Origin of the sequence: Pseudomonas sp. HS6-2 (assembly GCF_049325675.2) — a bacterium.
Lineage (GTDB): Bacteria > Pseudomonadota > Gammaproteobacteria > Pseudomonadales > Pseudomonadaceae > Aquipseudomonas > Aquipseudomonas putida_N.
The window spans coordinates 4,455,453-4,676,401 of record NZ_CM143906.1 but is presented as its reverse complement, the minus strand read 5'-3'; the positions used below and the strand labels follow the sequence as shown (position 1 = coordinate 4,676,401).

Annotated in this window: 213 protein-coding genes, 6 tRNA genes and 6 pseudogenes (2 of these 225 cut by a window edge); 103 read left to right on the top strand and 122 right to left on the bottom strand. The window is 62.9% G+C overall.

Features of this window, described 5'->3' with window-relative positions:
- Both ACOKS3_RS21895 and ACOKS3_RS21890 read right to left on the bottom strand, forming a co-directional pair.
- Positions 1–806, bottom strand: the 5' portion of a protein-coding gene (locus tag ACOKS3_RS21895) for a DUF4214 domain-containing protein (RefSeq protein WP_422763002.1). The gene continues 589 nt to the left of window position 1, outside the view; 806 of the gene's 1,395 nt are visible here — the first part of the coding sequence; its start codon is at positions 804–806; the stop codon falls past the left edge of the window.
- Between the two features lie 17 nt (positions 807–823).
- Entirely contained in the window at positions 824–1,705 is an 882-nt protein-coding gene (locus tag ACOKS3_RS21890; RefSeq protein WP_422763053.1) for a hypothetical protein, read from the bottom strand.
- A 587-nt stretch (positions 1,706–2,292) separates the two neighbouring features.
- On the opposite strand from ACOKS3_RS21890, the gene ACOKS3_RS21885 reads away from it, so the two are divergent.
- From ACOKS3_RS21885 to ACOKS3_RS21835, 11 genes are all read left to right on the top strand, one after another.
- Positions 2,293–4,083, top strand: coding sequence for a type I secretion system permease/ATPase (locus ACOKS3_RS21885; protein WP_422763003.1), 1,791 nt, complete (start codon positions 2,293–2,295; stop codon positions 4,081–4,083).
- A gap of 12 nt (positions 4,084–4,095) precedes the next feature.
- A complete protein-coding gene (locus tag ACOKS3_RS21880; protein WP_103449628.1) occupies positions 4,096–5,421 on the top strand; it encodes an HlyD family type I secretion periplasmic adaptor subunit in 1,326 nt (441 codons plus the stop codon).
- Positions 5,418–6,818, top strand: coding sequence for a TolC family outer membrane protein (locus ACOKS3_RS21875; RefSeq protein WP_422763004.1), 1,401 nt, complete (start codon positions 5,418–5,420; stop codon positions 6,816–6,818). The genes ACOKS3_RS21880 and ACOKS3_RS21875 overlap by 4 nt, the downstream gene beginning before the upstream one ends.
- A 344-nt stretch (positions 6,819–7,162) precedes the next feature.
- Complete coding sequence (gene gmd, locus ACOKS3_RS21870) at positions 7,163–8,194, top strand: GDP-mannose 4,6-dehydratase (protein ID WP_103449630.1); 1,032 nt, start codon at positions 7,163–7,165, stop codon at positions 8,192–8,194.
- Positions 8,194–9,090, top strand: a complete 897-nt coding sequence (locus ACOKS3_RS21865) for a GDP-mannose 4,6-dehydratase (RefSeq protein ID WP_422763005.1) — start codon at positions 8,194–8,196, stop codon at positions 9,088–9,090. The genes gmd and ACOKS3_RS21865 overlap by 1 nt, the downstream gene beginning before the upstream one ends.
- Positions 9,087–10,232: a glycosyltransferase family 4 protein gene (locus ACOKS3_RS21860; RefSeq protein ID WP_103449632.1), complete on the top strand. Its 1,146-nt coding sequence runs from the start codon at positions 9,087–9,089 to the stop codon at positions 10,230–10,232. The genes ACOKS3_RS21865 and ACOKS3_RS21860 overlap by 4 nt, the downstream gene beginning before the upstream one ends.
- Entirely contained in the window at positions 10,229–11,338 is a 1,110-nt protein-coding gene (locus ACOKS3_RS21855) for a glycosyltransferase family 4 protein (RefSeq protein WP_422763006.1), read from the top strand. Before ACOKS3_RS21860 ends, ACOKS3_RS21855 begins: the two co-directional genes overlap by 4 nt.
- 44 nt (positions 11,339–11,382) lie before the next feature.
- On the top strand, positions 11,383–12,315 hold the full coding sequence (locus ACOKS3_RS21850) for a UDP-glucose 4-epimerase family protein (protein ID WP_422763007.1): 933 nt from the start codon (positions 11,383–11,385) through the stop codon (positions 12,313–12,315).
- On the top strand, positions 12,312–13,316 hold the full coding sequence (locus tag ACOKS3_RS21845; protein WP_422763008.1) for an MraY family glycosyltransferase: 1,005 nt from the start codon (positions 12,312–12,314) through the stop codon (positions 13,314–13,316). The genes ACOKS3_RS21850 and ACOKS3_RS21845 overlap by 4 nt, the downstream gene beginning before the upstream one ends.
- A 42-nt stretch (positions 13,317–13,358) precedes the next feature.
- Positions 13,359–15,368, top strand: a complete 2,010-nt coding sequence (locus tag ACOKS3_RS21840; protein WP_422763009.1) for a polysaccharide biosynthesis protein — start codon at positions 13,359–13,361, stop codon at positions 15,366–15,368.
- Positions 15,369–15,485: 117 nt separating this feature from the next.
- Positions 15,486–15,815 carry a ComEA family DNA-binding protein gene (locus tag ACOKS3_RS21835; RefSeq protein WP_103449637.1) on the top strand — a complete coding sequence of 110 codons (330 nt, stop codon included), beginning with the start codon at positions 15,486–15,488 and terminating at the stop codon, positions 15,813–15,815.
- A gap of 61 nt (positions 15,816–15,876) precedes the next feature.
- On the opposite strand, the gene ACOKS3_RS21830 is transcribed toward ACOKS3_RS21835, so the two are convergent.
- Positions 15,877–16,044 (bottom strand): DUF2897 family protein, encoded by a 168-nt coding sequence (locus tag ACOKS3_RS21830; RefSeq protein WP_103449638.1) that lies wholly within the window; start codon positions 16,042–16,044, stop codon positions 15,877–15,879.
- Positions 16,045–16,228: 184 nt separating this feature from the next.
- On the opposite strand from ACOKS3_RS21830, the gene pyrF reads away from it, so the two are divergent.
- Positions 16,229–16,930 carry an orotidine-5'-phosphate decarboxylase gene (pyrF, locus tag ACOKS3_RS21825; RefSeq protein ID WP_054886624.1) on the top strand — a complete coding sequence of 234 codons (702 nt, stop codon included), beginning with the start codon at positions 16,229–16,231 and terminating at the stop codon, positions 16,928–16,930.
- A gap of 423 nt (positions 16,931–17,353) precedes the next feature.
- Here pyrF and kdsA (ACOKS3_RS21820) read toward each other — a convergent pair whose 3' ends face one another.
- Both kdsA (ACOKS3_RS21820) and ACOKS3_RS21815 read right to left on the bottom strand, forming a co-directional pair.
- Complete coding sequence (kdsA, locus tag ACOKS3_RS21820) at positions 17,354–18,196, bottom strand: 3-deoxy-8-phosphooctulonate synthase (protein ID WP_060483789.1); 843 nt, start codon at positions 18,194–18,196, stop codon at positions 17,354–17,356.
- 57 nt (positions 18,197–18,253) lie between these two features.
- Positions 18,254–19,255: an NADP-dependent oxidoreductase gene (locus ACOKS3_RS21815; protein ID WP_103449639.1), complete on the bottom strand. Its 1,002-nt coding sequence runs from the start codon at positions 19,253–19,255 to the stop codon at positions 18,254–18,256.
- 173 nt (positions 19,256–19,428) lie between these two features.
- Between ACOKS3_RS21815 and ACOKS3_RS21810 the strand changes: the two genes are divergently transcribed.
- Together ACOKS3_RS21810 and ACOKS3_RS21805 are read left to right on the top strand one after the other, a co-directional pair.
- Positions 19,429–20,190 carry an SDR family oxidoreductase gene (locus tag ACOKS3_RS21810; protein ID WP_422763010.1) on the top strand — a complete coding sequence of 254 codons (762 nt, stop codon included), beginning with the start codon at positions 19,429–19,431 and terminating at the stop codon, positions 20,188–20,190.
- A 156-nt stretch (positions 20,191–20,346) separates the two neighbouring features.
- Positions 20,347–21,129, top strand: a complete 783-nt coding sequence (locus ACOKS3_RS21805; RefSeq protein ID WP_422763054.1) for a lipopolysaccharide biosynthesis protein — start codon at positions 20,347–20,349, stop codon at positions 21,127–21,129.
- 29 nt (positions 21,130–21,158) lie between these two features.
- Here ACOKS3_RS21805 and ACOKS3_RS21800 read toward each other — a convergent pair whose 3' ends face one another.
- The gene (locus ACOKS3_RS21800) at positions 21,159–22,319 is read right to left on the bottom strand and encodes an MFS transporter (RefSeq protein ID WP_422763011.1); all 1,161 of its coding nucleotides are present in this window, start codon (positions 22,317–22,319) and stop codon (positions 21,159–21,161) included.
- Between the two features lie 150 nt (positions 22,320–22,469).
- Here ACOKS3_RS21800 and ACOKS3_RS21795 point away from each other — a divergent pair, with 150 nt between their 5' ends.
- The 3 genes and pseudogenes from ACOKS3_RS21795 to ACOKS3_RS21785 all read left to right on the top strand — a co-directional run bounded on the left by ACOKS3_RS21795 (position 22,470) and on the right by ACOKS3_RS21785 (position 25,922).
- Positions 22,470–23,867, top strand: coding sequence for an aminotransferase-like domain-containing protein (locus ACOKS3_RS21795; protein ID WP_422763012.1), 1,398 nt, complete (start codon positions 22,470–22,472; stop codon positions 23,865–23,867).
- A gap of 117 nt (positions 23,868–23,984) precedes the next feature.
- A pseudogene (locus ACOKS3_RS21790) lies at positions 23,985–25,061 on the top strand (HAMP domain-containing protein); the annotation flags it as partial.
- Positions 25,041–25,922, top strand: a complete 882-nt coding sequence (locus ACOKS3_RS21785; protein WP_371858380.1) for a methyl-accepting chemotaxis protein — start codon at positions 25,041–25,043, stop codon at positions 25,920–25,922. The pseudogene ACOKS3_RS21790 and the gene ACOKS3_RS21785, both read left to right, overlap by 21 nt.
- A 108-nt stretch (positions 25,923–26,030) precedes the next feature.
- On the opposite strand, the gene ACOKS3_RS21780 is transcribed toward ACOKS3_RS21785, so the two are convergent.
- Positions 26,031–27,221, bottom strand: a complete 1,191-nt coding sequence (locus ACOKS3_RS21780) for a benzoate/H(+) symporter BenE family transporter (RefSeq protein WP_103449644.1) — start codon at positions 27,219–27,221, stop codon at positions 26,031–26,033.
- Positions 27,222–27,367: 146 nt separating this feature from the next.
- Between ACOKS3_RS21780 and ACOKS3_RS21775 the strand changes: the two genes are divergently transcribed.
- Positions 27,368–27,970 (top strand): glutathione S-transferase family protein, encoded by a 603-nt coding sequence (locus tag ACOKS3_RS21775; protein WP_103449645.1) that lies wholly within the window; start codon positions 27,368–27,370, stop codon positions 27,968–27,970.
- Positions 27,971–28,004: 34 nt separating this feature from the next.
- On the opposite strand, the gene ACOKS3_RS21770 is transcribed toward ACOKS3_RS21775, so the two are convergent.
- The 5 genes from ACOKS3_RS21770 to ACOKS3_RS21750 form a co-directional block, all read right to left on the bottom strand.
- Entirely contained in the window at positions 28,005–28,370 is a 366-nt protein-coding gene (locus ACOKS3_RS21770) for a glutaredoxin (protein WP_103449646.1), read from the bottom strand.
- A 58-nt stretch (positions 28,371–28,428) separates the two neighbouring features.
- Complete coding sequence (folE, locus tag ACOKS3_RS21765; protein ID WP_103449647.1) at positions 28,429–28,974, bottom strand: GTP cyclohydrolase I FolE; 546 nt, start codon at positions 28,972–28,974, stop codon at positions 28,429–28,431.
- Positions 28,975–29,044: 70 nt separating this feature from the next.
- A complete protein-coding gene (locus ACOKS3_RS21760) occupies positions 29,045–29,605 on the bottom strand; it encodes a Smr/MutS family protein (protein WP_422763013.1) in 561 nt (186 codons plus the stop codon).
- A 76-nt stretch (positions 29,606–29,681) separates the two neighbouring features.
- Positions 29,682–30,002 carry a hypothetical protein gene (locus ACOKS3_RS21755; RefSeq protein ID WP_103449649.1) on the bottom strand — a complete coding sequence of 107 codons (321 nt, stop codon included), beginning with the start codon at positions 30,000–30,002 and terminating at the stop codon, positions 29,682–29,684.
- 88 nt (positions 30,003–30,090) lie between these two features.
- Positions 30,091–30,681: a cysteine hydrolase family protein gene (locus tag ACOKS3_RS21750; RefSeq protein ID WP_103449650.1), complete on the bottom strand. Its 591-nt coding sequence runs from the start codon at positions 30,679–30,681 to the stop codon at positions 30,091–30,093.
- 180 nt (positions 30,682–30,861) lie between these two features.
- Between ACOKS3_RS21750 and prmB the strand changes: the two genes are divergently transcribed.
- A complete protein-coding gene (gene prmB, locus ACOKS3_RS21745; RefSeq protein ID WP_103449651.1) occupies positions 30,862–31,770 on the top strand; it encodes a 50S ribosomal protein L3 N(5)-glutamine methyltransferase in 909 nt (302 codons plus the stop codon).
- A gap of 100 nt (positions 31,771–31,870) precedes the next feature.
- Here prmB and ACOKS3_RS21740 read toward each other — a convergent pair whose 3' ends face one another.
- Complete coding sequence (locus tag ACOKS3_RS21740; RefSeq protein ID WP_422763014.1) at positions 31,871–32,659, bottom strand: hypothetical protein; 789 nt, start codon at positions 32,657–32,659, stop codon at positions 31,871–31,873.
- 103 nt (positions 32,660–32,762) lie between these two features.
- On the bottom strand, positions 32,763–33,725 hold the full coding sequence (locus ACOKS3_RS21735; protein ID WP_422763015.1) for an alpha/beta hydrolase: 963 nt from the start codon (positions 33,723–33,725) through the stop codon (positions 32,763–32,765).
- Between the two features lie 142 nt (positions 33,726–33,867).
- Between ACOKS3_RS21735 and aroC the strand changes: the two genes are divergently transcribed.
- The 3 genes from aroC to ACOKS3_RS21720 all read left to right on the top strand — a co-directional run bounded on the left by aroC (position 33,868) and on the right by ACOKS3_RS21720 (position 36,784).
- Positions 33,868–34,959, top strand: a complete 1,092-nt coding sequence (gene aroC / locus ACOKS3_RS21730; RefSeq protein WP_103449654.1) for a chorismate synthase — start codon at positions 33,868–33,870, stop codon at positions 34,957–34,959.
- 134 nt (positions 34,960–35,093) lie between these two features.
- Positions 35,094–36,251: an MFS transporter gene (locus ACOKS3_RS21725; protein ID WP_103449655.1), complete on the top strand. Its 1,158-nt coding sequence runs from the start codon at positions 35,094–35,096 to the stop codon at positions 36,249–36,251.
- Positions 36,248–36,784, top strand: a complete 537-nt coding sequence (locus ACOKS3_RS21720) for an oxidase (protein ID WP_422763016.1) — start codon at positions 36,248–36,250, stop codon at positions 36,782–36,784. The genes ACOKS3_RS21725 and ACOKS3_RS21720 overlap by 4 nt, the downstream gene beginning before the upstream one ends.
- A 124-nt stretch (positions 36,785–36,908) precedes the next feature.
- On the opposite strand, the gene ACOKS3_RS21715 is transcribed toward ACOKS3_RS21720, so the two are convergent.
- Positions 36,909–37,181 (bottom strand): DUF3509 domain-containing protein, encoded by a 273-nt coding sequence (locus tag ACOKS3_RS21715; RefSeq protein WP_027596016.1) that lies wholly within the window; start codon positions 37,179–37,181, stop codon positions 36,909–36,911.
- A gap of 267 nt (positions 37,182–37,448) precedes the next feature.
- Between ACOKS3_RS21715 and ACOKS3_RS21710 the strand changes: the two genes are divergently transcribed.
- Together ACOKS3_RS21710 and ACOKS3_RS21705 are read left to right on the top strand one after the other, a co-directional pair.
- Positions 37,449–37,973 (top strand): ankyrin repeat domain-containing protein, encoded by a 525-nt coding sequence (locus tag ACOKS3_RS21710; protein ID WP_103449894.1) that lies wholly within the window; start codon positions 37,449–37,451, stop codon positions 37,971–37,973.
- A gap of 58 nt (positions 37,974–38,031) precedes the next feature.
- Positions 38,032–38,562 carry a hypothetical protein gene (locus ACOKS3_RS21705; RefSeq protein ID WP_103449657.1) on the top strand — a complete coding sequence of 177 codons (531 nt, stop codon included), beginning with the start codon at positions 38,032–38,034 and terminating at the stop codon, positions 38,560–38,562.
- A 62-nt stretch (positions 38,563–38,624) separates the two neighbouring features.
- Here the strand turns inward: ACOKS3_RS21705 and ACOKS3_RS21700 are convergent, their stop codons facing one another.
- Positions 38,625–39,563 carry a ZIP family metal transporter gene (locus ACOKS3_RS21700; RefSeq protein WP_422763017.1) on the bottom strand — a complete coding sequence of 313 codons (939 nt, stop codon included), beginning with the start codon at positions 39,561–39,563 and terminating at the stop codon, positions 38,625–38,627.
- Positions 39,564–39,687: 124 nt separating this feature from the next.
- Between ACOKS3_RS21700 and ACOKS3_RS21695 the strand changes: the two genes are divergently transcribed.
- The 4 genes from ACOKS3_RS21695 (at position 39,688) to ACOKS3_RS21680 (ending at position 42,952) form a co-directional block, all read left to right on the top strand.
- Entirely contained in the window at positions 39,688–39,879 is a 192-nt protein-coding gene (locus ACOKS3_RS21695; protein ID WP_027919512.1) for a PLDc N-terminal domain-containing protein, read from the top strand.
- Positions 39,880–40,023: 144 nt separating this feature from the next.
- The gene (locus ACOKS3_RS21690; RefSeq protein WP_103449659.1) at positions 40,024–42,081 is read left to right on the top strand and encodes an LTA synthase family protein; all 2,058 of its coding nucleotides are present in this window, start codon (positions 40,024–40,026) and stop codon (positions 42,079–42,081) included.
- A gap of 127 nt (positions 42,082–42,208) precedes the next feature.
- The gene (locus ACOKS3_RS21685; protein ID WP_103449660.1) at positions 42,209–42,445 is read left to right on the top strand and encodes a hypothetical protein; all 237 of its coding nucleotides are present in this window, start codon (positions 42,209–42,211) and stop codon (positions 42,443–42,445) included.
- 174 nt (positions 42,446–42,619) lie between these two features.
- Positions 42,620–42,952, top strand: a complete 333-nt coding sequence (locus ACOKS3_RS21680; protein WP_060508850.1) for a ribonuclease E inhibitor RraB — start codon at positions 42,620–42,622, stop codon at positions 42,950–42,952.
- Positions 42,953–43,003: 51 nt separating this feature from the next.
- Here ACOKS3_RS21680 and ACOKS3_RS21675 read toward each other — a convergent pair whose 3' ends face one another.
- Positions 43,004–43,804 carry a c-type cytochrome gene (locus tag ACOKS3_RS21675; RefSeq protein WP_103449661.1) on the bottom strand — a complete coding sequence of 267 codons (801 nt, stop codon included), beginning with the start codon at positions 43,802–43,804 and terminating at the stop codon, positions 43,004–43,006.
- 479 nt (positions 43,805–44,283) lie between these two features.
- Between ACOKS3_RS21675 and ACOKS3_RS21670 the strand changes: the two genes are divergently transcribed.
- A complete protein-coding gene (locus ACOKS3_RS21670) occupies positions 44,284–45,018 on the top strand; it encodes an amidotransferase (RefSeq protein ID WP_103449662.1) in 735 nt (244 codons plus the stop codon).
- 58 nt (positions 45,019–45,076) lie between these two features.
- Here ACOKS3_RS21670 and ACOKS3_RS21665 read toward each other — a convergent pair whose 3' ends face one another.
- The 3 genes from ACOKS3_RS21665 to ACOKS3_RS21655 all read right to left on the bottom strand — a co-directional run bounded on the left by ACOKS3_RS21665 (position 45,077) and on the right by ACOKS3_RS21655 (position 47,633).
- The gene (locus ACOKS3_RS21665; protein ID WP_103449663.1) at positions 45,077–46,048 is read right to left on the bottom strand and encodes a magnesium and cobalt transport protein CorA; all 972 of its coding nucleotides are present in this window, start codon (positions 46,046–46,048) and stop codon (positions 45,077–45,079) included.
- Between the two features lie 95 nt (positions 46,049–46,143).
- Positions 46,144–46,863: a lysophospholipid acyltransferase family protein gene (locus ACOKS3_RS21660; protein ID WP_103449664.1), complete on the bottom strand. Its 720-nt coding sequence runs from the start codon at positions 46,861–46,863 to the stop codon at positions 46,144–46,146.
- 80 nt (positions 46,864–46,943) lie between these two features.
- Positions 46,944–47,633, bottom strand: a complete 690-nt coding sequence (locus ACOKS3_RS21655; RefSeq protein ID WP_103449665.1) for a crotonase/enoyl-CoA hydratase family protein — start codon at positions 47,631–47,633, stop codon at positions 46,944–46,946.
- Positions 47,634–47,832: 199 nt separating this feature from the next.
- Between ACOKS3_RS21655 and ACOKS3_RS21650 the strand changes: the two genes are divergently transcribed.
- Positions 47,833–47,922: transfer RNA gene (locus ACOKS3_RS21650), tRNA-Ser, on the top strand.
- A 172-nt stretch (positions 47,923–48,094) separates the two neighbouring features.
- Here the strand turns inward: ACOKS3_RS21650 and ACOKS3_RS21645 are convergent.
- The 4 genes from ACOKS3_RS21645 to ACOKS3_RS21630 all read right to left on the bottom strand — a co-directional run bounded on the left by ACOKS3_RS21645 (position 48,095) and on the right by ACOKS3_RS21630 (position 52,918).
- A complete protein-coding gene (locus ACOKS3_RS21645) occupies positions 48,095–50,233 on the bottom strand; it encodes a TonB-dependent siderophore receptor (RefSeq protein ID WP_422763018.1) in 2,139 nt (712 codons plus the stop codon).
- A 117-nt stretch (positions 50,234–50,350) separates the two neighbouring features.
- On the bottom strand, positions 50,351–50,731 hold the full coding sequence (locus tag ACOKS3_RS21640) for a hypothetical protein (protein ID WP_103449667.1): 381 nt from the start codon (positions 50,729–50,731) through the stop codon (positions 50,351–50,353).
- A 119-nt stretch (positions 50,732–50,850) separates the two neighbouring features.
- A complete protein-coding gene (locus ACOKS3_RS21635) occupies positions 50,851–52,032 on the bottom strand; it encodes an MFS transporter (protein WP_422763019.1) in 1,182 nt (393 codons plus the stop codon).
- 136 nt (positions 52,033–52,168) lie between these two features.
- Positions 52,169–52,918, bottom strand: coding sequence for a 3-oxoacyl-ACP reductase family protein (locus tag ACOKS3_RS21630; protein ID WP_103449669.1), 750 nt, complete (start codon positions 52,916–52,918; stop codon positions 52,169–52,171).
- A 117-nt stretch (positions 52,919–53,035) separates the two neighbouring features.
- Between ACOKS3_RS21630 and ACOKS3_RS21625 the strand changes: the two genes are divergently transcribed.
- A complete protein-coding gene (locus ACOKS3_RS21625; protein ID WP_103449670.1) occupies positions 53,036–53,980 on the top strand; it encodes a LysR family transcriptional regulator in 945 nt (314 codons plus the stop codon).
- Here the strand turns inward: ACOKS3_RS21625 and ACOKS3_RS21620 are convergent.
- Both ACOKS3_RS21620 and ACOKS3_RS21615 read right to left on the bottom strand, forming a co-directional pair.
- On the bottom strand, positions 53,968–54,438 hold the full coding sequence (locus ACOKS3_RS21620; protein WP_103449671.1) for a GreA/GreB family elongation factor: 471 nt from the start codon (positions 54,436–54,438) through the stop codon (positions 53,968–53,970). The genes ACOKS3_RS21625 and ACOKS3_RS21620 overlap by 13 nt on opposite strands.
- A gap of 2 nt (positions 54,439–54,440) precedes the next feature.
- Positions 54,441–54,839, bottom strand: coding sequence for a hypothetical protein (locus ACOKS3_RS21615; protein ID WP_103449672.1), 399 nt, complete (start codon positions 54,837–54,839; stop codon positions 54,441–54,443).
- A 131-nt stretch (positions 54,840–54,970) separates the two neighbouring features.
- Between ACOKS3_RS21615 and earP the strand changes: the two genes are divergently transcribed.
- Together earP and efp are read left to right on the top strand one after the other, a co-directional pair.
- A complete protein-coding gene (gene earP, locus ACOKS3_RS21610) occupies positions 54,971–56,104 on the top strand; it encodes an elongation factor P maturation arginine rhamnosyltransferase EarP (RefSeq protein ID WP_103449673.1) in 1,134 nt (377 codons plus the stop codon).
- A 48-nt stretch (positions 56,105–56,152) separates the two neighbouring features.
- On the top strand, positions 56,153–56,722 hold the full coding sequence (gene efp, locus ACOKS3_RS21605; protein WP_013971530.1) for an elongation factor P: 570 nt from the start codon (positions 56,153–56,155) through the stop codon (positions 56,720–56,722).
- 56 nt (positions 56,723–56,778) lie between these two features.
- On the opposite strand, the gene ACOKS3_RS21600 is transcribed toward efp, so the two are convergent.
- The 3 genes from ACOKS3_RS21600 to ACOKS3_RS21590 form a co-directional block, all read right to left on the bottom strand.
- Positions 56,779–57,207: an organic hydroperoxide resistance protein gene (locus ACOKS3_RS21600; protein WP_027596038.1), complete on the bottom strand. Its 429-nt coding sequence runs from the start codon at positions 57,205–57,207 to the stop codon at positions 56,779–56,781.
- A 141-nt stretch (positions 57,208–57,348) separates the two neighbouring features.
- Entirely contained in the window at positions 57,349–57,804 is a 456-nt protein-coding gene (locus ACOKS3_RS21595; RefSeq protein ID WP_027919493.1) for a MarR family winged helix-turn-helix transcriptional regulator, read from the bottom strand.
- A gap of 55 nt (positions 57,805–57,859) precedes the next feature.
- Entirely contained in the window at positions 57,860–58,816 is a 957-nt protein-coding gene (locus tag ACOKS3_RS21590) for a LysR family transcriptional regulator (protein WP_422763020.1), read from the bottom strand.
- A 113-nt stretch (positions 58,817–58,929) separates the two neighbouring features.
- Between ACOKS3_RS21590 and ACOKS3_RS21585 the strand changes: the two genes are divergently transcribed.
- Entirely contained in the window at positions 58,930–59,679 is a 750-nt protein-coding gene (locus tag ACOKS3_RS21585; RefSeq protein ID WP_103449895.1) for a sulfite exporter TauE/SafE family protein, read from the top strand.
- A 3-nt stretch (positions 59,680–59,682) separates the two neighbouring features.
- On the opposite strand, the gene ACOKS3_RS21580 is transcribed toward ACOKS3_RS21585, so the two are convergent.
- A complete protein-coding gene (locus ACOKS3_RS21580) occupies positions 59,683–60,534 on the bottom strand; it encodes a LysR substrate-binding domain-containing protein (protein WP_103449896.1) in 852 nt (283 codons plus the stop codon).
- Positions 60,535–60,630: 96 nt separating this feature from the next.
- Here ACOKS3_RS21580 and ACOKS3_RS21575 point away from each other — a divergent pair, with 96 nt between their 5' ends.
- Positions 60,631–60,849 carry a DUF1127 domain-containing protein gene (locus ACOKS3_RS21575; protein ID WP_027919490.1) on the top strand — a complete coding sequence of 73 codons (219 nt, stop codon included), beginning with the start codon at positions 60,631–60,633 and terminating at the stop codon, positions 60,847–60,849.
- A gap of 119 nt (positions 60,850–60,968) precedes the next feature.
- Positions 60,969–62,189 carry a winged helix-turn-helix domain-containing protein gene (locus tag ACOKS3_RS21570; RefSeq protein ID WP_103449676.1) on the top strand — a complete coding sequence of 407 codons (1,221 nt, stop codon included), beginning with the start codon at positions 60,969–60,971 and terminating at the stop codon, positions 62,187–62,189.
- Here the strand turns inward: ACOKS3_RS21570 and ACOKS3_RS21565 are convergent.
- Positions 62,170–63,516, bottom strand: coding sequence for a class II 3-deoxy-7-phosphoheptulonate synthase (locus tag ACOKS3_RS21565; protein WP_103449677.1), 1,347 nt, complete (start codon positions 63,514–63,516; stop codon positions 62,170–62,172). The genes ACOKS3_RS21570 and ACOKS3_RS21565 overlap by 20 nt on opposite strands.
- Positions 63,517–63,633: 117 nt before the next feature.
- On the opposite strand from ACOKS3_RS21565, the gene ACOKS3_RS21560 reads away from it, so the two are divergent.
- Both ACOKS3_RS21560 and ACOKS3_RS21555 read left to right on the top strand, forming a co-directional pair.
- Complete coding sequence (locus ACOKS3_RS21560) at positions 63,634–64,389, top strand: spermidine synthase (protein WP_103449678.1); 756 nt, start codon at positions 63,634–63,636, stop codon at positions 64,387–64,389.
- Positions 64,390–64,695: 306 nt separating this feature from the next.
- A pseudogene (locus tag ACOKS3_RS21555) lies at positions 64,696–66,421 on the top strand (DEAD/DEAH box helicase).
- A 57-nt stretch (positions 66,422–66,478) separates the two neighbouring features.
- On the opposite strand, the gene ACOKS3_RS21550 reads toward ACOKS3_RS21555, so the two are convergent.
- Positions 66,479–67,231, bottom strand: coding sequence for a DODA-type extradiol aromatic ring-opening family dioxygenase (locus ACOKS3_RS21550; protein ID WP_422763021.1), 753 nt, complete (start codon positions 67,229–67,231; stop codon positions 66,479–66,481).
- Between the two features lie 101 nt (positions 67,232–67,332).
- On the opposite strand from ACOKS3_RS21550, the gene ACOKS3_RS21545 reads away from it, so the two are divergent.
- Complete coding sequence (locus tag ACOKS3_RS21545; protein ID WP_103449681.1) at positions 67,333–67,980, top strand: thiopurine S-methyltransferase; 648 nt, start codon at positions 67,333–67,335, stop codon at positions 67,978–67,980.
- Positions 67,981–68,028: 48 nt separating this feature from the next.
- Here ACOKS3_RS21545 and htpX read toward each other — a convergent pair whose 3' ends face one another.
- Both htpX and ACOKS3_RS21535 read right to left on the bottom strand, forming a co-directional pair.
- The gene (htpX, locus tag ACOKS3_RS21540; RefSeq protein WP_003259721.1) at positions 68,029–68,916 is read right to left on the bottom strand and encodes a protease HtpX; all 888 of its coding nucleotides are present in this window, start codon (positions 68,914–68,916) and stop codon (positions 68,029–68,031) included.
- Between the two features lie 276 nt (positions 68,917–69,192).
- Positions 69,193–70,404: a pyridoxal phosphate-dependent aminotransferase gene (locus ACOKS3_RS21535; RefSeq protein WP_085675507.1), complete on the bottom strand. Its 1,212-nt coding sequence runs from the start codon at positions 70,402–70,404 to the stop codon at positions 69,193–69,195.
- Positions 70,405–70,582: 178 nt separating this feature from the next.
- Between ACOKS3_RS21535 and msrB the strand changes: the two genes are divergently transcribed.
- Together msrB and ACOKS3_RS21525 are read left to right on the top strand one after the other, a co-directional pair.
- Positions 70,583–70,984: a peptide-methionine (R)-S-oxide reductase MsrB gene (msrB, locus tag ACOKS3_RS21530; RefSeq protein WP_103449682.1), complete on the top strand. Its 402-nt coding sequence runs from the start codon at positions 70,583–70,585 to the stop codon at positions 70,982–70,984.
- Between the two features lie 2 nt (positions 70,985–70,986).
- On the top strand, positions 70,987–71,475 hold the full coding sequence (locus tag ACOKS3_RS21525) for a glutathione peroxidase (RefSeq protein ID WP_103449683.1): 489 nt from the start codon (positions 70,987–70,989) through the stop codon (positions 71,473–71,475).
- Here the strand turns inward: ACOKS3_RS21525 and ACOKS3_RS21520 are convergent.
- The gene (locus tag ACOKS3_RS21520; protein WP_103449684.1) at positions 71,465–73,819 is read right to left on the bottom strand and encodes a hybrid sensor histidine kinase/response regulator; all 2,355 of its coding nucleotides are present in this window, start codon (positions 73,817–73,819) and stop codon (positions 71,465–71,467) included. The two genes, ACOKS3_RS21525 and ACOKS3_RS21520, sit on opposite strands and share 11 nt — an antisense overlap.
- Before the next feature lie 77 nt (positions 73,820–73,896).
- Here ACOKS3_RS21520 and ACOKS3_RS21515 point away from each other — a divergent pair, with 77 nt between their 5' ends.
- A complete protein-coding gene (locus ACOKS3_RS21515; protein ID WP_422763022.1) occupies positions 73,897–74,784 on the top strand; it encodes an ATP-binding protein in 888 nt (295 codons plus the stop codon).
- A 2-nt stretch (positions 74,785–74,786) separates the two neighbouring features.
- Entirely contained in the window at positions 74,787–75,269 is a 483-nt protein-coding gene (locus tag ACOKS3_RS21510) for a GAF domain-containing protein (RefSeq protein WP_103449686.1), read from the top strand.
- 49 nt (positions 75,270–75,318) lie between these two features.
- On the opposite strand, the gene ACOKS3_RS21505 is transcribed toward ACOKS3_RS21510, so the two are convergent.
- On the bottom strand, positions 75,319–76,086 hold the full coding sequence (locus ACOKS3_RS21505; protein WP_422763023.1) for a hypothetical protein: 768 nt from the start codon (positions 76,084–76,086) through the stop codon (positions 75,319–75,321).
- 342 nt (positions 76,087–76,428) lie between these two features.
- On the opposite strand from ACOKS3_RS21505, the gene ACOKS3_RS21500 reads away from it, so the two are divergent.
- The 5 genes from ACOKS3_RS21500 (at position 76,429) to ACOKS3_RS21480 (ending at position 79,001) form a co-directional block, all read left to right on the top strand.
- Positions 76,429–76,504: transfer RNA gene (locus ACOKS3_RS21500), tRNA-Glu, on the top strand.
- A gap of 4 nt (positions 76,505–76,508) precedes the next feature.
- A tRNA-Gly gene (locus tag ACOKS3_RS21495) sits at positions 76,509–76,584 on the top strand.
- 92 nt (positions 76,585–76,676) lie between these two features.
- Positions 76,677–76,752, top strand: a tRNA-Glu gene (locus tag ACOKS3_RS21490).
- A 3-nt stretch (positions 76,753–76,755) separates the two neighbouring features.
- Positions 76,756–76,831: transfer RNA gene (locus tag ACOKS3_RS21485), tRNA-Gly, on the top strand.
- Between the two features lie 226 nt (positions 76,832–77,057).
- Entirely contained in the window at positions 77,058–79,001 is a 1,944-nt protein-coding gene (locus ACOKS3_RS21480; RefSeq protein WP_012614046.1) for a tyrosine-type recombinase/integrase, read from the top strand.
- Between the two features lie 66 nt (positions 79,002–79,067).
- Here ACOKS3_RS21480 and ACOKS3_RS21475 read toward each other — a convergent pair whose 3' ends face one another.
- Complete coding sequence (locus ACOKS3_RS21475; RefSeq protein ID WP_012614047.1) at positions 79,068–79,709, bottom strand: substrate-binding domain-containing protein; 642 nt, start codon at positions 79,707–79,709, stop codon at positions 79,068–79,070.
- 89 nt (positions 79,710–79,798) lie between these two features.
- Between ACOKS3_RS21475 and ACOKS3_RS21470 the strand changes: the two genes are divergently transcribed.
- Positions 79,799–80,107, top strand: coding sequence for a helix-turn-helix domain-containing protein (locus ACOKS3_RS21470; protein WP_021205759.1), 309 nt, complete (start codon positions 79,799–79,801; stop codon positions 80,105–80,107).
- Positions 80,108–80,133: 26 nt separating this feature from the next.
- On the opposite strand, the gene ACOKS3_RS21465 is transcribed toward ACOKS3_RS21470, so the two are convergent.
- Together ACOKS3_RS21465 and ACOKS3_RS21460 are read right to left on the bottom strand one after the other, a co-directional pair.
- Positions 80,134–81,027 (bottom strand): LysR family transcriptional regulator, encoded by an 894-nt coding sequence (locus tag ACOKS3_RS21465; RefSeq protein WP_012614048.1) that lies wholly within the window; start codon positions 81,025–81,027, stop codon positions 80,134–80,136.
- Positions 81,028–81,347: 320 nt separating this feature from the next.
- Positions 81,348–81,917: pseudogene (locus ACOKS3_RS21460) on the bottom strand (4-hydroxyphenylpyruvate dioxygenase family protein); the annotation flags it as partial.
- A gap of 25 nt (positions 81,918–81,942) precedes the next feature.
- On the opposite strand from ACOKS3_RS21460, the gene ACOKS3_RS21455 reads away from it, so the two are divergent.
- The gene (locus ACOKS3_RS21455; protein WP_017511446.1) at positions 81,943–82,161 is read left to right on the top strand and encodes an Lrp/AsnC ligand binding domain-containing protein; all 219 of its coding nucleotides are present in this window, start codon (positions 81,943–81,945) and stop codon (positions 82,159–82,161) included.
- Between the two features lie 100 nt (positions 82,162–82,261).
- Positions 82,262–82,456, top strand: a complete 195-nt coding sequence (locus tag ACOKS3_RS21450; protein ID WP_012614049.1) for a heavy-metal-associated domain-containing protein — start codon at positions 82,262–82,264, stop codon at positions 82,454–82,456.
- Positions 82,457–82,530: 74 nt separating this feature from the next.
- Here the strand turns inward: ACOKS3_RS21450 and ACOKS3_RS21445 are convergent, their stop codons facing one another.
- The 5 genes from ACOKS3_RS21445 to ACOKS3_RS21425 form a co-directional block, all read right to left on the bottom strand.
- Positions 82,531–82,899: a MauE/DoxX family redox-associated membrane protein gene (locus tag ACOKS3_RS21445; RefSeq protein WP_223656233.1), complete on the bottom strand. Its 369-nt coding sequence runs from the start codon at positions 82,897–82,899 to the stop codon at positions 82,531–82,533.
- Positions 82,900–82,994: 95 nt separating this feature from the next.
- A complete protein-coding gene (locus ACOKS3_RS21440) occupies positions 82,995–83,267 on the bottom strand; it encodes a glutaredoxin domain-containing protein (protein WP_012614050.1) in 273 nt (90 codons plus the stop codon).
- A 223-nt stretch (positions 83,268–83,490) separates the two neighbouring features.
- Positions 83,491–83,829 (bottom strand): ISC system 2Fe-2S type ferredoxin, encoded by a 339-nt coding sequence (fdx, locus tag ACOKS3_RS21435; protein ID WP_012614051.1) that lies wholly within the window; start codon positions 83,827–83,829, stop codon positions 83,491–83,493.
- Positions 83,830–83,844: 15 nt separating this feature from the next.
- A complete protein-coding gene (cueR, locus tag ACOKS3_RS21430; protein ID WP_012614052.1) occupies positions 83,845–84,324 on the bottom strand; it encodes a Cu(I)-responsive transcriptional regulator in 480 nt (159 codons plus the stop codon).
- Between the two features lie 15 nt (positions 84,325–84,339).
- Entirely contained in the window at positions 84,340–86,835 is a 2,496-nt protein-coding gene (locus ACOKS3_RS21425) for a heavy metal translocating P-type ATPase (RefSeq protein ID WP_017511447.1), read from the bottom strand.
- Between the two features lie 235 nt (positions 86,836–87,070).
- Between ACOKS3_RS21425 and ACOKS3_RS21420 the strand changes: the two genes are divergently transcribed.
- The gene (locus tag ACOKS3_RS21420; protein ID WP_015912826.1) at positions 87,071–87,427 is read left to right on the top strand and encodes an ArsR/SmtB family transcription factor; all 357 of its coding nucleotides are present in this window, start codon (positions 87,071–87,073) and stop codon (positions 87,425–87,427) included.
- Between the two features lie 109 nt (positions 87,428–87,536).
- On the opposite strand, the gene lpdA is transcribed toward ACOKS3_RS21420, so the two are convergent.
- The 6 genes from lpdA to ACOKS3_RS21390 all read right to left on the bottom strand — a co-directional run bounded on the left by lpdA (position 87,537) and on the right by ACOKS3_RS21390 (position 95,591).
- Positions 87,537–88,964 carry a dihydrolipoyl dehydrogenase gene (lpdA, locus tag ACOKS3_RS21415; protein WP_015912827.1) on the bottom strand — a complete coding sequence of 476 codons (1,428 nt, stop codon included), beginning with the start codon at positions 88,962–88,964 and terminating at the stop codon, positions 87,537–87,539.
- A 105-nt stretch (positions 88,965–89,069) separates the two neighbouring features.
- The gene (locus tag ACOKS3_RS21410; RefSeq protein WP_015912828.1) at positions 89,070–89,468 is read right to left on the bottom strand and encodes a hypothetical protein; all 399 of its coding nucleotides are present in this window, start codon (positions 89,466–89,468) and stop codon (positions 89,070–89,072) included.
- Between the two features lie 53 nt (positions 89,469–89,521).
- Positions 89,522–92,668: an efflux RND transporter permease subunit gene (locus ACOKS3_RS21405; protein WP_012614056.1), complete on the bottom strand. Its 3,147-nt coding sequence runs from the start codon at positions 92,666–92,668 to the stop codon at positions 89,522–89,524.
- A gap of 13 nt (positions 92,669–92,681) precedes the next feature.
- Positions 92,682–93,797, bottom strand: a complete 1,116-nt coding sequence (locus ACOKS3_RS21400; RefSeq protein ID WP_003821159.1) for an efflux RND transporter periplasmic adaptor subunit — start codon at positions 93,795–93,797, stop codon at positions 92,682–92,684.
- Positions 93,794–94,345, bottom strand: a complete 552-nt coding sequence (locus tag ACOKS3_RS21395) for a hypothetical protein (protein WP_015912829.1) — start codon at positions 94,343–94,345, stop codon at positions 93,794–93,796. The genes ACOKS3_RS21400 and ACOKS3_RS21395 overlap by 4 nt, the downstream gene beginning before the upstream one ends.
- A gap of 34 nt (positions 94,346–94,379) precedes the next feature.
- A complete protein-coding gene (locus ACOKS3_RS21390; RefSeq protein WP_223656232.1) occupies positions 94,380–95,591 on the bottom strand; it encodes a TolC family protein in 1,212 nt (403 codons plus the stop codon).
- Positions 95,592–95,990: 399 nt separating this feature from the next.
- Between ACOKS3_RS21390 and ACOKS3_RS21385 the strand changes: the two genes are divergently transcribed.
- From ACOKS3_RS21385 to ACOKS3_RS21330, 12 genes are all read left to right on the top strand, one after another.
- Positions 95,991–96,248: a metal-sensing transcriptional repressor gene (locus ACOKS3_RS21385; protein ID WP_003821156.1), complete on the top strand. Its 258-nt coding sequence runs from the start codon at positions 95,991–95,993 to the stop codon at positions 96,246–96,248.
- Positions 96,249–96,257: 9 nt separating this feature from the next.
- The gene (locus tag ACOKS3_RS21380) at positions 96,258–97,568 is read left to right on the top strand and encodes an MFS transporter (RefSeq protein ID WP_003821155.1); all 1,311 of its coding nucleotides are present in this window, start codon (positions 96,258–96,260) and stop codon (positions 97,566–97,568) included.
- Between the two features lie 133 nt (positions 97,569–97,701).
- Positions 97,702–98,724, top strand: coding sequence for a cation diffusion facilitator family transporter (locus ACOKS3_RS21375; protein ID WP_003821153.1), 1,023 nt, complete (start codon positions 97,702–97,704; stop codon positions 98,722–98,724).
- 43 nt (positions 98,725–98,767) lie between these two features.
- Positions 98,768–99,145: an ArsR/SmtB family transcription factor gene (locus tag ACOKS3_RS21370; protein ID WP_003821152.1), complete on the top strand. Its 378-nt coding sequence runs from the start codon at positions 98,768–98,770 to the stop codon at positions 99,143–99,145.
- Positions 99,146–99,374: 229 nt separating this feature from the next.
- Entirely contained in the window at positions 99,375–99,944 is a 570-nt protein-coding gene (locus tag ACOKS3_RS21365) for a DUF4148 domain-containing protein (RefSeq protein ID WP_034018378.1), read from the top strand.
- Positions 99,945–100,110: 166 nt separating this feature from the next.
- Positions 100,111–102,825, top strand: a complete 2,715-nt coding sequence (locus ACOKS3_RS21360; protein ID WP_012614060.1) for a heavy metal translocating P-type ATPase — start codon at positions 100,111–100,113, stop codon at positions 102,823–102,825.
- A gap of 111 nt (positions 102,826–102,936) precedes the next feature.
- On the top strand, positions 102,937–104,244 hold the full coding sequence (locus ACOKS3_RS21355) for an efflux RND transporter periplasmic adaptor subunit (RefSeq protein WP_003821145.1): 1,308 nt from the start codon (positions 102,937–102,939) through the stop codon (positions 104,242–104,244).
- The gene (locus ACOKS3_RS21350; protein ID WP_012614062.1) at positions 104,241–107,417 is read left to right on the top strand and encodes an efflux RND transporter permease subunit; all 3,177 of its coding nucleotides are present in this window, start codon (positions 104,241–104,243) and stop codon (positions 107,415–107,417) included. Before ACOKS3_RS21355 ends, ACOKS3_RS21350 begins: the two co-directional genes overlap by 4 nt.
- A 20-nt stretch (positions 107,418–107,437) precedes the next feature.
- Positions 107,438–108,943, top strand: a complete 1,506-nt coding sequence (locus ACOKS3_RS21345) for an efflux transporter outer membrane subunit (protein ID WP_003821143.1) — start codon at positions 107,438–107,440, stop codon at positions 108,941–108,943.
- A gap of 49 nt (positions 108,944–108,992) precedes the next feature.
- Positions 108,993–109,379: a MerR family transcriptional regulator gene (locus ACOKS3_RS21340; protein ID WP_015912830.1), complete on the top strand. Its 387-nt coding sequence runs from the start codon at positions 108,993–108,995 to the stop codon at positions 109,377–109,379.
- Positions 109,380–109,458: 79 nt separating this feature from the next.
- Positions 109,459–110,589, top strand: a complete 1,131-nt coding sequence (locus ACOKS3_RS21335; protein ID WP_049285238.1) for an MFS transporter — start codon at positions 109,459–109,461, stop codon at positions 110,587–110,589.
- A gap of 14 nt (positions 110,590–110,603) precedes the next feature.
- Positions 110,604–114,044, top strand: coding sequence for a molybdopterin-dependent oxidoreductase (locus ACOKS3_RS21330; RefSeq protein WP_073661981.1), 3,441 nt, complete (start codon positions 110,604–110,606; stop codon positions 114,042–114,044).
- A gap of 230 nt (positions 114,045–114,274) precedes the next feature.
- Here ACOKS3_RS21330 and ACOKS3_RS21325 read toward each other — a convergent pair.
- Positions 114,275–115,304 (bottom strand): IS630 family transposase gene (locus ACOKS3_RS21325; RefSeq protein WP_161789755.1). Its coding sequence is split into 2 segments (ribosomal slippage): positions 114,275–114,851 and positions 114,850–115,304, totalling 1,032 coding nucleotides; the frame shifts between segments, so codons are not numbered across the junction.
- 119 nt (positions 115,305–115,423) lie between these two features.
- On the opposite strand from ACOKS3_RS21325, the gene ACOKS3_RS21320 reads away from it, so the two are divergent.
- The 3 genes and pseudogenes from ACOKS3_RS21320 to ACOKS3_RS21310 all read left to right on the top strand — a co-directional run bounded on the left by ACOKS3_RS21320 (position 115,424) and on the right by ACOKS3_RS21310 (position 119,186).
- Positions 115,424–116,656, top strand: coding sequence for an efflux RND transporter periplasmic adaptor subunit (locus ACOKS3_RS21320; RefSeq protein ID WP_073661980.1), 1,233 nt, complete (start codon positions 115,424–115,426; stop codon positions 116,654–116,656).
- Positions 116,653–118,386 (top strand): annotated as a pseudogene (locus ACOKS3_RS21315) (efflux RND transporter permease subunit); the annotation flags it as partial. The gene ACOKS3_RS21320 and the pseudogene ACOKS3_RS21315, both read left to right, overlap by 4 nt.
- Positions 118,387–118,490: 104 nt before the next feature.
- The gene (locus tag ACOKS3_RS21310; RefSeq protein WP_003821135.1) at positions 118,491–119,186 is read left to right on the top strand and encodes a FadR/GntR family transcriptional regulator; all 696 of its coding nucleotides are present in this window, start codon (positions 118,491–118,493) and stop codon (positions 119,184–119,186) included.
- A 155-nt stretch (positions 119,187–119,341) separates the two neighbouring features.
- Here ACOKS3_RS21310 and ACOKS3_RS21305 read toward each other — a convergent pair whose 3' ends face one another.
- On the bottom strand, positions 119,342–119,752 hold the full coding sequence (locus ACOKS3_RS21305) for a hypothetical protein (RefSeq protein ID WP_012614065.1): 411 nt from the start codon (positions 119,750–119,752) through the stop codon (positions 119,342–119,344).
- 180 nt (positions 119,753–119,932) lie between these two features.
- On the opposite strand from ACOKS3_RS21305, the gene copM reads away from it, so the two are divergent.
- From copM to kdsA (ACOKS3_RS21290), 3 genes are all read left to right on the top strand, one after another.
- Positions 119,933–120,634, top strand: a complete 702-nt coding sequence (gene copM / locus ACOKS3_RS21300; RefSeq protein ID WP_003821133.1) for a CopM family metallochaperone — start codon at positions 119,933–119,935, stop codon at positions 120,632–120,634.
- Positions 120,635–120,644: 10 nt separating this feature from the next.
- Positions 120,645–120,902, top strand: coding sequence for a glutaredoxin family protein (locus ACOKS3_RS21295; protein WP_003821132.1), 258 nt, complete (start codon positions 120,645–120,647; stop codon positions 120,900–120,902).
- 174 nt (positions 120,903–121,076) lie between these two features.
- Positions 121,077–121,949: a 3-deoxy-8-phosphooctulonate synthase gene (gene kdsA, locus ACOKS3_RS21290; RefSeq protein WP_003821131.1), complete on the top strand. Its 873-nt coding sequence runs from the start codon at positions 121,077–121,079 to the stop codon at positions 121,947–121,949.
- Positions 121,950–121,999: 50 nt separating this feature from the next.
- Here the strand turns inward: kdsA (ACOKS3_RS21290) and mobH are convergent, their stop codons facing one another.
- Positions 122,000–123,871 carry a MobH family relaxase gene (mobH, locus tag ACOKS3_RS21285; protein ID WP_003821130.1) on the bottom strand — a complete coding sequence of 624 codons (1,872 nt, stop codon included), beginning with the start codon at positions 123,869–123,871 and terminating at the stop codon, positions 122,000–122,002.
- A 316-nt stretch (positions 123,872–124,187) separates the two neighbouring features.
- On the opposite strand from mobH, the gene ACOKS3_RS21280 reads away from it, so the two are divergent.
- The 3 genes from ACOKS3_RS21280 (at position 124,188) to ACOKS3_RS21270 (ending at position 125,909) form a co-directional block, all read left to right on the top strand.
- Positions 124,188–124,814, top strand: a complete 627-nt coding sequence (locus tag ACOKS3_RS21280; RefSeq protein ID WP_003821129.1) for an integrase — start codon at positions 124,188–124,190, stop codon at positions 124,812–124,814.
- A gap of 12 nt (positions 124,815–124,826) precedes the next feature.
- Positions 124,827–125,459, top strand: coding sequence for an RES family NAD+ phosphorylase (locus ACOKS3_RS21275; protein ID WP_012614066.1), 633 nt, complete (start codon positions 124,827–124,829; stop codon positions 125,457–125,459).
- An 84-nt stretch (positions 125,460–125,543) separates the two neighbouring features.
- Positions 125,544–125,909 carry a DUF3742 family protein gene (locus ACOKS3_RS21270; protein WP_003821127.1) on the top strand — a complete coding sequence of 122 codons (366 nt, stop codon included), beginning with the start codon at positions 125,544–125,546 and terminating at the stop codon, positions 125,907–125,909.
- Between the two features lie 11 nt (positions 125,910–125,920).
- Here the strand turns inward: ACOKS3_RS21270 and ACOKS3_RS21265 are convergent, their stop codons facing one another.
- The 16 genes from ACOKS3_RS21265 to ACOKS3_RS21190 form a co-directional block, all read right to left on the bottom strand.
- On the bottom strand, positions 125,921–127,441 hold the full coding sequence (locus tag ACOKS3_RS21265; RefSeq protein ID WP_003821126.1) for a conjugal transfer protein TraG N-terminal domain-containing protein: 1,521 nt from the start codon (positions 127,439–127,441) through the stop codon (positions 125,921–125,923).
- A 15-nt stretch (positions 127,442–127,456) separates the two neighbouring features.
- Positions 127,457–127,828 carry a hypothetical protein gene (locus ACOKS3_RS21260; protein WP_003821125.1) on the bottom strand — a complete coding sequence of 124 codons (372 nt, stop codon included), beginning with the start codon at positions 127,826–127,828 and terminating at the stop codon, positions 127,457–127,459.
- A complete protein-coding gene (locus ACOKS3_RS21255) occupies positions 127,825–129,222 on the bottom strand; it encodes an integrating conjugative element protein (RefSeq protein ID WP_122048404.1) in 1,398 nt (465 codons plus the stop codon). Before ACOKS3_RS21255 ends, ACOKS3_RS21260 begins: the two co-directional genes overlap by 4 nt.
- A gap of 9 nt (positions 129,223–129,231) precedes the next feature.
- The gene (locus tag ACOKS3_RS21250) at positions 129,232–130,158 is read right to left on the bottom strand and encodes a TIGR03756 family integrating conjugative element protein (RefSeq protein WP_205301664.1); all 927 of its coding nucleotides are present in this window, start codon (positions 130,156–130,158) and stop codon (positions 129,232–129,234) included.
- A 17-nt stretch (positions 130,159–130,175) separates the two neighbouring features.
- Positions 130,176–130,622 carry a TIGR03757 family integrating conjugative element protein gene (locus ACOKS3_RS21245; RefSeq protein WP_003821119.1) on the bottom strand — a complete coding sequence of 149 codons (447 nt, stop codon included), beginning with the start codon at positions 130,620–130,622 and terminating at the stop codon, positions 130,176–130,178.
- Positions 130,623–130,784: 162 nt separating this feature from the next.
- Positions 130,785–131,279, bottom strand: coding sequence for a JAB domain-containing protein (locus ACOKS3_RS21240; RefSeq protein WP_003821118.1), 495 nt, complete (start codon positions 131,277–131,279; stop codon positions 130,785–130,787).
- Between the two features lie 182 nt (positions 131,280–131,461).
- A complete protein-coding gene (locus tag ACOKS3_RS21235; RefSeq protein WP_012614069.1) occupies positions 131,462–132,247 on the bottom strand; it encodes a DsbA family protein in 786 nt (261 codons plus the stop codon).
- A 13-nt stretch (positions 132,248–132,260) separates the two neighbouring features.
- Positions 132,261–135,146 carry a conjugative transfer ATPase gene (locus ACOKS3_RS21230; protein ID WP_012614070.1) on the bottom strand — a complete coding sequence of 962 codons (2,886 nt, stop codon included), beginning with the start codon at positions 135,144–135,146 and terminating at the stop codon, positions 132,261–132,263.
- Positions 135,146–135,586 carry a TIGR03751 family conjugal transfer lipoprotein gene (locus ACOKS3_RS21225; RefSeq protein WP_003149753.1) on the bottom strand — a complete coding sequence of 147 codons (441 nt, stop codon included), beginning with the start codon at positions 135,584–135,586 and terminating at the stop codon, positions 135,146–135,148. The genes ACOKS3_RS21230 and ACOKS3_RS21225 overlap by 1 nt, the downstream gene beginning before the upstream one ends.
- The gene (locus ACOKS3_RS21220; RefSeq protein WP_004350605.1) at positions 135,567–136,985 is read right to left on the bottom strand and encodes a TIGR03752 family integrating conjugative element protein; all 1,419 of its coding nucleotides are present in this window, start codon (positions 136,983–136,985) and stop codon (positions 135,567–135,569) included. Before ACOKS3_RS21220 ends, ACOKS3_RS21225 begins: the two co-directional genes overlap by 20 nt.
- Positions 136,975–137,886 carry a TIGR03749 family integrating conjugative element protein gene (locus ACOKS3_RS21215; protein ID WP_004350604.1) on the bottom strand — a complete coding sequence of 304 codons (912 nt, stop codon included), beginning with the start codon at positions 137,884–137,886 and terminating at the stop codon, positions 136,975–136,977. The genes ACOKS3_RS21220 and ACOKS3_RS21215 overlap by 11 nt, the downstream gene beginning before the upstream one ends.
- Positions 137,883–138,575, bottom strand: a complete 693-nt coding sequence (locus ACOKS3_RS21210) for a PFL_4703 family integrating conjugative element protein (protein ID WP_012614071.1) — start codon at positions 138,573–138,575, stop codon at positions 137,883–137,885. Before ACOKS3_RS21210 ends, ACOKS3_RS21215 begins: the two co-directional genes overlap by 4 nt.
- Positions 138,572–138,982, bottom strand: coding sequence for a TIGR03750 family conjugal transfer protein (locus ACOKS3_RS21205; RefSeq protein ID WP_003821108.1), 411 nt, complete (start codon positions 138,980–138,982; stop codon positions 138,572–138,574). The genes ACOKS3_RS21210 and ACOKS3_RS21205 overlap by 4 nt, the downstream gene beginning before the upstream one ends.
- A gap of 12 nt (positions 138,983–138,994) precedes the next feature.
- A complete protein-coding gene (locus ACOKS3_RS21200) occupies positions 138,995–139,354 on the bottom strand; it encodes a TIGR03745 family integrating conjugative element membrane protein (protein ID WP_003153634.1) in 360 nt (119 codons plus the stop codon).
- 16 nt (positions 139,355–139,370) lie between these two features.
- Positions 139,371–139,604, bottom strand: coding sequence for a TIGR03758 family integrating conjugative element protein (locus tag ACOKS3_RS21195; protein WP_003050225.1), 234 nt, complete (start codon positions 139,602–139,604; stop codon positions 139,371–139,373).
- Positions 139,601–139,984, bottom strand: coding sequence for an integrative conjugative element protein, RAQPRD family (locus tag ACOKS3_RS21190; protein WP_003090167.1), 384 nt, complete (start codon positions 139,982–139,984; stop codon positions 139,601–139,603). The genes ACOKS3_RS21195 and ACOKS3_RS21190 overlap by 4 nt, the downstream gene beginning before the upstream one ends.
- Before the next feature lie 203 nt (positions 139,985–140,187).
- Here ACOKS3_RS21190 and ACOKS3_RS21185 point away from each other — a divergent pair, with 203 nt between their 5' ends.
- From ACOKS3_RS21185 to ACOKS3_RS21150, 8 genes are read left to right on the top strand one after another with little or no spacing between them, the layout of a single operon-like run.
- The gene (locus ACOKS3_RS21185; protein ID WP_003050245.1) at positions 140,188–140,658 is read left to right on the top strand and encodes a helix-turn-helix domain-containing protein; all 471 of its coding nucleotides are present in this window, start codon (positions 140,188–140,190) and stop codon (positions 140,656–140,658) included.
- Positions 140,655–141,230 carry a PIN domain-containing protein gene (locus ACOKS3_RS21180; protein ID WP_003153636.1) on the top strand — a complete coding sequence of 192 codons (576 nt, stop codon included), beginning with the start codon at positions 140,655–140,657 and terminating at the stop codon, positions 141,228–141,230. The genes ACOKS3_RS21185 and ACOKS3_RS21180 overlap by 4 nt, the downstream gene beginning before the upstream one ends.
- A 17-nt stretch (positions 141,231–141,247) precedes the next feature.
- Positions 141,248–142,162: a CBASS system CD-NTase-associated protein Cap6 gene (gene cap6, locus ACOKS3_RS21175; RefSeq protein WP_003050256.1), complete on the top strand. Its 915-nt coding sequence runs from the start codon at positions 141,248–141,250 to the stop codon at positions 142,160–142,162.
- On the top strand, positions 142,159–142,629 hold the full coding sequence (gene cap8 / locus ACOKS3_RS21170) for a type III CBASS phage resistance system CD-NTase-associated protein Cap8 (protein WP_003153638.1): 471 nt from the start codon (positions 142,159–142,161) through the stop codon (positions 142,627–142,629). Before cap6 ends, cap8 begins: the two co-directional genes overlap by 4 nt.
- On the top strand, positions 142,626–143,126 hold the full coding sequence (cap7, locus tag ACOKS3_RS21165; RefSeq protein ID WP_003090159.1) for a type III CBASS phage resistance system CD-NTase-associated protein Cap7: 501 nt from the start codon (positions 142,626–142,628) through the stop codon (positions 143,124–143,126). The genes cap8 and cap7 overlap by 4 nt, the downstream gene beginning before the upstream one ends.
- Positions 143,126–144,028: a CBASS oligonucleotide cyclase gene (locus ACOKS3_RS21160; RefSeq protein WP_003153640.1), complete on the top strand. Its 903-nt coding sequence runs from the start codon at positions 143,126–143,128 to the stop codon at positions 144,026–144,028. The genes cap7 and ACOKS3_RS21160 overlap by 1 nt, the downstream gene beginning before the upstream one ends.
- Before the next feature lie 38 nt (positions 144,029–144,066).
- Positions 144,067–144,792: a CBASS effector endonuclease NucC gene (gene nucC / locus ACOKS3_RS21155; RefSeq protein WP_003050273.1), complete on the top strand. Its 726-nt coding sequence runs from the start codon at positions 144,067–144,069 to the stop codon at positions 144,790–144,792.
- A 9-nt stretch (positions 144,793–144,801) separates the two neighbouring features.
- Entirely contained in the window at positions 144,802–147,426 is a 2,625-nt protein-coding gene (locus ACOKS3_RS21150; RefSeq protein WP_003153642.1) for an AAA family ATPase, read from the top strand.
- Positions 147,427–147,466: 40 nt separating this feature from the next.
- Here the strand turns inward: ACOKS3_RS21150 and ACOKS3_RS21145 are convergent, their stop codons facing one another.
- From ACOKS3_RS21145 to merT, 25 genes and pseudogenes are all read right to left on the bottom strand, one after another.
- Positions 147,467–148,216, bottom strand: a complete 750-nt coding sequence (locus tag ACOKS3_RS21145) for a TIGR03747 family integrating conjugative element membrane protein (RefSeq protein WP_003153644.1) — start codon at positions 148,214–148,216, stop codon at positions 147,467–147,469.
- Positions 148,213–150,402 carry a type IV conjugative transfer system coupling protein TraD gene (gene traD / locus ACOKS3_RS21140; RefSeq protein WP_004350569.1) on the bottom strand — a complete coding sequence of 730 codons (2,190 nt, stop codon included), beginning with the start codon at positions 150,400–150,402 and terminating at the stop codon, positions 148,213–148,215. The genes ACOKS3_RS21145 and traD overlap by 4 nt, the downstream gene beginning before the upstream one ends.
- 4 nt (positions 150,403–150,406) lie before the next feature.
- The gene (locus ACOKS3_RS21135; protein WP_003109779.1) at positions 150,407–150,955 is read right to left on the bottom strand and encodes an integrating conjugative element protein; all 549 of its coding nucleotides are present in this window, start codon (positions 150,953–150,955) and stop codon (positions 150,407–150,409) included.
- Positions 150,952–151,542, bottom strand: coding sequence for a transglycosylase SLT domain-containing protein (locus tag ACOKS3_RS21130; RefSeq protein WP_003109780.1), 591 nt, complete (start codon positions 151,540–151,542; stop codon positions 150,952–150,954). The genes ACOKS3_RS21135 and ACOKS3_RS21130 overlap by 4 nt, the downstream gene beginning before the upstream one ends.
- Positions 151,524–152,261 carry a TIGR03759 family integrating conjugative element protein gene (locus tag ACOKS3_RS21125; RefSeq protein WP_003098886.1) on the bottom strand — a complete coding sequence of 246 codons (738 nt, stop codon included), beginning with the start codon at positions 152,259–152,261 and terminating at the stop codon, positions 151,524–151,526. The genes ACOKS3_RS21130 and ACOKS3_RS21125 overlap by 19 nt, the downstream gene beginning before the upstream one ends.
- Before the next feature lie 12 nt (positions 152,262–152,273).
- Positions 152,274–152,918, bottom strand: a complete 645-nt coding sequence (locus ACOKS3_RS21120) for a hypothetical protein (protein ID WP_003098888.1) — start codon at positions 152,916–152,918, stop codon at positions 152,274–152,276.
- Positions 152,915–153,514 carry a PFGI-1 class ICE element type IV pilus protein PilL2 gene (gene pilL2 / locus ACOKS3_RS21115; protein ID WP_003098890.1) on the bottom strand — a complete coding sequence of 200 codons (600 nt, stop codon included), beginning with the start codon at positions 153,512–153,514 and terminating at the stop codon, positions 152,915–152,917. The genes ACOKS3_RS21120 and pilL2 overlap by 4 nt, the downstream gene beginning before the upstream one ends.
- A 138-nt stretch (positions 153,515–153,652) precedes the next feature.
- Positions 153,653–155,932: a helicase-related protein gene (locus ACOKS3_RS21110; RefSeq protein ID WP_004350563.1), complete on the bottom strand. Its 2,280-nt coding sequence runs from the start codon at positions 155,930–155,932 to the stop codon at positions 153,653–153,655.
- 136 nt (positions 155,933–156,068) lie between these two features.
- A complete protein-coding gene (locus ACOKS3_RS21105; RefSeq protein ID WP_003116817.1) occupies positions 156,069–156,374 on the bottom strand; it encodes a hypothetical protein in 306 nt (101 codons plus the stop codon).
- A gap of 89 nt (positions 156,375–156,463) precedes the next feature.
- Positions 156,464–156,784: a hypothetical protein gene (locus ACOKS3_RS21100; RefSeq protein ID WP_003116818.1), complete on the bottom strand. Its 321-nt coding sequence runs from the start codon at positions 156,782–156,784 to the stop codon at positions 156,464–156,466.
- A 50-nt stretch (positions 156,785–156,834) separates the two neighbouring features.
- Positions 156,835–157,944 carry a DUF6094 domain-containing protein gene (locus ACOKS3_RS21095; protein WP_003116819.1) on the bottom strand — a complete coding sequence of 370 codons (1,110 nt, stop codon included), beginning with the start codon at positions 157,942–157,944 and terminating at the stop codon, positions 156,835–156,837.
- Positions 157,945–158,008: 64 nt separating this feature from the next.
- Positions 158,009–158,656, bottom strand: coding sequence for a hypothetical protein (locus ACOKS3_RS21090; RefSeq protein ID WP_003116820.1), 648 nt, complete (start codon positions 158,654–158,656; stop codon positions 158,009–158,011).
- Positions 158,657–158,732: 76 nt separating this feature from the next.
- Positions 158,733–158,993, bottom strand: a complete 261-nt coding sequence (locus ACOKS3_RS21085) for a hypothetical protein (RefSeq protein ID WP_003090124.1) — start codon at positions 158,991–158,993, stop codon at positions 158,733–158,735.
- A 16-nt stretch (positions 158,994–159,009) separates the two neighbouring features.
- Positions 159,010–159,417, bottom strand: a complete 408-nt coding sequence (locus ACOKS3_RS21080) for a hypothetical protein (protein WP_003116821.1) — start codon at positions 159,415–159,417, stop codon at positions 159,010–159,012.
- Between the two features lie 104 nt (positions 159,418–159,521).
- Entirely contained in the window at positions 159,522–159,863 is a 342-nt protein-coding gene (locus ACOKS3_RS21075; protein WP_003116822.1) for a hypothetical protein, read from the bottom strand.
- A 94-nt stretch (positions 159,864–159,957) separates the two neighbouring features.
- Positions 159,958–160,647, bottom strand: a complete 690-nt coding sequence (locus ACOKS3_RS21070) for a DUF3275 family protein (RefSeq protein ID WP_003116823.1) — start codon at positions 160,645–160,647, stop codon at positions 159,958–159,960.
- A gap of 94 nt (positions 160,648–160,741) precedes the next feature.
- A complete protein-coding gene (locus ACOKS3_RS21065; RefSeq protein WP_003116824.1) occupies positions 160,742–161,569 on the bottom strand; it encodes a DUF932 domain-containing protein in 828 nt (275 codons plus the stop codon).
- Positions 161,570–161,714: 145 nt separating this feature from the next.
- Positions 161,715–162,620: a DUF3577 domain-containing protein gene (locus ACOKS3_RS21060; RefSeq protein ID WP_003116825.1), complete on the bottom strand. Its 906-nt coding sequence runs from the start codon at positions 162,618–162,620 to the stop codon at positions 161,715–161,717.
- Between the two features lie 310 nt (positions 162,621–162,930).
- Positions 162,931–163,381, bottom strand: a pseudogene (locus tag ACOKS3_RS21055) (XF1762 family protein).
- Between the two features lie 141 nt (positions 163,382–163,522).
- Positions 163,523–163,807 (bottom strand): DUF3085 domain-containing protein, encoded by a 285-nt coding sequence (locus ACOKS3_RS21050; RefSeq protein ID WP_031629745.1) that lies wholly within the window; start codon positions 163,805–163,807, stop codon positions 163,523–163,525.
- A 45-nt stretch (positions 163,808–163,852) separates the two neighbouring features.
- Positions 163,853–164,371 (bottom strand): annotated as a pseudogene (locus ACOKS3_RS21045) (Tn3 family transposase); the annotation flags it as partial.
- Positions 164,335–164,850, bottom strand: a complete 516-nt coding sequence (locus tag ACOKS3_RS21040) for a Tn3 family transposase (protein WP_003098931.1) — start codon at positions 164,848–164,850, stop codon at positions 164,335–164,337. The gene ACOKS3_RS21040 and the pseudogene ACOKS3_RS21045, both read right to left, overlap by 37 nt.
- 18 nt (positions 164,851–164,868) lie before the next feature.
- Entirely contained in the window at positions 164,869–166,557 is a 1,689-nt protein-coding gene (merA, locus tag ACOKS3_RS21035) for a mercury(II) reductase (RefSeq protein ID WP_003098932.1), read from the bottom strand.
- A 10-nt stretch (positions 166,558–166,567) separates the two neighbouring features.
- A complete protein-coding gene (gene merP, locus ACOKS3_RS21030; RefSeq protein ID WP_003116826.1) occupies positions 166,568–166,855 on the bottom strand; it encodes a mercury resistance system periplasmic binding protein MerP in 288 nt (95 codons plus the stop codon).
- 12 nt (positions 166,856–166,867) lie between these two features.
- Complete coding sequence (merT, locus tag ACOKS3_RS21025) at positions 166,868–167,218, bottom strand: mercuric ion transporter MerT (RefSeq protein WP_003116827.1); 351 nt, start codon at positions 167,216–167,218, stop codon at positions 166,868–166,870.
- A gap of 71 nt (positions 167,219–167,289) precedes the next feature.
- Here merT and merR point away from each other — a divergent pair, with 71 nt between their 5' ends.
- On the top strand, positions 167,290–167,697 hold the full coding sequence (gene merR, locus ACOKS3_RS21020; protein WP_003098939.1) for an Hg(II)-responsive transcriptional regulator: 408 nt from the start codon (positions 167,290–167,292) through the stop codon (positions 167,695–167,697).
- A 261-nt stretch (positions 167,698–167,958) separates the two neighbouring features.
- Here merR and ACOKS3_RS21015 read toward each other — a convergent pair whose 3' ends face one another.
- The 9 genes from ACOKS3_RS21015 to ACOKS3_RS20975 form a co-directional block, all read right to left on the bottom strand.
- Complete coding sequence (locus tag ACOKS3_RS21015; RefSeq protein ID WP_003098941.1) at positions 167,959–168,783, bottom strand: hypothetical protein; 825 nt, start codon at positions 168,781–168,783, stop codon at positions 167,959–167,961.
- Between the two features lie 288 nt (positions 168,784–169,071).
- Positions 169,072–169,350, bottom strand: a complete 279-nt coding sequence (locus tag ACOKS3_RS21010; protein ID WP_003116828.1) for a hypothetical protein — start codon at positions 169,348–169,350, stop codon at positions 169,072–169,074.
- Positions 169,351–169,447: 97 nt separating this feature from the next.
- Positions 169,448–170,185, bottom strand: a complete 738-nt coding sequence (locus ACOKS3_RS21005) for a DUF5983 family protein (protein WP_003116829.1) — start codon at positions 170,183–170,185, stop codon at positions 169,448–169,450.
- Between the two features lie 83 nt (positions 170,186–170,268).
- On the bottom strand, positions 170,269–170,955 hold the full coding sequence (locus tag ACOKS3_RS21000) for a hypothetical protein (RefSeq protein WP_003116830.1): 687 nt from the start codon (positions 170,953–170,955) through the stop codon (positions 170,269–170,271).
- A gap of 182 nt (positions 170,956–171,137) precedes the next feature.
- On the bottom strand, positions 171,138–171,530 hold the full coding sequence (locus ACOKS3_RS20995) for a hypothetical protein (protein ID WP_003116832.1): 393 nt from the start codon (positions 171,528–171,530) through the stop codon (positions 171,138–171,140).
- A gap of 21 nt (positions 171,531–171,551) precedes the next feature.
- On the bottom strand, positions 171,552–171,764 hold the full coding sequence (locus ACOKS3_RS20990; RefSeq protein ID WP_003116833.1) for a hypothetical protein: 213 nt from the start codon (positions 171,762–171,764) through the stop codon (positions 171,552–171,554).
- A 337-nt stretch (positions 171,765–172,101) separates the two neighbouring features.
- Entirely contained in the window at positions 172,102–172,407 is a 306-nt protein-coding gene (locus tag ACOKS3_RS20985) for a hypothetical protein (protein ID WP_223656317.1), read from the bottom strand.
- A 342-nt stretch (positions 172,408–172,749) separates the two neighbouring features.
- The gene (lspA, locus tag ACOKS3_RS20980; RefSeq protein ID WP_003098955.1) at positions 172,750–173,250 is read right to left on the bottom strand and encodes a signal peptidase II; all 501 of its coding nucleotides are present in this window, start codon (positions 173,248–173,250) and stop codon (positions 172,750–172,752) included.
- Between the two features lie 3 nt (positions 173,251–173,253).
- Positions 173,254–175,899 (bottom strand): heavy metal translocating P-type ATPase, encoded by a 2,646-nt coding sequence (locus ACOKS3_RS20975; protein WP_425311436.1) that lies wholly within the window; start codon positions 175,897–175,899, stop codon positions 173,254–173,256.
- 358 nt (positions 175,900–176,257) lie between these two features.
- On the opposite strand from ACOKS3_RS20975, the gene cadR reads away from it, so the two are divergent.
- On the top strand, positions 176,258–176,656 hold the full coding sequence (cadR, locus tag ACOKS3_RS20970) for a Cd(II)/Pb(II)-responsive transcriptional regulator (RefSeq protein ID WP_003098965.1): 399 nt from the start codon (positions 176,258–176,260) through the stop codon (positions 176,654–176,656).
- Positions 176,657–176,723: 67 nt separating this feature from the next.
- Here cadR and ACOKS3_RS20965 read toward each other — a convergent pair whose 3' ends face one another.
- Together ACOKS3_RS20965 and ACOKS3_RS20960 are read right to left on the bottom strand one after the other, a co-directional pair.
- Complete coding sequence (locus ACOKS3_RS20965) at positions 176,724–177,086, bottom strand: DUF3703 domain-containing protein (protein ID WP_196495817.1); 363 nt, start codon at positions 177,084–177,086, stop codon at positions 176,724–176,726.
- A gap of 24 nt (positions 177,087–177,110) precedes the next feature.
- Positions 177,111–177,320 carry a sterol desaturase family protein gene (locus tag ACOKS3_RS20960; protein WP_014747696.1) on the bottom strand — a complete coding sequence of 70 codons (210 nt, stop codon included), beginning with the start codon at positions 177,318–177,320 and terminating at the stop codon, positions 177,111–177,113.
- A gap of 411 nt (positions 177,321–177,731) precedes the next feature.
- Here ACOKS3_RS20960 and ACOKS3_RS20955 point away from each other — a divergent pair, with 411 nt between their 5' ends.
- On the top strand, positions 177,732–178,367 hold the full coding sequence (locus ACOKS3_RS20955) for a cation efflux transmembrane domain-containing protein (protein ID WP_003098972.1): 636 nt from the start codon (positions 177,732–177,734) through the stop codon (positions 178,365–178,367).
- A 723-nt stretch (positions 178,368–179,090) separates the two neighbouring features.
- On the opposite strand, the gene ACOKS3_RS20950 is transcribed toward ACOKS3_RS20955, so the two are convergent.
- From ACOKS3_RS20950 to ACOKS3_RS20900, 11 genes are all read right to left on the bottom strand, one after another.
- A complete protein-coding gene (locus ACOKS3_RS20950; protein ID WP_003116834.1) occupies positions 179,091–181,121 on the bottom strand; it encodes a DNA topoisomerase III in 2,031 nt (676 codons plus the stop codon).
- A gap of 283 nt (positions 181,122–181,404) precedes the next feature.
- Complete coding sequence (locus ACOKS3_RS20945; RefSeq protein WP_003098976.1) at positions 181,405–181,845, bottom strand: single-stranded DNA-binding protein; 441 nt, start codon at positions 181,843–181,845, stop codon at positions 181,405–181,407.
- A gap of 73 nt (positions 181,846–181,918) precedes the next feature.
- Positions 181,919–182,446: a DUF3158 family protein gene (locus ACOKS3_RS20940; RefSeq protein WP_049323458.1), complete on the bottom strand. Its 528-nt coding sequence runs from the start codon at positions 182,444–182,446 to the stop codon at positions 181,919–181,921.
- Positions 182,443–183,222: a PFL_4669 family integrating conjugative element protein gene (locus ACOKS3_RS20935; RefSeq protein ID WP_011871436.1), complete on the bottom strand. Its 780-nt coding sequence runs from the start codon at positions 183,220–183,222 to the stop codon at positions 182,443–182,445. Before ACOKS3_RS20935 ends, ACOKS3_RS20940 begins: the two co-directional genes overlap by 4 nt.
- Before the next feature lie 331 nt (positions 183,223–183,553).
- Complete coding sequence (locus ACOKS3_RS20930) at positions 183,554–184,804, bottom strand: STY4528 family pathogenicity island replication protein (RefSeq protein ID WP_011871435.1); 1,251 nt, start codon at positions 184,802–184,804, stop codon at positions 183,554–183,556.
- A gap of 3 nt (positions 184,805–184,807) precedes the next feature.
- The gene (locus tag ACOKS3_RS20925) at positions 184,808–185,368 is read right to left on the bottom strand and encodes a DUF2857 domain-containing protein (RefSeq protein ID WP_009876573.1); all 561 of its coding nucleotides are present in this window, start codon (positions 185,366–185,368) and stop codon (positions 184,808–184,810) included.
- A 15-nt stretch (positions 185,369–185,383) separates the two neighbouring features.
- A complete protein-coding gene (locus tag ACOKS3_RS20920; protein ID WP_009876572.1) occupies positions 185,384–187,048 on the bottom strand; it encodes a ParB family protein in 1,665 nt (554 codons plus the stop codon).
- Positions 187,041–187,301, bottom strand: coding sequence for a hypothetical protein (locus tag ACOKS3_RS20915; protein ID WP_009876571.1), 261 nt, complete (start codon positions 187,299–187,301; stop codon positions 187,041–187,043). Before ACOKS3_RS20915 ends, ACOKS3_RS20920 begins: the two co-directional genes overlap by 8 nt.
- Entirely contained in the window at positions 187,285–188,160 is an 876-nt protein-coding gene (locus ACOKS3_RS20910) for a ParA family protein (protein ID WP_011871433.1), read from the bottom strand. Before ACOKS3_RS20910 ends, ACOKS3_RS20915 begins: the two co-directional genes overlap by 17 nt.
- A 42-nt stretch (positions 188,161–188,202) precedes the next feature.
- On the bottom strand, positions 188,203–188,415 hold the full coding sequence (locus ACOKS3_RS20905) for an AlpA family transcriptional regulator (RefSeq protein ID WP_009876569.1): 213 nt from the start codon (positions 188,413–188,415) through the stop codon (positions 188,203–188,205).
- Between the two features lie 118 nt (positions 188,416–188,533).
- Positions 188,534–189,280 carry a hypothetical protein gene (locus ACOKS3_RS20900; RefSeq protein ID WP_011871432.1) on the bottom strand — a complete coding sequence of 249 codons (747 nt, stop codon included), beginning with the start codon at positions 189,278–189,280 and terminating at the stop codon, positions 188,534–188,536.
- Between the two features lie 725 nt (positions 189,281–190,005).
- On the opposite strand from ACOKS3_RS20900, the gene ACOKS3_RS20895 reads away from it, so the two are divergent.
- From ACOKS3_RS20895 to ACOKS3_RS20865, 7 genes are all read left to right on the top strand, one after another.
- On the top strand, positions 190,006–190,329 hold the full coding sequence (locus ACOKS3_RS20895; protein ID WP_009876567.1) for an ArsR/SmtB family transcription factor: 324 nt from the start codon (positions 190,006–190,008) through the stop codon (positions 190,327–190,329).
- A 4-nt stretch (positions 190,330–190,333) separates the two neighbouring features.
- Entirely contained in the window at positions 190,334–190,828 is a 495-nt protein-coding gene (locus tag ACOKS3_RS20890; RefSeq protein WP_009876566.1) for an arsenate reductase ArsC, read from the top strand.
- Positions 190,829–190,886: 58 nt separating this feature from the next.
- Positions 190,887–191,909: an ACR3 family arsenite efflux transporter gene (gene arsB, locus ACOKS3_RS20885; RefSeq protein WP_009876565.1), complete on the top strand. Its 1,023-nt coding sequence runs from the start codon at positions 190,887–190,889 to the stop codon at positions 191,907–191,909.
- Positions 191,910–191,911: 2 nt separating this feature from the next.
- Entirely contained in the window at positions 191,912–193,144 is a 1,233-nt protein-coding gene (locus ACOKS3_RS20880; RefSeq protein ID WP_009876564.1) for an MFS transporter, read from the top strand.
- A complete protein-coding gene (gene arsC, locus ACOKS3_RS20875) occupies positions 193,141–193,563 on the top strand; it encodes an arsenate reductase (glutaredoxin) (protein ID WP_009876563.1) in 423 nt (140 codons plus the stop codon). Before ACOKS3_RS20880 ends, arsC begins: the two co-directional genes overlap by 4 nt.
- Positions 193,541–194,278: an arsenical resistance protein ArsH gene (gene arsH / locus ACOKS3_RS20870; RefSeq protein WP_009876562.1), complete on the top strand. Its 738-nt coding sequence runs from the start codon at positions 193,541–193,543 to the stop codon at positions 194,276–194,278. The genes arsC and arsH overlap by 23 nt, the downstream gene beginning before the upstream one ends.
- A 343-nt stretch (positions 194,279–194,621) precedes the next feature.
- A tRNA-Gly gene (locus ACOKS3_RS20865) sits at positions 194,622–194,697 on the top strand.
- A gap of 38 nt (positions 194,698–194,735) precedes the next feature.
- Here the strand turns inward: ACOKS3_RS20865 and ACOKS3_RS20860 are convergent.
- The 3 genes from ACOKS3_RS20860 to ACOKS3_RS20850 all read right to left on the bottom strand — a co-directional run bounded on the left by ACOKS3_RS20860 (position 194,736) and on the right by ACOKS3_RS20850 (position 200,703).
- On the bottom strand, positions 194,736–196,211 hold the full coding sequence (locus tag ACOKS3_RS20860) for an Ig-like domain-containing protein (protein ID WP_422763024.1): 1,476 nt from the start codon (positions 196,209–196,211) through the stop codon (positions 194,736–194,738).
- 79 nt (positions 196,212–196,290) lie between these two features.
- Positions 196,291–198,483: an autotransporter outer membrane beta-barrel domain-containing protein gene (locus ACOKS3_RS20855; protein WP_422763025.1), complete on the bottom strand. Its 2,193-nt coding sequence runs from the start codon at positions 198,481–198,483 to the stop codon at positions 196,291–196,293.
- Positions 198,484–198,666: 183 nt separating this feature from the next.
- On the bottom strand, positions 198,667–200,703 hold the full coding sequence (locus ACOKS3_RS20850) for a hypothetical protein (protein WP_258035902.1): 2,037 nt from the start codon (positions 200,701–200,703) through the stop codon (positions 198,667–198,669).
- Between the two features lie 322 nt (positions 200,704–201,025).
- On the opposite strand from ACOKS3_RS20850, the gene ACOKS3_RS20845 reads away from it, so the two are divergent.
- The 3 genes from ACOKS3_RS20845 to ACOKS3_RS20835 are packed head-to-tail and all read left to right on the top strand — an operon-like array spanning position 201,026 to position 209,308.
- Positions 201,026–205,858, top strand: a complete 4,833-nt coding sequence (locus ACOKS3_RS20845; RefSeq protein ID WP_422763026.1) for a CBM20 domain-containing protein — start codon at positions 201,026–201,028, stop codon at positions 205,856–205,858.
- 30 nt (positions 205,859–205,888) lie between these two features.
- Positions 205,889–208,759, top strand: a complete 2,871-nt coding sequence (locus ACOKS3_RS20840; RefSeq protein WP_422763027.1) for a hypothetical protein — start codon at positions 205,889–205,891, stop codon at positions 208,757–208,759.
- 60 nt (positions 208,760–208,819) lie between these two features.
- Positions 208,820–209,308, top strand: a complete 489-nt coding sequence (locus ACOKS3_RS20835; protein WP_422763028.1) for a hypothetical protein — start codon at positions 208,820–208,822, stop codon at positions 209,306–209,308.
- A 137-nt stretch (positions 209,309–209,445) separates the two neighbouring features.
- Here ACOKS3_RS20835 and ACOKS3_RS20830 read toward each other — a convergent pair whose 3' ends face one another.
- Together ACOKS3_RS20830 and ACOKS3_RS20825 are read right to left on the bottom strand one after the other, a co-directional pair.
- Positions 209,446–209,856, bottom strand: coding sequence for a PA2817 family protein (locus tag ACOKS3_RS20830; RefSeq protein WP_103449692.1), 411 nt, complete (start codon positions 209,854–209,856; stop codon positions 209,446–209,448).
- Positions 209,857–209,947: 91 nt separating this feature from the next.
- A complete protein-coding gene (locus tag ACOKS3_RS20825) occupies positions 209,948–212,395 on the bottom strand; it encodes an acyl-CoA dehydrogenase (protein ID WP_103449693.1) in 2,448 nt (815 codons plus the stop codon).
- Positions 212,396–212,631: 236 nt separating this feature from the next.
- Between ACOKS3_RS20825 and ACOKS3_RS20820 the strand changes: the two genes are divergently transcribed.
- From ACOKS3_RS20820 to ACOKS3_RS20810, 3 genes are all read left to right on the top strand, one after another.
- Positions 212,632–213,255: a glutathione S-transferase gene (locus ACOKS3_RS20820; RefSeq protein ID WP_103449694.1), complete on the top strand. Its 624-nt coding sequence runs from the start codon at positions 212,632–212,634 to the stop codon at positions 213,253–213,255.
- Positions 213,256–213,388: 133 nt separating this feature from the next.
- Positions 213,389–214,321: an ABC transporter ATP-binding protein gene (locus ACOKS3_RS20815; RefSeq protein WP_103449695.1), complete on the top strand. Its 933-nt coding sequence runs from the start codon at positions 213,389–213,391 to the stop codon at positions 214,319–214,321.
- Positions 214,318–215,097 (top strand): ABC transporter permease, encoded by a 780-nt coding sequence (locus ACOKS3_RS20810; protein ID WP_103449696.1) that lies wholly within the window; start codon positions 214,318–214,320, stop codon positions 215,095–215,097. Before ACOKS3_RS20815 ends, ACOKS3_RS20810 begins: the two co-directional genes overlap by 4 nt.
- Here ACOKS3_RS20810 and ACOKS3_RS20805 read toward each other — a convergent pair.
- Positions 214,981–215,607 carry a DUF2062 domain-containing protein gene (locus ACOKS3_RS20805; RefSeq protein WP_422763029.1) on the bottom strand — a complete coding sequence of 209 codons (627 nt, stop codon included), beginning with the start codon at positions 215,605–215,607 and terminating at the stop codon, positions 214,981–214,983. The two genes, ACOKS3_RS20810 and ACOKS3_RS20805, sit on opposite strands and share 117 nt — an antisense overlap.
- A 142-nt stretch (positions 215,608–215,749) precedes the next feature.
- Here ACOKS3_RS20805 and ACOKS3_RS20800 point away from each other — a divergent pair, with 142 nt between their 5' ends.
- From ACOKS3_RS20800 to kdsB, 6 genes are all read left to right on the top strand, one after another.
- Positions 215,750–217,969 carry a DNA internalization-related competence protein ComEC/Rec2 gene (locus tag ACOKS3_RS20800; protein WP_422763030.1) on the top strand — a complete coding sequence of 740 codons (2,220 nt, stop codon included), beginning with the start codon at positions 215,750–215,752 and terminating at the stop codon, positions 217,967–217,969.
- Between the two features lie 72 nt (positions 217,970–218,041).
- Positions 218,042–218,677 (top strand): MotA/TolQ/ExbB proton channel family protein, encoded by a 636-nt coding sequence (locus ACOKS3_RS20795; RefSeq protein ID WP_028690976.1) that lies wholly within the window; start codon positions 218,042–218,044, stop codon positions 218,675–218,677.
- A complete protein-coding gene (locus tag ACOKS3_RS20790) occupies positions 218,674–219,108 on the top strand; it encodes an ExbD/TolR family protein (RefSeq protein ID WP_085675533.1) in 435 nt (144 codons plus the stop codon). The genes ACOKS3_RS20795 and ACOKS3_RS20790 overlap by 4 nt, the downstream gene beginning before the upstream one ends.
- A complete protein-coding gene (gene lpxK / locus ACOKS3_RS20785; RefSeq protein ID WP_422763031.1) occupies positions 219,108–220,109 on the top strand; it encodes a tetraacyldisaccharide 4'-kinase in 1,002 nt (333 codons plus the stop codon). The genes ACOKS3_RS20790 and lpxK overlap by 1 nt, the downstream gene beginning before the upstream one ends.
- A 43-nt stretch (positions 220,110–220,152) precedes the next feature.
- The gene (locus ACOKS3_RS20780; RefSeq protein ID WP_103449699.1) at positions 220,153–220,338 is read left to right on the top strand and encodes a Trm112 family protein; all 186 of its coding nucleotides are present in this window, start codon (positions 220,153–220,155) and stop codon (positions 220,336–220,338) included.
- A protein-coding gene (gene kdsB / locus ACOKS3_RS20775; RefSeq protein ID WP_103449700.1) for a 3-deoxy-manno-octulosonate cytidylyltransferase crosses the window boundary here: on the top strand, positions 220,335–220,949 show its 5' portion. It continues 150 nt past the right edge of the window; the window shows 615 of its 765 coding nt (coding positions 1–615); it begins with the start codon at positions 220,335–220,337; its stop codon lies beyond the right edge, outside the window. Before ACOKS3_RS20780 ends, kdsB begins: the two co-directional genes overlap by 4 nt.

Here is a 220,949-nt window from a genome sequence, read left to right as displayed (position 1 = left end):
TAGTTTTGCGCACCATTGGCATCAACGTCACGGCCCAGGAGGCCTTCGTACATGCGCAGCACGGTGGCTTCGGCTTCGCTGTGAGCCAGAGCTACGGTGTCACCGTTGGCGAAGGTCAGGAACTCTGCGTTGGAGATCAGCGCAGTCTGGTTACCGGTCAGGTTGACGCTGTAGTTGTTGCCGACAGCGAAGTTGTAGTCGCTACGTGCGCCATCCAGCTGAACAACGTCGAAGCCTTCGCCGGTGTCGACCACGTCAGCGTGGTTGCTGCCGCTCAGGATCACGGTGTCGGTGCCCGAACCGGTCTTCACGTAGTTGTTACCAGCGCCAGCGACCACGGTGTTGTTGCCGTTGCCGGTGATGATGGTGTCGTTGCCGTTGCCTGCGTCGATGAAGACGTTCTGGTCGCCAGCAACAGTGATCAGGTCGTCGCCGTTACCGGTGGTGACGATCTGGTCGACTTGGCCAGTAGCGGCCAGGGTGGCAACTTGGGCAGCCGGAGTCGGAACATTGACAACCAGGTTGGCGTCGCTTTCCAGGATGAAGGTGTTGGCGCCGGCAGCCTGGGCTGCGGTCAGGTCAACCACTACCTGGTCGTGCTGGGCACCAACGACTACGCCGGTTACCACGTTGGCGTTGCCGCCTTCTGGCAGAACCAGGTTCACGCCGTCGAAGGTAGCAACGTTGACGGTTGCGCCTTCAGCGTCCAGGCCCAGCAGCGAGCTGATGGCGTCGACGGTGGTGGCCGACAGGGAGGACGCTGCCAGGTGGTCTTGCAGTTCCGCTACGGGATTATCGTATTGCATTGTGTATTCCTGTTACTTCAAGCCAGTTGGCTTGTTGCACTGATTTTCTGCGGTTGCGCAGAGTGTTCCCACGGAGACTTAGAGCGGGCAGCGTTCATCTTCGTAACGGGAGTAACGGCGATATGCAGCGCCACCAACGGCTCGGTGCCGGTGGGGCCATGCATCATCTGATTGGAGACCAGGCGCTGCGGCTCGGCGTTGCCGAACACGATGTGGCCTGTGAGTTCGTAGCGTTTGCGCTGTGGGCCGACCAGGCTGAATCCGGTGCAGATCAGCGGCAGGCCTTCGCCACGTACGCCGACGAAGGTGCCGGTGGATACGTTGCGGCTAGGGCCGGAGCCGGCGACCATGCAGGTGTAGAGCAGGTCGACACCGGCCGGTTTATCCGGCCAGTTGATGGCAAAGCTCTCGATGAATTCGTCGCTGTTTGGCATGCCGACCCAGCCTTCGCTGGACACCACCTCGCCTGAGCGCTGCAGGTGCGCGGTCAGTTCGAGAGGCGTTGGTGCTGCGCTGCTGGCAATGGCCGGGGCTGGCTCGGTGCTGGACACCACGGCAAAGGTGCGCATGATGGCAGGGGAGTTGTCGATGCGGTCGATGCGCAGGTCGATCGGTTCGATCACGTCGTCGAACATGTGGTATTCGGTGATCAGGACGGTGGTGACCCCACCCTTGACCCGCGCCACGATAGTGTCGCCGAGCTTGGTCAGCATGTTCTTGCTGACGCCTTCGGCCGGGAAGAAGTCGATGGAGCCTTTGCCCAGGGGCGCTTGCTGCAAGGCAATGCACACGGGCTTGTCGGCCGGGGGCTGCGAGGCGTACCGGAAGATGTACATGCCGGGTTCGAGCAACGTCACCCGCGAACTGATCTTCAGGCCGTCAAGCGGTTGCGAAGGCATAGACATGGCTTTGTTAAGCTCCTTTTACGTACAACACTGGCAGCTAACTTGCTCAAACCTGTGCGTAACCAATACGGCCAGTGATGGCTCCCTGCAAGCCGCGAAGATGCAGCGGTGAGAAAAGCTTGTCAACCGCGATGATTAAAAAAAATTTCATTAAAAAAACGAACTAAATCGGCTCAGCCGCGTCGCTGCTGGGTTGCAAGGGCATAACGGTACTGCCTGCTAGGTCATATATATGACATGAAAAAAATAGCAAAATCATGATATTGGAACGATCGTTTTGATAGGCGTCAATTTTCGGGCTCGTCGGGGTAATAAAAAAACAGGCTACCCGGTCGTAGGCGCCATCCGTAGGGTTCTGCCCGGTGTTTGGTGGCAATGTGCCGTGTAACTTTCAGGCTGTTGAACAGCTACGTTGGCTGTGGATTGCGACGGTCTTACGCGGCCGCCAACGATTTCATGAAAGTGTCAACTAGCCGGCATTTCGTCAGTTCTCTGATCGCCGGAACCCGACCAATGCACTCCGTAGTCGCAAGTGGGTGTTACACTGCCGGCCGTTTTCGCTTTCCTCGCGTATGGATACCATGAGTTCACTATCCGAAAATAACCTGCAGTCCGCCCTTAAAGCCTGTAAAAGCAGCTTCCTTTCGGTCGGTTTCTTCAGCTTCTTCGTTAATGCCCTGATGCTGGTGCCCACCTTCTTCATGATTCAGGTGTCGGGCCGTGTCGTCCCTTCCAGCAGCACATCCACCTTGCTGATGCTCACACTTATCCTGACGGTACTGGTGGTGACCATGGGGGCGTTGGAATGGGTGCGTTCGCGCATCATGGTGCGCATCAGCAACCGGCTTGATGTGATGCTCAGCCGTGATGTCTACCGGGCCAGCTTCAAGCGTGCGCTCAATAGCGGTGGTGCCGATGCCACGGCGCAATCGCTCAACGACCTGACCTCGTTGCGACAGTTTTTCACTGGTCCAGGGCTTTTTGCCTTCTTCGACGCACCTTGGTTCCCCATCTATACCGCCGTGATGTTCCTGTTCCACCCATGGTTCGGCTGGATGACAGTGGCGTGCGGCGTTGTGCTCGCGGTGCTGGCTGTGGTCAATCATCGGGTGACGGGCAAGGCGTTGGCGACCGCGAACAAAGAGAACGTTGCCTCCAACATGATCACCACCAAGACACTGCGCAATGCCGAAGTGATCGAGTCGATGGGCATGCTGGAAACGTTGATGAATCGTTGGGCCAAGCGCCAGCGCAACATCATGTTGCTGCAGTCCGAGGCGAGCGATAAGGGCGGGATCGTCAGCTCTGCCTCAAAAACGTTCCGCATCTTGTCGCAGTCATTCATGCTGGCCATTGGTGCTTACCTGGTAGTCACTCACGAAATCAACCCTGGGCTGCTGATGGCCGGTTCGCTGCTGTTGGGGCGAGCGCTCTCACCGATAGACCAGATAATCTCCAGCTGGAAGGGCTTCGTTTCCGCGAAGGTCCAGTACGATCGCCTGAACAAAGTCATGGACGACCTGAAAAAAGAGCCCGAGCGCATGCCATTGCCCGCGCCGGAAGGTCACATTCAGGTGGAAAACCTGATCCTCGCGCCCCCCGGCGCAAAAGCTCCAGTCCTGCGCAGCATCAGTTTTGTCGCCCCTGCCGGTTCCATCGTTGGTATCGTTGGGCCAAGCGCCGCCGGCAAGTCCACCCTGGTGCGCGGCCTTATGGGCATCTGGCCGCCTCAGCACGGCGTAGTCCGCCTCGACGGCGCCGATATCGCCAGTTGGGACAAGCAAGCCCTCGGCCCACATGTTGGCTACCTGCCACAGGACATCGAACTGTTCGAAGGCAGCATCAGCGAAAACATCGCCCGCTTCGACAAGGTCGACCCGGAAAAAGTCGTGGAGGCCGCGCAAATGGCCGGCGTGCACGAAATGATCCTGATGCTCCCCGACGGCTACGACACGGTCATCGGCAGTGACGGCATCAACCTCTCCGGCGGTCAGCGCCAGCGCATCGGCCTGGCCCGCGCGCTCTACGGCAACCCGCGGCTGATCGTGCTCGACGAGCCCAACTCCAACCTCGACGACATCGGCGAGCGTGCGCTGGGCGTGGCCCTGCAGAAACTCAAGCAGACCGGCGCCACGGTGTTCATCGTGTCGCACCGGCCGAACATTCTCACGCGCCTCGACCGTATCCTGGTCATGGCCGGCGGCACCCTCTCGTTGTACGGCGAGCGCGACCGCGTCATCGCCGAGCTTGCGGCGCAACAGGCCAAGGCCCAGCAGCGCGTTGCCCAGCCCGTCGCACCCGCTGCACCTCACCCGGTTCCCCCAGCGGCCACCCCCGCTGCGCCAGCGGTCACCAGCAGCACTGGCGCGTAAAAGGATTTTCAGATGAGCAGTAAAGCGATCACCACGTTCGACCACAATTTCGACGACATGCCCACCTCCGACCGCGGCATTCGCCGCATCGGCCTGACCATCGTCTTTGTCACCTTCGGCATTTTCGGCACCTGGGCGGCCTTCGCGCCGCTCAGCAACGCTGTGCATGGCTCCGGTACGGTCACTGTGCAGAACTACCGCAAGACCGTTCAGCACCTGGAAGGCGGCATCGTCAAAGAGCTGCATGCCCGCGACGGCGACCTGGTGAAAAAGGGCGACCCGTTGATTGTGCTGGACGAAAGCCAGCTGAGTTCCGAATACGAGTCCACCCGCAACCAGCTGATCGTCGCTCGCTATAAAGAAGCGCGCCTGCGCGCCGAGCGCGATGGCCTGCCGGCGATTCCCGGCGTGACCATGGAGGGCACCGACTCGGACCGCGCCAACGAGGCGTTGGTCGGTGAACAGCAAGTGTTCAAGGCCCGACGTGACTCCTTGCAGGGCGAGATTTCGGTCAACCGCGAACGCATCGAGCAGATGAAGCAACAGATCGCCGGCCTCAACGACATGATCCGCACCAAGACTGGCCTGGAGAAATCCTACAGTGGTGAGATCAAGCAACTGAAGGAACTGCTCGCCGAAGGTTTCGTCGACAACCAGCGCCTGCTCGAACAGGAGCGCAAGCTGGACATGCTCAAGACCGAAGTCGCCGACCATGAGTCGAGCATCACCAAGACCAAACTGCAGATTGGCGAGACCGAGCTGCAGATCGTTCAGTTGAAAAAGAAGTTCGACGCCGACGTGGCCAACGAACTGGCCGATACCCAGGCCAAGGTGTTCGACCTGCAGGAAAAGGAAGCAGCCCTGCGTGACCGCCTGTCGCGAGTGGTCATCCGTGCGCCCGAAAGCGGCATGGTGCTGGACATGAAAGTGCACACCATCGGTGGTGTGGTGAGTGCCGCTACCCCCTTGCTGGACATCGTGCCGGCCTCCTCGGAGTTGGTGATCGAAGCCAAGGTGGCGACCAAGGATATCGACCGCCTGGAGCTGGGCAAGACGGCAGACATCCGTTTCAGCGCCTTTAACCAAGCTACCACTCCGGTCATCGAAGGCACCTTGACCCGCATCTCGGCCGACAGCCTGACCGAAGAGCGCACCGGCGATCAATATTACCTCGTGCGCGTCAACGTCACCGAAGACGGCATGAAAAAGCTCGGCAACCGCAAGCTGCAACCCGGCATGCCGGCTGAAGTCCTCATCAACGCAGGCGACCGCACCATGCTGCAGTACCTGCTGAAGCCGGCGCGCAACATGTTTGCCGAATCGCTGATCGAGGAATGATTGTGCTGCGTTTGCTACCCGGTGTACTGATGTGCGTGGCCGCCTGGCAGGCGGTGGCTGTTGAAAACCAAAGCCCGAAGGGCGTTTCGGCGTCGACCTACGCGCTGGACCTGGCGGGCTTGTATCGCGAAGCCCGGCTTGAAGACCCGCGTGTGCTGATCGGCTATGCCCGTGCGCGTTCCGCTGCCGAGAAGCAGCGAGAGGCTTTTGGCCAGTTGCTGCCTCAGGTGTCGGCCAACGCCAACTCCAGCCGCGTGTTGCGCAAGAACGAGCTTACGCGCGACATATACAACAACGAGAGCTACTCGCTCAGCCTTACCCAATACCTGTACAACAAGCCGGCCTGGGAGCGTTACCAGAAGTCCAAGAGCGTCAAGGCGCAGCAGAGCCAGCAAGCCGAAGACACCCTGGCCGAGGCCACCGTCGATCTTGCCAAGCGCTATTTCGTTGCCCTGGCGGCGGACGATGAGCTGGCGCTGGTGCAGGCCGAGCGCCGCGCCACGCAGAAAAACCTCGACCGCGTCAGCATGATGTTCGACCGGCAGATGGCCAAGATCACCGACAAGCTCGACATGCAGGCTCGGGTGGATGCCCTGGCGGCACAAGAGGTGGATGCGCGCAACCAAGTGCAGGTAAGCCGTGAGGCCCTGGCCGAAATCGTCGGCCGGCCAGTGACCGAGCCGCTGAGTCGGGTGCGCAACGATGTGGCCTTGCAGGCACCGACCCGGCCGTTGCAAAGCTGGATCACCCAGGCAGTGGAGACCAACCCGATGCTCAAGGCGTCCCAGAGCGGCGCCGAGGCGGCGAACGCGGCGGTGCGCGAGGGCAAGGGCGAGCATTACCCGCAACTGGGCCTGAGCCTGAGCGCCCAGCAGAGCGACCAGGGTTATGACAACACCCAGGCGCCGCGCAGCGATAGCTATGTGGCCTCGCTGGGGGTGAAGATCCCGATCTACAGCGGTGGTTCCACTTCGGCCCGGGTGCGCAGTTTGTATGACGACCAGCTGGCGGCCGAGGAGCAGGCCGAGGGCATTCGTCGGCAGGTGGTGAAGGAAACCACCACGGCTTATCTGACCGCCCAGTCCAGCGTCGAGAAGATCCGCGCCAACCGCAATGCCTTGTCGTCGGCCCAGAAGTCGAGCGTGGCGGCGCAGAAGGCCTTCACTTTCGGCGTAGTCAACGCGGTGGATGTGCTGACGGCGGTGCAGAACGAGTTCAAGGCTCGTCGTGATCTGCTGAAGTCACAGTACGACTTCATCACCAATCTGTTCCTGCTTAACCGCTGGGCGGGGGAGTTGAATCAGGACAGTGTCGATCACGTCAATGTATGGCTGAGCCCAGTGCCGGAGACCAGTCTTCCAGGTGGTGATGTGGCATTGCTGGACGTAGGGCGCTGATTGGGTTTGCCGTGGGGGTGCGGCGTTTGTGAGATCGAGCGCCGCCCCAATCCCATCCAGCATTTCCGAAATTTCCTACGATCATTTCGCTGGAAACGCCCGCTTCTGGAATTTATCGTACGCCCCTTGTCGATTGGCGTCCGGTTGCTGCTGAAAAACCTCGCTTATACCCTGCACAGGTGGCATTTTTACCTGCTGGCGCGCGGCCGCTTTTTCCGAGTCGAGTACGCTGCCCAACAGATGTATACTCCGTCATCGAACCTTAACGCGCGAGGCAGGAATCGCCCGCGCCGGTCTGACATTCACACATGCCCGCACGGCACTATCGGAGTTGGTTAAGTCGCATGAAAGCAATCGTCACTGGGATCACTGGTCAAGACGGCGCCTACCTGGCGGAACTGCTGCTGGAGAAGGGCTACACCGTCTACGGCACCTACCGGCGCACCAGCTCGGTCAATTTCTGGCGCATCGAGGAGTTGGGCATCCACACCAACCCTAACCTGCACCTGGTCGAGTACGACCTCACCGACCTGTCGGCCAGCATCCGTCTGCTGCAGACCACCGAAGCCACCGAGGTCTACAACCTCGCGGCGCAGAGCTTCGTGGGTGTTTCCTTCGAACAGCCGGTAACCACCGCTGAAATCACCGGCCTGGGCGCGGTGAACCTGCTCGAAGCCATCCGCATCGTCAACCCGAAGGTACGCTTCTACCAGGCGTCCACCTCGGAAATGTTCGGCAAGGTCCAGGCTATCCCGCAGGTCGAGGATACCCCGTTCTACCCGCGCAGCCCGTACGGTGTGGCCAAGCTGTACGCGCACTGGATGACCATCAACTACCGCGAGTCGTACGGCATCTTCGCTACCAGCGGCATCCTGTTCAACCACGAGTCGCCGCTGCGTGGCCGTGAGTTCGTGACCCGCAAGATCACCGACTCGGTGGCCAAGATCAAACTGGGCCTGCTCGACAAGCTCGAGCTGGGCAACCTCGACGCCAAGCGCGACTGGGGCTTCGCCAAGGAATACGTCGAAGGCATGTGGCGCATGCTGCAGGCTGACGTGCCAGACACCTTCGTGCTCGCCACCAACCGCACCGAAACCGTGCGTGACTTCGTCTCGATGGCCTTCAAGGCTGCCGGCATCGAAATCAAGTGGAGCGGCAAGGACGAAGCCGAGCAGGGCACCTGCGCCGCCACTGGCAAGGTGCTGGTCGTGATCAACCCGAAATTCTACCGCCCTGCGGAAGTCGAGCTGCTGATCGGCAACCCGGTCAAGGCCAAGGAAGTACTGGGTTGGGAACCGAAAACCAGCCTCGAAGAGCTGTGCCGCATGATGGTCGAAGCTGACCTGCGTCGTAACGAAAAAGGGTTCTCGTTCTGATGCAAATGGCCAGCAAACGCGCGCTTATCACAGGGATTCAGGGCTTCACCGGTCGCTATATGGCAGCCGAACTGCGAGCCCGTGGTTATGAAGTCATAGGGACGGGCAGCCAGCCGTTGCAGGCACCTGATTATCATCAGGTCGACCTGACTGACGGCCTTGGCCTGCGCGCATTGCTGGCCGAACTGCAGCCGGATGTCGTTGTGCATCTGGCTGCCATCGCCTTTGTCGGTCACGGTGCAGCCGACGCGTTCTACCAGGTCAACCTGGTGGGTACACGCAACCTGCTCGAAGCCATCGCGGCCTGCGGCAAAACACCGGATTGTGTGTTGATTGCCAGCAGCGCCAACGTTTATGGCAATGTTTCCGAAGGGATGCTCGATGAGCAGACCTTGCCGGCGCCAGCCAACGATTACGCGGTCAGCAAGCTGGCCATGGAATACATGGCCCGCCTGTGGTTCGATCGCTTGCCGATCGTCATCACGCGCCCCTTCAACTACACCGGTGTCGGGCAGGCGGAAAACTTCCTGCTGCCCAAGATCGTCTCGCACTTCAAGCGCAAGGCGGCCACCATTGAACTCGGTAACCTCGACGTCTGGCGCGATTTCAGCGACGTGCGGGCAGTGGTGCAGGCCTACCGTGGCCTGATCGAAGCGCGCCCGGTGGGGCAGACGGTGAACGTCAGCTCCGGGCAAACCCACTCGCTGCGCGAAGTGATCGCCAAATGCTCGGCCATCACCGGCCATCAGATCGAGGTGCAGGTCAACCCGGCGTTCGTTCGGGCCAACGAGGTCAAGACCCTCTGCGGCGACAACAGCCGCCTGCGCGCCCTGGTTCCGGGCTGGCAAACCCCGTCGCTGGATGAAACCCTGGGTTGGATGCTTGCGGGTAAATGAAGCTCATCCTTTCCGTCGAGCCGGTCCGCTTCCCGCTGACCGGCATCGGGCGCTACACCTACGAGTTGGCCACCCGGCTGCAAAGCAGTAGCGAAATCACCGACCTGCAGTTCTTTGCCGGGCGGCGGTTCTTGCCGGCCTTGCCGAGCGCGGCCGAGCAATCCGACGCGGTGCATGGCCTGAAGCGCCTTGTGCAGAAGAACGCACTGGCCGTCGAGGCCTACCGGCGGCTGATGCCGTACCTGCGCAAGCGCGCGCTGAAGGGGCATGAGGATCATCTCTACCACAGCCCCAATTACTACTTGCCGCCGTTTGCCGGGCGCAGTGTGGCAACGTTCCACGACCTGTCGCCGTTTACCTGGGCGCATTGTCATGCACCGCAAATCGCGCGCTACCTGCAGAAAGAGTTGAAGCTCACGCTCGAACGTGCCGACGCGCTGATCACCGATTCGCACTACACGCGTCAGGAGCTGGCCGATTATTTCGCCTGGCCCATCGAGCGCATCCACGCAGTGCCACTGGCCAGTTCGCCCGAGTTCTACCCTCGCAGCGGCGATGCCCTGCGCGAAACGCTGGCCCGCCATGGCCTGGAGGCGGGCGGCTACAGCCTGTTTGTCGGTACCATCGAGCCGCGCAAGAACCTCGAAACCCTGCTGGACGCCTACGGTAAGCTGCCGCTGGCGCTGCGCCAGCGCTGGCCGTTGGTCCTCACCGGCTACCATGGTTGGCGCAGCGAGGCCATCCACCAGCGTATCGCCCAAGCGCAGCAACAGGGCTGGGCTCGCTATCTGGGTTTCGCGGCCAGTGAAGACCTGCCACTGCTGTATGCCGGAGCGCGGCTTTTCACCTTCCCCTCGCACTACGAAGGCTTCGGCTTGCCAGTGCTCGAAGCGATGAGCTCGGGCGTGCCGGTGGTGTGCTCCAACAGCTCGTCGTTGCCAGAAGTGGCAGGGCAGGCCGCGCTCATGTGCGCGCCGGATGACGTGGAGGGCCTTAGCGCCCTGTTACGCCAGGGGCTGGAGGACGAAAGCTGGCGCCTGTCGGCGGTGGAGCAGGGCTTGCGCCATGCAGCCGGCTTCTCCTGGGAGTGTTGTGCTCAGGCCACCATCGAGGTTTACCGGAAGGTCAGTGAGGGACGATGATCAAGGTACTGCACTTTTTCAAAACCTATTACCCCGATTCCATGGGGGGTATCGAACAGGTCATCTTCCAGATCGCCGAAGGCACCCGCGCCCAAGGCATCGATTCCGAAGTGCTCTACCTCAGCGACCGCGGTGCAGCTCGCAATGAGCGGGTCGCCAACCACCTGACTCACCGTTCCAAGCTCGATCTGCACCTGGCTTCGACGGGGTTTTCCTTGTCGGCGCTGAAAGACTTTGCCGAACTGGCGCGTCAAGCTGACGTCGTGCATTACCACTTCCCCTGGCCGTACATGGACTTGGTGCATTTCCTGGCGCGACTGAACAAGCCGACGGTGGTCAGTTACCACTCGGACATTGTCAAGCAGAAGTGGTTACTGAAACTCTATCAGCCGCTGATGCATCGGTTTTTCTCCAGCGTTGACCGGGTGGTGGCGTCTTCGCCCAACTACGCGGCGCACAGCCCGGTGCTGACGCGTTTCCACGACAAGGTCTCGATCATCCCCTACGGGCTGGACCGGGCCACGTACCCGCAGGCTTCGGTCAGCAAGCTGGCCTATTGGCGCGAGCGGCTGGGGGAGCGCTTCTTCCTGTTCGTCGGCGCGCTACGCTACTACAAGGGCCTGGACTACTTGCTACAGGCCGCCAAGATCAACGGCTTGCCGGTGGTGATCATGGGCGGTGGCTTCCTTGAGGGTGAGCTGAAGCAGCAAGCCGCTGATCTGGGGCTGGGCAATGTGCACTTCCTCGGTGGCCTGGCTGATGAAGACAAGGCGGCATTGCTTGAGCTCTGTTATGGCTTCGTGTTCCCCTCGCACCTGCGTTCCGAGTCGTTCGGCATTTCGTTACTGGAAGCAGCGATGTTCGGCAAGCCGCTGATCTCCTGCGAGATGGGCTCGGGCACCACGTACATCAACCTGGCCGAGCAGACCGGGCTGGTGGTACCGCCGCGTGACGCTCCGGCGCTGGCCCACGCCATGCAACGCCTCTGGGATGACCCCACCATGGCCCAGGCCATGGGGGCCAAGGCCCTGGAACGTTACGAAGCAGTTTTCACCGCGCCGGCCATGGCGGCGGCCTATGCCGACCTGTACCGTAGCTTGCTGTAGTCCCCAAGCATGCCTGCTTCAGCCTTTAGATAAGAATAACTTGCATGGATAGTCGAACGATTCTTGTCACCGGCGCCAGCGGTTTCGTTGGCAGTGCCCTGTGCCGCCAACTGAACATGCTGGGCGTCTTCAGTGTCCGCGCCCCGTCACGTCGTGACGCCGAGCTGGCCGCTGAGACCGACTGGGTATCTGCGCTAGCCGGTGTCGACGCGGTGATACACGCCGCGGCCCGCGTGCACGTGATGCAGGAGAACGCCAATGACAGCCAGGCCGAATTCCGCCGGGTCAATGTCGATGGCACCCTCAACCTCGCCCAGCAAGCCGCCGCTGCCGGGGTGCGCCGTTTCATTTTCATCAGTTCGATCAAGGTCAATGGCGAACTCAGCCAGCCTGGGCAGCCTTTGCGCGCCGACGACACGCCTGCGCCGCAGGATGCCTATGGGGTATCCAAGCATGAAGCCGAACAGGGCTTGCTACAGCTGGCGGCGGCCACCGGTATGGAAGTGGTGGTGATTCGCCCGGTGCTGGTCTACGGACCGGGCGTCAAGGCTAACTTCCTCAGCATGCTGCGCTGGGTGCAGCGGGGTGTGCCGCTGCCGCTCGGTGCCTTGCCAAACCGCCGCAGCCTGGTGTTCGTGGATAACCTCGTCGATCTGGTGATGGCTTGCCTCGATCACCCGCAGGCGGCCAATCAGGTGTTCCTCGCCAGCGATGGCCAGGACGTGACCCTGAGCCAGTTGTTGCGGGCCATCGGCCAGGCGCTGGGCCGCCCGGCGCGGTTGCTGCCAGTACCGCCTTCGCTGCTGCACGCGGCGGCGCGGGTGTTGGGGCGCGGTGATCTGGCGCAGCGCCTGCTAGGCTCGTTGCAGGTCGACATCACCAAGAATCACCAGTTGCTTGGCTGGACCCCTCCCTTCAAATTGGAGCAAGGGCTCAACCTGACCGCTCGCGCTTTTCTGGACGCTCAAAATCGATGATCTGGCTGATTCTACTGGCTGGCGTGGCCGCGCTGGCAATGACGGCGGGGCTGCGCCGCTATGCCCTGGCGCGCAGCCTGCTGGACATCCCCAATGCGCGCAGCTCGCACGCCCTTCCGACCCCGCGTGGTGGTGGCCTGGCGTTCGTCTTCTCGTTCCTGCTGGGCGCGCTTGCCCTGGGCTGGGCTGGCATGGTGGCGCCAGCGCTGCTGGTCGCCCTTCTCGGCGCTGGTAGCTTGGTGGCGGTGATCGGTTTCATGGACGACCACGGCCATATCGCTGCACGATGGCGCCTGCTTGGCCACTTCGTGGCCGCAGGTTGGGGGCTTTACTGGATGGGAGGCATGCCGCCGCTGATGGTGTTCGGATGGGCATTGGACAGCGCCTGGTTAAGTGCGCTGTTCGGGATGCTGTACCTGGTGTGGCTGCTCAACCTGTACAACTTCATGGACGGCATCGACGGCATCGCCAGCATCGAAGCCATCTGTGCCTGTATCGGAGGCTGCCTGCTGTACCTGGTCAGTGGCTATCCGCAGGCGCTGTGGCTGCCAATGTTACTGGCTGCGACGGTGGCCGGCTTCCTGTTCTGGAACTTCCCGCCAGCGCGTATTTTCATGGGGGACGCCGGCAGTGGCTTCCTGGGTATCGTGCTGGCTCTGCTGGCGTTGCAGGCTGCCTGGATAAACCCGCTACTCTTCTGGGGGTGGTTAATACTTTTGGGTGTATTCGTGGTCGACGCGACCTTTACCCTGGTGCGACGGCTGCTGCGCGGCGAGCGCGTCTACGAGGCGCATCGTAGCCATGCCTATCAGTATGCTTCACGTCAGCAGGGTAGCCACCGGCCGGTAAGCCTGGCGGTGGCGGCCATCAACCTGGGCTGGTTGTTGCCAGTGGCGCTGGCGGTCGTGGCGCTAGGGCTGGACGGCGCAACGGGAACCATCGTGGCCTATTTCCCTCTTATACTGCTAGCGATCAAATACCATGCCGGGAAGCGGGAATAACATGGTCGAGCAAGCCGGGCATGGCACGTTGAGGAGAGCTGGATGAGCGATGCAAACAAAGACAGGCTGCGCCAGTTCCTGGTGAACCTGTCACGGCGGCAGAAGCGCCTGATACAAGTCTGCACCGACATGCTGCTTATCTGGCTGGCGTTGTGGCTGTCGTTCATCGTGCGCTTGGGCATCGATGACATGTACAACCCGATCCTGGAACACACCTGGCTGTTCCTCGCCGCACCGGTAGTGGCTGTGCCGTTGTTCATCCGTTTCGGCATGTACCGCGCGGTAATGCGCTACTTCGGCAACGACGCGCTGGTCACCATCATCAAGGCTGTCACTCTGTCGTCGTTGATCCTGGCCGTGGTGGTCTACTGGTACAGCAACCACAAGGTCGTGGTACCGCGTTCGATCATCTTCAACTACTGGTGGCTGAGCCTGGTCATCATCGGCGGCCTGCGCCTGATCATGCGCCAGTTCTTCCTCGGTGACTGGTTCACGGGTAACCACCAGATTCCCTTTGCCAACCGCGACGATGGCCTGATCAAGGTCGCCATCTACGGTGCAGGTACAGCCGGCAACCAGTTGCTGGCGGCATTGCGCATGGGCCGAGTGATGCGCCCTGTGGCGTTCATCGACGACGACAGTGATCTTGCCAACCGGGTCATCTCCGGCCTGCAAGTCTACAAGCCCAAGCACTTGCAGCAGATGATCAAGGAAAGCGGCGCCCAGGAGATCCTCCTGGCCTTGCCCCGTGCCTCCCGGGCCCGGCGCAAGGAAATCCTCGCCTTCCTCGAGCCGTACCCGCTGCACGTGCGCAGCGTGCCGGCTTTTGCCGACCTGGCCAGCGGCCGGGTCAAGGTCGATGACATTCAGGACGTCGACATTGCCGACCTGCTGGGGCGCGACCCGGTGCCGGCGCAGGACGAACTGCTTGAGCGTTGTATCAAGAATCAGACGGTGCTGGTTACCGGGGCCGGAGGTTCGATCGGTTCGGAGCTGTGCCGGCAGATCATCGGGCTCAAGCCCAAGACCCTGCTGCTGTTCGATCACAGCGAGTTCAACCTGTACAGCATTCTCAGTGAGCTGGAGCAGCGCATTTCCCGTGAGTCGCTGTCGGTACGCCTGCTGCCGATCCTTGGTTCGGCACGCAACCAGCAGCACCTGGTCGACATCATGAGTACCTGGCGGGTCGACACGGTCTACCACGCGGCTGCCTACAAGCATGTGCCAATGGTCGAGCACAACATGGCCGAGGGCGTCCTCAATAATGTCTATGGCACCTTGTGCACCGCTCAGGCCGCGTTGCAGTCAGGCGTCGCCAACTTCGTGCTGGTTTCTACCGACAAGGCTGTGCGCCCGACCAACGTCATGGGCAGCACCAAGCGCCTCGCCGAGCTGATTCTTCAGGCCCTAAGCCGCGAAGCTGCGCCAGTGATGTATGGCGACAGCAGCAAGATTTCACGGGTGAACAAGACCCGCTTCACGATGGTGCGGTTCGGTAACGTACTGGGCTCCTCAGGCTCGGTGATTCCGCTGTTCCATCAGCAGATCAAGGCTGGTGGGCCGCTCACGGTCACGCACCCCAAGATCACCCGTTACTTCATGACCATCCCCGAAGCTGCACAGTTGGTGGTGCAAGCAGGGGCCATGGGGCAGGGCGGGGATGTGTTCGTGCTGGACATGGGCGAGCCGGTGAAAATTGTCGAGCTGGCCGAGAAGATGATTCACCTATCCGGTCTGAGCGTGCGCAGCCCTGGCAACCCCCATGGCGATATCGCCATCGAGTTTTCCGGCTTGCGGCCGGGAGAGAAGCTTTACGAGGAGTTGCTGATCGGAGACGACGTTTCGCCGACCGTGCACCCGATGATCATGACCGCCAACGAAGACTTCCTGCCCTGGGATGTGCTTCGCGAGCGCCTGGCTGCCCTGCTCAAGGCGGTGGCGGAAGATGATTTCAGCCGGATCCGGCATCTGTTGCGCGAGCTGGTCAACGGTTATTCGCCAGAAGGTGAGATCGTTGACTGGTTGTATCAACAGCAGCACAAGGACAGGTAACGCTGATTCCTACAGCAAGCACGGATTCAGCCGCTTCGCAGGCCCCCTTCGGATCGATACTTTGAGCAGGCAGCCAAGGAAACGCTGCCTCGTTAATCCATCCGAAGGAGTGTCTGTATGCGTAATACCGTTCTTTCCTACCTGTTGCTGCCCCTGTTCGCTGGCCTCGCGTTTTCGGTCAGCGCCGCGCCGGCAGATACACCGGTCGCTCAGCCGGTACCGATGGTGAGCCAGAAAACCACCGGCTCAGCCCTGCTGAACCTCAACCAGGCCGATGCCGCAACCTTGCAAAAAGAACTCAATGGCATCGGCAAGGCCAAAGCCGAAGCCATCGTGGCCTATCGCGAGGCCAATGGGGCGTTTGCTTCAGTGGATGAACTGCTGGAGATCAAAGGCATCGGCAATGCGCTGCTGGAGCGTAATCGCGACAAGTTGAGTGTGGAGTAACACGCGTTTGCAGGGCGGCGCTTGCGCCATGCAATGCCGCCCTCATTGCCAGCGTTCCTGCTTACCGGTCCTGGGCATCCTTGGCATCGGCCTCTGCATTGCGTTCATGCACCTTGCGCAGTTGTTCCTCGGTCAGGGGCAGCTTTTTCGCCGTATCGCGCAACATCATCAGCCCGCCGATGATCGAGCCGAGGGCTATGATGAGTATCAGCCAGGCATACCAGGGCATCGTGTGTTCTCCTGTCAGCGTCATGGGGCAGTGCTTGTACAAATATTGAGCAGTTGCCGGTTCCGTTGGTTCAATTATAGGCATCACGCCTTGCCGGGCCAATTCCGTTGACCCGCGGCCCCCAAAGCCTGTGCCACTTCGTTTACAATGCGCGCCGTTTACGACTTGCCAAGAGAACCCGACCATGTCCGCCTGCCAGACGCCCCTGATCGTCGCCCTGGATTTCCCTACCCGTGACGCCGCCCTGAAGCTGGCTGACCAGCTCGACCCCGCCCTGTGCCGGGTAAAAGTTGGCAAGGAGCTGTTCACCAGCAGCGCTTCGGGCATTGTCGAAACCCTGTGCGCGAAGGGCTTCGAGGTGTTCCTCGACCTCAAGTTCCACGACATCCCCAACACCACCGCCATGGCGGTGAAGGCTGCTGCCGAGATGGGGGTATGGATGGTCAACGTGCATTGCTCCGGTGGCCTGCGCATGATGGCTGCCTGCCGCGAAGAGCTGGCCAAGCGCAGTGGCCCGCAGCCGCTGCTGATCGGCGTGACGGTGCTGACCAGCATGGAGCGTGAAGACCTCGCCGGTATCGGCCTGGACGTAGACCCTCAAGAGCAGGTGCTGCGCCTGGCGGCGCTGGCCGAAAAGGCGGGCATGGACGGCCTGGTGTGCTCGGCACTGGAAGCCCCGGCGCTGAAGGCTGCGCACCCGGCGCTGCAACTGGTCACCCCGGGCATTCGCCCTGCGGGCAGTGCCCAGGATGACCAGCGCCGTATCCTCACCCCGCGCCAGGCGCTGGATGCAGGCTCCGACTACCTGGTGATCGGCCGCCCGATCAGCCAGGCGGCAGATCCGGCCCAGGCACTGGCAGCCGTGGTGGCAGAGATCCGCGGCTGATATCAGCCAATAAAAAGGGCCGACATGCACAGTGCATGTCGGCCCTTTTTTTGAGCGCACGCCACAGCATTTTTAGCGTCAGTAAGATCGAGCGCCGCCCGCGCGGCGCATCGCGAGCTGCGCTCGCTCCTACGTTTGTTTCTGGCCAGTAACGCTTGTGGCAGGCGCGCGCGACCGCCTTGCTGGTACGACGCGATATCCCGCCATGCGCCAAGGCGTCCGCGCGCAAATCACGCAGGAATAATTGGCCCGAAACAACGTAGGAGCGAGCGCAGCTCGCGATGCGCCGCGCGGGCGGCGCTCGATCTGCGCATCAACTCAGAACACGAGACAAACCCTTGGCAGTCTTCACCCAATCTCCCGGCAAGCAGACCGTAGGCACTATCCCGACATTGCGTGAAGAACCTTTTTATTACCCTCGAATCAGGCAATAACCAGCGGTTGGAAACCTTTGACCAGGTCGTCGAGCGCCTTGATCTGCGCCAGGAACGGCTCCAGCTTGTCCAGCGGCAGGGCGCTTGGGCCGTCGCACTTGGCCTGGTCCGGGTTAGGGTGAGCTTCCAGGAACAGCCCAGCCAGGCCAACTGCCATGCCGGCACGGGCCAGGTCGACCACCTGCTCGCGACGGCCACCGGAGGCAGCGCCGGACGGGTCGCGGTTCTGCAGGGCGTGGGTCACGTCGAAGATGATCGGCAGGTTGTCGCAGGTGCGCTTCATCACGCCGAAACCGAGCATGTCCACGACCAGGTTGTCGTAGCCCATGCAGGTGCCACGGTCGCACAGGATCAGCTGGTCGTTACCGGCTTCCTTGAACTTGTGCACGATGTTCTGCATCTGCGAGGGGCTAAGGAACTGCGGCTTCTTGATGTTGACCGGTTTACCGGTCTTGGCCAGTGCCACTACCAGGTCGGTCTGGCGGGCCAGGAAGGCGGGCAGCTGCAGCACGTCGACCACTTCGGCGACCGGCGCGCACTGGTAGATCTCGTGCACGTCGGTAATGATCGGTACGCCGAACTCGGCTTTGACTTTCTCGAAGATGCGTAGGCCTTCTTCCATGCCCGGGCCACGGTAGGAGTGGATCGAGGAGCGGTTGGCCTTGTCGAAGCTGGCCTTGAACACGTAAGGGATGCCCAGTTTCTCGGTAACCCGGACGTACTCGGCGCAGGCGGTCAGGGCCAGGTCCTCGGACTCGAGCACGTTGATGCCGCCGAAGAGGACGAACGGGGCGGTGTTGGAGCACTCGATGGTTGGGGTGATCTTGATCATGGTCTACTCTGCAAATCCCAGTCACTGGTTTCAGTGGCGATAGCCAATCTTACAGACTCACACCTTCAACACCAACTTGCCGAAGTTCTCGCCGCTGAACAGCTTGAGCAGCGTCTCGGGGAACGTCTCCAGCCCTTCGACCACGTCCTCCTTGCTTTTGACCTTGCCGGTGGCCAGCCAGCCGGCCATCTCCTGTGCGGCCTTGCCATAGTCCTTGGCGTGGTCCATCACCACGAAACCTTCCATGCGGGCGCGGTTCACCAATAGTGCCAGGTAGTTGGCCGGGCCTTTGACGGCTTCCTTGTTGTTGTACTGGCTGATGGCGCCGCAGATGACGATGCGCGCCTTGAAGTTGATGCGGGTGAGCACGGCGTCGAGGATGTCGCCGCCGACGTTGTCGAAGTACACGTCAACGCCCTTGGGGCATTCGCGCTTCAGGCCGGCCAGCACGTCTTCGGTCTTGTAGTCGATCACGCCGTCGAAGCCCAGTTCGTCCTTGAGGTACTGGCACTTCTGCGCGCCACCGGCGATGCCGACCACATGGCAGCCCTTGAGCTTGGCGATCTGGCCGACGATGCTGCCCACCGCGCCGGCTGCGCCGGAAATGACCACGGTGTCGCCGGCCTTGGGCTGGCCGACCTCCAGCAGGGCGAAGTAGGCGGTCATGCCGGTCATGCCCAGGGCCGAGAGGTAGCGGGGCAGCGGGGCGAGGCTGGGGTCGATCTTGTGCAGGCCCTGTGGCTCGCCGGTGAAGTAGTCCTGTACGCCGAGGGCGCCGCTGACATGATCGCCGGGCTTGTAGTCCGGGTGGTTGGAAGCGACCACTTCGCCGACGCCCAGAGCACGCATTACCTGGCCAAGGGCGACGGGCGGGATATACGACTTGCCTTCGTTCATCCAGCCGCGCATGGCCGGGTCCAGCGACAGGTACAGGTTGCGCACCTGGATCTGGCCGGCGGCAGGGGCTTCGGCAGGTACCGTCTCGAAGGTGAAGTCGTCTCGGCGCACGGCGCCGACCGGGCGTTTGGCAAGCAGGAAGCGGCGGTTGGTCTGGGTCATGGCAGGTCCTTGTGGGCGATGAGGTACAGCAGTCAATTTAACCCGCTGATGCAGGTTGGTCCGCAAAATCACTGGTAAGCATGGTAGCTCAACCGCTGCCTTGATGATGCTGCCCAGCCGGGCGGCGGGCTGACTAGACTCAGGGCCAATTCATCACCCCCCAGGAGCAGACGATGAGCATGACTTTTTCCGGCCAGGTAGCCTTGGTCACCGGCGGTGCGGCGGGTATCGGCAGGGCGACGGCACTGGCCTTTGCCCGCGAGGGCCTGAAGGTGGTAGTGGCCGATCTCGACGCGGCCGGTGGCGAGGCCACGGTCGCCTCGATTCGCGAGGCGGGTGGTGAAGCACTGTTCGTGGCCTGTGACGTGACCCAGGATGCCCAGGTGCGCCAACTGCATGAGCGGGCCATCGAGGCCTACGGGCGGCTGGATTACGCTTACAACAATGCCGGCATCGAAATCGAACAGGGGCGCCTGGCCGAGGGTAGCGAGGCGGAGTTCGACGCCATCATGGGCGTCAACGTCAAGGGCGTGTGGCTGTGCATGAAATACCAGCTGCCGTTGTTGCTGGCCCAGGGCGGCGGGGCGATCGTCAACACCGCCTCGGTGGCGGGCTTGGGTGCGGCGCCGAAGATGAGCATCTACGCCGCCTCCAAGCATGCTGTGATCGGCCTGACCAAGTCGGCGGCCATCGAGTATGCCAAGAAGGGCATCCGGGTGAATGCCGTGTGCCCGGCGGTGATTGACACCGACATGTTTCGCCGCGCTTACGAGGCAGACCCGCGCAAGGCCGAATTTGCCGCCGCGATGCACCCGGTCGGGCGTATCGGCAAGGTCGAGGAAATTGCCAGTGCGGTGCTGTACCTGTGCAGTGACGGGGCGGCGTTTACCACCGGGCACAGTTTGACGGTAGATGGTGGGGCAACTGCGATTTGAGCCGAGGTTGAAATGTATCGCGCAACATCTTGACGCAGAACGTTAAGTTGTGTAAATGCGGATTTTTTGTCGGCTGTCTATACTTTTGCTTCTCGGAATCTGGGGGCAACAGTGGAAGCAGAAAGTGGCAACAAGCCAGCCCGGCATCCTTCGATCATGGACTTCGCGGCCTGTCGTGGGATTGCCGAGGGGCCCGTGTTCATCGTCGCGTCGGGGGCCTCGGCAAAGGGCTTCCCCATGCAGCGCTTCGCCAATGTGCCGATGATCACGCTCAACGGCGCGATCTCGATGTTCTCGGAACAGGGCCCGCGTCCGTACTTCTACCTGTGTACCGATACCGGGTTTGCCCACCAGCAGCCTGAGCTTTACGCCAAGGCGGTGCGCCTCAGCCGGCGCCTGGCGATCTGGCCAAGTGAAGTCGGAGCACTGCCGGTATCGACCAAGGCGCAGGTTTTCCCGCTGGCCAAGGCGGCGCGCTCGCGCCTGTTCGACTCACTGTTCAATCCTGATCCGGCCGTGGTGCGCAGCCGTGCCTTCTGGGGCAACCGCTCGCGCTCTGTAGGCTTCAGCAAAGACCTCTCGCAAGGCTTTTTCGATGCCCGCACGGTGGCGTATGCCGCGCTGCAAATTGCCTGTCATCTGGGCTTCAACCAGGTTTTCCTGGTGGGTGTGGACCTCGACCAGTCGGTGGGGCGCTTTTATGAAACTCCAGGTCAGGCGGTTTCGCGCTGCCACCTGGACGAGGCCTATCAACGGCGCATCCTGCCCTCGTTCAAGCTGATGGCCGATCGAGTGGTCGGCGAAGACTTTGCCGTCTACAACCTTTCTGCCACGTCGAAAATGCCGGATTCGGTCATCCCGAAAATCACTGTCGAGCAGGCCCAGGCGATCATCCTTGGCAGCGCTGCACAGGCGTTACTGTGCAACCACCTTGCGTGACCGTTTACTCCCAGCAGATCATGATCGGCTCAATGGCTGCTGGCTTGTTGCGCGCTTTGCCCTACGCCCTGCAGCGCTCCGGCAACGGCCACACACCCCAACAGCAAGACCCCGCCAAACCCTAGCAAGGCCACGCCCGAACCCAGGCGGTCACTCAGTACCCCGGTCAAGATCACCGGCACGCTGAAGCCCAGGTAGGCCAGCAGGAAGAACCCCGCGCTGGCACGCGTCTTTTCGGCCCCGGCCAGTTCATTCACCGCCGCCAGTCCGCCGAGGTAGATGAAACCATAGCAGGCGCTGCTGGCTGCCACCGCGCCGGCCAGCACCGCCCACAGGCGGCCGCTTTCGGCGCCCCAGGCCAGCAAGGCATAGCTGCACGGCAGGATCGCCAGGCCCAGCAGGGTGGCCGTGCGGCTGGACATACGCCGGGCCAGCGGCTGGAACAGCAGGCCGCAGCTGATAACGCAGAACGTCGAAAACCCCGACCATGCGCTCAAGTTGTGCTGGCGCAGGATCCCAGGCAGCAGGGCGATCACCAGCCCGACGCAGGCCCAGGCCAGCAGAATGGCCAAGCCATATACCACGCTACCACCCGGGTAGCAGGGCAGTCGCAGCATGGCACTGCGCTGTGCCGGCCGCGGGTCGGGCAAGCGCCATACCAGCAGCACAGCTACCGCGCCAAGCAGCAATTGCAGGTGGAAGCTGCCGGGTGTCAGGCTCGGGCCACGCAGCAGGAACAGGCTGGTCAGCGCCGCGCCCAGGCCAAAACCCAGCGAAGTGCTGGCGGTGACCCAATTGGCGGCACGCGCACTGCTGCCGGTGCCCATCAGTTCAGCCATGTAGGCCGTTGCCGTGGTTGATGCCAGGCCTGTGCCCAGGCCCAGGAAGAAGCGCGCTACGCCGAGGGTTTGCAGGCTGGGGGCGAACAGCATGAGCAAGGTGGCGACCATGGACAGCATGAGCGCCGCGAGGATCAGCGGCCGCCGCCCGACCCGGTCGGCCAGCCCGCCCAGGGCCAGCAACACCGGCAGCACGCCCACCACGTAACCGGAGAAGGCCACCGCGGTGGCTGCGGCGCCCTGGCCGGAGAGGTCGGCGTAGGTGATATAGAGCGGGGCCTGCAGGTTGACCGCCAGGGTGATCAGGCACAGGGCGAAGGCCAGCAGGGCGGGGGAGTAGCGCGAGGGCATAGGTACGGTCCTGGTTCTTGGGTTGTCAGTACCGGCCTTTTCGCGGGGCCGGTACAGGGGACATTGCCCTCAGCCCAAACACCCAACAAGGCACACCCGGCCCGCATTTATGCTTAACTGTTCGCCCAAAATTAGCAAACACCCAGCGCCATGCACTTCACCCTCGACCGCCAAAGCCCCACCCCGCTGGTGCAGCAACTCACCGACCACCTGCTGGCCTGGATCGAACAGCAGCGCGTGCGTCCCGGTGCCCGTCTGCCATCGATCCGCAGCCTGGCCCGCGACCAGTCGGTCAGTGCCTCCTGCGTGATCGAGGCCTACGACCGTCTGGTCGCCAGCGGCTGGCTCGAGGCACGTCATGGCACCGGCTTCTTCGTCGCCGAACGCAAAGCCACCGCCGCAGCCGAGCATCAGCCTGTGTGGGGCGAGGCGGGCGATAGCAACTGGCGCCAGTTCCGCGAAGGCCACGACGAACTGCTCAAGCTCGGCTGCGGCTGGCTGCCGAACAGTTGGCGCGCGGACGTCGAACTGGCCCAGGCGATCCGCCAGGTCAGCCGCGGCAACCCGCAGGACCTGTTCGACTACAGCCCGCCGCTAGGCCTGGCCAGCCTGCGCCAGCACTTGCACAAGCGCCTGGCACGGCTGGACATCGCTGCCGGCCCCGAACGCATCCTCACCACCCAAGGTGCCAGCCATGGCCTCGACCTGCTGGTGCGTACCTTGTTGCGCCCCGGCGACACCGTGCTGGTGGAAAACCCTGGCTACTACAACCTGTACAACCTGCTGCGCCAGCATCAGGTGCGCATGCTGCCGGTGCCGCGCACGGCGACCGGCCCTGACCTTGCAATGCTCGAACGCTTGCTGGCCGAGCACCGCCCGCGTTGCCTTTTCACCAACAGCCTGTATCAGAACCCCACGGGCACCAGCCTTGCGCCCAAGGTTGCCTATCGCCTCCTGGAGCTGGCCCGCGAGTACGACCTGCGCATCATCGAGGACGATATCTACGCTGACTTCCAGGAAGGCCCGGCCACCCGCCTGGCCACCCTCGACAGCGAGCAACGGGTGATCTACCTGGCCAGTTTCTCCAAGACCCTGAGCAGTTCGCTGCGCGTCGGCTACCTGGTGGCCGATGCACCCTTGGTGGCGCGCCTGGCCGAGCTGAAGATGGTCAGCGGTATCGGTACTTCGCGCTTCGCCGAACAGGTGGTCGGGCAGATGCTGGCCAATGGCAGCTACCGCAAGAGCGTCCAGCGACTGCGGGTGCGGCTGGGGCAGCACATGGCCAAATTGCTCGGGCAACTGGAACAGTACGGCTGGCAGGTGTTCTGTGAGCCGTATGGCGGGATGTTCGTCTGGACGCGGGTGCCTGGACGTGATTTCGTCAACCTTGAGCGCCTGGCACTGGAGCATGCGGTGTTGCTTACTCCGGGCAGCGCCTTCGACTACCAGGGCGCCGCCAGCGACTGGCTGCGCATCAATGTCGCCTATGGGCAGGACGCCCGTGCCCAGGGCTTCCTTCAGCACGCAGGGCGACCTTCAGCTAGCTGATCGCGACACGCTCATAGCCATTTGACACCATTTGGGCGCCAACCTCTTGTTAGCAGAGTGATAACGTTGCCACGCTTGGCCCTCGGCAAAACCTGGCACGGTGAAGGGGAATCGGCGATGGCGACGAGCAGGCACGGTGTTCTGGCCAATCTGGGCATGGCCCGCAAACTGGGCCTGGGTTTTGCCCTGGTGTTGTTGCTGACGGTCGCGGTGGCGGCCATCGGTATCGCGGCGCTGCACAGCGTCGGCCAGCGCTTCGACGGCCTGCGCCAGCTGGGCCAGATCAATACCGACCTGCTGCGGCTGCGTCAGCACGAGCAGGCCTTTGCCCTGCGCTCCGATATCAAAGAGGCCGAGGCCTTGCGCAGCGGCTTGCAGAACCTTGCCGAGCGCGCCCGCAGCCTGCCAGCGTTGGCGGCGGCCGAGGCGGACCTGGCGGCTTACGGCCAGGCCTTCGAAGCCTTCGTCGAAGCGGTGCAGGCCAAGGAGCTGGCGTTGGACATGGCCAGTTGGTCGGTGTCCAGCGTGGCCAACAACCTTGATGTGCTGCAGGCCGGCCTGGCCGACGATGCCACCTATACCCTCAAGCAGTCCCAGGGCCAGCAAGGCGGCGAGTTCCTTGAGCAGGCTGGGCAGGTGGCGCAAGTGTCGCGGCTGATGCTGCAGGCCATGGACGAAGCGCGGGTGCGCCTGGACAAGAGTCGCAAGGGCGAGGAGGGGGAGCAAGGTCGCATCGCCCAGACGGTCGAGGCGGCGCAGCTGGTCGAGCAACTCAAGGCCGCCGTCGGTGACGCGGGCTACCAGAGTGTGCTCGGCGAGGTGGCCGGGCACATTGTCAGCTTTACCGACAAGCTCAATGAATACACCGACCTGCTGGGCAAGGAGCAAGGCATCAAGGCGCAGTTGCAGGCGCGTGCCGAGCAGGTCACGGGCCGGGTTGACCAGGCCTATGCCGTCGATCAGCAGGCGATGCAGGCCGAGCTGGCGCGCAACAGCCTGGCCATCGCCCTCGCCACCGGGCTGGCGTTGCTGGTGGGTCTTCTCGCTGCCTGGCTGATTACCCGCGCGGTGGTCGGCCCGCTCAAGCGCGTGATCGGCCGTGCCCAGCGCATTGCCGCAGGCGAGTTGAGCCTGGAGAGCGAGGCGGCGCGCAGTGATGAAGTCGGCCAGTTGATGCAGGCCATGCAACAGATGGCCGCCGGGTTGTCAGGCGTGGTCAGCGGCCTGCAGCAGGGTATCGAGCAGCTGGCCGGCAGCGCCCAGGCGTTGTCGGCAGTGACCGAGCAGACCAACCGCGAAGTCGGCAGCCAGAAGGAGGAAACCGAGCAGGTGGCCACCGCCATGCAGCAGATGACCGCCACTGTGCATGACGTGGCGCGCAATGCCGAAGAAGCCGCACAGGCGGCGCAGGCCGCCGATGACAAGGTTGACGCCGGCCAGCGCGTGGTGCGCGAGAGCATGCAGCGCATCGAGCAGCTGGCGACGGCTGCGGACACGGCCAGTGCCGGCATCGACAGCCTGAGTGCCGAGATCCACACCATTGGCGATGTGCTGGAGGTGATCAAGAGCGTCGCCGAGCAGACCAACCTGCTGGCGCTCAACGCAGCCATCGAGGCGGCCCGGGCGGGTGAGCAGGGGCGTGGTTTTGCGGTGGTGGCCGACGAAGTACGGGCGCTGGCCCGGCGTACCCGGCAGTCGACCGAGGAAATCGAGCGCCTGGTGGCTAGCCTGCGCGGCAATGCCCAGCAATCGGTGGCGCAGATCCGTGGCAGTACCGAGCTGGTGCGCCTGGCCGTGGCCGATGCGCTGCAGACTGAAAGCGCGCTGGGCAGCATTGCGGTGGCGGTGTCGTTGATTCAGCAGATGAACCAGCAGATTGCGGCGGCGGCGGAGCAGCAGAGTTCGGTGGCCGAAGAGATCAGTCGTAGCGTCACACAGATCCGCGGTAGTGCCGACCAGGCGGCGCTGGCAATGCAGGACAATGCCCGGTCCAGTATCGAACTGGCGCAGCTGGGCAATGACCTGAAGGGCATGGTCGGCCACTTCAGGCTGTGATCGCCTGTGCTGGCCTCTTCGCGGGACAAGCCCGCGCCTACAGGGCTACCACGATACCTGTAGGCGCGGGCTTGCCCCGCGAAAGGGCCGGTACCGGCATTATCAATTTCAGGCCTTGCGTGGGTTGAGGATCATCAAGGTCAACACTCCCGCCACGATCCCCCAGAACGCCGAGCCGATCGAGAACAGGGTCAACCCCGAAGCCGTAACCATGAAGGTGATCAGCGCCGCCTCGCGCTCCCTGGCTTCGCTCATGGCCACGGTCAGCCCGTTCATGATCGAACCGAACAGCGCCAACGCCGCAATCGACAGCACCAGCTCCTTCGGCAGCGCCGCGAACAAGGCCGCCAGGGTGGCGCCGAACGTGCCGGCAATGCCATAGAAAATCCCGCACCACACCGCCGCGGTATAACGCTTGCTCGGGTCTTCATGGGCGTGCGGGCCGGTGCAGATCGCCGCACTGATCGCCGCCAAGTTGACCCCGTGTGAGCCGAACGGTGCCAGCAGCAGTGAAGCCAGGCCCGTCGTTGAAATCAGCGGCGAGGCGGGCACCTGGTAGCCGTCGGCGCGCAGCACCGCCACGCCAGGCATGTTCTGCGAGGTCATGGCTACCACGAACAGCGGAATGCCGATGCTGATGGTCGCAGCCAGCGAGAAGCTCGGCGTGGTCCACACCGGGGTGGCCACCTCCAGCTTGAAGCCACTGAAGTCGAGCAGGCCGAGGGCGCCGGACAACGCCGTGCCCACCAGCAAGGCGGCCAGCACGCAGTAGCGCGGCGACAGGCGCTTGACCAGCAGGTAGCTGAAGAACATGCCCAGGACCAGCAGGGTGCGGTGCTGGGCAGCAACGAAGATCTCGCTGCCGATCTTGAACAGGATGCCGGCCAGCAAGGCCGAGGCCAGCGAGGCCGGGATGCGCTTGACCAGGCGCTCGAAACTGCCGGTCAGGCCGCAGACCAGCACCAGCAGCGCACAGGTGATGTAGGCACCGATGGCCTCGCCGTAGCTGACCCCGCCCAGGCTGGTAATCAGCAGCGCCGCGCCGGGGGTCGACCAGGCCACGGTGATGGGGGTGCGGTAGCGCAGCGACAGGCCGATGCTGCACGCCGCCATGCCGATCGAAAGCGCCCAGATCCACGAAGAAATTTGCGCGTTGGTCAGGCCGGCTGCCTGGCCGGCCTGGAACATCAGCACCAGCGAGCTGGTGTAGCCGGTGAGCATGGCGATGAAGCCGGCGACCACCGCCGATGGGGAGGTGTCTGCCAGGGGCCGCAGGCGTGCGGAGGTGGCATCGGTCATTGGGTTGGGTCCTTGTCCATGTGTAAGCAGTTTTTTCAGACTAACGCGGGGCGGATTGATCCTTGCCATACAGCAGGCATTGCTTTTAGCCGTACAGTCGCCAACTATTGGGCAAGTTTTCGCAACTGCATGGGAGGGGACGGGCGATGTTCAAGGTGTATGGTGACTACCAGTCAGGCAACTGCTACAAGGTCAAGCTGATGCTCAGCCTGCTCGACCGCCCATATGAATGGCAGTCGGTGGATATCCTCAAGGGCGAGACCGAAACGCCAGAGTTCCTGGCCATGAACCCCAATGGCAAGGTGCCGGTGCTCAAGCTCGAGGACGGTACCTGCCTGTGGGAATCGAACGCCATCCTCAACTACCTGGCCGACGGCAGCGAGTTCCTGCCCAGCGAACCGCGCCTGCGGACCCAGGTGTTGCAGTGGCAGTTCTTCGAGCAGTACAGCCATGAGCCGTATATTGCCGTGGCACGGTTCATCCAGTTCTACCTCGGGCTGCCGGAAGAGCGCGTGGAGGAATACCGCAAACTGCACAAGGGCGGTTACAAGGCGTTGAAGGTGATGGAGCGGCAGTTGCAGATGACGCCGTATCTGGTCGGCGACCAGTACTCGATTGCCGATGTGGCACTGTATGCCTACACCCATGTGGCGCATCAGGGCGGGTTCGACCTGGCCGATTATCCGGCAGTTCGCGCCTGGCTGGAGCGGGTGGCCAGTCATCCGCGGCATGTGCCGATGGTCGAGTAAGCTGGCGCGGTCCCACTAGGACCGCGCGGGCGCTTCAGGCGAAGCGCTTGTCCAGATAGGCAATGATGGCCTTGGATTCATACATCCAGGTCACCTTGCCCGCTTCTTCGATGCGTAGGCACGGCACTTTCACCCGGCCACCCCCTTCGAGCAGCGCCTGGCGATGCACGTCGTCGTTCTTGGCATCACGCAACGCCACTGGTACGTTCAGGCGGTGCAGGGTGCGGCGGGTCTTCACGCAGAACGGGCAGGCATGGAACTGGTACAGCGCGAGGCCCTTGGCCTCTTGCTCGATACGCGCCTGGGCCGCTGCATCACGCTTCTGCTTGGCCGGGCGGCTGATCCAGTCGCCGAACACGATGAGCTGGCCGAGGCCGACCCGCAGGGCTTTGACGATCATGGGTTACTCCTGAAAAGCAAAAGCCGACCCCTGGGGGCCGGCTCGGGTCATGCGCCGATCACTTGATCAGGCTGAGGAACTCGCTGCGAGTCGAGGCGTTTTCACGGAACTCACCTAGCATCACCGAGGTGAGCATGGTCGAATTCTGCTTTTCCACGCCACGCATCATCATGCACATGTGCTTGGCTTCGATGACCACTGCCACGCCAGCGGCGCCAGTCACCTGCTGCACGGCCTCGGCGATCTGGCGGCTGAGGTTTTCCTGGATCTGCAGGCGGCGGGCGAACATGTCGACGATGCGCGCAACCTTCGACAGGCCCAGGACCTTGCCCTTGGGCAGGTAAGCCACGTGAGCCTTGCCGATGAAAGGCAGCATGTGGTGTTCGCACATCGAATACAGCTCGATGTCCCGGACCAGCACCATCTCACTGTTGTCGGAGGTGAAGAGCGCGCCGTTGGTGACTTCTTCCAGCGTCTGCTCGTAACCGCGGCAAAGGTACTTCATGGCCTTTGCAGCCCGCTTGGGCGTGTCGAGCAGGCCCTCACGGGAGACGTCCTCGCCAAGTTGGCTGAGGATCTCGGTGTAGTTCTGTTCCAGGGACATGTATCTACCTGTGGGTAAAAATCGCAAAAAGGAAGGGTACGGCGCCGCGCGCGGCGCTGCAAGCACGGCGTTACTCGTCGCGGCCTTCCATCATGGTTCGCTTGAGCATCACATACACCGCGCCAGTGCCGCCATGGCGGGCCTGGCACGAGGTGAAACCGAGCACTTGCGGGTGCTGGCGCAGCCAGGTGTTGACATGGCTCTTGATCATCGGGCGCTTGCCGTCCAGGCGTGCGGCCTTGCCGTGGGTCACCCGTACACAGCGGACTTCCAGCTGGGTGGCTTCGGCGATGAAGGCCCACAGGGTTTCACGGGCTTTCTCCACGCTCATGCCGTGCAGGTCGAGGCTGCCCTCGAAGGCGATCTGGCCGAGCTTGAGCTTGCGGATCTGGCCTTCCTGTACGCCGTCGCGGCGCCACATCAGCTCGTCTTCGGCACCGACGTCGATGACGAACTGGTCGGACAGGCCGTCGATCACCAGGGCCTGGTCGCTGCGGATGGTCGCCGCCTGGCGCAGGCCGGCCAGCTGCTTGCGGTCGGTTTTCGGCTTGCCCACGTCAGCGCGGTCGTGCTTGATCGGCCTGACGCCGCGCACTTCAGCGCTGAACAGGGAAAAATCGTCGTCTTGCATGGTGCCTCCACATGGGCGGCGTAGTTTACGCGATCAACCCAGTGTCGTCAGTACCAGCCTCTTCGCCGGTAAACCACTAATCATGCTTTTTCATCAGGTGCGGCGACAGGTTCAGCTCGCGCCCGCGGCGCAGGCGAATGCGGCTGCGTCGCCAGAAGCGCACGCCAAGGTACAGCAGCAACAGCCCGCCCACGGCCAGGATGATGGCGAGCGGGCGGTTGGCATTGAGTTCGGCCAGGGCGGTGTAGTTGCCAAGCAGCCCGGCGATGCCGGCCATGGCCAGCAGCACGCCGAGCGTGGCGATCAGGGCCGACAGCCCGGCGGCAATACGAGCACCCCAGTTACGCGGTTCACGCGGGCGCAGACGCTTGGCGTCGAAACTGCCTTTGAGCTTCATTCCAGTTTCCTCTGTGGACATCCGGAATTCGACCTGGGCCCGGCCCTCGGGTTCCGCCCGGCTGCCGGGCGGTCATCACAACGTCAGCTCAGATCAGGCTGGCGGTAGGGGCGACACAGGCGAAGTTGTCGGCCATCACGGCCATTTCACACGCGTGGATCTGCGCGGCTGGGATCACCTGATCCTTGAGCGCCAGGTCGCGGGTTGCCGAGGCGTCTTCCACCAGGGTGCAACGATAACCATAGTCCTTGGCGCGGCGTACAGTGGTGCTGACGCTGGAGTGGCTCATGAAACCGCACACGATCAGGTCCAGGTGCCCCAGCGCCTGCAGGGTGTCGTGCAGCTTGGTGTTCTTGAAGGCGTTGGGCATGCGCTTTTCGATGATGATTTCACCTTCGCGCGGCTCCAGGCCGGGGATGAACTGGCCGGCCGGGCCCTGCGGGTCGAAGCGGCCGCCTACGGTACCGAGGTGGCGAACGTGGATGATCGGACGGCCGGCCTTGCGGGCGGCGTCGAGCAACCGGGCGATGTTGGCCACGGCCTCGTCCATGCCCGACAGTTGCAGAGGACCGCTCAGGTATTCCTTCTGCGCATCGATGATGATCAGGCTGGCTTGGCTCAGCTTGGCCGGCGGGTAGTCGCGGCCAGTGAGGCGGAACATCGTGGTTGGAACGGACATCAAGGGCTCCTTGGGTAGGGCTTTTGTATACCTATTCTCCCTTGCCTTGGCGTCAATGGGAATGGTTGACATCGCAAGCGGCGTGGTTACTGGCTTGTGGCCTGCCATTGGGGCATCCCGGGGAACAAATGTGCGGGTGGGGCTGTTAGACTTTTGTACGGTCTGAATTAGGAGTACCCCGTGATCACATCTCGTCTGCGCACGTTGCGCGACCATATCCGCTGGGCGGTCAGCCGCTTCCATGAGCACGAGCTGTTCTTCGGCCACGGCGCCGACAATGCCTGGGACGAAGCTCGCCTGCTGGTGCTGGGCGCCGTGCACCTGCCATGGGAAATCGCCGACAGCTACCTGGACTGCCAGCTCGAGGATGACGAGCGGGTACGCCTGCAGCACCTGCTCAAGCGCCGCATCGAAGAGCGGGTGCCGACTGCCTACCTGCTGGGCGAAGCCTGGTTCTGCGGCATGTCGTTCATCGTCGACGAGCGTGTGCTGGTGCCCCGTTCGCCGATCGGCGAACTGATCGAAAAGCGCTTTGAACCGTGGTTGGCGCAGGAGCCGGCACGCATCCTCGACCTGTGCACCGGCTCTGGCTGCATCGGTATCGTGGCCGCCGAGGTGTTCCCCGAGGCCGAAGTGGTGCTGGCCGACCTGTCGTTCGACGCGCTGGAAGTGGCCAACCAGAACATCGAGCGCCATGGCCTCGACGAGCGTGTGTTCACCGTGCAGGGTGATGGTTTCGCCGGCCTTCCGGGGCAGCGTTTCGACCTGATCCTGTCCAACCCGCCGTATGTCGACGCCGAGGACTTCGGCGACATGCCGGCCGAATATCACCACGAACCGGAAATGGGCCTGGCTTGCGGCAACGACGGCCTGGACCTGGTACGGCGGATGCTGGCCGAGGCGGGCGACCATCTGACCGACAAGGGTTTGCTGATCGTCGAGGTCGGCAACAGCCAGGTGCATGTCGAGGCGCTGTACCCGGAGGTGGACTTCGCCTGGCTGGAGTTCGAGCGTGGCGGGCATGGTGTGTTCATGCTCACCGCCGAGCAGTGTCGTCAGCACCAGGAGCTGTTCAAGGCTCGCGTCTGACGCTGGATTGCTGGGGCTGCTTTGCAGCCCTTTCGCGGGACAAGCCCGCTCCTGCAGGCGATCGCGAGCGGGCTTGTCCCGCGAAGCAGGCGCCGCGGTCTCAGCGTGTAGCGATCCAGATCAACAAACCCGCCTGGAACACGGCAAACGCCACCAGGCAGGTGATGGTAAAGCGCAAGCCGCTATCCTCGCGCCGATACTTGGCCACCCGCTCATCGCGTTCGCGCAGTTGCCCCTCTTTCTCCAGCAACTGCTGCTCTGCCTGCTGCAGCATGCCTGCCGCATCGAGCATGCTTATCTGCTGCACCTTTTCGGTATTCCAGCCGCCCTTGAGCTGGCTCACCGTGGTGTCGAGCGTGCGGCCCTTGAGGTGCTGCGGGTCGGCGTATTCCACTTCCATGCCGCTGGCGGTGATGAAGCGGTCGCGGCGCAGGCGGGTGTCTTCGTTCAGCGCATCCTTGTTCGGCAGCGCCATGCCTTCGACCCGGTAATTCGACCAGCGACGCTGCAGCCACTGCACGGCCTGGCCAAGCATGAAGCGGCCGAGGCCACGGTTGAGCGGCTCCAGTTGCAGGCCGCTGTCGCTGCCGAGGGTCACCAGGCGCTCGGTGTGATCCACCCGCACATCCAGCTGGTTCTGCTCCTTGCGCACTTTCTGCCCGGGCAGGCGGATTTCCATGCGCAGCAGGCTGTGGGCCTTGTCATGGCGCTCGGCATAGGCGAACTCGACGAAGCGCAATGGCCGTGCACCGCTGTTGCGGTCGGTCGGCAAGGGCGCCAGGCGCAGCAGCTGGAAGTGTTCGACGGCAAGGTCGGCCCAAGGCAGGGCGGCAGGTTCCGGGGCTTGGGGCTCTTCGGCCGGTTCGACGGCGGCGGGGGCATCGGTCATCAAGGCATTTCCTCAGATACGGGCAGGCGCTGACGGGTGCCGCTTTGCAGCCCCAATCAGCACCGATACCGCGTTATCGGCAGGTTTTGCCGATGTTTGAGGGTCAGGCCGAAGGCAACTGGTGAATGAAACTGACCACTCGCTCGCCGAGTTCCCGTGCCAGTGGCAGTTCCGGGTTGAGGTAGCTGTCACGCTGCAGGTGCATGTCCTTGGGGCTGATGCGCAGCATGTGGTTCATGCCGTCGATCAGTACCAGCTGCGCATCCGGCTTGGCTGCCTTGAGGCGTTCGGCATCGGTTACGTCGACCTGCACGTCATTGCGGCCCTGCACGATCAGCGCAGGCATCGGCAAGCGGGCGAAGGCCTGTGCCGGGTCCTGCTGGAGCAGGGTGATCAGGTAGGGCTGCACGCTGGGGCGGAACACCTGGCGCAGCGGTGCCGGCACGTCCAGGCTGGTCTGCCCGGCCTGCAGGCGGTCGAGCAGGGCGCTGCCACCTGCCAGTTGCGCCGGTGACATGCGCTGGGCCAGCTGCTCGCGCAGTACGTCCGCCAATGGCCGGCCCATGCCGGCCAGGGTGATCACCGCGCTGGCGCCGGCACGCTCGGCAGCCAGGCTGGCGATCAGCGCCCCTTCACTGTGGCCAACCAGGATCAGCGGGCCGAAACGTGGGTCGGCCTTGAGCTTGCGGCTCCAGGCCACCACGTCGTCGACGTAGCGCTGCACACTGAGGTCGCGCTCATCGGGCGTGGCCGGCTGGCTGGCCGCCACCCCACGCTTGTCGTAGCGCACGCTTGCGATGTGCTCGTTGGCCAGCACCAAGGCCAGGCGCTTGAGGTTGTCGACGCGCCCCGAGGCCGGGTTGTTGCCGTCGCGGTCGGTGGGGCCGGAGCCGGCGATGATCAGTACCACAGGCGGGGGCGTGGCCTGTTGCGGCAGCAGCAGGCTGCCGTGCAGCACACCCTGGCCTGTGTCCAGGTCGATGGGGCGTTGCAGCACGGTGGGGGCAGCGGCCTGGGCCAGGCCAGTGCACAGCAGGAGGAAGAAGGCGACCAGGCGCGACATCATGCGGTACTACAGTAGGGAGATGACGCTTTGACCCAATGTTTGCGGGAAGGTTCGCAGGCAAGGCCGAGGCTGCGCACAGATTGCCATTCCATCTGTATACTGCCCGCTTTCGTTCATCTCAGGCAGATTTCGCGGAGCGTCCATGTCCGGCAATACCTACGGCAAGCTGTTCACTGTCACCACCGCTGGCGAAAGCCATGGCCCGGCGTTGGTCGCCATTGTCGATGGTTGCCCACCTGGCCTGGAAATCTCCCTCGCCGACCTGCAGCACGACCTTGACCGGCGCAAGCCTGGCACCAGCCGGCACACCACCCAGCGCCAGGAAGCCGACGAAGTGGAGATCCTCTCCGGCGTATTCGAAGGCCGTACCACCGGCTGCTCGATTGGCCTGCTGATCCGCAACACCGACCAGAAGTCCAAGGACTACTCGGCGATCAAGGACCTGTTCCGCCCGGCCCACGCCGACTACACCTACCACCACAAGTACGGCATCCGCGACTACCGTGGCGGCGGCCGCAGCTCGGCCCGGGAAACTGCCATGCGTGTGGCTGCCGGCGCCATCGCCAAGAAGTACCTGGCCACCCAGGGCATCCAGGTGCGTGGCTACATGAGCCAGCTGGGCCCGATCGAGATCCCGTTCAAGAGCTGGGACTCGGTCGAGGAAAACGCTTTCTTCAGCCCCGACCCGGGCAAGGTTCCGGAGCTCGAGGCCTACATGGACCAGCTGCGTCGTGACCAGGATTCGGTCGGAGCGAAGATCACCGTGGTGGCCGAAGGAGTGATGCCAGGCCTGGGCGAGCCGATCTTCGACCGCCTCGACGCCGAGCTGGCCCATGCGCTGATGAGCATCAACGCGGTCAAGGGCGTGGAAATCGGCGCCGGTTTCGCCAGCGTTGCCCAGCGTGGTACCGAGCACCGTGACGAGCTGACCCCGGAAGGCTTCCTCAGCAACAATGCCGGCGGCATCCTCGGTGGCATCAGCTCGGGCCAGCCGATCGTCGCCCACCTGGCGCTGAAGCCGACCTCCAGCATCACCACCCCGGGCCGCTCGATCGACGTCGATGGCAACCCGGTCGAGGTGATCACCAAGGGCCGCCATGACCCGTGCGTCGGCATCCGCGCCACGCCGATCGCCGAAGCGATGATGGCCATCGTGCTGATGGACCACCTGCTGCGCCACCGCGCGCAAAATGCCGATGTGAAGGTCAACACCCCGGTGCTGGGCCAGCTCTGATTTAGCCAGGCGCGGCCTTTTCGCGGGACAAGCCCGCTCCTACATAGACCGCACAATGTCGAATTTGCGGTGATCCTGTAGGAGCGGGCTTGCCCCGCGAAGAGGCCGGTACAGGCTCACACAAGGCCCACTCCATGCCCCCGATCCCCTACTGGCGCCTGTCCAGCTTCTACCTGTGCTACTTCGCCCTGCTGGGCTCTACCGCGCCGTTCCTGGCCTTGTACTTCGACCACCTGGGGTTCTCCCCGGCTCGCATCGGTGAGCTGGTGGCCATCCCCATGCTGATGCGCTGCATCGCCCCCAACCTGTGGGGCTGGCTCGGTGATCGCAGTGGCCAGCGCCTGCTGATCGTACGCCTTGGCGCCCTGTCGACCCTGGCCACCTTCTCGCTGATCTTCTTCGGCAAGAGCTACGCCTGGCTGGCGCTGGTCATGGCGCTGCATGCGTTCTTCTGGCACGCAGTGCTGCCGCAGTTCGAAGTCATCACCCTGGCCCACCTGCATGGGCAGACCTCGCGCTACAGCCAGGTGCGCCTGTGGGGTTCGATCGGCTTCATCCTCACCGTGGTCGGCCTGGGCCGGCTGTTCGAATGGCTGAGCCTGGACATTTACCCGGTGGCCCTGGTGACCATCATGGCCGGCATCGTCGCCGCCAGCCTGTGGGTGCCCAACGCCCAGCCAGTGGAGCAGGGCGAGCGCCCGGCGGCGGGCGGCTTCCTGCGCCAGCTGACAGCGCCAGGGGTGATCGCTTTCTATATCTGCGTGGCGCTGATGCAGCTCAGCCACGGCCCGTACTACACCTTCCTCACCCTGCACCTCGAACACCTGGGCTACAGCCGTGGTGCCATCGGCTTGCTGTGGGCGCTGGGGGTAGTGGCCGAGGTGCTGATGTTCATGGTCATGAGCCGCCTGTTTGCCCGCTTCAGCGTGCAGCGGGTGCTGCTGGTCAGCTTCCTGCTGGCGGCGCTGCGCTGGCTGCTGCTGGGCAACCTGGCGGATGAGCCGGCCGTGCTGATCTTCGCCCAGCTGCTGCACGCGGCCACCTTCGGTTGCTTCCACGCCGCCTCCATCGCCTTCGTCCAGGCCAGTTTCGGTGCCCGCCAGCAAGGCCAGGGCCAGGCGCTGTATGCGGCGCTGTCGGGTACCGGCGGTGCGTTGGGCGCCTTGTATTCGGGCTACAGCTGGAAAATGCTGGGGCCGACCTTCACCTTTGGTATGGCCAGCGCCGCAGCGTTGGCGGCAGCCGTTATCATTGCCACTCGTTCGAAATCGACCAGGACCAGCAGCCGATGAGCATCCTCTGTGTTTTCCACCCGTCCAGCCCGGACTTGCCGAACAAGGTGCTGACCCACCACGACGACATCGCCGCGACTCTGGCCGAGCAGGGCGTGTGCTTCAGCCATAGCCCGCTGGAGCTGCGCGTGCGCCCGGGCAGCAGCCAGGCTGATGTGCTCGACGCCTGCCGCGGGTACCTCGACCAACTGATGACGGCCCAGGGCTGCGCGGCGTTCACGCTGCTCAACCGTGATGGCGTCGACCCGACGCAGGTTGATGTGCGTGACGAGCATGTGCACGACAGCGACGAGGTGTTCGCCGTGGTGACGGGCCGCGCACAAATTGGTCTTCGCCTGGGCGAATACGTGTATGCGGTGTTGTGCGAGAAGGGTGACCAGCTGATGCTGCCGGCAGGGACGCGGCGCTGGGTGGAGCTGGGGGACAATCCGTTCTGCCTGGCGTTGCGCCTGTTTGCCAGTGAGCAGGGTGTGCAGCTAAGGTTTACTGGGGATGCGGCTGCTCGGGCGTTTCTTGGGTTCGATGAGCTTTAGTGTCTGACCGGGCCCTGTCGCGAGCTGCGCTCGCTCCTACAAAGGTACCCCGCCATCCCTATGGGCAATGCGATACCCCTGCAGAAGCGAGCAAATCTCGCGATAGGGCCGGTACAGACAAACCTCAGCGGTAAGTCGGCAGCGCAAACCGCTGCTGACTCTGCAGCATGGAAATCACCGGCAGTTCGCTGGCCTGCTCGGCCAGGTCACGGCGAATGGCACTGATCGCCCAGGACAACTGCTCGGCACTGTGCAGCTGGCCGTAGGTCAGCACGCGACGGGTGACCTTGCCATCGGCGGCGCGCAGGGTCAGCAGCACGCCACCATCAGGGCGGGGCTGGGTGGCGACCTGGTAGGCCGAGAACACCGAGACGAATTTTTCCTGGATAAGGTCCATATCAACTCCTGACTGTTGGGTGGGCAGACGTGAGTTGATCTTTGCAGTGACCGTGCCAGAACGTGGAGACGGGGAAAGTCCAGTAAATACAGGGCTTTATGGGGTGGTTTCACAAGTGGCATCGTGCAGTCTGCAAGGTCGTGCATTTTGCACAGTGCATTTTGCACGGCTCAGGCTTTACCTATCGGCCCCATAGAATCTGAACCTTTGACCGCAATGGCATGCCTGACAAAAACTTGGGCAATCATTTATGCCAGGAGGTTCCCGATGTCCGCTCAACCCACCGCTACTGCCATGACCGAAGACGAAACCGCCGCTTTTGCCGAGCAGGTCTTCGAGCGAGCCCGCCAGGGCGACGCCGAGATGCTCGGCCGCCTGCTTGCCAGCGGCTTGCCGGCCAACTTGCGCAATCACAAGGGCGATACCTTGCTGATGCTGGCCAGTTACCACGGCCAGCATGAAGCGGTGCGGGTGCTGTTGGCCCACGGCGCCGACCCGCTGATCGCCAACGACAACGGCCAGTTGCCAATCGCCGGTGCGGCCTTCAAGGGCGATCTGGCGATGATCCGCCTGCTGCTGGAAAGCGGCGTCCCGGTGGATGCTGCCGCGCAGGACGGACGTACCGCGCTGATGCTGGCGGCGATGTTCAATCGCAGCGAGATTCTCGACTACCTGCTGGCCGAGGGTGCCGACCCGGCGCGCCAGGACGCCCGTGGCGCCACTGCGCTGATGGCGGCGCAGACCATGGGCGCGGTGGACGCCGCTGCACGCCTGCAAGCGCTGGCCGGCTAACTGCCCGGGGGCATTTGCGGCTATCCTTGGCGCCTTTTCACCCGTCGCAGGCCCCCTCATGAAAAACCAGTTGCTCGAATTCATCAGCCTCATCGGCGCCGGCTGCATGCGTGATGAGGAAATCGAGCGCATCGCCGACGAGGCCGCCCAGGCCTACGCCGACCCCGCTGCTTTCCTCGCCGCCAACCCGGACATCAACTACGACGACAGCTTCCCGATCCCGTTGGGCGAATGGGTCGTGCTCGGCAGCCTGCCCGACACTGTGGTGTTCCAGGCCGACAGTTATCAGGAGCTGTTCCAGCACATCAGCGATTCGTTTGACCAGAGCGTGCCGTTCACCCTCAAGGCCAAGCAGCTGGCGCGCACCGAGCCGCTGACCGCACTCAACCGCATCCAGGTGCAGATGGGCGCGTTGAACAAGGAGGCGGGCGGTTATGTGCTGCTCAACTTCAGCCAGCTACTGGATGACGAACTGCAGATGGTGATGGTTGGCCAGCAGGACCTGGCGCGGGTGCTGGAGCTGGGGGCAGAAGTGGGGATCAAGGTGGAGCCGGCGCTGGAGGCCTTGAAGGTCGCTGTTCACGTCTGAATACACCGTCTGCCTCTTCACGGGTTTACCCGCGAAGAGGTCGGCACAGGCATCCAGCAGCCTCAGCTCAATGCGGTATCCAGAAACATCATCACCGCAAACCCGCCCATCAACCCCAGGGTCGCCGACGTCTGATGCCCGTTACGGTGGGTCTCGGGAATCACCTCGTGGGACACCACGAAGATCATCGCCCCCGCCGCCAGCCCCATGCTGATCGGGTAGGCCAGGGCGAACCCGGTGGAAATGCCCAGGCCGATCACCGCGCCAAGGGGTTCCATCAGCCCCGAACCAATCGCCACCAGCGCAGCTTTCAGGTTCGACAGCCCGGTCGCGCGCAAGGCCAGGGCCACGGCCAGCCCCTCAGGAATGTCCTGGATGGCGATGGCGCTGGTCAGCGGCAGGCCGATGTTCATGTCGCCATTGGCGAAGCTCACCCCGATCGCCATGCCTTCGGGCAGGTTGTGCAGGGTGATCGCCAGCACGAACAGCCACACCCGGCTCAGCCGCTCGGCCTCCGGGCCGCAGGGGCCAGTGCTTTCATGCTCGTGCGGGGTGAAGCGGTCGAGGCCGAGCATCAGCAGCACACCCAGGCCCATGCCCAGCACCACGGTGAACGCCGCCGCCGGGCCGTTGCCAGTGATCGCCCGGGCGGCATCCAGGCCAGGCAGGATCAGCGAGAACGAACTGGCAGCGAGCATCATGCCGGCGGCAAAGCCGAGCATCACATCCTGGCTGCGCGCGCTGACATCGCGCAGCACCACCGCCAGAACCGCGCCCAGGGCGGTGGCGGCAAAACCGGAAAGCCCGCCGAGGGCGGCCAGGTGCAGGTTATCGGCGTGGTCGCCGCTGATGGCGTTCCAGAAGCTGGCCGCCAGCAGCGCGATCACCGCCAGCAGGCTCACGCCCAGGCCCGCGCTGAGCCATGGGGTGCTGATTACTTGCTGGCGCCAGGCATTCAGCAAGGAGGGTGGAGTGGCGCTTTGGCTGTGGGCGGGGGGCATACGAACCTCGAATCCATGAATGCTTGCAGTTTATGCAGTGACCTGCGCGGCTGGCCAAGGATTCCCTTTTATGGCCCCGATAGAGGACTATGCTCAGCAACAGCCTTTCAAGGAGAACGTGGCAATGGGCTCTACATTCAATGGCCTGGTCGGCCTGATCATCCTCGCCCTGGACATCTGGGCAATCCTCAATGTGATCAAGAGCGGCAGCGAAGTGGGGATCAAGGTGCTGTGGATTCTGCTGATTGCCCTGTTGCCAGTGATCGGCCTGGTGATCTGGGCGATTGCCGGGCCGCGGGGTAATGTCCGTATATGAAAGCCGCGTCCCAGACAAAATCAGCAATAGTAACGTGACAAAATTTTCACATTGGATTAAACAGAATCCGCTCCCGCATAATGCTTGCGTTGGGCCAGCCCCAACGCCATCTCCGCAAACCGCAATCCTAGGACCTTCCCATTCATGGCTAACACGGATGCCTTGAGGCAACAGGGCGCGCGAGCGTTCACGCCGACCTTGAAATCGCACTTGGCCTATACGCTGCTCAGCGGCCTGGTGATCATGTTGATGCTCAGCCTGGTGCGCCTGGCGCTGCTGGTCTACAACAGCGACATGATCGGCGACACCCCTTACTCGACCGTCGCCGAAGGCTTCTTCAACGGGTTGCGCTTCGACCTGCGGGTGGTGGTGTACCTGAGCATTCCGCTGCTGCTGGCAATGTTGAGCCCCTGGCTCATGGCCCGGCGCGGGCTGTTCCGCTTCTGGCTGACCGTCGCCTCGAGCGTGGTGATGTTCCTCGGCCTGATGGAGATGGACTTCTACCGTGAGTTCCACCAGCGTCTCAACGGCCTGGTCTTCCAGTACATCAAGGAAGACCCGAAGACCGTGCTGAGCATGCTCTGGTACGGCTTCCCGGTGGTTCGCTATCTGCTGGCCTGGGCCTTTGGCACCTGGCTGCTGAGCCTTCTGTTCAAGGGCATCGACCGCCTGACCCGGGGTACCGGCGAACAGCGCGTGGCGCCATGGTACGCCCGCGTGGCAGTGTTCATGGTGATTCTGCTGGTGGCGGTGGTCGCCGCCCGTGGCACCCTGCGCCAAGGCCCGCCGATGCGTTGGGGTGATGCTTTCACCACCGACTCCAACTTCGTCAACCAGTTGGGCCTGAACGGCACCCTGACCCTGATCGACGCTGCCAAGAGCCGCTTCGGCGAAGACCGCGCCAATATCTGGAAGCCGGTGCTGAAGCAGGAGCTGGCCACCGAGACCGTGCGCAAGCAGCTGCTGACTGCCAACGACACCCTGGTCGACGCCGACGAGGCCGCCGTACGCCGCGATTTCGTGCCGCCGGCTGACCGCACCCTGCCGATCAAGAACGTCGTGGTGATCCTCATGGAAAGCTTCGCCGGTCACTCGGTAGGCGCCCTGGGCAGCCCGAACAACATCACCCCGTACTTCGACAAGCTGGCCAAAGAAGGCCTGCTGTTCGACCGCTTCTTCTCCAACGGCACCCATACCCACCAGGGCATGTTCGCCACCATGGCTTGCTTCCCCAACCTGCCAGGCTTCGAATACCTGATGCAGACCCCTGAGGGTGGCCACAAGCTGTCGGGCCTGCCGGCGCTGCTCAGTGCCCGTGACTACGATGACGTCTACGTCTACAACGGCGACTTCGCCTGGGACAACCAGTCCGGGTTCTTCGGCAATCAGGGCATGACCACGTTCATTGGCCGTAACGACTTCGTCAACCCGGTGTTCTCCGACCCGACCTGGGGCGTGTCCGACCAGGACATGTTCGACCGCGGCAACGAGGAACTGGCCAAGCACGACCAGAAGAAGCCGATCTACGCGCTGCTGCAGACCCTGTCCAACCACACGCCTTACGCGCTGCCGAGCAACCTGCCGGTCGAGAAGGTCACCGGGCAAGGTCGCCTGGACGAGCACCTGACTGCCATGCGCTACTCCGACTGGGCGCTGGGCCAGTTCTTCGAGAAGGCGCGTAAAGAGCCGTACTTCAAGGACACCCTGTTCGTGATCGTCGGCGACCACGGCTTCGGCAACCAGCAGCAGGTCACCGAGCTGGACCTGGGCCGCTTCAACGTGCCGCTGCTGCTGATCGCGCCGGGCATCCAGGAGAAGTTCGGTGCGGTCAACCACACGGTGGGTACCCAGGTCGACATCGTGCCGACCATCATGGGCCGCCTGGGTGGCGAGACCCGTCACCAGTGCTGGGGCCGCGACCTGCTCAACCTGCCTGAGGGCGACCCGGGCATCGGCATGATCAAGCCGTCGGGCAGCGAGCAGATCGTCGGCTTGGTCAAGGGCGACCACCTGCTCATCGAGTCCAAGGACATGAGCCCGCGCATGTACCGCTACCAGCTGGGTAGCGAGTTCAAGGCCGAACTGATCGAAAGCCCTGAGCAGCCGCAGATGCTGCAGCAGCTCGAGGCCTTCATCCAGACCGCGACCAAGAGCTTGCTGGACAACACCGCCGGTGTTGTTCACGCTACGCCAAAGAAATAAGCATCATGTAGCAAACAGAAAGGGCCGCATTGCGGCCCTTTTCTGTTGCAGGAACGAATCCCCAGGCCCAAGGTCTGCATTAACAGGTGTCACACACCGGGTGTTCTTTGATTGAGAGGGCAATTCAATGAAAGAGTGGGAAGTCATCTTTGCCGACCAGAAAGGCGAGCCAACTACCTTGCTGCTGCACGGTGAACAGTGCCCCAGCGAGGAGGAAGCGGCCCGCGCCATCCGTTCGCATCTGTTTCCGGTCATGGATGAGCTGGACCTCAACGACTTCCAGGACCGCGCCCCATCCCCTACGGCACGCTGGCTCAAGGAGCAGAACGGCGTGATCATCACCAGCATCCACGAAGCGCTCTGAATCAACGGTTGGCGTGGTGCCTGCGCAGGCACTACGCTGGTGGGAGGTGCCGGCCTTTTCTGCGGCCCTGCATCCATTCAACTCGCGTCTTGCATCAGCTCGATCTGTCGGCAGTGCCGGCAGGTGCGTAGTGCACGGAAAGTCTATCCATTGCTTTATTCGGGAGGACGATTCATGAGCAGCCTGAACGACGATATCAGCAGCAATGTCCTGCGCCAGATGAAAGCTGGCGGTTTCGACTTCACCCGCATCCACCCCATCGAGTTCTACGCGGTCTTTCCAGATGAAGCCGGCGCACGACGGGCAGCCGGGCAGTTTCGTGGCGAATCGTTGAATGCTCAGGTGCGTGAACTGGACGATGGCGCGTGGCATCTGGAACTGAGCAAGGTCATGTACGCCACTTACGGCGGGATTGGTGATTTTGAGGAAGCCTTCGAGCAGGTCGTTTCACCCTATGGCGGCGAAGTCGAAGGGTGGGGCGTCAAGCAGGAAAGGCTGATTGCCTGAAATGGTTATGTTGCCTTCTTCGCGGGCACGCCCGCGAAGAAGCCCCCGATTTCAGGGCCGGCGTCCGGCCATATGCCCTAGATAAGCCAGCAGTTCATCCAGCTCCTGCTCACTCAACACGCTCTCGGCAAACCCCGGCATCCGGGCCTGCGGCCATTGCCGCAAGCTTTGTGGGTCACGAATGTACATGCGCAGGTACTCAGGCCTGAAGTACTCGGTCGGGTTGTGCGGCACATTCAGGTCCGGCCCGAACTGCGCATCCCCTGCACCATTGAGCCGATGGCAGGCCAGGCAGTTCTGCTGGAACAGGGCAAAGCCTTGGCGTACCGGGTCAGTGGCCGGCAGCTTTGGGTCGGGCAGCAGCGCCGGAAAACGATGTTCGACCGGCGCCAAGCGGCGGATCGTGGTGACCTGGAAGGGCCATTGCTCTGGGCGAATGCCACTCGCCTGCGGCTTGGTCCACACCAGGTAGAACGGCCCGGCACTCGGCTTGCCATCGCCCAGCGCTGGCCATGGCCTGGCCGGGTCTTCGACCGCCAGCCAGGCGCGTGCCGGGCCCTCCTGCAGTAATGGCCCGGCCGGCATTTCTGCGGCAAAGCCGTCCAGCGCCACGGCCTGCAGATGGTCATCGGCCTTGACCCCTTGCAGCAGCGCTGCCACGGGCACGGCGCGATAATGCATGGGCCGCTTGTAGGAAACGTCTTGATCGATGTCGATGTCGCGGGCCAGAGGGTGCGTCAACAGGTCTTCGCTGGACCACTGCCGGGCACTGTCACCCAGCTCCAGGTGCAACTGCGCCGCCGACAGCGGCAGGCTCAACAACAGGGCTAGCAGGGCAGGGCAGTAGCGCATGGGCAGTCTCCGAGCAGAAAGCCGGAAGATTAACCCAAGCGCAGCATTGGCGCTGTCAGCCGAACAACCGCGTGAGGTTGGGAAGAATCAGCAGCAAAGTCGTGGCGAAGAGAATGAGCCCGGCTTGGCGAAGTTTCGATTGTCTGAACATGGCGGACCGCCTTTTTGTTGTTATTCCTGAATACCCGGTGGCTTCCTTGTCGGGTCTGCTTGCCTCATGTATGTGGATATAAACCACCCGAAGGGCGAACGTTAACCATTATTGAGAACCCTTTGTTCTAAGCAGCTTGATCGAGAATTTCGATTGGCTATGAGGCCAGTGGCCATAGCGCTGGGTAGCTCTGCCTAGACAGCCGCGTAGCCACCTGCAGTTCCCCGACAAAATGTGACCGTTCGTCAGTGCAGCCTACTTGCTTGTACGTGGCTTTCGCGTCAGTCTCTACAACAGATTTCCACCCATGTCGTTCAGGACTATCCCTATGTCGTTACGCATCTGCATCCTTGAAACCGATGTCCTGCGACCGGAGTTGACCGCGCAGTACCAGGGCTACGGAAGGATGTTCGAGCAGCTCTTCTCGCGTCAGCCGATCGCAGCCGAGTTTCGTGTGTACAACGTGATGAACGGCGACTACCCGCCCGACGGCGAACGCTTCGATGCCTACCTGGTAACAGGCAGCAAGGCCGATTCGTTCGGTAGCGATCCCTGGATCCAGACGCTCAAGGCCTACCTGCTCAAGCTCTACGAGCGTGGCGAGAAGCTGCTGGGCGTGTGCTTCGGTCATCAACTTCTGGCACTGACCCTGGGCGGCAAGGCCGAGCGCGCCGAGAAGGGCTGGGGCGTGGGCGTTCACCGCTACTCGCTGGCGGCGCATGCGCCGTGGATGGACCCGGAAGTTTCCGAGCTGACCTTGCTGATCAGCCATCAGGACCAGGTTACCGAGCTGCCGGAAGGCGCCACGGTGATTGCCTCCAGTGACTTCTGCCCGAATGCGGCGTACCACATCCGTGACCAGGTGCTGTGCTTCCAGGGCCACCCGGAGTTCGTCCATGACTACTCCCGGGCACTGCTCGATGCGCGTCAGGAGTACCTGGGGGACGAGGTGTACCACAAGGCCATTGCCAGTTTGGCCACCGAGCACCAGGGCGACCTGGTGGGCGAATGGATGATGCGTTTCATCCAGCAGCCGGCCAAGGCCAGCGACAGCGCCGCCTGATCAATTGCCGGGGGCGCTTTGCGCCCTTTCTCGGGCAACTCGGATCGCGAAGAGGCCCTCAAAGCCAGCCAGATTTCTTGAAGCTGGCGAACAGCCCTGAACACCCCAGCACGATCACACCCAGCACCCCGAAGTAGCCATAGTGCCACCCCAGCTCCGGCATGTTCTGGAAGTTCATCCCGTAGATCCCGGCAATCGCCGTGGGGAAGGCGAGGATCGCCGCCCAGGCGGCAAACTTGCGTTGCACGATGCTCTGCCGTGACGATTCCAGCAGCATGCCGATCTCGATGGTCTGGCTGGCGATGTCGCGAATGCCGGCCAGGTCCTCCATCTGCCGCGTCACGTGGATCTGCACGTCACGGAAGTACGGGCGCATGTTCTTGTCGATGAACGGGAAGCTCAAGCGCTGCAGTTCCTCGCTGACTTCCACCATTGGCGCCACGTAGCGGCGCAGGCGCAGGATGTCGCGGCGCAGGCTGTGCAGGCGCTGGATATCCTCCTCCTGCAGTGTGGTGCTCAGCACGCTCTGTTCCAGCTCCTCGATCTCGCCATGAATGGCCTCGCTGACCGGCTGGTAGTTCTCGGTGACGAAGTCGAGCAGGGCATACAGCACGAAGTCTTCGCCATGTTCGAGCAGCAGCGGGCGCGCCTCGCAGCGCTGGCGCACCAGGGCGTAGGATTTCGAGTGGCCGTTGCGGCAGGTGATGATGTAGCCGTTGCCGGCGAAGATGTGGGTTTCGATGAACTCCAGCTTGCCTTCGTGGCGTACCGGCGAGTAGGTGACGATGAACAGCGCGTCGCCGAAGGTTTCCAGCTTGGGCCGGCTGTGCTTCTCCAGGGCATCCTCGATGGCCAGTTCGTGCAGATTGAACTGGCACTGCAGGTTGGCTAGCTCCTCGGCGTTGGGCTCTTCCAGGCCGATCCACACGAAGTGTCCCGGCTTGCGCGCCCACTCGCTGCCTTCGTCGATATTGATGTTGGTGACCTTTCTGCCGGCGGCATACACCGCCGATGCCACGACTCGACCCATGGTTATCCACTTGTTCGGTTGCACACGGGTTACAGCTTGGGCTGTAGTTGGCCGTAGAGCAACTGTAGGAGCGAGCTTGCTCGCGATGAAGCAAACTAGGTCTTTTTCAGTTCACCTTCCATAAGGTCGATACATTGCTGCATCTGGGTACGGCACTGTTCGATCAATGCCGGCACATCCTGCTGGCTGAGGCCGCTGGTGGCGATCGGTGGCAGTGAACGGATGATCACGGTTCGCCGCCGCCAGCTATTCAGGCTCAGGCGCCGGGCATAGCGGCTGACGCACACCGGCACGATCGGCACACCGGCTTCCACGGCCATGTGAAACGCACCTTTCTTGAACGCCAGCAGCTGTTCTTCGGGGTTGCGCGTGCCCTCCGGGAAGATCCATATCGAAGTATCGTCGCGCAGGATGCGCGTGGTGGTCTGCATGGCCTTGCGCGCCTGGTAGGCGTTCTTGCGGTCGATCAGCACGTTACCGCCCAGCCAGAACAGCTGGCCGAACAGCGGAATCCAGCCGAGGCTCTTCTTGCCGATGGCGACAGTACGTTGCGGCACGACATGGCCGAGGATGAACAGGTCGTAGTTGGACTGGTGATTGGCCACGATCACGCAGCCGGGCGGCTGGTCCCACAGTGGGCCGACTTCGGCCTTGATCCTGATGCGCATCAGCCAGGTGGCCGGCACGCTGTAGAGGCGGGCGAAGAGACGGCTGTTGTCGCGGTTGAAGGGGCGCAGCAGGCCGATCAGCAGGCCGAGGGCGCCCGCCAGCAAAAAGTGCAGCCCCAGCAGGAGCATGCGAAGCGAATAAAGCATGGTACGACTCACACCAGACAGTCGCGGCGCAGTGTACGGCTGTGCACTGGCCGGGGCAAACCTGGTGTGAGCCGGTGCGATCAGCCCATGTGGCCCTGATCGAGCAGAATCGCCTCGTCCAGAGTATCCAGCAGCCCCTTGCGCACTTTCAGCTTGGTGTTCTTGTGCGCCAGCATGTTCAGCTTCTTCAGCTCGCGGGCAACGCCTTGGGCGACTTCAAGCAACTGCTCGGCCGGCACCACCTTGTCGAGGAAGCCGGCATCCAGTGCATCCTTGGGCTCGAACATCTCGGCATTGATCACCGAGCGGTGGAAGGCCGAGCGGCGCAGGCGGTCGCGGGCCAGCTCGATGCCGGCGTGGTGCATGGTCATGCCGATCTGCACTTCGTTCAGGCCGATCTTGTACGGGCCTTCGACGCCGATGCGGTAATCCGCCGACAACAGCAGGAAGGCACCCTTGGCCACGGCATGGCCGGGGCAGGCGACGATTACCGGGAACGGGTGCGACAGCAGGCGGCGGGCCAGGGTGGAGCCAGCGGTAACCAGGGCGACGGCTTCTTTGGGGCCGGAGGTCATCACCTTGAGGTCGTACCCCCCGGAGAGGATGCCCGGCTGGCCGGTGATGATCACCACGGCACGCTCCTGCGTGGCGCGGTCGAGGGCGGCATTGAAGGCCGCGATGACGTCCGGCGAGATGGCGTTGACCTTGCCGTTGTTCAGGGTCAGGGTGGCGATGCCGTCTTCGGCGTGGTAGGTAATCAGCTCGCTCATTGCAGGGTCCTTTGGGGGGCGTGGCGCTGACGTTACCCAGCGCCGAAGGCCAGGTAAAGCAGCAAGGCTGACTGGTCGGTCAGCGTTTATTGGTCCCTCCATGCAAATACATGAAAAATTTGAAAAAAATGCTTGCCAAAGAAAAGCTCTTCTACTAAATTAGCGCGCCTCGACGGGGTGAAAGCCTTGAAGAGAAAACGGTGAAGTGTCCGAGTGGTCGAAGGAGCACGCCTGGAAAGTGTGTATACGAGAAATCGTATCAAGGGTTCAAATCCCTTCTTCACCGCCACATTCTGCGAAAGCCCCCGAGCTGAAAAGTTCGGGGGCTTTTTGCATTCTGCGCTTGGCGATCCCTTGTAGGAGCGGGCTTGCCCCGCGAACACCGGCAACGCCGGTGCCAGCCACCGCGTCGCCCCCGTTCGCGGGACAAGCCCGCTCCTACAAGGCTATGTGTGAGCCTGTCAGAAGCTTACAGACGCCGACAACCGCGCCGTCCGCGGCGCCCCCTGGAACAGGTAGTTGTCGCCCAGGTAGTCTCCCACATCACGCCAGTAGCGTTTGTCGAAAACGTTATCCACCGTCAGCCGCAGCACGGTGTCATACCCACCGAGCTGTGTGCGGTAGCGGCTACCGATATCGAACACGGCGTACCCACCCACCTCGACGTTGCCAGCCTGGCTCGCATACTTGCTGGCGCTGTAGCGCGCCCCGCCGAGCAAGGCCAGGCCGGGTACTGGCAGGCTGTACTCGGCATGCAGGGCCGCGCGCAGTCGCGGCACGTTGATCGCCTGATGGCCCTCATAGGCATCGGTGCCGCTGTCCTGCACCCGGGCGCGAATCGCCGCAGCGCTTGCCTGAAGCTGCAGATTGGAGGTTGCCCAGCCGCTGGCGCCGAGTTCCAGGCCGATGTTCTTCTGCTGGCCGTGCTGCACATAGGTGAAGCTGCCGTCGCCTTCTGGGCGTGCGTACTGGTAGGCCTGGCGGATCTGGAACAGCGCGGCGGTGAAACTCATGCCATGCCAGTCACGCTTGATGCCCAGCTCCAATTGGTGGGAGAGGGTAGGGGCGAGTATCTCGGCCGCGTTGCTGGCGTACCAGGGTGCTGTGCCGCCCGCCGACAACCCCTTGGCGTAGCTGGCATACAGCGTGGTGTCGGGGCGTGGTTTGTAGATCAACGCGGCATTGGGCAGCAGCTGGTATTGCCGGGTATGGCGCCCGGCCACGCCGTTCTCGTCCCAGGTTTTTTCGTCCAGGCGCACTTCGCGGGCGCCCAGCACGGTCTGCCATTGCTCGTTGAAACTGATGCGGTCGCTGACGAACAGGCCGTACTGGCGGCTGTCCAGGCGCTTTTCGCTGGCACCGACCGGCTTGTCCGACGGCGCCACGGCCGGCGCGCCGGTATAGATGTTGCCGCTGCCGACCAGCTCGTTGTAATAGGGGCGCTGGTCGAGCGTGCGGCGTTGGGCGCTGCTGCCCACGGTCAGGTCGTGCTGCACACCCAGTGCGTCGAAATGGCCATTGAGCATGGCTTGGGCTTCATCGGTGCGGCGGGTATCGTCGGGGCTGCGGAAGTCATAGATGTCGTAGTCGCCTTCGGGGCTGAAGTGCGACTGCCTGCCGCCCTCGCTACCCCAGGCGAACGCACTGTAGTCGTCGATCACCACCTTGCTGTGCGATGCACTCAGGGTGCTGGTCCAGGCCTCGTTGAAGCGGTATTCGAAGCGCCCGCCCAGGTTCAGCGAATCGTTCTGCACAGGCTTCGCCCAGTGCTGGTAGGCCAGGCGGTCGCTCGGGTCGATGCCATGGGGCAATTCGCTGCCGCCCAACAACTGATAGCCCGGCACCGACCGCTGTTCGCGGTGCTGGTACTCGGCATCGAGCTGCAAGGTGGCGTCGGGGTTGATCTGCCAGTCGAAGGCCAGCGAGGCAAAGTCGCGCTTGCCGTCGGCATGGTCGACGTAGGAACGGATGTCCTCGTGGGCGAGGTTGGCGCGCAGGCCGAACTGCCGCTCACCGCCGAACCAGCCGCCGAGGTCGGTGGCCAAGTAGCGCTCGCCTTGGGCGTTGGTCGAAACCGTCACGCTGCGCACGTCGGCGGCGCGCTTGGTCACGTAGTTGATCAGCCCGCCCGGCTCGGACACGCCGCTCTGCAGCCCGGAAAGGCCCTTGAGCAGCTCGACTTGCTGCTTGTTCTCCAGTGCCACGTTCTGCTCGCCGGCGATGGTCTGGCCGTTGATGCGGTAACTGCTGGCGGCGTTGAGCTCGAAGCCGCGCACATTGAAGTTTTCGTAGTAACCGATCGGGGCATAGCTTTCGCCCACCGAGGCGTCACTTTGCAGCACTTCGCTGAGCAGGCGGACCTGGCGGTCTTCCAGCAGTTGCTGGCTGAACACGCTGACCGAGGCCGGGGTGTCGAGCAAGGGTGCAGGCTGGAAGCCGCCGACCGAGGCCTCGCGCGCCTGGTAGCCTTCATCGTCGTAAGTGTCGGACACCTGCACCGGGGCCAGTTCCAGGCTGTCTTCGGCCAGGCCATGAGGGCTGTGCAGGGCCAGGCCCAGGCTGAGCAGGCTCAGGGGCAGGTGAGGGCGAAGCAGAGACATGCAGAGGGCGTCCTTGGGGCGAAGACCGCGCAGGCCCTTTCGCGGGTAAACCCGCGAAAGGGCCGGAACAGACAGAAAAAAAGCCGCTATCTTAGCAGGCCCAGGCCCTGCAGGGGCTCAGTCAGCAGTTGCCGGGCGGCGATGCTGGCGCCAGGTGTGGTCGATCTTCGACCAGGTCTTGCCATCGGTAATGGCCATCAGCTTGCGGCCATCCTTGAAGGTGGCCAGGAAGGTGGCTTCTTCCTCCTTGCCGCCCAGCCAGAGCCCGGCCAGCAGGCCCACCGGGCCGGCCACCAGCGCCCCGGCCACGCCCCAGCCAAGGGCGGTGCCCAGGCTACGGCTGGACTCCAGGCTGGCCAGGCGCAGGTCAGCGATACGGGCCAGGGAAATCCGCTCGCCGGGTGAAGGGCTGCGCGGGGTCTTGAGTGTGAGCGATCCATTGCGAAACTCGCCTTCACCTTGCAAGAAATCGCCGGATTGCACCGTGAGTCTTGTCATTGATTTATCCTGTCAGTGAAAGGTCCTTGACCAGCGCCTACTGAGCGCCGCCTGGGCAGGCAAGTCAACGGCCAGGCGACGGAGGGTAATGCGGTGGGTTGTCGCGCTCAGTGATGCCTTCAGGCTAGCTGTGCGGCGGCCTTGCGCTGCGCCAGGCCCCATACCACCAGGGCCAGAGTGCCGATCACCAGGCCTGCCACCACGATGCCCATCCACCCTTGGCGCTGGAACAGCTGTGTGCCCAGCAACGAGCCTAGCGCACCGCCGATGAAGTAGCAGGTGATGTACCCGGCATTCAGCCGCGTACGGGCTTCAGGTCGCAGGGCGATCACCGCATTCTGGTTGCTCACGTGCACCAGCTGCACGGCCAGGTCCAGGACCAGCACACCCACCAGCAAGGCCAGCAGCGAGCTTTCGGCAAAGCCCAGCGGGATCCACGACAACAGCAGCGCCACCAGGCCAACCGTGGTGCCCAGCGAGCCTTTGCCGCGGTCGGCCAGGCGCCCGGCCCAGTTGGCCGCCAGCGCACCGGCCGCTCCGGCCAGGCCGAACAGGCCGATGGCCGCGTCGGAGTAGTGGTACGGCCCGCTGGCCAGCAGGAATGCCAGCGGTGTCCAGAACAGTGCGAAGAGGCTGAACGCCAGCAGGCCGAGCAGCGAGCGCAGGCGCAGCACCGGCTCTTCGATGAACAGGCGGAACACCGAGCCGATCAGCGCCGGGTACTTGAGGCCGGCATCGCTATTGTGTTCGGGCAGGTTGCGGTACAGCGCCAACGCCGTGAGCGCCATCAGCACGGCGGCCAGCACATAGATGCTGCGCCAGCCGCCCAGCCCGGCCATGAAGCCGGCAGCGGTACGCGCCAGCAGGATGCCCAGCAGCAGCCCGCTCATCAAGGTGCCCACGGCGCGACCGCGCTGATGCGGCTCGCTCAGGGTGGCGGCCATCGGCACGAGGATCTGCGCCACCACCGAGAACAGGCCGGTGAGCGAGGTGCCGAGCAGCAACCAGGGCAGGCTCGGGGCACAGGCGCTGATGACCAGGCCCAGGGTGGAGATGGCCGTCATCACCACGATCAGCCGGCGCTGTTCGAACAGATCGCCCAGCGGCGCCAGCAGCAACAGGCCGGCGCCATAGCTCAGTTGCGCGGCAATGACGATGCTGCCGGCACTGGCGGTACTCAGGCCAAACTGTTGCGCAATGCTGTGCAGCAGCGGTTGGGCATAGTAGTTGCTGGCCACGGCAAGGCCGGTGGCCGTGGCCATCAGCAGGATCATGGCGCGGCTCAGGGAGGGGGATTTCATGAGATTCTCGTTTGGTGCTGGGGGTGTTCGTCGGTGATTTTGTGGCGCCTGTCAGATCGAGCGCCGCCCGCGCGGCGCTCGATCTTTGCACCAGCATAAAATTCAAGCCGTGCACGTTGCCGCCTTTATACAACCCTCAAGCCGCAAACCCACCATCGGCCAACAAGCTGGCTCCAGTGATGTAACCCGCCTCGGGCCCTGCGAGGTAGGCCACGAAGCTGGCAATCTCGTCCGCCTGCCCGTACCGCCCGATGGCCATCAGCGGAATCAGGCTTTCGGCAAACTCGCCACTGGCCGGGTTCATGTCGGTGTCCACCGGCCCTGGCTGCACGTTGTTCACGGTAATCCCCTGCGGCCCCAGATCCCGGGCCATGCCCTTGGTCAGGCCGACCAGCGCTGACTTGCTCATGGCATACGGGGCGCCACCGGCAAACGGCATGCGTTCGGCATTGGTGCTGCCGATGTTGATGATGCGCCCCCCTTGGCCCATATACCGGGCAGCAGCCTGGCTGGCGACGAACACGCTGCGCACATTGACCGCGAGGGTGCGGTCGAAGTCCGCCAGGTCGAACTCGGCCAGCGGCGCAACCGCCAGTACGCCGGCGTTGTTGACCAGGATATCGAGGCGGCCGAAGGCCTTGAAGGCGTCGTCCACCGCCAGCTGCAAGGCGGCGGCGTCGGCACTGTCGGCGCGCAGGGCCAGGGCCTGGCCGCCAGCGGCCTTGATTTCGTCGGCCAGCGCTTCGGCTGGGCCGGCGGAGCTGACGTAGGTGAAGGCGACGTGTGCGCCTTCGTGGGCCAGGCGCCGCACGATGGCTGCGCCGATACCGCGCGAACCGCCTTGGACGAAGGCGACTTTGCCTTCGAGGGTAAGTTTCTTGGACATGCTGATCTCCTGCTGGAAGCAAGGCCGGATGCCTTGGATGGACGCAGTATCGACCGATGATTACCTGCTGATAAGATGGCAATCACTATCAGCAGAGTAAACCTTTGGTTGGCAATCATGGCCATGGAGTCTTTCAACGCCCTCGAGTGTTTCATTCGAAGCGCCGAGGTGGGCAGTTTCGCCGAAGCGGCCCGGCGCCTGAGCATCACCCCGGCGGCAGTGGGCAAGCACGTTGCCCAGCTGGAAGCGCGCCTCGGGGTGCGGCTGTTCCAGCGTAGTACGCGAAAGCTGACTTTGACCGAGGCCGGGCAGCGATTTCTGGGCGAGGTGAGCGACAGCTTTCGCACCATCCAGTACGCCGTGGCCAACCTGGCCAGCGCCGAGGGTCAGCCGGCCGGGTTGCTGCGGGTGAGCATGGGCACCGTGTTCGGCCGCCTGTACGTGCTGCCGCTGCTGGGTGAGTTTCTGCGCCGCTACCCGGCGATCACCCCGGACTGGCATTTCGACAACCGCCAGGTAGACCTGATCGGTCAGGGCTTCGATGCGGCCATTGGCGGTGGTTTCGAGCTGCCGTTGGGCGTCGTGGCGCGCAAGCTGACCCCCGCGCATCGGGTGCTGGTGGCGGCGCCTGCGTACATGGACCGGCATGCCGCTATCGACAGCCCTGAGGTGCTGCAGCGCCACGACGGGATTCTGATCCGTTCCCCGCAGACCGGGCGGGTACGCACCTGGCCCTTGACCAGTCGTTGGCAGGAACAGCAGCCGTTGCTGTTGCGCCAGGCGATGACCATGAGCGATTCAGATGCGGCGTGTGCAGTAGCGCAGCAGGGGTTGGGGATTGCCCTGGTCAGCTTGCCGTTTGCCGTACCCTACCTGGAGGCCGGGCAGCTGCAGCGGGTGTTGCCGGACTGGTATGTGGATGATGGGCATATCAGCTTGTATTACGCCGAGCACAAGCTGTTGCCGGGCAAGACCCGGGCGTTCATCGACTTTGTGGTGGAGCAGTTTGCCTGCCGAGGGTTGGCGACTCGTTTCGATGCCTTGGCATGTCAGGCAACATAGATTACGTAGAATACCTGGGTGCCAAGACTTATTTCGTCATCGACTTTCTTGCCCACCAGTTGCTGTCCCAATGGCGAACGCGGGGTGATCACGGTAACCAGGTCATCCCCCTCGCCAATCTTCAACCCGGCCGCCTCTGGCCCGAGAAACAACAACCGCCGCCCGCCATCTTCATCTTCCAGCGTCACCAGATTGCTCACCTGTACCCCTCGCGACGGGTCATACTCGCGCAGCAGCAATTGCTGGTAAGTCAGCAGCGCCTGGCGAATCTCGGCTGTGCGCCGCGCCTGCCCGGTGGCCAGGTACGACGCTTCCAGCCCCAGGGTGTCGTACTTGTTCTCGGCGATGTTCTCTTCGGCAGTAGCCGCCTCGTAGGCGGTCTGGGCCGCACGGCGCAACACCTCCATGTCGGTTTCCAGGGCCGCGACGATACGCTTGAGCAGGGTGGCCTTGTCCATGGTCAGTAGCAGAACTCCAGTACGTTGGCCTGGCTCTTGTCGGTAGGCGCGGTGCGGTTCTGCGACAGCCAGAACTGGCACTTGGGGCTGTTGAGGTTGCGCGGGTTGCCTTGGGCGGCCTCGGCGGCCTGCTGCACTTCCTGCTTGTGCAGGATGTCCTTGTAGCGCTCGAACATCTCGCTTTGCGCGTCCACCGGCTGGGCGGGTGCAGTCGTCGGTGCCGGCTTGCTGTAGGCCGGTGCCACAGCCTGGGCCACGGGCTCAACCTGTTCTGGCCACAGTTGCAGGGCCAGCCACAGGCTCAGGGCAATCGCCACGGCGCCGAGCCACAGGCCAAAGGCCACGCAGAAAATCAGTTGCAGCGGTTTGAGGGTGATCTTCAGTTCACGGTGGCGGGGCATGGCGGCCTCCTGGCAGGGCGGGCGAAGGGGCCATTGTCGCATGGCGCTGGCGCTTTTTTCCGTGTGGTGCTTTTGTCGACGACAATTTATCCGCAGAATTCGCGGTTTTCGCGCAGGGCGAGGCAGGGCACATGAAAACCACTTGGGACATTTTCTGCAGCGTCGTCGACAACTATGGCGATATCGGTGTGACCTGGCGCCTGGCTCGGCAGCTGGTGGCCGAGCACAACCTGGCGGTGCGCCTGTGGGTGGACGACCTGGATGCCTTCGTGCCGTTGTGCCCGGGTGCCGATGCCAGTGCTGCACAGCAATGGCAGCAAAATGTCGACGTGCGCTTGTGGCCTGCCGACTGGCAGCCCGTCGAGCCTGCCGACGTGGTGATCGGGGCCTTTGCCTGCCAGTTGCCGGCAGCGTACGTAGAAGCGATGCGCGCGCGCACGGCGCCGGTGCTGTGGCTGAACCTCGAATACCTCAGCGCCGAGGACTGGGTCGAAGGCTGCCATGGCTTGCCATCGCCCCAGCCCAATGGCCTGCGCAAGGTGTTCTTCTTCCCAGGCTTCACCGACAAGACCGGCGGGCTATTGCGCGAGGCCAGCCTGCTGCCGCGCCGGCAAGCCTTCGAGCAGTCGGCCGAAGCGCGTGCGGCATTCCTCCAGGGCCTGGGCGTGCAGGTGCAGCCTGGTGCACTGCTGATGTCGCTGTTCGCTTACGAAAACGGCCAACTGGGCGGTTGGCTCGATGCGCTGGCCGAGGATGCCGAGCCGGTTCACCTGCTGGTCCCGCAAGGGCGCATTCTCGGCGACCTGGGCGCCTGGCTGGGTGAGCAACAGTTGCAGCCGGGCGATGTGCACCAGCGCGGCACGTTGACCGTGCAGATCCTGCCGTTCATCAGCCAGGACGATTATGACCGCTTGCTGTGGAGCTGCGATTTCAACGCGGTGCGGGGGGAAGATTCGTTCGTGCGCGCCCAGTGGGCTGGCCGGCCGATGCTGTGGCACATCTATGTGCAGGACGAAAATGCCCACTGGGAAAAACTCGAAGCCTTCCTCGCGCATTATCGACAGGGCTTGTCGGACGAGGCCAGCGAGGCGCTGATGGCATTGTGGCGTGCCTGGAACATGGACCGCGACATGCACGCGGCCTGGCAAGGCGCCCGCAAACACTGGGCGGAACTGCAACAGCACGCCGCTGAATGGGCCGTGAGTCAAGCCGCTCGGCCGGACCTTGCCAAGGCGCTGGTACAGTTTTACCGAAATTGGCTATGATATGCGGCCTCGATTTTTATAAATCCATCCAGATTCGGATACTTCGTAATGAAAACTGGTAAAGAACTGAAACCCGGTACCGTACTGCGGATCGACAACGACCCGTGGCTGGTTCAGAAAGCCGAGTTCACCAAGTCGGGTCGCAACAGCGCGATCATGAAGACCAAGCTGAAAAACCTGCTGACCGGCTACAAGACCGAAACCGTCTACGGTGCAGACGACAAGCTGGACGACGTGATCCTGGATCGCAAAGAAGCGACCCTGTCGTTCATCAACGGTGACGAATACACCTTCATGGACACCACCGACTACACCATGTATGAGCTGAACGCCGAGGACATCGAAGCCGTTCTGCCGTACATCGAAGAAGGCATGGAAGACGTCTGCGAAGCCGTGTTCTTCGAAGGCCGTCTGGTATCGGTTGAACTGCCGACCACCATCAGCCGTCAGGTTGTCTACACCGAGAACGCTGCTCGCGGCGACACCTCGGGCAAGGTCATGAAGCCTGCCAAGCTGAAGAACGGTACCGAGATCTCGGTTGCCGACTTCATCCAGATCGACGAGTGGATCGACATCGACACTCGCGACAACAGCTTCAAAGGCCGCTCCAAGAAGTAATCCTTCTTGCGAAACGCAAAAACCCGGCCTTGGCCGGGTTTTTTTGTGCCTGTGATTTACACGGTCACGTGCAGGCGCACATCCACATTGCCGCGGGTGGCGTTGGAGTAAGGGCAGACCTTGTGGGCCTTTTCCACCAGCCCTTCGGCATCGGCCTGGGCTAGGCCTGGCAGGTTGATGTGCAGGTCGATGTCCAAACCGAAACCACCAGGGATCTGGCCGATACCGACGTTGGCGGTGATCGAGGCATCCGCAGGCAGGGCTTTCTTCTCCTGGCCGGCCACGAACTTCAGGGCGCCGATGAAGCAGGCCGAGTAGCCGGCGGCGAACATCTGTTCAGGGTTGGTGCCGTCACCACCGGCGCCGCCGAGTTCCTTGGGAGTGCTCAGCTTGACTTCCAGCTTGCCGTCGCTGGAGCGGGATTTGCCGTCGCGACCGCCGGTGGAGGTGGCTTCTGCGATGTACAGCGGAGTGACCTTTTGCATCTTGAGCCTCGCTAGTGTGCTGTGCGCCCCTGGTGATCAGGTGGCGTCATGTGGGTACGGGATTTAAATTATCGCGCAATTAGTTAGTGCGCAAGATAAATCTTCACCGCTCATCCGAACGGGCATCACACAGCGTAGCCGTCAGAGGTTTTTTTGCAGGCTGTCGCGCAGCTCCAGCAGGTCGGCCTGCAGCTGTTGCAAGCGTTCGAGGCTGCGGCCGCTGGCCTTGAGGATGCATTGTGGTACTTCCCGGGCCTGCTGCTGCAAGGCACGGCCCTTGTCGGTCAATTGCACCAGCACCACTCGTTCATCCTCGCGGCTGCGGTTGCGCTGCAGCAGGCCTTCGCTCTCCAGGCGCTTGAGCAGGGGCGTGAGCGAGCCGGGGTCGGTCAGCAGGTGCTGACTGATTTCGCCTACGGTCAGGCCGTCCTGCTCCCACAGCACGAGCATGGCCAGGTACTGCGGGTAGGTCAGGCCCAGTGCTTGCAGCAGCGGCTTGTAGACCTTGGTCATCAGCAACGAGGTGGAGTGCAGGGCGAAGCAGACCTGGTTGTCCAGCAGCAGCTCGTCACAGGAAGCTTGGGTGTTGGCGTTCATGCAGGTCCTTGAATGTCATCAATGGAGAAATCTAGCACGCTGAAGGTTGGGGCGCTTACTGCCAGCGCAGTTCACTGCGCAGTGCCAGGTCCCAAGGGGGAACCGGGCTGAAGCGGCTCTTGAGAAATTCGAGCAGCAAACGGCTGCGAGAGTTCGTTTCATGTTCAAGGCGCAGTGCATAAATGCCACTGTTTTCGGCTTCGGGCAGGCCGTTGTCGCAGAACAGCGGCAGTAGTTCACCGCGCAGCAGGTAGTCGCTGATCAGCCAGGTCGGCAAGTGGGCGATACCGAGGCCGGCGAGGGCGCCGAACAACAGGGTCTCGGCGTTGTTGGCGGCCATGCGCATGCGCGCCGGGCGGTACAGGCGCACCTGCCCGTCGACCGCGAAGCGCCAGGCGAACGGCGGTGCCAGGCCGTCCCAGTCAAGGCCGTCGTGAGCAGGTAATTCGCTGGGGCAGCTGGGCATGCCGCGGCTGGCCAGGTAGGCAGGGCTGGCGCAGGCGATGCGCACCATGTGCGCCAGTTTGGTGGCGACCAGGCGGGTGTCGGCCAGGGGGCCGGCGCGTAGTACCAGATCGACCTCGCCCAGGTGGCTGCCATGCAAGTCGACGAAACTATCGATCAAGCGCAATTGCACATCCAGGCCTGGATAGGCCACCAGGAAGTCGGCAATCGCTGGCGCCAGGTGACGGCGGCCGAAGGCGGCCGGGGCGTCGATGCGGATCAGGCCCTCGGGGGCATTGCTCAGCGATACCGCCTCGGCACGGGCCAGGCGCAATTCTTCGATGATGCGCCGGGCGCGCTCGGCGAAGGCGTTGCCCGCCGGGGTGGCGCGCACGGCATGGGTGCTGCGGGTGAACAGGCGACTGCCCACGGCGCTTTCCAGGTTGTCGATGCGTCGGGCCACGGCGGACGGGGTCAGTGGGTGGCGACGGGCGGCGGCGGAGAAACTGCCGCTCTCCAGCACATCGAGAAACAGGCTCAGCTGGTCAGTCAGGGTATCGGGGCTCATGGTCATTCCGCTTATGCGAGAAACGCAAAGCCATTGTGCGTTGCTATGCGTTTCCCCGCTAGAGCGCAATCGTTAGCATGCTGGCATTCCAAACACAGGCGGATGAGGCCCTGATGATCGAGTGGTTTTTGTATATCGTGCTGGGTGCCGGCCTGGGCACCATGGGTGGGTTGTTCGGCATCGGCGGCGGCCTGATCGCCATCCCGGCCTTGGGCGTGCTGTTCGGCCTCGATCAGCAGTTGGCCCAGGGCACCGCGTTGGTGATGGTGGTGCCGAACGTACTGTTGGCGCTGTGGCGCTATCACCAGCGCAACCGCATCGAGCTGCGCCATGCCGTGCCGCTGTCGCTGTGCAGCTTCCTGTTCGCCTGGCTCGGGTCGATCTGGGCGGTGGGTATCGACGCCCACGCGATGCGCCTGGGCTTCGTCGGCTTCCTGGTAGCCCTGGCCATCTGGAACGTGGCGCGGATGTTCCTCAAGGTCTCGCCGCCCAGTGCCGAGCTGCGTTATGCCTGGCCGTGGCTGGGCGTGCTCGGCAGTTTTGCCGGGACCATGGGCGGCCTGTTCGGCGTGGGTGGGGCCGTCGTGGCCACGCCGATTCTGACCAGTGTGTTCGGCACCACCCAAGTAGTGGCGCAGGGGCTGTCACTGGCGTTGGCGGCGCCGAGTACCTTGGTGACCCTGGTGACCTATGGGGTGCACCACAGCGTGGACTGGAGCGTGGGCATTCCATTGGCGGTCGGTGGGCTGCTGAGCATCAGTTGGGGGGTGAAACTGGCCCATGCACTGCCAGAGAAGGTATTGCGGGCGATGTTCTGCGTGTTCCTGGTGGTCTGTGCGGTGATGCTGGGCTTCGAGCTGTAAGCGTCACATGAACCCTTCGACGATGTAATCGGCCATGCAGTCGGTGATCGGCGACTGGCCCTGGCTGTTGCGCAGCAGCATCACGTTTGCCAGTGGTAACTGCGGCAATCCATCGCTCTCGCCGAGAATGCGGATATTGCCACCGACCAGGCTCTGCAATTGCGCCGTTACCGCCAGCCCGGCGGTGACGATGGCAAAGATCGCCGCCAGGCTGGGGCTGGTGTAGGCGATGCGGTAGTCGATGCCCTGGGCTTCCAGGGCGTTGCAGGTCCAGGCGCGGCAGAAGCAGTCGGTGTTGAACAGCGCCAGCGGCATTGGCCGCTGTTCCTGTGGGCAGAAACCTTCGGCGGCGGCCCACACCAGGCGCTCCTGGCGCAGCAGCTGGCCAACTTCGTTGCCCGGCTCGCGGGTGACGATGGTCAGGTCCAGGTCCTGGCGCAGCATCAGTTGCTTGGACGAGTCGCAATGCACCTCCACCTGCACCAGCGGGTAGGCCTGGGCGAAGCTGGAGAGGATGGTCGGCAGAAAGCGCATGGCGTAATCATCCGGCGTACCGATACGCACCAGCCCGACCATGTGCGGCATGCGCAGGGTATTGAACACTTCGCCATGCAGCTTGAGGATGCGCCGGGCGTAGCCAAGCAGCACCTGGCCCTCGGCGGTAAGCCGGACCTGACGGCCGTCGCGCTCGAACAGCTGGCGCTGCAGGATGTCTTCTTCCAGGCGTTTCATCTGCATGCTCACCGCCGACTGGGTGCGGTTGACCACTTCCCCGGCGCGGGTGAAGCCGCCTTGCTCGGCGATGGCGACGAAGGTGCGCAGCACGTCGGCATCGAGACTCTGGTACTGGGACATTGCATCAATCTCCGAGATGCATGGCATCAGAAACATTCGTTGGATTGATCTTAAGCCTGGGCAGAGACTGGAGCCATCAACACGGAGGGCTTCACGATGAAAGGTCATGTCAGCAGCATCCAGCAACCTGCCTTTTCCTTGAACCACCTGTGGCACGTGGCCCTGGACCGCCCGGCCCGGTGGCTGCAGCTTTACCGTCAGCGCCAGGAACTGGCCAGCCTGAGTGATGCGACCCTGCATGACCTGGGCTTGAGCCGGGCGGATATCCAGCAAGAGGCCGAGCGGCATTTCTGGGATGATCCCCTGCGGAAATAGGCTAAACCTGTTATGGCCTCTTCGCGGGGCAAGCCCTCTCTTACAAGGAAACGCGTTCCCCTGTAGGAGCGGGCTTGCCCCGCGAAAGGGCCGTAACAGATACCACAAGGAGATCAGGCTTGCCGCTCAAGTTGTCCATCAGCCAGGCCCGCCGCCTGGCCCTGTCAGCCCAGGGATTCGGCAAACAGCCTGACGCCCCTCCGACCCTGCCCGCACTGAAACGCATGCTGCAACGCTTGGGCGTCGTGCAGATCGACTCGGTCAACGCCGTGGTCCGCTCCCATTACCTGCCGCTGTTCTCCCGCCTCGGCGGCTACCCGCCGGAAATGCTCGACCAACTCGCCTGGGGCCGTGGTCGCCAGCGCCAGCTGTTCGAGTATTGGGGCCACGAAGCCTCGCTGTTACCCCTGAACCTCTACCCGCTGCTGCGTTGGCGCATGGCCCATGCCGCCGATGGCCGCGGTATCTACCGCCAGCTCGCGCAGTTCGGCCGCGAACGCCAGGACTTGATCGCCCGCGTGCTGGCCACCGTGCGCGAACAGGGCGCACTGGGTGCGGGCAGCTTGTCCACCCGGCAGGCGCGGGCCGGCCCGTGGTGGGACTGGAGCGAAGAAAAGCACGCGCTGGAATGGCTGTTCGCCGCCGGTGAAGTCACGGTGGCGGGGCGGCGCGGTTTCGAGCGGCTCTACGATGTCCCGGAAAGGGTCCTGCCCAAGGCGATCCTCGACCAGGCGCTGCCGGGCGAAGCCGAAGCCCATCAAGGCCTGATGCTGCATGCCGCCACGGCGCTGGGCGTGGCCACCGAGCGCGACCTGCGCGACTACTTCCGCCTCGAGCCTGGCCAGGGTAGGGCGGCGCTACACGAGCTGGTCGCCGATGGCCGCCTGCAGCCGGTCGAGGTACAGGGTTGGAAGCAGCCGGCCTACTGCGCCGGTTCACCGCGCATCCCCCGACGCATCGAGGCCAGCGCGTTGCTGTCGCCGTTCGATTCGCTTGTCTGGGAACGCAACCGCACCGAGCGGCTGTTCGATTTCCATTTTCGCCTGGAGATCTACACCCCTGCGCACAAGCGGGTATACGGCTACTACGTGCTGCCGTTCCTCTACCGCGAACGCATCGCCGCGCGCCTGGACCTGCGCGCCGAGCGCGCCCAGGGGCAACTGGCGGTGCATGCCGTACACGCGGAATCGATAGCGTTGGACGCGCAGGGCTACCATGCCCTGGCGTGTAATCTGCTGCGCATGGCCCAGTGGCTGGGCCTGGAGCGGGTGCAACTGAACTGCCCTCGGGCTGAAGGCAGCCAGTTGCGTCAGGCCTTGCTCAGCGCCGCACCTGCTTGAGGGTTTCGGCGATCAGGAAGGCCAGCTCCAGCGACTGATCAGCGTTCATCCGTGGATCGCAGTGGGTGTGGTAGCGGTCGGACAGGGCATCCTCGGTGATTGGCCGGGCGCCGCCGATGCACTCGGTGACGTTCTGCCCGGTCATCTCGATATGGATACCGCCCGCATGGCTGCCCTCGGCCTGGTGCACCTGGAAGAACTGCTTCACCTCGTCGAGGATCTGCGCGAAGTCGCGGGTCTTGTAGCCGCTGCTGGCCTTGATGGTGTTGCCGTGCATCGGGTCGGAGCTCCACAGCACCTTGCGCCCCTCGCGCTCGACGGTGCGGATCAGCCCCGGCAGGTGCGCGCCGACCTTGCCGGCGCCCATGCGCACGATCAGGTTGAGGCGGCCGGGGTCGTTGCTCGGGTTGAGCGTGTCGATCAGCCGGATCAGTTCTTCGGGGTTCATGCTCGGGCCGACCTTGACTCCGATCGGGTTGTGCACGCCGCGCAGGAATTCGACATGGGCGCCGTCAAGCTGGCGGGTGCGGTCGCCGATCCACAGCATGTGGGCCGAGCAGTCGTAGTAGTCGCCGGTCAGGCTGTCCTGGCGCACGAAGGCTTCTTCATAGTTGAGCAACAGCGCTTCGTGGGCCGTGAAGAAGCTGGTTTCGCGCAGTTGTGGCGCGCTGTCCAGGCCACAGGCACGCATGAAGGCGAGGGTTTCGTCGATGCGGTTGGCCAGTTGGTGGTACTTGTCGGCCAGCGCCGAGTTGGCGATGAAGTCGAGGTTCCACTTGTGCACCTGGTGCAGGTCGGCGAAACCGCCCTGGGCGAAGGCGCGCAGCAGGTTGAGGCTGGCGGTGGCCTGGTGGTAGGCCTGCAGCAGGCGTTCCGGGTCCGGCACGCGACTCTTCTCGTCGAAGCCGATGCCGTTGACGATGTCGCCACGGTAGGCCGGCAGGGTGACATTGCCGATAGTTTCGTCGCCCGAGGAGCGCGGCTTGGCGAACTGCCCGGCCATGCGCCCGACCTTCACCACCGGGCAGCCGGCGGCGAAGGTCATGACGATGGCCATCTGCAGCAGCACCTTGAAGGTGTCGCGGATCTTCGCCGCCGAGAACTCGGCGAAGCTCTCTGCGCAGTCGCCGCCCTGCAGCAGGAAGGCACGGCCCTCGGTGACCTCGGCGAACTGCCGGCGCAGCTCGCGCGCCTCGCCGGCGAAGACCAGCGGCGGGTAGCTGGCCAGGGTCTGCTCGACCTTGAGCAGGTGCGCGGCGTCGGGGTAGGTCGGTTGCTGCTGGATCGGCAGGGCGCGCCAGCTGTCGGGGCTCCACGGTCGGTTCATCACGGGCTCGGTCTTGTCTGTTATAGGCTGCCTGCCATGGTAACAGCGGCGCCGAGCTTGTTGCATCCGGGGCGTTGACGGACAATGCGCGTTTTTGCGCGGGCGGGTGGCAGGTAGATGGCGACGGAGCGGGAAGAGAAGCTGTTGGCCCGGGTCGAGGATGCCTTTGGCGTCATCAGCGTGTACGAGGTGGAGGATTACCGCTTCCTTGAGTTCGGCGATGCCATCGAGCAGAGCTGCGTGTTCACCTCCGATCCGAGTTGGCTGGAGTACGACTACACCCGCGCCATGCTGGTCGGCGCGCTTTGCCACGAACAGCCGGAGAGTGCGCTGTTTCTCGGCCTGGGTGCCGGCACCCTGACCCAGGCCTGCATGAAGTTCCTGCCGCTCGAAGACATCGAGGCCATCGAACTGCGTGCGGACGTGCCGCGCCTGGCCATGGAATACATGGGACTGGACGATGACCCGCGGCTGTACGTGCGCATTGGCGACGCCCTGGAGTTGCTGCCCACGGCAGAGCAGGCCGACCTGCTGTTCGTCGACCTTTATACCGATTACGGGCCGGGCGTCGGGCACCTGGCGTGGAAGTTCCTCGAGAACTGTCAGAAGAAACTCAACCCAGGTGGCTGGCTGGTGATCAACCAGTGGGCCAACGACGACGGCAAACCGCTGGGCGCGGCGCTGTTGCGCGGGTTGTACCACCGGCATTACTGGGAACTGCCGGTGAAGGAGGGCAATGTGATCCTGCTGGTGCCGGCGGACCTGGATCAGCAACTGGATCTCGATGCGCTGCGGGCGCGGGCCGAGGCCCTGGCGCCACGTTTGGGGTATAGCCTGGAAGGGTTGATCCGCGAGATCCGGCCTGCTACTTGAGACCGCGTCGCCTGCTTCGCGGTGTTACAGAAAAACGATTCAGCTATCTCTGCCTGATGGCCCGATACTGGCCGTTGGGCCAGAAAAATTTACTCACTCCCCACTATTTTTTCGGGTATAGTACGCGCCGGTCTTTTAGCGGACCTCAAAATCAGGTGGTGCAAATCCTCCGAGTCCAGCTTCGGCTGCACGTCCGCTAGGCGGACCTTCCTAAAGTTTTCTTTTTCAATCGTTTTCGCAAATCCCCGCCGACAAAGCTGCCTGGGTGACCGTTCCGGTCTTTCAAGGCATGTGCAGCTTTGCAGCATGGGTCTTTGCGGATGCACTTAGAGGCAGACCCATGACCCAGGAAACCGGCGGCTTCGCCGCTCTCGATCTTAATCCGAACATTGTTGCTGCCGTTCTGGCTACCGGCTACGAAGAGCCGTCCGCCATTCAGCAACAATCGATCCCGATCATCCTCGCCGGTCACGACATGATCGGCCAGGCGCAGACTGGCACCGGCAAGACCGCTGCCTTCGCCCTGCCGATCCTCAACAAGATCGATGTGAGCAAGCGCGAACCGCAAGCCCTGATCCTGGCGCCAACCCGTGAGTTGGCGCTGCAAGTAGCTACCGCTTTCGAAACCTACGCCAAGCAGATGCCGGGCGTTAATGTAGTGGCCGTCTACGGTGGTGCCCCGATGGGCCCACAGCTGCGTGCCATTCGCAACGGCGCGCAAATCGTCGTCGCCACCCCGGGCCGTCTGTGCGACCACCTGCGTCGTGACGAGAAAGTCCTGTCGACCGTGCAGTACCTGGTACTGGACGAAGCTGACGAAATGCTCAAGCTGGGCTTCATGGACGACCTCGAAGTGATCTTCGATGCCATCCCGGCCAGCCGCCAGACCGTACTGTTCTCCGCAACCCTGCCGTCGTCGATCCGCTCGATCGCCGAACGCCACCTGCGCGAGCCCAAGCACGTCAAGATCCAGAGCAAGACCCAGACCGTCACCGCGATCGACCAGGCCCACCTGATGGTCCACGCCGACCAGAAGATCCCGGCTGTTCTGCGTCTGCTGGAAGTCGAAGAGTTCGACGCGCTGATCGCCTTCGTGCGCACCAAGCAAGCCACCCTGGACCTGGCCGCCGCGCTGGAAGCCAAGGGTTACAAGGCTGCTGCGCTGAACGGCGACATCGCCCAGAATCAGCGTGAGCGCGTGATCGACTCGCTGAAGGATGGCCGCCTGGACATCGTCGTCGCCACCGACGTCGCTGCCCGTGGTCTGGACGTACCGCGCATCACTCATGTGTTCAACGTCGACATGCCGTACGACCCGGAATCCTACGTGCACCGTATCGGCCGTACCGGCCGTGCCGGTCGCGATGGCCGTGCACTGCTGCTGGTTACCCCGCGTGAGCGCCGCATGCTGCAGGTGATCGAGCGCGTGACCGGGCAGAAGGTTGCCGAAGCCCGCCTGCCGAACGCCCAGGCTGTACTGGACGCCCGCATCAAGAAGCTGACCAACAGTCTGGCGCCGCTGGTTGCTGAAGCAGAAGCCACCCATGGCGAGCTGTTCGACCGCCTGACTGCCGACCTCGGCTGCAGCGCTCGCGCCCTGGCTTCGGCCCTGCTGCGCAAGGCCACCAACGGCCAGGCGCTGGACCTGGCCGCCGTAGAGCGTGAGCAGCCGCTGGTACCGAGCTTCGCCCCGCGTGGCGAGCGTACCGAGCGTGGTGAGCGCAGCGATCGTGGTGATCGTGGCGACCGTGGTGGTGACCGCGAGCGTCGTGCGCCAATGCCGCTGGCCGAAGGCCGCGTGCGTTGCCGTACCGCCCTGGGTGCCCGTGACGGTATCGCCGCCAAGAACCTGCTGGGCGCGATCCTCAACGAAGGCGGCCTGGCCCGTGACGCCATTGGCCGCATCCAGGTGCGTGACAGCTTCAGCCTGATCGAGCTGCCGGAAGATGGCCTGGAGCGTCTGCTGACCAAGCTCAAGGACACTCGTGTAGCCGGCAAGCAACTGAAGCTGCGCCGTTATCGCGAAGATTGATCCTGATGCAATGAAAAAATCCCCGGCCTAGGTCGGGGATTTTTTTTGCCTGGCCCTTCAGTCGAACCGGTAAATGTCCATCCCCAGCGCCCCCAGGGTGAAGCCCTGGTGCACGATGCCGAACCTGTCCCCAGCCCCCAGGGCAAAGAACAGCGGCAGTAAATGCTCATCGCTTGGATGGTTGCGCGCCGCAAACGGCGCCTGTTTACGGTAATCCAGCAACGCAGCCTGGTCATCTGCCTTCAGCCGCTCCACCACCCAGTCCCGGAATGCCAGGGCCCAGGGCTCGATCACATTCGGCCCGGCATGCCAGTCCAGTTCACCCAGGTTGTGCGTGATGCTGCCGGAACCCACCAGCAAAACGCCTTCAGCACGCAGCCTCGCCAGCGCTTGGCCAACCTTGACTTGCAACCCCGGCCCCATCTGGCTGGGCAACGAAACCTGAATCACCGGAATGCTCGCATCCGGGTACATCAACGACAGCGGCACCCAGGCGCCGTGATCGAAGGGGCGCTGGGGGTCCAGGCGGGCCTGCAACAATTCAGCGACTCGGCTGGCCAGGGCTGGTTCGCCAGGCGCCGGATATTGCACCGCGTACAGCGCCGGCGGGAAGCCGTGGAAGTCGTGCCAGGTCTCTGGCTGCGCGCCGCTGGTCACCAGCAGCTCGCGGCTTTCCCAGTGCGCTGACACCACCACAATCGCTTTCGGTCGTGGCAGGGCGTTGGCCAGCCCGGCCAATGCCGGCCCGCTGGCGCCGGGTTGCAAGGCAAGCATGGGAGAACCATGGGAAATGAACAGGCTGGGCAGCATGGCGGGGTCCTGAGGGTTATGATGCAATCATCTTCGATCAACTACCGATCGAAATCCAAACCAAGTTTTGCCGACAATCCATCTAAAAATCGGGAGTGATCATGGAGCCAGCGTTCTGGCAGCAGCGGTGGGCCGACAACCAGATCGGTTTTCATCAAGCGCAGGTGAACCCTTATCTGCAACAGTATTGGCCACAGCTGCAGCTGGCGCCGGGCAGCCGCGTGCTGGTGCCGCTGTGTGGCAAGAGCCTTGACCTGGCCTGGCTGGCGGGGCAGGGGCACCGAGTGTTGGGGGTCGAGCTGTCACGGCAGGCGGTGCAGGCCTTTTTTCGTGAGCATGGGCTGGAGCCACAGGTGGCGCAACAGGGTGCCTTCGAAGTCTGGCGCAGTGGCGATGTGGAGCTGTGGTGTGGCGACTTCTTCGCCTTGCGCGCGGCGGATGTGGCGGACTGCGTGGCGCTCTACGATCGCGCCGCACTGATTGCCCTGCCACCTGAAATGCGTGTGGATTACATGCGTTTGCTGTCGCAGGTATTGCCGACAGGCGCCGGGCTGCTGGTGACCTTGGATTATCAGCAGGAACTGCTGGCCGGGCCGCCGTTTTCGGTGGCCGACGATGAGGTGAGGCACGGGTTTGCCGGTTGGCAGGTCGAGGCGCTCGAAGCGCAGGAAGTGATCAGCCAGAGCCCGAAGTTCCTGCAGGCCGGGGTCAAGAGCCTGGTTGAGCGGGTATATCGCGTGAAGTTCTGAGCGAAAACGAAAAAGGGCGACCGAAGTCGCCCTTTTTTGCCTGATGGATCAACCGCGGCGGCGCAGGGCCTCGATGCGGTCTTCCAGCGGCGGGTGGCTCATCAGCAGGCCGGCCAGGCCGTGCTTGAGGCCGCCATTGATGCCGAAGGCCTTCATGGTGTCGGGCATGTGCACCGGCAGGCCTTGTTCCACGCGCAGGCGTTGCAGGGCGCCGATCATTGCAGCGGTACCGGCCAGTTGCGCACCGGCTTCGTCGGCACGGTACTCGCGGCGGCGCGAGAACCACATGACGATCATGCTGGCGAGGATGCCCAGGATCAGCTCGGCGACGATGGTCGCCACGTAGTAGGCAATGCCTTGGCCCTCTTCATTCTTGAAGATCACCTTGTCGACGAAGTTGCCGATGATGCGGGCGAAGAACATCACGAAGGTGTTCACCACGCCCTGCACCAGCGCCAGGGTGACCATGTCACCGTTGGCCACGTGGCCGATTTCGTGGGCCAGCACAGCGCGCACTTCATCGGGCGAGAAGCGCTCCAGCAGGCCTTGGGATACCGCGACCAGCGCGTCGTTGCGGTTCCAGCCAGTGGCGAAGGCGTTGGCCTCGTAGGCCGGGAAAATGCCCACCTCTGGCATTTTGATGCCCGCTTCGCGGGACAGCTCTTCGACCGTTTGCAGCAGCCACTGCTCGTGGCGGGTGCGCGGCTGGCTGATGATCTGGGTACCGGTGGTCATCTTCGCCATCCACTTGGAGATGAACAGCGAGACCAGGGAGCCAGCGAAGCCGAACACGGCGCAGAAGACCAGCAGGCTGCTGAGGTTGAGGTCAACCCCGTTGGCGGCCATGAACCCGTTGAAGCCGAACAGGCTCAGGGTAATGCTTGCAACCAGCACCACCGCAAGGTTGGTGGCTACAAACAACAGAATGCGCATCATGGTTGTTACGTTCTCCTGACGGATGAGTTGTCGCTTACTGCGGGGTATATAAGGTCCCGGCCGCCAGGATTCAATCGGGCGACTATTTCAAACTGTGTACGGCGGAGTATGGCAGAGGATTTTGCGCGGGCAGTGAGATAGAGCGTTGCAGGATGTAAGAAACATCCTGCGATAGTGCAGGGGGCTGCTTTGCAGCCCATTCGCGGGGCAAGCCCGCTCCTACAGAGGATTGCGTGACTCTGTAGGGGCGGGCTTGTCCCGCGAAGAGGCCATCAGCTACTGCGAATAAGTCCGCAGGAAGTTACCGATCCGACCAATCGCGGCTTCGAGGTCATCCACTCGCGGCAAGGTCACCACGCGGAAGTGGTCCGGCCACGGCCAGTTGAACGCCGTGCCCTGAACGATCAGCAGCTTTTCCGACAACAGCAGGTCGAGGGCGAACTTCTCGTCGTTGAGGATCGGGCAGACCTTCGGGTCGATCCGCGGAAATGCATACAGCGCGCCCATCGGCTTCACGCAGCTGACGCCCGGGATTTCGTTGAGCAGCTCGTAGGTGCGGTTGCGCTGTTCCAGCAGGCGGCCTGGCGGCAGCACCAGGTCGTTGATGCTCTGATAGCCGCCCAGGGCCGTCTGAATGGCATGCTGGGCCGGCACGTTGGCGCACAGGCGCATGTTGGCCAGCATGTCGATGCCTTCGATGTAGCTCTGGGCGTGGTGCTTGGGCCCGGAGATGATCAGCCAGCCGGAGCGGAAACCGGCCACCCGATACGACTTGGACAGGCCGTTGAAGGTCAGGCACAGCAGGTCCGGGGCCAGCGAGGCGGTGCTGATGTGCACGGCTTCGTCGTAGAGGATCTTGTCGTAGATCTCGTCGGAGAACACCACCAGGTTGTGCTGGCGGGCCAGTTCCAGCATGCCCAGCAGCAGCTCCTTGGAGTACACCGCGCCCGTCGGGTTGTTCGGGTTGATGATCACCAGGGCCTTGGTGTTCGGGGTGATCTTGGCCTTGATGTCTTCTAGGTCCGGGAACCAGTCGGCCTGCTCGTCGCACAGGTAGTGCACCGGCTTGCCACCGGCCAGGCTCACCGCGGCGGTCCACAGCGGGTAGTCGGGGGCCGGGATCAGTACTTCATCGCCGTTGTTCAGCAACGCTTGCATCGACATCACGATCAGCTCGGAGACACCGTTGCCGAGGTAGATGTCCTCGATGGTGACGCCTTCGATCTCCTTCTGCTGGCAGTACTGCATCACTGCCTTGCGCGCGCTGAACAGGCCCTTGGAATCGCTGTAGCCCTGGGCGGTGGGCAGGTTGCGGATCACATCCTGAAGGATTTCGTCCGGCGCCTCGAAGCCAAACGGCGCCGGGTTGCCGATGTTCAGCTTGAGGATGCGGTGGCCTTCCTCTTCCAGGCGTTTGGCGTGCTTGAGCACTGGGCCGCGAATGTCATAGCAGACATTGGCGAGCTTGTTCGATTTGCTGAACTGCATGATGTGGTCCCGATTGAGAATACGCACTGCGGCCCTTTGCGAAACGTTCGAAAGGTTTGAAAGGGCAGGAAGCGGGTGCCAGACTGGAAGCCTTGCACACGAAGCCAACTAATATACGTGCCACCCGCGCTACGGAAAAGACGGCGTGAGGTGAAATTCAGCCTGCCGAGGTTCACTTATGCAAAAGATCGACAAGACACTTGAAGAATGGCGCGAAATGCTCGACCCCGCCCAGTATCAGGTGTGCCGCCTCAAGGGCACTGAACGGCCGTTCAGCGGCAAGTACAACAGCGAGCGCCGTGCCGGCGTGTACCACTGCATCTGCTGTGACCTGCCGCTGTTCGACTCGCAGACCAAGTTCGATTCCGGCTGCGGCTGGCCGAGCTTCTACGCGCCGATCGAGGAGAGCGCGATGGTCGAGATCCGCGACACCTCCCACGGCATGATCCGCACCGAGGTCACCTGCGCCCAGTGCGATGCGCACCTGGGCCACGTGTTCCCCGACGGCCCGCCACCGACCGGCCTGCGCTACTGCATCAACTCGGTATGCCTGGACTTCAAACCCCGCGACGGAGCCTGAAAATGGCCGGATCGATGCTGGACATCCCCTGCGTGACCCTGGGCGGCGAGCAGAAAAAGCTCGGCGACTTCGTCGGCAAGGCGCTGCTGGTGGTCAACACCGCCAGCCAGTGCGGCTTCACCCCGCAGTACAAGGGCCTTGAGCAGTTGTGGCGGGACTACCGCGAGCGCGGCCTGGTGGTGCTGGGCTTCCCTTGCAACCAGTTCGGCAAGCAGGAGCCGGGTGATGCGCGGGACATTGCGCAGTTCTGCGAAGCCAATTTCGGCGTGAGTTTCCCGCTGTTTCGCAAGATCGAGGTCAACGGCCCTGGCGCACATCCGCTGTTCGTCGAACTCAAGCAGCGCGCCCCTGGCCTGTTGGGCACGCAGAAGATCAAATGGAACTTCACCAAGTTCCTGGTCGACCCGGCCAGCGGCAAAGTCACCCGCTACGCGCCGACCACCAAGCCCCAGGCCCTGGAAGCTGACATCCAGCGCCTGCTCAGCCGCTGAGCGGCACCCAGTGGTCGATCAGCGCCAGTAGCTCCTCGCGGCGGAACGGCTTGGCCAGGTAGTCGCTCATGCCCGCCGCGCGGCAGCGCTCGCGCTCTTCGGGCATGGCGTTGGCGGTCAGGGCGACGATCGGCAGCTCCGGCCAGCGTCCGCTCTGGCGAATCCGCCGGCTGGCTTCATAGCCGTCCATCACCGGCATGTTGCAGTCCATCAGCACCAGGTCGAAGTCTTCCCGCTCCAGCCATTCCAGAGCCTCGACGCCTTGGGTGGCGACCTGCACTTGGCAGCCGAGCTTGGCCAGCATGCCCTTGGCCACCAGCTGGTTCACCGGGTTGTCTTCTACCAGCAGGATGCGCGCGCGGCCGTCGGCGACGGTGAGCAGCGGGGTGGCCAGCGGGTGCTCCGGGGCATGCCCCTGCAGGGTGCGGCGCAAGGTCTGGTACAGGGCGTTGCGCGCCAGTGGCCGGGCCAGCTGGTGCAGTGGCGCCAGTTGCGCCGATTGCTCGCTGGGCAGGAAGTTGCCGTAGGCGGTCACCAGCAGGATGGGGGCCTTCAGGGCCGGGCGCAGCTGGAACAGCTGCTCCAGGTCGTCGGTGATCAGCAGGTCGATGCTGTTGTCGAGGGCTGTGCTGCTGTCGTGCCGCTGGTAATCCAGCCCCCAGCCGGGCAGCAGGCCTTGCAGCAGTTCGCTGAGGCCGCTGCCGGCGTCGCTGAGGGCGACCACCTTGCCCTGCAGGGCGGCCGGCGCGATGGCTTCGGTGTGGGTGGTCAGCGGCAGTTCGGCGCTGAAGCGGCTGCCAAAGCCAGGCTCGGACTGGATGTGCAGATGGCCCTGCATGGCCTTGCACAGGTTGCGGGTCAGGGCCAGCCCCAGCCCGGTGCCGCCGTACTGGCGGGTGATGCCGGCGCCCGCCTGGGTGAACGGCTGGAAGATGCGCGCCTGGGCCGCTTCGGGAATGCCGATGCCGGTGTCGCGCACTTCCAGGCGCACGCCGCCGACGATCGTTACCAGGCGCACGTCGACGCGGCCGAAGCGGGTGAACTTGAGGGCGTTGGACAACAGGTTGCTGACCACCTGGCGCACCCGCGTCGGGTCGCCCAGCACCGAACTGGGGAAGCGGTCGGCGATCAGGCAGGTCAGCTCGACGCTTTGCGCAGCGTTCTGCGACAGCAGGTTGGCGGTGTCCTCGACCATCGCGCCCATGTCGAACGGAATGCGTTCCAGCTCCAGCTGCCCGGCATCGAACTTGGACAGGTCGAGGATATCGTTGAGTAACTCCACCAGCACCTTGCCCGAGTCATGGGCGATCGACAGCTGCTGGCGCTGCTCACCGGCCAGCGGGCTGTCCAGGGCCAGGGCGATCATGCCGAGCATGCCGTTTAGCGGGGTGCGGATCTCGTGGCTCATGTTGGCCAGGAAGGCCGCGCGCGCCTGGGCCATGTCGAGGGCACGCTGGCGGGCCTCTTCCAGCTCCTGGTTGGACTGGCTGAGGCGGCTGTTGCTGGCCTTGAGCTCTTCGGTACGTGCCGAGACGATGTCCTCCAGTTCGTTGAGGTACTGGGTCAGGCGGTTTTCCGCAGTGCGCCGCTGCTGGATCTCGGTGGACATGCTGACGAACTGCTGGTTGGCGACCTTGACCAGCACGCCGATCTCGTCGAGTTCGTGGCCGGGCGGGCAGTTCACCCGCGTTTGCCCGGGCTGGCGCGGATCGCGGCCGGTGAGGGCACCGATCACCGTCACCAACGGCTTGGTCAGCAGCCTGTGGAACAGTGCCAGGAGAATACCGGTGAGCACCAGGCTGCGGGCAAAGCCGTTGAGCAGGGTGACCCCGGCGCGGTCCAGGAAACGGCTGCCGAAGGCGTAGGTGTCGACGTCCAGGTACAGCGTGCCGAGATATTCGTCGGGCATGTGGGTGAGGAACAGGCGCTCCTTGAACTGGCGTTGCTCGCCGAACAGGAAGTCGCTCAACATTCGGTAGCGGTCGTGCAGGCGCGGGCGCTCGACGTCAGCCAGTACGGTTTCGTTGTTGTCGATCAGCCGTGCACGGATGATCGCCGGTGACTGCAGCAGGCCGCGGGTCAGCTCCAGGGCCAGCTCTGAATCGATGTTGTAGGCGATGCGCGAGGCCGGATTGTGGCTGATTTGCAGCAACGCCCGCACTTCGCGGTTGATGGATGCGTCTTCGCTGGCATAATCGATGCCGATCTGGATGAGACTGAGCAATGTTCCCAGGATGAAGCCGACCAGGACTGTCAACCGGGCTTGCTTGTATGACAGGCGATTGGTGAACTTGATATCCATGAGTCCCGAGCCGGTTTCACGTCCCTTGCGCTGCGCAAGCATAGCCGATCAGCCCCGGCTGCTGGCGGGCCTGTCACACATTCAGCTTTAAATCTCACCTGTCTTTGCTAGGAGTCGTCATGGACGCTCGCTTGAATGCTTTCCTGGAACGCGCGGAATCGGTGCTGGCGCGTCTCGAACCCTTGCTGCCGGCGCCGCGCCCGCAGATCGACTGGACCACCACTCTGGCTGCGCGCTGGCAGCGCGACGGCCGCACGGGCTACCTGATGCCGCTGGACGTCAGCCTGGACATCCGCCTGACTGACCTGATCGGCGTGGATAAACAGCGCGAGCAGCTGGGCCGCAACACCCATCAGTTCATCAACGGCATGCCGGCCAACCACGCCTTGCTGTGGGGCTCGCGTGGCACCGGCAAGTCGTCGCTGGTGCGCGCCCTGTTGGCCGAGCATGCCGATGCCGGGCTGCGCCTGATCGAGATCGAGCGCGACCACCTGGCCGACCTGCCGCGCGTCGTCGAGCAGCTGCAGAAGCTAGCGCAGCGCTTCATCCTGTTCTGCGACGACCTCTCGTTCGAAGCCGGGGAGGGCGACTACCGGGTGCTCAAGAGCGTGCTCGACGGTTCGCTGGAGCAGGCGCCGGACAACGTGCTGCTGTACGCGACGTCCAACCGCCGCCACTTGGTGCCGGAAAAACAGAGCGACAACGAAAACTGGAAAATGATCGACGGCGAGCTGCACCCCAATGAGGCGGTGGAAGACAAGATTGCCTTGTCCGACCGCTTCGGCCTGTGGCTGTCGTTCTACCCGTTCAGCCAGGAACACTTCCTCGACGTGGTCGAGCACTGGATCGGCCAGCTGGCCCGCCCTGCTGACCTGGCCTGGCAGCGTGACGAAGCGCTGGAAATTCTCGCCGTGCGCTGGGCCACGGGCCGCGGCAACCGTAATGGCCGTTGTGCCTATCAGTTCGCCCGCTACTGGGTCGGGCTGCAATTGCTGGAGCAAAAGTAAACATGATCGACCTCAATGCCAGTGGCGCCGGCCTCGACGGCTACAACCTGCTGGCCGCGCAAGTGCAGGCGCTGTTCGCCGACGAGCGCGACTTCATCGCCAATGCCGCGCAGTTTTCGGCGTTTCTCTACAACCAGGTAGACGACCTGAACTGGGCGGGATTCTACCTCAACCGCAACGAAGAGCTGGTGCTCGGCCCGTTCCAGGGCCAGGTGGCCTGCGTGCGCATTCCGTTCAGCAAGGGCGTGTGTGGCGCGGCCGCGGCTACCCGGCAGACCCAGCGGGTCGAGGATGTGCATGCGTTTGCGGGGCATATCGCCTGTGACAGTGCGTCCGCCAGCGAACTGGTGATTCCGCTGGTGAAGGAAGGGCGGTTGATTGGCGTGCTGGATCTGGACAGCCCGAAGTTGGCGCGTTTCAGTGAGGCGGACCAGGTGGGGCTGGAAAGGTTGGCAGCGATCTTCCTGGAGCTGACCGACTGCTGATGCTGTGCTGCCTGTACCGGCCGCGAAGAGGCCGGTACAGGTTAAAGGATCAGTCGTAGATCACCCGCTTTTTCCAGGTCTCGTCCTCGTCGGTCTTGAGCCCCTCGGTCAATTCGTTCTGTTCGTTCTCTGCCGGTTCCATCTTGTCCAGCACCTGGGCATTGGCCCGCGCCAGCAGTTTTTCCAGATAGGTCAGCTGCTCTTCATACACTCTCGGTTCCGGCTGCTTGCGCAGGTACTGCACGCCGCGCTCGAAGGCCAGCCGCGCCTGCCCCGGCTGTTCCTGTTGCAGCGCCTGCTGGCCGAGGTTGTTGAAGAACTCGATATGTAGCAGCACCAGGATATGGCGGATCTCCTTGACCCACTGCTTGGCTTCGTTGGTCTGCAGCACGTTTTCCTGGCTGCCCTTGACGATCTGGTTGTGCAGCGCCTCGAGCAGGAAGCGCACATCCTTGGCCTTGACCTCGGTCTGGATCGGGCAGGGCGGGTTGTTCACCGGGATGCGTTCACCCTGGGCGACCAGCCCTTCGAGTTCGGCGATGCGTGCCTTGAGTTGCGCGTTGTGCTTGTCCAGCGCCAGTTGCCGCTGGTTGAGGTTCAGCTCCAGGCGCGCCAGCAGCAGCTTGAGGGCCGGGGTCATGAACTGGCCAGGGAAGGTCTCGGTGATTTCGCCACAGCGGCGTACCCGGTCAGCGAGTTCGACTTTCAGCCGTGCGCGTTCGAGCTTGCTGTTTTCGACCACGTTGTTGAGGTAGCCGATCACGATCAGCAACGCGATACCCGCCACGATGAGCAGAGTGATCAGAAGTGGTGTCACCGTTAAAGCCTCATCAATAGGTTTGCATATAGAGTGTAGGAGCGAGCTTGCTCGCGAGAGGCCTTGGCAGGCAAATCTCTCGTTCTATCGGCAATCAGCCTTATAGCTGCATGCTGGCACATTGATGGTGAGCTTGCCCGAGGTGTCGTCAGAAAATCAACGCCAATCCGTCGGCGGCGCCTTGTGGCACCTTCTATATGGGCCGAAGTCATTGATTTAAATAAATTTCTACAAAAGGGTTGACGGCCCTTCCAACCATCCATAGAATGCGCGCCACTTGCAGCGTAAAGCACACAGCGAAACGCGGCAGGGAGTGAAAGCAGGCAGTAATGCCAGCAGCGTGTCCCCTTCGTCTAGTGGCCTAGGACACCGCCCTTTCACGGCGGTAACAGGGGTTCGAGTCCCCTAGGGGACGCCAAATTGCGGGAATAGCTCAGTTGGTAGAGCACGACCTTGCCAAGGTCGGGGTCGCGAGTTCGAGTCTCGTTTCCCGCTCCAAATTCTCCGGCAACGCTTAACGGCGGGGCGGGAAATAGAAATCCAGTCTGGATCGTGAGGTTCAGGTGCTGGTGCACTGAAAAGTGTTGTGTGTCCCCTTCGTCTAGTGGCCTAGGACACCGCCCTTTCACGGCGGTAACAGGGGTTCGAGTCCCCTAGGGGACGCCAAATGCGGGAATAGCTCAGTTGGTAGAGCACGACCTTGCCAAGGTCGGGGTCGCGAGTTCGAGTCTCGTTTCCCGCTCCAGATAGTGATCTACAGACTTCTACTGACGTCTGTAAGTCGTTGAAAAGAGGGGCTTTGGCCCCTTTTTTCATTCCAGCGAGCGCCACGGAAATCCACCCACAGCTACCGTTTTTGAGTGACCAATTGAGGCACAAGAATACGGTTGGGACGGCTACCGGATAGTTGCTGGGGCTGAGCGGGAACCATGACGAGCATTAGGCCTAAGTCATAACTTAGGAGCCTCGAAATGGCACTCTCTGATCTGACAGTCCGGCAGGCAAGAACCACCGGCAAGCGCTACACCCTCTCCGATAACGACTGCCTGGGCCTGATGGTCTCTGCCGCAGGCGGCAAGTCGTGGATCTTCCGATACTACTGGCTGGGCAAGCAAAAGCGCATGTCCCTGGGTGGCTATCCCGCCCTCAGTCTGCGCGAGGCCCGCGCCGAGCGGGACAAGGCTCAGGTTCTGCTCGCCAAGGGCATTGATCCCCAAATCGAACGCGACCAGCGCCGGCACGCGGCCAAGCTGGCGGGCGAATACACCTTCAAGAACGTCTTCGATGCTTGGGTCGAGCATCGCCGCAAGGAACTCAAGGAAGGCCGTCAGAGCACGCTTTCGCAGATCCTGCGCATCTTCAACAAGGACGTGCTGCCTACCCTGGGGAAGATGTCGATCTACGACATTCGACGGCCCCAGCTCGTGGGCGTCGTGGCGGCGATCGAGAAACGCAAGGCGTTCACCACCGCCGAGAAGGTCCGCACCTGGTTCAACCAGATGTTCCGCTATGCCCTGGTCATCGCCGAAGGGCTGGAAGTCAATCCGGCCGCGGACCTGGACGTGGTGGCCGAGCCCAAGCCCCCGGTGGCCCACAACCCCTATCTGCACCTGCCCGAGCTGCCCGAGTTCCTTCAGAAGCTCCGGCGCTACAACCCCCGGGGCTGGCAGACCCAGCTTGGCGTCCGGCTGCTGTTCCTGACGGGGGTGCGCACGGGCGAGTTGCGCCTGGCCGAGCCTGAGCAATTCGACCTCGACCGCGGCTTGTGGATCATCCCGCCGCAGGTCGTCAAGCAACTCCAGGACGAAATGCGCAAGGCCGGCAAGCGGCCGCAGGACGTGCCGCCCTACATCGTGCCCCTGTCCCTGCAGGCCATCGAGATCGTGCGCTATCTCCTGGGCGTGATGCGTCCAGCGCAGAAGTACCTGCTGTCGCATCGCAGCGAACTCAAGAAGCGCATCAGCGAGAACACCCTCAACAAGGCCGTGCAGCTCATGGGCTACGAGGGGCGCCTGACCGGCCACGGCATCCGCGGCACCATCTCGACCGCGCTCAACGAGATCGGATACCCGAAGATTTGGGTGGACGCTCAGCTTTCGCACTCCGACCCCAACAAGGTGAGTTCGGCCTACAACCACGCCAAGTACGTGGAGCCTCGGCGTCGCATGATGCAGGACTGGGCAGACCGTCTTGACCTGCTCGAACAGGGTGAAGTCGAAGCCGCGAGCGCGCATCTGACCATCCGTATCGACGGGGTGCCGGCAATGGCGGAAGTGGAGGAAGTGGTGGGCGCGGTCTCCACGACTGCTGAGCCTGTTGTCCCCGGCGTGCCGCCCGTGGTGGCCACGCCTATCGTCGTGACCCCCAACAGCGGCGGAATCATGTTCCAGCGGCTGTCGCAGGTGCCGCCGCCTCCGGTGCATGCCCCGGAGCCGGAAGTCTCCGCGATCCAGCGCGAGCGCGAGGAAATGCTGGCCATCTACGAGTCGCCGAACAATCTGCCGGTCCCGCTGTTCGGCAAGCTGGCCGGGAAGTCCAAGGACCAGATCAACCGCGAGCTGAAGGCGGGCAAGCTGCTGTCGATCAGCCTGGGCAACCGGGGGCAGCGGGTTCCCGACTGGCAACTGGTGCCGCTCAAGCACAAGCTGGCCCAAGTGCTCATGAACCAATGCCCGCACGCCGATTCGTGGGACCTGTACCGCATGCTGACCCAGCCTCACCCCGACCTGGGTGATCGTGCGGCCATTGATGCGGTCACGCCAACGAACGTGCCCGCAATCATCCGGGTTCTCATGGGCGACTACCAGCACCATGCGGATGTGCCCGAGGCCGTTGCCCCGCGGCCCATCCCCGAGGACGTGCGGCAGAGCGTCCGCCGACTGGTGGACAGCGCAGCGGTGCTTGAAGGGGTCTAGTCCGGTCTAGTCCCATGCTGCAACCTATGGCCGGGATGAGACGGCTCCGGCCTATAGGAGTGCCTGCTACAGGGCGCCTGCCTCGGCGATCTGCAGCGCCCTGCGCTCGAAACGCTTGGCAGCAGAATCTGCTTGCGCGTGGGGCCGTTGGAGGTACGTCACGATCTCATAGGGGCCATCGGCGAGCGGTCGCATGCTTACCCCCCATTGATGGGCACGCTCGATGCGCGATTGCGCGCATACGCCGATGCCGTAGCCGGCTGAAACCCACAGCGCCATCATCTCGAATGAAGTTGCAGGCAGGATGTTCTCTTGGTCCACTGGCATCAGGGAGGCCAACCTCTCGTCCAGCAAGGGACAAGCCTCCGCCTGCCAGCGATAGATTGGATAGTCCTGAAGATCGGAGATGGTGAGCTTCGCCTGATCAACCAAACGGAACCGCGGTGGTATCGCGACGGCCATGCTTTCGCACCACAGCCTCCGGCTACTCGTCAGGTGATCCCCCGCACTGCTAAGAGATAGCCCCGCGTCGTAGCGGCCCTCATGCAGGCCCGTTACCAGCTCTTGATCCGAAACTTCACGCACGGCGATCGCGACACCCGGCTCGTGCGCTCGCTGCAGTGCAAGCAGCGCCGACAGCCGTGAAGACGGCACACCTGGCGCTATGGCGAGTGTGAAATTCGGGGACGGTCTGATGGCGTTGTGCATGGATGCCCCCAAGAGGCAACGGGATCGAAAAGAGCAGCCGACATCATACTCAAGAGATATCTTTAACGTGGTTAAAGATCAGTGATTCCATGACGCTTCTGCGAATGCAGAAGCGCACTATTCGGCCTGGACGGCCCGCCGGAGTAACCACCTATGAGTCCGCACCGGCGTTGGCGTTCGGGCAAGCGGTGCGAGCCGCTCGCCTGGCTCAGGGGATTGCTCAGGATGAGTTCGCGGGCTTGGCGGGGATCGCGCGCTCGCACATGGGCAAGATTGAGCGCGGCGAGCACATGCCGACACTCGCTCTCATTCTAAAAATTTCCCTGGCTCTCAAGATCAGCTCGGCCGAACTGATGACGGCCACGGAGCGCAACCTCTACCTTCAGGGCGATGCGTGACGCCGGATGTGGCGCAGGCGTCGTAGCTAATCGCTCTTTGGCGAACGCAAACGCTCGATGAAGCGCTCTACGGGTGCGGATAGTCCGCTACCGCCTTCGGGCCGAAGCAGGTAGGTGATGATGACGGCCGAATCGAGCGCCAACGGCCGGATCACCACGTCGGGACGTTGACACGCCGCGATTCGGGTCGCCGTTGCGAAGCCGATGCCGTAACCAGCTCCGACCAATGTGAGCATCATGTCCAGCGACGAGACATGCTCAACGATGGTGGACTCGCGCTCCAGGGGATGTAGCAGCCGGGTCAATTCGCGGCAGTAGCCCTCGCAAAGCTGCGGATCGCACATCACCAGCGGGTAACTCACGAGTTCACGTAGCGACACTTCCTTGTGGGCCAGCAACGGGTGCCGGATCGGCACGGTCACCACCAGCGGGTCCTGCCAGATGGGCTCCGTCACCAGTCCGTCGCCGACGTCCGCGGTGTGTGCGAAACCGATCGCGAAGTCGCCGGATCGCAGTCCCCGCAACTGTTCCGCCAGGGTGACCTCGGAGAGCCGTATTTCGATCTCCGGCTCCTCCTGGCGGCACAGGGCAAGAAGTGCAGACAGCCGCGGGTCGATGGCGCCATCGGAGATGGCGATGCGCACGCTGCCTCTTAGGCCTGCGGCGATCGCCCTGACGTTTTCTCGTGCCTGCTCCAGGTTGGTGAACAGCCTGCGAATGTCCTGAAGGAAGGTGGTGCCCGCTGGCGTCAACCGCGTTCCCCGCCGATCGCGGTCAAAGAGCAGCACCCCCAGTTCGTCTTCCAATTCCTTGATCGTGCGGGACAGCGGCGGCTGCTCGATGTGCAAGCGCTCCGCAGCACGGGTGAAATGCAGCTCTTCGGCGAGAGCCACGAAGCAGCGCAAATGACGAAGTTCCATGGGCACGTCCTTCAGCAATCCTGGTCATTGGGTTGGCCACGGCGCATTGCTGCCGAAGTGCGCTTAGAGGGGGCGACGTAGTGCTGGGTCCCTCTTCAGGGCGAGGAAAAAGGCCATCGGTGTATCTGAATAAGAATACATATGTTCATGTATTAACTCAAGTCAAGGGCGGTAGCAACTGTTTCGGAACGTGACGCCGAAGCCAACCCGCTCAATGCTTGAGCGGCTAAGGCAGTACTGACGCCAAAGTAGCGCGAGCCCACAGAGGGGCTCGCGAGATGTAGGACTGAAGGCGCTCTGCCTTCATGGAAAGGCCCAAATCAGGCCGGGTTGATTTCCAACGAGCCACGGTTGATCTGGTCGCGTTCCATCGACTCGAACAAGGCACCGAAGTTTCCTTCGCCGAAGCCCTCGCGGTAGTTGCCCTTGCGCTCGATGAACTCGAAGAACACCGGGCCAAGCAGCGGCTCGGAGAATATCTGCAGCAGCAGGCGGGGCTGGCCGCCTTCGGTCGTGCCGTCGAGCAGAATGCCGCGCGCCTGCAACTCGGGTACGGGCTGGCCATGGCCGGGCAGGCGCTTTTCCAAGTTTGCGTAATAGATGTCGTTGGGGGCGGTCAGCAGCGGGATACCGGCCATCTGCACGCGGTCGAGCGCATCGAGTAGGTTGTCGCACAGCAGGGCGATGTGCTGGATGCCCTCGCCGCTGAACTGCATCAAGAATTCCTCAATCTGGCCGCCGCCCTGGCGTGCTTCCTCGTTCAGCGGGATGCGGATCAGGCCGTCCGGCGCGCTCATCGCCTTGGAGGCTAGGCCGGTGTACTCGCCGTTGATGTCGAAGTAGCGGATCTCTTGGAAGTTGAAGAACTTCGTGTAGAAGTCGGCCCAGTACTCCGACTCGCACAAGCGCAATCCCATGGACGTGTTCCGCGCGTCTGTCCAGAACTGGCCAGAGGTTGTGGAGTGCCATGCGCTGACCGGCGACATGGACTATCTGCTGCGGGTGGTCGTCATGGACATGGCTCACTACTCCCGCTTCGTGCTCGACACGCTGCTCAAGCACCCCAGCGTGCAGGACTGCAAGACCAGCTTCGTGCTGGATCGCGTAAAGAGCACCACGGCCTTGCCCCTATGAGCATTCGGCCGGTTGGTGTGGCGGGGATGCAAATAGCGATTGACCTTCCAACGGTGGCAAGGAGCACACTTCAAACACCCCAACCCGAAAGGAGTTTTCCATGCAATTCCATCTCGAAGACATGACCTGCGGCGGCTGCGCCCGCACTGTGACGAAAACGATCCAAATGATCGACCCCAACGCCAAGATCGTCACGGACCCGCCGACCCGCCGTGTCGAGGTCCAGACCTCGGCCTCGCAAGAGCAGATCGCCGCGGCCCTGAGCGAAGCTGGCTTCCCGCCGCGCGCGCAGTAACACCGCATCGTGGCCGGCATGCACACAGGACGGCCGATGCGAGCACGTGCGCTGCGCCGTACCTGGCGCGGCGCTCAGTGCATCCCAAGGTAGGCCGACCTTGGCCACAGGGCCATCGCCACCATCATCAGGTTCTCGGTCAGGGACACGAAGCCCAGCGGCACGTTGCTGTCCCCGCCCACGCAGGCGCACTTGAGTTCCCGGCGATCGACATAGACCGCCTTGAAAACCGACACGGCCCCGACGGTCCCGATGAACAGCGCCAACGGAATCGACACCCACATCCCCACGCCCGCGACCATCTGGACGCCTGCGATGGCCTCCGCGAACGGGTAGAAATAGGCATACCGAACCCAGCGCTTGGCCAGCAGGTCGTCGCGAAGCCGTCCACGTCCTTGAGCTTCTGCAGCGCCAGGAGGCACATGGCAAAGGCCACGAACCACTCTGCCGCCTGAATGCTCTAGACTTGGCCGAAGGCCGCCCAGCTCGCCGCCAGCGCCATTGCGGCCGCCGTGGCGAACAGCGCGATCACAGGGGTCTAGGTCACGGCGTTCTTGTCCTTCACGGACATGCCGAAGAATTTGCGTAGGTCGTCGTAGCCGCCCACGCGCCGCCCGTTTATGAAGACCTGGGGCGTGGTCTCGATGCCATGCTCCTTCTTGAACGCATCCGTCTGCTCGCGGCTTGCCAAGTGTTTGTCCTCGACCTCGTAGCCCTTGCGGTTGAGCAGATCGAGCGACTTCAGCCCGTAGGGGCAGGTATGGCCGGGCATGACCATTCGGTAGAGCGTGGCTAGCTTGGGCGCAGACATGCAGGACTTCTCCTGTGGGACTTTCCATGGGCCGGCCGTCACGGATTTAAGGACGTTGATGACCTTTCCAGCCTAACCGACGACCGTGCAAAGGGAGTGTAGACACCTGGCTCGCGGGTTGGTCTGGCCCACGGGTTGGTTATCTGGCGGCAATGCCGTCAGTCCTCCATCTGCCAGAGCAACCCTGCCGCAGGCCGGTGCGCCTGAGGCAGCACGCAGGCTCCTAGTGGTTCTCCTTGGCATGGTTGATCGTGTACTTGGGGATCTCGACGGTCAGGTCTTCGGTCGCAACGATGGCCTGGCAGCTCAGCCGCGACTGCGCCTCCAGTCCCCAGGCCCGGTCGAGCAGATCGTCCTCGCATTCCTCGACTTCGTTTAGAGAATCGAACCCCTTGCGCACGATGCAGTGACAGGTCGTGCAGGCACAGCTCATGTCGCAGGCATGCTCGATCTCGATGCCGTTGTCCAGCAGGGCCTCGCAGATCGAAGTGCCTGCTGGCACGTTCAGTTCGGCTCCCTCAGGCGCCAGTTCAGGATGGGGCAAGACGGTGATTTTGGGCATATCTCTCCTGGCTGCTCAGTGCGCACACGGCTTTTTTCCTGCTGCGTTGGCTCGCGCGCGGCGCGGCACTGCGCCAGTGCGCGCTTCGGGCTTGTTGTCACTGATATCGGGCTGCTCCAGCGTGTGCAGGATCGGGCAGTCGGGCCGTTCGTCGCCGGCGCAACACCGGATCAGCGCCTTGAGCGTCGCGGCCATCTCCAGCATGCTCTCGATGCGCCGGTCCAACTCGTCGATGTGTTGCTGGGCCAGACGCTTTACATCAGCACTCTGGCGCGACTTGTCATTCCACAGTCCCAGCAAGTCCGTGATCTCGGCCACCGAGAAGCCGAGGTCGCGCGAACGCCGGATGAAATGCAACCGGTGAACGTCGTCCTGGGTATAGGCGCGGTAGCCCGAATCGGTGCGGTCAGCCGGAGGGATCAGACCGATTTGCTCGTAGTAGCGGATCATTTTGGCCGAGACCTTCGAGGCCTTGGATGCTTCACCGATGTTCATGGTGTTCCTCCTTTCTCAATGAGCGGTATCCGCCGCCAGCGGCGGCTGGAAGCGGCGCAGGCGCAGCGCGTTGCCGAGCACGAACACGCTGGACAGCGCCATCGCGCCAGCCGCGAAGATCGGCGACAACAGCACACCGTATGCGGGGTACAGGACGCCAGCGGCCACCGGGATCAGGGCCGTGTTGTAGCCAAACGCCCAGAACAGGTTCTGGCGGATGTTGCCGATGGTCGCCTTGGACAGCGCGATGGCGTTGGGCACGCCCTGCAGGTTGCCCGACATCAGCACTACGTCGGCCGACTCCACCGCCACGTCGGTGCCGGTGCCGATGGCCAGGCCCACGTCGGCCTCGGCCAGCGCCGGGGCGTCGTTGATGCCGTCGCCCACGTAGGCGATCTGGCCGTGGCTGGCTTTCAGCCGGCGCACGGCTTCGACCTTGCCCTCGGGCAGCACTTCGGCCACCACCTCGTCGATGCCCAGTTGCTTGGCGATGGCCTGCGCGGTACGCGCGTTGTCGCCGGTGATCATCGCCACCTTCAGGCCGAGCTGGTGCAACGCGGCAATGGCCGCGGGCGTGCTGGACTTGATCGGATCGGCCACCGCGATGATGGCGGCCAGCCGGCCGTCGATCGCGGCGTACAGCGGTGACTTGCCCTCGTTGCCCAGGCGCTCGGCCGTGCGAGCGAAGCTGCCCACGTCCAACCCCAGCTCACGCATGAAGCGATCGGCACCGACCTCGACACGCGCGCCGTCCACGGTGGCGCGCACGCCCATGCCCGTGACCGAATCGAAGTCTGTCATCGTCGGCAGCGCGATGCCACCTTCCACGGCCGACTCGACGATGGCGCGTGCGATCGGATGCTCCGAGCGCGATTCGACAGCGGCGACCTTCGCCAGCACCTGGTTGCGGTCAAAGCCGTCGGCAATCTCCAGGTCGGTCAGGACCGGGCGGCCCTCGGTCAGCGTGCCGGTCTTGTCCACGGCCACCACCTTGGCGTCCTTGAGCAGTTGCAGGGCTTCACCCTTGCGGAACAGCACGCCCATCTCGGCGCCCCGGCCCGTGCCGACCATGATGGAGGTCGGCGTCGCCAAACCCATGGCGCAAGGGCAGGCAATGATCAGCACCGCCACGGCATTGACCAGCGCGAAGGACAGCGCGGGCGACGGGCCGAACACCAGCCAGACCAGGAAGGTCAGCACCGCGGCCAGCATGACGGCGGGCACGAACCACAGCGTCACCTTGTCCACCACGGCCTGGATCGGCAGCTTGGAACCTTGCGCCTGCTCGACCATGCGGATGATCTGCGCCAGCATGGTCTGACCGCCCACGGCGGTGGCACGCAGCGTCAGCGCACCCTTCTGGTTGACGGTGCCGCCGACCACGGTGCTGCCTTCCGCCTTTTCGACGGGAATCGGCTCGCCGGTGATCATCGACTCGTCCACGAAGCTGCGGCCCTCGGTCACTTCACCATCGACCGGCACGCGCTCGCCGGGGCGCACTTCCACGATGTCGCCCTGCGCCACGTCGTTGATCGGGATGTCCACGATGCGGCCGTCGCGCAGCACGTGCGCCTCCTTGGCCTGCAGGCCGATCAGGCGCTTGATGGCCTCGGAGGTGCGGCCCTTGGCCCGTGCCTCAAGAAAGCGGCCCAGCAGGATCAGCGCCACGATGACGGCTGCCGCCTCGTAGTACACGTTCACCGTGCCGGCCGGCAGCAGACTGGGCGCGAACGTGGCGACCATCGAATAACCGAAGGCCGCGGCCGTGCCGACCGCGACCAGCGAGTTCATGTCGGGACCCAGGCGGAACAGCGCCGGGAAGCCCTTCTCATAGAAGCGCCAGCCCGGAATGGCGAGCACCAGCAGGGTCAGCACGAACTGCAGATACCAGCTCTGCTGGATGCCAATGGTGGAAGCCACCCACTCGTGCATGCCGGGAATCATGTGCGAGCCCATTTCGAGCACGAACACAGGCAGCGCCAGCACGGCGGCCAGGGTCAGGTCGCGCTTGAGTTCGGCGCGCTCGGCGTCCTTTTTCTCGGCAGCTTCCTCGTCGGCCTGCATGCCTGTATCGACCGGGCTGGCCTCGTAGCCGACCTTATCGACAGCAGCAATCAGATCCTGCACGGATGCTACGCCACGCACGGTAGCGCGCTCGGTCGCCAGATTGACCACAGCCTCAGTGACGCCCGGCACCGCCTTGAGCGCCTTCTCGACGCGGCCCACGCACGAAGCGCAGGTCATGCCTCCGATCGCCAGCTCGATGGTGCCCTGAGGCACGTCGTACCCTACCTTCTCGATCGCCTGGATCAGCGCCATGCGATCGACAGGACGGTTCAGGCGAATGTCCGCTCGCTCGGTGGCGAGATTGACAGACACGCTTGCCACGCCCTCGACCTTGGCAAGGGCGGCCTCGACTCGGCCGACACAGCTTGCGCAGGTCATGCCCTCGATGGGCAGGCTGATTGCCGCTGCTTGGGCGCCAGCACTACTCGTTGTTGCCATGCTCATGGTGTGCTTCCCATAGTTGAAATTCGACATGGAGGGAGCTTAGGGTTTACCATCGTGGGAAGGTCAAGCGCTTTTTCGGATGCTGTCAGGTTTCAGAAATGACCCGGTGCACGGGGAACGGAGGCCTTGCCTGCCAGGCTCGCACTGGTTCTTTGCTGCGCGCGCCTAAGCGGCCGCTGCCTTGTTAATTCTGAAGGGCGAAAACAGCCATTCGAGGTTAGGAAATATTTTAAAAATGAATACAAGTAAGCCATTCAGTACCCCACCGAAGGGTCCCAGCGCCGATTTGGAATCGCTGTCACAGAATGACGTGACCATCTTGGCTGAGACATTCCGCCTCCTGGGTGACCCGTCCCGGCTGAGAATCATGCTGTGCTGCATGAAAGGCTCTTCCTCGGTCGGGGACATCGCTGAAACCCTCGAACTCTCGCAGTCGCTGGTGAGCCACCACCTGCGGCTGCTGCGCGGTGCTCGCCTGGTCAAGGGCGTGCGCCAAGCCAAACAGATCTTCTATGAGGTGGCGGACAAGCACGTGAACCAGGTGCTGCTGGATATGGCCACCCACATCGCGGAAGACCACAACGACGAGTAACTGTTGGGCATAGCATGCCGTTGCGGCGTGGCCTACGTTCCATGGCGATATGCGCCCCACCGCCCGCAGCTGCGTTCGGTGAGGTGGTTTGGATGCCGCTTCCGATCAATCAGAAGTTGAGCGCGCGCTTGTCCACGGCCAGCGAGGCCTCTTTGAACGTCTCGGAGAGGGTCGGATGGGCAAAGCAGATGCGGGCGATGTCTTCGCTGCTGGCCTTGAACGCCATGGCGATCACGGCCTCGGCCACCAGTTCACTGGCCTGCGGGCCGACCACATGCACGCCGAGTATCTCATCAGTGGCAGGATCGGCGATCACCTTGACGAGGCCCGGCGTGTCGCCCAGCGCACGCGCGCGGCCATTGGCCATGAACGGGAAGGAACCGATTCGATAGGCGGTGCCCTGCTCTTTGAGCTGCTGCTCGGTGCGGCCTACCCAGGCAATCTCTGGGCTGGTGTAGATGACGTTGGGGATCGTATTGAAATCGACGTGACCGTGCTGGCCGGCAATGCGCTCGGCCACTGCGACACCTTCCTCTTCCGCCTTGTGCGCCAACATCGGGCCACGCACCACGTCACCGATGGCCCAGATGCCGGGCACACTGGTGCGGCATTCATCGTCCACCAGCACGGCGCCGCGCTCATCCAGTTGGAGTCCCACGGCGGCCGGATTCAGGCCTTCGGTGTTGGGCACACGGCCGATAGCCACGATCACTTTGTCTGCCTGCAAGGACTGCGTCTGGCCCTGGCTGTCGGTGTAGTGAATAGTCACGCCAGCCTCGGTTGCATTGACTTCGCGAACCTTCGCACCTAGTTCGATCTTCAGGCCTTGCTTGTCGAACGCCTTCTTCGCCTCCTTGGCGATGGCTTGGTCGACGATTGGCAGGAAGCTGGGCAAGCCTTCGAGGATCGTGACATCCGCCCCCAGGCGGCGCCAAACGGAGCCCAGCTCCAGGCCGATCACGCCGGCACCGATGACGGCCAACCGATCGGGCACGGCCGCGATGTCCAGCGCGCCGTCGTTGGAGAGCACGACCCGCTCATCGAACGGTAGGTTGGGGAGTGGCCGCACGTTGGAGCCTGTGGCAACGATGATCTGCTTGCCCACCAAGGTAACAGCCTCATCGGCGGCGACGCTCACCTCGAAGCCACCATCGACAGTCCTGGTGAAAGACGCCAGGCCGTTGAAAAACTGGACCTTGTTTTTGCGGAACAGATAAAGGATGCCTTCGTTGCTGGACTTCACGACCTGATTCTTACGTTCCAACATCGTGGTCACATCCATGCGCAGATCACCCGTGGAGATGCCGTGCGTGCCAAAGTGGTGCTTGGCTTGTTCAAAGTTCTCTGACGACTGCAGTAGCGCTTTCGAAGGGATACAACCGATGTTGTTGCAGGTGCCGCCAGGTGCTGGCTTTCCGTCCTTGTTCTTCCAGGCATCTACACAAGCGACCTTCATGCCTAATTGGGCAGCGCGAATGGCCGCGATGTATCCGCCTGGGCCGGCACCGATAACAATGACGTCGAAATGCATTTCCATGATTTACATCTCCAAAGTTTTTGAGGAAATAGTGAGCGCCTATGTCGCGCCTTTTGTCAGGTGGTCGCCAGATTACAGCTCGTTCCCTGACGATCACGTTGAACACTACGGCAGAACGAACCGGGCGCTCGCGGTATTGCCCCCACGTTCGACTTGGACGACGGCCTTCGTGCCCTTGGCTGCGGCGAAGGTCCCGCTGCCTTCGAGGCGGCTTCCGTCCGCGGCAGGCGTGAGTTGCACCTCCTGCTTTTGTGAGCCGGTCAACAGTGTGAGCTTGGCTTTGGTGTTGCTTACATTGACCTGCTTGCCGTGGTCGCGCAGGTAGAGTTGCGCTGCTGCGGGCTGAACGACCAACTCGTAGTCCACGTCCCGGACTTCGGTCACGACGCCACCATGCAGCGGCTTGTGGTCATGCGCGTGGTCATGGTCGCCTGCGGCGAAGGCGGTGACGGATGCCAGGGCGAGGGCGGTGCCGGCCGTGAGGGAACGAAATCGAACAGACATGAAAGCTCCTATAGGGTTACGGTGGTTGAAATCGGGTGACAGAAGGCGTTGCATCAGAATGCCTCCGCGTCGCGGTCGTCCAGCAGGCGTTCGGCAGGCTTGCGGCCGAACAGCCAGAACATGGCGGGTGTAAGGAAGGTGTCTAGCAGCGTGGAGCTGACCAGCCCCGAGAAGATCACCACCGCGACGGGGTGCAGGATCTCAGTACCGGGTCGGGACGCCTCGAACAGCAGCGGGGCCAGCGCGAAGGCCGTGACCAGCGCGGTCATCAGAACCGGGGAAAGCCGTTCGAGCGAGCCACGCACGATCATCTTCTGGTCGAAGTCCTCGCCCTCCATGCGCATGAGGTTGAGGTAGTGGCTCACCTTCAGGATGCCGTTGCGCACAGAAATACCCGCGAGCGTGATGAAGCCGACCAGGGCGGCCACGGACAACGGCTGGCCAGACAGCCACAGCCCCAACACGGCGCCGACCAGGGCCAATGGAATGTTCACCATGATGAGCGCTGATAGGACGACCGACTTGTAGCGCGTGTACAACACCACGAACATGAGCGTCAGGGAGACGATGGACAGCAGGCCCACCAGTCGCGAGGCTTCCTCTTGTGCCTGGAACTGGCCGCCCAGCGTGATGAAGTAGCCTTCGGGCAAGCGCACTTCTTGGACGACGCTGCGTATGTCGGCCACTACTTCGGACAGCGGCCGTCCCTGAGCGTTGGCCGACAAAACTATGCGTCGACGGCCATCGTCGCGGCTGACCTGGTTGGGGCCGTCGCTGTCTTCGATGGTGGCAAGGCGCGACAACGGGACCCGACCCATGGGCGTGTCGATGAGGATGCGGCTCAAGCCCTCAATCGACCGCGCCTGCTCGGGCAGGCGAACCACCAGCGCGAAGCGGCGGTTGCCCTCGATGACCTCGGTGATCTTTTCGCCTTCGACCAGGCTTTGCAGCGTGGACAGAATTTGCGGTGCGGCCACGCCGTAGCGTCCCGCCGCCGCATAATCCACGCGGATTTTGATCTGCGGCGCTAGGACCTGCTTTTCGATCTCCAGGTCAGCAAGCCCCGGAATTCCGGCCAGCTTGGCGCGCAGCAGATCCGCCTGCCCGCGCAGGACGTCCAGGTCCTCGCCGAACACCTTGATGGCGATCTGCGAGCGCACCCCCGACAACATGTGGTCGATGCGGTGCGAGATCGGCTGGCCAATGCCGATGGAGCCGGGCAAGTGAGCCAGACGCGAACGGATGTCGGCGGTGATCTCCTCCATGGAGCGCTTTAGCTCCGAGGCGGGCAGCAGGCCCACGTCCAGCTCGCTGACATGCACGCCTTCGGCATGCTCGTCCAGCTCGGCCCGTCCGCTGCGCCGGCCCACGTGCTGCACCTCTGGCACCTGCGCGACCAGCAGCTCGGCTTGCTGGGCAAGCGCCGAAGATTCGGCCAGCGTCACACCGGGATTCAGGCGCAGGCCCACCAGCAACGTTCCTTCATTGAACGGGGGCAGGAACGTGGTCGGGAAGAATGGCACCGCGGCGACAGCCAGTGTGACAGCCACAGCGGCCATGCCAAGGGCGGCACGCGGCCGCTGCAAGACCCGCTGCAGGCCGCCCTGATAGCGCGTCTTCAACCAGGCTAGAAGCCGAGTGTCGCCATGGTCCAGCGTCCTCATCTTGGGCAGCAGGTAGTACGAAAGCACCGGAGTGACCGTCACAGAGACCAGCAGCGAGGCCAGCGTGGAGACGATGAAGGCGATGCCCAGCGGCACGAACAAGCGCCCCTCCATCCCCGGCAGCGCGAACAGGGGCAGGAACACCAGCACAATGATCATCGTGGCGTAGAGAATCGCCGAGCGAACCTCCATCGAGGCCCTGGCAACGATGACCAGGGGCGTCAGCCGGTTCTCAGGGTGGCGGGTGCGGTCCTCCTTGAGCCGCCGCATGATGTTCTCCACATCGACCACAGCATCGTCCACGAGACCGCCGATGGCGATCGCCAGCCCACCGAGCGTCATGGTGTTGATTGATAGGCCGAAATAGTGGAACACCAGCCCGGTCACGAAGATCGAGGCAGGAATCGCGGTCAACGCGATCACCAGGGGGCGCAAAGTGCCCAGGAAGAAGAACAGGATCACCGCCACGAAGACCGATGCGCCGATGAGCTTGCCTTGCAGCGTGCTGATGGACGCCTCGATGAAGTTGGCTTGTCGGAAGGTCACCTGTGGCTCGGCCATGCCAGCCGGCAGTGAGCCCTTCATGTCCGCCAACGCTGACTCGATCGAGCGGGTCAGTGCAATCGTATCGGCCGTGGGCTGCTTTTGGATGCCCAGGATCACGGCTGGCAGGCCCTCGAAGCCCGCATCGCCGCGCTTGATGGCTGGCGCAAACTGAACATCGGCGACCTGGTGGAGCAGGATGGGTTGGCCCGCACGCACCGCGAGAGGCAGGTTACGCAGGTCGTCGAGTCGGGACGTGCGGCCCAGGTTGCGGATCAGGTACTCGCGGCCATTGATCTCCAGGAAGCCGCCGGAAGTGTTCGCGGAGAAGCCCTTGAGAGCCGCATCCAGATCGGACGCAGTCACGCCCAGCTCTGACATTCGCGTGGTGTTGGGCTGGACCTGGAACTGACGGACCTCGCCTCCGATCGGGATGACTTGGGCAACACCAGGTATGGCCATCAGCCGGGGGCGTAGCACCCAGTCCGCGTACTCGCGAGTGTCCATGGCCGACAGCGGCGGGGCTGCGTTCTTCTGCCCTGAGGGCTTGGCACCGATGGGGATTGCAATCTGCATGATCTCGCCCATCACTGAGCTGATTGGCCCCATAGTGGGCGTCACGCCCGGGGCTAGCCCTTCCTCCATGGACGTCAGGCGTTCGGAGACCATCTGGCGCGCCCGGAAGATGTCGGTCTTCCAGTCAAATGTCACGTAGATGAAGGAAAGCCCGGCGCTGGAGACCGAGCGCACGCTTTCGACGCTGGGCAGGCCGTTCATGGCCGTTTCGAGCGGGAACGTGATGAGTTGCTCGACTTCTTCGGCAGCCATGCCGCCAGCCTCCGTCATGAGAGTGACGGTCGGCTTGTTGAGATCGGGAAAGACATCTACCGGCGTGCGCGTCAGGGTGAACGCGCCATACGCCATCAGCACCAGCGCCCCGATGATGACCAGGAGCCGGTTTCGTAAGCTATTTTCGAGAAGCCACTTGAACATGGAATGGTGCCCCTCAACGAACTTGATTGATCAGGGACGCGCCCTCGACAACCACGCGGTCGCCGTCCGCCAGGCCCGAAGTGACAGCGATGGATGCACCATCCAAAGGAGTGATGTTCACGACACGCGGCTCGAAGCGCTCGGCCTGGTCTTTGACCCAGACGATGTTCTGGTTGGCAGGGTTCTTCATCAGCGCACCGGAAGGCACGCGGTAGCCAGGTACCGTCGTCGCCTCTTGCACGAAGACCACCACCGGCATACCGACCGCCAAGCGCGAGAGGCTTTCGCTGGTGCCCTTGAACAGCATGGGCAGGGCCTGCTCGCGCAGGCTGCTGGCGGCACCGACGAAGCTCAGCGGCACCTTCTGACCGCCTACTGCGAGTGCAGCACCGGCCAGGTTCTGTGCCATTGCCGGATCGTAGGCAAGCGCCTCGATGCGCAGTTGGGTCGGATCGACCACCTCAAACACCAGTTCGCGCGCATCCACGACCTGCCCGGCAACTGCGGGGCTGGATGCGATGACGCCGCTGACTGGGGCCTTCAGTACGTCCCTGCCGGCGAGGCCCCCGCTCAAGGCGCGGGCGCGTTCGGTCAGGCTGTTCACTTCGCTTTCGGCTGCTTCGATCTCCTTGCGGGGCACGGTCTCCGACAGCTCGCGCAGCCGGGCCAAGCGCTTCTGCGCGAGCGCTTGGCCCGCACGCAGCTCGGCAACCTGGGCCATCTGGCCTGAGCGCTCCAGCACACCGCTGGCCGGTTCGATGTAAGCCAGCACCTGGCCCTTGCGCACGGATTGGCCGATCTGCGGCAGACCATCCGGCCCGGGCACCAGCCGGCCCATTACCATTGCCTGGACCTTGCCGCCTGTCGTCGGGTCCATGATTACTTTGCCAGCCAGTTCATGGCTGCGGGCCAAGGGCTCCTGCTTGATCAGCTGGGTGCGTACACCGATCTGACGTTGCGACGGTTTCGGAAGAAACACGCTGCCATCAGGCTGGCGCTGGGGGCCATTGGAAGACGCAGCCGGCGCTTCGTCGCCGTGGTCATGGCCGTCGTGAGCGAACGCGGGAGCAGCCAGAGCCAATGCAGCCGCCATGGCCGTCGTCATTAGGAAACGGAAGTTGCGCTTCATGCTGCACCTCGCAGTGCACCGTTGGTGCGTGTACGTCTGCGCAGCGCCCACGCTAGGACACCGACGCCGAGGACTGCGGCACCGCCACCTAGTACGACCACACGGCCGGATGCGACGGCATGCTCGTGTTCGGCGTCTTCGCTATGAACATCGAGAACGCCCGTCAACAGGTCCGATTGGCCCTGCGCAGTAATAGTGGCCATGATTGAGGTCTCGCCATCGGATAGCGGCTCAGTCAGATCGGCCTCGAACTCTCCAACCCCGTGTGAGCTGACCTTTACCTGTTGACCACCCAGCTCGAGGGTCAGCTCGCCATCGGTCACCGGCCGGTTGTCGGCAGCATGGTCGAGGTAGAGTGTGAGACGCTGGCCGTTCAGCACACCCACCAGTTCGAAGTCATCGGAAACTGCGGCAAAGCGCGGAAGCGCGGCCGCTGCGGGGGCAGGAGCGGCTTCGCCATGGTCATGGCCGTCGCCGGCCCACGTTGCGCTACTGCCAAGCAGGAGGCTGGACAAGGCAGCTGCACGCCAGAAAGAGGATTGCGACATTTCTAAGGTTCCAGGATGGTTGAGCGCGCGCCGATCAGCGCGTGCCGGAGATGTCAGTGAAAGTCTCGGTCGGCTGCGGCAGCGTGCCTTGTGCCTGCAACAGGGACGAGATGGCCGCGGCATGCTCCACCTTGGCGAGCAGCGCCGCGCGCTCGGCCTCGGTGGCCTCCTGCTCGATGCGAAGGCGTGTCGGCATGTCCGTCTCGCCCATCGCGAACGACTTTTGGTAGAAGGTGCGCGTTTGTTGGGCTAGTCGCTGGCGCTCCGAAGCGGCCTGCATCTGGGTGCTGGTTGCCAGTTCGCGCGATTGGGCAGTTCGAATTTCCGAGAGTAGCCGGGTGCGCTGGGCCGCGAGTGCCGACTCAGCCTCCAGTGCCTGCGCATTGGCGCTGGACAATTGCTCGGTATGACGGCTACCCGTACCGAAGGGAATGCGCACACCCACCGTGATCGTCTGGTTGTAGCGTTCGCCGTAGCCGCCCCGATCCCGCGTGGTCGCCAGGGTCAGTTCGGGGTTGGCGTACTTCTGATGGGACACCAGTTCCGCAGAGCGGCGGGCCGCCAGCGCCTTGTGCTGCAGTTCCAGCAGCGCAGGGTGGTTACCCAACAACGCGCCGGACGGCTGTGCCGATGCCGGTTGAACTCGGACACCTGACTGCTCCGGCTGCGCGGAATCGGCCTGCGACGGGATACTCTCGATGCCGGTCAGTGCCAACAACGCCTCGCGCTGCGTGATTTCTTCGGCCTGAGCAATGGCCAGGGCACTACGAGCCGACGCCAAGGCGCCATCGGCCTGGTTTCTGTCGGCTTGCGCCAGGTCGCCCGCGCGAACTCGGCGAGCCACATCTTGCGCCAACTCGTCCGCGCTGCGGGTGCGATCCTGCGCCGCCACCAATTCGGCCTGGGCACGCTGCCATGCCCACCATGCCTGGCGAACCTGTCCGGCCGTGCGTAGCTTGGCGGCCAGCATCCGGCTGGATAGCGCGAGGCTTTCCGCGTCCGCCCAGCGTGCCGACGAGGCGCGCTCACCAGGCATCCAAAGGGGAATAGCCACCCCGACTTCATATTCGCGCTGTCCGTTGCGGTTGTTGAACCGATCAGTTTTGGTGGAGGCTTCCAGCGCCATCGGACCTGCCACCCAACTGCCGGCCGTCTCTTGGCGTGCTTGGGCGGCCTGCTGCCAGGCGCCTTCTCCAGCGGCTTCTGGCTGCCGCTGCCAAGCTGACTCCCACAATTGGGCGACCATGTGGCTGTCTGGTCTGGATGGGACGTGAGGGGCGGCTACTGGCTGGGCTAGCACGGTGCCGGCCCAAAGCGTGGATACCGCCCATATCCATCCCTTGCGTATGTCTTTGCGAAGCATTCAATTCTCCATCGGTGTTGCATCAGTACTTACCCCCGGCTGGGTGTTCTCTTTCCGAGCAAGTGCTTGTCGTTGAAAAGCCACTGTTCACTGGCTTAGATATGAACAATTGTATATCTATTCATATGAATGGGAAAGAAAACCTTACATCCTTTGAGCACCAATCGCCTTAGAGAGGGCGTCGGGCGCAAGACATCGAGAGGCGAGGTGGGGCTAATCCACTGCGCAAACAGCTATGCAGACTCCTTGAGCATATCCCCCGGGGGGGGATATGATTGCTGCATGAAAGAGATGCACAAGCACACCAGCCACCCAGATCTCGTGAAACGGCTCAAGCGCGCCGAGGGTCATCTGCGACACGTCATCGGGATGATCGAAGGAGAAGAAACCTGCCTGGACATCGCTCGCCAGCTCGCTGCGGTGGAGAGCGCCGTCACAGCGGCCAAGCGCGTCCTGATCCATGACCACATCGACCACTGCCTATCTCATGATGAGGACTCCGTTCTAGCCGAAATGAAGGCGCTAACCAGACTGCTCTGAGGTCTCTCGATGCTCTCCGTCCTAAAGAACCGCACCTACCGCCACCTGTTCACCGCGCAGGTGATCGCACTCGTCGGCACAGGCCTGATGACGGTAGCGCTCGGCCTACTTGCCTACGAGCTGGCCGGGGCCGATGCAGGTGCGGTGCTCGGGTCGGCGCTGGCTATCAAGATGCTGGCCTATGTGGGAGTCGCTCCAGTCGCACAGGCCTTCGCCGACCAGTTCCCGCGACGGTCATTGCTCGTAGCGCTGGACCTGGTACGAGCGGTTGTCGCGATCTGTTTGCCCTTTGTCACCGAGGTCTGGCAGATCTATCTGCTGATCTTTGTCCTGCAAGCGGCATCCGCCGGCTTCACGCCGACTTTCCAAGCCACTATCCCGGACATCCTTCCCGATGAAGAGGACTACACGAAGGCGCTGTCGCTGTCCCGGCTGGCCTATGACCTGGAAAGCCTGATTTCCCCGATGCTGGCTGCTGCGCTGCTGACCGTCATCAGCTTTCACAACCTGTTCGCGGGAACAGTGCTCGGTTTCCTCGTTTCAGCCGCGCTCGTGGTCAGCGTGCGGTTGCCCACAACTATTCCCGGACCGCGCCGCGGCATTTGGGATCGCACGACCCGCGGCACACGCATCTATCTCGCTACGCCACGCCTGCGGGGCCTGCTGGCGATCAGCTTGGCCGTCTCGGCGGCGGGCGCCATGGTGATCGTGAACACGGTGGTTCTCGTGAAGGCGCGCTTTGGCCTAGGCGAGGTCGAAGTGGCGTCGGCACTGGCGGCATTCGGAGGCGGTTCGATGGTGGCAGCCTTCGTTCTGCCATCCTTACTGGAAAAGGTGGCCGACCGAACCGCGATGCTCACCGGCGCTACCGTACTGGTCGTGGGCACGGGGATCGGCGCACTGCTGCCGAGCTATGCATTGTTGCTGCCGCTGTGGTTGATCATCGGCTTTGGCTACAGCGTGGCGCAAACGCCATCCGGCCGTCTTCTGCGCCGCTCGGCCCATGCCGAGGACCGTCCTGCGATCTTCGCGGCACACTTCGCGCTGTCGCACGCCTGTTGGCTCATCTGCTACCCACTTGCCGGCCGCTTCGGCGCGGTCATGGGCTTGCCATCGACCTTCATTGTCATGTCCCTGGTCGGCTTGGCCGGCGTGGCGCTGACGCTCTGGCTGTGGCCGGCCAGCGACCCTTCTGACGTGGCGCATGACCACCCCAGCTTGCCGCCGGATCACCCTCATTTACGCACACACGCAGACCAAGGCAGGCACCATCACCAGCTGATTCTGGATGACCTGCACCGTATCTGGCCGAAAGGATAGGCACATTTTCTCGTTGCGGCATCACAACGCATGGCTTCGGAGGCTGAGAAGGGTGAGCGAAAATATATCACATGAACACATATTCATGTGTTATATTTCGCCATAGTCAAACACTCAACCAGCAGAGGCGCCCATGTCCCAATCCAATGCACATGACCATGGTCACGACCATGATCACGACCACACCCCCACAGTGACGAGCGCCAACGAGCGCAAGGTTCTGGTTTCCTTCTTCCTGATCTTCGGCTTCATGCTCGTGGAAGCTGTCGGCGGCGTGCTGTCGGGCTCGCTAGCCCTACTTGCCGATGCTGGCCACATGCTGACCGACGCCGTGGCACTTGCCCTGGCTTACGCTGCCTTCCGATTCGGTCGCCGCGCAGCCGACAGCAAACGCACATTCGGTTACCTGCGCTTCGAGGTCATCGCCGGCTTCCTGAACGCCGTGACCCTGTTCGCGATCGTCGCATGGATCGCCTACGAGGCGTGGGAGCGGCTGCAGGCGCCGCCCGTCATCCTCGCCGGCCCGATGATGATCGTCGCCGTGCTCGGCTTACTGATCAACGTCCTCGTGCTGTGGATCATGACCCGCGGCGAAACCGATCACGTCAATGTGAAAGGTGCCATCCTCCACGTGATGGGTGACCTGCTCGGCTCTGTCGGCGCCATCGTTGCAGCGATCGTCATCTACTTCACCGGCTGGACTCCGATCGACCCCATCCTGTCGGTTCTAGTAGCGGCGTTGATTCTGCGCAGCGCCTGGAAGCTCCTGGCCAAGTCGATCCATATCCTGTTGGAGGGTGCGCCAGAGGACGCTTCGCCGGAAAAGGTGGAACAAGGCCTGATGAGCACTGTGCCCGGCCTGGCGGCTGTCAGCCATGTTCACGTGTGGCAACTCACTTCCGGTCGCACGATGGCCACGCTACACGTTCGACCCAACGTGGACGAGGAGGCGCGAGCTGTGGTCAAGCGCGTCGAGGCGGTGCTGCGAGAGCAGTTCAGCATCGAACACGCCACAGTCGGAATCGACTGGAACTCGGAGGCTGACGAGAACATCTGCAGCCTGCAACCCACGACAGGCCGTCAGGACCACAGCGGCCACGACCACAGTGAGCACAATCATGACCATGACCACTCCGCTCCCGGTCACAAGCATTGAGGCCGTGCTAGACGGTTCGCAGTTCACTTGAGGGTTTGAATCCATGACATCCCGCAAAACCACCAGCGCCGCTATTGTGCAATGTTCGACCTCTAACCACGGCACGACCACTGATGTCCTCGCACTATCGCAAAGTGACGTCGCTGTTCTGGCAGAGACCTTCCGCCTGCTGGGCGACCAATCGCGATTGAAAATCCTGTTGCAGTGCATGCGCGGATCGGTCGCAGTGGGCGACATTGCTGGCTCGCTAGACCTGTCGCAGTCCTTGGTCAGCCATCACCTGCGCCTGTTGCGCGGCGCGCGCCTCGTGCGCGGCGAGCGCCAAGCCAAGCACATCTTCTACGGCATTGCCGACCAGCACGTCAGCCAGGTACTCCAGGACATGGCGGTTCACATTTCGGAGGACAGACACGACGATTGACTGAACATGTGAGTGCGCGCCGGCCTACGCCTTCAAGGGGTAGGCTTTTTTTGGCTATTAATCTAGAGAGACACCGGCGCGCCTTGCTGAATGCCTAGAAGACCCCAAGCAAAAAGCACTCTAAAAATAAACACTTGAACATATCTTCATGTGTGTTATTATTTGTCTACGGGGTATCCGAAAGGCGTAAGGACCACGCCATTATTTTTAACGTCAAGGAGTATTGACCATGTCCAAGAAAATTCGCTTTGCTGTTCTGCTTTCCGCACTTTTTGCTGCTGGAGTAAACGCTCAACCGTTCGCCGCAGATATGACACGGCAACAGGTCCAGGAGGATCTGGCTGCTTGGAGGCAATCTGGGTTGGAAGCGTTGTCTCGCGGCGAAAGCGGCCCGGATACGTTCAGCCCTCAATACCAGGCTGCCTTTCAGCGCTACTTGCAATTGACCCAAGGTGATATGTATCAGGCGCCCTCAGCAGGAAAGACTCGTGCTGAAGTGATGGCTGATTTGGAACTGTGGAAAATCTCCGGCATGCACGCGTTCACCTCGCGCGGAATCACCACCGCTTCGCACACCCAAGCCTACCAACAAGCCTACGAGAGCTATCTCCAGCTCAAGCTGGTTGCGGCTTACAAGGCTCCGGTGGCATTGACTCGTGCTCAAGTAAAGAGTGATTTGGCAGATTGGCAGGTTGCGGGAATGGCTGGATTCTGGGCTGGTGAGCAGACGCCTGATACCTATAGTGATGCCTACCGCACCGCATTTGAAACCTACCAGATGCTGCGCAACAAAAAATGACTTAATGGCAGCTGCATAAAGCAGCGGTCGGATGGTTCAGCCAGAAAGAGATTCTTTCTTTTTTTTGAATAAACATACAAACAAGTGTTCATTTGTTTGCATAACATTCCGATCGCTGATTTGTGCGTCCTGCCACGGCGATTACTCAGAGAACCAGGAGATTGATATGTCTTTGGAAACATTGGACGGCACAGGAGCGCAGGACGAACAACTGGGCTTTCGGGTCGAAGGTATGGATTGCGCCAGTTGCGTCGGCAAGATTGAAACAGCGCTTGGTCGAATTGATGGCGTATCAAATGTACAGGTTAATTTTACAAATGAGACGCTGACGTTGACGCGCAGCACAAGTAGCCGAAATACTGCACGCGACATTGCCAAGAAAATCCGGTCCCTGGGCTTCGACGTGCAGGCACTGCCCGCGTCCGAAATGTCCGCAGCACCTGCACCGTGCCATGCGGCCCACGCGCATGACCACGCCGGCTGCGGCGGCCACCATGACCATGGGCATGCCCACGACCACGGGCACGATCATTCGCACGGCAAAGCGTGCGGTGATGACCATGGGCATGGCCATGCTCACGGCCATGCCCATGCCCATGACCACGGTCACGATCACGGGGCCTGCAGCGGGCATGACCATGCGCCGGCCTCTGCCTCCCGTGGAGCACCCAGCACGCCCCCCAACGTGTCCATGCGCGTCGAGGGCATGGACTGCGCCAGTTGCGTCGGCAAGATCGAAACGGCGCTCGCTCGCATGGATGGCGTGTCCGATGCCCGCATAAACTTCACCGCAGAAACGCTGGAATTGACGCTCGCGTCTGGCGGCCCCACGCAGCTCGGCCACATCGAGAAGACCATCAAGAGCCTGGGCTTCGGCGTCTCCGACGTGCGCCGCCATGATGGCTCAGCACCCGCGGCCCCAGCAGCAGCATCGACGGCGCGCCATCAGCGCTGGTGGCAGACGAAGAAAGGCAAGCACGTGCTGGGCCTGGGCGGCCTGATGGGCTCGGCCTACGCGATCGCGCAGTTCGTTCCTGGCTACGCTGAATGGATCTTCGCCGCTGCGGTGATCGCGGGCGTGCTGCCGTTCGCTCGCAAAGCCTTCGCGCTGGCTGTGTCAGGCTCGCCGTTCTCTATCGAAACGCTGATGGTCGTCGCCTCGCTGGGCGCGCTCGTGATAGGCGAGGCCGAGGAAGCTGCTGCCGTGGTGTTCCTGTTCGCGATCGGCGAGCTGCTGGAAAGCGTGGCCGCCGGCCGCGCGCGCGCCGGCATCAAGGCGCTGGCCTCCCTGGTGCCTAAGACGGCGGTACTGCTCGATGCCGCGGGCGGGCAGCGCGAAGTGCCCGCCGCTTCCCTGCGCGTGAGCGACCGCGTGCTGGTGCGCCCTGGTGACCGGGTGCCTGCGGACGGCAAGATCCTCCGCGGTGAAAGCAGCCTGGACGAGTCGCCTATCACCGGCGAGTCCGTACCGCGTCAAAAGGCTATCGGTGCCGACGTGTTCGCCGGCTCCATCAACGTCGATGGCGTGCTCGAAGTACAAGTCGAGAAGACGGCATCGGACAACACCATTTCTCGCATCATCCAACTGGTGGAGCAGGCGCAGTCCTCCAAGGCGCCCACGGCTCGCTTCATCGAAAAGTTCAGCCGCTACTACACCCCTGCCGTCATGGCCATCGCGGCGTTGATCGTGGTGGTTCCGCCACTTGCCATGGGTGGCGACTGGGGTACCTGGCTGTACCGCGGCCTCGCACTGCTGTTGATTGCCTGCCCATGTGCGCTGGTGCTCTCCACACCGGCGGCCATCGCCTCGGGCCTTGCGGTGGCCACGCGACGGGGCCTGCTGATCAAGGGTGGCAACGCGTTGGAAACCATCGGCCGCGTGCGCGCCATTGCCTTCGACAAGACTGGCACGCTGACCGAGGGCAAGCCGCGCATCACCGAGGTCCTGCCCTTCGGGCTGTTCAAGCATCAACAGGTCCTTGCGCTTGCCGCCGCTGTCGAGTCCGGCTCAAACCATCCCTTGGCGAAGGCCATTGTCGCCCATGCCAAGAGCCTGGACGTGGCGATTCCCCAGGCCACGGGCGCATCGGCCATTGCCGGCAAGGCGGTGCGCGCCACCGTGAACGGCAGTGCGCTCGCTGTCGGATCGCCCGCCCATGCGGAACAGACGGCCACGCTGACAGCCGCGCACCGCAGGGAAATCGACAAGCTGGAGGATGGCGGCAAGACCGTGGTGGTCCTGTTCGACGAAGCCAGCAAGAACGTTCTGGGCCTGCTGGCCCTGCGCGACGAGCCCCGCCGCGACGCGCGCGAAGGCGTGGCCCAGCTCAACGCCATGGGCGTGCGCTCGGTCATGCTGACCGGCGACAACCGCCGCACCGCGCAGGCGATCGCCGGCAAGCTGGGCATCGAGTGGGAGGCCGAGCTGCTGCCGCAGGACAAGCTGCGCTTGGTCAACGAGATGAAGCGTGATGCCAAGGTGGCGATGGTCGGCGACGGCATCAACGACGCGCCGGCCCTGGCGACCGCCGACGTGGGTATCGCCATGGGCGGCGGCACGGACGTGGCGCTGGAAACCGCCGATGCCGCGCTGCTCAAGAGCCGCGTCACGGACGTGGCCCACCTGGTGGCCCTGTCGCGGGCGACGATGGCCAACATTCACCAAAACGTCGTATTCGCCATTGGCCTCAAGGGCTTGTTCCTGGTCACCACCGTGTTGGGTATCACCGGCTTGTGGGTTGCCGTGCTGGCCGACACCGGCGCCACGGCCCTGGTCACGCTGAACGCACTGCGCCTGCTGCGCTTCAAGGGCGCGCCGGAGGCCAACCACGGCGACGACGCCGGGCGTCCCACCACCTTGTCCGTGCCGTCTGCCCGCTGAGGCAACAAGAGGGCTTGACCTTGCCGTCGTTGTAACGCCTAGCCTCCACACAAATGTCTGCAGAGCGCTTCGGAAGGGCCGGAGTCCTGCATCCAAGAAAGGGTCACTTCCATGCGTAAAAAAATCAGAATCATTGTGGTGGCAGGCGTCATCGCAGCCGTCGGGGGGATAGCGATCGCTGCCCGCGACGCCAAGGACGAGGGCAAGGCCGCGGCGCCCCCGGCGGGCGCGCCGATGGCGCCGCAGGTGCCCGTGGCCGAGGTCATTACCCGCACGGTCGCGCCATCGGCCGAGTACACCGGCTTCCTGGCCGCGCCCAAGACCGTCGAGCTGCGCTCGCGGGTCGGCGGCGCCGTCGATGCGGTGAGCGTTCCCGAAGGTAGCCTCGTGCGCAAGGGCCAACTGCTGTTCCAGATCGACCCGAGGCCGTTCCAGGTTGCGCTCGACACGGCCGTGGCGCAACTGCGTCAGGCCGAGGTGCTGGCCAGCCAGGCCCAGGCCGACTTTGACCGCGCCGAGCGCCTGGTGGCGACCGGCGCCGTCGCGCGCAAGACCTATGACGATGCCGCCTCCGCACGCAACGCGCGCCAGGCTCAGGTGCAGGCGGCTAAGGCCGCCGTTGCTGCGGCTCAGCTGGACCTGTCCTACGCCCGCGTCACTGCGCCCATCGCCGGGCGCGTCGACCGCGTGCTCGTGACCGAGGGCAACTTGGTCAGCGGTGGCGGCGCCGGCGCGGCCACGCTGCTGACCACGATCGTATCCATCGACCCGTTGCACGTGTACTTCGACATTGATGAGGCCACCTATCTCAACGTCGTCAGCCGCTCGCGGCCCGCTGCGGGCGCCGGTAGCAAGGCTTCGCTGCCCGTGCAGGTCGGGCTGACCACGGACAAGGGTTTCCCGCACAGGGGCGCGCTCGACTTCGTGGGCAACACCATTGACCGAAGCACCGGCACGATCCGCGCGCGCGCCGTTGTGCCCAACCCGGATGGGCGCATGGCACCCGGCATGTTCGCCCGGGCCAAGCTGTCCACCGGCGCGGCGCGCGAGGCCGTCCTGATCGACGATCAGGCCGTGGGCACCGACCAAGGGCGCAACTACGTGCTGGTCGTGGGCGAGAACAACCAGGCCCAGTACCGGCCCATCGAACTGGGGCCGGTGGTGGACGGGCTGCGCGTCATCAACGGCGGCCTGCAGGCCGGTGAGAAGATCATCATCAAGGGCCTCGTGCGCCCCGGCATGGCGGTCACGCCGCGCATGGTGCCCATGCAGGCGCCCGCGGCACCGGCCGCCGGCGCGACCGGCGCGACCAAGGCTGCGGCAAACGCTCCGGCTCCCGCTGCGGCGCCTGCCAAGGCCGGTGGCGCGGACCCCGCCAAGGCTGACGGCGCGGCCGGCTCGGCGGAGGCCCGCAAATGAATTTCCCCCGCTTCTTCATCAACCGGCCGATCTTCGCCATCGTCCTGTCGGTGCTGATGCTGATCGCGGGCGCGATCAGCTATTTCCAGCTCCCCCTGAGCGAGTACCCCCAGGTCACGCCGCCGACGGTGCAGGTCACCGCCAGCTATCCCGGCGCCAACCCGCAGGTGATCGCCGACACCGTGGCATCGCCGCTGGAGCAGGCGGTCAACGGCGTGGAAGGCATGATGTACATGCAGTCCCAGATGTCCACGGACGGGCGGATGGTGCTGACCATCTCGTTCGAGCAGCACATCGACCCCGACGTCGCGCAGATCCAGGTGCAGAACCGCGTCTCACGCGCGCTGCCCCGGTTGCCGCCCGAGGTCCAGCGCATCGGCGTGGTCACCGACAAGACCGCGCCCGATATTCTCATGGTGGTGCATATGCTCTCGCCGGGGGACCGCTACGACCCGCTGTACGTGTCCAACTACGCGATGCTCAACGTGCGCGACGAACTGGCGCGCCTGCCGGGCATCGCCAACGTGATCATCGGCGGTGAAGGCGAGTACGCAATGCGCGTCTGGCTCGACCCCGAGAAGGTCGCATCGCGGGGCATGACCGCCAGCGATGTGGTCGCCGCCATCCGCGAGCAGAACGTGCAGGTCGCAGCCGGCTCGATCGGCCAGCAGCCGAATGCGTCGGCCGCCTTCCAGGTCAGCGTCAATGCGCTGGGGCGCCTGACCACCGAAGAGCAGTTCGGCGACATCGTGATCAAGGCCGGCGCCAACGGCCAGGTGACCCGCCTGCGCGACGTCGCACGCCTGGAACTGGGCTCGGACAACTACACCATGCGCGGCCAGCTCGACGGCGAGAACGCGGTCGGCCTGCAAATCCTGATGACGCCCGGCTCCAATGCCCTGGACACGTCCAGCGCGGTGCGCGCGACGATGGAGCGGCTGCAGGCCAAGTTCCCCGAAGGCATCGAGTACAAGATCGCCTACGACCCCACAGTCTTCGTGCGCGCCTCGCTCCAGTCCGTCGCCGTCACGCTGCTGGAGGCCATCCTCCTGGTGGTGATCGTGGTGGTGCTGTTCCTGCAATCTTGGCGCGCGTCGATCATTCCACTGATCGCCGTGCCGGTCTCGCTGGTCGGCACGTTCGCGGTGATGCACATGTTCGGCTTCTCGCTGAACACGCTGTCGCTGTTTGGCCTCGTGCTCTCCATCGGCATCGTGGTGGATGACGCCATCGTGGTGGTGGAGAACGTGGAGCGCCACATGGCGCTGGGCGAATCGCCCAAGGATGCGGCGCGCAAGGCGATGGATGAAGTGACTGGCCCGATCCTGGCCATCACCTCGGTGCTGGCAGCGGTCTTCATCCCCTCGGCGTTCCTGTCGGGGCTGCAGGGCGAGTTCTATCGCCAGTTCGCGCTGACCATCGCGTTCTCGACCATCCTGTCGGCGATCAACTCGCTTACGCTGTCGCCAGCGCTGGCCGCCATCCTGCTCAAGCCGCACCACGGCGCGGCCAAGCCCGATCGTCTCACGCGCATCATCGACGGCGTGTTCGGCGGCTTCTTCCGCCGCTTCAACCGCTTCTTCGATCGCGCCTCGAATTCCTACGTCGGGGGCGTGCGCCGCGCGGTGCGCGGCAGCGCCATCGTGCTGCTGCTCTACGTCGGCTTCCTGGGCCTGACCTGGCTGGGCTTCCACAAGGTGCCTGCGGGCTTCGTGCCGGCCCAGGACAAGTACTATCTCGTGGGCATCGCCCAGCTTCCGACCGGCGCCTCGCTGGATCGCACCGAGGCGGTCGTCAAGGAGATGACCAAGATCGCACTGGCTGAGCCGGGCGTCGAGAGCGTGGTGGCCTTCCCGGGCCTGTCGGTCAATGGACCGGTGAACCAGCCGAACACCGCGCTGATGTTCGCCATGCTCAAGCCCTTCGATGAGCGCAAGGACCCGTCGCTGTCGGCCTTCGCCATCCAGGGCAAGCTCATGGGCAAGTTCAGCCAGATCCCGGACGGCTTCGTTGGCATCTTCCCGCCGCCGCCGGTGCCGGGCCTGGGTTCGATGGGCGGCTTCAAGCTGCAGATCGAGGACCGGGCGGGCCTGGGTCCCGAGGCGCTTGCGCAGGCACAGGGCCAGATCATGGGCAAGGCCATGCAGGCGCCCGAGCTGGCGAACATGCTCGCCAGCTTCCAGACCAATGCGCCGCAGTTGCAGGTGGACATCGACCGGGTGAAGGCCAAGTCGCAGGGCGTATCGCTGACCGAGGTGTTCGACACCCTGCAGGTCAACCTTGGCTCGCTCTACGTCAACGACTTCAACCGCTTCGGTCGCACCTACCGGGTCATGGCCCAGGCCGATGCGCAGTTCCGCATGCAGGCTGAGGACATAGGCATGCTCAAGGTGCGCAATGCAGCGGGCGACATGATCCCGCTGAGCGCGATCGCGACCATCGAGCGCAGTTCCGGCCCCGACCGGGTGATGCATTACAACGGCTTTCCCTCGGCCGACATCAGCGGCGGGCCAGCGCCGGGCTACTCGTCCGGCCAGGCCACCGCCGCGATTGAGAAGATCGTGAGCGAATCGCTGCCGGACGGTATGACCTACGAATGGACGGACCTGACTTTCCAGGAAAAACGGGTTGGCAACACGGCGATCTACATCTTCGCGCTGGCGGTGCTGCTCGCCTTCCTGTTCCTGGCGGCCCAGTACAACAGTTGGTCGCTGCCGTTCGCTGTGCTGCTGATTGCACCCATGGCGCTGCTCTCGGCGATCGCCGGCGTCTGGCTCTCTGGGGGCGACAACAACATCTTCACGCAGATCGGTTTCGTGGTGCTGGTCGGCCTGGCTGCCAAGAACGCGATCCTGATCGTGGAGTTCGCCCGCGCGAAGGAAAGCGAAGGGGCCGATCCGCTGGCAGCCGTGCTCGAAGCCGCGCGCTTGCGGCTGCGCCCGATCTTGATGACGTCGTTCGCCTTCATCGCTGGCGTGGTGCCGCTGGTGCTGGCCAGCGGTGCGGGCGCCGAGATGCGCCACGCCATGGGCATCGCGGTGTTCGCCGGCATGCTGGGCGTGACGGTATTCGGCCTGGTGCTGACGCCGGTGTTCTACGTTGTGGTGCGCAAGCTGGCGCTGCGCCGCGAAGCGCGCCATGCCCGTGGCGGCATGACCGACCAGCACGCATGACGGCCAGGAGGACATACGACATGAAAACATCTTTCGCATTCACACGACCCGCCAGGACGCTGGCGCCGCTCGCCCTCGCGGCGGCGCTGGCTGGCTGCTCCATGGCACCGAAGTATGACCGGCCCGCAGCGCCGATCGACACGGCCTATCCCTCGGGCGCGGCCTATGTGGAACTGGCGGCCGCGACGCCCGACGACGCGATCACGGCCGAGATCGGTTGGCGGGACTTCTTCCGCGACCCGCTGCTGCAGCAGTTGATCGGCATTTCGCTGGAGAACAACCGCGACATGCACAAAGCCGCGCTCAACGTGGAGGCGGCTCAGGCGCTGTACCGTATCCAGCGTGCCGAGATGCTGCCGAACCTGGGCGTTTCCGCCCGCGGCGCGTCAGAGCGCGTACCGGCCGACCTCAGTACCACGGGGCAAAGCGACGTGCTCCGGCGCTACGACGTGGCCGGGGTGACGGCCGCCTGGGAGCTGGACCTGTGGGGCCGCATCCGCAGCCTCAACGACCGGGCGCTGGCGTCCTACCTGGCCCTCGACGAGACCCGCATCGCCACGCAGATGAGCCTGGTGTCCGAGGTGGCCAGCGCCTACCTCACGCTGCGCGCCGACCAGGAACTGCTGCGCCTGACGAGCGACACCCTCGCCACACAGAAGCGCTCCTATGACCTGACCACCCAACTGGTGGAAGCGGGAAATTCCACGCAGCTCGACCTGCGCCGCGCGGAGATCGCGCTGCGCACCGCCGAGGCCAACCGCGCCGCCTACACGCGGCAGGCGGCCAAGGACCGCAACGCGCTGGTGCTGCTGCTGGGCCAGCCGCTGACGCCGGAGCTGTCCCGGCAGCTTGACGAGGCCGTGGCGCTGCCGGACGACATCGTGCCGACCGACCTGCCGAGCGGCCTGCCGTCCGAACTGCTCGCGCGTCGGCCGGACATCCGCGCCGCCGAGCAGATGCTGATCGGCGCCAACGCCAACATCGGCGCGGCGCGGGCCGCGTTCTTCCCGACGATTAGCCTCACGGGCTCGGCGGGCACGGCCAGCGCTTCGCTGGACGGCCTGTTCGATTCGGGCTCGCGGGCCTGGAGCTTCCTGCCGCAGATCACGCTGCCCATCTTCCGCGGCGGCGCGTTGCGAGCCAATCTGGACGTGGCACAGGTACAAAAGAGGATCGAAATCGCCAACTACGAGAAGTCTATCCAGGCGGCCTTTGCTGAGGTGGCTGACGGCTTGGCGGGCAAGCGCACGCTTGATGAGCAGATCCGCTCGGAGCAGCTCCTGGTAGCGGCTAGCCAGAAAGCCTACCAACTAGCCGAGCAACGCTTCCAGGAAGGCGTGGACGACAACCTCACCTTGCTCGATGCGCAACGCACACAGTACGGTGCGCAGCAGACCCTGGTGCGCACGCGCCTGACGCGGCTGAACAACCTCATCCACCTCTACAAGGCGCTGGGTGGCGGCTGGACTGAGCACACGGTGCAATCGGGCGCCACCGGGCAACCATCCGCCCGGTCGCCGGGATAAGGGCTATGCGCAACGGCGGCGTTCCCCATCGTTGCGCACGGAGAACCGGATGAGGATCGGTGAACTTGCGCGCTTGACGGGCACCCCCCCGGAGAACATTCGGTTCTACGAGCGGGAGGGCCTGTTGCAAGCCCCGGAGCGGTCACGCAACAACTATCGGCGCTATGGCCCGGCCCATGTCGAACGGCTTCACCTGATTCGCAACTACCGTGCCTCGGGAATCGGCCTGGATGACGTGCGCCGCCTACTGGGTTGGGCACATGAGGGGTTCCTGGAACCTGAGCTGCTAAGGCAGGCTGTCCAAGGCCATCTCGCCTGTGTTGAGGAACGCATGGAGCAACTGATCCAGGTGAAAGAGCACCTGCTCGCATTGGCCCTGCACGGTGCTGCTTCCGCCGGGGCTTCCGAGGATGGACCGGCTCGCGATGGTTCGTGAGCATCGCATGTCCATATAACTGAATATATATTCATGCGTGTAATATTTCCGGCCAGACAAACGAATAAGAAAGACGCCCATGACCGACCAGAGCATCACGCGCCGAAACATCGGCGTTCTCACCGCCGCGCAGGCGCTCGGCGGCGCCAGCGCGCCCATCGTGATGTCGCTGGGTGGGCTGGTCGGCCAGCAGCTTGCCAAGAATTCGGCCTGGATCACCTTGCCCGTGAGTCTGTTCGGCCTGGGTCTTGCCATCGGCACCTTGCCTGCCGCCTTCATCATGCGGCACCATGGCCGCCGCAACGGATACGTGGTGGGGGTCGGCTTCGGCGTGGCCTCGGGCCTGATCGCCGCGTTGGGCATCATGCTGGCCTCGTTCTGGATCTTCTGCGCCGGCACCTTCCTGGCGGGCTTCTACGGCGCGTATGTGCAGAGCTACCGCTTCGCAGCCGCCGACACCGCCGAGGACGCGCTTAAGGCCAAGGCCATTTCCTGGGTCATGGTGGGCGGTCTCGCGGGCGCCATCATCGGGCCGCAGTTGGTGATCTTCACGCGCGATGCGGTAGCGGGCACGCCCTACGTTGGCAGCTTCCTCAGCCAGGCGCTGCTGCCGCTGATCGCCTTGCCGATCCTGCTGATGCTGCGCACGCCGAGCCAGACCCAGGCCGAAGCAGTCGCCGATAGCGGTCGGACGGTGCTGCAGCTCTTGGCGATGCCGCGCTATCTGCTGGCCGTGGCTGCGGGCGTGGTGTCCTATGGGGTGATGGCGTTCGTGATGACGGCCGCGCCGGTGGCGATGGTCAACCACGGGCATTCGGTGGACAACGCCGCCCTAGGAATACAGTGGCACCTGCTGGCGATGTTCGGGCCGAGCTTCTTCACCGGGCGACTGATGGTGCGCTACGGCAAGGAGCGCGTGACCGCCGTCGGCATGGTGCTGCTCGCCGCCTCCGGGGTGGTGGCCCTGGGCGGGCTCGGCCTGTCCCACTTCTGGGGCTCGCTGGCGCTGTTGGGCATCGGCTGGAATTTGAGTTTCATCGGCGCCACGGCGATGGTCACCGACTGCCACACCCCGGCCGAGCGGGGCAAGGCGCAGGGCATGAACGACTTCTTCGTCTTCGCCGCCACGGCGGCCGTGGTGGAAAATCGCATGTCGCGCGCAACGAAGCACAGGCCGTCGGCAATTTTAAAGAATATTAACTGTTTTTAGTAGTGAGGTTTCCAATGTCAGATATTATTCCCGGATATTGCACACTTTGCCGTTCGCGGTGTGGGACGCTGAGTGAAGTAGCAAATGACCACCTGATCAAGGTACGGGCTAACCCTGAACACCCTAATGGTAAGGCCATGTGTATGAAGGGGAAAGCGGCACCTGAGCTGGTGGACAGCGCAAATAGAATTCTGTACCCGATGAAGAGAACTCATCCTAAAGGTGCAGAGGATCCGGGCTGGCAACGTATAAGTTGGGAAGAGGCTATGTCAACGATAGCCGGACAACTGGAAAAATTTAAACGAGAGGATGGAGCTGAATCTGTCGCTTTCGGCTTTACGAGCCCAAGCGGTACCCCCCTCAGTGATGCAATTGAATGGTTAGAGCGATTTGTTCGTATCTATGGCAGCCCAAATACCAGCTATGGAACTGAGATATGTAACTGGCATAAAGACGTTGCACATCGATGGACCTTTGGCTGCGGCATTCCTGTTGCTGATTATTCCCATGCCGATCTTATTCTTCTTTGGGGGCATAACCCCGCGAATACTTGGCTTGCCCAGGCTAGTGCGATTGGTACTGGTCGAAATAACGGCGCAAAACTGATTGTCGTGGATCCTCGCCCGACACCCTTAGCGAAAGAAGCAAATGCCTGGCTTGATGTCAATCCTGGAACTGACGGTGCATTAGCTTTGGGGTTAAGCCATCTCCTGGTAGAACGAAACCTGTTTAATCATGAGTTTGTTCGAAACTGGACTAATGGTCCTTTGTTGGTTCGAAATGATAATGGTTATTTTCTTCGGGAAAAAGATATTAACCCACTTGCCATCAGTAATCGCTATACAGTTTGGGACGAACACAACCAGCAAGTCACATTTATCGATTCCGAGACTCGAACTGAAGAAACGCTGATGCCTACAGCTGCACTTGAGGGCAATGTTGAAGTCGCAATAGCTGATGGTGCAAAAATTTCCTGCCAAACGGCGTTTTCATCTTTTAAAGATATGTTGGCTAATTATGACCCAGAAAACGTAAGCCGTATCACCGGGGTATCTGTTGCGTCAATTGAAGCCGCTGCGAGTTTGATTGCCGGGGCCAAGAAAATCGCCTACCACAGTTGGTCTGGAGTGGCTCAACACACTAATGCCACCCAAACAGAACGTGCGATTGCGACACTGTATGCTTTAACCGGTTGTTTCGATCAGGAAGGATGTAATCGAATCTATGCCAGCCACCCGGTAAATGTGGTTAATTCACCGACATTGATGCCTAAATCACAATGGGATAAAGCATTAGGCCTTGAAGAAAGGCCTATCGGGCCGCCTTCACAAGGTTGGGTTCATTCTCAGGATATCTGGCATTCAGTATTAGAAGGTACACCCTATAAAATTCGCGGGTTAATTGGCTTTGGTGCCAACATATTACTTTCACAAAGTGATACTTCTCTCGGACAACAGGCGCTTGAGGCGCTTGAGTTTTATGCCCATGTAGATTTGTTTGAAACGCCTACATCAAAGTATGCTGATATCCTTCTGCCAGTTAACACTGCCTGGGAGCGCGAAGGCCTAAGAACCGGGTTTGAAAGTAGTGCTGCTGCTCAGGACCACATTCAGTTGAGAAAAAAAATGGTCTCTCCGCGCGGTGAAAGCCGTTCCGACCTTGAGATTGTTTTCGATCTTGCATGCCGGTTAGGAATGAATGAAGCGTTCTTCGACGGCAATATTGAGGCAGCCTGGAATTATCAACTAGAACCATTAGGTTTGACTGTTGAGATGCTCAGAAATAAGCCAGAAGGTTACGATATCCCGCTTGAGCATAAAGTCAGAAAATATGCTTTCAGAGACCCAAATAGTGGATATCTGGCAGGTTTCAATACAGAAACAAAACGTGCAGAGTTTTACTCTGAGATCCTTCATCACTATGGTTACAATCCTTTACCTGAGTATGTACAGCCGCAAGAATACCAGCGCAACGATCCTGATTATCCATTAATGCTGACATCCGTTAAAAGCGGATTCTTCTGTCATAGCCAACATCGAAGCCTGACTAGCCTACGAAAAAAAGCACCTTATCCAACGGTAGACATTTCGGCAACTCTGGCTGACGAAGAAGGTATCAAGACGGGGGATTGGGTAGAAATTGAAACGAGAGCAGGTCTTGCTCGATTTAGAGCAAAAGTGGAAGCCAAACTCTCTCATGAAACTGTAATTGCTGAGTTTGGGTGGTGGCAGGCTTGTCCTGATTTTGGCAAACCTTCATACCCGGTTAAAGGTGAGTACAGTAGCAATTACAATAGTTTAATCAGCGGTGATAGCTATGATCCAGTCAGCGGTGCTTTACCTTTGCGTTCATTCCGCTGCCGCATTCGCCGCTTGAATGATTTTGAGCTGATAAGGCGCCCCTGGGAAGGTCGTAAAACATTCAAAGTCATTGAACTGAAAAAAGAAGCAGATAATGTTACGACAATTACCTTCCAATCGAACAGTGAAGGCTACTTACCTGATTATGAACCGGGCCAGCATATCACTGTTAGCTGTTGTCCGATGAGCGATTCTGAAGAGATCGTTACCCGGGCGTATTCGCTGACAGGCCCTGCGTTTGTTCATGACCGTAAAACCTATTCCATTTCTGTCCGTCATCAGAAAGCGACTGATGAGAAAGGTGAGTATGTTGAAGGAATAATGTCATCCTACATAAACACGCATTTGCAGATAGGCAAGGATGTTGAACTTACCCCTCCTGGGGGGAATTTCATTGTCCCGCTCAATGCCGTCCAGCCTGTCGTAATCTTTGCTGGCGGTATTGGAATTACTCCATTCATTTCCTATCTGGAGTCTATTAACCCCCAAGCGGAAGGTCCGGAGATCTGGCTTTTCTATGCTAATCAAAATAGTAGGCTACATGCGTTTAAGAAAAGAATTGCGGAGCTAAATGCGTCTATTGACAGGCTTAAAGTAATTAATATCTACAATCAGCCCCTCGACTGTGATATTCCAGGATTGGATTATGATAGAGCTGGTTACGTTGGTGCGGGAGATGTCGAGGCATATCTTATTGAGAATAATGCTCGTTATTACATGTGTGGTCCGCAGCCTATGATGGATGCGATATCGCGAGGGCTTCAGGAGAGAGGTGTACCTGCATTTGCTATTTTCTACGAGATATTTCGTTCTCCAGCAAAAATAAATAATGATCCCTCATTACGTCATAAAGTCATTTTTGCAAAATCAGGAAGAACAGAGATTTGGACCACGGATAAAGGTACTCTACTTAATTTTGGGGAAAAGCTTGGGATTCAAATGCCTAGTGGTTGTCGTGTTGGACAATGTGAAAGCTGTTCAACTAGGGTGATTGCAGGGAACGTACAGCATCTGAATGGTGTGGAGCCCTCTGATGAGGGGGCATGTTTGACATGTCAGTGCATTCCTGCCGGTGATATCACGATTGATGCTTGAGGTAAGTACTAGCTATTAGCATCCTTTACATCAGGCCATTTCAGTGGCCTGATTTTTTCTATGAATAACATTATGTTTTAAACAATTTTCAATTTTTTGTACGAATTCACCTCAATAGCCGATTTAATCAATTTTATCAGTGCGATCTTTCTAAGTTTTTATCATCCTCCCCCTTGACCTTCCAGTTACTACAAGCTTTAGCCTGTAAGAAATTATACCAATTGCATTAATTAATTGACCAACTTTATCCACTCTCTCCAACAGAGATTTTTGACTCGTTCAACATCCGCAATGAATGTATTCCAAGCGCGAGAGACCTGTTCCACTATTTCTTCGTAACCTCGAAATACGCGGTTTGATAAGCAACGTTGCCGTAACCATTGCCATACTTGCTCCATCGGGTTCAGCTCCGGAGAATAAGGTGGGAGTTTTAACAGACTGACATTGGTAAATGGGCTGGCCGTATCGATCGTATGCCAGCCCGCGCCATCCATTACAACAACGGCATGACGCCCAGGCTCTGTCGCTTCACTTATTAATTTCAGATGCTGCTTCATCACCTCTTTATTCACAAGAGGGCTGATAAGCGCCTGAGTATTACCATTGCTCGGACACACCGCCCCAAAGACATAGCCATAATCGAATTGCTGTTGCTTTACTACTCTTGGCCTGCTGCCCTTGGCTGCCCATATTCTGGACGTCTGATTTTGCTGACCGAATCGTGCTTCGTCTTGAAACCAGACGTCAACGCGATCCAGAGGAAGATGACCGGGAGTGTGAAGGATCGTTTCCAGCAGGAAATTTTTTAAAAGTGTCCTGGGTTTGTTGTGATTGTTTAGGGTGTTTAGAGCGACTGGTTATCCAACTGAAACCGAGCGCATCCATGATGCGGTATACGTTTCGCAACTGATAATCGATTTGGAAGGTGTCGCTAATGTATTGTCGTACATCCTGTGCAATCAAACGCCCCCCCTCCTTTTTAACCGCATTTTCTTTGATAAAATGTGCGATCTGTTCTCGCTGGGAGACGGAGAGCTGACAGGGTCTACCCGGACTAGGTTTGGATTGCAGACCTTCAAGTCCGTGCGCCAGATAGTTGGATACCCAGGTATTAACACTGCCTCTGGCAACCCCAAGGTAAGTTGCTATCTGGGTTCGTGTTTCCCCATTCTTGAAATGATACAAAGCTAGATAGCGGGTTCGCAGTTGCCCGTTGGAGGTTTGCTTTGCTAATTGTTTAAAGTCGTCGGCTGTATGCATATCAAAATCACTCGAATATGAATACCACTATTAGATCAAACTTTTAAGACAATTGGTATTACTACAGACGCCAACTTCGGACTGGCCGAAGAGTTTTGGTGAATGAAAGGATCGTTATGATGAAAATGAAAGTTGGGATATTGCTGATGGCAGTTGCAGTGACAGCCAATACAGAAGTGGTACTTGCAAATGATGATGCAAGCGAAACGCAAAAAAAAACTGCAAATGCGCCTGCAGGTCCACAGGTACCCGTGGCTGTTGCCGTATCACGGAATATTATACCTTCTGCTGAATTTACCGGTTCTTTAGCGGCTATTAAAACAGTGGAGCTACGCCCCAGGGTAGGAGGGGCAATCGAATCTGTTACGGTGCCGGAGGGAAGTCTGGTTCAGAAAGGACAGATGTTATTTCAAATCGATCCGCGGCCCTACCAGGTTGTGCTTGATAGTGCACAAGCGCAATTACGACAGGCAGAAGCTCAGGCGTTCCAGGCAAGCCGCAATTACGAGCGTATTAGCCGTCTGGTAAACGGAGGTGCTGTTTCGCGTAAAGACTATGATGATGCATCTTCTGAGAAAAATGCCCGCGTTGCACAGGTTCAGGTATCGAAGGCTGCAGTCGAAGCAGCAAAGCTGGATTTGTCATACTCGCGTGTGACTGCGCCAATTGATGGCCGTATCGATCGGATTTTAGTAACTGAAGGTAACTTGGTTAGCAGCAGCCAGGGGGGGGCCGCGACTCTATTGACAACAATCGTTTCGTCCGACCCTTTATATGTTTATTTTGATATTGATGAAGCGACATATCTCAATACTGTCAGTAAGGCTCGGCCTGATGTTGTCGGACGTAGCAACGAAAAATTACCCGTACATATAGGTCTGGCAAATGAGAAGGGGTATCCGCACGGGGGGGCGCTTGATTTTGTTGGCAACCAAATTGATCGTAATACCGGCACTGTTCGTGTCCGGGCTATTATCCCGAATGCTGATGGTCTTCTTACTCCTGGAGCATTTGCCAGAGTTCAGTTAGGCACTGGTAGTGAGCAAAAAGTAATTTTGGTAAACGATCAAGCCGTAGGCACAGATCAGGGCAATAAGTATGTCCTTGTTGTTGATGCCAATAATAAGGCGCAGTATCGCCCGATAGTGTTGGGGCCAATGGTCGATGGATTACGTGTTATCAGCGACGGTCTGAAGGCCGGGGAAAAAATTATCATAAAAGGGCTCGTACGACCGGGGATGGCCGTTACGCCAGACATCGTATCGATGCAAACGCTGTTGAGCGTACCTGAGAGGCAGCCTGAAGGTGCATCTAAAAAATCGAATGGCAAAAATGAGGGAGGTAGTAAATGAAATTTCCTCATTTCTTCATCCAGCGCCCCATATTTGCAATTGTCTTATCAGTTTTTATGCTGATAGCGGGTTCTTTAGCGTTTTTTCAACTTCCTCTCAGTGAATATCCGTCCGTAACACCGCCAACCGTTCAGGTAACGGCAAGCTACCCCGGAGCAAACCCCAATGTAATAGCAGATACTGTTGCCGCCCCGCTTGAGCAAGCCATCAATGGGGTTGAAGGCATGCTTTACATGAGTTCTCAAACTGCTTCTGACGGCCGAATGATTTTAACCATCTCTTTCAGACAGGGAACTGACCCCGATATTGCGCAAATTCAGGTTCAGAATCGGGTATCACGGGCTTTGCCTCGGCTACCAACGGAAGTCCAGCAAATAGGGGTTGTGACTGAAAAAACCTCGCCGGATATTCTTATGGTGGTGCATTTGTTCTCTCCTGATGAGCGTTATGATCCACTTTATGTTTCTAACTATGCAATGTTAAACGTACGTGATGAGCTTTCACGCTTACCAGGTGTCGCAAGCATAGCGCTGGGAGGTGAAGGGGAATATGCCATGCGAGTATGGTTAGATCCTAATAAAGTGGCTTCCAGAGGGTTAACATCAAGTGATGTCACTGCTGCGATTAAAGAACAAAACGTTCAGGTAGCGGCTGGCTCTGTCGGACAGCAACCTAATGCATCGTCATCATTCCAGGTCACTGTGAATGCCTTAGGGCGCCTAACTACTGAGGAACAGTTCGGCGATATAGTTATTAAAACCGGAGATGACGGACAAATTACGCGCTTGCGTGATGTGGCTCGTCTTGAACTCGGTTCAGATAACTACTCCATGAGGAGTTTACTAAATAATAAAAATGCAGTGGGTATGCAGATTGTTATGACCCCGGGCGCCAATGCACTTGAGGTGTCTGCATCGGTAAGGTCAACAATGGAACGCCTGAAAGTAAGGTTTCCGGAAGGTATTCAGTACAGTATCGCTTATGATCCGACCGTGTTTGTTAGTGCTTCCCTGAAATCTGTCACGACGACTTTATTAGAGGCCACAATATTAGTTGTGCTGGTCGTGATGCTATTTTTGCAAACATGGAGAGCATCAATCATCCCATTGATCGCAGTGCCTATTTCATTAGTGGGTACGTTTGCATTAATGGATGTATTTGGGTTCTCACTCAATACGCTATCTTTATTTGGTCTGGTTCTTTCAATTGGTATTGTTGTTGATGATGCAATCGTTGTGGTTGAGAACGTTGAGCGCCATATTGCAAAAGGACTCTCACCAAAAGACGCCGCAAGAAAAGCAATGGACGAGGTAACGGGGCCAATTCTGGCTATTACCTCAGTACTGGCAGCTGTGTTTATTCCATCAGCATTCCTCTCGGGGCTTCAGGGCGAATTCTATCGTCAATTTGCATTGACGATTGCTATCTCAACGATTTTATCGGCTATCAACTCCTTAACATTGTCTCCGGCATTAGCTTCCGTACTACTGAAACCACATCAAGGTATAGAGAAGCAAGATTTGTTGACTCGTGTAATGGATCGTTTTTTCGGATCTTTTTTCCGTCGTTTTAACCGTTTCTTTGATAGCCTGTCGAATTCCTATGTTGGGACGATTCGACGTATCGTTCGCGGAAGTACAATTGTACTCATTCTGTATGCTGGTTTTCTGGCACTGACCTTCCTGGGCTTCAAACAGGTTCCTGGTGGTTTTGTGCCTGCTCAGGATAAATATTGCTCTTTTGTCAAATACATAGAATCATCCTATGTATAAGGCCTGAGTTGCTACAATCGAGGTCCGATGGGCTCCCGTCTCTACGTCATTTGAGAACCGCGATGAATAACCGCTTCACACTCCCACAGGCGCCGCGGCGTTCGCTCGTCGATTCGACGATTGAGCTGATCCGCGGCCAGATCGAGGGAGGCGCCTGGAAGGTCGGCGAGCGCATCCCCAGGGAGCAGGAACTGGCCGAGATGCTGGAGGTTGGCCGCAACACGGTGCGGGAAGCCATTCGCGTGCTCTCGCACGGCCAGGTCCTGGAAGTCCGCCAGGGTGATGGCACCTACGTGCGAACCAATATCGATCCGGCCGAGGTCATGCGCCGTGTCGGGCGTTCCGGCTTGCGAGAGCACTTCGCGTTGCGCTGCATGCTGGAAACCGAGGCGGCCAGGTTGGCCGCGGTGCATCGGTCCAAGGCGGACGTTGGGCTGCTGCGCCGACTGTTGAAGGCCCGCGGCGAGCAGGAGCAACACGCATCGAGCGCGGCCTTTGCCGAGGCCGATACGGCTTTCCACTGCGCGATCGCCGGGATGTGCGGCAACGGCGCGCTGGCTGAGCTGTACCGCTACTTCGCGAACTCGGTCCGCATGAACACGCTGACTGCGCTGAAGGACAAGGAACTGCCCGAGCCGGGTCTCGCGACCCATGAGGCGATCGTGGATGCTATCGAGCGCCAGGATGGAGAAGCAGCTGCGGCGGCTGTGCGGAACGTGGTCGCTCCGCTGATTGCGGCACTTGAGAAATCGGGTTGATCCGAGCGCGACTCCCGCGCTGGCAATGCCGCTTTCCATCGAGCAGCCGGTCGCCGGCCCCGTTGATCGGAACGCGGGTTGTTTCCCGGAGAGCACGCGGTAGCCGGTCCTCATGGATAGGCCCTTGGTGCGCTACAGCGACCGGACGGTGCTGTTCATATCGAATCTTCGACGCGACCACCCGCCAGGACATACCGGGCCAGCGCCTCGGCATCGGCGTGGGTGGCCCGGGTGGACTGCGGTGTACCGAAAGCCTGGACGAGCTTTGGCAGCATGGCCTCCAACTGGGCTCGCTTATCCGAATCCGGTTCGACGTGGATGAGCGCGAGCAATGTGCCGCCAAGCGTCTCCTTGTGAGTCTTCAGCCAGACGCCGCGCTGAGCGCGATCGTCGAGAGTCTCTTCTGGCCCTCCCGCGACGTAGATAAGCACGAAGGGCTTTCCGCAGGCGACGAGTTCATCCATTTCCGCGCACCAGGCGCTGCTGTATCCGTTGTAGATGCTTGCGCCGTCGAAGCGGACGATGGGGAAATCGCTGGTGTCGTGAACTTTCGGTTGCTGGGACATGATCCTGGACTCTCGCTATTAACGTCCTAACATCCTACCTTTGTTGAGAATTACTTGCAACTGAAATGGGCATGGGCACACCGCCGTGCAGCGCCAAGTGACGGGCGAAATAAGGGCTTGACCTTCCAACAATGGGAGGCCCTACAGTGAACCCATCAACCTCATTCAAGGAGTTTTTTCATGAAGGTCAACAAGTTCAGCCTCTTGTTCATTGCGGGCGCCGTCGTGGTCGCCGCCGGCCTGATGGCCGTCCAGAAGAAGGTGGTCGTCCCGTCGGGTGAAGCGATGCAGGCCAGTGCGGGCGGAGGTCACCAAGGGCACGCGATGCCCTCCAGCGCCTCGGCCAATGACAGTCCTTCCACGACCGCGTATCGCGCCGTGAACGACCAGATGCACGCCGGGATGGGAGCGCAGTTCACTGGCAACGCCGACGTCGATTTCATGCGTGGCATGATCCCGCACCACCAGGGCGCGATCGACATGGCCAAGGTGGCGCTGCAGTACGGCAAGGACCCGGAGGTTCACAAGCTGGCCCAGGAGGTCATCACCGTGCAGGAAGGCGAGATCGCCATGATGAACAAGTGGCTGGGCGACAACGGCCAGCAGGCGGCGGCCGGCAGCTCGGGCGATGCCTCGACGGCCGCCTACCGTGCCGGCAACGACCGCATGCATGCGGACATGATGATCGACTTCAGCGGCGACGCCGATGTGGACTTCATGCGCGGCATGATCCCGCACCACCAGGGTGCGATCGACATGGCCAAGGTGGCGCTGCAGTACGGCAAGAACCCGGAGGTCCGCAAGTTGGCTCAGGAGGTCATCTCCGCGCAGGAAGGCGAGATCGCCATGATGAAGAGTTGGCTTGTCGCTCGGGGCAAGTGAAGGCACGACCATGAACCAAGCCAACACCCCGCGCATCCTCATCTATAGCACTCCAACTTGCCCGGACTGCCGGGCACTAAAGGAGTGGTTGTCCCAGCAGGGCATCGCGTTTGAAGAGCGCGACCTGACCGACCCGAAGATTTCCGCGGAGGCCAAGTCACGAACCGGCGTGCGCGTGGCCCCGATCACGATCGTCGGCGACGAGGTCTTCTATGGCACCTTCGCGAGCCAGAAGCCGAGGCTGATGAAGGCGCTCGGTCTTCAGTGAGCCGCTGAAGGAAGACCGTGGTCACGGGCGGAGTCGCCGGTGCGGACCCCGGTCGGACCCTGTAAGCGCTGTTGTGGACGCGTCTGCACGCAAAGCTCAAGACCGTGAGGCATTCTTCGCCGACGACGCTCGGCGCTTTCGCCTGCGGTCGTTGACATCACGAGAGGAATTTTTATGCGATCGACATCATCAGCCACCTCCCTGCACGTCGCCATTTCCGAGGGCATCACAGTCGCCAACGACCTGCCGTTCGTGCTGTTCGGCGGCATCAACGTCATCGAGGATCTCGATACGACCCTGGCTGCGGCTGAGCACTTCGCGGAGGTGACGCGCAAGCTGGGGATACCCTTCGTTTTCAAGGCGTCGTTCGACAAGGCCAATCGCTCGTCGATCCATTCTTTCCGAGGTGTCGGCCTGGAGGAAGGGCTGCGGGTCCTCGATGCGGTCAAGTCGCGGTTCGGATGCCCAGTCTTGACCGACGTGCATGAGGTTGAGCAGGCCATGCAGGTCGCTGCCGTTGCCGACGTACTGCAAGTTCCGGCCTTCCTGGCCCGGCAGACCGATCTGGTGGCCGCCATTGCCCGCACCGGTCGGGTAGTGAATGTCAAGAAGCCGCAGTTCCTCAGCCCGGGCCAGATCAGGCATGTCGTCCACAAACTGCACGAGGCTGGCAACCCGCGCGTCCTGCTGTGCGAGCGTGGCACGCAGTTCGGCTACGACAATCTCGTCGTGGACATGTTGGGCTTCCGCGAAATGAGCGTTGCCAGCAGTGGCCTGCCACTGGTGTTCGACGTAACCCATAGCCTGCAGCGGCGAGAAGCGGATGCGTTGGCTTCGGGTGGGCGTCGCCAACAGTTGCCCGAACTCGCGCGGGCCGGCATGGCGGTCGGCATTGGCGGTTTGTTCCTCGAAGCACACGCCGACCCGGCGCATGCACGTTGTGACGGACCCAGCGCTCTGCCACTGGACACGCTCGAACCGCTGCTGCGGCAGGTCAAGGCGGTGGACCAACTCGTCAAGTCGTTCGAGCCTCTTCGGATCGACTGAAGCTTGCCACCCGTTCAAACAGAACGTGTGGCACTTCCCCTCTTAGTCGGCTATTTGAGCGACAGATAAGGATTGTTCGGTGGAACGGCATCGAATATGTGCGATGGGTCTTCGAGCAAATAGCCATGCACCTGGCGCGTTTTGCGCGGTCCCATGACCTCGCACGTCCTGATGTTCAGACCCGATGGCTGTTTCCTGTGGAGTCCGAGTTTTTCAAAGCGCTTCTGCACCCACTGCCAGTCCTGCAGGGCCGCGTCCTTCGCAAGCGGCCCAATGGTTGGATGCTCTTGTGCGTAGCGCTGGAAAACACCAGGGCTGATCAGGTAAACCGTGTCGGACACGGTATGTACCAGGGCCTTGGCGTCATTGATGATGAGCTTGCGGGTCTGGACGGCCTGTTTCAGCCAGGCCATGAAATGCTCGCCCGATGGCCGCCCGGTAAATGAGGCGAAATCGTGCGGCGCAGGCGCGGCGGTCGGCGCCGAAGGACCTGGGGCCGATGCGGGAGGGTCGAGCGGCACCGCTGCATCGTCGGCACCCTCTGGCGGGGCTTCGACGGACTGCTCCGGCTCAGGCGTTGTCTCGAACATCGCCAGCATGCTTTCCAGTGGGTCGGCCGGATTGCGCTGCGTGCTGGGAGGTATGGCGTGACTTCCGCCCGACTGATCTGGACGGCTGCTTGCTGCGGGCTCCTTCTCCGTTGCCACCGCTGCTCCAGGTAGCAATGCAGCGTCGGGTGCGGACGGGCGCGGCCCGTCCTCGGCCTCGCCGGCGTTGTCCACGGTCACGGTTCCCGCAAATGGGCTGGGTCGCTCCGAGGGCTCCCAGATCAGCGCCGGGGCCAGGCGCAGGAGCGTGAAGGCATGGGACCAGCCACTCTCACTGGTAATAGTTGCGCGCCAGATGGCCTTGCCGGAGGCGGTGGGCTGCAACATGGCATGATCCTGTAGCACGTTGAACACGGCCGTGTTGTTCGCGGGGATGCCATCGACCCCCTGGGACAGCAGGTGCGCGCGCAGCTTGTCCGAGACTGTCTTGCTCACCAGCCACAGCGCGTCCTCGGTGAGCCAGCCATCGGAGGCCTCCGGCTGGTTCAGTTTCAGCTCTTCCTTGAGCAGGTAGCGCAGCCCGTTGACCAGCTTGCGTTGGAGCGAGTGCTTGGGCGCGGCCATGGCGCGCGCGGGATCGCCGCCCAGCTCCTGGGCGACGGAGGCGCGGTCGGCCTGCACGACAAGCTCGCCCAGAACCCCGGCGTGCTCGTACTGCCCAGCCAAGACGTAGAGCAGCGGCGCCCACAAGGATGGATAGCCACTGAGCCAGTCCAGCAGATCGCGATTGAGCAATTGCTGGTACAGCAAGCCTGTCGCGGCGCTATGAAGCCGGTACTCGCGGTCGTCGCGGTAGCGGAAGCGGTACGGTTGGCGCAGCGGGCCGTGCCATGGGTGCCAGGTGCTGCCGTCGGCCAGCTCGACGTGCAGATCGACGGCCACCTTGCCGATGTCATGGAGCAGTGCGGCATAGGCGACGGCCGCAGTCCAGGCTTCGGCCTGCGCCGCCTGGTCTTCGGGGCTGGCCCCGATGGGCAGCAGATGGGACTGCCGCAGCTTTAGGCTGTAGGCGACGATTTCGAGGCCATGGTCGAGCATGCCGCCCGGGTAGGCATGGTGATGCGCTTCGGAAGCCGGGAAGGCCTGGACCAGCTCGGCGTAGCGCTCCAGCGGCGCGCGGTACAGGGAGGCGAACTGCTTGCGCGAAAGCGAGGTGCGCTGCCAGATGTGTTCCAGCAGCTTCTGCCGGCGCGGGGTGGCGAGCAACGATGCGGCCGACTCCGGCCGCATCAACCCTTTCGGGAGGTCGGTGGCGGGTGCTGGCGACGGCGCGGCAGCGACCGGGGGCCGTTTTCGCTGGAACAGGGAGAGCATGTCGGTGTCCTGATGGCGGGCCGGGCGGGAGGCCTTTTGGCCTTTTCAAGGTAGGGCCTTTCCCCTTGCACCCCATTCCCTTGCCGTTTCGACCCTTTGGCCTTTAACCGTTTCGGTATAGCGGGGCCTGGGCTGCGGCTCCAGCGTCAATGCGGAACCCGCACGAATGGATTAGACGGCGACCTGGCGCTGGGCCCCGGCCTATGCTGCCGGGGCGCTACACCGCCAGGTAGGCTCCCACCCGGGCGACTAAGTTGACAAATGCGACAAAGGAGACTAGAGTGAATCCTGTCTCAAACCTACCTGGGAGCTGACCATGCCCACTGCGATCGAATTCATTGCCGACCGGCTGCCGCGAGTCACGGTGGAGGATGTGCGACGCTTCGCCGATACCGTCGAAATCCGGGATGCACCGGCGTTCGCGGCTGAGTTGCAGGCGTTCATCCACGAGCGCGTGGAGGCGGTGACGCTGCCCGCCAACCTGGAAGGTGAAACGGTGGCGCAGGCCTTGCAGCGCAAGGCGGCCGCGTTGCGCTCCGACACGCGCTGGACACCGGCTGAAACCGATGTCCAGCGAGGCCGCGCCTTGCTGCTGGAAGCCTTCAACCAGCCGGACAACCTGCCGCCTGCCGAGTTCGCCAAGCTGGCGGACAAGTCGCGCCAGCAAATCTACAAGGACATCCTCGCCCGTCGGCTGCTGGCGCTGAACGTGGGGCCGCGCGGCCAGAAGCTGCCCGACTGGCAGCTCGACCCGGTGAAGCAGCAGTTGACCCAAACCGTGCTCCAGGAGGTCGAGGGCATCGACCACTGGACGATCTACCGCGCGCTGTCCGAACCCCTCGAAGGCCTGGGTGGTCGCTCGCCCGTGGATGCGGTGACGCATGGCACGATCGATGACGTGGCCGAGGCCGTGTTCAACGTGCTGGGCGTCCAGGTGCATTGAAGCGAGACCGCCATGAGCCACGAGCTGCCTTCGTTCCTGATCGATGCCGGTGAACTGCTCCAGCATGTGAGCCGCGTCGTCTATCGGGGCAGCCCGCTGTACTATGGCCGCAGCAGCACGAATCGCTACGATGACCCAGCGGGGGCCTACGGCGTGCTCTACCTGGGGCGCGACCTGCCCACGGCGCTGATGGAGTCGGTGTTTCACAAGCACCAGTGGCTTGCGGACACGCAACGCTCGATCGCGCTGAAAGAAGTCCAAGCCCGGATGGTGCGCGCAGTAGGCGTGATGGACGACGTGTTTCTGGCCGATCTCACGGCGCAGGGCGTCATGGCGGGCTACTTCGGCCTGAACCTGGAGCAGTTGGCCAGCCGCGACTACACGCACACGCAGCGGGTGTCCGCCCAGGTGCATGCGATGCTCGGAGATGATGGCCAGGCGCTGTTCGACGGGGTGCTCTATCCGTCGCGCAACAACTATCCCGCCAAGAGCATCGCCCTGTTCGAGCGTGCGGGAGCGAAGGTTGGCGTCATCGAGGACATCGACCTGGTGGACCATGTGGACTGGCCGCGTTTCGTTGTTACCTACCGCATCGGCGTTGAACCCGACCCCGGCCCGGTGGGGCCGGATGACGAAGCGTCCTGAAGCAGCAAGAAAACACATTGAAGCCGCAAACCGAATGAAGTGGAGCAAACTGGAATAGGCATTCCTCAACAGCAGGAGACGACCATGAACACGACGACCCGCACCAGCACCGCAGAACGCCTCGGCCGCGCCTTTGGCCGCGGATGGCGTGCCTATGCGCGACGCGAACGGCGGGCGTCGAACTGGTTGGTGTCCAAGGGCATGCCGCGAGCTGGCGCTACCGCGCTCGTGTGGGTAGCCAAGCTGGCTGTACTGGGGGTGCTGCTCTACGTTGCGTTTTGGTTTGCACTCGTGATGCTGGGCGTTGCGGCGGCGGGATGGGCTGCTGCTGCAAATACTTCGGATGAGGACGAGTGGCCTTTCACCGACCTCACCGAGCTGCGCAAGACGCCGGGCTACGATCCCAACCTGTACAACGACACGTCGCACGAGTTGTACACCGACGACTGACCGGCCTCGCGCTATTTCAGTTTTCCTCCGGTGAGCGCCCCGGCACCCTTGCCGCCAGCTTGGCCGGCGCTCTTGCTGCCATCGGAAAGTCCCTGGATGACGTGCCCGGCCCGAATCCCAACCCAGGTAAGGCTCGCCAGCCAGAATCCCGGCAGAACCAGGAACATCGTGCCCATGACGAACATCAGGAGCATGTCGCCGAAGGCGTTGTTCAACCCTACCAGCGGGTCAAAGTTGGTGTGCGGCCGGTTCCAGCCAAAGCCCCAGCCATAAAGCGCGTCCAGAATCGTTGAATCGATCCAGCGTGCGAGCTGGAACCAGAAGTCCGTGAAGAACAGCGCGAACTGCACGACGCTGACGGTGACGACCGTCTTCAGGTCGTAGGTGCCCACAACCAGCACGAGCGGGATGCAGATGACCAGCGCCATCTTCAGTAAGGCGAGGATCATGGGCAGGGATTGGCGCACGACATCCATGGCAGGAAACGCGGCAATCGCGCCGACTGCCATCCCCACGTCGCCCGTGGCGCGCGTCACGATGTTCGGCAGGGTCTTGTCGATCTGGCCGCCGTAGTCCGTATAGACGCTGCCCTGGTTCAGTTTCTGCTGCCGCGGTGACGCGATGGCGCGGATCACCGAATCGTCCACCTCGGCCCGGCTGAGGAACCCGGCCCAGCCCGCCAGGCGATTCAGCAGGGTCGGGTCCACTTGCCCCAGCAGCCGCGCGCGCAGGCCGTTGCTGCCGTCTGACCACCACTGCCTGCAGGTCGGGTAGCCGCCACCATTGGCAACCTGCGCGAGGCCTGCATCGCGGGTGTCGTCATAGGGCCATGCCTCGCGCGCCGTGCTGGAGCGGTAGCTGTCGTAGTAGCCACCCGTGTCCGTGAAAAAGCGCGAGCCGATCCAGGTTACGTCGTGCATCTGCTGCTCATCGAGATCCGGGCGCTGCATGAACAATTTGGCCCGCGCAGGCCCATAGCAATCCCGCGAGAAGTCCGCGACCTCCTGAGCCAGTACCGGGTCGTCAATGCGGGTCGCGTCGATCTCCATCCTCATCTGCCGCAGGTCCGTACCGCACGGGATCGCCGCTACCGAGGCGCTCGTGACGGCGCGCGAGAGCGCGTGCATGAAAGCCCACCAGACCGGCACCTTCGCCGACTGGTTGTTGATGGTGCTGAAGGACTGCGACCAGCCGGTTTCCGTGGGCTGCGGCACGCTGACCTGGCACTGCGCCGAGCGCGAGCTGTCGTACTGGATGGTGCTGAGGTCCACGTCGATGAACGGAATGCCCGCGAACATCACCACCACGATCGCGACGAACACCCGGTTCTCGATACGGGCGGCACTCAGAACGCCTTTGTTGCCCTCGTCAGCGCCTTCCGCGCGGGCCTTCAGCCACTCCTGCACGACGATGGCGACGAAAGGCAGCGCGAACACCCCGCTGGACACCAGCACGGCCCAGATACCGTTGTTGACGATCCAGGACACGAGGGTGAGGTAGTACTCCAGATAGTCGGTCGTGAAGAGCGTCATGGCCCCGATCTCCCCTCAAGCGGCCTGCATCAACAGGCTGGCTTCCAGCGCGACGATGGCGACGACGCCGGCGACCTCGGTACGGATCAGCCGGCGCCGCGCCTGCCCATCTGTCCCGCTTTGGTCTTCGCGGGCCAGCACCCGGCGGCGCATCCAGAACCATCCATAGGCCGTTGCCGCGTACACGCACAGCCGCCAGATGAAGAAATACCCTGCGGAGGCCGCCAGCCACCGTTCCCAGCCTGCAACGCTGCCGACCAGGTTGATGCCCGCGACGTTCGCCCCCACTGCGGCGGCAACGATAAGCACCAGCCACAGCAGCGTCTTCGCCGCGCGCCGGCTGAACAACCAGCGCAGCGGCCGCCAGGCCATGCGCGCCGGGCTCATGGCCGACTCCCCGGATTGCCCTTCTGGAGCTGGTCGAGACGGTCCGGCACAGGATCGCCCTCGTAGATGCCGCGCGAACCGGCCGCGCGCGCGCCGTGGCGCTGGATGATCGCCATGGGCGAGTTGTTCGCCAGTTCGCGCCGCAGCTCCAGTTCGGTCTTGAGGTTGCGAATCTCACGGTCGAGCGTGTCGCTCTCGTGGTTCACCGCCTCCACGGCAAGTTCGTTCGCCGCGACGTTGGGCTCCTTCTTGCCCGTGAGCAGCGTGCGCTGCAGCAGCAGCGCTTTCTCCAGCACGGATGCCAGCGCGACCTCGGACGCGAGGCGCTGCGACAGCAGGTGCTGGTCGGGCTCGTCGCGCAGCGCCTCGATCACGCCGCGCGTGATCGGCAGCGACGCACTGCCAGCTTCGCGCAGGTTCTCCGGCGTCGTGTTCTTGGCCTTGGTTACCAGGTCCTGGAGCGCCTGCAGCTTGGCGTCGTACTCCTCCTGGATCAGCGGCGTGAGCCCGACGCCCGGCGTCGTCTCGGTCTTGGTGCAGGTATCGCACGTGCGCTGCTCCTTCTCGCCGAGCACGCGCGTGGCCCACTCGACGGCAGCCTGCGGCGAGGTCCAGGTCTGGCACGAGAGACTGCTGCAACTGGCCGGCGCAATGGACGAGGTGTCGGTCACGCCGCGGCCGTTGACCAGGTTGTAGCCAGCGCGGGTGACATCGCCGACGACCTTGATCGCGGGCTGGCCGGAGCCGCCCGCGTTGCTGCCCCCGACCCACGGCACGCCGTCATTGCCGCGGCGCGTCTCGGCCTGCTCGATGGCCGAGACCGCATCCGTGCTCGACACGGCATCGCGCAGCGCCAGCCCTTCGGCCATCTGGCTCCAGCCGAGTTGGCCGCCCGCCGTTTCGGCCATCTTCTCGGCCATGGCACGGCACGTCAGCTTGCTGCGGTCGAAATCCAGCCGCGCCTGCAGCACGCCATTGGTGAGCAGGTTGTACAGACCGGGATCGGCCCGCTGGATGATCAGTGCGGGCAACGATGCCACCGCACTGGTGGCACTCTGGATCACCGACGACATGATTTGCTGGAAGCCGTTGGTAATGCCGTTAAGTTGGTTCTTCAACGTGGTCTGGATGCTCATGTCGCCGCAGATCAAGTTGCTGTTCCAACCCACGCCGACACCGATGGAGCGCATGCCGGCTGCACGTCCCATCGACACGGCGTTGCCGCCACCGATCGAGTACATGACGTCATCGCCGATGACGCTGCCGCTGGTCTGGTATCCCAGTTGACCCCAGGCCACGCCGCTGCCCAGCGCGAGCGCGCCGGCCAGTGCCAGGACGATCTCCGTGCGACGTACCCGGCGGGAGAACGGATTGAATGCAGGACGGAACTTCATGGCACCCCCTCAGAGGAAATCGACGCTGCCCAGGAACACCTGGCCCCGGCGCTCGCAGCAGGCATACGGCCGCCACAGCGCCCATGCGTAGTCGCCTTGCTGGGCCTGGGTAAGGAAGCCGCTGCGCGGGAAGACCGTGCAGGACGAGGACAGGACGGGCGTGAGTTCTTGCCACTTGCCGGTCGAGGCATCGCCCTCCATCAGCGCGCCGGCCGGCCAGTAGCCGTCACGGGAGTTGGCAAGCAACGGCTGATAGACGTGGATCTGCCCGCGGCGCGTGACCACATCGCCCGCACGCTGGGCCACCACTGCGCCGGCCTTGAAGTCGTCGGTCTGGTGCAGGAAGCCGCCACGGGGATACACGTTGCCCCAGAGATTCATCGTGGTACGGGCACCGACTTCGCGCCGGCCCGGAATCAGCGCTTCCGGGTAGGCCATCTCGGGCACGTTGTAGCGCCAGGCCAGCGTATCCAGGGTGCTGAGCAAGTACGGCATAAACGCCGTGCCCGCGCCCTCACAGAAGTAGCCTGACGAAGAGACGAACTGGTTGAACACCTCTGCGCCGGGGTGACCGATGACATCCGCGTTCTTGAATTTGGCGAGGCTGTTTTCGTGATCCTCGTTCGTCGTTCCGTCGCCGCCAGCTTGGGCGGACGGGTTGGGCGTGCTCATTGCCTGGACTTCGACCCAGGGGTTTTCTCCGGTATTCGAGTACGACGACACCACTGCATCGGGGATGTAGTGGCGCACCTTGATCGACGTGCGCACGGTGCAGCCCGTCCATGTGCAGTAGAGCCAGTAGCAGATGCCGACGACGCGGTATTCGAGGCAATCGGGCGATGCCACCGAGCCGATGATGGTCGCTGTATTGAGGGCGTAGCTGCCCGTGGCGCTGAGCAGCAGCAACGAAGCCACGCCAGCGCGCAGGCGGCGCATCAGGTCGAATGGTCGGGTCACGGCTGGGTCCTCCGGTGCTGCTCGATGCGCGCGACAGCGCGAGCCACATCCGGCTCGCCATAGACCACATAGCGCCTGTCCACCACCACGGCCGGGAGGCTGGTGATGCCGAGGCTCCATGCGTCGGTAACGCCTTGGTATGCGGAAGCGATGCGTCGCTGCAGATCGGCACCGCCGCCATTCAGCCGGCGCTTGACGATGGCCGTCGCCTGTTCGGGGTCGGTGGGCAGTCCCGCGGAAAGCTCCGCTTCAATCCTGTGGGCTTCGTCCAGCTCGATCAGCCGCTCGCCGCCCATGGTCTTGACCGGGTGGCGGCTGTCGGTGACGACCACCACGTCGGCGGCGAAGGTGGCCGGGCTGAAAACGGCCAGGGCTGCCGGCAGCGCCACGGCCCGGCCGAGGGTTCGCCAGCCCGGCGCGAACCTGGAAAGGGATGCTGTCATGTCGCGTGCCCTTGAAGTTGATCAGAGCAGTAGTCAAACGCGAAGCCGACGCGGCCCCAACAAACAATGCGCATCGCGCACTGCCCGCATACCTGCTTGTCTCGCGCCCATGAAAAAGCGGAGGCCGAAGCCTCCGCGTGGATCAGGGAGCCGATGCCGTCGCTACAGCAGGCCGGATTCCGCGAACGAGTACGGCGTGCCCTGGCCGACGATGAGGTGATCCAGCACCCTCACGTCGATCAGCGACAACGCGGCCCTCAGCGTTTGGGTCAACGCACGGTCCGCGCTCGACGGCTCCGTGCAGCCCGAAGGGTGTTGGTGAGAAAAAATGACCGCTGCCGCATTCAGTTCCAAGGCACGCTGCACGATCGGACGCGCATGCACCGAGGTCGAATGGATCGTGCCTCTGAACATCGGCTCGTAGGCCAGCACCTCGTGCATGCTGTTGAGGAACACGATGGCGAAGACTTCATTGGGCTCGGCGGCCAGTTTCAGGCGCAGGTAGTCCTTGACGGCGGCAGGCCTCTCCAGGGATGGCCCCTTCTTGAAGACCCGCTGCTCCAGCAGCGCGATGGCTTGCCGGATGATCCAGTCATCGGATTGGGACATGGGGGCAAAACGTGGCTCCACGCAGGAGTCGTTGGCGACGAGAGACATGGCGGACCTCCAGAAAGTGAGCGGAGGGCGCCACCCTGGGAGGGCAAGCCCTCCTGGGGATGGAAACAGCGGAACAAGGTGCATCCATCACCGCGCGGCGGTGATTGTTCGCGGCCAGGATGCGAAAGCGAACGGGTAGCGGTCAGCGCGGCGAGCCGCGCCGTAGCCTTCAAGACCGAGGGCTACCTGGGCATGTCGCCGACAACGTCGGCAGGCATTTCGGATGTGGGGGTGGCGGGCGAACCCGGCGCGTCGCTGGCCATTTCCCCGGCCGCCAGCAGGTCCATGGCCGAGAGCAAGGCATCGCCCTCGATCGGCCCCTGCAACAGGATGGCCTGGCCCGTCTGGCGATCGAGCAGTCGCAGCGACGGCGTGGCGGTCACGCCGCTCTTGGTGGCTTCCGCGGCCTGCGCGCGGATGGCCACGTTGGGGCGCTCGCTAGCCATGCACTGTTCGATGGCTGACGTTGTTTCGGGGTAACGCAAGCCATCGGGCAAGCCCTGGCCGTCGCTGCGCGTGTGGGCATAGACCCATTCGACCGCCTGCCAGAACGCCGCATGCCCGCCCGCTTCGGCGGCGCACTCGGCCAGACGTGCCTCGGCCGACGCGGCAGGCTCGTGCGCGGCCAGCGGCTGGTGATGCCATTGCAGCGCCACGTCGGTGTTGTTGCCGACCCAGCGCTTGAGCTGCGGGAAATACTCCCGGCAGAACGGGCATTCCAGGTCGGCATAGAGCGTCAGCGTGAAACGGCCTTCCGGGTTGCCCATCTGCCAGGGTGGCCCAGCGACCTGCGCCGTGCTGACCGGCGCGCGCGACGGCGCTGAGGATTCGCCGGGCGTCCGGGACACCAGCCAGATCAGCAGCAGCGCGACCAGCGCAGCAGCCAATACCCAGGGCCAGCGAGGCCGCCAGCGGCGACGGCGGAACGCCTGGACCTGCATCGGAATGGAAGGACGTTTCTGTTCCATGGCGTTCTCCGGTTTACGACAGTTCCAGGGCCGGCGACTCGATGCCGCGGGCCTGGTCGATCTTCTCGGCCACCTTGAAAGCCGCTTCCAGTTCGGTGCAGCCGTACTGCTGCATGAGCTGGTAGCGTTCGGCCTTCTCCTCGGGTTCTGTCTGCGCGAGGGCGAGGTACAGGGACGGCGGCACGGCGCGGAACAGCACTTCCATGCTCTTGGAGAGGATGACGCCTTCGGTGAATTTCCCCGCTTCCTTGCGCGCCGAAAGCATCAGCGCCTTCTGCGCGGGCGAGAGTTCGCGGAACCGCGCGATCTTCTCAACTTCATCGGGCGGCATGCTGAGACAGATCCACCACTCGATCATGTTGAGCATGGGCTCCGCGGCGCGCGGCAGGTCGTCGATGTTCTGCGTCGCGAGCCAGAACCAGGCCCCCAATTTCCTCCACATCTTTGTAATTTTCACGACGTAGGGCGCGAGCAGCGGGTTCTTCGTGATGATGTGGCCTTCGTCGGTGACGTTGATGATCGGGCGTCCCAGGTATTGGTCGCGCTCGGCGATGTTGTTCACCGTGCTGATCAGGCTGATGTAAGCGATGGAGAGCTGCGCGTTGTAGCCCTCGCGGGCGTATGTCGCGAGGTCAACCAAGGTGATGTCGGCTTCGGGCCACGGCGTGCCGTCGCGGTCGAACATTTCGCCGTCCGTGCCTTGACAGAACATGTCCATCGCATCCGCCATCTCCAGCAGCCGCACGCGGCGCATTTCGGGCAGCGTCGGGTCCTGGCCGCGGGCGCGCAACGCGTTGCGCACGTCGCGCGTAAGCACCGTGCGTTTGTCGGCCACGCAGTGCTCGGCGGCGTCGAGGATGCACTGACGGATCAGCGAGCGGTCAGCCCGCGTCATCCGGGCTTCCTCCTTGTCCTCTCCGCCCGTGATCATCAGCCGCGCCGTGATCTCCAGTTCGCCGAGCACGTCGCGCTGCTCGTCCGCCTCCATGGCCGAGGCATCTGGTGGCGGGTCTTCATCCAGCGCGTCGGCGTCGAGCGTCTGCACGTCGCTGGGCGTCTCGATCAGCCGACGCGCGTCTGCGAATGGCGCGAGGCTGATGCCCGAACCTGGGGCCAGCTTGACCCGGTTTACCGTCAGCCCGAGCATGCGTGCGAAGTCGCTGAACAGGCCGAAGCTGTTGCCAGCCTCCACGATGAACAGCCGCGGTCGGTAGATGGCCGTGACCTGATTCAAGAGGTTGTTGAGCGTGGCGCTCTTGCCGGAGCCGGTGGGGCCGAACAGGAACAGATGGGCGTTCATCTGCCGATCCAGGCGGCTGAGCGGGTCGAAGGTGATCGGCCCGCCACCGCGGTTGAACATCGTGATGCCCGGGTGCCCCGTACCTTGAGCGCGGCCCCACACCGGCGACAGGTTCGCCGCGTGCTGAGCGAACATCAGTTGGGTGTACCACTTGCGCCGATCCTGGCCGGGGTTGTAGCAGCATGGCAGCCACCGCAAGTAGCTGTTGAGCGGCGCCACCTCGTCGTCCTCGCGCACCGGCTGCAAGCCAGCATTGAGCATCACGTTCGCCAGGTCCAGGCCGCGCCGGTCCAGTTCCGCTTCGTCGCGTCCGCGCAGGTAGAATGCCAGCGTCCCCCGGTAGAGCTTGTGTGCGCTGCCGATGAGGGAGCGGGCTTCCTGCACGTCCTTCAACGTCTGCTCCGACGCCAGCGTCTCGCCCACGGCCTTCTTCGCCAGGTGGTTGAGATCCGCTTCCAGGACATCCTGCGGCGTGGCGACCATCGTGAGACACAGCAAGGTGTCTTCCGGCATCTGGTCGAACAGCGTGTTGATGGCATCCCCTTTGCGGGTCTCGCCGGTCAGGTGTCCGGTGCCGGGCGGCATGCGCAGCCGGTCGGTGATCAGCACGCGGTGCGGCATGCCGTCGAAATACCAGGTGCCGTGCTCCACGTCGGAGCGTGGCTGGCCGAAGAACAGCCGCTGGCTGAAATCCCGCCCGCTCGCCAGCTCGATTTCGCCGGCCTCGCTTTCTTCGGTGCTGTCGGGGTAGCGCGCCAGCGCGTAGAAGCGCTCCCGGTCCTCTGCACTCGGTCCAAGCATCGCCGGGCGCGGATTGAACCACCGCAGCAGCCAGTCGTGGACGTCGGCTGCGACCATGCGCCGTGCCTGGATGCCGGCGTTCGCCAGGCCGCCGCACAGGCGGTCGCAGACGATGTTCAGCATCTGCTCGGGCGTCTGGCCGCGGCGGCTTGCCTGCCCAGTTGCACGGCGATAGATCACCATGCGCACCCGCCGCGTCTGGCCGCGCCAGCGCAGCCGCGTGACCACCGTGTCCTCGAACAGGCCGCCGGGCTTGGCCACAGCGCGCAGGTGGTGGCCGAAGAAGCGCAAGTAGAACTCGGTGAACGCCGAGCCGCGCGCACGTGGCTGCACGTAATCGCGCAAGGTCTGCATGTACTGGTCGAAGCTCGGTTCGTCCTGGGCATAGAGCTGGAGCACCCACGGGTTCTCGTCCAGTTCATCGAAACTGTCCTGAAGCGCGTTTTCCAGGGCGTCGCGGGCATGCGCGAGCCAGCCGGGTTCCCGGCCTTCGGTGCCCAGCGGCACCAGTTCGTAGAACGCCGCCACCGATTGGCCATCCTCCAGGAGCATCGATTTCGACCCGGGCAAGAACTCCACCCAGGGCAGCAGTTCCACGAAGGACGGCGCAACGTCGTACAGCGCCTGCTCGTCGGCCACGGTCGCTGGCTTGCGGCCGTGGACTGCCGAACCGGGTTCGGGGATGCCGGCCTGGCGCAAGGCCTCGACGTGGCGCTGCCAGCTGTCCGGCTGCTCATCGCTAGCCGGGCTACTGGAGCCGGCGCCGGCCAGCTTCGGCCATGGGAGTTTCCACCGCATCAGTAGTCCTCCACGCGCTCGCCCGGCATCGCGTACTGGATGCGCTGGTAGAGCGGGAAGACGGTCGTGTAGCCGGGCACCGGCACGGGATCGGTGCCGGCCAGATGCGGGTACACGTACATCACGAGATCGGGATTGGGCAGGCGCTGGAACTGGCGGTGGACCTCATTGCGCGCGGTGCGCGTGTAGCGCATCTGCTCGACAGGTGCGGCCTGCACGTCGGCGTCGGTCAGGGGCCGACGCAGGCTCTGGCGCGCATCGAGCAGCTGGCGGCCGGCGTTCCGTCCGGCTGCGCCACCGCCGTCGCCGGCCTCCTGCTGCCAGATGTCCATCATCGTGCGGTCACCGTGGGTCAGCAGCTTTTCCTTGCTGGTGGCGCAGCCGCCGAGCACCGCGACGGCGAGGGCCAGCACCAGGCCCTTAATCGAGTTCGAGAGCATGGCTTTCTCCTGCGCGGTGATCGACCTTGCGGCCTTCGGGATCGAAGTCGATGGCGAGCGGTTTTTCGAGGTGGACGGCGACCTTGGCGCCGGGCTGCACATAGACGGCGGCGAACGCCTGGCCGTAGAGCTTGTTGACCCAGGCCGACATGTCCCGGACACCGCCCGCGAGAATCTGGCCGACCGCTTCCTGGCCGGTGATGCCCACGGTGCCGATGGAGCCGTCCGAGCCGACATAGGACATGCGGCCGCTGTCGCTCTCGATGAGCGAGGCCACGCCGGCACCGGCCGCGGTGATCAGGGCCTGCGAGCCGAGGTACTGCTGGGCGTTGCTGCGCCGCTCGCCGCTGACGCAGGGGATGCCGTGCGGGTCGCTGATCCAGCCCAAGCCGTCGCGTTGCTGGTTGTTCTGCTGGTTGCCCTCGCGGTCTTCGGGGATCGTGCGGATCGTGCCGTCGTTGAAGACGAACGTGATGCTGCGCACCTGGCCGCGCACGCACGAAAGCGTCCAGTCGCCCGATGCGGTGCCGCTGAACACGGCGCCGGCCACGTCGGGAATGTCGATGCCATTGGCGGTCAGGTTGTCCGGCCCGACCAGGACTTTGAACGGATAGGGATCGTTGACCGTGCCGTCGATCGGCACGCGGCCGATCAGCGCGGTCATGGCGACCGAACCCATGAGCGTGGAGTTGGTCGGCACGGTATAGACCGGCTTGGCACTCTTGACCCCAGAGGCGCGGGCGCCCGCGTTGGCCACGGTTTCCGCGGTGGTTTCGAGCGTGCTCTGCGCCGGGCCGAAGCTCGTGGGGAAGCTCATTCCGCCGCTCGCGCCACGACCGCCGTTGCGCCCCTCGGCGGGCTTTGCGTCGTCCGGCTCGACCCACCGCACGCCGCCCTCCATGCCGGCCTCGTCGCCGCCCTGCAGCCCCAGGCCCACGGGCAGGTCCGCATGGCCGCCGCCGCGCCCGCCGATGCTGTCCAGGCGCCGCTGCAGGTCGGCGAGCAGCCCTTCGGTCTGCTGGCGCGCGCTGGCCGCCTGCTCCTGGTCGCGGCGCAGGTTGGACCGCTCGGATTCGAGCGCCGAGTTGATGCGCTGGTCGATGGAGTTCTCGCGCTGGCGCAGTCGCTGGTTCTCTTCACGCTGCGACTTGTTGTCCGAGAGCGCGGTCTGAAGCTCGGTGCGCAACTGCTTCACTTGGGCAACGAGCGTCGCCACGGTGTCGCGCGGGGTGTCGCCTTCGATGCCCAGCGCCTTCATTTCCTCGGGCGTGAGCTGGGCGCCGTTGTCCGCCGCGGGTGGCGCCGTGCTGCCTCCACCCGAGAACAGCCGGATACCGACGAACAGCACCAGGATGGCGACAGGGATCATCAGCCACTTGAGCAGGCCGTTACTGCGCATGGCGGGCCTCCTTGGCGTTCTCGTCGCCGTCCGGCTGCGGCAGATGCACGGCAGGGTCGAAGCGGTGAATCGCCGGCAGCAGCGACTGCGCGAGGCCGCGGCCGCCCGTGACCAGGTAGAGGACGGTCGTGTCCTCGGGCGTGCCGCGCGGGCCCAGCGCCTCGTGCTGGAAGGTGGCGGTGAGGAAATCGCCTTGCAGCACGCGCGGGTCGAGCGCGACCCAGTCGGCGCCGGTGTTGGTAAGGCGCACGGCAGTCACCCATTGGTCTTCCAGGCGCCACGACGCGAGCGCGACCGCGCGCACCGGCAGCGTTGGCATCAGTGTGTCCAGGTCGAGGTCGCGGGGCAGGTTGACCCGCATGACGCCCGGAAGCGGCTCGACGGTGCGCAGCGGTGCGTAGAGGTTCTGCGCGGCGAAGCGCGTCAGCACGACAGGGACCGGAGTTTCGCGCCGCGCGGTCCGCGCACCTGCCTGGCCCTGGGCGCGTGCCGGGGCCTCGGCACTGTCGGCCTGCTCGCCATAGCGTCCCGGTGCGCTGTCACCCTCGACGATGCGCACCGGCTCCAGCTCGGCTTCCCCGTCCTTGGGCGGTTCGGCTGCGATGTCCAGCAGGATCAGCGCGCCCGTGTCGGCGTCCTGCAGTTGCAACCGCGTGGGCTCGATCGGCTCGCTGGCGCGCAGGTACACCGCGCCACCCGCACTCTGCACGCGCAGGCGTTCGCCCACGCCCGCGGGCACGCCCACGCGCACGTTCCGGTCGATGAACACGATGCGTTCCTGACCGACCTTCAGCGGCACTGCCAGTGGCATGCGTTCCCAACGCAGGATCTCCACCGCCTGGGCGACGGGTGCCGCGGCCACGGCCAGTAGCCCCAGCAGCGCGAGTACAGGATGCTTCATGGGGTGTTTCCTCCTTGAGGCGCTTGCGGAGACAGGCCACTCGACGCCGGGCGCGCCGGCTCCGGTGCACTGATGCGCTGGGGCGCGCCTTCGTAGCAGTCCAGCGCCAGGCCGAACGGGTTGCGGGCGGGATCGACGTCCACCCGCGTGACCTTGATCGGATAACGCACCAGGGCGCGCTTGACCTGCTCGGCGCCGTAGTACTCGTCCGCCGTGATGTCCAGCGTCACCACCCAGTCGCGATCGGACACGGTGCGCACGCGCGCCGTGGGGTCGTCGCCATAGCCGCGGCCGGGAATCTCGTAGATGCCGCGCACGCGCTGGCGTAGCTCGCCGGTGGAGCGGCGGTAGTCGTAGTCCGCGCGAAGGAAGGCCTGGCAGGACGGGGTGAGGTACGGCGAGAGCGTGTGGAGGTTGCGCGAGTAGTCTTCTTCGCCATTGGTCGGCCAGCGGTTCAGCGTCTGGAACACGTAGAACGTGAACGCATAGACCGATTCGGGCGGCACTTCCCACCACTTGCGGGTACTGCCAGAGCGCAGGTCGGGCGGGACGTGGATGGTCAGGTCGCGCGGCGCGCTCCACCAGCCGCCGCCCATGACCAGGGCGACAATGACCAGCGCGCCCGCGCCCAGGCGCAAGGTCTTGATGTGCGCCTGCAGGTGGGTGATCTCGTTCTTGAAGCGGCTCATCGTGCCCCCCTTGCAACGGACCTTCGGGTGGACCAGAAGCCGGAGCGCGAGATCAGCACGTGGCCGCCTACCCATCCCGCCATCAGTGGATGGCGCGTGGCGATGCGCCATTGCAGTTGCCGGTACAGCCAGGTGTCGGGGCGCCCGCGCTTGAGCCGGCGCAGGATGCCGCCGCCGATGAAGACGCCCAGGGCCACGCCCAGGACGACGAACGTCGGCGCGATGGCGATCGTGCGGAACACCCAGGACAGCGGCGCGCCGACCAGCAGGCCGGCGGCGCCGGACAGGCCGCAGCAGATCCACAGTTCGTCGGCGGTGAGGCCGCGCACGACAACAGGGTGGCGGTTGAGCCGATGCGGAAGGAACGTGACCGTCCCGTCCGCACGGACGTGCTGCTGCTCGGACATACCGGCCTCGCCTTACAGGATGCCGGTGGCTTCGGTGAGCAGCCAGATGCCGATCACGAGCAGCACGGCACCGATCGCGACGGTGAGGCCAAACTGGCCCCAGGTCTTGCGGCCGGTGTGGATTTCCGCGTAGGTGCCGTAGGCGTGGTAGCAGACGCCGATGAACATCGACGCCACGACCAGGAGGGCTACGAGCATGATGATGTCGTAGCCGTAGTTCCTGATCGTTTCCATGATGCCGTTGCCGGTGCCGCGGGTCGGGTTCTCCAACTGCGGCAGGCCTTGCGCGAACGACAGCGCGGGCAGCGCGGCGGCGCCCAGGGCCATGGCGGCGCGCTGGGCGAGACGGGAAGTGAGGATGCGGTTGTGCATGGTCGGGCCTTTCAGGTCAGGACAGAAGGAAGAAACTCAGGACGAGGTACATCGCGACGAAGCGGATGCAGACGCCGAGGAACTGGCGCTGGTTGAGGCGGCTCTCGGACCACCCCACGTAGGCCGTTCGGATGGCCCAGACGCCCCACACGAGCAGGACCGCGAACACGACGCCGACCAGGACGGTCGCCATTGCGGAAGGCGCGATGCCGCTGTTGGCTTGAAATGCCGAGACCTGGGCGCCGTTCATTGCTTGCCCCCCGCAGTCGTCGCCGGCAGCGGCTCGGCCGCCCGCTCGGTGCGGTAGTCGCCGGCCAGTTCGGAGGGGTCGCGCGGCTGAGCGCGCGATGGCGTCAGGTGAAACTGGATGCCGGCGCGAACGCGCGCCAGGTCAGCCAGCAGCCGCGGGTAGTCGAAGTGGTAGCGCTCGCCCGGCTGGATGGGGGCATGCGCGGCGCTGTCCGCGACGGTGCGCTCCAGCGCGTCGAGCTGGCGCAGTGCGGCGACCAGCTCCTGGCGCTGTGCCGGAGACTCGGCCAAGGCCATCTGGGACTGACCCAGCAGGAGGGCCGTCACGAGAAAAGTGGGCACGCCGCGATGCGCGGCGCGCAGCCAGATCGAAGCCACCATCGCGCCATTCCTGTGTGATCAGCAATGGGGTGATCGTGGAGATCAGGGCTGTTTTAGGCCGCAAACAATAGGAACTGGCGGACGACCGGATTGGGCATACCGCGAGCGAACCTACAAAAGCCCGGGTGGAGTTTCGATTATTGCGTTTTTCGAGTGTTTCGAATATGATCGGCTCTGCAACCGTTTTCGCTTAGGAGCTACCCATGACCACCGCCACTGCCCAATCCAAGATGACCCTTCCCGCCGCGGGAGAGGTTAAGGCAGCCGTCCAGGGTCAACGTGCCTTGGCGGCTTACCTCGCAACCCAGTTCGAGACGCAGCACATCCAGATCTTTGATGACCACAAACAGGCTCATCAGGTGGAACTGCCTACCTCGGCTTTACGCCTGCTGGTCGACATCCTGGCCGAGTTGGCCGATGGCAATGCAGTAAAGGTGGTGCCCGTCCATGCAGAGCTGACGACCCAAGAGGCGGCGGACTTGCTCAACGTGTCCCGTCCCCATTTCGTCAAGCTGCTAGAAGATGGGGTGTTGGCATTTCATCGCACCGGCAAGCACCGCAGGGTGAGGTTCGCCGATCTGATGCAGTACAAGGAAGCGCGCGAGCGCGCCAGTGAGCAGGCGATGGCCGAACTCGCTCAGCAGTCGCAAGAGTTGGGAATGGGATACGAATGAGGCATTCCCCATTCACCGCCGTCTACGACGCGTGCGTTCTATATCCCGCGCCACTGCGGGATTTCCTGATGTGGCTCGGCCTGTCTGGCCGCTTCCGGGCGCGGTGGAGCCAAGCCATTCATGAGGAGTGGAAACGCAATCTGTTGATCAACCGCCCCGATCTCACCCGGGTTCAGGTCGACAGGACGTCGGATCTCATGGACAGGGCCATTCCGGACGGCTTGGTGGAGGGCTACGAAGCGCTCGTGGCAGGCCTGACATTACCCGATCCGAACGATCGGCACGTCCTGGCTGCGGCGATTCGCTGCGGTGCGAGCGTGATTGTGACGTTCAACGAACGTGATTTCCCGAACGATCTGCTGGCTCCGTACGGCATCGAATCGCAGCACCCCGATGAGTTTGTGGACAACCTGCTGGATCTGGATGCGGCCGCCGTAGTGTCGGCTGCGCAGCGCCAGCGTGCCCAACTCAAGCATCCGCCGATCGATGTGGACCGCTATCTCGAAATCCTGCTGCGCCAAGGCCTTGTGCAAACGACCAAGGTGCTGGCGACCTATCGCACCATTCTCTGACCCGCCGAGAGCCACGGATGACCAAGAATCCTTCATCAGACGCCACTTTGCCGAAAGGCATCCATCGAAGCTGGAAGCTGCCGGATAAGTCGCTGGGTGACTTGTGGGATTCGATCGTGATGGACGAAGCCATCAAAAAACAGTTGCTGTCACAAGCGATCGTCAACTTCACGGTGCGCCCCAAGGTGGAGCGCACGGTACTCCCCCTGCACGGCGTGATCTTGTTGGTCGGCCCGCCGGGGACTGGGAAGACCTCCTTGGCACGGGGCTTGGCGCATCGTGTGGCCGAATCTTTTTCTTCTGCGAAGTTTCGATTGCTGGAAGTGGAGCCTCACACGCTGACGAGCTCTGCAATGGGAAAGACTCAACGCGCCGTGGCAGACCTGTTCTCGCAATCGATCGCAGAATCCGCAGCGGCGGGCCCGACGATCGTCCTTCTGGACGAGGTCGAAACGCTTGCGGCTGATCGAGCGAAGCTCAGCCTGGAAGCCAACCCGGTTGATGTGCACCGGGCCACCGACGCGGTGTTGGTGCAGTTGGACATGTTGGCCGAACGCAACCCGCATCTGCTGTTCGTGGCCACCAGCAACTTCCCACAGGCCGTCGACAGTGCCTTCCTATCTCGTTGCGACATGGTGATGGAGGTGCCACTGCCCGGCAAGGATGCCTGCAAGCAGATCCTAGTGGACTGCCTGAATGGCCTGGCAAAGACATTTCCGGGGATTGGCAAGCTTTCCTCGGCTCACCAGTTCGACGCGTGCGCTGGCGAGTGCGTCGGATTGGATGGTCGGGCCATTCGCAAGGTCGTAGCCAACGCCCTCGCGGCCGACCCGCAAGTGGCTATCGATCCGAACAAGCTTTCCGTAGAGCACTTGCGCAGTGCGATACGACAGGCAAAGCAAATGCGCCTTCAAGGAGGGAAGCAAAAATGACCACCGTTGTCAGCCGGACGTTTCGCAGCTCGCCGCACCGCGATGCGTTGCAGACATGGGATGCCATTGTCGAACTGCTCACTCAGGGCAAGGACGGCACGGCTCGCTCTGAACTCAGGGCCGTGACGGGCGTGGCCGCCAGCTTGATCGCCGACCAGGCACCCAAGAGCGCGCCCATCGTTGCGACATGCGATGGACCACGGACCAGGATCTACTGCCTCTTCGACGAAGACGCGATCTATGGTGATGATGCCAACGAAGAAGTCTTGGGGTTCGAGCCGTTGAAGGGAGACTGGGGAGTCTCGCTGCCGTGTCCGAAGGAGCAGCTCGGCTGGGTGCAAAGCGCGCTCAAAAAGCACAGTTCTCGCATCATTGCACGGGACTTGAGCCAAGGAATTGCCACGCAGGCGCAGGCCGATGCTGGGCAAGCGCTGTCGCTCGACCTCGGAGGTTTCCTCAAGTCATGAGCACCGTCGCCACCTACTCGTACACGCACTCGGTTACCTATGTGACCGACAACATCCTCAAGAGCTTGAAAGACATCATCCTGCTCAGTGGGCTGGACCCTGAGCACTTTGCGGATCGCTGGGAGAGCAATACCCGAGCCATCAAGACGTGGCTCGGGACCGGTGATCTGCGCAAGGTGATTCTGGAGATCTACAACCCGGCAACCGACAAGCTCGTGACCCGATGGGATATCGACATCGTGTATGGGTGGTCCGATGGCGACGGCAGCTTCTGGACAGATACCGAGCAGTTGAAGTACGCGATCAAGAAAGCTGGGCTGCTGCCATCGCAGGCCAAGTACAAGTTAATGCTCGATACAAAGCCAGGGCGACCTGATGTGGAGGGATGGAGCAAAGGAAGTTATCGCTCGACGGATGGAATGGTCAAGCAGAGCCTAGGCTCGACTGTCGAACACAGCGGCCTGGCGGGTCAGGCCGGATATTGGAGGCAACGCTGATGCTGTCGATCGATGAAGCTTTTCGCAAGTTCAAGTCGCGTCTGGAACTCAACGAACGCGAACAGAAGAATGCCTCGCAACGCCAGAACGAAGTGCGGGACTACCTGCAGACCAAGTTCGGCATTGCGCGCAGCTTCCTGACCGGTTCCTATGCTCGATACACGAAGACGAAGCCGCTCAAGGATATCGACATCTTCTTCGTGCTGAAGGACTCGGAGAAGCATTACCACGGCAAGGCCGCATCGGTAGTGCTGGATGATTTCCACTCTGCATTGGTGGAGAAATACGGTTCGGCGGCCGTGCGCAAACAGGCGCGCTCGATCAACGTGGATTTCGGTGTTCACATCGACGCGGAGGACAACACGGACTACCGGGTGGTCAGCGTGGATGCGGTGCCCGCATTCGATACCGGCGACCAGTATGAGATCCCCGATACGGCGTCCGGAAAGTGGATCAAGACGGACCCGGAGATCCATAAGGACAAGGCGACCGCAGCGCACCAAGCCTATGGCAATGAGTGGAAAGGTCTCGTGCGCATGGTGAAGTACTGGAACAACAATCCCAAGCACGGCGATCTGAAGCCGGTGAAGCCCTCGTTCCTGATCGAGGTAATGGCCCTTGAGTGTCTTTACGGCGGCTGGGGAGGATCGTTCGATCGCGAGATCCAGTCGTTCTTTGCCACGCTTGCCGATCGAGTTCATGACGAGTGGCCGGATCCCGCCGGACTTGGCCCGGCGATCAGCAACGATATGGATGCCGCGCGCAAGCAGCGCGCGCAGCAGCTGCTGTTCCAGGCGAGCCAAGACGCAAGCATCGCCATCGACCACGCGCGTCGTGGTCGCAATATCGAAGCGCTTCGCGCCTGGCGCGCACTGTTTGGCCCCAAGTTCCCACTGTCCTGATTCCATCGGCTTCCATACACGTCCCATCGAGGTACAGCATGTCCCAGTGGTCGCTTTCCCAGCTCCTGTCGTCCCTGCATGAGGACATCCAGCAGCGCTTGTCCGTAGTACGCAAGACCTTCGGTCACCCGGGTACGAAGGGGGATGCGAGCGAGAACGTCTGGATCGACATGCTGGATACCTATCTGCCCAAACGGTACCAGGCGGCCAAGGCGCATGTGGTGGACAGCCTGGGGAACTTCAGCCAGCAGATCGATGTGGTGGTGTTTGATCGGCAATATTCGCCTTTTATCTTCACCTACGAGAACGAGACGATCATTCCAGCCGAAAGCGTGTACGCCGTTTTCGAGGCCAAGCAGACGGCTGACGCGGGGCTTGTGGCCTATGCCCAGGAGAAGGTCGCCAGTGTGCGCAGGCTGCACCGCACGAGCCTGCCGATCCCGCACGCTGGCGGGACCTACCCAGCGAAGCCGTTGATTCCGATTCTGGGTGGCTTGCTCACCTTCGAGAGCGAATGGAGTCCTGCATTGGGTCCATCCATGGACAAGGCGCTGAACGCAAACCTCACCGAGGGGCGTCTGGACATCGGATGCGTTGCCGCCCACGGGCACTTTTTCTATGACCAAGCCAGCGGCGCGTACAGCTACACCAACGAAAACAAGCCGGCGACCGCGTTTCTTTTCAAGCTGATCGCGCAGCTTCAGTTCAGTGGAACGGTCCCCATGATCGATGTGGAGGCTTACGGTCAGTGGTTGACCAAGTGAGGGGGCGCTGTGGCAAGCATACGTTCGGAGTACCACCGGTTCCTGGCGCACTTGGCGCAGCGGCACGTGCACGACGACGTGCGCCGGCTGGCGCACCTGGTGCTCGATCACCTGCAGCCACTGGCCGAGGTCGGTGCTGCACGCCGGGGGCGCTCCACGCGCTTGGCGCCGCTGGCCATCGCGCATCTGGCGCAGATGCCTGTCGCCTACGACGGGGACGCGCGCGGCCCCGAAAACGGGCCGGCGCTCGGGCGACTGCACCAGCTCGAAGTCGGGCCGTTTCGAGGATTCATGCGGCAGGAGACGTTCGACCTCAGCCATGACATCACCTTGGTCTACGGTGCCAACGGCACCGGCAAGAGCAGCTTCTGCGAAGCCTTGGAAGTGGCGATGCTCGGTTCGATCAGCGAAGCGCAGGCCAAGCGGGTCGACCAGCGGACGTACTGCAACAACGCTCGCCTGCGCCGCCACGTCGCGCCAGTCCTGTCGTCTACGGCGGCGGGCGAAGCGCAGGCCGTCCAGCCCGACGAAGCTGAGTATCGCTTCTGCTTCATCGAGAAGAACCGCCTCGACGATTTCGCCCGAATCGCCGCGCGGACCCCGAGCGATCAGCGCCAGCTCATCGCCACCCTGTTCGGCGTGGACCAGTTCAGCGAGTTCGTGCGCGGCTTCAACCCCTCGCTCGATCAGGACCTGATGCTTGCCGGCGTGCAGGCGGCGCAGCTGGCGCAGCGTCGCCTGCGGTTGGCGAACTCCGAACAGACCATCGCCGCCTACCCGCAGAAGATCGCAGCGGTCGAGGGCCTGGAACAAGCTTTGGCGCAGCGCATGTCACCTGGCGCGACCTATCAAGCCTGCGTGGACTGGCTGCTGGGTACGCCGCAGCAGCAAGGACGGCTACCGTATGTCCAGGCTCAGCTGGACGCCAACCCGCCTGCCATTCACGAGGTGACCCAGGCCCGCCTGCAAGCGTTGCTGGCAGAGGCCTACCGCGTCCAGGGACTGTGGCAAGCGTCTTCCGCGCAACTCGCGGCCCGCGCGGGCGAGGTGTCGTACGCGAAGCTCTACGAGGCCGTGCAAGCGTTGGCGGACGGGGCGACCGCGTGTCCGGCATGTGGAACCGGACTGGCCGCTGTGGCACAGGACCCGTTCGCCAGGGCGCGAATGGGCCTGGAGCAGCTCGCGCAACTGGCCGTCCTGCAGCAGCAAGAGGCCGGGCATCGGACGCAGTTGAGCGAGGCGGTCCGAGCGCTGTGGGACGAAATGCGCCGCGTGGTGGCGGCGGCTGGGGTCGCTTGTCCTGCCGAATCGCAGGCCGCGGGCCTGCCACTGCTGCCTCCCACGTCGGCGGGCAATTGGCTCGGCGGCTGGGTGAATGGGGACCAGCGCGCCTGGCAAGCCCTCTTACGGATCGCACAGATCATCGAAGGCTTCGACGCGCAGGCGCGCGACGTGCATGCCCAGCGCGGCGCGATGGCCCAGGAGCGGGACCGCCTGCAACAGCATCAGCTGGAGATCGAACGGCTGCGGACCATGCGCACGACTGCGGATCAGGAGCTGGCGGCCGCCCGCCAAACCGTGGCCCAATTCGACGACGCGAACCGCGGCCTGATCCAGGCGGCCACGGACGAAATGCCGGTGGTGGTGCACCATCAGCGGGTCAAGGCCGCCTACGACGGCTTCCTACCCGAGATTCAGGCATACCTGACCGCTCTGCCGGGGGTTCTGCTACAGGGGCTGGGAGACCAAGCCCGCCATCTCTACAACGCATTCAACCGGGCCGATCCGCCCGGCGATCTGCTGCACGCGCTGTGGTTGCCCGTGGCCGAGAACGGCAAGATCGAGGTGGAGTTCGCCGGCGAGCCGGGCGTGCGCTACGACGCGTTGATCGTCTTCAGCGAAGGGCACATCAAATGCTTGGGTCTGGCGATTCTGCTTGCCAAGAACCTCGCGCAGGGCTGCCCCGTGGTCATCTTCGATGACGTCGTCAATGCGATAGACGACGACCATCGCGATGGCATCTGGCGTACCTTCTTCGAGGACGGTTTGCTCCACGGCAAGCAGGTTATCCTCACCTCGCACGCAGAGGAGTTCCTGCACCGCATCCAGCAGGAGTTGGGCGTGCGCCGCGCCGCGGCCATCAAGCGCTACAAGTTTCTCCCGCATCAGGGAGAGCACGAACTGCGGGTCGACAGCGACCCGCCAGCGAAGAACTATGTTCTTCTGGCCCAGCAGGCGTTGGCGGCTGACGAGAAACGCGAGGCACTGCGCCAGGCCCGGCCGGCGCTGGAGAGTCTGACGGACCGCCTGTGGACGTGGCTGGGTCGGCGGGCGGACGGCCGGATCGACATCAAGCTGAGCGGGCCCCGCGCGCCTTGGGAGCTGAACAATAAATGCACCAAGTTGCGGTCGGCCGTCGAGCGTATCGCGGCGCAACATGCGGGTGCGCCGGATGCCGTAGGGGCGTTGGTCAGGCTGCTCAATGTCAGCGGTACGAGTATTGAATGGGGTTACCTCAATAGCGGTGTGCACGACGCTCAGCGCGATCATGAGTTCGATCGGGCGACGGTAAGAACGGTCGTCGAGGCGGTTACGGCGTTGGATGCTGCTCTTGATACCCTGCAGAACCGATGAACGGCACACGGCTTTGCAGAGCAGTGCCGCCCGTGTCACCTCATAAGTACTTCTTGAAGCTGCCTGCGGTCAGGCTGACTGCCATCCCCAGCAACGCCGCGCTGGGCAGCAGGATGACCAGAGGATGCACCGCTATGGGCAGTGCGAGATAGGTGACCCAAGGCAGCACGGCCAACGGCATCAGGCTGGCCTTCGCGCGGTGGTAGATGAAGCCGGATTCGCGGCCCGCGCCGAACCGGCGCACATCCCGTCGCACCAGGCCGTCGATCAGGCCGACGAATGCTGCAGTGAGGATCAGCGGCAGCGTGAGTACCAGGACCAGCAGGCGCACCAGGAAGGTGAGCGTCGTGAAGGCCGCAGCGATCAGGTAGCTTTCGGCCCAGACATAGACTTGGCTGATGTAGTAGCGGAAGTTGCGGCTCTGCCCGTGGCTGGCCGCGCGGGCGCGCTCGGCGGTCTGGCTCATGCGCTCCAGCAACCCCGAGCGCACGAACACCCACTCGTACCCGGTATCCACCAGCTCGTGCGCCGTGCGCCCGGGCTCCTGCACCACCACGCTGCGCGTGAAGTGGTTGGACAGGTGCCCGAGTTCGTACTGCAGCATCTGCTGGGAGTGGCGCCAGCCCTGGTCCTTCCAGAACAGGTGCATGCCGACGCACTCCACCACGATCGAGAACAGCAGCGAGCCGATGAGCACCCCGAGCAGCCGGAACGGCAAGGTGATGGTGCCGACGATCAGCCCCTGGCGCTGGTTCTGCTCCCGCTGCGCGGTCGAGGCGGCATCCTTCATGGTGCGGCCTCGCCGGTGCTGTCGTCGGCGCCGGTGGCCACCGCGTCAGGCTCGGCTGGAGCGGCGTCATCCAGCAGGTCGTCGGGCAAGGCTGCATGCGGCAAGGCTGCGGAACTGGTGAACTCCCACCACTGCGTGGCCTCGCTGTAGCTCTGGCGCATATACCCGGCCAGTTGCTGCAAGTCCGTCGGCATCACTTCATCGGGGTCTGGCGCCGGAAGCGGCATGCGCACCTTCCAAAGCTGGCCGCCCTGCAGCAGCGCGAAGCATTGGCCCTTGGGCAGACCGACGACGTGTGACGGCTCGATCATCGGCACGCTGGCCATGCTGATGCGGTCCTGGGTGTTCGACGTGAAGTCCGTCGCGCCGCGGATGTCTGAGCTGTCCGTCGCGCCCGAGACGATGGTGGTCGTATAGACCTCGACCTTCGGCAACTGCCTCGTCAGCAGTTCCGCGGTGGCCGTCTCGCGCACGCGCAACATGAATAAATTGTTGAAATTCCCGATCACTTGGCCGGCCTTCGCGCGGTTGCCGATGCGGGCCTCGATGTCCGAAAGCGTTTGCGTGTAGGCGGTGACTTGCAGGCCCGCGCCACCGCCCTTGTTGATGAGCGGAATGAACTCGTCACCCATCAATTCATTGAACTCGTCCGCATGCACGTTGATCGGCACGCGCGCACCAGCCGATGCGCCCGGCAGGCCATCGTCGATTCCGTGCTTGTAGATGTGCCCAGCCACCGAGACGAGATCGCTGAACATCGAGTTGCCGACCGCTGCGGCGACCTCCGCATCGGACAGCGCGTCCAAGCCGACATAGACGACGGCGCGCTTCCTGATCACCTGCATCCAGTCGAAGATCGGGCGCGGGTCGGCCAGGTCGGAGTAGTTCGGCGCCAGGAGCTGGGCGATCTTGCCGCTCGTGAGCTTTTCCAGCAGCGGCAGCAGCGATGCAACGATCTTGTCGAAGTAGGTCTTGTCGTAGCGCACCGCCGAGCGCAGGCCATCGAGCACAGGGTCGTAGTTGCGCGCCTGGGAGAGGTATTGCTCCAGCGCCACCACACGCTTCTCGCGCCCGATCATGTTCCTTGGGATGTTCTTCTCGTTGAGCTTGGCCTCGATCTGGACGATCACCTCCCAGGCCTTGGGCTCCGTCTTGGCAAAGTAGTGCTGGGCGTACTCAATGAACAGCGCGTCGATGTTGATGACGTGGCGCTGGATCAGCATGTAGTCCGGGCGCTGCCCCAGTTCCACCAGGGCGCGGGCGATGATGTTCACGAAGCGCCATGCGAACTCGCGGAACGCCGCGCTGTTGCCTTCGCCGGAGAGCTGCCCCGCGATGCGTGTCGCCACTTCCGAGATCCGACCGAAGCGGCCCACGGCGTTGTAGCGGGCGCTGATTTCCGGCCAGCCCAAGTGGAAGATGTAGAACTCGCCTTCGCGGCCAGCGCGCTGGGCTTCGACGTACATCCGTTTCAAGAGATCGGCATCCCCCTTGGGGTCGATGACGATGACGACCTCATGCTCGCCGGCAGCATTCCTGCGACGGATGTCCTGCGTGACGAACAACTCGGCCAGGCGCGTCTTGCCCACCCGCGTGGTGCCCAGCACCAGCGAGTGCCCGACGCGCTCGCCCAGCGGCAGGCTGACGTCCACTTCGTCGGGCTCGATGCCGTGCAGCCTTGGCAGGCCGCCGACAGGCGGCAACGGGCGCACGGGGTTGAAAGGCGCGTCCCAGCCGGTGAGCTTCGGCAGGCGCGAGAGCGGCAATGGCGCGAACTCCAGCCGTTCCTCCAGGCGCCTGGTCAGCCGGTAGGCCGGCGTCGGCTCGACGTAGCGGCGGAACTCGGGCCGGTACGTCTGCATCAGCCGATGCGTGTGCTTCTGCTCCCAGAGAAAGCCGCGCCCCACGAATAGGCGCTGCTGGCTGACCGGCACGTCCTTGCTGGTCATCACGTAACGCGGCAGACGGCGGATGTTGCGCCGGTAGCGCAGGATGATGCGGGCATCGCGGTAGCGGATCGCGCCGTAGGCGCCGAACGCCAAGGCGCTGCCGATGCCCATGGCCGGGCTCAGCGCGAGCGACCATGGGGCCACCAGGCACAGAAACGCGGCGCCTGCACACGCCGCGACGGTGTATAGCTCCACCGCTGGGCGTAGCAGAACCTCGACCGGCTGTTTGCCCGACATGGCTTCATTGCTCGATGCCGGTGGCCGTGATCAGCGCCGGGTAGTGCCGCAGGCCCAGGCGATCGGCCAGGTCGTCGCCGGCCACGGGCGCGAGCGGCACGCCCGGCACCAGGGCGCGCAGCCGCGCCAGGCCCTGCGCGGTCTCGACGTTGACGACCAGGCCGACCGCGCCACGTTCGCGCAAAGCGGCGGCGCGGCGCTGCAACCAGGCCCGGGAAGCCTCGTCGTCGCCGATGACCACGAACGGCCGCAGGCCGGGCGCTTCGATCACCCGTCGCGCGACGGTGCCGGGCGTGAGCTTGGCGCTGCGCACCGGCAGCATCGCGGCTTCGTCCGCCCGTGTGGCAGGAACCTGGGGCGTCGGGATGGACGGCCGCGCCGGTGCGTTGGCGCGCGGCTGGAGATTCAGGGCTTCGTAGTACGGCAATGCCGACGTGCCGCCACGGTCCTCGACAACGATCAGTGGCTCGCCGGCACGCGAGGCCAGCGGCAGGCCTGACAGCAGCATGAGTAGGCCCGTGAACGCGAGATGGGCGGGATGGGGTTTCGTCATGGGGAGGTCTCCTGGCGCGCCGCGAGGACCGCGGCGGCTGGTCGCGTGCCCTGCACGCGGGCAAGGTGGCGCGACACGCTGCGCCGATAGCGGGCGGCGGGCTCGCCGCCTGCGGGGCGGTGGTAGCGGCCGATCGCCAGCAGCCAGTCCTCGCCGGGGGTGTGCTGCTCCTTCAGGATCTCGGCGGCAACGGCCAGGTTGCGATACGGATCCAGCAGGTCGCACGCGCCGGTAAAGCGGTGCTTGTGGTAGCCGAGGTTGATCTGGCCCAGGCCCGCATCAATGCGCGTGTGCGGCGTGGCGCGCATCGCCTGCTGCAGGCCAGCGCAGGCGTCGGCGCGCGTGGCGAAGCGGCGCGACTGGCCGGCGACGTTGAGGGACCACGGCCACGGCACCAGGCGCCCGTTGCGCCGGATGCCGCTCTCCTGCAAGGCCACGGCGTAGAGCACGGTCGAGGGGATGCCTGCGCGCTGGGCGGCAAGCTGGTAAGCCGGTGGCGGAACCTCCTGGGCCAGGGCGGCAACGGCATACAGGCCGGCAGTGAGCACCAGTGCGCGCAGGGGCATGGCTACGGCTGGCGCTGCCATTGGCCGTTCACTTCGCGCACGGCGGCGGGCAGATCGCCGGGCAGGCCCAGTGACAGCCAGCGGCCGCCGTCGTGGTTGAGCGTGATGCTGCCGGCGCGCACGCGCGCCGGGTCGATCTGCGCGCGCTTGGCCCAGTCGCGGATGCGCGCGTCATCCTGGCGGCTGCCCACCATGTACAGGTCGAACTCCGCGCCCGAGGATTGCAGGCGCTGCACGAGCTGTCCGCAGGCTGCGCAGCCGTCCTTGACGAACACCGCCATGCGGCCGCTGCCGCGCAAGGGACTGCTGGATGGGCCGGCGCCCGGCTTGTCGTCGGGCAGGTTCACGCGCTGCATCCCCGGATTCAGGCGCTGCCAGGCCTCGTCGTAGGCGCGCTGGTAGGCGAGCAGCTTCTCGACGCGGCGCGCTTCCACCTGCACCTGCAGTTCCGCATAGCGGCGCCGTTCTTCGTCCGTGCGAGCTTCGATGCCCAGGGCGGACAGCGGGTCCAGGTTGGGCGAGTAGATACCCAGCGGCCCATCCATCAGCTCGCGGTAGCGTGCCCATTCTTGTGGCTGCAAGCCCCATTCGGTTGCCACCCGGTCGTCCAGCACGCGGGCGGCCAGCGGGCGCTCCTGGCTCTGTGCGTTGCGCGCCGAGGTCGTTGCGGGCTGCTGCGCCCAGGCGGGCCATTGCGACGACGCCACCAGGACCGCGAAAAGGAGGATCGACGGCTTCATGGGGTGCTCCGGTCAGGGAATCGCCACGCGGCGGGTCTGGTTGCCGGCCTGGAACACTGCGGTGTTGCCCTCGATCGCCTGCAGGCGCCACGGGCCGACCGCATCCCCGGGCAGCAGCACCTGAAGTTGGGCGGGCGTGAAGTCCCCGATGCTCGGCGCGACGGACACGCTGCGCTGGCCGGCGCGCAGTTCGGCGCCGACGACGCGGAATGGCAGCGGCGGCAGCTCGGTCTTGGAGGCGGCGGACGTGCGCGATGCGCGCCGCTGGGCGGGTGCGGTGGCACGCGCGGCGGCTTGGCGCGCCTTGATCTGCTCGACCTCCGCGCGCAGCGCCTGGAGGTCGTCGGCCGCTGCGTAGCCACTGAGAGATTTCTCGACCTGGGCCGCGCGTGCTTCCAGAATCTGGCGGGTGTCTTTGAGGTCAGCGTCCGTCGCGACGGCCGGGCGCTGCTGGATGGCCTCGATCGTCTCGGCCAAGCCAGTTGCCTGCGCTTCCAGGCGTTGCAGGCGGGAATCCAGCCGCTCCTGGTCGGCCTGGTCGCTGAGGGCCTGGTAGCCCAGGGCCGCCAAGACGCTGAGGAAGATCAACCAGAGCCACATCAGGCTCTGCACCACCACGGCGGCGGTCGATCGCTGGGCAGGTTGCGGGGCGTTCATGGCTGGCCTCCCGAAACCATGGGTGCCAGCGGGAACGTCTGCACCGCCTCGGTGGCGGGTGGCTCGGATGGGGACTCGGCGACCGCGCGATCGCCGGGCCGCTCGAAGCAGATTTGCCGTGCGCGGTCATCCGCGTGCAGTTCCCAGGCCGGGCCAGCCAGCGTGAGCAGCGCATCGCGCAAGGTCATGGGGCCGAGGTGCAGGTGTACCGCCGGCAACGGCAGCGCGTACAGCTCGATCACGGCATGCGCGGTCTGGCACAGGCCATAGCCGCTGCGTTTGAGCACGTGCCGAAGCCCATCCCCGACCGTGGCGCGGGCATCCTCGGGCATGGACACGTCGATGGTCTGCAACAACAGGTCGCGCTGCGCCGCCATGGGTGCCAGTTCGACCAGTGTGTAGCGGGCGTAGCGCACGACCGGGATGTACTCGGAAGCCTCGGGTTCAGGCGCGGCCAAGACTTCCGCGATGGTGTCGGGCGCGACCGGCGCAGTCGTCGTCGCGCAGCCACCGGCCAGCACCGACCACAGCAGGCCGAGAAATCCCGCCAGAAGGCGGCGTTCGGGATAGTGAAACCACGGTGGAGAGGGGCACATAGCTCGGCGTCCTGAAACATCCAGCCCTCACCATCGCCGCTCAGGCCGCGAGCGGCAGCAAACAATGCGAACCAGGCAGCGTCCGATTTACCGGGAGCGGCAAAAAAAACGGCCCCGAAGGGCCGTAAGTGGAACGTGTCATGCGGCGACAAGCTGCCGGGCCAGTGCGACCTCGACGGAATCACCGTCCTGGTTCAGGACATCGAGCCCGGATTCGGGCACGTCGCCCGAGGTGGACTGCGAGACCATGATCTTCTTGGCCATCAGCTCCAGGCAGGTCATCTGCGAGGAACCGGCGTAGCCGAGGTAGATCACACGCACGGGCTGCTTCTGCCCGATGCGCCAGGAGCGGCGTGCCGCCTGCTGGAGCGAGTACACGTTGTAGCCCGACTGCATGAACACGATCGTCGGGAACTCCAACAGGTCCAGCCCCGTCTTGACCAACTCGGGGTTGGTGATGAGCACGTCGATGCCACGGTCCAGTTGCTCGGCGATCCAGTCTTCGCGGCGGCTGGCATCCACGCTCGCGCGCAGCACCGCCACCTTGAAGCCTTCCTGCTCCAGCAACACCTTCAGGCGCGACGTGGTGTCGCGCGTGCCGGTATAGACCGTGTAGGCCAGGACCTTGCGGCCCTGCGCCTTCTCCTCTTTGCAGATGTCGATCAGCTCACGCTCCTTGGGGCTGATCTCGAACTCGTTGAACTGAGCCGGGACAAACGCCAAGGTGTTGCGCGTGCGCGGATGCACCACGGTCTCCGACCGGAAGCAGCAATCCGGCCAGGCCAGCAGCACGTTGAGGACCACACCCAGCAAGGTCGTATCGCGTCGCGCCAGAGCCTGTTTCAGCTCCGCGGTCAGCCGACCCGCCAGATCGCGGTAGGCCGCGGCTTGCGCCGTGTCCATCGCGACTTCACGGAACTCCTCGTCATACGGCGGCAGGACGTTGCCACCGATGTCCTTGAGCTTGAGAAAGATCGTGAACGGCAGGATGCAGCGCAGCACGCCCTTGGGGCCAAACCCCGGGGCCTTGACCGTGCGCACCGATACCTTGGTGCCCTTGGCCGTCTTGTGCGCCGTGCCGGTGCTCTCGGAGTAGATGTCCTTCAACACCCCGTGATCGCGCATGAACGCCATCGCAGCCGAGGTCATGCTGCCGCTCGTGGTCGGGCGGTAGCCGTCTTCGATCATCCGCCCCGGAAGGGCTCGGAACAGCAGGTGGAACAGGTCGTCCCCGTAGCCGCCCATCAACGTGCCGGTCAGCAGCAAGGTCTTGCGAGCCTTCGCCGCCAGCACGCCCATGGCCTGGCCCTGGGCACTGCCCCCGTTCTTGTACTCATGTGCCTCATCGGCGATGAGCAGGTCGAACGTGCCTTGCGGCAGGTAGCGTTTGATGAACTCGGACGGCTGATAGCCGCCCTCGCCAAAGCCGAACTCCATGTTGGCCATCGCACGTTCCATGCGCGTGGCCTGACGGTCGGAAAACACCAGCTCGCCGTTGCCATCCATGAGGTTGATGAACTCATGGATGTTGTCGCCGAGCATCGACGCCAGGAACCCGTCACCGAACTTTTGCATCAGCTTCTGCGCGGTGACCTCTCCGATGGTCGGTATGCGCTTTAAGGCTTTGAGCACGGCCGAGGACTGGTCGCTGCCGGACAGACTGCGCGGGCGGATCAGTGTCCACAGGGGCGCGGCGCAGTGGCCGCACTTCCTGCGGCACTCCTCGGCTTGGAGCGCGATCGGGTTGACCGGCTCGCCGTCGAGGTCGGTGATGACCGTGCCGCAGTCCGGGCAGGCCGCCACGTCGCCGTGGCGGGTGCGCCGCGTGGTGAAGACAGGCTTCCAGTGAAAGCCCATCCGCATCCTGACGCGCCCCAGGACGAAGAACTCCTGGCCCGTGGGCTGCACGCCCAACTGCTCGCGCAGCTTGATGAGCTTGACGAGCGTATCCGGCCCGTTGAGTACCCACACCTTGGCACCGGCCACCGTCTCCTGGATCTCGCGCCGCCACTTGTAAACCAGGTGGGGCGGCGACAGCACCAGAGTGCGGCGATAGCCTTCGGCGTTGAGCACGGCGGCCGTGGCAATGCCGACGGTCGTCTTGCCGCAGCCCATCTCGCCATTGACGATCGCAGCACGTTCGCCACGGTCGATCAGCAGCTCGGCGGCGGCGTGGACGACTTCGGCCTGGGCTGGGAACAGCTTGCGCTTGAGGCTGGCGACCACCAGTTGCCGGTGCGCCTGCGGTTGGCCGGTATAGACCGGCGGATTAGCGCTGTTGAGGGCGTCGAGTAGTTCGTCGCCGAACTCGCCGACAAAATCCTGAAGGCTCAGGGTCAGAGGGGAAGATTCCGCGTCGAGCAGTTCGCCCTGTACGGGCGCGGATTCAGCGGCAGTGGTTTCGAGATCGAGGGACATGGTGATGCTCCAAAGAAAAATGGGGCATGCACCACCCCCAGCGGGGCAATGGCATGCCCCGTGGTGGGAAGAGAATCGACGCGTGGCTGAGGGTGGTTGAAGGTGCTGGCCTGGGCGGCCCGCAGGTGAACCGTGCTCAGTCTTCGGACGGAAGCACGATGACGGTTGCGCAGCGCTGCGAATCGGTGACGATGCGAATGGCGAGCCCCGGATGGATCACGTAGTGCGATTCCAGCGACGCGCCCGATTGAAGCGCGCTGCTGTTCGTCTGCCATTGCTGGATGTTGACGTCGCCCCAGTCGCCACGGGTGTGGCGCCTGAAGTACGGGATCGGGTCCAGGCGACCCGCGCGGACCAGGCGGTCTACACCTCTGCTGAAGATGAGCGCCCCGATGGGGAACGCCAGCCGCTGGCAGTAGGTTTCGATGCGATGCGATGCCATGGGCTCCTCCTTGATGAGTCATTGAGCCACGACACCCCTGCCGGAGTGAAGTGGCTCCGTCAGGTGGATGAGGATGACGATGTGGGGCCTCAGATCAGGTCCCGCTCTTCGGGAAGCTGGACCACCGTGGTCTGGTGGTCCTCGCTGGTCTTGACGATCAGCGCCAGGTCCGGCGTGATCCTGAACTGCGAGATCATTAGGTTGTCCTGTTGGATCGCCACGTCGTTGGCTTGGCGTGTGGCCTCATCGATCTCGCCCCAGTCCCCGCGCACATGGCGCTGGACATAGGCCAAGGGGTCGATCAGGCCTCGCCGGGCCAGCCAATGCACCTTCTCGCTCAACTTCAACGTACTCGGTGCGAACAACGGTTGCTTGTGCGGCGCAGGCCGCTTGAACGGATTGGGGATCATGGTGTTTCTCCTTCGAGTTGGTACAGCAGGACGGCAGCGCGTCCGGTGGATCAGCGAATGGTCAACACCTCGCCCCGTGTCGCGGAGCCAGGTGTCATGTCCCACGCGCGGATGACGGGAACGAACTTGTCGGTGAGGATGCGGGTCTCGGCGATGGAGCCGTCTTCGCGTTCGGTGAACTCCCGCTGGAGCGTCTTGTCCTTGTGGGTGTCACCTTTGACGACGAGCACGCGCCCGGTCTTGGAGCGCACAACCCCCGAGATCGCACCCGCGGCCAGAGCCAGGGCGAGATGCCAGCGGGACAAGGCCCGCGCCGGTGGACGCAGCGATTGCTGCGCAGCCCCCAGGTGCGTGTCCTGCGATGGCCACAAGCCTTGCAGCCTGCCAACCTCATCGGCGAACTGCTCGGGCTCCATCGTCACGCGGAAGAAATGCTCTGGCTCGGCCGGGCTGGCGGGGACGATGTACGGCAGGAACGGCCACTCGCTCGGCAGTTCCTCGGCTTCGACTTCGCCTTGCCCTACCTGCAACAGCAGATTGCGCACGGCCTTGACGCCATCGGGCACCTGCTCGCGCTGGCGCACCCGGCGTCCGAAGATCACCACCTGCTTGAACTGCGTCTCCACCGCTCGGTAGATGCGCAGGTCCGTGTAGTGGCGCGTCAGCCAGCCGACCAACTCCGCGTCGAGCACGTAGCCGGGGACGATGAAAACCAGCACGCCGCCGTATTGCAGCAGCGAGAGCGTGCGCTGGTAGAACAGCTTTTCAAGGCGGGCACGGCCCTGGCCCTGATAGCCGATGTTGCCGTTGACGTCCTTGGACAGGTCCCCATACGGCGGGTTGAGCCAGAGCAGCCCGAAGGACTGCTTGGAGACCATCGTGTCCATCAGGTCCGCGTGCAGGCAGTGATCGACCAGGCCGCGGGCATGGCGCGCCCGCTCCGCGTCGAACTCGACGGCGAACGCCTTTGCCTGCTCGCGCCCGAGGGCATGGGCGGCTTCGGCGATCGCCACGCCTTCGCCGGCGCAGGGATCGAGGATGCACATCGGCCCGTCGCTGGGCATCAGTGCGTTGAGCGCTCTTTCGAGCGTGGGTTCGTCGGTCGGGAAATATCCGTTCTTGACGAAATTGCGGGCGAGCCGCGGGAACATGAGGGCCATGGAAGTCTCCTGGTTGGCGGGGATGAAACACGGAAGTACGCCAAGGCGTGCCTCCGAGGGTGGGTCAAGCCGCTACCGCTTCCGGCGTCCAAATCTTGGCCGGATACGGATAGGCGGTGAGCGCGTCGCTGCGGATCAGGGAGCCGAGCGCCAGGGTCAGCGCCGGCACGTCGATGGCGAGCCGATGGCCTTCCAGCGGCCCGAGGGCGAACGGAAGGCGGGCCAGCATCTCGCGGGTTTGCAGCAGTTCCAGCACGGTCTCGCGCCAGTGATCGAGCAGCGGCAACGGGCAGGTGTCCCGCACCAGCATCCACAGGCGGTCAAGCCTGTGGGCGCTGTCGCGTGGCAGCAGTGCCAATGCGCTGGCGTTGGCCTTGTCGGGCTTGACGCAGCGCCGGTCGAACAGCCACACGTTGGACAGCGAGCCGAACAGCGTCCGCCGGTACGCGCGCGTGATGCGCTTTTCCAGGCGATCGACGTTGCCGATGAATACCGGGACGCTGCCGCCCTGGTCGGTGATGACGTGGAACTGGTCCAGTCCCTGCTCGTCGCGCCCGAGGGTCAGGCGAGCGAGGAACTGCTGGACGGCGGTGTCCCGCGCCCAGATGGACAGGAAGATCAGGTTGCCCTGGTCATCGCCGACGCAGGCGTCGGCCATCACGTCCGGGCATTCGTCGATGCGGTACAGCGTGGAAGAAGTGTTTGCGGGCATGGTGGTGTCCTCGGATGAACGGGAACAGCACCGCCCGCTGGGGCAAGTACTGCCCCAGGGGGTGGAAGAAAACCGCTCAGTCCGGCTCGAACTGCCGGGTGTGCGGGTTGAAGTGAAGCGGCTCGTCCGCCGAAGTGATCGGCGTGAAGCCTTCCAGGTAGATGTTGTTGAGGTACTGGTCGCGGTAGGTCAGTGCCTGCCGTGCCTGGTCCTCGGTGAGGCCGTTGTCGATGAAGTACGCCAGCATTTCCTCGTCGGAGGACACTTCGTCGTTGGACAAACTCCCTTCAACGAGTGCCAGCAACGAGGGCGGAAGCGTTGCCAGGATCGGGTCCATGTCGGTTCCTCCTGGCTCAGGCCATCGACGCCGCGGCGGATGCCGCGGATGCCGTGGGTGTGCGCCGCCGGGCGTGGTAGGCGCGAACGCCTGCACGCCAGTCGGCGGACTGCTCCGGTGCGAGGTCCAGATAGGACAGCGGGCACGTGTAGTAGTACGGGTGCATGGACTCGTCCAAGGACTTGTAGCCCCACTGGCCGCCGCTTCGTTCAAGCAGATCGCAGCGGATGTAGCGCAGGGACTGGCCCGGTGCGAGATCACGATGCACGCCTTCGACCTTGGCGGTCACTTCGGCGACGGACCACAGCACGTTGCCGCGCAGGGTGTGAGCGATGACCTTGACGCTGGCGCGCTCGGTCTCTTGCGGTGCGATCAGTTCCGCGATCAGTTCGGACCGCGATTGGTTTGAGAAATACCAGCCCATGAGAGGCCTCCTCGAAAAGTTGAGCTGAAGGCCTCCCCGTGGGGAAGAACCCCCAGCGGGTGATGGAATGCCGCATCTGCGGCGAAGGAACCTATGCGTCGCCCTCAATCCCAGTCGTCATCGTCTCGATCACAACCGGCCGGGCAGTAGCCGAACTCGATCCCGTGCGAGCAATAGCCATGCTCCGCATTCCAGTCCTGGGTTTCCTGCCGTTCGGCAGGTGTTGCGTAGTCCCATTCCTGGGCCGCGATTTCGAGAGCCTGAGCACGTTGCTCATCCGGCAAACGATTGGCCTGTGCGTCGATCGCCGAACTGAAGAGCGTCACGTAGTGGTCGTAGGACAAGCCGCAACCGCGCTGGGCGTGTGCGGCGGCCGCTTTGCAAAGGTCCCGCCACGCGGGTTCATCCAGCGTTGAACGCGGGGTATCGCAAGCGATGGTGGACATGATGGAGACCTCCAGAAAATGGCCAGGGCCTCCCCCGCATGGGAAAGGAACCCCGGCGGGTGGATGAAGAACACCGCGCATGCGGCGTCTGCGATCACGCAGGTTTTGGTTCGGCCTGGCGGCTCCACTCCTGCGTCTTGAAGTCCAGCGCGTAGCCCAGCTCGCCCAGGCGGGCGATCTGCGCGCGCAGGGTGCGGCGGTCGATGGTCGAATCCAGTTTCACGGACTCGCCCAGCGGCCACAGCAGGCCGAAGAGCGCGGCGTCACCGTCTTCGGTGCTGCCGGGGGCAGCGGCCGTAGCAGGCGGTGGCGCATCCACGCCGAAGGGCGTGGTATCGACCAGCGGGTCCGCGGACGCCTGCACGGGTGCGGGCTTGGCGGGCCTGGACGCTTTGGTGGGCTTGGCCGGCGTTGCCGCAGGCTGCGCCCCTTGCTCTTCATCGAGCGGATCGACGTCCTGGGTGGCGAAGCTGCGGGCTTCGTCGCGGCTGAGTTTGTCGATGCCGTTGAGCGTCATGCCGTCGAGGCTGGCACGGATCTCGAACCGCATGCCGCCGCCGACCGGATAGGACTTCGGGAAGATGTACCTGATGATGAATTCCCCGTCGTACTTGCCTTCGGGGTACTGCTCCAGCTCCGGGTCTTTGACCTCGAAAGTACCGAGGTGCGTCGCGAGGCGGCCAACCGTGAACGGGCCGTTCTTGCCGCGGATGGTACGCAGCGTGAGCTGGCCGGGGACGACGATGGGCGCAACAGATTTCTCGGAAGCCGATGGGGTTGCCATGATGGTTCTCCTGATGATGAATGACGGGCCGCCGACGGCACCCGGTGGATGAGAGGAAATGGCCTCGCCCGAGGTGGGCGAGGTCCGCGTGGCATCACGCCTTGAGCTGGCGCATGCCTTCGGCCAGCAGCCACAACGCCCGGTTCAGGCGCAGGTTCTGGTCGATGCCTTGCACCGGACGGGTGCGCTGATTGCGGCCGTTGGCCGTGCGTCCGTTCAGGCCCCCTTTGACTAGGTTCTCCTGGACGCGGTTGAAGACGGCCCACAGGTCGTTCTTGCGGTCGTCCCATCGCCGAGGGGCCAGCAGTTGGCTCTCGGTGACAGGCGTGGACTTGGCCGGATCGTCGTACTTGAGTGCGAGCGCAGAGTTCGCAAAGACCTCCGCTTCGCCCTCATCGAGGGTGATGGTGCGCATCGCATCGCGCGCGTTATGCACGCGCTCGAAACCTTCGAGGACTCCGTAGGCACCTTCGATCACCTGGCTGGCCACGTCGCCCTTGTGGGGAACGCGGATGTCTGCGGTGGTGTCACCGCAAACCAGGCCGTTGTGGCAGACGAACCGGAACATGCCGGCGAGCATCTGATAGCTGCTCGTGCCGTCATGGCTGTTGAGCAGGATGATCTCGTTCGCCTCGTCGCCGTTGATCTGGCTTGCATGGCGAAGTCGGATGAGGTGCTTCGTGTACTCGCGCCGGTCTTCGTTGCGCACGCGCGTCTGACACACCATGAAGGGCTCGAAGCCCTCCTGGCGCAGCTTGGTCAGCACGGTCGAGGTCGGTATGTAGGCATACCGATCGGACCGGCTCCCATGTGGAGCGTCGGCGAAGATCGACGGAACGACGGCACGAATGCGGTCGTCCGAGAGTGGGCGATCAGAGCGCAGGATCGGGGATTGCGGAGCAAAGCGGGATACCAGAGACATGGCTGATCTCCTTTGAGAAATTCGACAACCGCGTGGCCGTGAGACCACGCGGAACTCGGGGGATGAAATGCGCAAGCACGCGTCCTGGGGACGCGGCGTACGTGGGGAGGAAAAGCGACAAGGCCCCGTGAGAGGCCGTGCCGGATCAGAACGAAGCAGCCAATGCCGGCTCCTGCTCCTGGACTTGCGCCTCGGGCTCGCGCTCGGCGGGCTCGGTGGCCGTGTCGATGGCATCGTCGGCTTCGGACGCGGATGCGTCTTCGGCCGGCGGCGCCTCGGCTTGCGCCTGGCTCGTCGGATAGACCTGGGTGCCGTCGATCTTGATGAGACCGATGTGGACCAGCGTCGATTCCAGGCTGGCGGCCGGTTCCCCGGCGTGCTCACCCTTGGTGCGGATGTACGGATCGATCTTCATGTCGTTCAGACGGAAGGCGATCAGCACCTTGCGGTCACCCTCGACGGCCTGAACGCACCGGCGAACCAGGTGCTCGGCTTCCGGGGTGGCGACGATGGTGTCGAAGTACCGATACTCCGGTTCATCGACAGGCCCGGCCAGTGCCGCGACGGTGCAAGAGAGGAACGAGTCGCCAGCTTTTGGGGTGACGTCCTTCACACGATTGAGATAGCCGATGCCGCGGGTGATCAACTCGTGCTGCTCGATCGAAGCCAGTTCGGCCCGGTCGATCAGTTCGGCCTTGAGCAGTCGCGCCTTGAGGGACGCGGCGGCCTGACCCTTCTGCTCACCCTTGTCGCGGATGTACACATCGCCCCACAGGTCACCGAGGCGAAAGCGCACCAGCGGGCGCTGCTTGGGATCGTCAACGCCGATGTAGCGCTGAACGAGCTTCTTGGCCTCGGCACCCGAGACCTTGACGTCGAAGTAGCGGTAGCTGGGGTCCCGGGCGGGGCCGACCAGCGCGGCGATGGTGCATGCCAGGAAAGGCTGCGCACGGCGGCCGCCCCGGACGGGCACTTCACGGACACGCTGGATGTAGCCGATGCCCGAGGTGTGGAGGTCGAAATACGATTTCTCGTTGGACGTGGTGTTCATGGTGAATCTCCATTGGGATGAAGCGGAGACACACCGGCCCACGCATGCGGGGAAGGTGCGTGACCCCGCGGTGGGTTGATAAGGCGAAAGCATCCGCCACCAGAGGCTGGTGGCCGCTCGCGGAAGGATGCGGTGCGAGCTGGCTCGGTCACGCAGTGGGAACTGCGCCGCAACCTCGAAGACCGATGGTTGCCTGGCATGTCGCTGACGACGTCAGCAGGCATGGGGCCAGCATGGCGGGGCCTCGCGCGCGCGGCAGCAATCAATCGGCACCCGGGCGCTTCCCTTTGTCCGCGCCACCCGGCGCCTGTCACAGGCACTTGGCGCCGCGCAGGTGCTCGGGGGTATCGGCGCGCGGACGGCCGGGACGGCTCCAGGCGCCGCCACCGCGCGCGCCGATCAGCCGCCAGCCGGCGGCGCGCAGGCTGGCGCCACCTTCGTCGGGCATGGTGTAGGTGAGCAGGCGTATGTAGCCCAGCGCCCTTGCCGCCTGCCAGGCCGCGCCGTAGAGCTTGCTGCAGGCGCTGGGTGTGCCGTCGGTGCACAGCCGCGTGACTTCCAGCGTCCAGGTGCCGCGCGACCGGGCGGCCGACAATGGCCACGCCGTGGATCAGGTCGCTGTCGCTCAGCGTGACGGCCAGGGCGAACTTCGCGCCCTGGACCGGGCGGTGGTGGCGATGGTGCGACAGAACGAATGCATTGGCCGTGCGCAGCGACACCGGTAGGAGGTGCAGCCTCGGCGAGGTCGATGGCGTGTTCATGCGGTTGTCTCCGGTGGCATGCCGGCGTTGTGGCCGGCGGGGCGTGCCTCGGCGGCTGGAGACAAACGCGCACGCGCGGCGATGGCGGCGGTGCGAACAAAAGAAGGCCCCCGATGCGGGGGCTGCGAGGCGGTTGCCGCGTCAGGCGGGAGGCACCACTGCTAAGGACAGGTGCGTGGCGGTGGCGGAAAGCACGAGATCGTCCGCCGAGTGCTGGAGGCGCGTGAACAGGCCGTCCTTCGGGTCGAAATACTCCGCGAAGTCATCGCCGCCCAGCTCGCGGCCGGCGAGGTGCCACCAGTCATCGAACGGGTCGGTGTCCGGGTTGCATCCGACGGCGTAGGCGAGCAGTGCCTGGCGCCCATCCGGGCGACGCTCCCCACGCTCGGCGAGGAAGTACACGCCCTGATCCTTGACCAGGACAATGCGGCACTGATTGGGGACGTCTCAGAAAACGGAAAAAATCGTACGCTAAGCCGGTTGCAGCGGTCGTAGCGGCCTGAACTTGCCCGCGCCGATCTTGGCGCTGCTGCGCCAGAGGTAATCGCCGGTCAGGTTGATGTGCTCCCAGCCCAGCGGCGACAGGTACTGCAACAGGGCGTCATCGACAGTCTGGCCGTGACCGCGTAAGGCGTTTGAGGCCCGTTCCAGATAGACCGTGTTCCACAACACTATGGCCGCCGTCACCAGGTTGAGGCCGCTGGCCCGGTAGCGCTGCTGCTCGAAACTGCGGTCGCGGATTTCGCCCAGCCGGTTGAAGAACACGGCGCGGGCTAGCGCGTTGCGGGCTTCGCCCTTGTTCAGTCCGGCATGCACGCGGCGGCGCAGCTCGACGCTTTGCAGCCAGTCCAGGATGAACAGCGTTCGCTCGATGCGGCCCAGCTCGCGCAGCGCCACGGCCAGGCCGTTCTGGCGCGGGTAGCTGCCGAGTTTCCTGAGCATCAGCGAGGCCGTCACCGTGCCCTGCTTGATCGAGGTGGCCAGCCGCACCTTGGCGTTGATCGCCTTGCCGGACGCCTGGAACTGCTGCTGATGCTTGTGCTTGGCAGCGTTGAACAGCTTGCCCAGGATGCGGTCGTGCAGGTCGATGATTTCGTCGGTGACGGTGGCCATGCCCTCGATGGCGAGCGCACCAGGGTCGCGTAGCGGCGCTGTGCCTCGAACTTGGCCAGATCGGCGGGCGTCATCTGGCCGCCTTCGCGGGCGATCTTGAGCAGGCGGTTCTGGTGCACCGACCGCTCGATGCCGGAAGGCAGGTCGAGCGCCTGCCAGGCTTTGAGGCGCTCGATGTGTTCGAGTATGTGGCGCGAGTTCGGCTTGACGGGCGACTGGCGCAGCCAGGCCAGCCAGGTCGTCTTGCCGTTGTCGTGGCGCTTGAGCAGATCGTCGAGGCGGTGCCGGTGGGTGGCCGACAGGGGATCGGACAAGGCCGCGTAGATGCGGCGGTTGGCGCGGCTGTAGGCGTTCATCGAACACCTCCCTTTTCCTCATCCGGCGCAACAGGACAGTTGCTTCACGTCCTTGTTGAAGGTCTGCGCCGCGAGCTTCAGTCCCTCGACCATGGTCAGGTAGGGGAACAACTGGTCGGCCAGCTCCTGCACGGTCATCCGGTGGCGGATCGCCAGCGCGGCCGTCTGGATCAGTTCGCCCGCTTCCGGCGCGACCGCCTGTACGCCGATCAGCCGCCCTGAGCCAGCTTCCGCCACCAGCTTGATGAAGCCGCGCGTGTCGAAGTTGGCGAGCGCCCTCGGCACGTTGTCGAGCGTCAGCAGCCGGCTGTCGGTCTCGATGCCGTCGTGGTGCGCTTCCGCCTCGCTGTAGCCCACGGTCGCCACCTGCGGATCGGTGAACACCACCGCCGGCATCGCCGTCAGGTCCAGCGCCGCGTCGCCGCCGGTCATGTTGATCGCGGCGCGCGTGCCGGCCGCCGCCGCCACATAGACGAACTGCGGCTGGTCGGTGCAGTCGCCGGCAGCAAAGATGTGCGGTGCGCTCGTGCGCATGGCGCGGTCGATGACGATGGCTCCCTGCGCATTGACTTCGACGCCTGCCGCTTCAAGGTTCAGGCTGCGCGTGTTCGGCGCGCGACCGGTGGCGACCAGCAGCTTGTCGGCGCGCACTTCCCCCTGCCCGGTGGTGAGCACGAATTCCCCGCCCGCATAGGCAACGTGGCTCGCCTGGGTGTGGTCCAGCACCTCGATGCCCTCGGCGCGGAAGGCGTCTGTTACGGCTTCCCCGATGGCCGGGTCTTCTCGGAAGAACAGCGTGCTGCGCGCCAGGATCGTGACCTGGCTGCCCAGCCGGGCGAAGGCTTGCGCCAACTCGACCGCCACCACGGAGGAACCAATCACGGCCAGCCGCTCGGGGAGCGAGCTGCTTTCCAGCGCCTCGGTGGAGGTCCAGTGGGGTGTGTCCGCAAGGCCCGGGATTGGCGGAAGCGCCGGGCTCGCGCCGGTGGCAATCAGGCAGCGGTCGAAGTTCACCTCGTGCGTGCCGCCGTCAGCGGTCGCCACGGTCAGCGTGCGCGTGTCCCTGAACCGGGCCTCGCCGCGCAGCACGGTGATGGCCGGAGTGCTTGCCAGGATGCCTTCGTACTTGGCATGGCGCAGCTCCTCGACGCGGCCTTGTTGCTGGGCCAGCAGCCGCTCGCGCAGTACAGCGGGCGCTGCGGCCGGCAGGCCAGCATCGAACGGGCTTTCGCGGCGCAGGTGGACGATGTGCGCGGCGCGGATCATGATCTTGGACGGCACGCAGCCGACATTGACGCAGGTGCCGCCGATGGTGCCGCGCTCGATCAGCGTGACGCGGGCGCCTTGCTCCACGGCCTTCAAGGCAGCCGCCATCGCCGCGCCGCCGCTGCCTATCACAGCCACGTGCAGCGCTTGTTCACCGCCAACATGCTTCGTTTCGCCACCGAGCCAGCCCAGCGCCTTGTCTAGCAGGCCGGCAGGCTTGTTCGGCGTGTCGGTAAGCCGTGCGCGATAGCCGAGCGTGGCCACTGCGGCAACCAGCGGGGCCACGCTCACGCCTGCATCCGCCTCGATTTCGGCCTGCCGCTGCGGATAGGACACCGAGGCCGCGCGCACGCCGGGCACGTTCGTCAAAGCCTGCTGGACGTGCTCGGCGCACGACGTGCAGGTCATGCCTTCGATGTGGAGGGTGATCGCCTCGGCCATGATTACGCCCTCACTGCTTGACGCTGGACGGGTAACCCGCGTTTGCGGTGGCCTTGGTCAAGGCGTCGGCATTGGTCTTGGCCTCGTCGAAGGTGACGACGGCCTCCCGCTTCTCGAAGCTGACTTCGGCCTTCTCGACGCCGGCGACCTTGGACAGAGCCGTCTTGACCGTGATCGGGCACGCGGCGCAGGTCATGCCGGGCACCGACAGGGTGACGGTCTTGGTGGCAGCCCAGGCGGGCGCGCTTAGAGCGGCGGCCAGGGCGATGAGGGTGGTGAGGGTGGTGAGTTTCTTCATGGTGATCTCCTTTCAGTAGAACAGCGGCAGGACGTAGGGAAACGCGAGGGCAACCAGAACCAGGGCGGCCACGATCCAGAAGATCACCTTGTAGGCAGTCCGCACTTGGGGCACGGCGCAAACGTCGCCGGGCTTGCAGGCATGGGCTGGTCGGAAGATGCTGCGCCAGGCGAAGAACAGCGCGATGAGCGCTGCGCCGATGAAGATCGGCCGATACGGCTCCAGCACGGTCAGGTTGCCGATCCACGCGCCAGAGAAGCCGAGCGCGACCAGGACAAGGGGGCCGAGGCAGCAGGCCGAGGCGAGGACGGCCGCGACGCCGCCGGTCGCCAGTGCGCCGCAGCCGTTCTTGGGTTCCGACATAAGGTTCTCCTTCCGGGACTTCGCTTGATGCTGTAACGTTACTTCCGTAGTCAACTACGGAGTCAAGCGCCATGGAGAACGCTCAAGAGAATCTGACCATCGGGGCCTTCGCCAAGGCAGCCCGGGTCAACGTGGAGACGATCCGCTTCTATCAGCTCAAGGGCTTGCTACCCCAGCCGGAGCGGCCCTACGGTCGCATCCGCCGCTACGGGCAGGCGGACGTGGCGCGGGTGAAGTTCGTGAAGTCAGCCCAGCGCCTGGGATTCAGCCTGGATGAAGTCGGCCAGCTCCTGAAACTGGAGGACGGCACCCATTGCAGCGAGGCGGCCGAACTGGCTGCTCACCGGCTGGCCGATGTGCGCGCACGCATGGCGGACCTCACGCGGATGGAAGAGGCCCTGTCGACGCTAGTGAGAGAGTGCAACGCGCACCATGGCAATGTTTCCTGCCCGTTGATCGCAGCTTTGCATTGCTGCTAAAGGGCCCACTTCGGCTCTTAGCGTACGATTTTTTTCCGTTTTCTGAGACGACCCCTGATTGGCGATGGCTTCGGTCAGCACGGGGCGCAGGTCAGCGCCTTTGAATCGCAGTGACATGGATGAAATCTCCTGTGTGGAAGAATGAGAAAGGCCTCCATCCGATGGGATGAAGGGCCTGTAGTGCACGCGGCCGGAACGGCTGGAACGCCGTGGCGGATGCCTCGGGTCAGCCGCAGGACCGCCCGGTTTCGCTGCGGGGCGTCATGCCGGGACGGCCTGGCGCTTGCGGGCCGCTTTCGCGTCGAGGATGCTCACGTCGATCTGGCGCCAGCGCCCGTCGTCGATGAGCCTCTCCAGCACTTCGCCGAGCATGTCGAAATACACCTCGTCGTGCCGATCGACCAGTTCGACCGATTCACCGTTCTGACGGTGCAGTTCCACCACGTAGGTGTCTCCGCCGCGGTCGTAGAGGATCGTCACCCGGCCCTCGAACTTCGCGGTCGAGACCGTGAAGCTGATCGCCGGCGGGGTCTCGATGATCTTGGAGGGCGTGGGATCGACCCAGGTGAAGTCGCGGGCACCGGCATCCACCAGCATGTGGGTGATGCGCCGGAAGCGATCGGGGGCCGGCATCTCCTCCAACTGCTCGATGAGCTGGCCCAACTCCATGCACTGCGGCGTGGGAATGGGCAGCTTGGCCGGCGCCGAGCCGAGGATGTGCCTCGTGATGGTGTACGGCGTGCCGTCCGAAGTCTCCTCGGTGATGACCTCCGGCGTGTCCGCGCGCAGTCCGTCGAAGCGACGACGGGCATAGGGTTGGACATGCACCTTGGCGCCTTCGGCAGGAACCGTGGTCACCAGGCTGGGATCGAGCACCGCGAACTCGGAAGGCTTGAGCTTGACGACGATGGCATCGTCGGTCGCGGCGACCACCTTGCCGTCGAAGGGTTGGGGGTCGATGGCGAAGCCCAGCGTTGAGGACAGCGGCTGATCATCGAACACGCGGTACTTGAACGACCGCACGTTGCGGGGCACATGGCCTGCGACCAGCGAAGGCATCATGGATTTGATGAGGGAACGATCCATGGGGAAACTCCTTGAGGAAAAACAAGGGATTCCCCGCCCGCAAGGGAGAGGTCCCTTGTGGGTGGCGTGGATGGACGCGGTAGGTCCGTAGGAAGAAACGACCAGCACGGTTTCCCGCGCTTGCAGCCTCGAAGGTCTCGACTGCCTGGGCATGTGCCGGCAACGCCGACGAACATGGGGCAAGCATGGCCCTGGGGCGGTCTGCCTGCCCGCAGGAAACGGCACCGCACCACAACCGTTTTCCTGTGCTGCGGGCAAGAAAAAGCCCCTCGAAAGGGGCTGGAGGAATCAGGCTTGGTACACGAAGTAGTGCTCGCGCTGACGCGGAAAGAACACGTGTTTCCACGTGTCGCCGCTTGTGTTGCCACCGTCGAAGACGACCATTTCGTAGTCGTCCACGTCGGTGTCCACCAGGTCGGCGCTGGCGATATGGCGCATGTGCAGCGTGCCGCTCATGCGCTCGAATACCAGGATCTGGCCGATGGCATCTTCCTGGCTCATGGCGTTGACGCAGGCTCCGAGTTGGTGCTCGAAGTCGGATGCGGGTGTGATGAGGTCGGGGAACATGGGATCGCTCCTGTGAAAGTGCGCCGGCCCGGCTCTCTGGCGGGAGACCGGGCCGGCATGCGGTGAGGACAAGGAAGGCCGGGGATGTGTGTGGCAGCTATTCGCCGGCCAGCGATAGGCCCGGCAACACGGGTGCGTCGGCATCGAGGATGAGGATGCGCACGTCGGCCTGGCCGGCCAGTTCAAGGATCTGTGCCAGCTCGTCCGGCATGCCCTTGCTGCGGTGCTCCTGCCGAAGCTGCTCGGCGGCGATCCCCTCGACGTCCTGCAGGTGCTGGTCCGTCCAGGGCGTGGAGATCAGCTTGACGCCGATCGCCGGGCTGTAGGGAATCCGGAACGCGATGAACAAAAAGGCCTCCGGCGTCGCGAGGTCAGCCAGGTTGGCCAGGTACTGGCCGGTTTCGCGGCTGATGTGCGCGCTGCTGATTTCCCAGCACCGGCTGTAGTAGCCGGTCTCGAAGCTCAACCGCTGCACGACTTCCCGTGCGGCCTCGGCCGAATAGGTGTCGCCAATGTGGACGGGGCGGCCGTCGAAGTCGTCGCCGTGGATCGCGTACACCACGGCACCCACCATGCCTTCGCCGCTGCCCCCTTCAGCCGCGTCGCATTCGGCGATCAGTGCGGCGCCGACAGGTTCGGTGCCAGTCCTGACCACCGCGAAGTCGCTGGTGATGATGCAAGGAGAAGAAACCAGCGCCGCGTCGCAGAGGTGCTGCTGGCTCGGGTGGATGTTTCGCCAAACATGCGGGCTTCCGTCCTCGTAGCTGATGGACAGCGTGCGGACGATTTTCAGATTCCAGTAGCCGCGTAGAAAGGGATTGGGATTCTGGGACATGGGATTTCTCCAACAGAATAATGATGGAGCAAATCCCCGCCACCGGGAATTGACCCCGGTGGGTGGAAAGAAAGGAAACAGCGTCAGGTGACGCTGATCGTTGGCGTTTGGGCCAATCGCTCGGCGACGCGCCGGCGCAAATTCATGCGGAATGGCTCGTCGCTGACGCCCGCCAGCAGATTGATGGTCTCCAGCGCGATCAGGGCCGAAGCCTCTTCGATGTCGGCGGCCACAATGGTCTTGCGCAATTGGTCGCCGAGCTGGAGGGCCTGGGAGGAGGAGCTGATGAAGCGGACCTCGCGGCTCAGGTAGCAGCCGTTGCCGCCGAACTCGAACAGCCGCGGCTTGCTGCAGTACCAGCAGCCCTCGAACTGGATGGCGGTCAGGTGGTGCCCGTCATCGAACCGGGTGGCGATCAGAAACAATGCGTCGAGATCGGCGGTGTCCTCGAACGAATGACGGTCGATCAAGTTCCCCAGCTCTTCGTCCTCATCGGCACGGAAGTGCACGGCGAGCAGTTCGAGCAGCGGCGGGATCGACAGCCCTTCGTCGTCCGGCATCGGAATACCGAGTTGCGTGGCCAGGTCTTCCAGGCCATCGAGCACGTCCGGCCATTGCGGATTGGTGGTCTCGGCGATCTGGGCGATGTAGGCCTGCCCGTTGCCGGGGTGGCTCTCGTCCAGCGCGAAGGCGCCGAACAGCGCCTGGATGACGGGCGTCACACGGTCGAGCACGAGAACGCCGGTGGCTTCGTAGTAGTTGTTGGCCATGAAGGCTCCTTTCGATGAATGAACGGAGCCAGCCCTTGCGGACGATGGCATCCGCAGGGGAAACCGCCTGATGCCGGATGGCGCTGGGCGGGGAGAAAACGCGAGGGACATGGCCTCGAACGAGGCGCATGTCCCTCATGGGGTCCCGTGAACGCAGTGATGAAGGTGTGCCAGGGACCGGCTCACCAACCGCTGTAGTTCAGCAGCAGGTCGGCGATCACCTGGCGACGTTGCAGATCGAGACCATCGAAGTCCGACAGTCCTTGGAAGTGGCAGCGCTTGAGCATGGCACCGCCCTCGCGCGCGTTGTAGAAGCTGAACATGGCGGACAGGAACATGCGTTCCCCGCTGCTCAGGACGCCGAGTGCGTCGTTGGCACGCAGCATGTCGGGACGCAGATCCCACTTGCTCTTTGCCTGGTTCAGGCCTTCGCGCGTGCCGTCGCCAAACCATTGCGGGCCTGCGATCTCGACGCCGCGCTTCCAGACCTCGAAGAAGGCTTGGGGCGCGGCGGCGAAATGCTGCTCTTCCCGCATGATCTGATCGACGACTTCCTGGGGCAAAAGCTGGTTCATGACGTGGTTCCTCCAGTTGGATCAGGGTGTGGCGAGCTGGGACCAGCCGCCTCTTTCGAGGGCACGTTGAGCCGCGGCATAGCTGCGGAAGTACTGGCAGGATTCCCGCGAAACGGGACCTTCTGTATCGCGCGTGCCGATGTAGTGGCCGGCGGCGCTATGCAGGATTTCGAGCGGCAGGAACTTGCCGCAATGGATCAAGGCCAACTGGCCGAAAGAGGCTTGCTGGGACATGGACGGGCTCCTTGGAAAAAGCGGGGCCTCGTCCCTCACGGGATGGCAGCTCCCGCACGCGGTTGAGAAAAAAGCATCGGCGTCACGGGTGACGCGCGTCCGCAGACTCGATGCGATGGCGGACTGGCGGGTAGCGCGGAAAGAATCCGCGGCAGCCTGGAAACTCTGGCTGCTGGCATGGTGCTGACGAATCAGCGACACATGCGGGCAGCTTCATGCGCGAGGCGAGCCGCGTCAGCCGGAAATCGGCATTTGCAACAGCCCCGATTGGCGAACGCGGAAAAAAGAAAGCCCCGCAATAAGTGCGGGGCTGTCAGGAGGATGAGGCGAAACTGGGTCAGCGAGGCCTGTCGCCCAGTACATGCTGCTTCCACAGGGCGAATGCCTCGTCCGGTCCCAGCTCTGCGAGGATGACGATGGGCTGGCCCCGACGGGCACGCAGCGATGCGAAATACGCTGGCCGGTCGGCGATGGCGTTGAGCTTGATGCCCTTTAGGAACAGCAACTGGCGGGGGCGAACTTTGGTGGTAACGCAGGCATGATTGCGCTTGTTTGGGGCAAAAGGGCCAGCGAAGCGGGCGGACACGGCCAGAAAACCGCGACGAACTACTTGTACTTGCCAGGCGAGGCGAACGGGTGACATCAGCATATCGCTATGCGGTAAAGAAGACCGTCCTAAAGCTTGCAGGATCCCGGCATAGCTTCATCATCACCTCTCCGTGACGGCTCATTGGAACGAAAAAGGCCAGCATCGCCGTGATGGACTTTCATAATTGCCAGGTCAACTGGCTTGCGTGCTGTTTATTCACAGCAAGGCATTGCGACGTCGTTGCAGCAATCGCCGCCATCGCAACAGGGCGTTGCAGCAAAAGCGGCGGTGGGCGCTAGCATGAGGGCCAAGCCGCGGCCGCTCATGCTGGGGGCCGTTCTCTTCAGATTGGTGTCCTGCACCGTGTGCATTGCGAATTTCCGGATCGTCCCAATGTCACTGGGACTCCTTTGTGGCGGCCGGGTTCTCCACGCTCATGAACGACTGGGCCACCAGCGCGATCGCCCCGCCCACGATGGCCATGTCAGCGATGTTGAAGGCGGGCCAGTGCCAGCCGTGCAGGTGAAAGTCGATGTAGTCGATAACGTGCCCGCGCGTGGCGCGGTCGAACGCGTTGCCCAATGCGCCGCCCAGAATGAGGCTGTACGAAAGGCCTTCCGTTTTGCGCAGCGGCCGGGAGAGCAGCCATGCGAGCCATGCCGATATTGCGAACGCGATCGCCAGAAAAAACCACCGCTGCCAGCCGCCCGCGCCAGCAAGGAAGCTGAACGCCGCGCCGGGATTGAGAGCGTGAACTAGGTTGAAGAATGACGCCACCTCGTGCGACCAACCCAAGGGAGTTGTCGCGTCAATGTAGCTCTTAGCTGCCTGATCGCCGGCGAATATAACGATCGCGAGTGAGTACCACTGCGTCTTGCGAAGAGATGGTTCATCCATTGTTCATGCCGCCTTGAACTTCAGGAGGCGCAGCCCATTGACGACAACCAAAAGACTTGCCCCCATGTCAGCGAACACAGCCATCCACATGGTGGCATGCCCTGTGAACGTCAACGCAAGGAACACCGCCTTGATGCCAAGGGCCAGAACGATGTTCTGCGTGAGGATCGCCGCAGTGCTACGCGACAGCCGGATGAAGGCGGGGATCTTGCGCAGGTCGTCGTCCATCAGGGCGACGTCGGCTGTTTCGATCGCGGTGTCGGTGCCGGCCGCGCCCATGGCGAAGCCGATGTCGGCACGGGCGAGCGCGGGCGAATCGTTGATGCCGTCGCCCACCATGCCCACCTGGCCCTCGCCGCCGACCAGGCTTTCGATGGTCTTGAGCTTGTCTTCGGGCAGTTGGTCACCACGGGCTTCAGAGATTCCGACCTGGGCAGCGATGGCCGCGGCCGTGTGCTGGTTGTCCCCCGTCAGCATCAGCGTGCGCACACCCAGCGCCTGCAGGTCGGCCACCGCCTCACGGCTGGTTTCCTTCACGGTGTCGGCCACTGCAAAAATGCCGAGCACGGTCGCATCGTCCATCAGCAGGATCGCTGTCTTGCCTTGGCGCTCCAGGGTCTCCAGCCGAGCCTGGAGCGTCGCTTCGCTCAGGCCCAGCTCCTGGGCGAGCCTGTGGTTGCCCATGTGCAACATGCGCCCGGCGACGCGGCCGCGCACGCCGCGGCCAGGCAGCGCCGCGAAGTCGTCGACCTCGTGCAGCGCGATGCCGTCACGGTTCGCCTTGCGGGCGATGGCCTGAGACACAGGATGGTCCGAGCGTGCCGCGAGGCTTGCGGCCCAGGCGGCAACTTCCTGCGCCTCGCCGATCAGCGGCACGAAGTCGGTCTGCTCGGGCTTGCCATGTGTGAGTGTGCCGGTCTTGTCCAGGGCCAACGCCTTGAGCTTGCGCCCGCCCTCCAGGTAGACGCCACCCTTGATCAGGATGCCGCGTCGGGCGGCAGCGGCCAAGCCGCTGACGATGGTGACCGGCGTGGAGATGACCAGAGCGCAGGGGCAGGCGATCACCAGCAGTACCAGGGCCTTGTAGACCCAGTCAAACCATGCGCCGCCGAAGGCGAGCGGCGGCACGACGGCAACCAGCACGGACACCGCGAACACCGCCGGCGTGTAGACGCGGGCGAACTGGTCGACGAAGCGCTGCGTGGGCGCACGGCTGCCCTGCGCGGACTCCACGGCATGGATGATGCGCGCGAGCGTCGAGTCGCTGGCGCCTGCGGTCACCTTGTATTCGAAAGAGCCGGTCTCATTGATGGTTCCGGCGAAGACCTGGTCACCTTCGGCCTTCTCGACGGGCAGGCTCTCGCCGGTGATGGGCGCCTGGTTGATGGCCGATCGACCCGAGGTGATCAGGCCGTCCAGTGCGATGCGCTCGCCAGGACGCACGCGGACCACCGCGCCCTTTGCGACCTCCTTGGCCGGCAGCTCTGTCCATGAGCCATCGGCCTGCCGCACGGTCGCGGTCTCGGGCGCCAAGTCCATCAGCCCCCGAATGGCGTTGCGGGCGCGGTCCAGCGACTTCGCCTCGATCACTTCCGCCAACGCGAACAGGAACATGACCATGGCGGCCTCCGGCCAGTGGCCGATCGCCATGCCGCCGGTGACCGCGATGGCCATCAGGGCGTTCATGTTCAGGTTGAGGTTCTTCAGCGCGATCCAGCCCTTCTTGTAGGTGCTGAGGCCGCCGGTGAAGATCGAAACCAGTGCCAGCACGATCACGGCCCAATGATTGCCGTCGTTGACCCAGTACACGCCTTCGGCGGCCACCGCCGCAACGCCCGAAACCGCCATCGGCCACCAATTGGTCTTGTGCGCGGCCACCGGGGCATCGCGCGGCTCATCAGTCCTCTGGACCTCGGCTTCCATGCCCAGCGATTCGATGGCTTCGACTGCCGGCTTGATCGCGTCGGGTGTGTGCCGAACCGTGAGCGTGCGCTGCATCAGGTTGAAATCCATTCCCTGCACGCCCGGCATGCCTTGCAGCTTGCCGCGGATCAGACTTTCCTCGGTCGGACAGTCCATCTTCGCGATGCGAAGTACCGTGGTGGCTGTCTGCATGTCCTGCCGCGCAGCCTGCATTCCAATGGAAGCAAGCGCCTTCTCGATCGGCGCTGAGGTCGCCAGCGTGTGCTGGACTCCCAGCACACGCTGCATCAGATTGAAGTCGAGCGCGGTCACACCCGGCAGCTTGCCCAGCCGGTCGCGGATCAGCGCTTCTTCCGTCGGGCAATCCATGTTCTCGATCCGGTACGTCACCCGCTCGCCGATCGGCGGCGCGGAAACGGCAGCGGTTGGTTGCTGCTGCAGGGCCGAGGATGGGATCACAGCCGCGGCTTCGATCGGCCCCGTGTGGCCGAAGGTCTGCTCCTTGGCGCGCATGCCGATCGAGGCCAGGACCTGCTCCATCTGCGCGCGTGCCTGAGCGAGGTGTTTCACCGACAGGGTGCGCTCAGCGAGGTCGAAGTCGAGGTCCTGAATTCCCTCGACTGCCCCGAGGTGCGAGCGGATGAGTTTCTCCTCGCTCGGGCAGTCCATGTTCTCGATGCGGTAGGTGGTCGACACGGCGGCGTCTCGGACAGCCTGAGCCTTCATGCCCACCGAATTCAGCGCTTGCTCCAAGGCATCGGCCGAGACTTCGCGGTGCGAAATGGTCAACAAACGCTGCGGAAGATCGAACAGGAGCCGCTCGACACCGGGCATGCCCTCCAGCGTTCGCCGCACCAGTGCTTCCTCATTGCGGCAATCCATGTTGCTCACGTGGAAAACGGTGGTTTCAGTGCTGGCCTGCTCACTGGCGCACGCCGTCTGTTGGCCATTGCCGCCGGAGCAGGCGCATGGGCTGGAAGGTTCTTTGTTCATAGATCGCTCTTCATTGACAAGGTTTTCCCCGGATGCCATCATTAGAAAACCTCTAGTAGATATAGAGTCAAGTTTTTTATAGGAAGCAACCATGATGCGGATCGGTGAACTGGGCAAGAAGGCAGATTGCTTGGTGCAGACCGTGCGCTTTTACGAGTCAGAAGGCTTGCTGCCCGAGCCTGCACGTAGCGAGGGCAACTTCAGGCTCTATGACGAAGTCCATTTGCAGCGCTTGCTGTTCATCCGCCGCTGCCGGGCGAAGGACATGACGCTGGATGAGATCCGTCAACTGCTGAACTTACGGGATCGGCCAGAGTTGGGCTGCGGCGAGGTGAACGCGCTGGTCGACGCTCATATCGCGCAAGTGCGGACCAAGATGAAGGAATTGCGCGCCTTGGAGCGCGAGTTAATGGATCTGCGACGCTCCTGCGATAGCGCCCGAACCTCGCGCGAGTGCGGCATTCTCAACAGCTTGGCCGAGCCCGCCTGAAGCTCGAGCGTGTCATCGGTGCTGGAAGTGATCGGGTCCAGTTCTGAGAGCCACGTGCCGCGCTCCATCATGCGAAAGCGCGCGATTCTGACGTTTTGAGACGGCGTGCGACCGAGGGCGTGGCCCACAGGAGCCAGCGCGAGCCGGACGACCTGCGCGCCGCAATCTCCGCCACCTTACGGGTTCTCCAGGCCAGACCGAGCATCGCGGCGTGGCTGCGCAGGTGCAGGTGCAGGCCAAGGTAGCAGTGCGCCACGACGCGGCCCGACTCATGGGCACGCCACGCAACTCGCGATCGCTTCGCAAGAAGCCGCAAGGCCCGACTCGCGCAAGAATGCGACGTGGGCAAGATCGTATAGCCAGCAGCGCAAGCGTTTGCCGCTGCTGGCCGGCTCCGGAAGGGATAGACAAGCTGCGGGCCGTAGTCCATTGGAAAGTCCATCTTTCTTGAGTGTCACTCTTTGGCGCCCAGCGTGTGCTTTTGCGACCGGAAAGCGCTGAACAAGTGGCCCCCGGGCATCCAGAAATCGCCGTAGTTGACTTGGGCGTCTTCGTGCTCACGCTTGTGATGCCAGCGATGGGCTTCAGCCACCCCGATCAACAATCCCAACGGCCCGACCCGGTATCCCAGATTGGAGTGCTGGAAGGCCAGATGCACGACCAAGAAGCCGAGCCATGCGCCGACGGCCAACCACAGCTTGGAACGCCGCTACTGGCTCAACGGGGAGTGGAAAGGCCGCCCGCCCTCTAGCAAGGCGGCACAAGCGAGCGCGACGATCACTGTGAGTAGCTCCGTCGGAAAAGACGGCCGGCCGGTCGCGAGCTCGCCGAAGAGCACAACCGCAGTGGCGCCACGGATCAGTGGATAGCAGCCATACCGGATGACAGTCGCAATGAAGGGGGCGCATTGGTGCTCATCTGTTCTGTCCTAAAGCTCTGACTGGATTGGAAAACCTTCTAGCTACGGTAGAGTCAAGGGCGTCCGGGAAGACCCTGTGGCAAGTTCGTTGCATCTGCGCCTTGACTCTCCAGCCGCTACAGGCTTCAGCATCCATCGATTTGGAAGGAACAATGCATGGCTGAAAACCACAGAAATCACGAAAACGACGAGTTGGGCCGCCTAGATGCGAGCGATGCGAAGGACCGAAAGATTCTTCTGACTGTGTTGCTGATCAACCTGACGCAGTCCGCCGCCGGCATTGCCCTTGGCATCTGGGCTGGCTCTACGGCGCTGATGGGCGCCGGGTTGGACAACCTCGCCGATGCGTCGGTCTATGCGGTTAGCCTGTATGCCGTCGGTCGTGCGGCAACGGTCAAGGTGGGCGCGGCCCGCTTGTCGGGTTTCTTGCTAATCGGCCTGGCCGCGCTGCTGCTGTTGGAAGTCCTACGCCGCTTCGCTGGAGGGGAAGAGCCTGTCGGCCCAGCCATGATGGCCATGGCCGCGCTGAACGCGGCTTTGAACCTAGTGTGCCTCAGACTACTGCGCCGCCATCGCGGGGAAGATGTGAACTTCAAGGCGTCAGCGATCTTTACCAGCAACGACTCCATCGTCAATGGTGCGATTGTGCTGTCCGGGGTGCTGGTGATGGGGTTCGGGTCGAACATCCCGGATCTGGTGCTGGGCGTCATCGTGGCCGCAATCGCAGCGAATGGGGGGCGGGAAATCCTGCGCGAAGCATCGGAAACAGCTCGCCGTAAGGCGGGCACATAAGGCATGTTTTCGCCCAGTTCATCCCGAGGTTTACCTCTGCAAAAGAGGTAGTCCAGCCTTTGGGCTACGGCCTCGGCTGCAGCCGAGCGTACCATTGGCGATGGCCGCGCGATAGGCGGGCATGCCGTTCTCGACCTCCGTCTGCCGTACAGCAGCGGTGCGCAAGGTTGAGGGTGCATGTCGTCTCTCCTGTTCGTGTGGCCCAGGCCAATGGCCGGGCCGGGACGTTGATGGGCAGGAGAATGGCGCCGAAGGCCCAACGGCCTTCGGCTCGGGAGAAAAGAGGAACCACCCGTGGGCTGATTGGCAGGCCCGGTCGTCGCTAGAACCGTCTGCTCATCAAGCAATCACACCCGGCCCATGTCGTGGCTGGGGCCGGCATCGTCTGGCGCACATCCGCGCACAAAGGGAGCCCGTTTTTGCACCGGCGGGCACCGGCACCGATTACCGCTGACCACGAAGGGTCTCCCGGTGGCTCGTGCAGCCTGGCAAGCCACCGGGAGACCCTTCGCAGAGGGCGGAAGAAACGCAGATCAACAGAACGCGCGTGGTGCGGCTCGCAGAGAAGCTACCTTCAGGTCCCGCGGCCGGGGACGGCTGGGCGGGACGCGCACACGGATCAAGAAGGCGTTGCGCGCTGGGCGTCCCGCAGGGCATGCGGCGGAGTGCGGGACAGGGGCCACGCCGCCGAAGGCGGGCACGGCTCACGGGGAACGGGGGCGGTCAGGAGCCTTTGCGGCCGCTACGGCGCGGGCGCGAGGCGCCGCGCTTGGAGCTGCCGGATTCGACTGGCAGCGTGCCTTTGCAGTCCGGGTAGCGGCTGCACGACCAGAACGGGCCGCTCTTGCCGCTGCGCTGGCGCGTGGGTGCGCCGCACTGCGGGCATGCCGGCCCTTGGGGAACCTTGATGGACAGGGAGGCGCTGCCGTACTGCGCAATCAACTGCGAAATCCACGCGGCCTGCTTGCCGATGAACACGTCCAGGGTGAGCTGTCCGGCCTCGATCATGTCGAGCGCCTGTTCCCAGACGGCGGTGGTGCCAGGGTCGGCAATCGCCGCAGGCACGGCATCGATCAAAGTGAAAGCCGCATCCGAGGCGCGGATGGCGCGCCCCTTCTTCACGAGGTAGCCGCGAGCGATCAGGCCGCCGATGATGTTGGCCCGCGTCGCTTCGGTGCCGATGCCAACCGTATCCTTGAGCTTCTGCTTCAGGCGGGGATCGGACACCAGCTTGGCGACGCCTTTCATGGACTTGACCAACTCGCCTTGCGTGTACGGTTTGGGCGGCAGCGTCTTGAGTGCCTTGAGATCGACGTCGGCCACCTGGCATGCCAGGCCCTCATACAGTTTCGGCAGCGCGGGCAGCACCTGGGCGCGGACCGCAGTATCGCCCTCGCCATCACCGTCTTCGGCCTGCGGCTCGGCGAGCACCTGGCGCCAACCCGGGATGACAACCTGCTTGCCCGTGGCCGCCAGGTTCTGCCCCCCGCACGAAAACTTGGCCACAGTGCGGTCGAACTCGTGGTGAGGGAGGAACTGCGCCAGGTAATGCGACCGGATGAGCCTGTACACGGCCAGTTCCTTCTCGCTCATGGCGGAGAGCTTCGCCGGTTCGAGCGTCGGGATGATGCCGTGGTGCGCCGTGACCTTGCCATCGTTCCAGGCGCGCGAGCGCTGCGAGCGGTCGAGCTGGCCCATGATCGAGCGCAGCGAGGGATCGGTCTTGAGCAGGCTGTCGAGAACGGTGGGCACTTCGGCAAACATGCTCTCGGGCAGGTAGCCGGAGTCCGAGCGGGGGTACGTCGTGGCCTTGTGCGTCTCGTACAGGGCTTGGGCAATCTCCAAGGTTTCCTGCACGTCCAGCCCAAGCTGCTTGGAACACACTTCCTGCAAGGTGCCCAGGTCGAACGGCAGCGGCGGGCCTTCGCGGACACGCTCAGTCTCCACCGACACGACGTGGGCACTGCCCGCAGCGCGGATCTGCTGCATGGTCTGCTGTGCGACCGGCTGCCGCAGGCAGCGGCCTGCGTCGTCGGTGCACGCATCGGGTGGAACCCATTGCGCGGCGAAAGTCGAACCGCCTGCGAACAGGGACACGGCGATGGCCCAGTATGGTACGGACACGAAGCGCGCGATCTCGCGGTCGCGGTCCACAACGAGCTTGAGCGTCGGGGTCTGTACGCGGCCGACCGACAGCACGCCGTCGTAACCCGCCTGTCGCCCCAGCACCGTGAACAGCCGGCTCAGGTTCATGCCCACGAGCCAATCCGCACGGGAGCGCGCCAGCGCCGAGTGGTACATCGAAAGCGTCTCGGCCGAAGGCCGCAGCTTGCCCAGTGCCGCCCGAATGGACGCATCGTTGAGCGCCGACAGCCACAGGCGTTCGATGGGGCCGCGGTAGCCGCAAAGCTCCACGATCTCGCGGGCGATCAATTCGCCCTCGCGGTCGGCATCGGTGGCGATAACCAGGTGAGTCGCCTTCGCCAAGAGCGCCTTGACGACCTTGAATTGCGTGGCGGTCTTCGGTTTGACCTCGACCCGCCAGTGCTGGGGAATGATGGGCAACTGCTCAACGGACCATCGTTTGAGCTGCTCGTCGTAGGCCTCGGGCGGCGCCGCCTCCACGAGATGGCCGATGCACCAGGTGACCGTGACGCCGGAACCGTTGAGGCAGCCTTCACCGCGCTGCGTGGCGCCGAGAATCCGGCCAATGTCTTTGCCCTGGGAGGGCTTCTCGCACAAGAACAGCCGCATATCCGTCCATCCCGATTCCTGTTGTTCATGGAGTTGCTGGGATCGAGGATGCCGAGCGCAGCCCCTGGCAGCAGCAAACAAGCCGCATGCGGCAGCGACCGCTTTCACGCCGATGAAATGGCGAGTGCGGGGAAGGTGCGTGGCCGGAAGTGTGCGGGCCGAGAGCCGCGATTTCCGGGAGCGCGCGTGGAACTCGGTGGACGTTGGTGGAGCTATCCCCTGGGGATAATTCGCAGCGCATGGAGGGCGGCGAAGCACTGCGGCAGCCGCCCTCCATGCCCGATCACTTCCTGCGCTTGGTCTCTTTCGGCGCCGTCGATTCCTGGGTGGCCTGGGGCTTCGGCTCTGCCTCCTGTGGCTTCGGGCTGAGGGCCACAGACTCGATGCGGTACGGCAGGATGCCGACACTGCGCGCGTTGACCTGCCAAGTCTCACGCGGCTGATCTTCGTTGTCCGTCCAGGGGTCGCGCTCCATGCGGCCGACGACCAGCACCCGCATGCCCTTCTGGTAGAGCTGCTGCCAGCGGTCGGCGTCGTGGTGCCAGAGTTCCACCGGCGCCCAGAAGCCGCCGCGGTCCTCGAACTCGCCGCCCTTGGTGGGGACGGGGTTGTCGAAGTACACGTTCAGCCGGAGCAACCGGCGAGGATCGTCGTTGCCATTGGGGAATTCGCGGTACTCGGGAGGCGATCCGATGTTGCCCTCGCCGATGAATTGTGTGCTCATGTTGGAATCTCCGTGGTGGTTGAAATACCCGTGCCTCGTTGGGCTCGGGCGCGTGCTCGGATGGCAGGCGCAATCACCGATCGCGCACTGCGGCAGGAACGGACGCGAGCCGGCGCAGGTAGGTGTTGTCCGCCTGCGCGGCCTTGCTGGCGCATTCCTGTGCTTGCCTGCCCAGGGTGTGCAGCAGGCTGATCTGCATGTTCAGCATGACGCGCTGCAGTTCGATCTCGTGCAGGTCGTGCAGCAGGTTGACCGGCGTGCTGGGGCTCGCCATCAGCTCCTGCCACAACGCCACGCCCATGGCCGATCGATCGTGCTTGCGCCAGCGAAGAAAGGTCGTGCCTGCGCCAGTGGTCTGCTGGGCCAGCTCGACGGGAAGCAGGTGGAAGGGATGCCCGCACGCCTGTGGCAGCACCTGTCGCTGCGCCAGGGCAATCAACTCGTCGCGCATGGCGAAGCACTGGCTGGCCCAGGCCTCGAAGTCCCCTTTACCTTTAAAAGGCTTTAAAAGGCCTTTTAGAGAGGCCGCGTGTTCCAGCCGCATGAAGGCTGGCTGTTCCAGACCACGGAAGTAGCGAGGTTCGCGGTTCGGGTCGCTCATGCCTGTTCGTCCTCGCCGGTGCTGGCCTCGGCCGGATCGGCGGCAGTGCCTTCGTCGCTGGGAGGTGCGGCTGCGGCAGCGCTATCACTGCGCTGTTGCAGGCCGCGGCGCACGACGGGCGGCGCAAACTTCGAGCGGCGAGCGCCTTCGAGCACGTCCTGCGGCAAGTCGCCGAACTTCTCCAGCGCCGCCCGCGCTGCGGCGTTCTTGGCCGCGAAGTCGTCGCGGGTGCATCCCGAGTAGCGGTACTGCTGGGCCAGGCTGAACAGGCTGCGCAGCGTGTGAGCGCCTTCGTTGAGCCACCGCTCCAATGTCGAGCGATCGATCAGCGCGGTGTGATGGGCGAGGATCAGCTTGCGGGCGATGTCGTCATAGTCGGCCAGGAGATAGACCGCGGCAAAGCCGAGCTGCGCGTTCACGAACAAGGGGAGCTTCACCGGTTGCACGTTGAGGTTCTCGCCCAGGCTCAACGCCGCTGGCACGCCGGCCAATGCCTGGTCCACCTGCTCGCGCAGCGATTGCAACGTGGTCTTGGCCTGGTCGAGCTTTTCCTCGATGCGCAACATCCACCAGTCGCTGTACGGGTCATCCTGTTCCGAGCCGCGCTTCATCTTGTTCATCACGGCGATGTAGCCGTTCAGGCCGACGATGCCGGGTCGCCCCTCGGCGGCGGCGCGGCCATGCCAGATGCGCGATGCGTGGTGGGTGTGAAGCGTCAGCGACATCGCGCTGCGCAAAGAGCCGAGATTGAGTTGCAGAGGTTCGTTGGTTGCCATGGTGTCCGCTCGCTTGGGAAAAGGAGCGGTCAGGATCGGCATGCAGCGGAAGGCAGTCAGTCAACAAACCGAAATGAACTGGTCCCCGGTTGTCGTGGTGGTGGCGGCCCGCAATGCGAGCTATCCCCAGGGGATAGCTCCATCAAACGCCACAGAGCGCTGCTCGCGCAGATGGTGGGTGCGCTCAGGAACCGGACGCCACTGCAGCACCGTGGACAGAAGCACCCAGCCTGTGTCTTTCGGTGTTACGCCTTGCATCACATCTATCCCCAGGGGATAGCTCTACTGACGGCCACGGGCGTCTGCTTCACGCCCTTGTCGCTCGTCGCGCTCAGCTACTGCGCAGAAGGTCGCGCAGCCGGTCGATGTGCTGCCGGGCTACCTCGGGCGGAACTACATTGCGCGGTGGCTCAGGCGGTGCATCTCGTGCAGGGGCAGGTGGCGGTGCTGACCCAGCTTGCCTGGCCCATGCGTTGAACTCGCCACGGATGGCACGTTGGATGATGCCGAACAGGTAGCCTGCCGGGTTGCGGATGGTGCTGCCACGACAGCGATCCGCCCATTCGTCCAGCACGGCCTGGCGTAGCGGGGCATCGACCTGCTGCAATGCCACCATGGCGCCGGCCTGCTGTTCATCTTTCAAGCCGAGAAAGCGATCAGGCAGACGAACTCCCGGCATCGCGCGCGCCTGCCCACGCTCACGCGCGGTAGTACGTACTTCATTAATACGACTACTACGTACAGTACGGTCCTGTTTCGGATTCCGAAGAGCGCCGTCTGCTGCGTGTTTTGGCCCTGCTTCGGAATCCGAAGAGGGCCGATCAGAATTCCGAAGAAGGCTCGGCGCCCCTTCTTCGGAATCGTGAACCGTGTCCTCCTGTGGATAACTCTCCTGCGACCCAATGCCTTGGCTTGCGAGGCGTTCGGCAAGGACCTGCAGCCGCGAGGGCAGCATGCGGCCAGACAGCAGCGGGTCTTCGGCGATCTCATTGAGCGTGTGCAAGCCCACGACCTGAACGGCCCTGGCCGAATGGCCCAGGGCTTGGCTGACGAGCTGCAGGTAGTCCGGGTCGAGCTGCATCGCCTCGAACGGGGTCAGGGGCTCATCGTGCAGGACGTAGAGGTTGCCGAGGATGCGCCCGGTCTTGGGGTCGCGCCTGCGGCGCACGAGACTCAACCAGCGCGTCAGGCGCAACAGCGTCAGCGCCCGTGCCACGGTCTCGTGGGAGGCCTGTCCGGCGCAGGGCATTGACGCGAGCCACGGGCGAAGTTGCTCATACGTCGGAAACGCCGTGACGCCATCCTCGTTGAGCATCATCCGGAAGACTTGCCAGGCATTGCGTTCCAGCGGCGTCAGGCGTCGGTCGAGGAACAGCCGTCGCGGCACGCTCTCGTGCCGATTTCCACTGAACAGGAAACCGTCGCCGGTTGCAGACACAGGAGACGTCGCGGATGCGAAGGCGGGAGCCGGTGCTAGTGGGCGAGGTTTCGGTGCAAGGTCTTTCAGCGCGCTGTCGAACAGATCAGCGAGGGCGACCGGACCTTGGCGTGGTGCTCGTGGTGCAGCGTCGTCCACGGCCATGATTCAACCCAGTCCCTGATCGATCCAGTTCTTGATCGCAGCCCAGACCACCGACAGCGGCAGCTCCATGCCTTCGGCGAGGTCCATTGCCGCATCAAGAACCGAGGTCTCATCCTCCAGCTCGACGTTCCTGCTGCTGGTCACGACCTTCCAGCGCCGCCACAGCTCGGTGTCCTGCTCCTCGTCCAGAACCGGATGGCGCCCCTTGCGTTTGGGCAGGCCGAGAACTTCGCGCCGAAGTGCGACTTCCTGATGTGTCAGCCCGTAGAAGCGGCTCACCATTTCGGTACTGGCACCCAGGCGCAGCATGCGATCGACGGTGGCGATCTCCTTCTCCACGTCCTGCGCCTGTTTGAGCAATCGCCGGAGCACTTCCCGGTTCACCGAGACAGAGCACCAGGAGACGTTGGCATTGGCCAGCACGCTGATCAGCGCCGGATGCTTGAGCGCATCCAGCTCTTCCTCGCCGAACCCCATCGCCTTGCAGCGACGCAGTTGCCCGTTTCGTAGGTCGTAGAGTGCCTGCGCGATGACGGCCTGGTTGAGTGGGTTCGGTGCGGACATGCAGGCCTCCCTCGCTCAGATCCCAGAACCGACAGCGCCGGCTTCCAGATCCAGCAGGCGCCGGGCCAGCCGCAGCAGACGAAACAGCTTGACCAGCGCGGTGTCGCTCAATCGCCGGGCCCCGCCGTCACGACGTTGACCCTGGCCGTGCAACAGCGCTGGCAGGTCTGTGATGAGTTGCCCGCTGTCCAAGCCGACGCCGGCTGGCTGCTGACCGGCCAGGGAAACCAGTAGTGCGAGCACGGCGCGTGCGAGCGGCGACGAAGCCTGGGCTGGGGCACGACACGTGAACCCGATGCCATCAGAACGATCCTCGACACACGCGTCCAGGTCGGCCTCGCCCGCGATCTCGCGCGCGAACTGCGCGATGTGGATGCGCAGGCGGTCGGGTGTGTCGAGGCCAGGGTCGATATACCAGATGTCCGAGATGGGATAGAGGCCACCGGCCTGCACGGGAATCGACTGCAAGACGTTGGCCGAGAAGTCGGGCGGCAGCGCATCGCCCAACTGGTCGGCGACCATGCGCTGGATGGACTGGAGCCGCTCCGTCGTGGGTGCCGGAGAGATGATGTGCTCGTCAAGCAGACCGCCATTCGCTGCCGCAGGGCTGGCTGCGGATGCCTCGCTCGGGGCCCCATCGTCCCGGGGCCTTGTCGGCGCGTCGGCAGAGTGGCCCGCAGAAGGTGCAGTTGTAGTGGGGGGCGGTGCCGGTTCGATCGGCGGCCGTGCGATGGCCCCAGGCTCGGGCAATGCCGGCGGCGCCGATGGCGGGGTTGGGTCGCTGACCAGGGCGCGGTGGCGGCTCTCGGATTCGGTCAGGTCCAAGGCGAGCACGTCGTAGTCGATGCCCAGCAGCTCGGACATCTGACCGATCAACTCGTCCTGCACACGCGGCGGCGAGAACTCGTCGGGCTGGACATCAAATTGCGACAGCGCCTCCAGAAAGAAGCTGTCGAAGTCCAGCGGCAGGGAGCGGCCTTTGGCATAGTGCTCCCACGTGCGTTCGCTGGCTTTGCGCATGACCGACAGCCGCTCGACCTGGTGGCGGCCGAGGCCCCCGTATAGGACGGTCGGGATCGCGGGCAGCAGGTAGCGCACCGCGTCAGCCATGCGGCTGATGTGCGACTGCTGGACTGGGAAGCCGTCGGCGGCCAGGCGGCGGGCCAGCTCGGACTGGCTCAGGGTGGTGCCGCTTTCAGCCTCATAGAACTCGCGGGCTTTCTCGACGCCCAGGGCGCGCTCGATGAACGTGAGGCCGCCGCGTAGTTCGTTCTCGGCGAGGTGCCCGGTCAGGGCGACGATCTCTCCGCGCGCAGGCCACGGCCGGAACAGGCACGATATGCGGAAGAAGCGTTCGTCCTTGGTCTCCGCCCAGAGTTCACGCAGGATCGCCAGCCTGGTGTTGCCGCCGTTGCGGATGATGTAGTGCGCCTCGCCAGGACGGCGTGTGATCGCTGGCGCCGCGTCCAGGCCGCGCTCTCGGATGGAGGCCTTGATTTCATCGTAGGCCGAGTTGCGCTTTTTGCGGGGGTCGTGGTCGTAGGGCCGCAACTGGTCCAGCGTCACGACCATCGGCGTGTCGGCGATCGGGTCGCTCAAGGCCGTGGCCGATGGCCCACTGCGCTCGAACCCGGCGGCAAGCAGCTTGCCGGCCATGTCCTGGGAGGTCATCTCAGCCATGACCACATCCCTCGGCGTTGACGGCCCGGGCCATGCGGGCCTCGCGCTCGGCGCGGCGGATCTGTGCACGGGCGTTGAGATCCGCCCGGTAGTCGCTCGCTGTTGAGCTGGTGTAGATGGCGGCGCAGCCGGCCTTGGTGAACTTGAGGTGTCCGCCCCGTGTGCGCTTGACGTGCCAGCCTTCGCTCACCGCAAACTCAATCAGGGCGCGCAGCCGTTTGTGGCCGCGGGCCAGTTCATGTGCGTTCGCCATGTGACCTCCCGGTTTCAATGGAACGAGGAGGACGGCCGGACACGAGGGCAAATCTGTCTTGCCACTGTGGGAACAGTTCGCCGGCGAGCGCGCGCATGGTGTCGAGCGCGGCGGGCGCAACTCTGCCCGGCGGCTGGCGATGCTCGACGCGATGCACCGGCAGGCCGCGGGTTGCGGCGCGCGGATAGGCCTCGATGGCCGGCACGTCGGTGCCCAGCACGCATATGCCGGCATGGTCCTGGAACAGGTCGCGCAGCGCCTGCTGGATCATCCGTGCATTCGCGGACACGGGGTGGACGCGATTGATGAGCAGGTGCAGGGATGGCGGTTCGATGCCGAGGTGCCGGTATGGCGCGATGTCCTCCAGCAACTGCATGGTGCCGCGTCGCAGTTCGCGGGCAGCGAGAATTTCCGGGGTCACGGGCGACAGCGCCAGGTCAGAGGCGAGCACCGCCATCTCCAACAGCACCGAGCGTGCACCCTGGGTGTCGATCAGCACCAGGTCATAAAGCGGCGCCAGCGCCGGCAGCAGGTGCCGCAGTCTCAGGCGTCCGTCTGGCGCGTGCAGTAGCAACGTGTTCAGTTCACCCCGGTGATCGTTCGAGAGCACCAGGTCCAGGCCCGCGATGATGGTGCGGGACACCAACTGATCGAGGGCGCGTTCGTTGAACGCCAGCAACTCATAGATACCGCCGGCAGCGCGGTGTGCCAGCTCGTAATAGGACGACAAGGTCGGCTGCACGTCGAGATCGAGCAGCAGCACACGCAGCCCCGCGTCCGCGGCGAGGCCGCCGAGGTTGGCGGCCGTAGTCGTCTTGCCTACGCCGCCTTTCGTTGAAATTATGGATACGACCTGCATGGCGCTCTCCGTTTGGCGATGGGAAAATCGAGGGGGAGCGGGTCAGGTCCGGTTGTTGAGGCGTTCGGCGATCCACTGGTCGATCTCGACCGAATCCCAGCCCACGGCGCGCACGCCCAGGCGCAACGCCTGCGGAAACTGGCGCTTCTTCATCAGGTTGTAGATGTGGGCGCGTTTGAAGCCGGACTTCGCTTCAACTTCATCGAGCCGCAGGATGCGGCGCTCGTGCGGTGGCAGTACAGGTATTTGCGACATGGCGGTCACTCCTGAACGCTCAGTAGCGTTTGTTGGCGTGACCTCTATTCAATAGACATGGCTGCGGAAAAACATTGCAAATGCAATCTCCGCGACTGCACATACAAGATGGAAGAATTCACGCGGCTGCGCTACGGACATTCTTCCTGGCATTGGCGAACTTGCCGTTCAAGGTTCGCTCCGTGATGCCCATGGTGCCGCCATAGTGGGCGAGCAATGCGGTGACGATGGCCTCCTGCGTCTTGAAGCTGGAGTACGGCACGCCGGATGGGGATTGGCTCAGCATCAGCGTCAGCATGCCGCCGATGATGTTCAGGTATGTAGTTTCCGCCCGATCACTGATCACGCACTGCTTGGGAGCCAGCAGTACGGCGGACTGCTTTAGCAAGACTTCGTGTTGCTGTTGCAGTTCGCGCATCTCGCGTCGGCTATGGTCCAGCGCGGCCTGCAGAGCCAGCCGTTCCAGCAGGATTGCCTGTCCTGTCTCGATGGTGATGAAGGGATGCACCATGCGCTCGCCGCGACTGAACAGAAATCCCGGCCGATGCTCGGGATAGTGGGTGCGCATCCACCGCTTCAGATCGACATGGCGGACGGTCAGATCGAGTGAACTCACCAGATCTGGGTCATTAAGTGTGATCCCGTTCTTGCCGAAGGGTAGTTCGGCGTTGAGGATACCGTCGTAGATGCGTTCCGAGTACAGCCGACACTCGTTCCATCGCGGGCAGTCCAACATCTGCGGCAGACAACGCGGTGATGCGATCGATGCGACGATCACCGCTTCGTACCGCAACAACCCAGCCCACCGTATGGCAGCTTCGATGGGACGATAGAACACCTTTGATAGTGGTGGCTCCTTGTGCATGTTTTCGTCTCCTTTCGGAAGCGCTACATCACCGGCTCCTTCTTGCCCCACCAAGGGGCTGTTTTTTCGTTATGCCTGTGGCTGATGCCTGGGGCGATGCCCTGGAACATGGACGGAAGAGATCATGGCACCCGTCACAGGTGGTTCTCTCTTGCTCGATATGCAAGAATTGACCAGTTGCCGGTCCGTCGAGTAATAAGGAAGAAGCACGCTCGACAATTGCGCTCACGGTGCCAGCGTCATGGGGTGCGTCAAGCACATCAAGACCGATTCGATATGGTCTGATATCCCCACGGTTTCACAAGGCGCAGGGGATTGCATCCGCTGCTCCACGTCCAGAGGGACCTGGAGAAATCCGCGCATGTCATGCTTGTTTCGGCATCCTGATATATCGACATAGCATCTTGCGGCGAAGCATTTTGCTTGGTTCAATCCAACGCACTTTGCGTTCACGCGCCTGCGGTGTGGGCCAAACATGGTCACATCGCATCAGGATGCAGTGCAGTTCTATCGCCCGCTAGGCATCCTGCCTTCCCTTGAACTAGTCCGTGGTGCGAGAAGGCATCCGCCGCTCTTGATAGAAGCATCTTGCTGCCGCGATGACTTTGATGGGCGTGATGCGCGGAACATAGTCCAAGAACTCGACGGCGGTATGCCGCGAAGCCATGAATGACTTGCCCGCTGATTCTTATCCATTAATTCAATAATTGTTGTACTATCGAATCATGAACGAAGATCAAGCCGTTTCCGCCCTGAGCGCCTTGGCGCACACCCAGCGCCTGCGTGTGTTCCGCGCCCTGGTCGTCGCCGGCCCGGAAGGACTCACGCCCAGCGTGCTGGCCGACCAGCTCGACGTGGCCCGCAACACCTTGTCCTTCCATCTGAAGGAACTGGCCCACGCCGGCCTCGTCAGCATCGAGCAGCAAGGCCGCAACCTGATCTATCGCGCCGAATACGACCACATGAACGGCCTGATCGGCTACCTGACCGAGCATTGCTGCCAAGGCGGAGTGTGCGAGGTTTCCGAATCCACCCGCTGCGACTGCTGACGCCATGACCGACACGATCTACAACGCATTGTTCATTTGCACGGGTAATTCCGCCCGCTCCATCCTTGCCGAAGGCATGCTCAACGAGCTGGGCAAGGGCCGCTTCCACGCTTATTCGGCGGGCAGTCACCCCAAGGGCGAGGTTCATCCGCTGGCACTTGCCACGCTGGAGCGGCTGCACCTGCCGACGACCGGCTACCGCAGCAAGAGCTGGGACGAGTTCGTGGCACCGGGTGCGCCGGTGTTCGACTTCATCTTTACAGTTTGCGACAACGCTGCTGGGGAGGCTTGCCCGCTGTGGCCGGGCAAGCCGGTGTCGGCGCATTGGGGCGTCCCTGATCCGGCAGCCGTCGAGGGCACTGAGGAGCAACAGCGCAAAGCGTTCCTCGACGCCGCGATCACGCTGCGCCGACGCATTGAACTGTTCCTGTCGCTGCCGCTCCAGCGCCTGGACGCCATGTCGTTGCAGCGCGAGCTGCGCGACATCGGCCGCCAGTAAGGGCGGCGCGATGACTACAGAAACCGAAGCGGCCGGTCACGCGCCGGCCGCATCTGCCATGAGCAGCTTCGAGCGCTATCTGACCCTGTGGGTGCTGCTGTGCATCGTTGCCGGCATCGCGCTGGGCCAGTTCGCGCCGGGCGCGTTCCAGGCCATTGGCCAGCTGGAAGTCGCCCAGGTCAACCTGCCGGTGGGCTTGCTGATCTGGGTGATGATCGTGCCGATGCTGCTGAAGGTGGACTTCGGCGCACTCGGCCAGGTCAGGCGACACTGGCGCGGCATCGGCGTCACGCTGTTTGTGAACTGGGCGGTCAAGCCGTTTTCGATGGCGCTGCTGGCGTGGATCTTCATCCGCCATGTCTTCGCACAGTGGCTGCCGGCCGGGCAGCTGGACAGCTACATCGCCGGGCTGATCCTGCTGGCCGCCGCGCCCTGCACGGCGATGGTGTTCGTGTGGAGCCGGCTGACCGGCGGCGATCCGGTGTTCACGCTGTCGCAGGTGGCGCTGAACGACACCATCATGGTGTTCGCCTTCGCGCCCGTCGTCGGCCTCCTGCTGGGCCTGTCGTCGATCATCGTGCCATGGGCCACGCTACTGGTGTCGGTCGCGCTCTACATCGTCATTCCTGTCATCCTCGCGCAGCTCTGGCGCCGGGCGCTGCTGCGCCGGGGTCAGGTTGCGTTCGACCGGGCGCTGGAACGTATTGGCCCGCTGTCGATCGCCGCGCTGCTACTGACGCTGGTGCTACTGTTCGCCTTTCAGGGAGAGGCCATTATCCGGCAACCGCTGGTGATCGCCATGCTGGCGGTGCCGATCCTGATCCAGGTGTTCTTCAATTCCGGGCTGGCGTACTGGCTCAACCGCAAGGTAGGCGAGAAGCACAGCATCGCCGGCCCCTCGGCACTGATCGGCGCGAGCAACTTCTTCGAGCTGGCCGTGGCCGCCGCCATCAGTCTGTTCGGCTTCCACTCGGGCGCGGCGCTGGCCACCGTGGTTGGCGTGCTGATCGAGGTGCCGGTGATGCTGCTGGTGGTGCGCGTGGTCAACCGCTCGCGCGGCTGGTACGAGCGCCAAGCGTAATCATGGACAACACCATCCCGCGCTCTCGCGGCTGGCTGATTCCCTCGCTCGGACTGACGCAGATCGTCGCGTGGGGGTCGATGTTCTACGCCTACGGCGTCCTGATGCAGCCCATGCAGGACGAACTCGGCCTGTCCAAGCCCGCCATCGTCGGGGCTTATTCGGTGGCCTTGCTGATCTCGGGACTGCTTTCGACCGCGGCCGGCAGCATCATCGACCGCATCGGTGGACGTCTGCTGATGGGAAGCGGCGCCTTGCTGGCCGCCGTCATGCTCGCGTGCCTCTCGCGGGTACACAACGCGACGGAGCTTTACCTCGTGTGGGCCGGTATCGGCGTGGCCATGAGCGCGACCTTGTACCAGCCGGCCTTCGCGGTCATCACGCAGGTCCATGGCAGCAACTATCGCCGGGCGATCACGCACCTGACGTTGTTCGGCGGTTTCGCCAGCACGGTATTCTGGCCGCTGACGCAAACGCTGTTGCAACACGTCGGCTGGCGCGAGGTCTGGTTGATCTATGCGGCCGCGAACCTGCTGATCTGCCTGCCCATCCATGCCAGCCTGCCAAAGGGACGCGGCCCGGCACACGGCACACCCCCAGCGCGGACGGAAACCCGATCCCGCAATCTCACCGCGGTCATGCGCGAACCGGTGTTCTATCTCGTCACGGCGGCTGTGACGCTGAATGCACTGGTGTTCGCGGCGATGTCGCTGCACATGATCCCAGTCTTGCAGGCACATGGCATCTCTGCCGCAAATGCGGCCTGGGTCGGTGCGCTGATCGGGCCAATGCAGGTACTCGGCCGTGTGGTGCAAGCCACGGTCGGCAAGCGGGCCAGCACGCGCCAGGTCGGCATGGCGGCCATCAGTCTGCTGCCGCTGTCATTGCTCCTGCTCTTTGCTTCCGAGCAGTGGCTGCCGGTGTATGTCGTGTTTGCCGCGCTCTACGGCATCGGCAATGGCGTCATGACGATCGTACGAGGCGCCTTGCCCGCCGAGCTGTACGGTCGGGCCGCTTATGGCGCCATCAGCGGCGCGATGGCGACACCCGTGCAGATCGCAGTGGCCGCCGGCCCCTTCGTGGCCTCGCTGCTGTATTCCGCCGGCAACGGCTATCCCGGCACGCTGCTGGCCCTGACCGGCATCAGCGCGGCGGGCGCGATCCTGTTCGGCTATGTGATCAGGCATCTGCGCCAGCAATCCATGCTTCTCTCGAACGAAGGCACCTCGACATGAGCCACATCACGATCTACCACAATCCCGATTGCGGCACGTCACGCAACGTCCTCAGCCTGATTCGCAACAGCGGCGAGGAACCGGCTGTCATCGAATATCTGAAGACACCGCCCGACCGCGACATGCTGAAGGCGCTGATCGCCGCGATGGGCATCCCGGTACGCGCGGTGCTGCGCGAGAAAGGCACGCCGTATGCGGAACTCGGCCTGGGAGATCAGAAGTGGAGCGACGAGCAATTGATCGACTTCATGCTCCAACATCCGATCCTCATCAACCGACCTATCGTGGTCACGCCGCTGGGCACGCGCCTGTGCCGCCCGTCGGAAACAGTGCTCGACATCCTGCCGCAACCGCAGCGCGGCGCGTTCAACAAGGAAGACGGCGAGCCGGTAGTGGATGTGGAGGGCCGTCGTGTCTGAATCCCGTCTCGACCTGCCGAACATCGACGCCGCATTGCTCCAGCCGCCGGACATGGAACGGCTACTGGCACCCGAACGTTCCACCCATGCGCCACGCTTCCTGCTGCTCTACGGCTCGCTGCGCGAACGCTCGTTTAGCCGACTGGCCGCCGAAGAGGCAGCCCGCGTGCTGCGGGCGTTGGGCGGCGAGACGCGGCTGTTCAACCCGTCGGGCCTGCCGCTGGTGGATGACGCGACCGAGGATCATCCCAAGGTCAGGGAACTGCGCGAACTCGCGCAGTGGGCCGAGGGTATGGTGTGGAGTTCGCCGGAGCGCCATGGCGCGATGTCCGGCCTGATGAAAACGCAGATCGACTGGATTCCGCTGTCAGTCGGCGCGGTGCGTCCGACTCAGGGCAAGACGCTGGCAGTGATGCAGGTGTCGGGCGGCTCGCAATCTTTCAATGCTGTCAATCAGATGCGCGTGCTGGGCCGCTGGATGCGGATGCTGACCGTCCCCAACCAGTCCTCGGTCGCCAAGGCGTATCAAGAATTCGATGAAGCGGGACGCATGAAACCGTCGGCCTACTACGACCGCATTGTGGACGTGATGGAGGAACTGATGAAGTTCACGCTGCTCACGCGCGATGCGTCGCCGTATCTGGTGGACAGGTATAGCGAGCGCAAGGAAAGCGCCGAGGCGTTGACCAAGCGCATGCAGCAGGCGGTAATCTGATAACCCCTGATTCCATTCGCCTATCGCCGCACGACGGCCTTGGCCACTGGAGGCCCCATTGCATCGCGACAGCATCGTAGGGCGGTGCGACTGCGAAAAGAGCAGTCCTTGGACTTCAATGGAAGTCGTTGGATGAACTTTGTTGCCGAGGGCGAAAAACAAGGCTATAATTGAGTTCTTCACTGATCACCACAGTGAAGAAAGTGATTGGGAAACAGAGACTTAGCGCTCTAGTGCATGACTCGTTTCCCGCTCCAGTTTAAATACTGTGGCGTTCGCACGGTGCAGTGGTGGTGAGGGTCTTAAAGGCGCCTCACGCCGATTAGCGGTAAAGCTTCAAAATGCGGGAATAGCTCAGTTGGTAGAGCACGACCTTGCCAAGGTCGGGGTCGCGAGTTCGAGTCTCGTTTCCCGCTCCAATTCAAAAAACCACTCCAGCAGGAGTGGTTTTTTTTTGTCACTTTTCCAGCATTACCTCAACAAGCGGGAATGGGATCCAGTTTTTCTTGTCGTCCACGCTGAAAAAGGCCTCGATTTTCAGCGCGGTCGGGACAACGAAGACACCCATATCGGTAAGGGTCACTTTACCCACCGTCATGGCCACAGGCGAAGGTACCGGTATGGCATCCGCGACCACGACCGGGTCTTGGTTGCCATCCTGGCGCTCGCCGCTGATGTGGAGCCTGACAAACTGGCTGGTATCCATCAGTGGCCAGCGCTCAAGGGTAAAGGTCGCGCCCGTGCCGATATTGCTCAGTTTCAACACCTTGCCGGTGATCTTGTCGCATTGAGGTGCCTCCAGGGTGCTGGGCACATCAATCTTCAAACTGTGCACGGCCGATTCATAGGGCATGTCGCGACGTGTTACCACGAAATACAGTTCCAGATCGCTGCCCATGCGTGCCGCAACATTCGCTTTGGGGATGGGGCAAACGATATCACCGGAAGCAATGCTCACGGGTGCGCTGTAGGCGCCGTGCTCACCCGGCCGGCCCCAGTGAACCATCACATCGTCATTGGGGTCGAAGCGGTTCACTGCTTCGATGACTACTGTTGCACCGTTCACAGCCCGGACCGGGTCCAGGGTACTGCTGTCGCCGCCGGTGCTGCCTGTTTCTTTCACGTAGGGGGAGGAGAACGTGGTTGGCAGCGGGGTGGCGTTGCACTGTAATGGCAAGACCGCCGAGGTTTGAATCGGGGTTTTGGCACGGTCCTGGACCGTGTAGTACAGGTAGCGCAACCCGTCCCCCAGGTTGCGTATGAACGCTCCGGGGAACTTGATCTGCAGGGGCTGGGTAGTATCGCTCAGCTTCAAGGTCCAGGTGTCCACCTGCTCGGTGCCTGTAGGTGTTGTGCTCCAGTACCAGGTCAACACATCGCCGGGGCGGATGTCAGCATAGGGCGGGATCGTGGCTGGCAAGGCATCACCGTTTGCCCATAGGTAGGCATCGGTAACCCCGTCTTCGCCGACGACTTCGCCTGCGACCTGCAGGCGGCTGTCAGTGGGTAGTTTGGGTGGGGTGGTATCCGTGGTGATGGTCAGGGGTTCGGAGGTCGAGCTGTTATTGGCGTAATTTACAACCGTGTAGGTCAAGGTGTGCGGACCATCTTCGTTCAGCAAGCTGGTGGGCACCATGATGAAAAGGTTTTTTTCATCGATCGGTCCGGGATAATCCTTGGGACCGAAATCGTGGCCATCCCAGTGCAGCGTCACTTTATCAATATCCTCTGGGTCTTCGGTTGAGTGTGCCCACTTCTCGAACGCCACCTTCAACGGGGTCTGCGTTGCGCTGTAGGGCAGCAGGTTGGTCTCGCCGCCCTCGATGTCGGCAAGCAACCCCTCGATGACAACGGGCTTGAGCAAGTTGTCCGAGTTGGTACGCCGCAAAAAAAGGCGAGTAAAAAGTGAGTGTAAGATGGATTTCAAAGACATTGAATTGCCTCCAGGGCGCAAGAATCTGTACCCGCAGTAAGCCCTGCAAAAACCCTAAGGCTGCTGCAGGGCGTTGTCGCTACCAGTTGTATCGCACGCCTACGCTGGCGCCCCACGGTTGCTCGAGGCGTTCGCCGTTGGCGTAGTCGAACTCCGCATGCACCTGCCATTGCTCGGCCCAGGCCGCCACCACGCCAACACCCAGTTCTGCACGGGAACCCGCCAAGTCGTTGTCCAGGCTGTTGCCATTGACCTTCACGCGGTTGTTGTTCACGAACTCATGGGCCCCGGCGACCTTGAGGTAAGGCTGGATCATGCGGCCCTGGCCATAGTCGAAGGTGCGTCCGGCGGTTGTGCCAAGCTTGCCCTGTAGCGAACGCGTGTCGTCGCCGGAGGCTTGCATGCCATTGGCCAGGTGATACGACTGCCCTTCGATGGTCATGGCGGCCAACTGGGCATAAGGCTCGATGAAGTAGCCATCATCCAGCTTGATGTGCCGGCCGACCTCCGCCGAGACACCGAGGCCGTGGTTGCTGTAGTCACCCTTGGTCTTGCTGCCATCGCTCAGTTGCACATCGGCACGGTTCTGGTAACGGTTGAACTTGGCAACGCCGTCGAAGTAGTAGCCACTCTGTGGGTCGAGCCAGGTGGTGTAGGCACCGATGTGGTAGCTGTCGACCTTGCCCGAGCTGCCGCCTTGCAGGTTCAGGTCGGAGTTGCTGTAGCCTGCAGTTACCCCGAGCAGCCAGTTACCGTCACCGGCAGGCAGGCGGCCATCGGCACCGAACGACAACCCTTGCTGCTGCTGTTTGTAACCAAACCCGGAGGTGGAGGCGTTGTACTGGTTGCCATAGCTGCGCATCCAGGCACCTGCCGCGCCATCGTTGCGACGCACTTCGCCCATGCGGCTACGTAGTGTGGTGAGCTCGCCGTACCAGACGGTAGGGGCGGTGTTGGCCAGGGCCAGGATGGTTTTCGTGCCGTTGCTGAGCGAACGCATCGAGGCGTCCAGGTACCAGTCATTGCCATGCTGCACCAGGCCATAGGCAAAGGTGCCCAGGTCAACTGGCCCGCCGGCCAGCGAGAAGCTCGCGTCACCGGCTGCGGTATGCACCATGTGCAGGTTGGTGTCGGCCAGTGGGTCCTTGCCCGTGCTGGCCACGCGGATCTGGTGGTTGCCGCTGGCGTTGCCAGTCACTTCCAGGAAGTCGGTTTTGCCGTCGGCGAAGTCGACGTTCATGATGAAGGTGCCGTTACCCTCCAGGTTGGCCACTTGCAGTGCGTAGAACTTGTCCTTTTCGTTCTCGTCGTCATTGTCGTGAAAAGCCACGGCGCCGCCGTCCATCGCCAGGTGTTTGAGCTCGGCGTCGCCGATCAGGGTCCACTGCCCGCCGCTGTTCAAGTCCAGTTTGTCGAGGTTTTCCAGGCGGCCCTTGAGAATGGCCAGGTTTTCCAGGGCCAGCTTGGCGCTACCGCCTTCGGCGACAACGATATCGCCTTCCAGCTTGCTGGCGCTGACCAGGATGTCTGCGCTGCTCAGGGCGCCGACTCGCACCAGGGTGCCGTTACCGGCCTTGAGGGTAGAGCCATTCATTATCTTGATGTCGGCGGTGGTCGGCAGGCGGCCCGAGATGCCGACAGTGATGGCCGAGCCGGTCCTGCCTTCTACGTGGCTGGCATCCAGCAAGACTGTGCCGACGCCGGCAGGGTTGCCGTTGTCGCCACGGACGCGGATGCCCTCTCCGGCGCCGATGATACTGCTGCCTGCAGAGGCATTCACGATGCCATCGTACAGGTTCACCCCTGGGGCGTTGGGGTTGGTAGCCTCCAAGTGGCTGCCAAACAGGTTCAGCTCGCTGGTGTTGACCAATGCACCCATGCTGCTGCCGATGATGGTGCTACCGTATGCATTGATTTTCGCGTTCTCACCGGCTTCTACGCCTTGCCGCTCCGAGGTCACGCGGCTATCGTGGAGGTCGGCTACGCTCTGAGTCACGCTGAGTCCGGCAGTGATGCCTGTCGCGTTGATCTGGCTGGCATTGAACTTGAGGTTTGAGCCGCCACTCAACTCGATCTGCCTGGTTGTGGCACCGTTGGCTGTGAGGGTGGCTCCCTTGATTACCCTGAAGCTGTCTGGCGCGGTGTTGCGGTCGATCGTGGTATCGAACTCGATGGTGGTCAGCGCCCAGCTGCTCGGGCTGAGCAGCAGAAGTGGGCCTAAAGAGGCGATGCGCAATGCGCGTCGCATAGGTGAAGGGTAGAATGCTGACATGCGGATTACCTGCGATTTGTCCAAGTCGGAAAGGGTCGGCTGGCATCGCCAGGGCCGACCAATCGCGCCGAATTCTAGGCATTTACCGAACTTTTCCTGTAGGAAAAGTCCGGTAAATGCGACGACTATTCCTGTGCTCGGCGGGCTGTAGTTAAATCTTCACCCCGCCCACAGGCGTCTTGGTCAAGGTTTGACAGGTAGCGGGCAGCTCCCACCGGTAGGTTCACCTAGGGCAACCCTTATCGTTGCAGGTTTCGACTTGAGAGGCTTACCATCTAACTCGAAGCTGTACTCAACACGCCCGCGGCCCTCCGGCTGTGAGATGTCGGTGCTAAAAATAGGCAAGATGTGCTTTTCGTAGGGTTTGATTTCCCACTGGAAACCTTCTTCGGCTTGTTCCTTAGTGAAATCGAGAGCTATCTCCAGTCCGGCCCCGGAAATTGGATTTTCACCGGTGCGGCCGAGCAGGGGGGTCCATTTCATGTTGATTTTCCCACCTGCAGGCAGGTACTCGCTTAGACCGTGGACAGTCACCAGAAACGCGGGTTCACCGTCAGGGTTTTTGGGGTCGACCCATAGCGATTCGCAACCGAGAATTTTGCCTTCGCCACTAACCGAGCGCTCGAACACGGCCGGGTCCGGTTCAATGATAATGGCGTCAACATCGACCAATTGACTTATTGAGTGCTGTTGATTGTCTTCGCCCGTTTCCTTGAGGAATATGCAGTGCACCGGCGTTTTGGAGCTGTTACCTGCTTTCTCGACCACGTCCCACTCGAGGTTGACTGTGATGGGGTCCACTGCAGTATCGATGATTACTTCAAGTGGTGTATCTGGGGCCGCAGGGTCAGGTACCACGATCCCGCCCCAGGAGAACCTCATCCGTTGACCATCTTTGAGATCAGGGTGCAGATCCCACGTCAGTTGGACGGGTTGGCCTGCGTCTTCCTCCCTTAGTTTGTTGTCCTCGGGAGTTACGGCGCCTTTGATCACGGGGGCGCGCAGCTCCGGGTTAATCGGGCCTGGTTGGATAGGGTCCGGGTCGGGGCCTGCGGTCGACAAGTCGACGTTCACATCCGTGCTTTCCAGCCCGTAGGAAACATCATGGCGCAGTATTCGATAGCTGACGGTGGCAGTTTGGGGAGAGCCAAGTGAAAAGTCGTAGGCCGCTCTCAGGGTCGCGTAGGGGATGCGGATGGAATGCGGCATACCGCTAGTGCCAATTTGCACTTTAAAGGGATCGGAGTTGCCCCAGGTTACTTCGGCGAAGTCATCGGATCGATGATTGTCATATTCAATTTGGGTGACGACGCCAAGTCGTACATCGTCCAGGTCGATCAGGCCACCATCTGCCGCCAGTGGAACGACCGGTGGCTTCAGGTTAGCGGGCAGTGCACCTAAGTTAACGGTGATTTTTACCAGGTGGGAGATGCGGCTGACATGGGTAGCAGGGTCTATCAGGATGTAGGCAAGATAGTAAATACCATCACCCAGTGTTTCAATAGTTGATTTTGGAATTAGCAGCTTTCGGTCTGGGGGTACAGCGCCGCTCTCCACTGGAACTGGCAGCGCGCCATCGGCGGGAGGGGTGTCGGTGAAATAAAGTGCATAGGTATCTTGCTGGCGCTGATTGTCATAAGGCTTCAGTGTAACTTCCAGCCCAGCCGGGGAGCCCACAAAGAACGCATCGGTAATGACGTTGCCTGAAATGACGGGGATCTCCGCAAGTGGGGGATTTTGACTGCCCCAAGGCGGGATTGTGTCGAAAATCAGGTCGAGCGGATCGGACTCTCTATATGTTGAGGAGCTGTGCTTTTTCATTGCGTACCGCAGTTGGCGTTTTCCGTTGACTGGATAATCTGTTACTGGTATTTCAAGCTCGATGTCGCCTATTTGGGTGCTGTCATACTCGTGAATATCACCAATATCCTTGAACTCGCCGACCACTCCTGAAGCGTCGACTTCAGCTATTTGCAGTTTAAGCAAATCCTTATCTTCATCCTCGATTGGGTCTGGCAAAAGCAGCCAAATTGGAACGGTAACGTTGAGAGGGATGCCGAGCCTATCCTTGTGGATGGTGCCTTCGGTAGCCGGGATCACTCCCTCAACTTCGAGCGCCGGGAGCAGGTCTTTTCTGTGGGTCTGAGCCTCTTCAAGATGTTTTTGTGAACGCTCGCTCAGATAATCAAGACGTGCCTGATTTGCAGAGGGTGAATTCATGTATATCGCTCCAGTTTAACGGATGAAAGTGCGCAAGGGTCAGAATTGAAAGTAAGTTTTGGAGCCCTTGGCAGGTTGGTGATCACACACTAGCGTGAAGGGGGGTTCCGGGTAACTGGTAAAAATGCTAGGTAAGGCTGGCACGACTTTTGTTTATATTTTTTATGAGGTACCTGGTAAAAGTGCTAGTTTCAGCCGGCTACCGAATAGGTGTAAAAAAGCCCAACGACGTGGACAGGCAAATGACAGCCAATAGAGTGCTGCCAGCCTGCATCAGGCCGTTTCATAGAGGGCGTTAGCCAGCATTCGCGATGGCCGTCAAATGCACGTCATGTTCCTGGGATGGTTGAGGGTTGAAAAAATGTCAGAGCTGACTTTTGATAAGTTATATGAATGGTTGCAGGAAGAGGCGCGCGCGCTCGGTTGGGGCATGCTTTGTTTCCTGCGCCGGGAAGATCTGGACCGTCTGCTTCTTCAAGTGTATATACGCCGGTTCAACACAGGCGCTTACCTGGCACCGATCTATGGGAGCATTCCCAACGGGGATGATCGGCGCTTTGCGTTGAGCAAGTTCACCCTGGATTGGCCGCGCCTGAGCTTTTCGCCAAAGTTGTCCAATGACTCCAGGGCGCGTTTGTACATGCGGGTGATCGAGGGCATCCAGCTTGGCCTGGTCAATGCGGGGGGGGATTGGCGCGTCAGGGAAATTCGCGAAACCAGCCCATTGCAGGGGCCGGAACTTAGCCTTGACCTGCTGCTGGCCAACGTACCTGGGGTCGTCGGTGCAGAAGGGCGAGTCAGGCTTGACCTTCGAGAAAGCTCGGACTTCACGATGCAGGTGACCGACGACCCGGTCGAGCAACGGCTGGTGGGCCAGTTCTTCCAGCAGAAGTTTGAAGCATTACCAGATGCGCAGCGGGTACTCCCGCTTGGCCAGATCGAAGCGGGCGGTAATCCTCTTCTGGAGGCAGCATCGTTCTCCTTGCGCACCCAGGCACGTGGGCGCAACGACAAGGATGGCGAAGGCGCGGTGCTCGCGCTGATACGTTACGAGGGTGACAAGGAGGGGGATTACCCCGGACCTGCTTACACATACCTGCTACCCAGCGACAGGGAGTATGACGCTACGGTGCTGTTTGACCCAAACAGGATCATGCTGGCGCAGTTGCTCGAGTCCTTGCGTACGGTCGCGAAAGATGTCGAGTTTGAAATTACCCGAGACGACGAGGGAAGGCCGTCGGGCGCGCGTGCCACACGTGGGCTGATGCAGGTTCCAGGACAAACTGTGACCGAACGGTTTGAAACGGAGCCGGACTTGTGGGGTAGATACTTCAAGATGGTTTTACAACTGAAGATCTCTCCGGTCGATTTGCACATGGCCGAAGTGCTTAATGTATATATGGAAGAGGGCAAGGTCGTCGTTGAATGGCGCCTCAAAGGCGAGATGACCATTGAGCCTTTGGACTTGGATGATGAAACAGGGTACATCAAGAGTAACTTGATCAAATTTGGGTTTGATACTTCGGATTTCTATAAGCCGGCTACGGATGACTTTGAGTATGTGGTGACGTCCACTTATCGTCTGGTAGACGAAGAGGGTGGAACCCTGGAGCATGAAGCATTTGAGATGAAGGAAGTCAAGGCGCCGGCTCCAAAGGTTGGGGAAATTAAACCGCCAGAGAACCCGCGCGATGACCCCATATATTGGCTCATTTTGGGTTTATTTACCGGTGGAATGGTGTGGTTGATTGCGGGTGCCATACTGGTTGCGGTTGCGGCGGTACTGAAAGCTGTTGGAAATCCACAGTTCCCAAGTGTCGAGTCGGTCGTGCGCGACGCCCTTGAGCGAAACTTCAAATTCTCCAGCTCTGTCAAACAATTGGTCCAGGACACCATCAAGCTCAACTTTGGAAATACCATCGTCGGGGAGGATCAGTATGCACCCAATGACATTGCTTTCTTTGGCAATATCAACCCGGCGGTTACTGCGTTCGCGGTAGATCCCATGGAGCATACCTTAACGGTAGGTAGTGCTCCGAAGCAGTTCATTTCGGTCCCGGCCAACAATAACCTGGAATGGTCGATCGAGTCAGTAGTGGACACCGTGCTGGACAGCAAGATCGGTTCCATCAACAAGGACACTGGTTTGTATACCCCGCCAACGGCCAATGAAGTCGATGGCGCCTTCGTGCAACTGCGTGTCAACGCAGTAGACAAGGCGACCCCGACCAACAGCAGTTCGGCATTGGTCACGGTTATGAAAAAAACCGTGCAGATCAATCCGCTGGCTTATGTCGCACAGGCAAAAGCTACGATCAACTTGCAGGCCGGCTACTTCGGTGACGCCAGCAAACTGACATGGGCGCTGAAGAACCCGGGCCATGGAACACTGGTGGGGAGCGGGGCAACTGCGACCTATACGGCACCTGAAAAAATGCCACCCAGCAATCCGCAAGCCCCCGAGGAACTTGCCGCCTACGCTGTCGACGAAGTGCAGTTGAGCGCCCCCGGAGACGGCCATGGCCAGACAGCCGTTCTGATCACTGAAAGCGCGGATAAACTGCCGTTGGTGATAAGCCGGGTTGTTGACCCAACCAATGGCACCGTGCAGTTGACGGCCAAGGTCAACGGCAACCCGGTATCACCGGCAAAGGTCGTGTGGGGAGTCAGGTATGGCTCGCAATCGGGTGAGATTGATCCGGCAACGGGTATCTTCAAGCACCTCCCATCCGGGAGCGACCTATTCGCCCTGATTACCGCCTCTGTTGACGGAGGGTTTTTGGGCACCTTTGAAGGCTATGTGCTGCAAACCCTGCCACCGGTAGCGCTGGAGGACGCGGTACAGGGCGTGGGGGCTTACCAGGTTCAGAAGCACAACCCAGTGGCTGAGCGACACGGGCCCTCGAATGTGAAAAGGCGAGCCCCACTGAGTAAATGGCTGGCCGACAACCCCGATCTACAGCAGTGGGACAGCATTACAGGCGTGTCCCTGTCCGCAGGTAATGCTTCGCTGAGTCAGACTCACGCTTCCCACCTTGAGCAAGGGCAGGGTATCGATAACATCTCGGGCGAACTCGAGATTGAAATGACGGATATCGTCTATCACTTCGCTGGTTACCAGATGTCAGCGCCCCAAGTCGGCATTGGCCGAGTCAGCTATGAAAATGCGCGTCTGGACATGCTCGCCAATCTGCACGGCGGCACTTTGGTCAAGGCCCAGAAGCCATACAAGGTGCTCAGCCTGGCGGCGCACGACCCCCTTGACTACCTGGAGTTAAGCCAACAGGTCCCTTTGGTGTTCAAGGATGGGGCGCTGGTGCTGGATGTTTCCAAGGGCGAAAACGTGCGCTTGGCCGTGAGCGATGATCTGGCCGAGCAGAGTCTGGCCGGTGACTGGCTTCAGCAGCAGCTTCCAGCCGACCCGGGCAAGCTCGATTACTCAATGCTTTCGGCTCCCCACGCGGGGCCAGAGCGGGCCCTGCAGGCTGCCTACCTTGGTACTCAGGCCGATGACGAGGGTAAGGGCGATACGTTGGTGATGTTTGCCTCTTCGGGCTACGGTCGTGAAGGCAACTTCCCTGGTCAGGCCAGCGACTTCCCACGGCTGTTGCCGACGCCACCTCAGCCAGAAGCCGCTGTTGAGTTGCTGAGTTCACGGTTGTTGCATCGCAATGCCTTCCTTAACGGCTTCAAAGGGCAGTTGACGGATGCGACTTTCGATGAGGTGTATCAGGATGGACGGCTCGCCGGCATGGTTGCCAGCGCGGGCAGGCTGCAGGTACCTGATGCTCAATACCCATCCAGCGATTACCTTTTCAAGGTGCAGGCCTTCGATTTGGACGTGGCTGGCGGGCTACAGGCCCGTTTCGAGTTGGACTGGGCCAGCCAGCACCTGAACATTGACTGCAGCATGACGTTCAGTTGTCAGTCCGAGCACCCGGCCGCTGCGGAAGTGTATACGGCCACGTTCGAACTGTCCCTGCACCATCGCTACTATTTGTTGGCCGGTACAGAGCCCGGCCCCTACTGGCTGGAAGGGCAGTTCTTCTCGCCTTGGCCTGAACAACAGGAAGCACGTGTGCTCAAGGGCCTGCCTGAAGGCGATGAGTACGCAGAACTGAGGGTGCAGGCTGAAGATTTTGCTGCCTTCGTGATTCGGCAGGCGATCCTGCAAGGGATGGTGCGTGCACTTGATCCGGCAGCAGCAGAGCACTGGCTGAAGGGGTTGCAGATCGGGGCATCGACCAAGCTGCAGCCAGGCAGCTTCGAGTTCCCGGGCGCCATGGCCGTCTCGGCGTCGCTGGCCGCCAATGCCGAGCTGCGCATTCGTGATGTTGACGAACCCGTACTGGTGGGGCACGAACAGCTGCTTGACGTTGAGAACCCCGGGCAGTTGACGTTGACCTGGACGGTTAAAAGCCTCCCGGGTGGCCCGACGCACCCCGGAGTCATCAAGGATGGCAAGTACACCGCACCTTCTGCCGACACCTTGCAGGGGCGTTCCGGGCAAGTGCTTGTGAGCGCCAGTGCTGGGGATCAACGTTGCGACGTCGTTATTACCGTAATGCGCCAAAGTCTGCGGGCGAACCCGTTCATCACCACGATGCAAGCTGGAACGGAGCGGATATTGACAGCCGCAGCGCTGGGCAAGGCGCCATTGAAGTGGACCAATGTCACCAACGACCCTGGGCAGAGCGGTGAATTGGTCGAGGAGGCCCAGGGGCGGCGCTGCCGCTATCTGGCCAAGCCGGCCAACCCGGGCAAGCCCAATACCTATTGGCTGGATGAAATCCAGGTAGCAGGCGCGGATGACAAACAGTCCCTGCATGTTCTGGTGATTCAGCGCGAACCAGCGGTGCTTGTGACACTCGCCGAAACGCCACGCGCCGATGGTCGAATGAAGTTCGTTGCCCGCATCAACGGCAACCTGGTTACCCCTGAATGGGAGTTGGGCGTAGGGCCCGGAACCATCGACGCCGACGGGCTCTATACCCCCCCGCAAAGTGCAGATCTGCCACCCGGCATTCTGGTGCTAGCAACCTTCAAATCAGACGATTTCGGCACCTTCGAAGGGCATCTGATCATGCCACTGCAGGCTACCCGCTTCCCGGGCTTGTGCAGTCAGTTGCTGGCACCACAACCACGTTCGGTGTGAAGCCCCGGCGAGCACTTTCAGGAGAATGACATGCCCATTAACCCTATTGAACACGTGTTGGCCCGAATGACCGGGCGCAATATCACCAGAGGCTGGGGCGCCGTCGCGGCGATCGCCCGCAAGCTGATGAACGATATGCTGCATGAACAATACCGGCAGCGCTTGAGCGATTTGCGTTTCTTGCCGTTGTTCAATGCCGTTGTTGATCACGAAGATCATGTTCGTACCCGCAGCAAGTTGCGCAACATCGAGTTCGGCGCACCTTTGCTGTCGTTTACCAATGCATCGCTCAGTGATTCCAGAGCACAACTGACCTTCCCCATCGTGGCCGGTGAGTACTTGCAACGGTCGCCTTTGGCAGAAAACCTGCTGACGTCTTTCATCATCGATGAAAGCATGGGTTTCACCTTGGTCATGGCGATCGAGCTACGCCTGGTTACCGGTGAAGTCGACCATCGTGGCAGGGTTACGCTGGATTTGCGCGAGGCGTCCAGCTTCAGCTGTAACCTTGCCGGTGCAGCGGAGCACGTCAACGAGCGAATTGCTGCGGCCATTGAAAAAGAGTTCGCAGATTTACCGCAACACCGAGGCCAGTTCGAACTCGGCATGCTCGACTTCTCTGGCTACACGGCACTGACGCCCACGCACTTTCGCATCCTCACCCAGGCGGCGCCGGGTGCCAAGACCTTGGGCGCTGACAACTACGGCGACGGGGCGGTACTGGCGTTCATTCAGTTGCAGGCAAATGATCATGAGGGCGAGTTGCCTGAGCATGATTTCCCTTACCTGATTCCTGATGACCGCAACAGCGACGGCAGCGAGAAGTACTCGGCGACGATGGTGGTGGACAAAAGCATGCTCAAGCATGTCACCGACGACCGTCTGGATGTACTCGCATCGTTGCTGTTCTCGACATCGCACAAGTTCGCCGAGAAGGAACGGCATGAGCCCCATGACCTTGCTGTGTTCGGCACGATCGATGCTGTGCCGGCGTTGTACAGCATCCGTTCGAAAAGCGCGACCATGCTGGCCGGTGAAAAACAGCAATTCACGTTGGTTGACCAGCAGGGGGCGGAGGTCAGGGCGACGAACTGGTTTGCCAGAAGCCGTCAGAGCCGTCTTGCCATTGGCGACGGCAAGATCGACGGTAATGGGCTTTACCAGGCCGTGGGGTTACCTGATATTGGCCACCACAGCCTGACGATCCTGATTACGGCAGAGATCAAAAAGGATAGCCAGATGCACCGTGCTACCACCCAGTTGGTGGTGCACTTCGAGCACGAACAGGTTTCGCCGCAGATCGGCGTGTTCGCAGCGCGCACGCCGATGGTCCTGAGCGCGGCCTTGCAGGCGGATGAAATCAATTGGTCGCTGCTTGGTGAGCAGCACGGCCAGCTTGACCGGGCCCAGGGCAAGCGGGTGACGTTCATCGCCGAGAAGCCTGCCAGCCGACGTCAGCTGAGCGTCCAGCGGGTGCAAGCCAAAGGGCAGCAGCAGCGAATGTCGACCTTGGTCATGCTCAACGGCTTGCAATCGCTGGCCATTGAGCCTGCCCGTACCACGGGCCTGGAGGCGGGCCAGAGCGTATCACTGCGAGAGCGAGACCCGGCGTTCCTTGCCGGAGCACAACGGCGTTGGCGACTGATTGGCCCAGGCCAGCTCGAAGGCCGTAACTACACCGCACCATCGGGCAATGAGCGGGGCACCAGTGTGGTGGTCTGTGAGGCGGTCAATAACGGCGTGGTGCTGGCAGCCGGTTACAGCCTGTTGGCATTTGGCGAGCCGCTGTTGGCAGAGGAAGGGCGCTGGCACGAACTCAGGTATCACAAGGTCACTGTGCCCGGTGGCGACGCCAACGAAAGCTACGGCGAGTTGATCAATCATGGACTCCAGCCGTTGCACGTGGCGGTAGAGATCGAGCCCCTGCCGGTAGATGGGAAATACTATCGCCTCAGCGAGGATGAGCGTGCAAGCATCGGCCTGTATTTCGAGGGGAGTAAACAACGCCTGGTTGCGCTCAATGATGATAACCCCAGTGGTGGCATAGAAAAGGATGACCTACATCGGTGGGGAACACGTAATGTGCCTAACCGATTCCAGCCAGCATACCCAGTGTCAATTGAGGCGCGTGAAGAAAACGTGACACGCCGGGTACTCTACTTGCATTGTGGCGATGAGGCCGATGTTGATGTCAAGCTTTACAGCGGATTCCGGGTCGATGTCGGTGGTACCGAAACGTCACTCAAGTTTGATTCGCAGATAGTGGTGAGGCCAAAAACAGCGCCCGTCCGGGATCAGTCAGATTATTACCTGACGCCGGTGCGCGTGGAAGGCGGTGGAGATAATCCCGACCCCAATAGGCCCATTGATCCAGAAATGCCAGATGACCCTGCATTCGATTTTCATTTGAAAACGATCGATTATTGGGCCTTCAGGCTGAAAGACGGCAGTTTTGAGACGGCTAAGTTTATCAAGCGGTCCTCAATCTATCCCGTGCATCAATCAATGATCCGGTGGGAGTCTGAGCATCATAATGAAACGATGTTCAGCTTTACAGGCACGGTTTTCAGGGACCGCTTTTCCAAGGAAGAAGAAAAGTGGATGAATTCGGAAGTCAAGATCGTTTTTGATGAGCGCCTGCAGAAGCTTATGGGTGGGCGCAAAGAGCTTGATACAGACGTGTTGTTGGAGCGCTTCGTTGAAGGTGCCTTTGTCATTACCAATCATCGGGTGCCGGATTTCAGCTACAAGGCGCCAGGTGAGCTTGACCGTGACACGCTTTCGGAAGGTTTCTATGTGCTGTTGCGTGATCATCAGGGGAATCCTCATTACTTGTACTTCAAACATGAGGCGCCTCTTTATTCGAGCCCTCGCAACTACATAGACTATTTTATCTTGTGAGATTGCCGGTTCGCCTGCGCGGCGGGCGAACTGCTCGTTTGAGTCAACTGGAGAACTTTTATGAAAGCGAGCCTGTTTTTTTCTTCGTTGAGCATTCTTTCGCTGCTATTGTTGGGTTGCGCGAAGACTGCGAATGAAAGACATTCCGATTCGGATGCGGTAATTCAGTTTGCAGGTAGTAAGGATGGAAAGCCTGATGTGGGTAATAGTTGCTTATTGATTGTCGAGCGTGGCACGAAGGAATACGTCTTTGGCAAGGATGTTATTTGTCCCAATGATGACATGTATTATTACCAGCTGTGGAACGTTCCTTCTGCTGTTAGGGTAACCTTTCATTCTGAGAAAAGTTGCAGTACGTCAGACAGTGTTGATTGGTATTTTGTTACCCAGACGTACATAAATAATGTTACAGGGAACTGGGAATTGATCTCGAATATCAAGGGCAAAGAGCCGGGAGACATTATTTCGAAAGGGCTTCTCTATAAGCGCGGAAACTATGACCATGGAAATATAGGTGGTAAGTTGTCATGTGTCACCGTTGAGTACTGAACGCTCACTGCCCTCGGTTCGGCTGTAAACAAGCTGTGATGCTGAAGCTTCAACGTGGAGTTCGTCCGACGCCCAAGGGCCCGCAGCCCCCTTGGGCGTCGCATTGTCTTCTGCTCCCTCAGTGGTGCCTGGCAAGATCAACTGTGCAGTGTTGGGTTGGCTGCGCTTAGCAACTGTTTTTCTGCGTTCCAGTCGAAAGGTTCACCGCGCTGCTCGGCCTCGTAGCGGCGCTCTTCCAGATGCTGGTAAAGGTCCAGTTCTGCATCCGGCATGTAGTGCAGGCAGTCGCCGCCGAAGAACCACAGCAGGTCACGTGGTACCAGGTGGGCGACTTGCGGATAGCGCTGGATCACCTGGCAAATCAGGTCCTGGCCCAGGTACTGGCTCTGCAGTGGGTCTTGCGGCAGCAGGGTCAGCAGCTCGTCGAAGCGTTCGAGAAACAGGGCGTGGCTTTCCTCCGGTACCTGCTCTGCTTCACCCAGGGCCACCAGGATGGTACGCAGGTGGTTCAGCAGATGCAGGTGGTATTGCAGGTGGGGATTGGCCATAGGGCGGTCCTCGAGGTGGTTGAAACGGGGGCGGAGTATACGCCGGTTGAGGTCGGGTTGGGGAAGGTGGCCGCAATGCGGCCCCCTTGGTTCAGCGCACCTTGCCTTGCTCCGGCAGTAACTGCATCTTGTCGAAGGCATCCACATCAATCACTGCCCGACGAGCCTGTTCCGCCGCATGCAGCCGTTGCCCTTCGCCAGCCTGCAATGCGCCGGCCTCAACGGCTGCATCGATCACAGATTGCCCGGGTGCCGGCCGTACCATGCCTTCCTTGATTGCCTGATGCAGCGCCTTGTGTAGCGGCGCCGCTGCATCCAGCAAGTCGCAAGCCTGTTGCAGCGCCGCCACCGGGTCACCGTCAGCCTGTGGCCTGAAGCAGCCGGCGAGTAGCTCTTCCAGTGCGGGATCACCCTTGCTGCGGCCGATCAATGCCGCCACCTCGGCATCCAGTTCATCACTCGGCCCGGTATGGCGGCGGCCGAAGGGGAACACCAGCACGCGCAGCACGCAGCCGACAGCGCGGTTGGGGAAGTTGTCCAGGAGTCGGTCCAGGGCTTTTTCCGCCTGGCCCAGGCTTTCTTCCATGGCCCAGCGCAGCAATGGCTGCATATGCTCAGGGGAGCCGAGGTCGTGATAGCGCTTGAGCGCGGCGCTGGACAGGTACAGATAGCTCAGCACGTCACCCAGCCGTGCGCTCAGGCGTTCGCGGCGTTTGAGTGCCCCACCCAGCAGCATCATCGACAGGTCAGCCAACAGCGCAAAAGCAGATGCCTGGCGGTTGAGGGCGCGGAAGTAGCCTTGGCTCAAGGCATCTCCCGGCATGCTTTCCAGGCGCCCCAGCCCCAGGTTGAGTACCAGCGTGCTGGCTGCGTTGCCGGCGGCGAACATGATGTGTTTCATCAGCAGATCGTCGAATTCGCGCAGCGCCTGGTCATGGTCTTCCCGCCCGGCCAGGGCCATTTCCTTGAGTACGAACGGGTGGCAGCGGATGGCACCCTGGCCGAAGATCATCAGGTTGCGTGAGAGGATATTCGCCCCTTCGACCGTAATGAAAATGGGCGCACCTTGCCAGTTGCGGCCCAGGTAGTTGTTCGGGCCCATGATGATGCCCTTGCCACCATGCACATCCATGGCGTGCTGGATGCACTCGCGGCCGCGCTCGGTCAGATGGTACTTGAGGATCGCTGACAGAACCGAGGGTTTTTCGCCGAGGTCCACGGCCTTGGCAGTCAGCAGGCGGGCGCTGTCCATCAGCCAGGCGTTGCCGCCGATGCGCGCCAGGGATTCCTGGATGCCTTCGAAGGCCGCCAGCGGCACATTGAACTGTTCGCGGATGTTTGCGTATTGGCCAGTGACCAGGCTGGTGTACTTGGCGGCGCCGGTGCCCACGGCCGGCAGGGAAATCGAGCGGCCGACCGACAGGCAGTTCATCAGCATCATCCAGCCCTTGCCGAGCATGGCCTGACCGCCGATCAGGAAGTCCAGCGGTACGAATACATCCTTGCCGCTGTTGGGGCCGTTCATGAACGCGGCGCCCAGTGGCAGGTGGCGTTTGCCGATTTCCACGCCAGGTGTGTCGGTGGGGATCAGCGCCAGACTGATGCCCAGATCTTCCTCTTCACCCAGCAGGTGATCCGGGTCATGGGCCTTGAAGGCCAGGCCCAGCAATGTTGCGACCGGGCCAAGCGTGATGTAGCGTTTTTCCCAGTTTAGGCGCAGGCCGATGACTTCCTCGCCGTGCCACTGGCCTTTGCAGATGACTCCGGTGTCGGGCATGGCGCCGGCATCGGAGCCAGCCAGTGGGCCGGTGAGGGCGAAGCAAGGGATTTCCTCGCCGCGCGCCAGGCGGGGCAGATAGTGGTTGCGTTGTTCGTCGGTGCCGTAGTGCAACAGCAGTTCAGCCGGGCCGAGGGAGTTGGGTACCATCACCGTTGACGCCAGATCGCCGCTGCGGGTGGCCAGTTTCATCGCTACCTGGGAGTGGGCGTAGGCAGAGAAACCTTTACCGCCGTATTCCTTGGGGATGATCAGGGCGAAGAAGCCGTTCTGCTTGATGTGCGTCCAGGCCTTGGGCGGCAGGTCGAGGTCCTGGCCGATCTGCCAGTCGCTGACAATGGCGCACAGTTCTTCGGTAGGGCCGTCGATGAAGGCTTGTTCCTCTTCGGTCAGCTTCGGTGCCGGGTAGGCGAGCAAGGTGCGCCAGTCGGGGCGACCGCTGAACAGTTCGCCATCCCACCATACGGTGCCTGCGTCGATCGCTTCGCGTTCGGTCTGTGACATCGGCGGCAGGGTGCGCTGGAACCATTTGAACACCGGGCCGGTGAATACCTTGCGCCGCCATTCCGGCAGTGCCACCAGGGCAATCTTCAGCGCCAGCACGAGCCAGATCAGGGTCAGCAGCCAGCCGGGGGCATGGCTGAAAATGCCCATCAGCAGCACATAGGCCGCCATGATGCCGAGAATCTGCAAGGGCGCCAGGCGCCTGTGCGTGAGGTACGCCGCGCCGATCACCAGCACTACCAGCCACAACAGCAACATAATCGGTCCTCCTTGGAACCAGGGGCTTGAGCCGTCCCGTAAAGCTTAGACGCAACGCTGTGAACGGCCGGTTCAGAAGAGTGACAGGGTGTGGCGGTAGGAGTTTCAGTGCAGTGTTCACCTGTATCAGAATCTGTGGCGATTGTGTGGGAGGGGGCTTGCCCGCGAAGAGGCCGGTACAGGCGACAAAACTCTGGAGTAGACTGTCAGCCCTCCGCATTCATAAGGACGTTGCCATGCTGAAGATCTGGGGCCGCAAGAACTCGAGCAATGTGCGCAAGGCGCTGTGGATCGCCCACGAACTGGGCCTGGACTTCGAGTCGATCGATGCTGGCGGTGCCTTCGGCGTGGTCAACGAGCCGCACTATCGCGCCCGTAACCCCAATGGCCTGGTACCGATGCTGGAAGACGGCGACCTGACCTTGTGGGAGTCCAATACCATCGTCCGTTACCTGTGCGCCGAATACGGCGCAGAGCAGGGCTGGTACCTGGAAAACCCCCGCCAGCGCGCCCTGGCCGACAAGTGGATGGACTGGACCACTTCGTCCTTCGCCGGCCCGTTCCGCCCGCTGTTCTGGGGCCTGCTGCGCACCCCGGAAGACCAGCGCGACTGGGTGGCAATCAATGCCGCACACAAGCAATGTGCCCAGTTGCTGGCCATCGCCGATGAAACCCTGGCCAAACAACCGTACCTGTCCGGTGACCAGATCGGTATGGGCGACATCCCACTGGGTAGTTTCGTCTACGCCTGGTTCGAAATGCCTATCGAACGCCCGGCCATGCGTCACCTGGAAGCCTGGTATGAGCGCCTCAAGGCTCGCCCGGCTTATCAGGCCGCCGTGATGACCGCGCTGACCTGACCTTGCTTCGATAGTCATTATCAATACATGTGACTGTACTTGTGCGGCCTGGCCTTGCACCATGGTCGCACTCACTGCGCCAGTGATCTGCCCTGGCGTGTCCTGCACCTTTTTCTTCGGTAAGTGACCCGCTATGAGTTCCGCCCTGTCCATTCGACAGCTGACCAAGACCTACGGCAACGGCTTCCAGGCCCTCAAGGGCATAGACCTGGACGTCGCCGAAGGCGACTTCTTCGCCTTGCTTGGCCCCAATGGTGCCGGCAAGTCCACCACCATCGGCATCCTCTCCACCCTGGTGAACAAGACCAGCGGCACGGTCAACGTGTTCGGCCACGACCTGGACCGCGAGCCTTCGGCGCTCAAACGCTGCCTGGGCGTGGTGCCGCAAGAGTTCAACTTCAACCAGTTCGAGAAGTGCTTCGACATTGTCGTCACCCAGGCGGGCTACTACGGTATTCCGGCCAAGGTGGCCAAGGAGCGCGCCGAGCAGTACCTGACCCAGCTGGGCCTGTGGGACAAGCGCGACGTGCCTTCGCGTTCGCTGTCCGGTGGCATGAAGCGCCGTCTGATGATTGCCCGCGCGTTGATTCACGAGCCGCGCCTGCTGATCCTCGACGAGCCCACTGCTGGCGTGGACATTGAACTGCGCCGTTCGATGTGGAGCTTCCTCACCGAGCTCAATCAGAAGGGCATCACCATCATTCTCACCACCCACTACCTGGAAGAGGCGGAACAGCTGTGCCGTAACATCGGCATCATCGACCACGGCACCATTGTCGAGAACACCAGCATGCGCCAGTTGCTGGGCAAGCTGCATGTTGAAACCTTCGTCCTCGACATCAAGCAGGACCTGGCCACGGCGCCGGTGCTGCAGGGCTACCCGTGTCGACTGCTGACTCCGCACACCCTGGAAGTGCAGGTGGAAAAAGACATTGGCATCACCGCGCTGTTCGGCCAGCTGGCGCTGCAGAACATCGAAGTGCAGAGCCTGCGCAACAAGACCAACCGACTCGAGGAGCTGTTCGTGTCCCTGGTGGAAAAAAACCTGTCGAAGGTGGCCATATGAGTGTGGAACTGCGCACCAATTGGGTCGCCCTGAACACCATCGTCTACCGCGAAGTGCGGCGCTTTTTGCGCATCTGGCCGCAAACCCTGCTGCCGCCAGCGATCACCATGGTCCTGTACTTCGTCATCTTCGGTAACCTGATCGGCCGGCAGATCGGCGACATGGGCGGCTTCACCTACATGCAGTACATCGTGCCGGGGCTGATCATGATGTCGGTAATCACCAACTCGTACGGCAACGTGGTTTCGAGTTTCTTCGGCAGCAAGTTCCAGCGCTCGATCGAAGAGCTGATGGTGTCACCGGTGTCACCACACACCATTCTCGTGGGGTACGTGCTGGGTGGCGTGCTGCGCGGCTTGGCGGTGGGGGTGATCGTGACCATCCTGTCGATGTTCTTCACCAACCTGCAGGTCCATCACCTGGGCGTGACCGTGGTCGTGGTGCTGCTGACTGCCACCATCTTCTCGCTGCTGGGCTTCGTCAACGCGGTGTTCGCGCGCAACTTCGACGATATCTCGATCATCCCGACCTTCGTGCTGACGCCGCTGACCTACCTGGGCGGGGTGTTCTATTCGATCAACCTGCTGCCGCCGTTCTGGCAGACCGTGTCGCTGGCCAACCCGGTGCTGCACATGGTCAACTCGTTCCGCTACGGCATCCTAGGGGTGTCGGACATCAGTATTGGCACGGCGATCACCTTCATGCTGGTGGCTACTGCGGTGCTCTACGTGCTGTGCGTTCGCCTGCTGGTCAGCGGCCGCGGCATGCGCGCCTGACAGCCGCTGCTTGCGCCGGCGCCACTGCCGGCCAATCCACCAGCGCCAGTACAGCAGGGTGGTGAAGTAGGCGACCACGCCGAGCACCACCCCGCACACCACCGAACCCAGCAGGAACGGCTGCCACAGGCTGGCCAGCTGGTCGGTGATCCATTCGAAGGTCAGTTCGTCCGGCAAGCTGCGCGGTGGAACCTGCATGAGCCAGGCGCCGGTCATGTAGGTGATGAAGAACACCGGTGGCATGGTCAGCGGATTGGTCAGCCAGACCAGGCTGACGGCGATCGGCAGGTTGCCGCGTACCGGAATTGCCAGTGCCGCGGCCAGCAGCATCTGCATGGGAATGGGGATCAGCGCCGCGAACAGGCCCACCCCCATTGCCCGCGCCACCGAATGGCGGTTGAGGTGCCAGAGGTTCGGGTCATGCAGCAGCTTGCCGAAAAAGCGTAACGACTTGTGTTCCCGAATGCTGGTCGGGTCCGGCATGTAGCGTTTGAAAAGTCGGCGCGGCATGTAGGCTCCCGGAGCGTTGATCGGGGCAGTATGCCTCGATTCGCGTTCATCCTCGTTTAGAGTTTGTGACAATTGTTGAGCAGACAACGCCGGCTTTTCGTCTATGCCTCAGTAAGCGATTCCGTTACTGGAGCCCTATCTCATGCGCACAGGGATGTTTGCGCTCGCGCTCGGGCTGTTGTGCCTGGGCTTTCTCCCCGCTTTGCCGTCGGTCGGGTGGCTGCTGTTGTTGTCACTGGCTGGTGGCGTCTGCGTGTGCACTCGGCTGTTGCCGCTGGGCTGTTTTCTGCTGGGGCTGTGCTGGGCCTGCTGGTCGGCCCAGCAGGCGCTGGATGACCGCCTGGCCCGCGGTCTGGATGGCCGCACTTTATGGTTGGAAGGGAGGGTGGTCGGGCTGCCAACGCGGACCGCACAGGGCATGCGTTTCGAGCTGGAGCAACCGCAATCGCGCCGCGCCGAGCTGCCCCGGCGCCTGCAGCTGAGCTGGTTCGATGGCCCGGTCATGCGTGCTGGCGAGCATTGGCGCATGGCGGTCACCGTGCAGCGCCCGGCCGGTTTGCTCAACCCCCATGGCCCGGATCGCGAGGCGCAGCTGCTGGCCCGACGCATCGGCGCCACTGGCACGGTAAAGGCGGGCCAGTTGATGCACGCCGCGGCCCCAGGGTGGCGGGATGCGTTGCGCGAGCGCCTGCTCAAGGTCGATGCGCAGGGGCAGGAAGCGGCATTGGTGGCTTTGGTGCTCGGCGACGGGGCGGGCCTGGCCCGTGAGCAGTGGCAGACGTTGCAGGCAACCGGCACGGTGCACTTGCTGGTGATTTCCGGGCAACACATCGGTCTGCTCGCGGGCTTGCTGTATGCCCTGGTCGCGGGCCTGGCACGCTGGGGGCTTTGGCCACAGGGTTGGCCGTGGTTGCCGTGGGCCTGCGGCCTTGCGCTGGCGGCGGCTCTGGGCTACGGCTGGTTGGCCGGTGCGGGGGTGCCGGTGCAACGCGCTTGCCTGATGCTGGCGGTGGTTCTGCTGTGGCGTCTGCGTTTTCGCCAGTTGGGGGCGGTGTTGCCGTTGTTGCTGGCTTTGAACCTGGTGTTGCTGGCCGAACCCCTGGCGGTGTTGCTCCCTGGGTTCTGGCTCTCGTTCGCGGCGGTGGCGATCCTCATCTACAGCTTTGCGGCACGGCTTGGCGCCTGGCGACCCTGGCAGGCGTGGACGCGGGCCCAATGGGTGATCGCCGTCGGTTTGTTGCCGGTGCTGCTGGCTACGGGATTGCCGGTCAGCCTGAGTTCGCCTGCAGCGAACCTGTTGGCAGTGCCCTGGGTCAGCCTGGCGGTGCTGCCACTGGCATTGCTCGGTACGCTGTTACTGCCGCTGGCGGGTATAGGCGAGGGCCTGCTGTGGGTCGCGGGTGGCCTGCTGGATATCCTGTTCCGTCTACTTGGCTTGCTGGCGGACTGGCGGCCAGTATGGATACCGCCGGCACTGCCGGTGTTCGCCTGGTTGCTGGTGTGCTGCGGGGCGCTGCTGTTGCTGTTGCCTCGCGGTATGCCGCTGCGTGGGCTGGGCGCGGTCATGCTGCTGGCCTTGTGGGTGCCGAGGGCGCCCGTGCCGCCTGGGCAGGTCGAGATCTGGCAGCTGGACGTCGGTCAGGGCTTGGCGATGCTGTTGCGCACACAGCATCACACTCTGCTCTACGACGCCGGGCCGGCGAGGGGCGAAACCGACCTGGGCGAGCGGGTGGTGCTGCCGACCCTGCACAAGCTGGGGGTGGATCGCCTGGATCTGATGCTGATCAGCCACGCTCATGCCGACCATGCGGGCGGCGCTGCGGCCATCCAGCGAGGCTTGCCGATCGGTCGGATGATTGGCGGTGAAGCGCTGGATGGCGTTCAACTGCAGCCTTGTAGCAGTGGTGAGCAATGGACATGGGACGGCGCGCATTTTTCGTTATGGCACTGGGCGGATGGGCAAAGTGGCAACGACCGCTCCTGTGTGCTGATGGTCGAGGCGCAGGGCGAGCGGATGTTGCTGGCGGGGGATATAGAGGCTGGCGCCGAGCGGGCCTGGCTGGCGGACACCGCTGCCCCACGTGTCGACTGGCTGCAGGCCCCGCACCATGGCAGCCGTACGTCTTCCACCGAGGCCTTCATCCGCGCCACGGCTGCACGTGGCGTGCTGATTTCGCGGGGACGCAACAACAGTTTCGGGCATCCGCATGCACAGGTGGTCGAGCGTTATCGGCGGCATGGACTGGTCGTTCACGATACGGCTGGGGAGGGGGCCTTGCGGTTGGTGTTGGGGAGCCATGGCGAAGTCGAGGGTGTGCGTCGGCAGCGGCGATTCTGGCGGGAGGCCGGTCCTGCCATTTGACTGACCTCCGGCAGATGAGCCCCTTGCGCTCCTGTGTTAGAGTGGCGGCCTTTTTCCAGGGGGGCGTTTACTGTGTGGGAATTGGTCAAGTCCGGTGGTTGGATGATGCTGCCGATCATTCTGAGTTCCATCGCCGCCATGGCTATCGTCGTCGAGCGCCTGTGGACCCTGCGCGCCAGCCGCGTTACCCCGCCACACCTGCTGGGCCAGGTGTGGATGTGGATCAAGGACAAGCAACTCACCAGTGACAAGCTCAAGGCCCTGCGCGCCGACTCGCCGCTGGGCGAAATCCTCGCGGCGGGCCTGGCCAACTCGCGCCATGGCCGCGAGATCATGAAAGAGTGCATCGAGGAAGCCGCCTCGCGCGTCATCCACGAACTTGAGCGCTACATCAGCACCCTTGGCACCATCGCCGCCATGGCGCCGCTGCTCGGCCTGCTGGGCACAGTGCTGGGCATGATCGACATCTTCAGCGCCTTCATGGGCTCGCAGATGACCGCTAACGCCGCCGTGCTGGCTGGCGGTATCTCCAAGGCCCTGGTCACCACTGCCGCGGGCCTGATGGTAGGTATCCCGGCGGTGTTCTTCCACCGCTTCCTGCTGCGCCGCATCGATGAGCTGGTGGTGGGCATGGAGCAGGAGGCAATCAAGTTGGTGGAAGTGCTGCAGGGCGACCGCGAAGTGGAAGTGGCCGGAGGCAAGGCGTGAAGTTCCGGCGCAATCGCCAGCGGGAGAACGTCGACATCAACCTGGCGTCGTTGATCGACGTGGTGTTCGTCCTGCTGCTGTTCTTCGTGGTCACCACCACCTTCACCCGCGAGACGCAATTGCGCGTCGAGCTGCCCGAAGCGGCCAGCGCCGAGCAGGCACCGGCCGATCAGGGCAAGCTGGTGGAAGTGACTATCAGCGCCGATGGCGTGTATTCGGTGAACAACCACCTGCTGCCCAAGAGTGACCTGGCGACCTTGACCGAGGCCATCGAGCGCGAGTCGGGTGGTGACAACAAGCTGCCGCTGGCCATCAGCGCCGACGGCAAGACTCCGCACCAGGCCGTGATCACTGCAATGGATGCTGCCGGCAAGCTCGGTTTCAGCCACCTGCGCATGACCACCGTCGAGGCCGCTCAGGGGACACCTTGATGGCGCTCGCCGACCGCTTGCTCGCTGCCTGGTACGCCGGGCATCCGGCCCTGGCGCTGCTGCGCCCGCTCGAGGCGTTGTACCGGCGTGTGGTGACGCGCAAGCGTGCGCGTTTTCTCAGGGGTGAAAGTGCTAGCTACCGGGCGCCGGTACCGGTGATCGTGGTGGGTAACATCACGGTGGGCGGCACCGGCAAGACGCCGATGATTCTCTGGCTGATCGAACATTGCCGCCGCCAGGGCCTCAAGGTCGGAGTGGTCAGCCGTGGCTACGGTGCCAAGCCGCCACACTACCCGTGGCGGGTGGCCGCCAGCCAACCAGCCGAACAGGCCGGTGACGAACCCTTGCTGATCGTCCAGCGCACTGGCGTGCCGCTGATGATCGACCCTGACCGTTCCGCTGCGGTGCGGGCGCTGCTGGCCAGTGAACCGCTCGACCTGATCCTGTGCGACGACGGCATGCAGCACTACCGCCTGGCCCGTGACCTTGAATTGGTGCTGATCGATGCCGCCCGTGGCCTGGGCAATGGCCGTTGTCTGCCGGCCGGGCCGCTGCGCGAGCCTGTCGAACGCCTTCAGGAAGCAGATGCCGTGCTGTTCAACGGCGCCACTGAAGACTGCGCCGAGGGTTTCGGTTTCCGCCTGCAACCGTCCGCCCTGGTCAACCTGCGCAGCGGCGAGCGCCGCGAGCTCGATCTTTTTCCTGCAGGCCAACACCTGCACGCGGTCGCCGGTATCGGTAACCCGCAACGTTTCTTCAACACCCTGCTGGGGCTAAACTGGCAGCCGGTGCCGCATCCCTTTGCCGACCATGCGCAGTTCAGCGCCGAAAGCCTGGCATTCAGCCCGGCGCTGCCGCTGGTCATGACCGAAAAGGATGCGGTGAAATGCCGAGCCTTCGCTGCCGATGACTGGTGGTACCTGGCTGTCGAGGCACAGCCCACGCCAGCCTTCGGCGCCTGGTTCGACAGGCAGCTGCAGCGCTTGCTGCGCAAGCCCTGAGCCCTTCTTCAATTTCCGGCCATCCGGCCTCAAGGACGCTTCCATGGACACCAAACTGCTCGATATCCTGGCCTGCCCGATCACCAAGGGCCCGCTCAAGCTCAGTGCCGACAAGACCGAGCTTATCAGCAAGGGCGCTGGCCTGGCCTACCCGATCCGCGACGGCATCCCGGTGATGCTGGAAAGCGAGGCGCGTACCCTGACCGACGATGAGCGTCTGGGCAAATGAGCGTGAATTTCACCGTGGTCATTCCTGCCCGGCTGCGCTCCACGCGCCTGCCGGGCAAGCCATTGCTGGCGATCGCCGGCAAGCCGATGGTCCAGCATGTCTGGGAGCAGGCGCGCAAGAGTGGTGCCAGCCGAGTGGTCATCGCCACCGATGACGCCAGCATCCTCGAAGCCTGCCAGGCCTTCGGCGCCGAAGTGCTGATGACCCGCGCCGACCATGAATCGGGTACCGATCGCCTGGCCGAAGTGGCCGTGCACCTCGGCCTGCCGGCCGATGCCATCGTGGTCAACGTGCAGGGTGACGAGCCGCTGATCCCGCCGGTGATCATCGACCAGGTGGCCGCCAACCTGGCTGCCCACCCGGAAGCCGGCATCGCTACCCTGGCCGAGCCGATCCATGAACCGGAAACCGTGTTCAATCCCAATGCCGTCAAGGTGGTCAGCGACAAGAACGGCCTGGCCCTGACGTTCAGCCGCGCGCCGCTGCCGTGGGCCCGCGATGCCTTTGCCAAGGACCGCGATCAGCTCCCGCAGGGCGTACCTTATCGTCGCCACATCGGTATGTACGCGTACCGCGTCGGTTTCCTGCAGGACTTCGTCAGCTGGGGCCCA

Excerpts from the sequence above, each read along its gene's own strand:
- ACOKS3_RS21440 (WP_012614050.1), bottom strand. The coding sequence starts at position 83,267 with ATGTCTGCGCCCAAGCTAGCCACGCTCTACCGAATGGTCATGCCCGGC.
- ACOKS3_RS21480 (WP_012614046.1), top strand. The coding sequence starts at position 77,058 with ATGGCACTCTCTGATCTGACAGTCCGGCAGGCAAGAACCACCGGCAAG.
- arsC (WP_009876563.1), top strand. The coding sequence starts at position 193,141 with ATGAGCCACATCACGATCTACCACAATCCCGATTGCGGCACGTCACGC.
- ACOKS3_RS21225 (WP_003149753.1), bottom strand. The coding sequence starts at position 135,586 with ATGCTCTCGAACTCGATTAAGGGCCTGGTGCTGGCCCTCGCCGTCGCG.
- ACOKS3_RS21005 (WP_003116829.1), bottom strand. The coding sequence starts at position 170,185 with ATGTCCCAGAATCCCAATCCCTTTCTACGCGGCTACTGGAATCTGAAA.
- ACOKS3_RS21200 (WP_003153634.1), bottom strand. The coding sequence starts at position 139,354 with ATGCACAACCGCATCCTCACTTCCCGTCTCGCCCAGCGCGCCGCCATG.
- merP (WP_003116826.1), bottom strand. The coding sequence starts at position 166,855 with ATGAAGAAACTCACCACCCTCACCACCCTCATCGCCCTGGCCGCCGCT.
- ACOKS3_RS21705 (WP_103449657.1), top strand. The coding sequence starts at position 38,032 with ATGAAAAACCAGTTGCTCGAATTCATCAGCCTCATCGGCGCCGGCTGC.
- ACOKS3_RS21810 (WP_422763010.1), top strand. The coding sequence starts at position 19,429 with ATGAGCATGACTTTTTCCGGCCAGGTAGCCTTGGTCACCGGCGGTGCG.
- ACOKS3_RS21805 (WP_422763054.1), top strand. The coding sequence starts at position 20,347 with ATGGACTTCGCGGCCTGTCGTGGGATTGCCGAGGGGCCCGTGTTCATC.
- ACOKS3_RS20940 (WP_049323458.1), bottom strand. The coding sequence starts at position 182,446 with ATGAGCGACCCGAACCGCGAACCTCGCTACTTCCGTGGTCTGGAACAG.
- ACOKS3_RS20915 (WP_009876571.1), bottom strand. The coding sequence starts at position 187,301 with ATGGCGAACGCACATGAACTGGCCCGCGGCCACAAACGGCTGCGCGCC.
- ACOKS3_RS20820 (WP_103449694.1), top strand. The coding sequence starts at position 212,632 with ATGCTGAAGATCTGGGGCCGCAAGAACTCGAGCAATGTGCGCAAGGCG.
- ACOKS3_RS20995 (WP_003116832.1), bottom strand. The coding sequence starts at position 171,530 with ATGAACCAGCTTTTGCCCCAGGAAGTCGTCGATCAGATCATGCGGGAA.
- lpxK (WP_422763031.1), top strand. The coding sequence starts at position 219,108 with ATGGCGCTCGCCGACCGCTTGCTCGCTGCCTGGTACGCCGGGCATCCG.
- ACOKS3_RS21710 (WP_103449894.1), top strand. The coding sequence starts at position 37,449 with ATGTCCGCTCAACCCACCGCTACTGCCATGACCGAAGACGAAACCGCC.
- ACOKS3_RS21080 (WP_003116821.1), bottom strand. The coding sequence starts at position 159,417 with ATGGGCTGGTATTTCTCAAACCAATCGCGGTCCGAACTGATCGCGGAA.
- ACOKS3_RS21550 (WP_422763021.1), bottom strand. The coding sequence starts at position 67,231 with ATGCTGCCCAGCCTGTTCATTTCCCATGGTTCTCCCATGCTTGCCTTG.
- ACOKS3_RS21510 (WP_103449686.1), top strand. The coding sequence starts at position 74,787 with ATGATCGACCTCAATGCCAGTGGCGCCGGCCTCGACGGCTACAACCTG.
- ACOKS3_RS21015 (WP_003098941.1), bottom strand. The coding sequence starts at position 168,783 with ATGGATCGTTCCCTCATCAAATCCATGATGCCTTCGCTGGTCGCAGGC.
- ACOKS3_RS20990 (WP_003116833.1), bottom strand. The coding sequence starts at position 171,764 with ATGTCCCAGCAAGCCTCTTTCGGCCAGTTGGCCTTGATCCATTGCGGC.
- htpX (WP_003259721.1), bottom strand. The coding sequence starts at position 68,916 with ATGATGCGCATTCTGTTGTTTGTAGCCACCAACCTTGCGGTGGTGCTG.
- ACOKS3_RS21135 (WP_003109779.1), bottom strand. The coding sequence starts at position 150,955 with ATGACGAAACCCCATCCCGCCCATCTCGCGTTCACGGGCCTACTCATG.
- ACOKS3_RS21230 (WP_012614070.1), bottom strand. The coding sequence starts at position 135,146 with ATGCGGTGGAAACTCCCATGGCCGAAGCTGGCCGGCGCCGGCTCCAGT.
- merR (WP_003098939.1), top strand. The coding sequence starts at position 167,290 with ATGGAGAACGCTCAAGAGAATCTGACCATCGGGGCCTTCGCCAAGGCA.
- lspA (WP_003098955.1), bottom strand. The coding sequence starts at position 173,250 with ATGGATGAACCATCTCTTCGCAAGACGCAGTGGTACTCACTCGCGATC.
- ACOKS3_RS21385 (WP_003821156.1), top strand. The coding sequence starts at position 95,991 with ATGAAAGAGATGCACAAGCACACCAGCCACCCAGATCTCGTGAAACGG.
- ACOKS3_RS21185 (WP_003050245.1), top strand. The coding sequence starts at position 140,188 with ATGACCACCGCCACTGCCCAATCCAAGATGACCCTTCCCGCCGCGGGA.
- pyrF (WP_054886624.1), top strand. The coding sequence starts at position 16,229 with ATGTCCGCCTGCCAGACGCCCCTGATCGTCGCCCTGGATTTCCCTACC.
- ACOKS3_RS21715 (WP_027596016.1), bottom strand. The coding sequence starts at position 37,181 with ATGGACCTTATCCAGGAAAAATTCGTCTCGGTGTTCTCGGCCTACCAG.
- ACOKS3_RS21405 (WP_012614056.1), bottom strand. The coding sequence starts at position 92,668 with ATGTTCAAGTGGCTTCTCGAAAATAGCTTACGAAACCGGCTCCTGGTC.
- pilL2 (WP_003098890.1), bottom strand. The coding sequence starts at position 153,514 with ATGTGCCCCTCTCCACCGTGGTTTCACTATCCCGAACGCCGCCTTCTG.
- ACOKS3_RS20945 (WP_003098976.1), bottom strand. The coding sequence starts at position 181,845 with ATGAGCACACAATTCATCGGCGAGGGCAACATCGGATCGCCTCCCGAG.
- ACOKS3_RS21795 (WP_422763012.1), top strand. The coding sequence starts at position 22,470 with ATGCACTTCACCCTCGACCGCCAAAGCCCCACCCCGCTGGTGCAGCAA.
- ACOKS3_RS21685 (WP_103449660.1), top strand. The coding sequence starts at position 42,209 with ATGAAAGAGTGGGAAGTCATCTTTGCCGACCAGAAAGGCGAGCCAACT.
- ACOKS3_RS21070 (WP_003116823.1), bottom strand. The coding sequence starts at position 160,647 with ATGGCAACCCCATCGGCTTCCGAGAAATCTGTTGCGCCCATCGTCGTC.
- ACOKS3_RS21010 (WP_003116828.1), bottom strand. The coding sequence starts at position 169,350 with ATGTTCCCCGACCTCATCACACCCGCATCCGACTTCGAGCACCAACTC.
- ACOKS3_RS20810 (WP_103449696.1), top strand. The coding sequence starts at position 214,318 with ATGAGTGTGGAACTGCGCACCAATTGGGTCGCCCTGAACACCATCGTC.
- ACOKS3_RS21425 (WP_017511447.1), bottom strand. The coding sequence starts at position 86,835 with ATGAGCATGGCAACAACGAGTAGTGCTGGCGCCCAAGCAGCGGCAATC.
- ACOKS3_RS21840 (WP_422763009.1), top strand. The coding sequence starts at position 13,359 with ATGAGCGATGCAAACAAAGACAGGCTGCGCCAGTTCCTGGTGAACCTG.
- ACOKS3_RS20905 (WP_009876569.1), bottom strand. The coding sequence starts at position 188,415 with ATGTCGCAAATACCTGTACTGCCACCGCACGAGCGCCGCATCCTGCGG.
- ACOKS3_RS21305 (WP_012614065.1), bottom strand. The coding sequence starts at position 119,752 with ATGTCCCAGCAACCGAAAGTTCACGACACCAGCGATTTCCCCATCGTC.
- earP (WP_103449673.1), top strand. The coding sequence starts at position 54,971 with ATGAAAACCACTTGGGACATTTTCTGCAGCGTCGTCGACAACTATGGC.
- ACOKS3_RS21850 (WP_422763007.1), top strand. The coding sequence starts at position 11,383 with ATGGATAGTCGAACGATTCTTGTCACCGGCGCCAGCGGTTTCGTTGGC.
- cueR (WP_012614052.1), bottom strand. The coding sequence starts at position 84,324 with ATGAACATCGGTGAAGCATCCAAGGCCTCGAAGGTCTCGGCCAAAATG.
- lpdA (WP_015912827.1), bottom strand. The coding sequence starts at position 88,964 with ATGGAAATGCATTTCGACGTCATTGTTATCGGTGCCGGCCCAGGCGGA.
- ACOKS3_RS21000 (WP_003116830.1), bottom strand. The coding sequence starts at position 170,955 with ATGGCCAACAACTACTACGAAGCCACCGGCGTTCTCGTGCTCGACCGT.
- ACOKS3_RS21860 (WP_103449632.1), top strand. The coding sequence starts at position 9,087 with ATGAAGCTCATCCTTTCCGTCGAGCCGGTCCGCTTCCCGCTGACCGGC.
- ACOKS3_RS21660 (WP_103449664.1), bottom strand. The coding sequence starts at position 46,863 with ATGCTTTATTCGCTTCGCATGCTCCTGCTGGGGCTGCACTTTTTGCTG.
- traD (WP_004350569.1), bottom strand. The coding sequence starts at position 150,402 with ATGTCGGGCAAACAGCCGGTCGAGGTTCTGCTACGCCCAGCGGTGGAG.
- ACOKS3_RS21455 (WP_017511446.1), top strand. The coding sequence starts at position 81,943 with ATGGACGTGTTCCGCGCGTCTGTCCAGAACTGGCCAGAGGTTGTGGAG.
- ACOKS3_RS21320 (WP_073661980.1), top strand. The coding sequence starts at position 115,424 with ATGAAAATGAAAGTTGGGATATTGCTGATGGCAGTTGCAGTGACAGCC.
- ACOKS3_RS21130 (WP_003109780.1), bottom strand. The coding sequence starts at position 151,542 with ATGGCAGCGCCAGCCGTAGCCATGCCCCTGCGCGCACTGGTGCTCACT.
- ACOKS3_RS21310 (WP_003821135.1), top strand. The coding sequence starts at position 118,491 with ATGAATAACCGCTTCACACTCCCACAGGCGCCGCGGCGTTCGCTCGTC.
- ACOKS3_RS21755 (WP_103449649.1), bottom strand. The coding sequence starts at position 30,002 with ATGAAGCTCAAAGGCAGTTTCGACGCCAAGCGTCTGCGCCCGCGTGAA.
- ACOKS3_RS21630 (WP_103449669.1), bottom strand. The coding sequence starts at position 52,918 with ATGTCCAAGAAACTTACCCTCGAAGGCAAAGTCGCCTTCGTCCAAGGC.
- ACOKS3_RS20800 (WP_422763030.1), top strand. The coding sequence starts at position 215,750 with ATGCGCACAGGGATGTTTGCGCTCGCGCTCGGGCTGTTGTGCCTGGGC.
- ACOKS3_RS21580 (WP_103449896.1), bottom strand. The coding sequence starts at position 60,534 with ATGTCCCAGTACCAGAGTCTCGATGCCGACGTGCTGCGCACCTTCGTC.
- ACOKS3_RS21450 (WP_012614049.1), top strand. The coding sequence starts at position 82,262 with ATGCAATTCCATCTCGAAGACATGACCTGCGGCGGCTGCGCCCGCACT.
- ACOKS3_RS21575 (WP_027919490.1), top strand. The coding sequence starts at position 60,631 with ATGAAAGGTCATGTCAGCAGCATCCAGCAACCTGCCTTTTCCTTGAAC.
- ACOKS3_RS21635 (WP_422763019.1), bottom strand. The coding sequence starts at position 52,032 with ATGAAATCCCCCTCCCTGAGCCGCGCCATGATCCTGCTGATGGCCACG.
- ACOKS3_RS21800 (WP_422763011.1), bottom strand. The coding sequence starts at position 22,319 with ATGCCCTCGCGCTACTCCCCCGCCCTGCTGGCCTTCGCCCTGTGCCTG.
- ACOKS3_RS20850 (WP_258035902.1), bottom strand. The coding sequence starts at position 200,703 with ATGAATTCACCCTCTGCAAATCAGGCACGTCTTGATTATCTGAGCGAG.
- ACOKS3_RS20920 (WP_009876572.1), bottom strand. The coding sequence starts at position 187,048 with ATGGCTGAGATGACCTCCCAGGACATGGCCGGCAAGCTGCTTGCCGCC.
- ACOKS3_RS21160 (WP_003153640.1), top strand. The coding sequence starts at position 143,126 with ATGCTGTCGATCGATGAAGCTTTTCGCAAGTTCAAGTCGCGTCTGGAA.
- ACOKS3_RS21655 (WP_103449665.1), bottom strand. The coding sequence starts at position 47,633 with ATGAGCGAGCTGATTACCTACCACGCCGAAGACGGCATCGCCACCCTG.
- ACOKS3_RS21110 (WP_004350563.1), bottom strand. The coding sequence starts at position 155,932 with ATGTCCCTCGATCTCGAAACCACTGCCGCTGAATCCGCGCCCGTACAG.
- ACOKS3_RS21255 (WP_122048404.1), bottom strand. The coding sequence starts at position 129,222 with ATGAAGTTCCGTCCTGCATTCAATCCGTTCTCCCGCCGGGTACGTCGC.
- ACOKS3_RS21465 (WP_012614048.1), bottom strand. The coding sequence starts at position 81,027 with ATGGAACTTCGTCATTTGCGCTGCTTCGTGGCTCTCGCCGAAGAGCTG.
- ACOKS3_RS21740 (WP_422763014.1), bottom strand. The coding sequence starts at position 32,659 with ATGACCGATGCCCCCGCCGCCGTCGAACCGGCCGAAGAGCCCCAAGCC.
- ACOKS3_RS21545 (WP_103449681.1), top strand. The coding sequence starts at position 67,333 with ATGGAGCCAGCGTTCTGGCAGCAGCGGTGGGCCGACAACCAGATCGGT.
- ACOKS3_RS21640 (WP_103449667.1), bottom strand. The coding sequence starts at position 50,731 with ATGACAAGACTCACGGTGCAATCCGGCGATTTCTTGCAAGGTGAAGGC.
- ACOKS3_RS21760 (WP_422763013.1), bottom strand. The coding sequence starts at position 29,605 with ATGCAAGACGACGATTTTTCCCTGTTCAGCGCTGAAGTGCGCGGCGTC.
- folE (WP_103449647.1), bottom strand. The coding sequence starts at position 28,974 with ATGTCCCTGGAACAGAACTACACCGAGATCCTCAGCCAACTTGGCGAG.
- ACOKS3_RS21600 (WP_027596038.1), bottom strand. The coding sequence starts at position 57,207 with ATGCAAAAGGTCACTCCGCTGTACATCGCAGAAGCCACCTCCACCGGC.
- ACOKS3_RS21240 (WP_003821118.1), bottom strand. The coding sequence starts at position 131,279 with ATGTCTCTCGTCGCCAACGACTCCTGCGTGGAGCCACGTTTTGCCCCC.
- ACOKS3_RS21390 (WP_223656232.1), bottom strand. The coding sequence starts at position 95,591 with ATGGTCGCCCAATTGTGGGAGTCAGCTTGGCAGCGGCAGCCAGAAGCC.
- ACOKS3_RS21670 (WP_103449662.1), top strand. The coding sequence starts at position 44,284 with ATGTCGTTACGCATCTGCATCCTTGAAACCGATGTCCTGCGACCGGAG.
- ACOKS3_RS21515 (WP_422763022.1), top strand. The coding sequence starts at position 73,897 with ATGGACGCTCGCTTGAATGCTTTCCTGGAACGCGCGGAATCGGTGCTG.
- ACOKS3_RS21665 (WP_103449663.1), bottom strand. The coding sequence starts at position 46,048 with ATGGGTCGAGTCGTGGCATCGGCGGTGTATGCCGCCGGCAGAAAGGTC.
- ACOKS3_RS20780 (WP_103449699.1), top strand. The coding sequence starts at position 220,153 with ATGGACACCAAACTGCTCGATATCCTGGCCTGCCCGATCACCAAGGGC.
- ACOKS3_RS21775 (WP_103449645.1), top strand. The coding sequence starts at position 27,368 with ATGTTCAAGGTGTATGGTGACTACCAGTCAGGCAACTGCTACAAGGTC.
- ACOKS3_RS21675 (WP_103449661.1), bottom strand. The coding sequence starts at position 43,804 with ATGCGCTACTGCCCTGCCCTGCTAGCCCTGTTGTTGAGCCTGCCGCTG.
- ACOKS3_RS21210 (WP_012614071.1), bottom strand. The coding sequence starts at position 138,575 with ATGAGCCGCTTCAAGAACGAGATCACCCACCTGCAGGCGCACATCAAG.
- ACOKS3_RS21065 (WP_003116824.1), bottom strand. The coding sequence starts at position 161,569 with ATGTCTCTGGTATCCCGCTTTGCTCCGCAATCCCCGATCCTGCGCTCT.
- ACOKS3_RS21100 (WP_003116818.1), bottom strand. The coding sequence starts at position 156,784 with ATGATCCCCAATCCGTTCAAGCGGCCTGCGCCGCACAAGCAACCGTTG.
- ACOKS3_RS21330 (WP_073661981.1), top strand. The coding sequence starts at position 110,604 with ATGTCAGATATTATTCCCGGATATTGCACACTTTGCCGTTCGCGGTGT.
- ACOKS3_RS20860 (WP_422763024.1), bottom strand. The coding sequence starts at position 196,211 with ATGTCTTTGAAATCCATCTTACACTCACTTTTTACTCGCCTTTTTTTG.
- ACOKS3_RS21075 (WP_003116822.1), bottom strand. The coding sequence starts at position 159,863 with ATGTCCACCATCGCTTGCGATACCCCGCGTTCAACGCTGGATGAACCC.
- msrB (WP_103449682.1), top strand. The coding sequence starts at position 70,583 with ATGCAAAAGATCGACAAGACACTTGAAGAATGGCGCGAAATGCTCGAC.
- ACOKS3_RS21855 (WP_422763006.1), top strand. The coding sequence starts at position 10,229 with ATGATCAAGGTACTGCACTTTTTCAAAACCTATTACCCCGATTCCATG.
- ACOKS3_RS21215 (WP_004350604.1), bottom strand. The coding sequence starts at position 137,886 with ATGAAGCATCCTGTACTCGCGCTGCTGGGGCTACTGGCCGTGGCCGCG.
- ACOKS3_RS21410 (WP_015912828.1), bottom strand. The coding sequence starts at position 89,468 with ATGTCTGTTCGATTTCGTTCCCTCACGGCCGGCACCGCCCTCGCCCTG.
- ACOKS3_RS20890 (WP_009876566.1), top strand. The coding sequence starts at position 190,334 with ATGACCGACACGATCTACAACGCATTGTTCATTTGCACGGGTAATTCC.
- ACOKS3_RS21280 (WP_003821129.1), top strand. The coding sequence starts at position 124,188 with ATGCCCACTGCGATCGAATTCATTGCCGACCGGCTGCCGCGAGTCACG.
- ACOKS3_RS21770 (WP_103449646.1), bottom strand. The coding sequence starts at position 28,370 with ATGATCGTCAAAGCCCTGCGGGTCGGCCTCGGCCAGCTCATCGTGTTC.
- ACOKS3_RS20825 (WP_103449693.1), bottom strand. The coding sequence starts at position 212,395 with ATGTTGCTGTTGTGGCTGGTAGTGCTGGTGATCGGCGCGGCGTACCTC.
- kdsA (WP_003821131.1), top strand. The coding sequence starts at position 121,077 with ATGCGATCGACATCATCAGCCACCTCCCTGCACGTCGCCATTTCCGAG.
- ACOKS3_RS21145 (WP_003153644.1), bottom strand. The coding sequence starts at position 148,216 with ATGAAGGATGCCGCCTCGACCGCGCAGCGGGAGCAGAACCAGCGCCAG.
- cadR (WP_003098965.1), top strand. The coding sequence starts at position 176,258 with ATGATGCGGATCGGTGAACTGGGCAAGAAGGCAGATTGCTTGGTGCAG.
- fdx (WP_012614051.1), bottom strand. The coding sequence starts at position 83,829 with ATGCCCAAAATCACCGTCTTGCCCCATCCTGAACTGGCGCCTGAGGGA.
- ACOKS3_RS21245 (WP_003821119.1), bottom strand. The coding sequence starts at position 130,622 with ATGACAGCATCCCTTTCCAGGTTCGCGCCGGGCTGGCGAACCCTCGGC.
- aroC (WP_103449654.1), top strand. The coding sequence starts at position 33,868 with ATGTCCGGCAATACCTACGGCAAGCTGTTCACTGTCACCACCGCTGGC.
- ACOKS3_RS20925 (WP_009876573.1), bottom strand. The coding sequence starts at position 185,368 with ATGTCCGCACCGAACCCACTCAACCAGGCCGTCATCGCGCAGGCACTC.
- ACOKS3_RS21265 (WP_003821126.1), bottom strand. The coding sequence starts at position 127,441 with ATGACGCTCTTCACGACCGACTATCTGGAGTACTACCTCACCCTCGTG.
- ACOKS3_RS21620 (WP_103449671.1), bottom strand. The coding sequence starts at position 54,438 with ATGGACAAGGCCACCCTGCTCAAGCGTATCGTCGCGGCCCTGGAAACC.
- gmd (WP_103449630.1), top strand. The coding sequence starts at position 7,163 with ATGAAAGCAATCGTCACTGGGATCACTGGTCAAGACGGCGCCTACCTG.
- ACOKS3_RS21880 (WP_103449628.1), top strand. The coding sequence starts at position 4,096 with ATGAGCAGTAAAGCGATCACCACGTTCGACCACAATTTCGACGACATG.
- ACOKS3_RS21615 (WP_103449672.1), bottom strand. The coding sequence starts at position 54,839 with ATGCCCCGCCACCGTGAACTGAAGATCACCCTCAAACCGCTGCAACTG.
- ACOKS3_RS21535 (WP_085675507.1), bottom strand. The coding sequence starts at position 70,404 with ATGCAGTTCAGCAAATCGAACAAGCTCGCCAATGTCTGCTATGACATT.
- ACOKS3_RS21780 (WP_103449644.1), bottom strand. The coding sequence starts at position 27,221 with ATGACCGATGCCACCTCCGCACGCCTGCGGCCCCTGGCAGACACCTCC.
- arsH (WP_009876562.1), top strand. The coding sequence starts at position 193,541 with ATGTGGAGGGCCGTCGTGTCTGAATCCCGTCTCGACCTGCCGAACATC.
- ACOKS3_RS21125 (WP_003098886.1), bottom strand. The coding sequence starts at position 152,261 with ATGAAGCCGTCGATCCTCCTTTTCGCGGTCCTGGTGGCGTCGTCGCAA.
- ACOKS3_RS21585 (WP_103449895.1), top strand. The coding sequence starts at position 58,930 with ATGATCGAGTGGTTTTTGTATATCGTGCTGGGTGCCGGCCTGGGCACC.
- ACOKS3_RS21750 (WP_103449650.1), bottom strand. The coding sequence starts at position 30,681 with ATGTCCGTTCCAACCACGATGTTCCGCCTCACTGGCCGCGACTACCCG.
- nucC (WP_003050273.1), top strand. The coding sequence starts at position 144,067 with ATGTCCCAGTGGTCGCTTTCCCAGCTCCTGTCGTCCCTGCATGAGGAC.
- ACOKS3_RS21560 (WP_103449678.1), top strand. The coding sequence starts at position 63,634 with ATGGCGACGGAGCGGGAAGAGAAGCTGTTGGCCCGGGTCGAGGATGCC.
- ACOKS3_RS21360 (WP_012614060.1), top strand. The coding sequence starts at position 100,111 with ATGTCTTTGGAAACATTGGACGGCACAGGAGCGCAGGACGAACAACTG.
- ACOKS3_RS21625 (WP_103449670.1), top strand. The coding sequence starts at position 53,036 with ATGGCCATGGAGTCTTTCAACGCCCTCGAGTGTTTCATTCGAAGCGCC.
- ACOKS3_RS21525 (WP_103449683.1), top strand. The coding sequence starts at position 70,987 with ATGGCCGGATCGATGCTGGACATCCCCTGCGTGACCCTGGGCGGCGAG.
- ACOKS3_RS20900 (WP_011871432.1), bottom strand. The coding sequence starts at position 189,280 with ATGCACAAGGAGCCACCACTATCAAAGGTGTTCTATCGTCCCATCGAA.
- ACOKS3_RS21700 (WP_422763017.1), bottom strand. The coding sequence starts at position 39,563 with ATGCCCCCCGCCCACAGCCAAAGCGCCACTCCACCCTCCTTGCTGAAT.
- copM (WP_003821133.1), top strand. The coding sequence starts at position 119,933 with ATGAAGGTCAACAAGTTCAGCCTCTTGTTCATTGCGGGCGCCGTCGTG.
- ACOKS3_RS21195 (WP_003050225.1), bottom strand. The coding sequence starts at position 139,604 with ATGAACGGCGCCCAGGTCTCGGCATTTCAAGCCAACAGCGGCATCGCG.
- ACOKS3_RS21370 (WP_003821152.1), top strand. The coding sequence starts at position 98,768 with ATGACATCCCGCAAAACCACCAGCGCCGCTATTGTGCAATGTTCGACC.
- ACOKS3_RS21120 (WP_003098888.1), bottom strand. The coding sequence starts at position 152,918 with ATGAACGCCCCGCAACCTGCCCAGCGATCGACCGCCGCCGTGGTGGTG.
- ACOKS3_RS21725 (WP_103449655.1), top strand. The coding sequence starts at position 35,094 with ATGCCCCCGATCCCCTACTGGCGCCTGTCCAGCTTCTACCTGTGCTAC.
- ACOKS3_RS21235 (WP_012614069.1), bottom strand. The coding sequence starts at position 132,247 with ATGGAACAGAAACGTCCTTCCATTCCGATGCAGGTCCAGGCGTTCCGC.
- ACOKS3_RS20955 (WP_003098972.1), top strand. The coding sequence starts at position 177,732 with ATGGCTGAAAACCACAGAAATCACGAAAACGACGAGTTGGGCCGCCTA.
- merA (WP_003098932.1), bottom strand. The coding sequence starts at position 166,557 with ATGGCCGAGGCGATCACCCTCCACATCGAAGGCATGACCTGCACGTCG.
- ACOKS3_RS21815 (WP_103449639.1), bottom strand. The coding sequence starts at position 19,255 with ATGACCCAGACCAACCGCCGCTTCCTGCTTGCCAAACGCCCGGTCGGC.
- ACOKS3_RS21690 (WP_103449659.1), top strand. The coding sequence starts at position 40,024 with ATGGCTAACACGGATGCCTTGAGGCAACAGGGCGCGCGAGCGTTCACG.
- ACOKS3_RS20855 (WP_422763025.1), bottom strand. The coding sequence starts at position 198,483 with ATGTCAGCATTCTACCCTTCACCTATGCGACGCGCATTGCGCATCGCC.
- ACOKS3_RS21875 (WP_422763004.1), top strand. The coding sequence starts at position 5,418 with ATGATTGTGCTGCGTTTGCTACCCGGTGTACTGATGTGCGTGGCCGCC.
- ACOKS3_RS21565 (WP_103449677.1), bottom strand. The coding sequence starts at position 63,516 with ATGAACCGACCGTGGAGCCCCGACAGCTGGCGCGCCCTGCCGATCCAG.
- ACOKS3_RS21720 (WP_422763016.1), top strand. The coding sequence starts at position 36,248 with ATGAGCATCCTCTGTGTTTTCCACCCGTCCAGCCCGGACTTGCCGAAC.
- ACOKS3_RS20910 (WP_011871433.1), bottom strand. The coding sequence starts at position 188,160 with ATGCAGGTCGTATCCATAATTTCAACGAAAGGCGGCGTAGGCAAGACG.
- ACOKS3_RS20985 (WP_223656317.1), bottom strand. The coding sequence starts at position 172,407 with ATGTCACCCGTTCGCCTCGCCTGGCAAGTACAAGTAGTTCGTCGCGGT.
- ACOKS3_RS21375 (WP_003821153.1), top strand. The coding sequence starts at position 97,702 with ATGTCCCAATCCAATGCACATGACCATGGTCACGACCATGATCACGAC.
- ACOKS3_RS21595 (WP_027919493.1), bottom strand. The coding sequence starts at position 57,804 with ATGAACGCCAACACCCAAGCTTCCTGTGACGAGCTGCTGCTGGACAAC.
- ACOKS3_RS21890 (WP_422763053.1), bottom strand. The coding sequence starts at position 1,705 with ATGCCTTCGCAACCGCTTGACGGCCTGAAGATCAGTTCGCGGGTGACG.
- ACOKS3_RS21345 (WP_003821143.1), top strand. The coding sequence starts at position 107,438 with ATGAAAACATCTTTCGCATTCACACGACCCGCCAGGACGCTGGCGCCG.
- ACOKS3_RS21380 (WP_003821155.1), top strand. The coding sequence starts at position 96,258 with ATGCTCTCCGTCCTAAAGAACCGCACCTACCGCCACCTGTTCACCGCG.
- ACOKS3_RS21835 (WP_103449637.1), top strand. The coding sequence starts at position 15,486 with ATGCGTAATACCGTTCTTTCCTACCTGTTGCTGCCCCTGTTCGCTGGC.
- ACOKS3_RS21475 (WP_012614047.1), bottom strand. The coding sequence starts at position 79,709 with ATGCACAACGCCATCAGACCGTCCCCGAATTTCACACTCGCCATAGCG.
- ACOKS3_RS21190 (WP_003090167.1), bottom strand. The coding sequence starts at position 139,984 with ATGGTGGCTTCGATCTGGCTGCGCGCCGCGCATCGCGGCGTGCCCACT.
- ACOKS3_RS21040 (WP_003098931.1), bottom strand. The coding sequence starts at position 164,850 with ATGAACGCCTACAGCCGCGCCAACCGCCGCATCTACGCGGCCTTGTCC.
- cap6 (WP_003050256.1), top strand. The coding sequence starts at position 141,248 with ATGACCAAGAATCCTTCATCAGACGCCACTTTGCCGAAAGGCATCCAT.
- ACOKS3_RS20845 (WP_422763026.1), top strand. The coding sequence starts at position 201,026 with ATGCACGTCATGTTCCTGGGATGGTTGAGGGTTGAAAAAATGTCAGAG.
- ACOKS3_RS21420 (WP_015912826.1), top strand. The coding sequence starts at position 87,071 with ATGAATACAAGTAAGCCATTCAGTACCCCACCGAAGGGTCCCAGCGCC.
- ACOKS3_RS21105 (WP_003116817.1), bottom strand. The coding sequence starts at position 156,374 with ATGGCATCGCATCGCATCGAAACCTACTGCCAGCGGCTGGCGTTCCCC.
- ACOKS3_RS21350 (WP_012614062.1), top strand. The coding sequence starts at position 104,241 with ATGAATTTCCCCCGCTTCTTCATCAACCGGCCGATCTTCGCCATCGTC.
- ACOKS3_RS20830 (WP_103449692.1), bottom strand. The coding sequence starts at position 209,856 with ATGGCCAATCCCCACCTGCAATACCACCTGCATCTGCTGAACCACCTG.
- cap7 (WP_003090159.1), top strand. The coding sequence starts at position 142,626 with ATGAGCACCGTCGCCACCTACTCGTACACGCACTCGGTTACCTATGTG.
- kdsA (WP_060483789.1), bottom strand. The coding sequence starts at position 18,196 with ATGATCAAGATCACCCCAACCATCGAGTGCTCCAACACCGCCCCGTTC.
- ACOKS3_RS20880 (WP_009876564.1), top strand. The coding sequence starts at position 191,912 with ATGGACAACACCATCCCGCGCTCTCGCGGCTGGCTGATTCCCTCGCTC.
- merT (WP_003116827.1), bottom strand. The coding sequence starts at position 167,218 with ATGTCGGAACCCAAGAACGGCTGCGGCGCACTGGCGACCGGCGGCGTC.
- ACOKS3_RS20835 (WP_422763028.1), top strand. The coding sequence starts at position 208,820 with ATGAAAGCGAGCCTGTTTTTTTCTTCGTTGAGCATTCTTTCGCTGCTA.
- ACOKS3_RS21275 (WP_012614066.1), top strand. The coding sequence starts at position 124,827 with ATGAGCCACGAGCTGCCTTCGTTCCTGATCGATGCCGGTGAACTGCTC.
- ACOKS3_RS21590 (WP_422763020.1), bottom strand. The coding sequence starts at position 58,816 with ATGAGCCCCGATACCCTGACTGACCAGCTGAGCCTGTTTCTCGATGTG.
- ACOKS3_RS21845 (WP_422763008.1), top strand. The coding sequence starts at position 12,312 with ATGATCTGGCTGATTCTACTGGCTGGCGTGGCCGCGCTGGCAATGACG.
- ACOKS3_RS21295 (WP_003821132.1), top strand. The coding sequence starts at position 120,645 with ATGAACCAAGCCAACACCCCGCGCATCCTCATCTATAGCACTCCAACT.
- ACOKS3_RS21865 (WP_422763005.1), top strand. The coding sequence starts at position 8,194 with ATGCAAATGGCCAGCAAACGCGCGCTTATCACAGGGATTCAGGGCTTC.
- ACOKS3_RS21340 (WP_015912830.1), top strand. The coding sequence starts at position 108,993 with ATGAGGATCGGTGAACTTGCGCGCTTGACGGGCACCCCCCCGGAGAAC.
- ACOKS3_RS21400 (WP_003821159.1), bottom strand. The coding sequence starts at position 93,797 with ATGAAGCGCAACTTCCGTTTCCTAATGACGACGGCCATGGCGGCTGCA.
- ACOKS3_RS20935 (WP_011871436.1), bottom strand. The coding sequence starts at position 183,222 with ATGGCAACCAACGAACCTCTGCAACTCAATCTCGGCTCTTTGCGCAGC.
- ACOKS3_RS21270 (WP_003821127.1), top strand. The coding sequence starts at position 125,544 with ATGAACACGACGACCCGCACCAGCACCGCAGAACGCCTCGGCCGCGCC.
- ACOKS3_RS21470 (WP_021205759.1), top strand. The coding sequence starts at position 79,799 with ATGACGCTTCTGCGAATGCAGAAGCGCACTATTCGGCCTGGACGGCCC.
- ACOKS3_RS21335 (WP_049285238.1), top strand. The coding sequence starts at position 109,459 with ATGACCGACCAGAGCATCACGCGCCGAAACATCGGCGTTCTCACCGCC.
- ACOKS3_RS21830 (WP_103449638.1), bottom strand. The coding sequence starts at position 16,044 with ATGCCCTGGTATGCCTGGCTGATACTCATCATAGCCCTCGGCTCGATC.
- ACOKS3_RS21060 (WP_003116825.1), bottom strand. The coding sequence starts at position 162,620 with ATGAACACCACGTCCAACGAGAAATCGTATTTCGACCTCCACACCTCG.
- ACOKS3_RS21095 (WP_003116819.1), bottom strand. The coding sequence starts at position 157,944 with ATGGCCCTCATGTTCCCGCGGCTCGCCCGCAATTTCGTCAAGAACGGA.
- ACOKS3_RS21395 (WP_015912829.1), bottom strand. The coding sequence starts at position 94,345 with ATGTCGCAATCCTCTTTCTGGCGTGCAGCTGCCTTGTCCAGCCTCCTG.
- ACOKS3_RS20950 (WP_003116834.1), bottom strand. The coding sequence starts at position 181,121 with ATGCGGCTGTTCTTGTGCGAGAAGCCCTCCCAGGGCAAAGACATTGGC.
- ACOKS3_RS20815 (WP_103449695.1), top strand. The coding sequence starts at position 213,389 with ATGAGTTCCGCCCTGTCCATTCGACAGCTGACCAAGACCTACGGCAAC.
- ACOKS3_RS21260 (WP_003821125.1), bottom strand. The coding sequence starts at position 127,828 with ATGAGCCCGGCGCGCATGGCCTGGCGGCCGCTGCGCTGGTTGTTCAGC.
- ACOKS3_RS20840 (WP_422763027.1), top strand. The coding sequence starts at position 205,889 with ATGCCCATTAACCCTATTGAACACGTGTTGGCCCGAATGACCGGGCGC.
- ACOKS3_RS21520 (WP_103449684.1), bottom strand. The coding sequence starts at position 73,819 with ATGCTTGCGCAGCGCAAGGGACGTGAAACCGGCTCGGGACTCATGGAT.
- ACOKS3_RS20805 (WP_422763029.1), bottom strand. The coding sequence starts at position 215,607 with ATGCCGCGCCGACTTTTCAAACGCTACATGCCGGACCCGACCAGCATT.
- ACOKS3_RS21885 (WP_422763003.1), top strand. The coding sequence starts at position 2,293 with ATGAGTTCACTATCCGAAAATAACCTGCAGTCCGCCCTTAAAGCCTGT.
- ACOKS3_RS20975 (WP_425311436.1), bottom strand. The coding sequence starts at position 175,899 with ATGAAGGCTCAGGCTGTCCGAGACGCCGCCGTGTCGACCACCTACCGC.
- mobH (WP_003821130.1), bottom strand. The coding sequence starts at position 123,871 with ATGCTCTCCCTGTTCCAGCGAAAACGGCCCCCGGTCGCTGCCGCGCCG.
- ACOKS3_RS20965 (WP_196495817.1), bottom strand. The coding sequence starts at position 177,086 with ATGGACTACGGCCCGCAGCTTGTCTATCCCTTCCGGAGCCGGCCAGCA.
- ACOKS3_RS21250 (WP_205301664.1), bottom strand. The coding sequence starts at position 130,158 with ATGCGCCGCCTGCGCGCTGGCGTGGCTTCGTTGCTGCTGCTCAGCGCC.
- ACOKS3_RS21085 (WP_003090124.1), bottom strand. The coding sequence starts at position 158,993 with ATGGACCCGATCCTGGCAACGCTTCCGCCCTCGTTGCTGGCACTCGTT.
- ACOKS3_RS21180 (WP_003153636.1), top strand. The coding sequence starts at position 140,655 with ATGAGGCATTCCCCATTCACCGCCGTCTACGACGCGTGCGTTCTATAT.
- ACOKS3_RS21645 (WP_422763018.1), bottom strand. The coding sequence starts at position 50,233 with ATGTCTCTGCTTCGCCCTCACCTGCCCCTGAGCCTGCTCAGCCTGGGC.
- arsB (WP_009876565.1), top strand. The coding sequence starts at position 190,887 with ATGAGCAGCTTCGAGCGCTATCTGACCCTGTGGGTGCTGCTGTGCATC.
- ACOKS3_RS20895 (WP_009876567.1), top strand. The coding sequence starts at position 190,006 with ATGAACGAAGATCAAGCCGTTTCCGCCCTGAGCGCCTTGGCGCACACC.
- ACOKS3_RS21680 (WP_060508850.1), top strand. The coding sequence starts at position 42,620 with ATGAGCAGCCTGAACGACGATATCAGCAGCAATGTCCTGCGCCAGATG.
- ACOKS3_RS21735 (WP_422763015.1), bottom strand. The coding sequence starts at position 33,725 with ATGATGTCGCGCCTGGTCGCCTTCTTCCTCCTGCTGTGCACTGGCCTG.
- ACOKS3_RS21695 (WP_027919512.1), top strand. The coding sequence starts at position 39,688 with ATGGGCTCTACATTCAATGGCCTGGTCGGCCTGATCATCCTCGCCCTG.
- ACOKS3_RS21220 (WP_004350605.1), bottom strand. The coding sequence starts at position 136,985 with ATGCGCAGTAACGGCCTGCTCAAGTGGCTGATGATCCCTGTCGCCATC.
- efp (WP_013971530.1), top strand. The coding sequence starts at position 56,153 with ATGAAAACTGGTAAAGAACTGAAACCCGGTACCGTACTGCGGATCGAC.
- cap8 (WP_003153638.1), top strand. The coding sequence starts at position 142,159 with ATGACCACCGTTGTCAGCCGGACGTTTCGCAGCTCGCCGCACCGCGAT.
- ACOKS3_RS21365 (WP_034018378.1), top strand. The coding sequence starts at position 99,375 with ATGTCCAAGAAAATTCGCTTTGCTGTTCTGCTTTCCGCACTTTTTGCT.
- ACOKS3_RS21205 (WP_003821108.1), bottom strand. The coding sequence starts at position 138,982 with ATGTCCGAGCAGCAGCACGTCCGTGCGGACGGGACGGTCACGTTCCTT.
- ACOKS3_RS21090 (WP_003116820.1), bottom strand. The coding sequence starts at position 158,656 with ATGCCCGCAAACACTTCTTCCACGCTGTACCGCATCGACGAATGCCCG.
- ACOKS3_RS20930 (WP_011871435.1), bottom strand. The coding sequence starts at position 184,804 with ATGGCCGTGGACGACGCTGCACCACGAGCACCACGCCAAGGTCCGGTC.
- ACOKS3_RS21785 (WP_371858380.1), top strand. The coding sequence starts at position 25,041 with ATGCAGGCCATGCAACAGATGGCCGCCGGGTTGTCAGGCGTGGTCAGC.
- ACOKS3_RS21355 (WP_003821145.1), top strand. The coding sequence starts at position 102,937 with ATGCGTAAAAAAATCAGAATCATTGTGGTGGCAGGCGTCATCGCAGCC.